Origin of the sequence: Pseudomonas sp. MWU349, from assembly GCF_017947325.1 — a bacterium.
Classification (GTDB): Bacteria; Pseudomonadota; Gammaproteobacteria; order Pseudomonadales; family Pseudomonadaceae; genus Aquipseudomonas; species Aquipseudomonas protegens.
On record NZ_JAFEVP010000003.1, the window covers coordinates 622,678 to 846,712 of the forward strand.

The window sequence follows — 224,035 nt, forward strand, 5'->3', positions numbered from 1 at the left end:
GCGCTACCTGCCAGCGTATTGCGCGCCGGTATCTGAACTTGTCGTAGGAGCCGGCTTGCCGGCGAAGAGGCCCTTGAGCCTTGCGTTGTTCTGGACGACGCCTTCGTTGGCAAGCCAGCTCCTACGGTAGGCGGTAGGAGCCGGCTTGCCGGCGAAAGGGCCGTTGCGTCAGGCCTGGATACCGAGGATGTCGCGGGCCACGGCTTCGGCAATACGGATCCCGTCGACCCCGGCGGAGAGAATCCCACCGGCATAACCGGCGCCTTCACCGGCCGGGTACAGCCCCTTCACATTCAAGCTCTGCATCGAAGCGTCGCGGGTAATGCGCAGCGGCGATGAGGTGCGGGTCTCGATGCCGGTCAGCACCGCGTCATGCAGCGAGTAGCCCTTGATCTGCCGTTCGAAGGCCGGCAGGGCTTCACGAATGGCCTCGATGGCAAAGCCCGGCAAGGCCAGGGCCAGGTCACCCAGGGTCACGCCGGGCTTGTAGGACGGCTCGACGCTGCCCAGGGCGGTAGTCGGCTTGCCGGCGATAAAGTCGCCCACCAACTGCGCCGGGGCCTGGTAGTTGCTACCGCCCAGGACAAAGGCGTGGGACTCCAGGCGCTCCTGCAACTCGATGCCTGCCAGCGGGCCGCCCGGGTAATCCACTTCCGGGGTGATGCCCACGACGATGCCGGAGTTGGCGTTGCGCTCGTTGCGCGAGTACTGGCTCATGCCATTGGTCACCACCCGGTTCGGCTCGGAGGTCGCCGCCACCACGGTGCCGCCCGGGCACATGCAGAAGCTGTAGACCGAGCGGCCGTTCTTGGCGTGGTGCACCAGCTTGTAGTCGGCGGCGCCGAGTTTCGGGTGGCCGGCGTACTTGCCCAGGCGCGCGCTGTCGATCAGCGATTGCGGGTGCTCGATACGAAAGCCCACCGAGAACGGCTTGGCTTCCATGTACACGCCGCGGCTGTGGAGCATGCGGAAGGTGTCGCGGGCGCTGTGGCCCAGGGCCAGGATCACGTGCCGCGAATGCAGCTGTTCGCCGCTGGCCAGTTCCACGCCTTGCAGTTGACCGTCTTCGATCAGCACGTCGGTCACCCGCTGCTCGAAGCGCACTTCACCACCCAGGGCGATGATCTGCTGGCGCATGTTTTCCACCACGCCGGTGAGGCGGAAGGTGCCGATATGCGGCTTGCTGACGTAGAGGATCTCCTCCGGCGCGCCGGCCTTGACGAACTCGTGGAGCACCTTGCGGCCGTGGTGCTGCGGGTCCTTGATCTGGCTGTAGAGCTTGCCGTCGGAGAAGGTCCCGGCGCCGCCTTCGCCAAATTGCACGTTGGACTCGGGGTTGAGCACGCTCTTGCGCCACAGGCCCCAGGTGTCCTTGGTGCGCTGGCGCACTTCCTTGCCGCGCTCGAGGACGATCGGCTTGAAGCCCATCTGCGCCAGCAAGAGGCCGGCGAAGATCCCACAGGGGCCGAAGCCCACCACGATCGGCCGCTGGCTGAGGTCGGCCGGGGCCTGGCCCACCACCTTGTAGCTGACATCCGGCGCCGGGTTGACGTTACGGTCATCGGCGAACTTGAGCAGCAGCGGCGCTTCGTCGCGCACGCTGAGGTCGATGGTGTAGATGAAGCACAGCTCGGAAGACTTCTTGCGCGCATCGTAGCTGCGCTTGAACAAGGTGAAATCGAGCAGCTCATCGCTGGCGATCCCCAGGCGCTGCACGATGGCGGCGCGCAGGTCTTCATCGGGATGGTCGATCGGCAACTTGAGTTCGGTGATTCGTAACATGACAGGATCCGGGGTAGGCGGTGCGCAACAGTGCGCCGGCTTGCTTTGCACAAACCGGCGATTATAAGCCGCAAACCACCTAGGCCGTGAGGCTAAAACCGCTGCTCGTCGAATCAGTCGTTGCGCGAGCCGCCGAAATAGCCGCAGCCGCGCTGCACTTGGCCGTCTACCCGCAGCTCTGCGCTCAGGTGCTGAACGCTGCCGGTGGCGGGGTCGACGCAGCGTTGCGGGGCCACCCACAGTTCCACGCGCTGGTGATTGGCTTCGCTGGTGAGGTTGAAACGGCCATCCCCCAGCTGTTCTTCCAGATAGGGCAGGGCCAGGGTCGGCTGGCCGGCGCGTTCGATCATCATGCCCTTGGCGCTGACATCGACGTTCCAGGCCGGGTTCTTGCTACCGGCCCGCAGGATCAGGCGCTGGAAGTTCGGGTCGCTGCAGGCGCTGGCGGAGCGCTCGACGCGGTACAGCTGGCGCAGGTCCAGCTGGCCGTCGCTGCTGGCATTGGCGGAGAACTTGCCCCGCAGGTCGGCAAACAGCTTGCCCTGCTTCTCGGCCAGGGTTGCCGCCTCCTGCAGCACACTGGTGTTGCCGCCATCGTTGACCACATAACGGCGGTCTTCGGTGCAGGGTTTGAACAGCAGCTTGCCATCGGCGGCACTGAGTTCACCCTGCATCCGGGTCAACCCGGCCATGGACGGCGCCTGGGGCTGTGGGTTGAACATCGGCAGCATCTGGCAGCCGGCAAACAGCGGCAATAGGGCGAAACAAAGCAGGGAACGGGCGGTGCGCATCATTGGGCCTCCAAGCGGAAGCCGACACGTTACGCAGCCCGCCCGGCCATCACAACCCCGGATTGAACGCAGCAGTGCCCAACCGTAGGAGCCGGCTTGCCGGCGAAGAGGCCCAGGAGCCTTGGGTGGTTCGGGAGAACGCCTTCGCTGGCAAGCCAGCTCCTACACAAGCCAGCTCCTACACAAGCCAGCTCCTACACAAGCCAGCCCCACGCAAACGGGATCAGCCGACGCGATAGGTCTGGCCGGTCTGCAGGCCTTCCACGCTCTTGGCGTAGGCCAGGGCCACGTCGGCCGCCGGCACCGGCTTGAAGCCACGGAAGTAGGGCGCGTAGCTGTCCATGGCTTCCAGCAGCACGTTGGGGCTGATGGAGTTGACCCGCAGGCCCCGGGGCAGCTCGATGGCAGCGGCCCTCACGAAGCTGTCGATGGCGCCGTTGACCAGGGCGGCCGAGGCGCCGCTGCGGATCGGGTCGTGGCTCAGGACGCCGGTGGTGAAGGTGAAGGAGGCGCCGTCGTTGGCGTACTCGCGGCCGATCAGCAGCAGGTTGACCTGGCCCATCAGCTTGTCCTTGAGGCCCAGGCTGAAGTGCTCGGCAGTCATTTCCCCCAGTGGTGCGAAGGTCACGTTACCGGCGGCACACACCAGCGCATCGAAGCGCCCGGTCTTCTCGAACAGGGCGCGGATCGACTGGCTGTCGCTGATATCCACCTGGAAATCACCGCTGGTACGGCCGATGCGCACCACTTCATGACGTTGTTCCAGCTCCCGCGCGACCGCCGAACCAATGGTGCCGTTGGCACCGATCAAGAGAATCTTCATGGGCTGTTCCTCGAAAAGGGGGATGAGGTTGCAGTCTAGAGTGGTTTTTTTCATGAATTAACGCGCTAATAGGCAACCTTTGGTTTTCAAATGGAAACAATCCGTGAGCGAGATGGATGACCTGGCGGCATTTGCAGTGTTGGTAGAGGCCGGCAGCTTTACCCTGGCAGCCCAGCAGTTGGGCTGCAGCAAGGGCCAGCTCTCTAAACGCATCAGCGCCTTGGAAGCCCGCTACGCCGTGGTACTGCTGCAACGCACCACCCGGCGCCTGGACCTCACGGCCGCCGGCGCGGCGTTGCTGCCCCAGGCCCAGGCCCTGGTGGCTCAGGTCGAGCGGGCACACCAGGCCCTGGCGCGGCTCAAGGACGATATGGCCGGGCCGGTGCGCCTCACCGTTCCGGTCTCCCTGGGCGAAACCTTTTTCGACGGCCTGCTGCTGGAGTTCTCCCGGCACTATCCCCAGGTGCAGATCGAGTTGGACCTGAACAACAGCTACCGCGACCTGGCCCGGGAGGGTTTCGATCTGGCCGTGCGCTCGGAGGTGGCCAACGACCAGCGCCTGGTGGCCCGGCCGCTGCTGGCCTGGCATGAAATGACCTGCGCCAGCCCGGCTTACCTGGAGCAACACGGCGAGCCGCGCACGCCTCAGGAGCTGGCCGCGCATCGCTGCCTGCTCAACAGCCACTACAGCGGTCGGGAAGAGTGGTTGTATCACCAGCGCCATGAACTGCTGCGGGTGCGGGTCAACGGCCCCTTCGCCAGCAATCACTACAACCTGCTGAAGAAGGCTGCCCTGGTGGGCGCGGGGATCGCCCGTCTGCCGTCCTACGTGCTGCACAGCGAACTGGCGGACGGCCGCCTGCGCTGGCTGTTGCGGGACTACCAGACCCGCAGCATGCCGATGTACCTGGTGCACTCCTATCAGGGCGGCCTGCCCAGGCGTACCCAGGTGCTGGCCGACTACCTGATGGACTGGTTTCGTCGCAGCGCAGAGGCGCTGGATCGTTTGTAGCTTCCTCTGGCTTTACCGTCGTTTGTGAACTTGAAGGGCCTGCGGCCCTTTTCGCAGCCTGCGGCAGCGGCTACAGAGGACGGTGACGAAAATGCCGGGCCAGCAGGTGGTCGAGGGACAACACACCCGGGCCGCGAGCCATCAACAGCAGGAAGATCGCCGCCCAGGTGCCGTGGGTCGGGTAGGCATCCGGGTAGACGAAGAGCTGGATGGTCAGGGTCATCCCCAGCAGCGCCAGGGCGGAGAAGCGCGTGGCCAGGCCCAGCAGGATCAGCATCGGGAAAAAATGCTCGGCAAAGGCCGCCAGGTGCGCCGCCACTTCCGGCGTCAGCAGCGGCACGTGGTACTCGCTCTTGAACAGGGGGATGGTCGAATCCGCCAGGCGCGGCCAGCCCAACTGGAAGGTGCCATCGACCAGGTCGATGGCCAGCCCCTCGACCTTGGTCTGTCCGGATTTCCAGAACACCGCGGCAATGGAAAAACGCGCGATAAAGGCGATCAGGCTGTAGGGGATGCGCTCAAACCCTTGAATGATCCGATTCACCAGTCCGGCAATGGGCGCTTCTGTCTGGGTGTTCATGGTCAGGCCTTCTTCTGGGGTTGCAGGTCGATAAGAGCGCCGTGGCCGAGCAGCAGGCCCAGGCACTGGCCCAGGTCGAAGTCGGCCTGGGCGTCCAGGGCATGGGCCGCGGCGATTTCCAGCGGCCAGTGGTTGCGTAGGGCTTCAATGAAGGTCATGGCGCCGGTATCCACGGCGATCACCTCGACCTCCAGTGTGTTGCGCAGCACCAGGGCGTTCTGCCCCTGCTGCAGGTCGAAAGCCGGCCAGGGCTGGTCGCTCTGATGCGCCGCCCACAGGCTCACTACGGCGTAGCCGGAGTGCAGGGTGCGCAGTGACGGATGCAGGAGCAGTTGCGCCTGGCCGAGGCTGTCTGGGTGGTTCATCGCCGCCAGTAGCCGTGACGGCTCCAGGGGGCGGGCGTCGGCGGCGTGGTAGGCCTCGACCCGCAGCCGCTCAAGGCGGGCCATGTCGGCCAGGTAGGGTAAGCCGGCAGCCGGGCCGAAGCCCTGGATAAAGTCGCTCAGGTCCCGGCCATAGTCGTTGAGCAGCGGGCTGGCGGGGGCGAACTCCCGGATGTAGAGCACGGCCATGGCGTTGAAAAACTCGCGACCAACCAATTGCATGACGACTGGGTACGACTCGGCCAGGGCGTTGCTCAACGAGGCCTGCACATTGTTGCGATAGACCGCGAAGCGGCTGGCCGGATCGGCGCCGTTGCTGCTGAACAGCCCCTGTGGGCAGCCCGGTTCGGCGCTCAGCAAGGCCTTGGCGAATTCCCCCTGGCCGCTCATGGCTGCACCTGGGCGCCGAGCAACAGCGCTTGTGCCTGGCAGGCCTCGGCCTTCAGGGTGGCAAAGGCCGGCAGGTGGTTGTCGCGCTCGATCAGGGTGGCCATCGGGCCGATGAGCCCCAGCACCTGCTGGTACAGGGCCCAGACCGCAGCGTCGACCGGGGCACCGTGATCGTCGATCAACAGCCGGTCACCGAGGCTGTCCTGGTCTTCGGCAAAGCCCGCCAGGTGGATTTCCCCCACCGCCTGCAGCGGCAGTGCTTGCAGGTAGGCCAGGGGATCGCGCTGGTGATTGATGCACGACACATAGAGGTTGTTGACGTCCAGCAGCAGGCCGCAGCCGCTGCGCTGGACCACTTCGCGGATAAAGTCGGTCTCGTCCAGGGTCGAGCGTTGGAATTGCAGGTAGGTGGCCGGATTTTCCAGCAGCATGGGCCGGCCCAGGTGGTTCTGCACCTGGTCGATGTGCTCGCAGACCCGGCGCAAGGTGGGGCCATCGTAGGCCAGGGGCAGCAGGTCGTTGAGGAACACCGGGCCGTGGCTGGACCAGGCCAGGTGTTCGGAAAAGGACTGGGGCTGATAGCGTTCGATCAAGCCGGCCAGCCGCTCCAGGTGGGCCAGGTCCAGGGGGCCTTCGCCACCGATGGACAGGCCGACACCATGCAGCGACAGCGGGTAGCGTTCGCGGACCAGGCCCAGGTAATGGTGGAAAGGGCCGCCCGCCACCATGTAGTTCTCCGCATGCACCTCGAAGAAACCGATGTCGGGCTGCTCTTCCAGCACGTGTTTGAAATGCTCGGTCTTGAGCCCCAGCCCGGCGCGGGGCGGCAGGCTGGAGGCACGCGCCTGAATGTCGTGGCCAGGGTGGTGCAGCGGGGCTGTGTTCATCGTCGACACTCAGGCTAATGCGGGATCAGGACTTGGCTTTGAAGGCTTGGAGCTGGCCGAAGCCGGTTGGCGAGGTGCTGCTGGCGGTTTTCTCGCAGGTGCCCTTGGGTACCAGCTTCCAGGCGTTGGCCTGGTCGTTGACCTTGGAGGTCCCGGCGCAGGTGGTGCCGGCGCCCGCGGCGCAATCGTTCTTGCCCTTCATGGCCACGCCGAAGCACTTTTCCATGTCGTCGGCGGCATGGGCGGTGGTGGGTAGGGCGGCGATGCTCAGGGCGGAACCCAGGGCCAGGACCAGGGCGGTAGCGGACAGGGTGCGAGTGGTGCTCATGGTGTTTCTCCGGATCGGGGTGGGTTTAAGAAAGCGTGTGTGCTTGCTTATCCCTGTAGAGATGGCACCTGGAGATTTGTTACAGCCCGGGGCGGAGTTTTTTATTGCGCAATAAAAAACGGCCCCGAAGGGCCGTTTTCAGTGACGCAGGTGCTTAGCCGCCCAGGTAGGCTTCACGCACCTTCGGATCGGTCAGCAGCGCCTCGCCGGTGCCTTGCATCACCACCCGGCCATTCTCCAGCACATAGGCACGGTCGGCGATCTTCAGCGCCTGGTTGGCGTTCTGCTCCACCAGGAACACCGTCACGCCGTCGCGGCGCAGCTGTTCGATGATGTCGAAGATCTGCTGGATGATGATCGGCGCCAGGCCCAGGGACGGTTCGTCCAGCAGCAGCAGCTTGGGCTTGCTCATCAGCGCACGGCCGATGGCGAGCATCTGCTGTTCGCCGCCGGACATGGTGCCGCCGCGCTGGGTGAAGCGCTCCTTGAGCCGAGGAAACAGCTCCAGGACCTTGTCCATCTGCTCCTGGTAGTCGCCCTTGTCGGTGAAGAAACCGCCCATGGCGAGGTTCTCTTCCACGGTCAGGCGGGCAAATACCCGGCGGCCTTCCGGCACCACGGCAATGCTCTTGCGCATGATCTGCGCCGAGCTTTGCCCCACCAGCTCTTCACCCAGGTAGCGGATGCTGCCGCTGTGTGCCTGGGGCGAGCCGCAGAGGGTCATCAGCAGGGTGGATTTACCGGCACCGTTGGCGCCGATCAGGGTGACGATTTCGCCCTGGCGGATCTCGACGTTGACGCTGTGCAACGCCTGGATCTTGCCGTAGAAGGTGGAAACGTTTTCGAACTGCAGCATTTACGCTTCCCCCAGGTAGGCTTTGATCACTTCGGGATTGTCGCGGATCTGTTCCGGCGTGCCGTCGGCCAGGGGCGTGCCCTGGTTGATCACCACGATATGGTCGGAAATGCTCATGACCAGCTTCATGTCGTGTTCGATCAGCAGCACGGTGACGTTGTGCTCCTCGCGCAGCACGCTGATCAGCGCTTTGAGGTCCTCGGTCTCCTTGGGGTTGAGGCCGGCGGCTGGCTCGTCGAGCATGAGGATCCGCGGGCGGGTCATCATGCAGCGGGCGATTTCCAGGCGCCGTTGCTGACCGTAGGCCAGGGTGCCGGCGGGGCGGTTGGCGAATTCCCGCAGGTTGACCTTGTCCAGCCAGTAGCCGGCGTACTCCATGGCCTCGCGCTCGCTCTTGCGAAACGCCGGGGTCTTGAACAGCCCGGAGAGGAAGTTGGTGTTCAGGTGCCGGTGCTGGGCGATCAACAGGTTCTCGACCGCGGTCATGTCCTTGAACAGCCGCACGTTCTGGAAGGTACGCACCACGCCCTTGCGGGCGATCTTGTGCCCCGGCAGCCCCTGGATCGGCTCGCCGTCCAGAAGGATGCTGCCGGCGCTGGGCTGGTAGAAACCGGTCAGGCAGTTGAACACCGTGGTCTTGCCGGCGCCGTTCGGGCCGATCAGCGCCACCACTTGTTTTTCCTTGACGGTCAGGGCCACGCCGTTGACCGCCAGCAGGCCGCCGAAGCGCATCGACAGGCCGGTTACTTTGAGGATCTCACGGCTCATTTGCGCAGCTCCATGTGAGGACGTTGCATGGGCAGCAGACCTTGAGGACGCCAGATCATCATCAGCACCATCATGGCGCCGAACATCAACATCCGGTATTCGCTGAATTCACGCATCATTTCAGGCAAGAGGATCATCACGATCGCCGCCAGGATCACACCCAGCTGCGAGCCCATGCCACCCAGCACGACGATGGCGAGGATGATCGCCGACTCGATGAAGGTGAAGGATTCCGGGGTCACCAGGCCTTGGCGCGCGGCGAAGAAGCTGCCGGCGAAACCGGCGAACGCGGCGCCCAGGGTAAAGGCCGAGAGCTTGATCACGGTGGGGTTCAGGCCCAGGGCACGGCAGGCGATCTCGTCTTCACGCAAGGCTTCCCAGGCACGGCCGATGGGCATGCGCAGCAGGCGGTTGATGACGAACAGCGCCGCCAGTGCCAGCAGCAGGGCCACCAGGTAGAGGAAGATCACCTTGTTGATCGAGTTGTACTGCAGGCCGAAGAACTCGTGGAAGGTCTGCATGCCTTCTGCTGCCTTGCGCTCGAAGGTCAGGCCGAAGAAGGTCGGCTTCTCGATGTTGCTGATGCCGTTGGGGCCGCCGGTGAGATCGGTCATGTTGCGCAGCAGCAGACGGATGATCTCGCCAAAGCCCAGGGTCACGATTGCCAGGTAGTCACCCCGCAGGCGCAGCACCGGGAAGCCCAGCAGGAAGCCGAAGGTGGCCGCCATCAGGCCGGCGATCGGCAGGCAGATCCAGAAGCTCAGGCCGAAGTAGTGCGACAGCAGCGCATAGCTGTAGGCGCCGACGGCGTAGAAACCCACGTAACCCAGGTCCAGCAGGCCGGCCAGGCCGACCACGATGTTCAGGCCCAGGCCCAGCATCACGTAGATCAGGATCAGCGTGGCAATGTCCACCGCCCCGCGGGAGCCGAAGAACGGCCAGACCAGGGCGCCAAGGATCAACGCCAGGATGATCCAGCGCTGGGTGCTGGGCAGGGTCAGGAAGTTGCTGGCCTTGGCCGGGATCAACGGCATGCTGGGAGAGGACTTCCAGGCGGCGCTGATCTGGCTATGGAACAGCACCCGCAGGAACATCAGCACCGAGCACACCGCGATGGTGGCAAGAATGGTCGGGCTGGTGTTGTGGACTTCCAGGTTGATGCCGACGATGGTCAGTTTCAGGCCCAGCACCGGGTAGGCGACAGCCCAGACCAACAAGGCGCTGAACAGCGCCGATTTAAGATTCCTAGTCATACTTTCTCAACCTCCGGACGGCCCAGAATGCCGGTCGGACGGAACAACAGCACCAGAACCAACAGGCCGAACGCCACGACGTCCTTGTACTGGTCGCCGAACACGTCGGCACCAAAGGCTTCGGCCACCCCCAGCACCAGCCCGCCGAGCATCGCGCCCGGAATGCTGCCGATGCCGCCCAAGACCGCTGCGGTGAAGGCCTTCAGGCCCACCAGGAAACCGGCGTTGGGGTTGATCACACCGTATTGCATGCTCAGCAGCACGGCGGCGATGGCCGCCAGCGCGGCGCCGATCACGAAGGTCAGAGCGATGATGTTGTTGGTATTGATCCCCAGGAGGTTGGCCATCTTGATGTCCTCGGCGCAGGCGCGGCAGGCGCGACCCAGGCGAGAACGGGAGATGAACAGTGTCAGGCCGAGCATGGCGATGAGGGTCACCACGAATACTACGATCTGCATGTAGGAAATCAGCACTTCATGTGCGCCGCCTGGCCCGATGGAGAAGTTGCCCGGGATCAGGTTGGGAATGGATTTGTCCTTGGAGTCCTGCGCCAGCAGAACGGTGTTCTGCAGGAAGATCGACATGCCGATGGCGGAGATCAGCGGGATCAGGCGGTTACTACCCCGCAAGGGGCGGTAGGCGATCCGTTCGATGCTGTAGCCGTAGGCACTGGTGACGACGATGCTCGCGATGAAGGCTGCGGTCATCAAGAGCGGGACGCTGTCGAGTCCCATCATGGCCAGCCCGGCGATGGCGATGAACGCCACATAGGAGCCGATCATGTACACCTCGCCGTGGGCGAAGTTGATCATTCCAATGATGCCGTAAACCATCGTATAGCCGATGGCGATCAGGGCATACGTGCTGCCAACGGTGAGACCGTTAACCAGCTGTTGGAAAAAGTGATAGATGTCAGGCATTACAACGCTCCTAAAAACCTGATACGCATTTCACTGGTGGAGTCATTTTCCCGCCCAGGCCCCGTGGATCTGCACCCACTTCGGGCTGGGTTTTGCCAGCGAACCGCTGATGACGGTTTTGAGATTTTCAGGTGGGCGGGATTCCGGATCACGGAACACAGGCCCATACATTCGTAAAACAAAGCCCACGGCGAGCCGTGGGCTTTATTGGCAGTCAGTCAGGCCGCGCCTTACTGAGGAGAGACTTCGGTTTTAGGTTTGCCGAAGTGCCACTCGTAGACCACGAACTTGAAGTCTTTCAAGTCGCCCTTGGCGTCGAAGCTCAGGTCGCCGGTAGGGGTCTTGAAGGTGCCGGCGTGGATGGCTTCAGCCACCTTGGCCGCGTCTTCGCTCTTGGCGTTGGTGATGGCGCCGGCGATGACTTCAACGGCGGAGTAGGAAGGGAATACGAAAGGACCGCTCGGGTCTTCTTTCTTGGCCTTGAATGCGTCAGCCAGGGCCACGTTGGCCGGGTCCTGGTCGAAGGATTTAGGCAGGGTCACCAGCAGGCCTTCGGAAGCATCCTTGGCGATCTGCGAAATGGAGTCGTTACCCACGCCTTCCGGGCCCATGAACTTGGCCTTCAGGCCCTTTTCCTGGGATTGGCGCAGGATCAGGCCCAGCTCTGGGTGGTAGCCGCCGTAGTAGACGAAGTCGACGTTGGCCTGCTTGAGCTTGGCGATCAGCGAAGAGAAGTCCTTGTCGCCAGCGTTGATGCCTTCGAATACGGCGACCTTGGTGCCTTTCTTCTCCAGGGTCTGCTTCACGGCGGTGGCGATGCCTTCACCGTACTGCTGCTTGTCGTGGAGCACGGCGACGATCTTCGGCTTCACGTGATCGGCGATGTAGTTGCCGGCGGCCGGGCCCTGGGCGCTGTCCAGGCCGATGGTGCGGAACACCATCTTGTAACCACGAGCGGTGATGTCCGGGCTGGTGGCGGCAGGGGTGATCATCACCACGCCTTCGTCTTCGTAGATGTCGGAAGCGGGTTGAGTGGAGCTGGAGCACAGGTGGCCGACCACGTACTTGACGCCATCGTTGACCACTTTGTTGGCCACTGCCACGGCTTGCTTGGGATCACAGGCATCGTCGTATTCAACGGCTTCGAGCTTCTTGCCGTTGACGCCGCCTTTGGCGTTGATCTGTTCGATGGCCATTTTCGCGCCACTGAACTGCATGTCGCCGTACTGGGCTACAGGGCCGGTCTTGGGGCCGGCGATACCGATCTTGATGGTGTCAGCTGCGAACGAATGGCTGGCAACCCCGGCCAGGACCATAGCGGCAAACAGTTTGGAAATCTGCTTAGTAGCCTTATTCATAGTGCTCCACTCTTACTGTTGTAATTTTTATAGTTCCGGCGGCCTTGGTCGCAGAACCGAATCAGATATTTGGTGAATACCCGTCGGAAAATGCCCCTGGCAACTGTACCGGTACAGTGTAGAGCGCCGGTTGTTCGCTTGAAAAGCTGGCTGCTGGGGGCAAAAACGCGGGGTGTCGCTTAATTGAAAGAAAAAGACAGATTCGCGGCGTGGCTTGCGCCCGGTTCGGCGTCAGTCCCTGGCGCTTCTGAGCTTCTCGATCGGTGTCGCGCTTGCTTCTGGGTTTTTCTGCCTGAGCACCGACGTTATGATTGCGCCGATTTCATTTCTGGACAGTCCCATGACTCAAGAACCTAGCACCCTCTATGCCAAGCTGCTTGGTGAGACCGCATCTATCAGCTGGAAGGAACTGGAGCCGTTCTTCGCCAAGGGTGCCCTATTGTGGGTCGAGGCCGACCTGGATCTGATCGAGGCGGCCCAGGCCGTGGCCGAGAACCAGGCAGAAAAAGTGGCGGCCTGGCTGGCCGAAGGAAAGGTCGAGAAACTGTCTGCGACGCGGGCATCGGATCTGCTGGAACGTGATCCGACGCTGTGGGCGGTGGTGGTTTCACCCTGGATCCTGATCCAGGAAAGGGCATCGCGCTAAGAGCGCGCACCGATATGGGGCGGGTTTTTGTCGGACAAAAGTGTGTAGCCGAGTAACCGTGAATCCCGTGATGGCATCTTGCCGTAGAGAAAGGCCCCACAAGGGTTTCAGCCCGGGTGACGTTCACGGAAGGGGCACAGTTTCAAGTCGGTCCGACGAGCTGCTTAATTGTTTCGTGGTGTGAGCAAATAACCCATTCGCCGGCAAGCCGGCTCCTACGGCGACGCAAGTGATTTCCTTGCCACGCAGGAGCCGGCGCGCCGGCGAAGCCCTTCTTAATACGCGGTCTTGCCCGTGTGACTGTTGAGCGAGATGACCCGGGTCTTGCCGATACGGTGGCGGTAGATTTCCCGCAGGTACTTGATGGCCTTCTTCACGCAATCGCGGGACAGGCGGATGTCGTTGATCGAAACGAACTTGTCCTTGTCGTTGATCAGCTCGCGGTATTTCTTCTCGTACATCGGCTTGATCGCATACCAGTTGGTGTCGAGGATCTTCGCCGGGTTCTCGAATTCGTTGAGCAGATCGTCGATGCGGTCTTCATCGAAATGGTCACTGACGATGAAATCCAGCACCGAGTTGTCCAGGGTGTCGTCGAAACGGTATGGATTGCGCGCAAAGCAACGCTTGATAAAGGCCACGATCAGGGTCAGGAAGTCATCCGACAGGCACGGGCTCTTGGCGATCAGGGTGGTCAGCGACAGGTTGGCCGAAGCGCCGATCACCAGCGCGTAGCGCTTGAGGGTGGTGTTGGGGAACAGGCTGTTGAGGTGGGTCTTGAGCCGGTTCAGGTCCATGTAGGACAGCTTGTAGTCCTTGGGCAGGGACACGATCGACACCACCGACGAGCAGTTCTTGAAGAAGTGCAGGTCATGCAGCGCCGCGGCGTCATAACCCGAAGCCTTGTACTGTTCCAGGGCCGCGCGGTAGCGCTTGGATTCGATCGGCAGCAGGCTGATGCCCTCGATGGCCTGGGTCACCTTGTTGAAGTGCGGCAGGTCGATGGAGCGGAAGAACAGGTCGTCGATGTTCAGGCGCTGCGGCTCTTTCTCGAACACCTTGAACTTGTCGCCGGTGGGCACCGGCTGCTCAGGCACCACGGATTCGGCATAGGCGATCGCCACCGGGCCGGCCAGGCTCATGAACAGGTCGTTGGCATCCAGGCGGATGGTTTCGCCGATGTCGATGCCGGCCCGCCGGAAGTAGTTCTGGTCGTAGTCGGTGGTCACCGCCTGGGCGGTGAGGATGTTGAAGATCTGCTGGGAGATGTACTGGTTGGCGTGCTTCTCCATGGCGTTGACGTCGATGTTCTGGATGTTGCCGTCATCGCTTTCTTCGGCGTAGCGCATGATGTCATTGGAGATCAGCATCATCGCGTTCCAGGGGCGGATCCGCCCCATGACGCTGGCTTCGCTGCTGTCTTCATTGTCGAAGTTGTAGGAGAAGTCCCATTCTTCCGAAAGGTATTTGCACAGCAGGCGGCCGGCGTTGATGTGCAGCGCCTCGGACATTTCACTGCGATGGTCCGAAATGTTCGGCAACACGCAGATGCCACTGGTGAAGATCGGCTCGAAGACGAAGGAGTGCCCGCTCTTGCCGTCGTGCTCGTCCATCGGCTTGGTGTCGAAGGTCTTGTTCATGTACGAGTACTGCTGGGCCAGGCCGAATTCCGAGGCCATGCCCGAGCCGGTACCGCCGCCGGCACTGAAGATCGAGAAGTACAGGCGCGACTGGTTGGCCTTGATCCCGCAGGAATCGATCAGGTACGAGTGGATCATCTTCCAGTCGGGGCTGGAGAAACGCTGGGTATCCTTGTTGAGGATGATCTTGGCCAGGTACTGGCCGAGGATCGGCGCGTTACCGGCTCCACCGGCGTGGACCTCCGAGAGGTCCATGATCTTCATCTTGCTGTAGTCGCGGATGAAGCCGCTTTTCTCGCCCTTGCGCGAGAAGCGGATGCGCCCGGCAATGTCCTTGTCCAGGTCGCCGAGCATCACCAGCGGTTCCACCAGGAACACCGGCTTGCTGGCCTTGTTCTGGCCCAGGCGCAGGTTCTGGCGGATCCATTGGCCGGGGCTGTAGCCGCCCTCGTAGACCTTGTCTTCGTTATTGAATTCGTTGAGGTAGAACTTGCGGGCGTTGTACACCAGTTCGGCCACATCCAGGGCGATGTTGGAGCCGCAGCGGCCCAGGCCGATCAGGCAGACCGAAGGAAATTCCTGGTCGCGACGGTTGTCCGGCTCGCCTTCCAGGTGCGGTGGCCGCGGGAACACCGTGTCGCGCAGACCGTCGAGGTTGTCGAGGATGCGGTCGGTATTGGTTTCGGTGAAATACAGGTACTGCTGAGTCGACAGGGGGCGTGAACTGGACAATGGCTTCGGGTCTGAGGGGCTAGTTGTGGGGGAGGTCAGCGTCATCTCGGAGACTGCGTTGGCAGGTTTGTTTTTAGAAGTCATTGTGCGCCATATGCCTGGTCAGGTTGGCTCGTGGACGAGGTGTCGTCGAACCATCACGGAATGGGACCTCGTCGCTGCGTGGAGCGCGAATTTTGCCCAAGGCGTCAGGGTCTTTTCTGAGCGACGCTCGGGGGAATCCTTTCCTGAATCATGATGAATCGGCCAGTATTCGGTGATCTTTAATCAAATGAGGGCAATATGATGTCAGCGTTACCTTCACTCGGCTTTGCCGGAATCGGCCTGATGGGCTTGCCGATGTGCCGCCGGCTGCTGGCGGCGGGCTATCCGCTGACGGTGTGGAACCGTAACCCGGAAAAGTGCGCGCCCCTGGTGGCTGCCGGGGCGCGACAAGTTGCCACGCCGGCGCAGCTGTGTGCCCACGCCGACCTGATGCTCATGTGCCTGGCCAATACCGAGGTGGTGCGCGAGGTGGTGTTTGGCCCCGAGGGCATCGCCCAGGGTGCCCGGGCCGGTCAGCTGCTGCTGGACCTGTCCAGCCTGGAACCCACGGCTACCCGGGAAATGGCCGCCGAACTGGCCGCGAGCCGTGGCGTGGCCTGGGTCGATGCGCCGGTGTCCGGCGGTACCCCGGGCGCCGAGGCCGGCAGCCTGGCCATCATGGTTGGCGGTGAGGCGACCAACGTCGAGCGGGTGCGGCCAGTGCTGCTGACCCTGGGGCAGCGGGTCACGCACATGGGGGCGGTGGGCGCCGGGCAGGTGACCAAGGCCTGCAACCAGATGATCGTCGCCTGCAACGCCCTGGTGATCGCCGAGGTGGTGGCCCTGGCCGAGCGCTCGGGGGTGGATGCGCGGTTGATCGCCGAGGCCCTGGCCGGTGGCTTTGCCGACTCGAAACCTTTGCAGATCCTGGCCCCGCAAATGGCTGAAAGCCGGTTCGAGCCGGTGAAGTGGCATGTGCGCACGCTGCTCAAGGACCTGGATGGAGCGGTGAAGTTTTCCCGCGAGCAGGGCTCGGCGACGCCGATCAGCGGATTAGCTGCGCAGTTGATGCGTCTGCATGGTGGGCAGGGCTATCTGGAAAAAGATCCAGCGACCCTGGTTCGCCTCTATCGGGACACGTCGGCGGATTGACCAGCGCGGCGTGGCGCTGGTCGAGCTCCTCCAGCACCCCGCGCAATTCCCGCAGCGGCACTGGATGGCTGAGCAGGTAGCCCTGCAGGTAGTCGCAGCCATGGCGCTGGAGAAACGCTTGCTGTTCCGGGGTTTCGACCCCTTCGGTGACCACCTGCAGGTGCAGGGTGTGGGCCATGATGATGATCGCCTGGACGATCTCCATGTCCTGGGTTGACTTGGGGATGTCCTGGATGAACGAGCGATCGATCTTCAGGGTGTTCAGGGGCAAGCGCTTGAGATAGGCCAGGGATGAGTAGCCGGTGCCGAAGTCGTCGATCGACAGGGACACCCCCAGCCCGCGGATCTGCTTGAGCAGCGCCAGGGTGCTGGCGATATTGCCCATCAGGGCGTTTTCCGTGACTTCCAGTTCCAGCCGCTGCGGCGCCACCTGGGCCTGGCGCAGGGCGCTTTCGATTTCCCCGGCGAGTTCTTCGCGTGTCAGGTTCAGGGCCGAGCAGTTGACCGCGATCTTCAGTTCGCCGCAGCCATGGCGTGACAGGTAGGCCAGGTCCGCGCAGGCCTTGCGCAGCACCCAGTTGTCCAGCTCGGCAATCATGCCGTTGGCTTCGGCAATGGAGATGAAGCGATCCGGGGACAGCAACCCATGTTGCGGGTGCTGCCAGCGGATCAGGGCTTCGAGCTTGGTGACCCGGCCTCTCCTGAGGTCGTAGATGGGTTGGTAATACAGCAGCAGGCCCTGGTCGTCGCGCAGGGCGTTGCGCAACTCCTCTTCCAGTTGCAGTTCCAGGGTGGCCCGGGCCTTGAGGTGGGAGTTGAAGAAATGCAGGCTGTTGCGCCCACAATCCTTGGATTGATACAGGGCCAGATCGGCGTTCTTCAGCAATTCCTCGCAGGTCTTGCCGTCATCGGGGAAGACGCTGATGCCGATGCTGGTGGTCATCACCATGCGCCGTCCCCCCAGTTCGATCGGCTCCTTCATTTTCTGCATGATGCGCTGGGCCATCTGCCGGGCTTCTTCGCGGTCGTACAGATTGATGAGGATGCAGAATTCGTCGCCGCCCAGGCGTGCCACCACGTCTTCATGGCTGCGGGTGGAGCTCTTGATGTGCCCGGCAATGACTTTCAGCAACTCATCCCCGGCATCGTGGCCCAGGCTGTCATTGATGCGCTTGAAGTGGTCGATGTCGAGGAACATCACCGCCAGCATGCCGCCGAAGGTGGTTTTCTCGATGAGCTTTTCGGCGAACAGCTGGTTGAAGCCGCGGCGATTGATCAGGTTGGTCAGGGCATCGTAGTGGGCCACCTGCTGCAGGGAAACCCGGGCCTGGTCCAGTTGTGAAAGCAGGGCATTGACCCGCCGCAGATCCCGCTCCTTGTGTTGCAGCTTCTTGTCGGCCAGGGCCGCGCTGATGCCGCTGCCGATGATCAAGAGCACGATCGCGCTCAGGGTCAGCCCCAGTTGCAGATGCCCATCGGGTGTTGCGGGGGCGGGCAGGCTGCCGGCCGGCAGCACCAGGGTCATGGCCCAGATGCCGGTGAAGTGCATGAGCACGATGGCAGCGCCCAGCACCAGGCTGCTGGCGTACTTGAGCAACTGATGGAACATGCCGCTGCCTTCGCGCAGGTGTCGGGACAGCAGCAGCGCCGCCAGGCTGCAGGCGATCGCCACCAATACCGACAGCGCCATCAGTAAGGGGTCGTAGTACAGGCTGGCGCTGCTGCGCATGGCCGCCATGCCGACGTAGTGCATGGCGGCGATGCCCAGGCCGATCCAGACCGAAGCGACCCCATAGCGCCACAGTGGCAGGTGCGCGTGGCTCAGGGTGTTCATCGCCAGCCAGGCGGCGACCAGCGCGATCAGGAGCGACAGCAGGGTCAGGGGCAGGTCGTAGTGGATCTGCAGCGGCGCCTCGAACGCCAGCATGGCGATGAAGTGCATGGCCCAGATCCCCCCGGCCAGACAGCAGGCTCCGACCCAGCGCCACAGGCGCTGGCTGGCCGGTCGCTCGGCATGACTGACACGTTCGGCCATGTCCAGGGTGGCGAAGCTGGCGGCACAGGCTACCAGGTAGGCCAGAAGCACCAGAACCGGGTTGTGGGTGCAATGCAGGACCACTTGCCCGGCCTGTGGAAGCTCGGTAATGAAATGCACGCCCAGCCAGTCCATAGCCTGCCCGTCTCTGAGTCATCTGGGGTCGGCGGAGCCGCGCGCCAACGAGTGCTTGCAGTATAGAAGGCACCCGCTGGCTGCAATGGGAGGTGGCACGCTGCTGCTAATGATTTGCTTATGGACCCTATCGCCAAAGGTGCTAAGCGCTTTCCTCGTACCAGGGCTCGGTGTCCGCCGGTTCCAGGGGAGCCAGGCCGAAGGCGGCGCGGGCGGCGTCGCAGTCGCTGTTGGGCTGGCCGTCGGTCCAGGAAGCCTCGAACTCGCGGCACGGGCTGGAGCGCTGATCATAGATCGAGCAGCTCACACGCTGGCCGACCTCGCCTTCAAGGGCGATGCAGCGCGGGGATTTGCAGTCGGTCCCGAGCATTGCCACCCGGCTGGGGCTGATGCTTTGCACCAGCTCGTCGGGGACGGTTCCGCCGGATGAGGCGCATTCGCCCCAGAAAAAAGACACACGAAAGTATGAACAGCAGGCACCGCAATTCAGACACGGACTGGCTTCGGACATTGGCGTATTCGATGGGGGAGGGGTTGATAAGGGGGGGCTGGCAACGCGGCTATTCTAGGCTTCGCATCGGCCTTGGGAAGGGGGGGCGCAAGGTATTTTTTTAGCCTTGGCCAAGCCCTTGAAAAGACTGGGAAAGGCCCGGGTAGCGGGGGCTGTGGCGAAGTTCGGGCGGCTTGCTCCGGCGGCCCTGAAGCGGCATGCCGGCGCCTGCCTGCGATGCCTTGGTATCAGGGTGGCGAATGATTGCAGACAGCATTGGAGCGGCTGACTAGATTGCAGCTTCCAGGCCCGCTCGCGTCTGGCCCAATAACAATAAAAGAGATCGATCCATGGATAATTCGACTCAAGCGGCAAATGCCTGGCGCATTCTGTTCCTGTTGTTTTTGGCAAACCTGTTCAACTTCTTCGATCGCACCATCCCCGCCATCATCATCGAGCCGATCCGCATGGAATGGCACCTGAGTGACTTCCAGCTGGGGATCATCGGCACCGCCTTCACCATCGTCTACGCCATTGCCGGCTTGCCCCTGGGGCGCCTGGCCGACACCGGCTCGCGCAGCAAGCTGATGGGCTGGGGGCTGGCGCTGTGGAGCGGGCTTACCGCGGTCAACGGCATGGTTGGCAGCTTCTGGAGCTTTCTGCTGGTGCGCATGGGCGTGGGGATTGGCGAGGCCAGCTACGCCCCGGCCGCCAACTCGCTGATCGGCGATCTGTTCCCCGCCCACCGCCGGGCCCGGGCCATGGGCATCTTCATGCTCGGCCTGCCTCTGGGGCTGGTGCTGGCGTTCTTCACCATCGGTGCCATGGTCAAGGCCTTCGACAGCTGGCGGGCGCCGTTTTTCATTGCGGCGGTGCCAGGGCTGGTGCTGGCGGTGTTCATGTTCTTCATCAAGGAACCCAAGCGCGGCGCGGCGGAAACGGTGAAAGTGGCCCAGGTGCGGATCGACCGGCCAATTCGCCGGGTGCTGGCGATACCGACCTTTCTCTGGCTGACTCTGGCCGGGCTGACGTTCAACTTCGCCACCTATGCCTGCAACTCGTTCCTGGTGCCGATGCTGCAGCGCTACTTCCTCATGCCCTTGCAGGAAGCCGCCATGGCCACCGGGCTGATCGTCGGGGTTACCGGCCTGGTGGGCCTGACCCTGGGCGGCTGGATCGCCGACAAGATTCATCAGCGAGTAGCCAATGGTCGTTTGTTGTTCGCGGCCTGCAGCCTGATCATCTCGACCCTCGCCACCGGATGGGCGCTGCATGCCGGGCGGGTGGAGGTCGGGGTGTTCGTCGCGGTATTCAGTGTCGGCTGGCTGTTTGCCTACAACTTCTATACCTGCGTCTATACCGCCCTGCAGGATGTGGTCGAACCGCGCTTGCGCGCCACCGCCATGGCCCTGTTTTTCGCCGGCCTGTACCTGTTGGGGGGCGGCCTGGGGCCGGTGGTGGTGGGGGCGCTTTCCGACCATTTCGCCCATTCGGCAATGTATGCCGCAGGCGCAGAGCTGATGACCGAGGAATTCAAGGCCATCGGTCTGCACGACGCGATGTACCTGATTCCCGTGGCCCTGTTCCTGACCCTGCTGTTTCTGTTCCAGGCCGCGCGCTGTTTTGTCCGTGACGCCCTGCGGATGAAAGAAGGGCTGGCCGGTGGGAGTGCCGCTGACGCGCCTGCAGACGCGAGCCTGCCGGCGATCAACGATGGCGCAGTGAGCCGCTAGGGCGCGTTGCAGCATAGGCAGGCGACAGGCAAAAAAAAGGCCCGCACAGTGCGGGCCTTTTTGTTCAGTGCTGACAACCGGGTTATCAGCCCGCCACCAGTACCCGGATCGCTTCCAGGCGCAGGGCGGCTTTTTCCAGCATGGCCAGGCCCTGTTCGCGCTGTTGACGCAGGGCCACCAGCTCGCTGTCACGAACCGTCGGGTTGACCGCCTGCAACGCGGTCAGGCGCGCCAGCTCTTCGTCGGTGTCGGCTGCCAGGCGACGTTGCGCCTCGGCCACACGTTCGGCGTGACGCGGCGCAACCTTGGCTTCGCCGGCGTTGATCTTCGGCGCCAACTGATCGCGCTGGGCCTGGATGAACTTGTTGGCGCTGGCCTTGGGCACGCTTTCCAGCTGGTCGTTCAGGGTCTCGAAGGCGACCCGCGCCGACAGGTCGTTGCCATTGGCGTCCAGCAGGCAGCGCAGCGCAGCCGGCGGCAGGTAGCGGCCCAGTTGCAGCGAGCGCGGGGCGACCACTTCACTGACGTACAGCAGCTCCAGCAGCACGGTGCCGGGTTTGAGCGCCTTGTTCTTGATCAGCGCCACGGCGGTGTTGCCCATGGAGCCGGACAGCACCAGGTCCATGCCGCCCTGCACCATGGGGTGTTCCCAGGTGATGAACTGCATGTCCTCGCGAGACAGCGCCTGGTTGCGGTCGTAGGTGATGGTTACGCCTTCGTCATCGCCCAGGGGGAAGCTGGCGTCGAGCATCTTCTCGCTGGGCTTGAGGATCAGGGCGTTTTCCGAATGGTCCTCGCTGTCGATGCCGAAGGCGTCGAACAGGGTTTCCATGTAGATCGGCAGGGCGAACTGATCGTCCTGTTCGAGGATCGCTTCCACCAGGGCATCGCCTTCGCCGGCACCACCGGAGTTCAACTCCAGCAGGCGGTCGCGACCGGTGTGCAGCTCGGCTTCCAGGCGTTCACGCTCGCCACGGGCTTCGTCGATCAGCGCTTGCCACTCGCCGTCGTCGGCGTTCTCCAGCAGCGGTAGCAGGCGCGGGCCGAACTGATGCTGCAGGGCGTTGCCGGTCGGGCAGGTGTTGAGGAAGGCGTTCAGGGCTTCGTGGTACCACTGGAACAGGCGCTCTTGCGGGCTGGTTTCCAGGTACGGCACGTGCAGTTCGATCACGTGCTTCTGGCCGATTCGGTCGAGACGGCCGATACGCTGCTCCAGCAGGTCCGGGTGCGACGGCAGGTCGAACAGCACCAGGTGGTGGGCGAACTGGAAGTTGCGGCCTTCACTGCCGATTTCCGAGCAGATCAGCACCTGGGCGCCGAACTCTTCATCGGCGAAGTAGGCGGCGGCACGGTCACGTTCGAGGATGTTCATGCCCTCGTGGAATACCGTGGCCGGGATGCCGGAGCGCACGCGCAGGGCGTCCTCCAGGTCCATGGCGGTTTCCGCGTGGGCGCAGATCACCAGCACCTTGGTGCGCTTGAGCATTTTCAGCTGGTCGATCAGCCACTCGACCCGGGGGTCGAACTTCCACCAGCGCTGTTCGTCATCGCTGACGTCGGGTTGGGCCTGGAAGCTGACTTCCGGGTACAGCTCGGCGTGTTCGCCCAGGGGCAGTTCCAGGTATTCGTCCGGGCATGGCAGCGGGTAGGCGTGCAGCTTGCGCTCGGGGAAACCCTGCACCGCGGCACGGGTGTTGCGAAACAGCACGCGGCCGGTGCCGTGGCGGTCCAGCAGTTCACGCACCAGGCGTGCGCTGGCTTCGCTGTCGCCGTCGTTGACCGCGGCCAGCAGGGCTTCGCCTTCGTTGCCGAGGAAACCGTGGATGGTCTTGTGCGCCTCGGGAGACAGGCGGCCTTTATCCATCAGTTCCTGCACGGCTTCGGCCACCGGGCGGTAGTTCTCGCTCTCGGCGCGGAAGGCCGCGAGGTCGTGGAAACGGTTCGGGTCCAGCAGGCGCAGGCGGGCGAAGTGGCTGTCCTGGCCCAGTTGTTCCGGGGTCGCGGTCAACAGCAGCACGCCGGGAATGGTCTCTGCCAGCTGTTCCACCAGGGCGTATTCCGGGCTGATCTGGTCTTCGTGCCACACCAGGTGGTGGGCTTCGTCCACCACCATCAGGTCCCAGCCGGCGGCGAACAGCGCGTCCTGGGCCTTCTCGTCGTCCACCAGCCACTCCAGGGCCACCAGGGCCAGCTGAGTGTCTTCGAACGGGTTGCTGGCATCGCTTTCGATAAAGCGTTCTTCATCGAACAGCGCCACTTGCAGGTTGAAGCGCCGGCGCATCTCTACCAGCCACTGGTGCTGGAGGTTTTCCGGTACCAGGATCAGCACCCGGCTGGCGCGACCCGAGAGCAGTTGGCGATGGATCACCAGGCCGGCCTCGATGGTCTTGCCCAGGCCCACTTCGTCCGCCAGCAGGACCCGTGGCGCGATGCGGTCGGCGACTTCACGGGCAATATGCAACTGGTGGGCGATGGGTTGGGCGCGCACGCCACCCAGGCCCCAGAGCGAGGACTGCAGCTGGCGGCTGGTGTGTTCCAGGGTGTGGTAGCGCAGGGAGAACCAGGCCAGCGGGTCGATCTGCCCGGCGAACAGACGGTCGCTGGCCAGGCGGAACTGGATGAAGTTCGAGAGTTGGGTTTCCGGCAGGGTGACGGCTTCGTTCTGCCCATTGAGGCCGTGGTAGACCAGCAGGCCGTCGACGTCATCGACCTCCTGTACGGTCATTTTCCAGCCTTCGAAGTGGGTGATGCTGTCACCTGGAGAGAACCTCACGCGAGTGAGGGGCGCATTCCGTAGCGCATACTGGCGGGTGTCGCCAGTGGCCGGATAGAGCACGGTCAGCAAGCGACCGTCCTGTGCCAGAACGGTGCCTAAACCCAGCTCGGCTTCGCTGTCACTAATCCAGCGTTGCCCCGGTTGATACTGCTGCGCCATGCTGCCTGACTCCCGCTTTGAAAAAGCCGACTATCTTAACGGAACGACGCTTCCAGTCCAAAGAACTCTGATCAATCCCCTGGATTAAAAGGTAGCGTACGGCGTGCATTCGTCGGGTAGCGGGGCACTATCGGCTGACGACTGGGTCACAGTTTTGCGACCGATGGCTCAAGTCGCCCATGCCGCAGCCGACAGCCTGCCGACAGGAGACCAATAATATGCTGCCACCGATGCTCCCCTTGAGTGCCGTGCCGATCACCGCCCAGCAGGATCCGATCCGCCAGCGACCGGACATCCCGCCTGTGGTACCGGTGCAGGAAAGCTCCAACGAAAGCACCATCGACCTGCAAAAGCGCGACCCCGAGGAGTCCGCCCTGCTGCTGCGCGAGGAACAGCGGCGCCAGCAACAGAAGCAGCGCCGTGAGCGTGAAGCCGAGGACGACCCCGAAGCGCATCTGGCAGTGCCCGGCGATGAACTGAACGCCGACAACACCGTGCCGGTGGTGCCGTTGATCGAAGATGCCCCGCGCCAGGGCCTGTGGGTGGATGTCGAGGTCTAGGAGCGCTTGTTCCCCGCCAGTTCCCCGAGAGCCTGCACCAGGCGCTCGATTTCCTCTTGTGTATTGAAGTAACTCAAGGCGATCCGGGCAATGTTGCCCAGGCCTCGGGCCTGCATGTCCAGGGGGGTGTAGTTGACGCCATTGGCGCCGATATTGATGCCGCGCCGCGCCAGTTCCTCCTTGAGCGCCAGCCCGTCCCAACCTTCGAGAGTGAAGGCGATCAGGCCCGATTGCTGCCCCGGGCTGCCCAGGTCCTGGAGTTGCAGGCCGGGCAAGCGCTGCAGCTTCTTGCGCAGCGGCTCGCTCAAGGCACTGATCCTTTGCGCAATGGCCGCCACGCCGATGCTTTCGAACTCCTGCAGGGCGTTGGCCAGGCCGGCCAGCAGCACCATCGACACCTCACTGGTTTCAAAGCGCCGGGCATCGTTGCGCAGAGTGAAGCCCTGGCCGTCCCAGGGCGCCGACAGCACATCCCGCGGCAGCGGATTCAACTGCTCGAGGAAGCCGGGCCTTATATAGAGCAGGGCCGTGCCCCGCGGGCCGCGCAGGTACTTGCGCCCCGCGCCCTTGAGCACATCGCAGTTCAGCGCCTGCACGTCGCAGGGCACCTGGCCCAGCGCCTGGCCGGCATCAATGAAGTAGGGGATGCGCCATTGGCGTGCCAATTGGCCGATGGCTGCGGCCGGGTTGATCAGCCCGCCATTGGCCGGTAGCCAGGTCAAGGCGATGAGGCGTACCCGGGAGCCGAGCATGGACTCCAGGGCCGGGACTGAAACCGCACCGTGGCTGTCACAGGGAATGACTTCCAGCCGTGCGCCGGCGGCCACGGCCGGGGCCATGCAGGCCAGGTTGCCGGCCCATTCCTGGCGACCCACCAGGATCCGGTCGCCCGGTTGCCAGGCGGGGAGGGCGTTGAAGGCCATGCCCCAGGCCGCCGAACCACTGCTGGTAAAGGCGATGGCTTGCGGGCAGGTGTTGAACACTCGGGCGGCGGTCTGTCGTGCCTGTTCCTGCAACTGGGCGCCGGCGCCGGCCGCTTCCATCGGCCCGCTGTGGGCCTCCCGCTGCAGTTGCCCGGACATGGCATCCAGGGTGCCCTGGCTGGGCAGGGACCCCCCGGCATGGTTGAAGTGACAGACCCGGGTGCAACCCGGTGTGGCCGCCCGCAGCCGGGCGATGTGGTCCGGGCCCAGGGGTATCACGGCTTGAGCTCGAAAATCCCGTCGACCTCCACGGCGACGCCGGCCGGCAGGCTGGCGACACCCACCGAAGTGCGGGCATGCCGGCCTTTCTCGCCCAAGGCATTGACCAGCAGGTTGGAGGCGCCATTGGCCACCTGGCCATGGCCTTTGAAGTCGGCGCTGGCGGCAATGAACACCCCCAGCCGGCTGATGCGTTGCAGCCGCGACAAGTCGTCACCCAGGGCCGCCGAGAGTTGCACCAGCAGGGCCAGGGCCGCCAGTTCCGCGGCCTGGGCACCTTGCTCGATGCTGAGGTTGTCACCGAGCCGGCCCAGCAGATGGGGATGCTGCTCTGCTTGCGGTGTTTGCCCGGAGATGAACAGCAGGTTCTGGCTCTGGGTATGGTTGACGTAGTTGGCAATGGGCTGGCCGGGGATCGGCAGTTCAAGACCCAGTTGTTGTACTCGTTGCTGCAGAGAGTCGCGCATGGCAAGTCCTCGTATGGAAGGCCTGCAGCATCGGTGTTCAGCCTGGGGGCGACAAACGGATAGATCTAATCCGACGTATCTGAATTTTTCATGGGTCGCGCCCTTGCTCCAGCAGCCATTGGGCGAAGCACTGCACCGCCGGATTCGCCGGACCTTCGGCGGTCACCAGCCAGTAGCCGATCTGATCGTTGTGCAGAGCCGGGAGGTCGAAGGCATCCACCAGGCTGCCCTGGGCAAGATGGCGCCGGATCAACTGGCGGCGGCCCATGGCGATACCCTGGCCGGCCACCGCCGCTTCCACCACGATGTTGTAGTCGTGGAGCATGACGCTGGGGTGAGGGCTGAGATCGACGGCGTTCTGCCTGCTCCAGTCGTCCCATTCAAAGGGCCGGTGGGAGCGGGCCATCAGCAAGGTGCCGTTGGCCAGGGCCCCGGCCTTGAACTCGGGGCTGCACACCGGCGACAGTTGCTCGGCGAGAAAGCGCGTGGCCTGGACATTGGGCCAGTGGCCCTTGCCATAGCGAATGGCCAGGTCGACCTCGGCACCGGCCACATCTGCCAGGTTGATGGCCGGTTGCAGCTCCAGCTGGATCTGAGGGTGGCGGCGGCTGAAGTCCGCCAGGCGCGGCGCCAGCCACAAGGTGGCGAAGGAGGCCAGCAGGCCGATGCGCAGAACCTGCGATGGCTCTGCTGCCAACAGCGTCCGGGTGGCCTCGGCGATCTGCTCCAGGGCCGGCTGGATCTGTTGGTAATAGCTGGCGCCGGCGGTGGTCAGGTCGATGGCCCGGGTGCGTCGTACAAACAGCGGCTGGCCCAGGTGCTGTTCGAGTTTGTGCACTTGATGGCTGACCGCGCTCTGGCTGACGCACAGTTCCTGGGCCGCCTTGCTGAAACTCAGGTGCCGGGCCACGGCCTCGAAGGCGCGCAGGGCCAGCAGCGGGGGCAGGTGCTTGGGCATTTCCACATGCGGTTTCCTGTGGGGAGGGGCGGCCATTGTGCGGATAAAAAGTCTTCCCGGCAGCGACTTTATTGCAGTCGCCTTGGTCTGATCACTGGTCAGGTGCGGCGCCACGTCGCATTATTGGCACATTCGCCAGGGCCGCCCACCGCTTCAAGGCGTGCGGCCGATATTGACCACGAGTGATGCAAGCCAAGCCATGAATCAAGACGACAAGCTGATCGACCTGAACGCCGAGCGTGCCAAGCGTGTGCATGATCTCAATGAAAAGCGCCTGAACGAAGTACGCCAGGCATTCGAACACGCCATGCCCTTGGGCAAGGCCAAGAAAAAACCGAAAAACAAACCGAAAAAGCGCTGATCAGGGCGCTTTCTGTTGATGTAAGTCACTTATTCCCCCTTCCTCGCGCCCAGTCATGGGCGACATTGACCCCGGTCAATTTCCCCTGCCTCCTGTTTGGTTAACTTAGCCCCATCGCAACAGGGCAAGAGCAGGAGGCCAGTCATGTTTTTCGACAATGTGGTGATCGCCGGAGTGCTGACTGTCGGCCTCATGGTTCTGTTTTTCGCAGGGTTTGGATTCTTTATCTGGAAAGACGCGAATAAGCGCAAGAAGCCTTAAGTCTTTCCAGGGCAACGAGCACGCAAGGCATTTTGGGCAACTTCGGTTGCCCTTTTTTTTGCCTGCAAGAAAGCTCAAGGCATAAAAAAAGGTGCGTCCCCAGGGGCGCACCTTTTTTGTTGCCGGCCGGGGTATCAGGTACCCAGGATCTTGGACGCTGCCCAGAACAGCCCGGCGGACAGGGCCACGGTCGCGGGCAGGGTCAGGACCCAGGCCAGGAGGATGGTCCGCACCGTACCGCTCTGCAGGCCGCTCTTGTTGGCGACCATGGTCCCGGCCACGCCGGAGGAAAGTACGTGGGTGGTGGAAACCGGCAGGCTGAAGATGTTCGCCAGGCCGATCAGGCCGGCGGCGGTGATCTGTGCCGACATGCCCTGGGCGTAGGTCATGCCCTGCTTGCCGATCTTCTCGCCAATGGTCTGTACCACGCGCTTCCAGCCGATCATGGTGCCCAGGCCCAGAGCCAGGGCGACGGCCAGGATGACCCAGAACGGCGCGTATTCGGTGGTGGCGGTCAGGTCTTTGCGCAGCTTGTCCAGGTCGGCCTTTTCACGGGCTGAAATGCCTGGCAGCTTGCCGACCTTTTTCGCGGTGTCATCCAGGCAAAGCAGGTAGCGACGCACTTCGATGCGGCTTTCCGGCGACAGCGAATGGTAGTCGGAAACGCCCTTGAGGCTGCTCAGGAGCGCGGCGATGGTCGGTTCGGTTTGCTGCGGATTGCAGCGGAACTTGCCCGGCAGGTCGTCTTTCACGCTTTTGCCCAGGGCCAGGAACTCGCCCAGGGACTCGTGATTGCGCTCGTAGAACTGGCTCAGGTGCAGCGTGGCGTCGCGGGTCCGCTCGATCTGGTAGGTGGTGCTGTTGAGGTCCATCACGAACTGGGCAGGCACGATACCGATCAGTACCAGCATGATCAGGCCGATGCCTTTCTGGCCGTCGTTGGAGCCGTGCACGAAGCTCACGGCCATGGCCGAGATCACCAGTACCAGGCGGTTCCAGAACGGCGGGTGCTTCTTGTCATCGACCTTGCGGCGCTGTTCCGGAGTCTTGTGCATCTTCGAGATCGGCCGCCACCATTTCAGGCCGATCAGTACCAGCGCTGCAATAATGAAGCCCGCCATCGGCGAGAACACCAGGGAAGCGCCGATGTCGACTGCCTTTTGCCAGTTCACGCCATCCCCCAGGGGAATGTCGCTGAGCAGGGCATTGGCCAGGCCGACACCGAGGATGGAGCCGATCAGAGTATGGGAACTGGAGGCCGGAATGCCGAAGTACCAGGTGCCCAGGTTCCAGGTGATGGCCGCAGCCAGCAACGAGAAGACCATGGCCAGGCCGTGGCCGGTGTTGACGTTGATCAGCAGCTCGACCGGCAGCAGGTGGACGATGGCATAGGCCACGCCAACCCCGCCCAGCAGCACACCGAGGAAATTGAACACACCGGAGAAGAACACGGCCAGGTGCGGCGGCATGGCCTTGGTGTAGATAACAGTGGCAACCGCATTTGCGGTGTCATGAAAGCCGTTGATGAACTCGTAGGCGAGGACAAAAGCCAGGGCGAGCAAGAGGCTCACAAGCACCCAAGCATCCAGTCCGCTGAATAAATCGATCATGAAGGTTTTCTGACCCGGTCATAAGGGGGCGCGATTATGCCAGAAAACCCCGCTAATCAATGCACAAGGTGCTCGCCGGTAACATTCTTCAACGAAAAAACTGACCGGGAGCAGAGTTTTCGCACATACCCCTCAAGCACCGCAAGCCATTGAGTTTATTGGGCACGAGCCGCCAATCCGATGGCCTGCGCGCGGAAATCAGAGGGTCAAAACGCGTGTATGAAATTTCAACCAAAGGGCCTGCCCGGTAGCCTCTCTCGCTGTGGATAGGCGAGATGGCCATGGGCCCGGGGTAACGAGCATCAATGGTCTGCCTGGCCGCCGGGATGATTGGGCGGGCAAGTAGAGCAAGCCCTGAATGAGTCAGGCTGCCAGCATTATGGCTGTTCGGCCTTGAGCTCTTTTTCCATCTTTTGCAGTTCTTGGGTGAAGGCCTGATCGAGAATACTTGCGCGTTTGCGCCAAGGTTTGCGTTCAGGTTCCGGCTGGGCGGCATAACGGGTGATCTCGCCGCCGTAAACTTCCTTGTAACGTTGCTCCTGGCGCTCAAGTTCCGCGCGCAGTTCATCTTTCGTCACAGTGTTACCTAATTGAGTGAAGGTCCTATCCGGTGCAACGCATTGCTTGCGGGCATCTACGCAGAGCTGAAGTCAGGGCCTTCATGGCCTTCACTTCGAGTCTCCCAGCGTGCCGTTAATTGCATGCGGCCACGTCACCGGATGAAAACAACTGTCGTAGCAACAGTGTTGTTGGTTGCAAGCGGGCTGGCCGAATCTGGTTAGGGGTCAAGCGCTTGCGGCAGGTGACCGATTACCGCCTCAAGTCACCCGAGAGAGGAGCATGGAGCAACCGACTCCACATTCCTCACTCCGGCAGTATAGCTTCGGCGAAGAATAACTCTATGGGCGGCAAGTTTAAAATGACCAACTTTATTGTGAGTGTTTTGTGACACAAAAGTTCTAATCACTTTCTACGCAAGACCCGCCTGATTCTTACTCCGCTGGCGCAAGTCTATATGGGGAGTCTGCATCTTGATACAAGTGGGCGGTTGCAAAAGACTTGGGATAATCGGGTATTCCGCTGGCGATTATTACTATGGTTTTTTGCAATAAACCCGCGGGCTCACTGCTGCGGATGCCAGTCTTGACGGATTGCGATTATCGGTCGATGGTTCGATAATCGCCCAATGTTGCCGGCCCCCAGCTTGTGCTTCTTCGCCAATACGGCTTGTAATACTGAAGAATTTCGTCGCAGAGAGCCTGAAATGAACGATCAGATGCGTAATTCCTTTACCTCGGTGGCCCCGCCGATCGTGGCGTCTGCGGCGAAGAGGATTCAGGCGTTGACCGGTGACCCGGATTTCATGACCTCTCTGGCCCGAGGCCTGGCGGTGGTGCAGGCGTTCCAGGAGCGCAAACGGCACTTGACCATCGCCCAGATCAGCCATCGCACGGAAATCCCTCGGGCTGCGGTGCGCCGTTGCCTGCACACCCTGATCAAGCTGGGTTACGCCACCACCGACGGGCGTACCTATTCGTTGCTGCCCAAGGTGCTGACCCTGGGCCACGCCTATCTTTCGTCGACGCCTCTGGCAGTCTCCGCCCAGCCCTACCTGGACCGCATGAGCGAGCAACTGCACGAGGCCTGCAACATGGCCACCCTGGAAGGCGACGACATTCTCTACATTGCCCGTTCCGCCACGACCCAACGGCTGATCTCGGTGGACCTGTCTGTTGGTGGCCGCTTGCCAGCCTACTGCACCTCCATGGGGCGGATCCTCCTCGCGGCCCTGGACGATTCGTCGCTGCACGAATACCTCGACCATGCGGACCTGCACGCCAAGACCAGCCGCACCCTGCACACCCCGGAAGCCTTGCTGGAGTGCCTGCAGCAAGTACGCCAGCAGGGCTGGTGCATTGTTGATCAGGAACTGGAGCAGGGCCTGCGCTCCATTGCGGTACCGGTGTACGACGCCTCCGGGCAGGTGCTGGCGGCGCTGAACGTCAGTACCCACGCCGGGCGGGTCAGCCGTGCCGAGCTGGAGCAGCGTTTTCTTCCCGGTTTGCTGAGTGCCAGCCGCGACCTGAGCGCGCAGTTGTTTGCTTAAGCTGTTCGATAAACGCACAGATACGCCTTTGGCGAATTGACGCTGTTTCCCCTGGCTCATTAATGTCGCGGCAGCGTCATCGGCGGCAAGCAGGCATGTATGCCCGCCGCTGGTGGCCCGCCCAATAATAAAGAAGAGGCCAACACTCATGAGCACGCTTTCCCTGCGTCGTTGCCGCGACCGTTCCTGCCGTCCCGCTCGCATCGCCTGATACCGCCACCCCTCTAGTGACCTGATCAGCCCTGGCGGCCTGTGCTCGCCTGCGTTTTAGCGTGGAAATAACAACAATGAACCAACCCCAATCCGCTGTAGGGAACTGCCTTGATGTGCAGTCCTTCATCAATGCCCAGCCGCTGTCCCGTTACCAGTGGCGCGTGGTGATCCTGTGTTTCCTGATTGTCTTCCTCGATGGCCTGGACACCGCGGCCATGGGCTTCATCGCCCCGGCGCTGTCCCAGGACTGGGGCATCGACCGCGCCAGCCTCGGCCCGGTCATGAGCGCTGCATTGATCGGCATGGTCTTCGGCGCCCTGGGCTCCGGGCCCCTGGCCGACCGTTTCGGCCGCAAAGTGGTGCTGGTGGGGGCCGTGTTGCTGTTTGGCGCCTTCAGCCTGGCTTCGGCCTACAGCACCAACGTCGACCAGTTGCTGGTCCTGCGTTTCCTTACCGGCCTGGGCCTGGGGGCGGGCATGCCCAACGCCACCACGCTGCTGTCGGAATACACCCCCGAACGCCACAAGTCGTTGCTGGTGACCAGCATGTTCTGCGGTTTCAACCTGGGCATGGCCGGCGGCGGTTTCATTTCCGCCAAGCTGATCCCGGCCTTCGGCTGGCACAGCCTGCTGCTGATTGGCGGGGTCCTGCCGCTGATCCTGGCCCTGGTGCTGGTGCTCTGGCTGCCGGAGTCCGCGCGTTACCTGGTGGTGCGCAATCGCGGTACCGACAAGGTGTGCAAGACCCTGGCGCCCATTGCCCCGGCCATAGTCGGCGAGGCTGGCAGCTTCAGCGTGCCGGAACAGAAGACCGTGAAGGCGCGCAACGTGTTCGCGGTGATCTTCTCCGGCACCTATAGCGTCGGCACCCTGTTGCTGTGGCTGACCTATTTCATGGGCCTGGTGATTGTCTATCTGCTCACCAGCTGGCTGCCGACCCTGATGCGCGACAGCGGGGCGAGCATGGAACAGGCGGCCTTTATCGGCGCCCTGTTCCAGTTTGGCGGCGTCCTCAGCGCGGTGGTTGTAGGCTGGGCCATGGACCGTTTCAACCCGCACAAGGTGATCGGCTGCTTCTACCTGCTGGCTGGGGTCTTTGCCTACGCCGTCGGGCAGAGCCTGGGCAACATCACCTTGTTGGCCACCCTGGTGCTGATCGCCGGTATGTGCGTCAACGGTGCGCAATCGGCAATGCCGTCGTTGGCCGCGCGCTTCTACCCGACCCAGGGGCGTGCCACCGGGGTCTCCTGGATGCTTGGCATCGGCCGTTTCGGCGCCATTCTCGGTGCGTGGATGGGGGCGACCCTGCTGGGCCTGGGCTGGAACTTCGAACAAGTGCTGACCGCCCTGGTGATTCCAGCGGCCCTGGCCACCACCGCGGTGGTGATCAAGGGCATGGTCAGTCACGCAGACGCGACCTGACCGCGTACCACCCTGTAGCCGCTGCCGCAGGCTGCGACCGGGCCCGAAGGGCCCGCTGCTCCTGAAGGGCGCAGAGGGTTCTTCGAACGTTATCCTCCCCCGCAGCAGCGCCCCCAGAAGGCCGGCAGGGCTGTTGCGGGGGGGAAGAAGCGCAATCGATAGCCCTGCAACAATCTGTTCGATAATCGAACGCTGAGTCGATTATCGGATTGTTTGGGGTTGGGCCCCGGCTTAATCTTCAGTCACTGCGGCGCGCCCAGAGCGCCTTTTTCTCCAGTCGCTGAATAACAATCGGGAGACCCCACCCATGGCTGAAATCCTTTCGCTGCACGACGCGGTGAAGCAATTCGTCAACGACGGCGACACCGTCGCGCTCGAAGGCTTCACCCACCTGATTCCTACGGCCGCAGGTCATGAAATCATCCGCCAGGGCAAGAAAGACCTGACCCTGGTGCGCATGACCCCTGACTTGATCTACGACCAGTTGATCGGTGCCGGTTGCGCTCGCAAGCTGATTTTTTCCTGGGGTGGCAACCCGGGCGTGGGCTCCCTGCATCGCCTGCGCGATGCCGTGGAAAAACAGTGGCCACAGCCCCTGGAAATCGAAGAGCACAGCCACGCCGACCTGGCCAACGCCTATGTCGCCGGTGCCTCTGGCCTGCCCTTTGCCGTCCTGCGGGCCTACGCCGGTTCCGACCTGCCCAAGGTCAACCCCCTGATCAAGACCGTGACCTGCCCGTTTACCGGTGAAGTGCTGGCGGCGGTGCCTTCGGTGCGCCCGGACGTCACGGTAATCCACGCGCAGAAGGCCGACCGCAAGGGCAACGTGCTGCTGTGGGGCATTCTAGGGGTACAGAAAGAGGCCGCCCTGGCCGCCAAGCGCTGCATCGTCACCGTCGAGGAGATCGTCGACGACCTGAACGCGCCGATGAACGCCTGCGTACTGCCGACCTGGGCCCTGAGCGCGGTCTGCCATGTGCCGGGCGGCGCTCATCCGTCCTACGCCCACGGCTATTCCGAGCGCGACAACCGCTTCTACCAGGCGTGGGACCCGATCGCCCGCGACCGTGAAACCTTCACCGCCTGGATCAACGAATACATCCGCGGCAGTGCCGATTTCAGCGAATTCCAGGCCAAGCTGGCCGCAGCTTCGGAGGCCCAGTAATGACCTATTCCACCAATGAAATGATGACCGTGGCCGCGGCCCGTCGCCTGCAGAACGGCTCGGTGTGCTTCGTGGGCATCGGCCTGCCGTCCAAGGCCGCCAACCTGGCACGCCTGACCTCATCACCGGACGTGGTGCTGATCTACGAATCCGGCCCGATAGGCGCCAAGCCCAGCGTCCTGCCACTGTCCATCGGTGACGGCGAGCTGGCGGAAACCGCCGACACCGTGGTGCCTACCGGCGAGATCTTCCGCTACTGGCTGCAGGGCGGGCGCATCGACGTGGGTTTCCTCGGCGCGGCCCAGGTCGACCGTTTCGGCAATATCAACACCACCGTGGTCGGCGACTACCACCGGCCCAAGGTGCGCCTGCCGGGCGCCGGCGGTGCTCCGGAGATCGCCGGTTCGGCCAAGAGCGTGCTGATCATCCTCAAGCAATCCTCGCGCTCCTTCGTCGACAAGCTGGACTTCGTCACTTCGGTCGGCCACGGCGAAGGCGGCGATTCGCGCAAGCGCCTGGGCCTGCCAGGGGCGGGGCCGGTGGGCATCATCACCGACCTGTGCATCATGGAGCCGGAAGCCGGTACCCACGAATTCATCGTCACTTCGCTGCACCCGGGCGTGACCCGCGAGCAGGTGGTGGCCGCCACCGGTTGGGCGATCCGCTTCGCCGACCAGGTGGCCGAGACCGCAGCACCCACCGAGGTTGAACTGACCGCCCTGCGTGACCTGGAAGCGCGCACCGCCGCGGCCCATGGCCAAGCCCCTGGAGAAGCCTGATGCGCGACGTATTCATCTGCGATGCCATTCGCACCCCCATCGGCCGTTTTGGTGGCGGCCTCTCGACAGTGCGCGCTGACGACCTGGCGGCGCTGCCGATCAAGGCCTTGATGGAGCGCAACCCCAGCGTGGACTGGAGCGCCGTGGACGAGGTGTTCCTTGGCTGCGCCAACCAGGCCGGCGAGGACAACCGCAACGTGGCGCGCATGGCGCTGCTGCTGGCCGGCCTGCCGGACAGCGTGCCGGGCGTTACCCTCAACCGTCTCTGCGCCTCGGGCATGGACGCCATCGGCACGGCGTTCCGCGCCATTGCCAGCGGCGAGATGGAGCTGGCGATTGCCGGTGGCGTCGAGTCCATGTCCCGCGCGCCCTTTGTCATGGGCAAGGCCGATACCGCCTTTTCGCGCAACATGAAGCTGGAAGACACCACCATCGGTTGGCGTTTCATCAACCCGCTGATGAAGGCCCAGTACGGTGTGGACGCCATGCCGCAGACCGCCGACAACGTGGCGGATGACTATAAAGTGTCCCGCGCTGACCAGGACGCCTTTGCCCTGCGCAGCCAGCAGCGTGCCGCGGCGGCCCAGGCCGCCGGTTTCTTCGCCGAGGAAATCGTCGCGGTGCGCATCGCCCACAAGAAGGGCGAGACAGTGGTGGAGCAGGACGAGCATCCCCGCGCCGACACCACCCTGGAAGCCTTGGCCAAGCTCAAGCCGGTCAACGGCCCGGACAAGACCGTCACCGCCGGCAATGCTTCCGGGGTCAACGACGGTGCCGCGGCGCTGATCCTGGCCTCGGCCGAAGCCGTCGAGAAACACGGCCTGACCCCGCGTGCGCGGGTGCTGGGCATGGCCAGCGCCGGGGTTGCGCCGCGGGTCATGGGCATCGGCCCGGTGCCGGCAGTGCGCAAGCTGATCGAGCGCCTGGGCGTGGCGGTCAGCGACTTCGACGTGATCGAACTCAACGAAGCCTTCGCTAGCCAGGGCCTGGCGGTGCTGCGCGAGCTGGGCCTGGCGGACGATGCGCCTCAGGTCAATCCCAACGGCGGCGCGATTGCCCTGGGCCACCCCCTGGGTATGAGCGGCGCGCGGCTGGTGCTGACGGCTTTGCATCAGCTGGAAAAGAGCGGCGGTAAAAAAGGCCTGGCGACCATGTGCGTCGGCGTCGGCCAAGGGCTGGCGCTGGCTATCGAGCGCGTTTGATTGCCTGCCTTATATAAGAGAACGAGGAACCACCATGAGTGACAAGCCCGGTTACCGGCGCCCGCAAGCGGGCACTCAGCCTGATTACCTGCACCCGGCCTACCAGTCGACCAACACCCGCTCGCCGTCCAAGCCGCTGGTGTTCATTCCCCACTCGCTGTCGGAAATCACCGGCCCGAGCATCGGCGCCGAGTCGATCCAGGAGCGGGACAACGACCTGACGGCCCAGCACGAAGGGCAGCCCCAGGGCGAGCGCATCATCATCCACGGCCGGGTTCTGGACGAGAACGGCCTGCCGGTGCCGGGCATCCTGGTGGAGATCTGGCAGGCCAACGCGGCCGGTCGCTACAACCACGACCGCGACTTGCACGATGCGCCCCTGGACCCGAACTTCACCGGCACCGGGCGCACCGTTACCGACGCCGAGGGCTGGTACCAGTTCCAGACCATCAAGCCCGGGGCCTACCCCTGGGGCAACCACCACAATGCCTGGCGCCCGGCGCATATTCATTTTTCGCTGTTTGGGCCGAGCATTCTTACCCGCCTGGTGACCCAGATGTATTTCCCTGGCGACCCGCTGCTGGCTTATGACCCGATCTACAACTGCGTGCCGGACACCCGCGCCAAGGAACGCCTGATCGCCAGCTTCGACCTGGAGAAAACCGTTCCTTCCTACGCCCTCGGTTACCGTTGGGACATTGTCCTGCGCGGCCGCGACGCCACGCCGATGGAGAAATAACGTGACCCTGACCGCGACTACATCCCACACCGTCGGCCCCTACTACCACATCGGCCTGACCTGGCTGAACCGCGAAGACCTGACCGAGGAAGGCACCCTGGGCGAGCGGGTGGCGATCACCGGCCAGGTGGTGGACGGCAACGGCAACGTCGTCAACGACGCCATGCTGGAAGTCTGGCAAGCCAACGCCGCCGGCAAGTACCGCCACCCCGAAGACGATCAGGACAAACCCCTGGACCCGAACTTCCAGGGGTTTGGCCGGGTGCCGGTGGACGCCGAAGGGCGCTTTCGCTTCACCACCATCAAGCCGGGCACGGTGCCGGGCCTGAAAGGCACGACCCAGGCCCCGCATCTGGTGGTACTGGTGTTCGCCCGCGGTTTGGTCAAGCACCTGCTGACCCGCATCTACTTCGAGGGGGAGCCGGCCAACGCCAGCGATCCGCTGCTGGCCTGCGTGCCCGAGGAGCGCCGTGGCACCTTGCTGGCCAAGGCCGATGCTGACGGTCACTACCAGTGGAACGTGATCCTCCAGGGTACTGACGCCGAAACCGTGTTCTTCGATTACTGACCCGGCCTTGTGTGGCCACTGCCGCGGGTTGCGTAGCAGGCGCGGCGGGCTTGAGACCGGCAGAGGTTCGGCTTGAGACCGCCAAGCAAGGCCCTTCGGGCCTTTTCGCAGCCTCGCCGTGGCTTGGCAGCGGCTACAGTCGCTACAGGTTGACAGGGTCGATTGACCTCTGCCCGGGAGCGGGCAAGACGCTATCCGCAGGGAACGGGAATGTTGCCAAGTGTGTCTAGACTCACACTGTCCCCCATGAGTGAAAAAACCATGACAACAACGACAAGTCACTACACCGGAGAGGAACGCAGCAAAAGGATCTTTGCCATTGTCGGTGCCTCCTCCGGCAACCTGGTGGAATGGTTCGACTTCTATGTCTATGCCTTTTGCGCCATCTATTTCGCCCCGGCCTTCTTTCCCTCCGACGATCCGACGGTGCAGTTGCTCAACACCGCCGGGGTGTTCGCCGCCGGCTTTCTGATGCGGCCCATCGGCGGCTGGCTGTTCGGCCGGGTCGCCGACCGTCACGGGCGCAAAAACTCCATGATGATCTCGGTGCTGATGATGTGCGCCGGCTCCCTGGTGATCGCCTTCTTGCCCACCTACGCCAGCATCGGTGCCTGGGCGCCGTTCCTGCTGCTGGTGGCGCGCCTGTTCCAGGGCCTGTCGGTGGGCGGCGAGTACGGCACCACCGCCACCTACATGAGTGAGGTGGCGCTCAAGGGCCAGCGCGGCTTCTTTGCCTCCTTCCAGTACGTGACCCTGATCGGCGGGCAACTGCTGGCGGTGCTGGTGGTGGTGATCCTTCAGCAGTTTCTCGATGAGGGCGAGCTCAAGGCCTGGGGCTGGCGCATTCCCTTCGTGATCGGTGCCATCGCCGCGGTGATCTCGCTGCTGCTACGCCGTTCGCTGAAGGAAACCACCAGCAAGGAAATCCGTGAGGACAAGGACGCCGGCAGCATCGCTGCGCTGTTCAAGAACCACTCGGCGGCGTTTATCACGGTGCTCGGCTACACCGCCGGCGGCTCGCTGATTTTCTACACCTTCACCACCTACATGCAGAAGTACCTGGTGAACACCGCGGGCATGCACGCCAAGACCGCCAGTTACATCATGACCGGCGCGCTGTTCCTCTACATGTGCATGCAGCCGCTGTTCGGCATGCTGGCGGACAAGATCGGCCGGCGTAACTCGATGCTCTGGTTCGGTGCCCTGGGTACGCTGTTCACGGTGCCGATCCTGCTGACCTTGAAGACCGTCACCAGCCCGTTCCTGGCTTTTGTGCTGATCACCCTGGCCCTGGCCATCGTCAGTTTCTACACCTCCATCAGTGGCCTGGTGAAGGCCGAGATGTTCCCGCCGCAAGTGCGTGCACTCGGGGTGGGCTTGGCTTATGCGGTGGCCAATGCGATCTTCGGTGGCTCGGCGGAATGGGTGGCCCTGAACTTCAAGAACATGGGCATGGAAAACACCTTTTACTGGTACGTCACGGCGATGATGGCGATTGCCTTCCTGTTCAGCCTGCGCCTGCCCAAACAGGCCGCCTACCTGCACCACGACCTTTGACCTGTGTACCTGCGCCCGGCTCGGGCGCAGGTTTGCCAAGGACTGTTTATGACCCTGACTGCGAGCAATCAGTTGTTCGATGCCTATTTTACTGCCCGGGAAATGCGCGGGGTGTTCTGCGATCAGGGGCGGGTCCAGGCCATGCTCGATTTCGAAGCCGCCCTGGCCCGGGCACAGGCCCGCGTCGGGGTGATCCCGGCCAGTGCAGTAGCGCCCATCGAGGCCGCCTGCCATGCCGGGCTGTATGACTTCCAGATGCTGGGCGAGGCGATTGCCACGGCCGGCAACTCGGCCATTCCCCTGGTCAAGGCCCTGGGCCGTCAGATCGCCCGGAGCGATGGCGAGGCCGAGCGCTTTGTGCACCTGGGGGCCACCAGCCAGGACGTGATGGACAGCGGGCTGGTGCTGCAACTGCGCCGCGCCATGCACCTGCTGGAGCAGGACCTGGAGCGCCTGGGGGACATCCTTGTTGCCCAGGCCCGACGTTACGCCACGACCTCGATGGCCGGCCGCACCTGGCTGCAACATGCCACGCCGGTGACCCTGGGGATGAAGATCGGCGGCTGGCTGGGGGCATTGACCCGCAGCCGCGAGCGCCTGCAGCAGCTCAAGCCGCGTTTGCTGGTGCTGCAGTTCGGCGGCGCTTCCGGAACCCTGGCGGCGTTGGGCGAGCAGGCCTTGCCGATTGCCCAGGCCCTGGCCGACGAGCTGCAATTGGCCCTGCCGGAGCAGCCCTGGCACACCCAGCGCGACCGCCTGGTGGAGTTCGCTTCGGTGTTGGGCCTGTTGGCCGGCAGCCTGGGCAAGTTGGGGCGGGATATCAGCCTGCTGATGCAGACCGAGGCGGCGGAGGTCTTCGAGCCCTCGGCGCCGGGCAAGGGCGGGTCGTCCACCATGCCTCACAAGCGCAACCCGGTGGGTGCGGCGGTGCTGATCAGCGCCGCGACCCGGGTTCCTGGCCTGCTGGCGACGATGTTTGCCGCCATGCCCCAGGAGCACGAGCGCAGCCTGGGCCTGTGGCACGCCGAATGGGAAACCCTGCCGGAGATCTGCTGCCTGGTGTCTGGCGCGTTGCAACAAGCATTGCTGGTGGCCGAAGGCCTGGAGGTCGACAGCGCGCGCATGGCGCACAACCTCGACCTGACCCAGGGCCTGGTGCTGGCCGAAGCGGTGAGCATTGCCCTGGCCCAGCGCCTGGGCCGGGAAACCGCCCACCATGTGCTGGAACAATGCTGCAAGCGCGCAGTGGCCGAGAAGCGCCATCTGCGTGGGGTATTGGGGGAGGATCCCCAGGTTACCGCCGAGCTGTCGGCGGCGGACCTGGATCGTCTATTGGACCCGGCGCATTACCTGGGCCAGGCGCAGGCCTGGGTCGAGCGCGCCGTGGCTGAACATTTTGCCTTGAAGGCCTGAAGGAGACTGCTGTGGGATTCGTGAAACTCGCCGAGGGCGAACTGCACTATCAACTCGAGGGGCCCGAGGGCGCGCCGGTACTGGTGCTGTCCAACTCCCTGGGCACCGATCTGCACATGTGGGACAAGCAGATGGCGGCCTTCACCCGGCACTTCCAGGTGCTGCGCATGGACACCCGTGGCCACGGCCGTTCCCTGGTCACCGAAGGTCCCTATAGCATCGAGCAACTGGGCCGCGACGTGGTGGCGCTGCTGGATGCGCTGGATATCCAGCGCGCGCATTTCTGTGGCCTGTCCATGGGCGGGCTGATCGGCCAGTGGCTGGGGATCAATGCCGGCGAGCGTCTGCACAAGCTGGTGGTGTGCAACACCGCGGCGAAGATCGGCGACCCGTCCGTATGGAACCCGCGGATCGAGACCGTGCTACGTGACGGCCAGGCAGCCATGGTGGCGCTGCGCGATGCCTCCATCGCCCGCTGGTTCACCAGCGACTTCACCGAAGCTCAGCCTGACCAGGCCAAGCTGATCACCGACATGCTCGCGGCCACTTCGCCGCAAGGCTATGCGGCCAATTGCGCGGCGGTGCGGGACGCGGATTTCCGTGAACAGCTTGGGGCGATCAAGGTGCCGACCCTGGTGATTGCCGGCACTGAAGATGCCGTGACACCACCGTCCGGCGGGCACTTCATCCAGCAGCATGTGGCGGGCGCGGAGTATGCCGAGTTCTATGCCGCGCATTTGTCCAACGTCCAGGCCGGGGACGCTTTCAGCGCTCGGGTCGTGGATTTTCTACTGGCCTGAGTGTCGATTCAAGGAGCCCTTTGTGGACGAGAAACAGCGTTATGACGAAGGCATGCAGGTTCGCCGCGCGGTGTTGGGCGATGCCCATGTGGACCGCAGCCTCAATGCCCTGACCGAGTTCAACTCGGAGTTCCAGGAAATGATCACCCGCCATGCCTGGGGCGACATCTGGACCCGCCCGGGCCTGCCGCGACACACCCGCAGCCTGATCACCATCGCCATGCTGATCGGCATGAACCGCAACGAGGAGCTCAAGCTGCACCTGCGGGCGGCCGCCAACAATGGGGTGAGCCGCAGCGAGATCAAGGAAGTGATCATGCAGAGCGCGATCTACTGCGGAATCCCGGCGGCCAACGCCACCTTCCACCTGGCGGAATCGGTGTGGGACGAACTGGGCATCGAATCCCGCAGTTGAGGCGCCCGGGCTGCACCGCGCGATTTCAGACGGTGGCCAGAATGAACACCCGCTTGAACGGGAACAGCGTCCGGCCATCGCCTTCGGGCGGATAGTAGCGGTGTACCCGGGCCAGGTAATGGTTGAGGAAGCATTGTCGTTGCCGGTCGTCCAGGCTCAGGAGTACGGGGCGCAAGGCCGAGACCTTGACCCAGTCGAAGATCGGCGACTGGCCTTCCACGACCTGCAGGTGTTCGGTTTCCCAGATGTCCAGTTCCCGAGTCAGGGGCGCCAGCAAACGGTAGTAGCTATCCAGCGAGAGTACCCGGCGCTCGGCCATGAACGCCCGCAGCTCCGGGGTGCCCAGCGGCTTGCCGTCCGGTCCTGCCTGTTCCAGGCTTTCGAGTATCAGCTGATACCACAGGGCGTCGCGCCAATTGGGCATGTGCGCCGCCAGGCAGCCGCCGGGGTTGAGCTGGTTCAACAGGCTCGGCAGCAGGTGTTCGTGGTCACTCATGAAGTGCAGTACCGCGGCGGCAAACAACAGGTCTGCAGGCTGATCGGCTTTCCATTGCAGCAGGTCGCACCTGCGCCATAGCGCCTTGATCGGCAGGCAGCTGGCTTCGGCAAGCATTTCCGAAGAGCTGTCCACGCCTGTCAGCTCCGCGTAGGGCCAGCGCTGCGCCAGCAGTTGAGTGGCAATACCTGTTCCACAACCCAGGTCGTAGATGTGATGGGGTTGCTGCAGGGCGACATGATCCAGTAGCTCGACCGCCGGTCGTTCTCGCAGGCGCACGAACTGCTGGTAGGCTTGGGGATCCCATTGGGTGCTGAGGTTCCTGGCCGTGGTCGGCTGAGGCTTGGTACTCATGTAAACATCCTTTTTAAAGTTGTCGTCCAATGACATTCAGGGTTCTGAGGAGCAGGGCTGCGCCACGTCGTGTGTCCTCCTCGCGCAGCAGCGAGAACAGCCCGTACAGGCTGGGAGCGGTAACGTGCGCTGAGGTTTCGGCCTTGGCCATGCGCAGTGCATTGCCCAGCATCCAGCTGGCAGCGGTGGCTTCTTCGAACTGTTGCGCAAGTTTTTCGATCATCGCCTGATCGAGCATGTCGATCAGGTCGCAAAGCAGTGACAACAGGTCGACCATGTTGTCCAGGCGAGCGCTGTCCAGCAGCGGCTGGAGCTTTTTCGTCAGGGTTTCCAGGCCTGGTGTGCCGGCGACTTCAGGCTGGGTCGCCCTTGGACCAGGCATGCTTGGATCAAAGCTATCCATGGCGTTGTCTCCTCCCTGTGCAGGGTCAAAGCATTCCGCGGGCTACGGCCCAGTACAGGCCGCGATTGAATCCAGTGCGTAGCAGGCCACCCAACTTGCTCGAGGGGGTGGGCAGAACGTCGTGGGCGTAGTCGTACCAAAGGGGCATGCCGGCATTGAGGCCCATCTGCGCGACCGCCTGGACCCTACCGTCGTAAACCGCCTCGGGAGAGCCCAGGCGGATTTCTCCCGCGATGTTGTTGGCAATTACCGGGGCCTGGTTGTGGCAGGCGCCGCCGGCCTTGCTGATCGGCAGGTCGACGGTATCGCCAATCACATAGACCCGCTCCAGGCCATAGACTTGCAGGGTCTCGTGATGGGTCGGCAGCCAGCCCTCCTGGCCCTGTGCCTGAGATGCGCCGGACTCGAGCACGGCGTCCACGGCCCGGATTGGCGGGGTGGCCATGAGGATGTCGAAAGGCTGTTCAGCGCCTTCCTCCGAGTAGGCGATGCGCTGGTCCGGGTCGACCCTGGCCAGGGTGAAGCTGCGCTGGAAGCGGATGTTCCTCTGTTCGAAGACATCCGGCAGCACCTCGCCGACCGGTCGTTGCAGGAACAGGCAATTGCGCAGCAGCTGCGCGGTGCTGGGGTAGGTGTAGATGATCTCGACCCGATCCCGTACTCCGCGCCGCCGCAGGAAGTCATCGAGCATCAGGGTTGTTTCCACCGGCGCGATGCCGCATTGATGAGGAACATTGGGTGTTTGCGGAAACGACACGGTGATGAACACCCGGCCTTTTTCGATCCGGCTCAGGCGCTGCGCCAGTTGCCGGGCAGGCTGGTATTGGTAGAAGTGGTCGCCGGCTTCCTTGAGCCCCTCGATCCGTTCCGGTGCCGGCACGCAGCCGGTGGCGATCACCAGGAAATCGTAGCCCAGACGTTTGCCGCTGCGAGTGTGCACGCTCTGGCCGGCAAAATCGAAGCGGGTGACAGGGTCGACCCGGAAGGTTATTTCAGGGCGTAGCAGGGAGCGTTCGGGTCGCTTGAGTTCTTCTTGGAAGAACAGGTTGAACGCCACATACATGAAGGCGGGCTTGTAGAAATGATCCGGCGATTCGGACAGCAGGGTGATTTTGACCTCGTCCCTGAGTATCTCCGGGTAGAGCTTGCTGACCAGTTGATTGGCCAGGATGGTACCGCCTACACCTCCTCCGACAATGACGATATGTTTGCTCATAACGTAGGCCCTCCAAGGCTACGTCAGCTTCACGTACAACATCCGATGGATAACGGAACTGAATTAATAGGTTTCCTTTCCTGGAAGCGAGCACTGCCCGCCTGAAGTGAATACCCCTTTACTTTATCTGTGTATCGGATTTTTTTTACTAAGCCCGACCAGCGGACCTTTCCTTGGGCGTCGCGGTTCAATGCCGGAAGCTGCCGGGGCCGGCCACTTGGCTCGGCCGACCCCATGTTGGAAGGGGCCTACAGCAGGCTGAGGGGATAGCTGATGATCAGGCGGTTCTCGTCGAACTCGTTGTTGCTGAAGTCCCGGCGCATGGTGGAGTTGCGCCACTTCAGGTTGAGGTTCTTCAGTGTGCCGCTCTGGACCGTGTAGGCCACTTCGCTTTCCCGGCCCCACTCCTTGCCGTCGCTGACGGTGGCGGTGTGCACGTTGCTGCCGCTGATGTAGCGGTTCATCAGGGTCAGGCCGGGAACGCCCAGCGCGGCGAAATTGTAGTCATGGCGCACCTGCCAGGACTTCTCCTTGGCGTTGTCGTAGCTGGCGTTGTAGCTGTCGTTGGCCAGGGTGCCGCCGCTGGTGCCGTTGACCCGCATCCAGGCGCTGTCGCCAGTGAGCTTCTGCAGGCCCACATAGAAGGTGTTGCCGCCATATTTGGCCGAGAACAGGCCGGACCAGGTGCGGTTCTCCATGTCGCCGGCGCGGGCGCTGCCGTCTTCCTTGCCATAGAAGAAGCCCAGGTTGGCGCCCAGGGTCCAGTCGCCCAGGGGTTGGCTGTGGATCAGGTTGACGAACTGCTGGCTGTAGATGTCCTTGAGCTGGGCATTCCACAGGGCGATCTGGGTACGCTTGTCGTTGAAGGCATATTCGGCGCCCTGGAAGTTGAAGCGGTCGGAGGTGAAGGCCGCTTTGCCGAACATGCTCATGTCACTCATGCTGCTGTCGTCACGCGGGCTGTTGGCGCGGAACTGGCCGCCATAGAGGGTCAGGCCGGCAATTTCCTTCGAGGTGATCTGGCCGCCGCGAAAGGTCTGTGGCAGCGAGCGACCGTCGTCGGAGCGCAGGATCGGCAGCACTGGCATCCATTCACCGACCTTGACCTCGGTCTGAGACAGTCGCGCCTTGAAGGCTACTCCCAGGCGTCCGAAGTTGTCCGCCGGGCGGCCGTCGTGATCCAGGGGCAGCAGTTGGGTGCCGCCGGTGCCCTTGCCGCCGTCGAGTTTCAGCGAGTAGAGGCCCAGCACGTCCATGCCGAAGCCGACGGTGCCCTGGGTGAAGCCGGACTTTGCATCGAGGATGAAGCTCTGGGTCCATTCCTCGGCCTTGCCCTGGGCCTTGGTCGGGTTGGTGAAGTTGCGGTTGAAATAGAAGTTGCGCAGGGTCAGGTTGGCCTGGGCGTCTTCGAGAAAGCCCGACTCTGCGGCCAGTGCCGGCAGGGCGGTGCTGCTCAGCGCTAGAGCCATGAGGCTGGGCAGAAGGTAGGACGGCGGGGTGCTTGGCTTCATTCTTCGGTCTCTCTAATTGTTAGGGGTGCAGCCGGCCAGTGCCGCGCAAAGGGTCTGGGCACAGGTTTCAGGGGAGCAGGGTGGAATCGGAGGTATCAGCCGCAGCGGGCAGGGCGTGGGGGCATGGCATCGGACCTGTTGTTATTGGTGTGTCCAGGTGCCGGGAATGGTGCGTCGCGGATCAGGGCCAATCAATTGGACGAAACGCTTTTTGGGCGGTAATCGAACACAAATGTTCCAGCCGGTACATATAAAAAAACCCACCGTCAGGTGGGTTTTTCATTGGGCCAGGTGGCGCTTCAGAACAGGTGCAGCGCCGGGGCTTTTTCAGCCAGTGGCTCGTTCTTGGCTGTCTGCTCGCTCCAGCCACCGCCGAGGGCCTTGTACAGGTTGACCTCGCTGGTGAGCTGCGACAGGCGATCGGTGATCAGCGCCTGCTGGGCGCTGAACAGCGACCGCTGGGCATCGAGGAAGGTCAGGTTGCTGTCGACCCCGATACGGTAGCGACGCTCGGCCAGACGATAGTAGTCCTGGTTGGCGTTGACGAAATCACGCTGGGCCTGCAACTGCTGGTTGTAGGTCTGGCGCGCCGCCAGGCCATCGGAGACTTCCTGGAAGGCGGTCTGGATGGATTTCTCATACTGCGCGACGGTGATGTCTTTCTGGATTTTCGAGTAGTCCAGGCTGGCGCGCAGGCTGCCGGCGTTGAAGATCGGCAGGTTGATCTGCGGCTGGAACAGCCAGGTGCCCGAGCCTCCCTTGAACAGACCCGAGAGGTCCGGGCTCAAGGTGCCGGCATTGGCGGTCAGGCTGATGCTCGGGAAGAACGCGGCCCGCGCCGCGCCGATGTTGGCATTGGCCGCCTTGAGCTTGTACTCGGCTTCGAGAATGTCCGGACGCCGTTGCAGCAGTTCCGACGGCAGGCCGGCCGGCAGGTCGCTCAGCAGGTCGGCCGACAGCGGTTGGGCCGCCGGCAGGTTGGCCGGAATCGCCGTGCCCAGCAGCAGGGTCAGGCTGTTTTCATCCTGGGCCACCTGGCGGGTGTAGCGCGCCAGTTGGACCCGGGCGTTTTCCACCGAAGTCCGCGCCTGGCTCAGGTCCAGGGCCGAGGCCACGCCCACCTCGTTGCTGCGCGAGGTCAGCCGGTAGCTTTCCTCGTAGGCGGCGAGGGTGTCCTGGGTCAGCTTCAGCAGTTCCTTGTCGGCCTGCCAGGTCATGTAGGCGTTGGCCACGCTGGCCACCAGGCTGATCTGGGTACTGCGCCGGGCTTCTTCGCTGGAGAAGTAGGTCTGCAAGGCCTGTTCGCTCAAGCTGCGAACGCGGCCGAACAGGTCCAGTTCATAGGCACTGACGCCCACGGTGGCCGAGTACTGGCTGGAGATCATTTCCTTGCCGGTGCTCGAGGCCCGGGCTGGCAGTCGTTGCCGGCTGCCGCTGCCGTTGGCCGAAACCGCCGGGAACAGGTCCGCACGCTGGATCTGGTACTGCGCGGCATAGGCGTCGATGTTCAGCGCCGCGACCTTGAGGTCGCGGTTGTTTTCCAGGGACGTCTGGATCAGTTGCTGCAGCGCCGGGTCATGGAAGAACTGCCGCCAGCCCTGTTCGGCGGCCGCCACGTTGGCGGCCTCCTTTGGCGAGTACGCAGGGCCTTGGGGGAACTGCGCCGCCACCGGCGCTTCCGGGCGCTGGTAATCCGGGATCAGTGAGCAACCACTTAGCGCGATGGCGGTGATTGCCAGGGAGAGTAGCGACTTGCTCATTGGCCAGCCTCATTAGGGGTTGCAGTAGTTTCTGACAGGTCCGCTTTCCTGCGGCCCATGGACGATACGGTGACGAAGAACAGTGGCACCCAGAAGATCGCCAGGATAGTCGCGGTGAGCATACCGCCGATCACCCCGGTACCGATCGCATGCTGGCTGCCCGAGCCGGCGCCGGTGGAGATGGCCAGTGGCACGACCCCGAGGACGAAGGCCAGGGAGGTCATGATGATCGGCCGCAGACGCATCCGGCAGGCTTCCACCGCGGCGTCGACCAGGCTGCGGCCCTGTTCGTGCAGTTCCTTGGCGAACTCGACGATCAGAATGGCGTTTTTCGCCGCCAGACCGATGGTCACCAACAGACCCACTTGGAAGTACACGTCGTTGGACAGGCCACGCATGCTGGTTGCCATCAGTGCACCGATGATCCCCAGGGGCACTACCAGCATCACCGCGATCGGAATCGACCAGCTTTCATACAGCGCCGCCAGACACAGGAACACCATCAGCAGGGACAAGGCGTACAGCGCAGGTGCCTGGGAGCCCGACAGGCGCTCCTCATAGGACAGGCCTGTCCAGGAGATACCGACACCCGCCGGCAGCTTCGCGGCAATGGCTTCGACTTCGGCCATGGCCTCACCGGTACTGTAGCCAGGGGCCGGGGCACCGAGCACTTCCATGGCTTCCACACCGTTGTAACGGGCCAGCTTGGGCGAACCGTAGATCCACTCGCCCTTGGCGAAGGAGGAGAACGGCACCATGGTTCCGGCGCTGTTGCGTACGTACCACTTCTTCAGGTCTTCGGGGCTCATGCGAGCACCGGCCTGACCCTGGATGTACACCTTCTTCACCCGACCACGGTCGATGAAGTCGTTGACGTAGCTACTGCCCAGGGCAATCGACAGGGTGTTGTTGATATCGGTGAGGGTCACGCCCAGGGCACTGGCGCGCTCGTCGTCGATGGTCAACTGGTACTGCGGTTCATCGTTCAGGCCGTTCGGGCGCACCTGGGACAGCACCTTGCTCTGGGCCGCCATGCCGAGGAACTGGTTGCGTGCAGCCATCAGTTTCTCATGGCCGATACCGGCGCGGTCCTGGAGGAACACGTCGAAACCGGTGGCGTTACCCAGTTCCAGTACCGCTGGAGGGGCGAAGGCGAACACCATCGCGTCACGGAAACTGAAGAAGTGCTGCTGGGCGCGGGCTGCCAGGTTGAACACATTGTTTTCCGCGGAACGCTCGCCCCACGGCTTGAGCATGATGAAGGCCATGCCCGAGCTCTGGCCGCGACCGGCGAAGTTGAAGCCGTTCACGGTGAACACCGAAGCCACGGTGTCCTTTTCCTTGTCCAGCAGGTAGGCGCGCATTTCGTCCACCACCACCTGGGTCCGCTCGGCACTGGAGCCGGCCGGGGTCTGTACCTGGGCGAACAGAACGCCCTGGTCTTCTTCCGGCAGGAACGCGGTCGGGATGCGGGTGAACAGCCAGATCATGCCCAGGACGATCAGCACGTAGGCCAGCAGGAATGGAACCTTGTGGCGCAGCATGTTGCCCACGCCGCGCTCGTAGCTCTTCACGCTGCGATCGAAGGTACGGTTGAACCAGCCGAAGAAGCCGCGCTTCTCGGTAGCGTGTTCGCCTTGCGGTACGGCCTTGAGCATGGTGGCGCACAGGGCCGGGGTAAAGATCAGGGCCACCAGCACCGACAGGGCCATGGCCGAGACCACGGTGATCGAGAACTGTTTGTAGATCACCCCGGTGGAGCCACTGAAGAAGGCCATTGGCAGCAGTACCGCGGACAGTACCAGGGCGATACCCACCAGGGCTCCCTGGATCTGGCCCATGGACTTTTTCGTTGCCTCCTTGGGCGACAGTCCTTCCTCGTGCATCACCCGCTCGACGTTCTCCACCACGACGATGGCGTCGTCCACCAGCAAGCCGATGGCCAGCACCATGCCGAACATGGTCAGGGTGTTGATGCTGAAGCCGGCCGCCGCAAGGATGCCGAAGGTACCCAGCAGTACCACCGGCACCGTCATGGTGGTGATCACCGTGGCGCGGAAGTTCTGCAGGAACAGGAACATCACCAGGAACACCAGGACGATCGCTTCCACCAGGGTTTCAACCACACCCTTGATGGATTCGGTCACCACCGGGGTGGTGTCGTACGGGAACACCACCTTCATCCCTTGCGGGAAGAAGGGCTCCAGGTCCTTGATGGTGTTGCGCAGGGCCTTGGCGGTGTCCAGGGCGTTGGCGCCGTTGGCCAGTTTCACTGCCAGACCGGATGCTGGCTTGCCGTTGAACTGGGCGCTGATGGCGTAGTTCTCGCCACCCAGGCCGACGTCCGCGACGTCGCCCAGACGCACTTGCGAGCCGTCCTTGTTGACCTTCAGCAGGATCGCCTTGAACTGCTCGGCAGTCTGCAGGCGGGTCTTGCCGATGATGGTGGCGTTGAGTTGCTGGCCGGGCAGGGCAGGCAGGCCGCCGAGCTGGCCGGACGATACCTGGACGTTCTGCGCGGCTACCGCGGTCTTCACGTCCACCGGGGTCAGGTTGTAGTTGTTCAGCTTGGCCGGGTCGAGCCAGATCCGCATGGCGTACTGGGCACCGAATACCTGAAAGTCACCGACGCCCGCGGTCCGCGAGATCGGGTCCTGCATGTTCGACACGATGTAGTTCGACAGGTCGTCCTTGGACATGCTGCCGTCCTCGGATACCACGCCGATCACCAGCAGGAAGTTCTTCACCGCCTTGGTCACGCGGATACCCTGCTGCTGTACCTCTTGGGGCAGCAGCGGAGTGGCCAGGTTGAGCTTGTTCTGTACCTGAACCTGCGCGGTGTCCGAGTTGGTGCCCTGTTCGAAGGTCGCGGTGATGGTCATGCTGCCGTCGGAGTTACTTTCCGAGGATACATAACGCAGGTTGTCGATACCGTTGAGCTGCTGTTCGATCACCTGAACCACGGTGTCCTGCACGGTCTGTGCAGAAGCACCTGGGTAGGTCACGGAGATGGCGATCGCTGGCGGGGCGATGCTCGGGTACTGGTTGATCGGCAATTTGAGGATCGATAGAGCCCCGACCAACATGATCACCAGGGCGATTACCCAGGCGAAGATCGGACGGTCGATAAAGAATTTCGACATGGTTTACTCCCCTTTGCCGCCTGCAGCTTTGTCAGTTGCCTGTGCAGGGGCCGGGTTCTTCGCTGGAACGTTGGTCGCTTCGCTGGCCTTGACTTCAATGCCCGGCTTGACGAATTGCAGGCCTTCGGTGATCAGGCGATCGCCGGCTTTCAAGCCATCATCCACCAACCACTGGTTGCCGACCGTACGGCTGGCCTTGAGTTGGCGCAGCTCGACCTTGTTATCCGGGCCAACCACCAGGGCGGTCGGGGTGCCTTTCAGGTCGCGTGTCACGCCTTGCTGGGGAGCGAGGATCGCCGCGCTGTTCACCCCGGCTTGCAGCTGGGCGTGGACGAACATGCCAGGCAGCAGGGTGTGCTCAGGGTTCGGGAACACTGCGCGCAGGGTCACCGAGCCGGTGGTTTCGTCCACCGAGACTTCGGAGAATTCCAGCTTGCCATCGAGCTTGTACTGGCTGCCGTCTTCCAGGGTCAGTTTGACCTTGGCGGCGTTGTCGCCGACTTTCTGCAGGCGGCCGCTCTCCAGTTCGCGACGCAGTTCCAGCAGTTCCACCGAGGACTGGGTAACGTCGACGTAGATTGGGTCCAGCTGCTGGATCACGGCCATGGCATCGGCCTGGCCATTGCTCACCAGGGCGCCTTCGGTCACCGAGGAACGACCGATTCGGCCGGTCAGTGGCGACAGCACCTTGGTATAGCGCAGGTTGATCTGGGCGCTTTGCAGCGAGGCTTCCGACTGCAGGCGGTTGGCCACGGCAGTGTCGTATTCCTGGCGGCTTACGGCCTGTTCGTTGACCAGTTGCTTGTAGCGATCAGAAATAGACTTGGTCGATTGCAGATTAGCCTCGGCACTCTTCAGCGTTGCCTCATAGACCGATGGATCGATCTGATAAAGCTGCTGACCTTCCTTGACGTCTCCACCTTCTTTGAACAGGCGCTTGAGAATGATCCCGTTTACCTGTGGGCGAACTTCGGCGATGCGGAACGCAGTGGTCCGGCCCGGGAGTTCGGAAGTCAAGGTAAAGGCTTGTGGTTGCAGGGTAACGACGCCGACCTGAGGGGCTTGAGGGGCAGGTGCCGCCTCTTCCTTTTTACATCCGCTGAGCAGCGATGCCAGGGCGACGGCAGTGACCAGAGCGGTAACAGCTGGCTTGAGTTGCATGAAAATCCTCGGGTCAGGCACGCAAGATGCGCACAAGAAAAGTGGAAGGGTAAAAATGCTTGGCTGAGTGGATAAGTAGCTTGCTAAGGAATATACTTACGTTCATGGTTGTTTGTAAATACCCCTGCGGCGTACCCATCCGGTTACAAAAGCCCCTGTAGGTGTTGAATTGTAGGCTGGGCAAACGGCACTCGAGATGCCGTTCCATATTTATTCAGAAGGTCTTCACGCATCGCTGAAAGATCCTGATCGAGGTTTTACTGCCATGGTCCGTCGTACCAAAGAGGAAGCTCAAGAAACTCGCAGCCAGATACTCGAGGCCGCCGAAAAGGCCTTTTACGAGCGTGGCGTGGCGCGTACCACCCTGGCCGACATCGCGGCGCTGGCGGGAGTCACGCGAGGTGCCATCTATTGGCACTTCAGCAACAAGGCCGACCTGGTGCAGGCCATGCTCGACAGCCTGCGTGAACCTTTGGATGAAATGGCCGCGGCCAGTGAGAATGTAGATGAAATGGACCCGTTGGGCTGCATGCGCAAGCTGCTCATTCATTTGTTTCATCAAGTTGCCCTGGACCCGAAAACCCGACGCATCAATGAAATCCTGTTTCACAAGTGCGAGTTCACCGACGAAATGTGCGACCTGCGCCGCCAGCGCCGCGCTGCCAGCCTGGACTGCAACGTACACATCGAGCTGGCGTTGCGTAATGCCATGAATCGTGGGCAATTGCCCGAGAATCTCGATGCGGCGCGGGCAGCTATCACGCTGCATGCGTTCATCGACGGTATTCTCTACCAGTGGTTGCTGGCCCCGGACAGCTTCGCCCTGCACACCGAAGCAGAGCGCTGGATCGACATCGGGCTGGATATGCTGCGCTTGAGCCCCAACCTCCGTCATTAAGACAACATGCGTAATTGAGTCAGGTTGTGTCAACATTTAAGGCGAGGGACGTTCATACCCGGGGTCGCACTTCACAATGGGGTGCTTTTATATACGGGCTTGCTGCCGGTTGATAGATAGCGAGCTACGTATTTTGTAGGGATTTTGTTGCGGGTGTGTGAATGAGTGTGAGCCCTTCACCGTTCAACGGCGCGGAACACCCCATCAAGGGGATCGCCCTGATCTGCCTGGCGGTCCTGCTGTTTGCCAGCCACGACACGTTATCCAAATACCTGTCGGCTTTTTATCCCATCGTCATGGTGGTCTGGGCCCGCTATGTGGTGCATACCCTGTTGATGCTGGTGGTGTTCGTGCCGCGCAGTGGTTTCTCTGCGGTGGTGCGCACCAAGCGCCCCGGGCTGCAATTGCTGCGGGCCCTGTGCCTGATCGGCACCAGCCTGCTGTTCACCACCGGCCTGCGCTATATCCCCCTGGCAGAAGCGACCGCGGTCAACTTCCTGGCGCCCTTGCTGGTGACCGCCCTGTCGGTGCCGTTTCTGGGGGAGCGAGTCAGTCGCGCCCAGTGGCTGGCAGTGCTGGCGGGGTTCGTCGGGGTGCTGATAGTGGTGCGTCCCGGGGGCGCGTTGTTCACGCCGGCGATCCTGCTGCCGCTGGGGTCGGCGCTGTGCTTCGGCTTCTACCAGTTGCTGACCCGCAAGCTCAGTGGCGTCGACAGCCCGACCACCAGCAACTTTCTCACCGGGATTCTCAACAGCCTGGTCATGAGCGCGCTGCTGCCATTCTTCTGGAGCACGCCGACTTTGGTTCATGGGCTGTTCATGATCGGCCTGGGCACCTGCGGCATGCTCGGCCATATGCTGCTGACCCAGGCCTTCCGCCATGCCGCGCCGGCGATGCTGGCGCCTTTCAGTTATGGGCAGATTCTTTTCGCCGGGCTGTTTGGCTACCTGATCTTCGACCATACCCCGGACCAGTACGCCCTGGTCGGTATCGCGGTCATCTGCCTCAGCGGCCTGGCGGTGGCCTGGGCCCAGCGCAAACGCTGAATGGCTTTCTGTCGCCGCTGCCGCAGGCTGCGACAAGGTCCGCAGAACCTTCATCGGCCTTGAGATGGTCGCGCCCCTTCGAGACGATCATGCATACGCGGCCCGAGCCTGGAGCAGCGGCTGCAAAGAATGTACGGGCCATGAAAAAGCCCCGGCTCGCGAGAGTCGGGGCTTTTTATCGAGCGATGCAGGCTTACAGAGTCGGGTAGTCGATATAGCCGACCGGGCCCTTGCCGTAGAAGGTTTCCGGGTGCGCTTCGTTCAACGGCGCATCGGCCTTCAGGCGGGCAGGCAGGTCCGGGTTGGCGATGAAGGGCACACCGAAGGCTACGGCGTCAGCCTTGCCAGCGGCCAGCCAAGCGTTGGCGCTGTCCTTGGTGAAGCGTTCGTTGGCGATGTAGGGGCCGCCGAAGGCTTCTTTGAGTTGCGGGCCCAGGCTGTCGGCGCCTTCTTTCTCGCGGGAGCAGATAAAGGCGATACCGCGTTTACCCAGCTCCCGAGCGACGTAGGTGAAGGTCTCCGCCAGGTTGGCATCACCCATGTCATGGGAGTCGGCACGCGGTGCCAGGTGTACGCCCACACGGCCCGCCCCCCAGATCTCGATGGCCGCGTCGGTGACTTCCAGCAGTAGGCGGGCACGGTTTTCCAGGGAGCCGCCGTACTGGTCGGTACGCTGGTTGGTGGTGCTTTGCAGGAACTGATCCAGCAGGTAGCCGTTGGCGCCGTGGATTTCCACGCCGTCGAAGCCGGCGGCCTTGGCGTTTTCCGCGCCGATCCGGTAAGCGTCGACGATGTCGGCGATTTCAGCGGTTTCCAGGGCCCGCGGCGTCGGGTAGTCGGCCAGTGGACGCACCAGGCTGACATGGCCCTTGGGCTGGAGAGCGCTGGGTGCCACCGGGGTTTCGCCGTTCAGGTAGGACGGGTGGGAGATGCGTCCGACGTGCCACAACTGCAGGAAAATCTTGCCGCCGGCACCGTGTACTGCCTTGGTCACGTTGGCCCAGCCACGCACCTGGTCGTTGGACCAGATGCCGGGGGTATCCGGGTAGCCCACGCCCATGGGGGTCACCGAGGTGGCCTCGCTGAGGATCAGGCCAGCGGAAGCCCGTTGTACGTAGTACTCGGCCATCAGCGCATTGGGTACGCGGCCGGCATCGGCGCGGCAGCGGGTCAGCGGCGCCATGATGATGCGGTTGGACAGCTCAAGGTCGCCGATCTTGATCGGATCAAAGATAGTCGTCATGGGATGCAGCCTTCTATATAGGAAACAAACGGTTCAGTGGGTCGCAGGAGCCAGTTCGGCGTTGCCGCCCTGGCGAAAGGTAATCAGCGTCACCAGCAGGGCCAGGATCGCCAGGGCGGCAGCCGCCAATGGCACGCTGGTCAGGCCGAAGCCGTGGGCGATGACGCTGCCCCCGACCCAGGCGCCCAGGGCATTGCCGATGTTGAAGGCGCCGATGTTCAGGGTCGAAACCAGGTTCGGCGCGGCCTTGCCGAAGGTCACTACGTTGACCTGCAACGCCGGCACCGCGGCAAACGAAGCGGTGGCCCAGAGGAACAGGGTGATCTCGGTGGGGACCAGCGCCACGCTGGTCCAGGTCAGTACGGTGGAGACCACGGCCATGGCCGCGAACACGCCGATCAGGGTGGCGCCCAGGCGCTTGTCCGCCAGTTTGCCGCCGATGATGTTGCCCAGGGTCAGGCCCAGGCCGATCAGCAGCAGGGTCCAGGTCACGCCCTTGGGCGAGACGCCGGTGACATCACCGAGCAGCGGTGCAACGTAGGTGAAGAGGGTGAACATCGACGCGGCAAACAGCGCGGTCATGCTCAGGGACAGCCAGATGCCCGCGCCCTTGAGGGCTGCCAGCTCTGCACGCATGTCGAGTTTTTCCTCGTCGCGCTTGGCCGGCAGGAAGCGCAGCAAGCCGATCAGCGCCACCACGCCGATGACCGTCACCGCCCAGAAGGTCGAGCGCCAGCCGGCGGCCTGGCCCAGGGCGGTGCCCAGGGGCACGCCAAGGACGTTGGCCAGGGTCAGGCCGGTGAACATCAGGGCCACGGCCGAAGCGCGCTTGTTGGCGGGCACCAGGCCGGCGGCCACCACTGAACCGATGCCAAAGAAGGCACCATGGCACAGCGCGGTGATCACCCGGGCAAACATCAGCACGTTGTAATCACTGGCCAGTGCACACAGCAGGTTGCCGACAATGAAGATTCCCATCAGTGCCACCAGGGCTGCCTTGCGGGGCAGGCGGGCGGTGGCCAGGGCCATGAAGGGCGCGCCGATGGCCACCCCAAGGGCGTAGCCGGTGACCAGCCAGCCGGCGCCAGGAATCGACACCCCGAGGTCCGCCGCCACATCGGGCAGCAGGCCCATGATGACGAACTCGGTGGTACCGATGGCGAAGGCGCTCAAGGCCAGGATGAGAAGCGAAAGGGGCATTGTCGGGTCCTTGTCAGATCAGAGCTGTTGGCTCATTTGCGCGAGGAACTGCTGGATGGTTTCCTCGTTGCGTTTGAAAAAATGCCATTGGCCGACTTTCCGGCTGCTGATCAGGCCTGCGCGTTGCAAGGTGGCGAGGTGGGCGGACACGGTCGACTGCGACAGGCCGCAGCGTTGGTCGATCTGCCCGGCGCAGACGCCGTACTCATTGCTGTGAGTCTGATCGGGAAATTCGACAGTCGGGTCTTTCAGCCAGTGCAGGATTTCCCTGCGAACCGGATGTGCCAGGGCTTTTATTATTTCGTCGAGGTCGAGGGGCATGGCGGTGCTCGTTTTTTGTGAAACGTTGTATCGCGATGAAGCGAAATTTAAATCGTTATTTCGCGATATACCAATATGATTTTGATCTTAAATCATTACTTATCGGTATATCGGGTTATAACGATATGCTGGTCGCAGTGCTAAGCTGCGTCCATGAATTATCTCGCACATCTGCACCTTGGCGGCCAGCGCCCGGGTCAATTACTCGGCAGCCTGTATGGCGATTTCGTCAAGGGACGCCTGCAAGGGCAGTTTTCGCCCGAGGTCGAGGCGGCGATCCAGCTGCACCGGCGCATCGATACCTACACCGACAGTCACCCGCTGGTGGTGGCGGCGCTGTCGCGTTTCTCCCTGACGCGAAGGCGTTACGCCGGCATCGTCATCGACGTGTTCTTCGACCATTGCCTGGCCCGGGATTGGCAGCATTACGCCGACCGGCCCCTGCCGCTGTTCACCGCCGAGGTGTACCGGGTGCTGGCGGCCGAGCCGCAGTTGCCGGCGCGGCTGGCGCAGATTGCGCCTTACATGGCGGCGGATGACTGGCTGGGTTCCTATCGCGAGTTCGCGGTGCTGGAGCAGGTGTTGCGGGGGATTGCCCGGCGCCTGTCACGGCCAGGGGAACTGACCGCGGCGATGGTCGAGCTGGAGCGGCTGTATGAACCGTTGAGCGAAGACTTCCGCGCTTTCTACCCGCAATTGCAGGCATTTGCCGCGCAGCACATCCAATTGCCCTGACTCACGATGGCTGTTGTAGGAGCTGGCTTGCCAGCGAAGGCGCTCTCATGACCGCAAGGGCCTATTCGCCGGCAAGCCGGCTCCTACAGAGAGTTTCAGGCCGCGACCAGTTCGCCGCTGCGACGCGGTTCGGCCGGCTGGGCAAGGTCACCGAACAGCGCCTTTTGCACCGCTTGCTGGGCCTGGAAGGCCAGCGCCGCACGTTCCTGGCCCTGGCAGGCAATCGGCTTGAGCAGGTGGATCTCCACCTGGCCCCGGTCATTGGCGAACAGGCGCATCAAGTGCGAGAGCAGGTCGTCGTCGCCGATGAAGGGCGCCAGGGTATCGACCTGGCCGTCGCGCAGGTAACGGATCGCCACCGGTTGCAGGCAGACGTCGGCATCGATAGCGCTGGCCAGCAAGCGCCCGTGGAAGGTGCGCAGGCCACGGCCATCGGTGGTGGTGCCTTCGGGGAACAGCAGCAGCGGGTGCTGCTCCTGCAAATGCCGGGTCATCTGCTTGCGGATCAACTGGCTGTCACCGGCGCCGCGGCGGATGAACAGGCTGCCGGCCTTGGCGGCCAGCCAACCGGCCACCGGCCAGGTGCGCACTTCGGCCTTGGACAGGAAGGACAGCGGCGTCAGCATGCCCAGCAGCGGGATATCGGTCCAGGACACATGGTTGCTGATCCAGAGCATCGGTTGGCGGGGCAGCTCGCCATGCACCGAGACCTGAAAGGGCAGGGCATTGCTCAAGCGTGCCATGAAGAACCGCGACCAGCGCTGGCGCCGGACCATGGAGTTGGCGACCCCCAGGCGTTCCAGCAAGCCGAAGACGCTGGCCATGCTCAGGCCCAGCGCCACCACCAGTAGCACTCGGGCGATGCGCCCGTAGACCCGCAGCCGGCGCATCAGACCGCCGCCTTGAAGTGCCGGGCGTAGCGTGGGCACAACTCGTCGCGCTTGAGCAGGATGAACACATCGGCGACCTGGAAATCCTCGTCCCAGCACGGCTCGCCGCAGATCTTCGCGCCCAGGCGCATATAGGCCTTGAGCAGGGGGGGCATCTCGGCGATCACATTGGACGGAATGTCCAGGCTCGGCAGCGGGTTCTTCGGCTCGGCCCGCAGGTGCTCGGTGCACAGGTAGCGCTCGCGCAGGCGCTGCATGATCGCCTGGGCCTGCACGCCGCCGTCCTGCATGGGGATGCTGGCGCAGCCCATCAGGTAGCTGTAGCCGCCCTGATTGAGCACTTCTGCCAGTTCGCCCCAGAGCACAGCGATGGTGCCGCCGTTGCGATAGGCCGGGTCGACGCAGGTGCGGCCGATCTCCAGGATCGGCCCCTTGAGCTGCACCAGGCCGTGCAGGCTGAATTCTTCTTCGCTGTAAAAGCGCCCCAGACTGCTGGCGGCCTGGTGGTCCAGCAGGCGGGTGGTGGCCACCAGGCGCCCGGTGTTCAGGTCGCGCACACCGATGTGGCTGCAATGAACGTCATAGTCATCCATGTCCAGACCCAGCTCCGCGCCCTTGAGCTTGGCGTTGAACTCGCCACTGAAGACGTTGAAACGCAGGGCCTGGGCTTCTTGCAGAGCCTTTGCGCCGATCAGGCGTTCGGCTTGCAGGCGGCGTTCAGTGCCGGTGTCGCTGATGCGGGCGATCTGAGTCATCGTGAATCTCCGTGCGGGCTACTGACCCGCCTTGGGTTGCAGCCAATCGACTTTGTTGTGCAAAGTCAGGCTATGTAGCCCCGGTGTCATCGCCATGAAGCTTTGGTGATGCTTATATGACAGCCCCTGAGGACCTTCGAATGCCCTGGCAAGCCCTGCTCGAGAGCCGTGAACGACTGCCCGCCAACCCCGACCTGGCCGAGGGCTACGGGGCTTTGCTGGCGCACCTGGGCAACGTCACGCCCTTTGAACTGGCGGTGCGCGGCGGGCGCTTGATGGCCACCCCGGGGCTGGCCTTCCTGGTGGGTTACCAGGCGGCATTGCGCATGTTGTGGCCCAGTGCGCCGTCCAGTCTGGGGGCTTTGTGCGCGACCGAACGCCGCAGCCTGCGCCCGGCAGACATGCAGACCCGCCTGGAGGATCTGCGCCTGCACGGGCGCAAGGATTTCGTCACCGCCGGTGATGCCGCCGACTGGCTGCTGGTGGCGGCTCGCTGCGAAGCCCCGGGGGAGCGCGCAGCCCTGCGCCTGACGGTGGTCTATCCCGGCGAGCCTGGGGTCAAGGTCCAGACCTTGCCCGCCATTGCCCTGATGCCGGAGATCAGCCACGGCTGCCTGGAGCTGGACAACGCTGCCTGCGAGTTGCTGGCCGGCGACGGCTGGGATGCCTACGTCAAGCCGTTCCGCACCCTGGAAGACATCTATGTCCTGAGTGCCATGCTGGCCTGGCTGTATGGCGTGGGGCAGGACAGCGGCTGGCCGCAGCCCTTGCAATTGCAACTGCTGGGCTTGCTGGCCGGCTGTGCCGAAGCCAGCCGGCAGAACCCGGCGCTGAGCAGCGGGCACATTCTGCTGGCGGGCCTGTTCGTGCAGTTCGACGCGCTGAAACCCGAGATCGGCATGGCCTTCGCCCAGGGGCCACAGCTGTGGCGCGAACAATGGACCCGCGACCAGGCCCTGCTGGACCTCGCCGCCAGCGCTCGCGCACAGCGCCTGGCCAAGGCCCTGGCCTCCCTGTAGGGGCCGGCTTGCCGCGAGGAATGCGCAGCCTCCGAAAGCGCATTCGCTGGCAAGCCAGCTCCTACAAGAAGCGGTTCTCGCGCCCTCTCGAATATTCGTCCAACCCTGTAGGAGCCGGCTTGCCGGCGAAGGTTGTCGCGAAACCGTCATGTGCCCGCAATAGGCTCGGCCCCAGACGGCTCTCGAGTGTCCTTCATGCCCAACGCTTCGTTGCTGCTGGCCCTGCTTCTGTTACTCAGCCTGCCGGCCCGGGCCGAGGAGTGGCCGGCGCTGCAATGGAGCCAGGGCACGCCAGCCAGCGGCCCGGCGTTGCAGGCCCTGGAGGATTACGCCTTCGTGCCCCGGGACGATGAGTCCCGCCAGGGCATTCGCACCGATGCCTTGCTGGTGATCCGTGACGGCCAACTGCTCTACGAGCGTTACGCCGGGGCAACCGGGCCGCAGACGCCCCATCTCGCCTGGTCTGCCAGCAAGAGCCTGCTGGCGGTGCTGCTGGGGGTGGCCTTTGGCGAAGGGCGGTTCCAGTTGCAGGACCCGGCGGCGAAGTTCTACCCGCCGCTCAAGGCCCATCCCGACATCACCCTGGCGGACCTGCTGCACTGGGCCTCGGGCCTGGACTGGCAGGAAGACTATGAATACGCCCCTCTCAACTCTTCGGTGGTGGCCATGCTCTACACACGTGGGCACCGGGACATGGCCGCCTTCACCGCGCAACAGGCCGCCTCCGCCCCGCCGGGCCAGGTGTTTCGCTATTCCAGCGGCGACAGCAACCTGCTGGCGGCCAGCCTGCGGGGCATGGTGGGGGAGGGGCAGTATGCGGACTATCCCTGGCGTGCCCTGTTCGAACCCCTGGGTATCACCCAGGCGGTGTGGGAGCGGGATGCTGCCGGCACTTTTGTCGCTTCCTCCTACCTCTACCTGACGGCCCGCGACCTGGCTCGCATTGGCCTGCTGATGCAGCGCGATGGCCGTTGGCGCGACCGGCAATTGCTGCCCAAGGCCTGGGTCGAATTCTGCCGCACCCCCTTTCGTGGCTACCGGGCCAACCAGGACGTGGCCGTGGCGGGCGGGCACTGGTGGCTCAACCGCGAGGTGGACGGGGCGCCACGGCCCTGGCCGGATGCCCCCGCCGATACCTACGCCGCGCTGGGACACTGGGGTCAGGCGCTGTATGTGCTGCCGGCGCAGCGCCTGGTGATCGTGCGCTATGGCGACGACCGTGACGGCAGCTATCAGCACAATGAACTGCTCAAGCGGGTGCTGGCCGCCTTCGCCACGCCGGAGCAGCCATGAAGCCCTGGCCCTTGATCCGCCGGCGTCCGCTGCTCAGCCTGCTGGTGCTCGGGCTGCTCCTGCTGCTGGGCTGGGGCTGGCAGCAGCGGGTGGCGCTGCAGGCCTTCCCGGACATCCTCGGCGCCTACACCGCCAAGGAGTACTGCTCCTGCCGTTACGTCATGCAACAACCTGCCGACTACTGCCGCGCCTACGTGCGCCAGTACCTGCCCACCAGCGCTTTTCTCGATGAGCCGCAGCCCCGTCGTGTCACCGCCAGCGCCCTGGGGCGCACCCATAGCGCGATCTGGCGCAGTGCCCGTGAAGGTTGCCGCCTGGACCCCTGATCGGGGTCGAAACGCTGGCGCCAGCTTTGTGTTCCATCCAGTGGAACCACATTTGATTGTCCTGTGCCCCGGCTCGCGGTTATCTGACGCAGAGCTTCGAGCACGCCTTGGCCCTCGTGCAGCGCTCCGAAAAAAGAACGGGAACCCACCCGGCCCAGAGGAGATACGCCATGCCCCGACACCAGCACATTCTTGCCTGGCTCAACGATGTCGCCAGCGACCTGCGGGCCATCCGCCAGGACATTCACGCCCACCCCGAGCTGGGTTTCGAGGAAAACCGCACCGCGGCGCTGGTGGCCCGCAGCCTTGAAGAGTGGGGTTATGAAGTGCACACCGGCGTGGGCCGCACGGGCGTCGTAGGGGTGCTGCGCAACGGCAGCAGCCCCCGCACCCTGGGCCTGCGGGCCGACATGGACGCCTTGCCGATCATCGAGAACACCGGGGTGCCCTACAGCAGCCGCTACAGCGGTTGCATGCACGCCTGCGGGCATGACGGCCACACCACCATACTTCTCGGGGCGGCTCGTTACCTGGCGGCCACCCGGCAGTTCGACGGCACCCTGAACCTGATCTTCCAGCCGGCGGAGGAGGGCCAGGGTGGCGCCGAGGCCATGCTTGCCGAAGGCCTGCTGGAGCGCTTCCCCTGTGATGCCTTGTTTGGCCTGCACAACATGCCGGGGCTGCCGGCCGGGCACCTGGGCTTTCGCGAGGGGCCGATGATGGCCTCCCAGGACCTGCTCAACGTGACGGTCGAAGGCGTCGGCGGGCATGGCTCCATGCCGCACCTGACGGTAGACCCGCTGGTGGCAGCGGCGAGCATGGTCATGGCCTTGCAGACCGTGGTAGCGCGCAACATCGATGCCCAGGAAGCCGCGGTGGTCACCGTCGGTGCCCTGCAAGCGGGCGAGGCGGCCAACGTGATTCCCCAGCAGGCCCTGCTGCGCCTGAGCCTGCGGGCCCTCAACGCAGCGGTGCGCGAGCAGATGCTGGAGCGGGTCAAGGCCATTATCCGCACCCAGGCCGAGAGTTTCGGTTGCTCGGTCAGCATCGAGCATCGCCCGGCCTATCCGGTGCTGGTCAACAGCCCGGAGGAAACCGAGTTCGCCCGCCAGATCGGTGTCGAGCTGGTGGGGGCCGAGGCGGTCAACGGCAATACGCCGAAGCTGATGGGCAGCGAAGACTTCGGCTGGATGCTGCAGCGCTGTCCGGGCAGCTACCTGTTCATTGGCAACGGCGTGGCCCAGCCGATGGTGCATAACCCGGGTTACGACTTCAACGACGACATCCTCCTCACCGGCGCGGCCTATTGGGGCGCCCTGGCGGAAAGCTGGCTCAAACCGTCCTGACCCTTCCTGTTCCTGTGTCCCTGACTGCCCCGGGCGTGTTGTAGGCGCCCGGCACTTTAGCGAGCCCGTCAGAAGGCTCAAAAGTCTCCAAGGAACATCCCATGAGCGTCTCGACTCCCTCTGTTTCCAGGACCCGGCAGGTGGTTGCCGCCGTGGTCGGCAACGCCCTGGAATGGTACGACTTCATCGTCTACGGCTTTCTCGCCAGCTTCATCGCTCGCCAGTTCTTTCCCGCGGAAGACGAATACACCTCGCTGCTGATGGCCCTGGCCACCTTCGGGGTGGGTTTCTTCATGCGCCCGGTGGGCGGTGTGCTGCTCGGGATCTATTCCGATCGCAGGGGCCGCAAGGCGGCGATGCTGGTGATCATCCAGCTGATGACCCTGGCCATCGCGATGATCGTGTTCGCCCCCAACTATGCGGCCATCGGTATTGGAGCGCCGCTGCTGATCGTGGCGGCACGCATGCTCCAGGGCTTTGCCACCGGTGGCGAGTACGCCAGCGCCACGGCCTACCTGGTGGAGAGTGCGCCGCCTCACCGCAAGGGCCTGTACGGCTCCTGGCAGTTGGTGGGGCAGTGCCTGGCGGTATTCAGCGGGGCGGCGATGGTGGCGGCGGTGACCCATTTCTTCTCGCCCCAGACCCTGGAACTCTGGGGCTGGCGCCTGCCATTCGTGATCGGCCTGCTGATCGGTCCCGTGGGGCTGTGGATCCGCAAGTACATGGAGGAGCCCGAGGCTTTTCTCGAAGCGCGCAAACAGGTGCGCGGCAAAGGGCCCGCGCTGTGGCAGGTGGTGGCTGCCTATCGCCGGCAGATCCTGGTGGCCATGGGGTTGTGCTGCGGGGGCACCGTGTCCTTTTATGTGGTGCTGGTGAACATGCCGACCTTCGCCCACACCAACCTCGGCCTGCCCCTGGACCAGGTGCTGATGGTGCAGATGTTCGCCGTGGCCCTGATGACCCTGGTGATTCCCTTTGCCGGGGCCTTGTCGGATCGCATTGGGCGACGTCCAGTGCTGATGGCGTTCACCCTGGCGTTTTTTGTCATGGTCTATCCGTTGTATGTGTGGGTCGCTGCGGCGCCGTCCATCGAGCGTTTGCTGGTGATGCAGATGCTGTTGTGCGGGGCCATCGGCGGTTTCTTCGGCCCCGGCCCCACGGCCCTGGCCGAGCAGTTTCCCATCGAGGTGCGTTCCACCGGAGTGTCGGTGGCGTATAACGTCGCAGTGATGCTGTTCGGTGGCTTTGCGCCGTTGATCGTGACCTGGCTGAGCAAGGCCATGGCCACGCCGGTGGCGCCGTCCTTGTACGTATTGCTGACCTCGATCCTCAGCCTGCTGGGCATCTACTGCATGTACGACGCGGTCAGAGACGAAAAACCCGATGCCGTGACCCTGGGAGGTGAGTCTTGATCAACCCCGCAGAATCATCGATCAATGCGTCGATTGTCGACCTGGATGCCCTGGCGCTGTCCCGGGCCATCCATGCCCGCGAGCTGTCCTGCCGCGAAGTGATGCAGGCCTACCTGGCGCAGATCGAGCGCTGCAATCCACTGGTCAATGCCCTGGTCTCGCTGGGGGACCCCGAGGCCCTGCTGGAGCAGGCCGACGAGCGAGACCGGCAGTTGGCCCAGGGCCAGTCCATGGGCTGGATGCACGGCATGCCCCAGGCGATCAAGGACCTGGCGGCCACCGCCGGGATGACCACCAGCATGGGCTCGCCGCTATTTGCCGAGCATGTGCCCCAGGAGGATGCCATCAGCGTGGCGCGGGTCCGGGCCAGTGGCGCGATCATCGTCGGCAAGAGCAACGTGCCCGAGTTCGGCCTGGGCTCCCATACCTACAACCAGTTGTTCGGCACCACCGGCAATGCCTATGACCGCGCCTTGAGCGCCGGTGGCAGCAGCGGCGGGGCCGCGGTGGCTCTGGCCCTGCGCATGCTGCCGGTGGCCGACGGCAGCGACATGATGGGCTCGTTGCGCAACCCCGCAGCCTTCAACAATGTGTTCGGCATGCGCCCCTCCCAGGGCCGGGTGCCGTTCGGCCCGACCCCGGAACTGTTCGTGCAGCAGTTGGCCACCGAAGGTCCCATGGGGCGCACGGTGGCCGACGTGGCGCGGCTGTTGGGTACCCAGGCCGGGTTTGACGCCCGGGCGCCTCTGTCGCTGAAGGACCCATCGGTGCAGCCGGAGGCGGCGCTGCAACGAAATGTGAAGGGCCTGCGCCTGGGCTGGCTGGGGGACTACAACGGCTACCTGGCCATGGAGCAGGGCGTACTGGGCCTGTGTGAAAAGGCCCTCGGGGATTTCGCCAGCCTGGGCTGCGAGGTGGAAAGCTGCCAGCCGGACTTTTCCCTGGCCCAGCTCTGGGATTGCTGGCTGGTTCACCGCCACTGGCTGGTCCAGGGCTCCCTGGGGGCGCTGTACGACGACCCGGACAAACGCCGCTGGCTCAAGCCGGAAGCCTGCTGGGAAGTGGAGGGCGCGGCGAAGCTGAGCGCGGCGGATGTGTATCGCGCTTCCCAGGGCCGCAGCGACTGGTACCGCGCGTTGCAGCGCCTGTTCGAGCGTTACGATTTCCTGCTGCTGCCCACCGCCCAAGTGTTCCCTTTCGATGCACGGCAAGCCTGGCCACGGCAGATCGATGGGCAGGAAATGGACACTTACCACCGCTGGATGGAAGTGGTGATCGGCCCGACCCTGGCCGGCTTGCCCAGTATCAGCATTCCGGTGGGTTTCAACCTGGCCGGTTTGCCCATGGGGTTGCAGATCATCGGTCCGGCCCAGGCCGACCACGCCGTTCTGCAATTGGCTTACGCCCATGAGCAGTTGACGCAGTGGGTGCGGCAGCGGCCGCCGGGCAACCTGCGGTAATCAAACGGGTGTGGTCGCCAAGGTCCGCAGGCCCGCATCTTGCTGGGTAAAACCTTTTCCTCAGTCAGGGAGCTCGGACTATGGCCAGCAAGGTAGAAACCGGCAGCGTGCGCTCAGTGGAGCGGGCCCTGGCCATTGTCGAGCTGATCGGCCAGCACCAGGCCCTGGGCCTGGAGGAGCTGCACTACCTGACGGGCCTGGCCAAGGCCACGGTCTCGCGCATGCTGCTGACCCTGCAGGAACAAGGCTGGATCTATCGTGGCCTGAGTGACCGGCGCTACCGCCTGAGCGCCCGGAGCCTGTTCGGTGACAGCCGGCAGCGCTTCAAGCGCCAGATGGTGGAGCAGGCGGCGCCCTGGTTGCTGGAATTGAGTGCACGCACCGGGTTGGTCACCGACCTGTCGAGCTTCGACGGCGAGAGCCTGGAGGTCCTGGAAAGCGCGGTGCCCGAGGTATTGCGCAAGCGCTACCCGAGCAACAGCCGGATTGTCGGCCAGCATGCCAGCCTGTTTCATTCGGCCATGGGCAAGGCCTGCCTGGGGGCCCTGGCCAGTGCTGAAGTCGAGCGTCTGGCCGAGCAGGAGCAGGTACCGGCCCAAGCCTGGCAACAGTGCCTGGAATCCCAGCACCTGGGGTTTGGCCAGCGCACCGAGGGGCACTGGGAATACCCGGTGCGCCTGCCGTTCCTGATCCGCGCCGTGGCCTTGCCGCTGCAGGCCGAAGGCCGGGTGATCGGCAGTATCGCCCTGCATTGGCCACGGGACCTGGCCTGTGTCGAACAGGTGCGCAACCGCCACCTGTGCCTACTGGCGGAAACCGTCGAGCAGGTGCAGAAAGACATCGCCTGAAACCTCCCGCTCGGGCATTTTTGCGCTCTCACATCCTCCCCTGGTATCGGGCTCGATGCTGCGCAATCAGTTTTAACCCGCGGCTTCTCGGCGAAACTGGTCCACTGCCTGGACCTGGCTCCAGGGCGCGTCACCGATCTGCACGCCATCCGGTGGCGTCAGCCCAACACCGGCAAGCGCTTGGAATGTTCCTGAGTGCACAGGTTGTATGAGCCGCAGCGCTCCCCCGATGCCCGGCCCCTGGAAGAGTGTGCTTATGCAGGACGAGGTGGGTTTCAGCTGCAGGCAGGCATCATCAGCCATAGCGCCGAACGCTTCTACCTGAACTATACCTACCGCTTCTAGCTCTACTGCGCCGCCTGCCGTGACGTTTGCCAGCCTTCTGGCGGGCGGTTAAGGTGGCGCCTTCTGTTCATGGGAGCTTGCATGCGTACGCCGATCCGCCTTCTTTTCAGCCTGCTCGGGGTACTGGCCCTGCCGGCCCAGGCCAACTGGTACCTGGACAACGAGTCTTCCCGCGTGTCCTTTGTCACCACCAAGAACGCCAGTGTTTCCGAGGTCCAGCGCTTTCTGGTGCTGCATGGCAAGGTCGATGGCAAGGGCCAGGCGCAGTTGCAGATCGAACTGGAGTCGGTGAGCAGCGGCATTCCCTTGCGCGATGAGCGCATGCGCCAGGAACTGTTCCAGATCGCGCAGTTTCCCGAGGCGCGGATCAGTGCCCAGATCAACCTGCGACCGATCAACGACCTGGCCCCCGGCGCACAGATCGAATTGCTGCTGCCGGTCACCGTCGCCCTGCACGGCGAGGAACACACCTACAACGCCGAACTGCTGGCCACTCGCCTGGATGACCGGCGCTTCCAGGTGGTGACCCTGGAGCCTCTGGTGCTCAACGCCGAGGACTTCAACCTGGCCCCCGGCCTGGACAGCCTGCGCAAGATGGCCGGGCTGTCGGCCATCAGTTTCTCGGTGCCGGTGGGTGCGGTGCTGATCTTCACGGCGCGCTGACATGCGCGCAGCGGTGTTCCCCTGGCGCGAAGGCAACCGCTTCGAGTTGCTGATCGACGGCCCGCAGTTCTTCCCGCGGATGCTGGTGGCCATTGCCCGCGCCCAGCACCAGGTGGAACTGGAGCTGTACCTGGTGGAAGCCGGGACCTGCGCCGAGGCCATGGTCCAGGCCCTGGTGCAGGCAGCGCAGCGTGGGGTGCGGGTGCGCTGCCTGTTCGACGACTACGGCAGCCTGGCCTTTACCCAGGCCCTGCGCCGCAGCCTGACCGAGGCCGGTGTCGAGCTGCGCTTCTACAACCGGCTGAAATGGCGCCAGGGCTTTCTCAACCTGTACCGCGATCATCGCAAGCTGCTGCTGGTGGACCAGGCCCTGGCGGTGGTGGGTGGTACCGGGGTCACCGATGAGTTCTGGAAGCCCGAGGACAACAGCTGCGACTGGCATGAGGTGATGGTGGAGATTGCCGGCCCCATGGTCAGCGACTGGCAGCAGCTGTTCGACCGGCAATGGAGCGCCAACCTGCATCGCGGGGCCTGGAAGCCCGGTGCCGATTTCGGCCTGCCCCGCCTGCCGCGCTTGCCCGATACCGGCGAGGGCATGGGCCGGGTGGCCTACGCCGACGCCCGCCAGCACCGCGATATCCTGCATTCGCTGATCCGGGCCCTGAGCAGCGGGCAGCAGCGCATCTGGCTGGCGACCCCGTATTTTCTGCCCACCTGGTCGGTGCGCCGTTCGTTGCGCAAGGCGGCGGCCCGGGGCCTCGACGTACGCCTGCTGCTGACCGGGCCGCGCACCGACCACCCGGCGGTGCGCTATGCCGGGCACCGCTACTACCCGCGCCTGCTCAAGGCCGGGGTGCGGATTTTCGAGTACCAGCCGCGCTTCCTGCACCTGAAGATGGCACTGGTGGACGACTGGGTGAGCGTGGGCTCGTGCAACTTCGACCACTGGAACCTGCGCTTCAACCTGGAAGCCAATCTGGAAGCCCTGGACCCTGCGTTGACCCAGGCAGTGGTGGCGAGTTTTGACGCCGACTTTGCCCAGAGCGAGGAAGTCAGCCTGGCGGTGTGGCGCAAGCGACCGCTGTGGCGGCGGATCAAGCAGCGGATCTGGGGTTGGGTCGACCGCCTGGTGGTCAACCTGCTGGATCGGCGCGGCTGACTGTCACGGCTGACTCACGCGGCTGACACGGCTGGCTGTAGCCGCTGCCGCAGGCTGCGAACGAGCGCGAAGCGGTCGCGGCGGTCGTGAGTGCGGTGGAGGTTTGGCGGGGATCGACAAGCACGATCCTGCGGACCTTTGCGCAGCCTCGCAGGCTCGACAGCGGCGACAGATATTGCAGCGATTGTGGGGGATTGCAGAAGGAGTCGGCCGGCGCAGGTCCTGCGCCGGCCGCTGGCAGGCTCAGAGCAGTTCGAAGCTCTGTTGCTTGACGTCCTGGGAATCCAGGCCGATCTGCACATTGAAGTCGCCCGGCTCTGCGGCGTACTTGAGCTGCGCGTTGTAGAACTTCAGGTCGTCCTCGGTGATGGTGAAGTGAATGGCTTTCTCTTCACCGGCCTTGAGCATGACTTTCTGGAAGTTCTTCAATTCCTTGATCGGGCGGATCATCGAGCCGGCCACGTCCTGGATGTACAGCTGCACCACGGTTTCGCCGTCACGCTTGCCAGTGTTCTTCACGGTCACGCTGGCGTCGAGCTTGCCGCTCTTGTTCAGGGTGGTGGAGGACAGGGCCATGTCCGACAGGCTGAAGCTGGTGTAGCTCAGGCCATAGCCGAACGGGAACAGCGGGCCGGTGGTGTCGTCGAAGTACTGCGAGGTGTAGTTGCCCGGCTTGCCCGGGGTGAACGGCCGGCCGATGGTCAGGTGGTTGTAGTAGGTGGGGATCTGCCCCACGGAGCGGGGGAAGGTGATCGGCAGCTTGCCCGACGGGTTGTAGTCGCCAAACAGCACGTCGGCGATGGCGTTGCCACCTTCGGTGCCGCTGAACCAGGTTTCCAGGATCGCATCGGCCTGCTGGTTTTCTTCCAGCAGCGACAGCGGCCGGCCATTCATCAGCACCAGCACCAGTGGCTTGCCGGTGGCCTTGAGGGCCTTGATCAGGTCGCGCTGGCTGGCGGGAATGTGCAGGTCGGTGCGGCTCGAGGATTCGTGGGACATGCCCCGGGATTCACCCACCGCGGCCACGATCACATCCGATTGCCGGGCGGCCTTCACCGCTTCGTCGATCATCTGCTGCGCCGTGCGCGGGTCGTCCACCACTTCCGGGGCATCGAAGTTGAGGAAGTTCAGGTAGTCCACCACCTTCTTGTCGGCGGTGATGTTGGAACCCCGGGCGTACACCAGTTGGGCCTTGTCTCCCAGTACATTGCGCATGCCGTCGTAGAGGGTCACCGATTGCGCCGGCACCCCGGCGGCGGCCCAGCTGCCCATCATGTCGATCGGCGCCTTGGCCAGCGGGCCCACCAGGGCGATCTTGGCGGTTTTCTTCAGTGGCAGGGTGTCGTTCTGGTTCTTCAGCAGCACCAGGCTGCGGCGGGCAATGTCCCGGGCGTCGCTGCGGTGCAGGCGGCTTTCGGCGTTGGTGTCGGTCGGGTCGTCCTCGGCCTTGCCGATGCGTACGTAAGGGTCCTTGAACAGGCCCATGTCGTACTTGGCGGCCAGCACTTCACGCACGGCGTTGTCGATGTCCTTCTGTTCGATCTCGCCGGACTTGAGCAGCCCCGGCAGCTCCTTGCCGTACAGCGAATCGTTCATGCTCATGTCGATGCCGGCCTTGATCGCCAGTTTGGCGGCTTCACGTCCGTCCTTGGCCACGCCATGGCGGATCAGTTCGATGATCGCCCCGTGGTCGCTCACCGCCAGGCCCTTGAAGCCCCATTCCTTGCGCAACAGGTCGTTCATCAGCCAGGTGTTGGAGGTGGCGGGCACGCCGTTGATCGAGTTGAGGGCCACCATCACCCCGCCGGCACCGGCGTCAATGGCTGCGCGATAGGGCGGCAGGTAGTCCTGGTACATCTTCACCGGGCTCATGTCGACGATGTTGTAGTCGCGACCGCCTTCCACCGCGCCATACAGGGCGAAGTGCTTGACGCTGGCCATGATGCTGTCCGGCAGGGCCGGGCTCTGGCCCTGGTAGGCCTTGACCATGACCTTGGCGATGCGCGAGACCAGGTAGGTGTCTTCGCCAAAGCCTTCGGAGGTACGGCCCCAGCGCGGATCGCGGGAGATATCGACCATCGGCGCGAAGGTGATGTCCAGGCTGTCGGCGCTGGCTTCCTTGGCGGCGATGCGCCCGGAACGGCCAATTGCGTCCATGTCCCAGCTGGAGGCCAGGGCCAGGCTGATGGGGAAGATGGTCCGGTGGCCGTGGATCACGTCATAGGCGAAGAACATCGGGATCTTCAGCCGGCTGCGCATGGCCGCGTCCTGCATCGGCCGGTTTTCCGGGCGGGTGATGGAGTTGAAGGTGCCGCCGATATTGCCCGCGGCAATTTCCTTGCGGATCAGCTCGCGGGGCATTTCCGGGCCGATGCTGATCAGCCGCAGCTGGCCGATCTTCTCTTCCAGGGTCATGCGCTTGAGCAGATCGTTGATAAAGGCTTCTTTGTTTTCCAGGGGGACCGGGGCAGTTTCGGCCAATACAGGGTGACTGGCCAGGCTGACCAGCAGGCCCAGCAAACACAGCTTCTTCATGAATATTGTTCTCAAGGGCTCAAGACCGACGCATGAGTGACGCGTCGAACAGCCAAAATTTAGGGAGCGACTATTGTTGTTCAGATAATTCCCGCACACTTCTGAACTCTTTTTCGCGCTGGGCATCTTTTAGCCCATCAGCCCGATGCATTCCAGTGGCGCAGGCAGATTTTGCCCACAGGATGTGTGAAAGCGGGCAAAAGCTTCATTTCAATCAGGTTGTGCAAGGAGCCCCACCCATGAACATCACTCAAAGCCTGCGTTCGAGCTGGCCCATCGCTGCCTTGTTGCTGCTTACCAGCCTGCTCAGCGGCTGCGGCATCAACAACATTCCGACCCTGGACGAGCAGGTCAAGGCCGACTGGGGCCAGGTGCAGAACCAGTACCAGCGCCGCGCGGACCTGATCCCCAACCTGGTGGAAACCGTCAAGGGCTACGCCAAGCACGAGGAAGAAACCCTGACCGCGGTGATCGAGGCGCGGGCCAAGGCCACCTCGATCCAGGTGGACGCCAAGACCCTGGACAACCCGGAAAAACTCAAGCAGTTCCAGCAGGCCCAGGACCAGTTGAGTGGAGCCCTGAGCCGCCTGATGGTGGTGTCCGAGCGCTACCCGGACCTCAAGGCCAACCAGAACTTCCTGGCCCTGCAATCCCAGCTTGAAGGCACCGAGAACCGCATCGCCGTGGCCCGTCGCGACTTCATCCTGGCGGTGCAGAAGTACAACACCGAGATCCGCACCTTCCCCGGCCGCCTGTGGCACAGCCTGATGTACAGCGACCTGCCGGTGCGTGAATCCTTCGAGGCCACCAGCCCCGACGCCGACAAAGCCCCGCAAGTGAAATTCTGATGAGCCACGGGCGGCGCGTGCTGCAAGGCGCGCTGCTGTGGCTATGGCTGGTGGGTGGCGCCGTACTGGCGCAACCGCCTGGGCCCACACCCACGGATGGGGTGCCATTGCGTTCGACGCAACCCGCCGTCCAGGTCGAGCCCGTAACGACCACTGCGACAGCGGCACCGATTGAACGCCTGTTTCCCAAGCTGACCGGGCGGGTGGTGGACACCGCCCAGTTGCTCACGCCTTCGGCGCAGGTCTACCTGGCGCAGATGCTGGAACGGCTCGAGCAGACCACCACCGACCAGGTCGTGGTGGCCACGGTGCCGAGCCTGGGTGGCCATAGCATCGAGGCGTTCGGCCTGCAGTTGGGCCGGCACTGGGGGATCGGCCAGAAGGACAAGAACAACGGCGTCCTGCTGCTGGTGGCCAAGGACGATCGCAAGGTGCGGATCGAGGTCGGTTACGGCCTGGAGGGGCGGCTCAACGACATGGTGGCCCACTTCATCATCGAGGGTTCGATCATTCCGTACTTCAAGGACGACCTGTATTCCTCGGGGATCATCGCCGGGGCCACGTCCATCGTGAACGTACTGTCGGCCACCGACCGGCCGATGCTGGTGTACCGCTCGGTGGAAAAAAGCTGGTACCAGGACATCGAGTGGATGTGGTGGTTCGAGAGGTTGTTCTACCTGGTGTTCGTCGGTGTACCGTTGTTCGGGTTCCTGACCCAATGGCGCAGCGGCAATGATTCGCCGGTTGTTGCCAGCGACGATTCGGCCAGGCGCGAAACCAGGGCCGAGCGCGACGCAGGTTCGAGCAGCAGTGCGTTCGACTGGTTCGACTCCAGCAGCTCCAGCTCCAGTTCAAGCTCGGACAGTTTCAGCGGGGGCGGCGGCAGTTTTGGCGGTGGCGGGGCGTCCGGCAGTTGGTAGCACACGCGGACAAACATTAAGGATGAGGTGCTGATGCGACTTTATAAAATCGGCCTGGTGCTGTTGCTCTGGGTCTTTGCGGTCACGGCCCAGGCCGAGCTGAGGTTTCCGGCCCTGAGCGGGCGGGTGGTGGACGACGCGCAGATGATCGAGCCGACCATCAGCGCCCTGCTGACTCGGCAACTGCAAGCCCACGAACAGGCCACCGGCGAACAGTTGGTGGTGGTGACCCTGCCGAACCTGCAAGGCGTCAGCATCGAGGAGTTCGGCTACCAGTTGGGGCGCCACTGGGGCATCGGCCAGAAGGACAAGAACAACGGCGCGCTGCTGATCGTCGCCCGGGACGAGCGCAAGCTGCGCATCGAAGTGGGCTACGGCCTGGAGGAGCGCCTGACCGACGCCCAGGCCTCGGTGATCATCAACCAGGTGATCACCCCGGCGTTCAAGACCGGGCAGTTCAGCAAGGGCATCAGCGACGGGGTTTCGGCCATGCTCCTGGTGCTCGGCGGCACGCCGCTGGACGAGCCGGCCACGGCCTATGACAGCGGCGGCCAGAGCAGCGACCAGGACGATTTTGTCCAGCGTCACCCGTGGCTGTTCATCTTCATGGTGCTGCTGTTCATCCTGGTGGTGATGGTGGCGCAGGCGCTCGGGTTCATCACCACCACCAGCGGGCGCGGCGGTGACGGAGGCGGTGGCTTCGGCGGTTTTGGTGGCGGCTCCGGCGGCGGGGGCGGCTTCAGTGGGGGCGGCGGCAGCTTTGGCGGCGGCGGTTCCTCCGGCGGCTGGTAACTGACAATAAAAAGCGGAAATCCAACGACATGGCATTACTCAGTGAATTCGAACAACGGCAGGTGGCCGAAGCCATCGCCCGGGTGGAACAGCAGACCGACGCCGAACTGGTGACGGTACTGGCGGCCCGGGCCGACGACTACGCCTATATCCCGCTGCTCTGGGCCAGCCTGCTGGCGCTGGTGGTGCCGGGGCTGGTGCACTACGCCACCGGCTGGCTGAACATGCACCTGTTGCTGCTGGCGCAATGGACGACCTTTATCGTCTTGTGCCTGGTGTTCCGCCTGCCGCGGGTCACCACCCGGCTGATCCCGCGGTCGGTGCGTCACTGGCGCGCTTCCAACCTGGCCCGGCGCCAGTTCCTCGAACAGAACCTGCACCACACCGTGGGCGGCACCGGGGTGCTGATCTTTGTCAGCGAAGCCGAGCGCTATGTGGAGATCCTGGTGGACGAAGGCATTTCCAAGCGCCTGGACAACAAGCACTGGAACGCGATTGTCCGGGCCTTTACCCAGCAGGTCCGGCAAGGCCAGACCCTGCAGGGCTTCCTCGACTGCATCGAAGCCAGCGGCGAGTTGCTCAAGACCCATGTGCCCCTGACCCAGGTACGCAACGAATTGCCCAACCGCCTGGTGGTGCTCAACTGACCCACCCAGCTGGGGACTATGGCGTGCTACCTGTGCAGGAGCCGGCTTGCCGGCGAAGAGGCCCGTGAGCCTTGCAGCGCCCTTGGGGACGCCTTCGCTGGCAAGTCAGCTCCTACGGGGCGGGATTGGGGGGGATTTTTCCGGGGGGCGACAAAATTTTACCGTCGGGTGAATAACTTCGTGCCCCGACGGGGCTTGCTCCCTAAAATACCCGCCATTCCCTGATCGACACCGCGCATCGCCCGAGGCTCCCGCCCCCATGTCTGTTACCGCACCTTCCGCCCGCCCCGCGCCGGATCATCACGCCCAGTTCCTGCAATTGCTCGACACCAGCCTCACGCAGAACGCCTTTATCAAGCTGGTACTGGCCAAGCACGTGGGCCCGGAGGCGGACCTGCAACGCCTGATCATCAAGCAACTGACGGTCAAGGAGCAGCCGTGCCTGTCCTTCGTCTATCGCTACAAGACCCGGGACATCACCAAGAACTTCTCCCTGGACGAAGGCATCGCCGCCATCGCCGAGCTGCTGCCGGCTGCGTTCAAAAATGCCCACCTGCTGACCCTCACCGACGAGGTACAGCTTGAATACAGCAAGAAGGGCAAGAGTTCGCTGTTCAAGGGCAAGCCGCAAACCCAGCGCGATGTGCCGTCCGCCGAGCACAACCGGGAGAAGAACCGCTTCCTCGACCTCAGCCGGCCGTTTCTCGCCGACCTGGGGGTGACCAACCAGCAGCACGAGCTGATTCCGGCGATGTCACGCAAGTGGAAGCAGATCAACAAGTTCATCGAGGTCTTCAGCCACGCCCTGGGCAGCTCGTCGATCAAGCTCGACCAGCCGGTGCGGGTGGCGGACTTCGGCTCCGGCAAGGGCTACCTGACCTTTGCCATCCACGACTACCTGCGCAATACCCTCAAGGCCGAGGGCGAAGTCACCGGCGTCGAGTTGCGTGAAGACATGGTGACCCTGTGCAACGCCGCCGCGCAGCGCCTGGAGCACCCGGGCCTGGTGTTCAAGTGCGGTGACGTGCGCAGCGTGGCCCCCAGCCAGCTGGAAGTGATGATCGCCCTGCATGCCTGCGACATCGCCACCGACTACGCGATCCACACCGGCATCCGCTCCGGCGCGGCGATCATCATGTGCTCGCCGTGCTGCCACAAGCAGATCCGCCAGCAGATCCAAAGCCCGCTGCTGCTCAAGCCGATGCTGCAATACGGCCTGCACCTGGGGCAGCAAGCGGAAATGGTCACCGACAGCCTGCGGGCGCTGTTCCTCGAAGCCTGCGGTTATGAAACCAAGGTCTTCGAGTTCATCTCCCTGGAGCACACCAACAAGAACAAGATGATTCTGGCGGTCAAGCGTTCCGAACCGCAGGATCCCAGCCAGTTGCTGGCCAGGATCGAAGAGCTCAAGGCCTTCTACCAGATCAGCGAACACTGCCTGGAAACCCTGCTCAAGGCCGACGGTTACCTCGGCTGAGGGCTGGCCGGCGGCGTGGGCAGTGGCGTGGCCGGGCGCACCGCGGTCTTGCGCCCCAGGACCACGGTAAGGATCACGCCCACCGCGAACACCCAGGTAATGGGCTGCACCTGCTCACCGAAGAACAGGGCGGAAAAGGCGATGGTGAAGAAGATCTGCAGTAGCTGGATCTGGCTCACCCGAGCAATTCCGCCCATGGCCAGCCCGGCATACCAGGCGAAAAACCCCAGGAACTGCGAGAACAGCGCAACGTAGCCGAAGGCCCACCAGGTCCTCATGGAAATCCCCCCCTGGTGCTGCGCCGCCAGGTACCACACCGGTCCGATCAACAGCGGCGTGGACAGCACCAGAGCCCAGCAGATCACCTGCCAGCCACCCATCTCCCGCGCCAGCCGGCCCCCTTCGGCATAACCCAGGCCGCCCACGGCAATCGCCCCGAGCATCAGCACATCACCGGCCTGGATGCTGCCCGCGCCACTGAGCAGCGCATAACCCAGCACCAGCGCACTGCCCAGGGCGGCGCAAGCCCAGAAGGCCTTCGACGGCCGCTCGTGGGACAGCCACGCCGCATACAGCGCCACGCACAGCGGTTGCAGGCCATTGACCAGGGCACCATGGGACGCGGGCAGGGTCTGCATGGCCCAGGCCGACAGCACTGGAAAGCCGAGGATCACCCCGAGAATCACCACGCTCAGGCCCTTGACCTGTTTCCAGGTCGGCCACTTCTCCCGGCGCCAGAGCAGCAGCAAGGCCGCCGGGATCGCCGCGAACAGCGCGCGGCCCAGGCCGTTGAGCAAGGGGTGCATCTGCTCTACCACTATCCGGGTGAAGGGCAGGGTCAGGCTGAAAATGATGACACCCAGCAGGCCGAGGGCCATGCCGGTGTTTTCGCGCGAGGACATGATGGTTGCCAGAATTCGTACAGGGACACAGGTGCCTGCATCTAGCCATAAAGCCGCGCGCCCCTGGTGCTACAGCTGGGCGCAGAGTTGTCCGTACAGTTGCCGCTGTAGTACCGGGTTATTACCCGGGCCGGTGGATTGGGGCTACCTTGAATACTCCTTGCGCCCCCGTCTTTCACTGAAAGGAGTCCACTCCATGGCCGCGAAAAAGATTCTCATGCTGGTTGGCGATTACGTCGAAGACTACGAAGTGATGGTGCCGTTCCAGGCCCTGCTGATGGTCGGTCACAACGTGCATGCGGTGTGTCCCGACAAGAGCGCCGGGCAGACCGTGCGCACGGCGATCCACGACTTCGAGGGCGACCAGACCTACAGCGAAAAGCCGGGCCATCTGTTTGCCCTGAACTTCGATTTCGCCCAAGTGAAGTCCAGCGATTACGACGCCCTGCTGATCCCCGGTGGCCGTGCCCCGGAATACCTGCGCCTGAACGAAAAGGTCCTGCAACTGGTCAGGGAATTCGACCAGGCTGGCAAGCCGATTGCCGCGGTGTGCCACGGCGCGCAACTGCTGGCGGCGGCCGGCATCCTCGAAGGCCGCGAATGCAGCGCCTACCCGGCCTGCGCCCCGGAAGTGCGGCTGGCGGGGGGCACCTATATCGATCTCCCCGTGACCCAAGGCCATGTTCAAGGCAATCTGGCCACCGCCCCGGCCTGGCCGGCGCACCCCAGTTGGCTGGCCGGTTTCCTGGGCCTGCTGGGCACTAAAATCACCCTGTAAGCGAGGGCCGCGCCATGTGCGAGCTGTACGTCAAAGCCGACCCGATTCTCTACGAATCCCGTTCCCGCTCGTTGCGCATCTGTGGCGTGGTCACGACCTTGCGCCTGGAAAACCAGTTCTGGGACATCCTCAGCGAGATCGCCGAAGCCGACGGCATGACCACCAACCAGCTGATTGCCAAGTTGTATGAAGAGGTCATGGACTACCGCGGCGAAGTGGTGAATTTCGCCTCCTTCCTGCGGGTCAGTTGCACCCGCTACCTGAGCCAGCGCCGCAGCACCGCCCCCGACCTCAGCCTGGTAAAGCGCAACGCACTGTAGCCGCTGCCGCAGGCTGTGAACGGCCCGCAGGGACGCGGGGTTCTGAAGGCTTCTGGAGGTTTGGCAGGCGATCGCCAGGCAAGGTCCTGCGGACCTTTGCGCAGCCTCGCGGGCTCGGCAGCGGCTACAGGGCTCAGCTGATTTTGCTGAGGAAGCCGGGTAGTTCCGGTTCCGGGAGCACCGACAGCACTTTGAGGCGTTGCAGCATGCGCTGGCGGGCGCGTTGCAGGTGTTCTTTGAGGTTCAGGGCCGCAGCGTCGTAGGCGCCGTGCAGCAGCAGTTCCAGGATCAGTCGGTGCTCGGCGAGCATCGCCGGGTCGGCGCCGATGCCCAGCAGGCGGTAGAAGATCCGGTTGATGATCATCGGGCTCTGGGCCTGACGGATCAGCGCCGCCATCTTGCGGTTCTGCAAGCCGCCCAGGCATTGCTGGTGCAGGTCTTCTTCCAGGCGTTCCAGGGCCTCCAGGCCACAGTGCTCGGCCTGTTGCGCCTGGGTCACCCGTTCCAGCATCTGTTCCAGGCGTTCGCGGCCCAGGCCCGGCGCGCTCTGGCGCAGGGCTTCGGGTTCCAGGCAGGCGCGCAGTTCGTAGTCTTCGGTGACTTCCCGGGCGGTCAGCGGCCCGGCCAGCCATTGGGAGTAGGGTTCCTTTTCCACCAGGCCGCGATCGCGCAGGCGCATCAGTGCTTCGCGGACCACCGCGCGGCTGACGCCGTAGTGCTCGGCGGCAGCCTGTTCGTCGAGGCGAAAGTGGCCGAAGGCGATGCAGGTGGAGAGGGCGCTGCCCAGTTCTTCGTAGATCCGTTCCCCCAGGGGCCGGGTGTCCACCAGTTCTTCGTCGCTGGCCAGCCCCAGGTGGGCATGGCTCAGGGGCAGGCGCAGCGGTTCGATCTCCAGGCCCTGGGGGTTGATCAGGTAGCCGCGGCCATCAAAACGGCTGATCAGGCCTTCGCCGTGCAACAGGTCGAGGGCCTTGCGCACCGGCACCCGGCTGGTGCCGAACAGTTCCGCCAGGGGCGCTTCCAGCAGCACCAGGCCCTGCAGGGCGGTGCCCTGGAGGATGGCGTCGCGCAAGACCTGACGGATCATGGCGTAGCGCGATGCGGTGCGCGGGTCCTCTGCTGACACTGCTTTCATCGGTTCCTCTAGGGGCTGTTGCCGGTGGGTGACGAGCCCGTTGCCGGGCCGCGGTGGCCGGGGATTCTCTCACAGTTGCCAAGTGTCACTGAGTGCCACGTTTGGTTGCCCCGTCCTGGGGCCGCCCTGGGTGGGTTGTTACCTTTCTGCACCAAAATGTACTTTTTAATAAAAGATACATTATTTCAATGACAGACCCTTGGGCGAGGATTTTCTCCGTCGGTCGCCGAGCGGTCTCTGCCAGCAACCCACTCTGGCTCGCTATTACAGGCGAATCAGGGGGATTTTCCGAAAGCACGCGGTGCTCCCTGCGTTTTGAGCTGGCACGGAATCTGCTCTGCTTAAAATGTACATTTTAATATTTGGTACATTTTTTTAGATTTTTGCGGAGTGAGCCATGCACCCTGATTCGCTGAACGACGCCACGGCCATGGCGCAAGCCTTTGCCTCGGGCCGCACCGATCCGGTCCAGGTTCTGGAGCAGGCCCTGGCGTTGGCCGAGGCGACGCCCCATGTGTTCATTTCCCTGTGCCCGACCCGGGCCCGGCGCGAGGCTGAGGCGGCGGCCGCCCGCTGGCGGGACGGCCAGCCGCTGAGCCTGCTCGATGGCGTGCCCCTGGCCTGGAAGGACCTGTTCGACCTGGCCGGCAGTATCACCACCGCCGCCGCCCAGGTGCGTCGCGAGGCGCCGCCGGCCAAGGTGGATGCGCCCAGCGTACGGAAGCTGTGCCGGGCCGGGCTGGTCAGCCTGGGCAAGACCAACCTCAGTGAGTTCGCCTATTCCGGGCTCGGCCTGAACCCGCACTTCGGCACTCCGATCAACCCCCACAGTGATGCCCAGCCACGGATTCCCGGTGGTTCCTCGGCAGGTTCCGCGGTGGCGGTGGCGGCCGGCATCGTGCCGATCGCCATGGGCACCGACACTGCCGGTTCGATCCGCATTCCCGCAGCCTTCAATGGCCTGGTGGGTTACCGCGCCACCTCCTTGCGCTATGACCGCGAGGGGGTGTTTCCCCTGGCCGAAAGCCTCGACAGCCTCGGGCCGCTGACCCGCAGCGTGCGCGATGCCTGGCTGATCGACGGGCTGTTGCGCGGTGGCGACCCCCGGCAATTGCCGCCGCCCCGCAGCCTGGCTGGGCAACGCTTCTGGGTCGATTCGCAAGTGCTTGACGACAGCCGTACCCAGGCCGCCGTGCGGGCCAATCTGCTGGTGGTCATCGAACGCCTGCAACAGGCCGGGGCGCTGGTGGAGCAACGGCCGCTGCACAGCCTGCAAGCCACCCTGCAACTGATCCAGGAACACGGCTGGCTCGGCGCCGCCGAAGCCTTCGCCCTGCACCAGCCGTTGCTCGACAGCGAGTACGCCGAACAGCTCGATCCGCGGGTGCGACGGCGCCTGGAAAGCGCCCGGCAGATGCCCGCCAGCCGCCTGCTGCGGCTGTACCAGGCGCGGCGCCAGTTGCAGCAACAGGTGCAGGACGAACTGGACGGCGCCGTGCTGATCACCCCCACCGTGGCCCATGTGGCGCCGCCCCTGGCGCCCCTGGAGCAGGACGACGAGCTCTTTGCCCGGACCAACCTGGCGACCCTGCGCCTGACCATGCCCGGCAGTTTCCTCGACATGCCCGGCGTGGCGCTGCCCAGCGGCCGCGATGCCCAGGGCTTGCCCACCGGGCTGTTGCTGAGCCTGCCCCAGGGCCATGACCGGCAACTGCTGGATGCAGCCCTGGCGCTGGAGGCGGCGTTGCCGCGCTAGCTCCGACGATTTTTTTCAACCACAAGCAATCACTGGAGGCCGCTCATGGCTAAAGAAATTCTCTGTGCATTTGGTGTCGATGTGGACGCGGTGGCCGGCTGGCTCGGTTCCTACGGCGGCGAGGATTCGCCGGACGACATCTCCCGCGGCCTGTTCGCCGGCGAGGTCGGCGCGCCGCGCCTGCTCAAGCTGTTCGAGCGCTATGGCCTGCGCACCACCTGGTTCATTCCCGGCCACTCGATGGAAACCTTTCCCGAGCAGATGAAGGCGGTGGCCGAGGCCGGCCACGAGATCGGCGTGCACGGCTACAGCCACGAAAACCCCATCGCCATGACCGCCGAACAGGAAGAGATCGTCCTCGACAAATCCATCGAGCTGATCACCCGGGTCACCGGCAAGCGCCCCACCGGCTACGTTGCGCCCTGGTGGGAATTCAGCAAGGTGACCAACGAGCTGCTGCTGAAAAAGGGCATCAAGTACGACCACAGCCTGATGCACAACGACTTCCATCCCTACTACGTGCGGGTCGGCGACAGCTGGACCAAGATCGACTACAGCCAGCACCCCGACACCTGGATGAAACCTCTGGTGCGCGGCCAGGAAACCGACCTGGTGGAGATCCCGGCCAACTGGTACCTGGACGACCTGCCGCCAATGATGTTCATCAAGAAGGCGCCCAACAGCCACGGCTTCGTCAACCCGCGGCACCTGGAAGAAATGTGGCGCGACCAGTTCGACTGGGTCTACCGCGAGCACGAGCACGCGGTGTTCACCATGACCATCCACCCCGACGTCTCCGGCCGCCCGCAAGTGCTGTTGATGCTCGAACGCCTGATCGAACACATCCAGAGCCATGCCGGTGTGCGTTTCGTCACCTTCGACGAGATCGCCGACGACTTTATCCGCCGCCACCCGCGCAACCGCTGATCCCGGCCACTTCATCGAGGCGTGATTGATGTCTATCTATAACAAGCTCGACCTGACTGGCTGGAAACCCCAGCAGTTGACCCCGGCCCAAGTGCGCTTCGCCACCTGGATCGCCTTCTTCGCCTGGGTGTTTGCGGTGTACGACTTCATTCTGTTTGGCACCCTGCTGCCGGAGATCGGCCGGCACTTCGGCTGGGGCGAGGTCGAGCAGGCCGAGATCGCCACCTGGGTGGCGGTGGGCACCGCGGTGGTGGCCCTGGCCATCGGGCCGCTGGTGGACAAGCTGGGCCGGCGCATGGGCATCATTTTCACCGTCAGCGGCTCGGCCATCTGCTCGGCGCTGACCGCCATCGGCGGCGCCTGGGGCAAGTCGCCGCTGATCCTGATCCGCTCCCTGGGCGGCCTGGGCTATGCCGAGGAAACGGTGAACGCCACCTACCTCAGCGAGCTCTACGCGGCATCCGACGACCCGCAACTGGCCAAGCGCCGGGGCTTCATCTACAGCCTGGTGCAGGGCGGCTGGCCGGTGGGGGCGCTGATCGCCGCCGGGTTGACCGCGGTGTTGCTGCCGATCATCGGCTGGCAAGGCTGCTTCATCTTCGCCGCGATCCCGGCCATCGTCATTGCGGTGATGGCGCGCAAGCTCAAGGAGAGCCCGCAGTTCCAGATCCACCAGCGCATCAGCCAACTGCGCAAAAGTGGTTCGGTGAGCGAGGCCCAGGCGGTGGCGCTGACCTATGGCGTGGACTATGACGAGCACAGCAAGGCCGGCCTGGCCGCGGCCTTTCGTGGCCCGGCGCGGCGCGCGACCCTGGTGATCGGCGCGGCGATCCTGCTCAACTGGGCGGCGATCCAGGTGTTCAGCGTGCTCGGCACGTCGGTGATCGTCAGCGTGCACCACATCTCCTTCGAGAACTCGCTGATCATCCTGGTGCTCTCCAACCTGGTGGGCTACTGCGGCTACCTGAGCCACGGTTGGATGGGCGACAAGATCGGCCGGCGCAATGTCATCGGCCTGGGCTGGATGCTCGGCGGCCTGTCGTTCGCCGGCATGCTCTATGGCCCGAGCAACATGCCGATGGTGGTGGGGCTCTACAGCCTGGGCCTGTTCTTCCTGATCGGCCCGTACTCGGCGGCGCTGTTCTTCATCAGCGAAAGCTTCCCTACCAGCATCCGCGCCACCGGCGGCGCGATCATCCACGCCATGGGGCCGATCGGCGCGGTGGTGGCGGGGTTCGGCGCCACCCAGGTGCTGTCCGCCGGTGGCGACTGGCAGACCTCGGCGCTGTATTTCGGCGCGCTGCCTTGTTTCCTCTCCGGTGCGCTGATGTTCGCCGCGCGCCATGTGCGTCCTGAATCCGTTCAATAAGGAAAGTTATCCATGACTCAAAAAGTCGCCGTGATCACCGGTGCCGCCAGCGGCATCGGCCAGGCCCTGGCCGTGGCCTATGCACGGGCCGGTGTGGCGGTGGTGGGCGGGTATTTCCCCGCCGACCCCCATGACCCGCAAGCCACCCGCGACCTCGTGGCCGAGGCGGGCGGGCACTGCCTGATGCTGCCCCTGGACGTGACCGACAGCGCCTCGGTGGACGCCCTGGCCGAGCAGGCAGTGGCGCACTTTGGCCGCCTCGATTACGCCGTGGCCAATGCCGGCCTGCTGCGCCGCGCACCCTTGCTGGACATGACCGACGCGGCCTGGAACGCCATGCTCGATGTGGACCTGACCGGGGTCATGCGCACCTTCCGCGCGGCGGTCAAACACATGGGTGAGGGCGGTGCCCTGGTGGCGATCTCCTCGATTGCCGGTGGCGTCTACGGCTGGCAGGACCACGCTCACTACGCCGCGGCCAAGGCCGGGGTGCCGGGGTTGTGCCGCTCGCTGGCGGTGGAACTGGCGGCCAGGGGCATTCGCTGTAACGCGGTGATCCCGGGGTTGATCCAGACCCCGCAGTCGCTGGACAGCCAGAACTCCCTGGGCCCGGAAGGCCTGGCCAAGGCGGCCCGGGCCATCCCCCTGGGCCGGGTCGGGCGGGCCGATGAAGTGGCGTCCCTGGTGCGTTTTCTCACCAGCGAAGAGTCCAGCTACCTCACCGGGCAGAGCATCGTCATCGATGGCGGCCTGACGGTGCGCTGGCCGGATTGAACCCCGTCGCCAGCCAGCCGGCTCCTGCAGGCGGCTCATCGCCTCCTTTGGCGCTGGCTGGCCAGCGAACCGCACACCCTTGAAGGAGAAAGTCCCATGCAACACCTGCACAACCGCCGCGCCGTGATCACCGGCGCCGGCAGCGGTATCGGCGCCGCTATCGCCCGGGCCTACGCGGTGGCGGGAGCACGCCTGCTGCTGGCTGACCGCGACCCCGCGCGCCTGGCCGAGAGCGCCCAAGCCTGCCGCGAGCTGGGCGCTGAAGTCGTCGAATGCGTGGCCGATGTCGGCAGCGTCGATGGGGCCCAGGCCGGAGTCGATGCCTGTGTCGAGCATTTCGGCGGCATCGATATCCTGGTGAACAACGCCGGCATGCTGACCCAGGCGCGCTGCGTCGATCTGTCCATCGAGATGTGGAACGACATGCTGCGGGTCGATCTCACCAGCGTCTTCGTCGCCAGCCAGCGGGCCTTGCCCCATATGCTGGCGCAGCGTTGGGGGCGGATCATCAACGTCGCCTCGCAGTTGGGAATCAAGGGCGGCGCCGAGCTGACCCACTACGCCGCGGCCAAGGCCGGGGTCATTGGTTTCACCAAGTCCCTGGCCCTGGAAGTGGCCAAGGACAACGTACTGGTCAACGCCATCGCCCCGGGGCCGATCGAGACGCCGCTGGTGGCCGGCATTAGCAGCGCCTGGAAAACCGCCAAGGCCGCCGAGCTGCCCCTGGGGCGCTTCGGCCTGGCCGATGAAGTGGCGCCCACCGCGGTGCTGCTGGCCAGCGAGCCGGGGGGCAACCTGTTCGTCGGCCAGACCCTGGGCCCGAACTCCGGGGATGTCATGCCATGAAGGAGGGCTGAGCATGTGCGGGTTATGCGGGCTGCTGGGCGAAGACGTGCACTGGAGCGACCCGCTGGGGGATGAACTGCCCCGGCGTCGCGAACGCTTGCGCAGAATCGCCGCGATCAACCGGGTACTGGTGCCGTTGCGGCTCAAGGTCGAAGACTTCCAGGGCTCGGCCTATCTGCTGCTGGGGGCGACCGGCCGCCAGGAACTGGCCAGCGGCCTGGAGCAGCTGTGGAGCCTGGCCGAATCCATGCTCGGCCGGCCCCTCGATCCTCTGGACCCTGTGATTCTCAAGCACCTGGAGCAACAGCCATGAGCCTGCCCCTGAACGTCATCACCGGGTTTCTCGGCAGTGGCAAGACCACCTTGCTCAACCGCCTGTTGCAGGACCAGAGCCTGGGGGACACGGCGCTGCTGATCAACGAGTTCGGCGATATCGGCATCGATCATTTGTTGGTGCAGGAGGTGGCGCCGGACACCGTGCTGCTGCCCAGCGGCTGTGTCTGCTGTTCGGTTCGCGGCGAACTGAAAGAGGCGCTGCTGGCGCTCCTTGCGCGGCGTAGCCGGGGCGAGGTTCCGGCCTTTCGCCGGGTGCTGCTGGAAACCACCGGGCTGGCCGACCCGGCGCCGATCCTGGCCACGGTGAACAACGATCCGCAATTGCGCGGGCGGGTGCACATCGGCCTGCTGGTGACCCTGGTGGATGCCAGCCACGCGGCGTTGCAAGAGCGCCTGCACCCGGAGTGGCTGGCCCAGGTGGCGGCCGCGGATCGCTTGCTGCTGAGCAAGACCGATTGTGTCGACGAAGCAACCCAGGCGGCATTGCGCGAGCATTTGCAGCAGCTCAATCCCGGGGCCCCCCTGTTGCTGACCCAGGCGATCCAGAGTGGCGATCAGCTGTTGCTGGGGGAGGGGCTGCGCGGCGCGACGGCCGAGCGGGAAGTGGCGCGCTGGCAGTTGCAGGGGCCACTCAAAGCGGCTGCGCCACAGCATGGCGCGGCGCAAGTGTGCAGCCTGGAGTTCGAGCAAGCCCTGGATTGGGTGGGCTTCGGGGTCTGGTTGTCGATGCTGCTAAGATGCCACGGCGAACGAATTCTGCGGGTGAAAGGATTGCTCAACATCAACGCCAACCAGGCCCCCATCGTCATCCATGGCGTGCAGCATTGCCTGCACGCACCCGTGCATTTGCCCCGTTGGCCCAGTGCCGACCATCGCTCGCGGCTGGTGTTTATCCTGCGCGGGCTGGAGCCCGAACAACTGCGCCGCTCCTTCGAGGTGTTCGCCCGCAGTTTCGCCCCGGCCGCCGGGGAGAGTGCCTGATGGCGGCGACGCAACCGGTCACCCTGCGGGTGCTGGGCACCTCGGTGACCCTGCTCGAATCCCTGCGGGTACGCGCCGAGCAGGACCTGGGCATCCGCCTGGTGTATCAGGTACACGATGTGGAGCAGGCCCAGCGCATCGCGGTGATGCAGCCGGATAGCTACGACCTCTATGACCAGTGGTTTCACAACGTCGATTTTGTCTGGCCGGCCCAGGCGATCCAGCCCATCGATACCCGGCGCATTGCCCTGTGGCACGAGATCAACGACCTGCCCAAGCGCGGGCGCCTGTCGCCGGACGATCGCCTGGGCAGTGGCAGCGTGCCCAGCGAACGGCTCTATGTGCAGCACGACGGTAGCCTGGGCAGCACGGCCAGCGAGCGCATCAGCATGCTGCCGCTGACCCACAACGCCGACAGTTTCGCCTACCGCCCGGAGCGCCTGCCGGCGGGCTTTTCCAGCGCCAACGAAAGCTGGGGCTGGCTGCTGGAGCCGGCCTGGAGCGGGCGCATTGCCTTGCAGAGCGATGCGGCGATCGGTGCCCTGGACGCCGCCCTGGCGGTGCAGGGCTGTGGCCTGGAATCCTTCAAGGACATCGGCAACCTGAGCATCGAAGAGATCGACCGGCTGGCGCAGATCCTGGTGCGCAAGCAGCGTGAAGGGCACTTCGCGGCGTTCTGGTCGGACGATGAAGAGGCCGCGCAACTGATGCTCAGCCCGCGCATCGATATCCAGAGCCTGTGGTCGCCGACGCTGATGCGCCTGCACCGGGCGGGGGTCAAATACCGCCTGGCAGTGCCGAAGGAAGGTTACCGCGCCTGGTTCGGCGGGCTGTCGTTGTCGCGCCACGCCAAGGGCGCGGTGCTGGATGCAGCCTATGCCTACCTCAACTGGTGGCTGTCGGGCTGGCCCGGTGCGGTGATGGCACGCCAGGGCTACTACATCGGCAACCCGGCGCGTACCCGCGATCACCTGAGCAGCGCCGAGTGGGATTACTGGTACGCCGGCAAACCGGCCCGGGAAGAGTTGCCGGGCAGCGACGGCGAACCGCTGATCGATATCGGCGAGACCCGCGATGGCGGTTCCTACCCGCAGCGCATGGGGCATATCGCCGTGTGGAACTCGGTGATGGACGAGCACAACTACCTGGTGCGGCGCTGGGGGGATTTCCTGCGGGCGGGGCGGGTCGCGGGCCGGGGCAAAGGCTGAAGGTCAAAGCCCCAGGCGCGCCAGCTGGCGCAGGTCGGCGATCACCGCGGGGTTGCCGCCTTCGAGCACATCCAGGCGCATCTGCGCGATCAGCGATTTCAGCAGTTGGGTCTGGCTCATCCGGGTGGCTTGCAGCAGGCGCGCAAGATCCTCGGCCACATAGTGGTTGACCTTCAGCGACAGGCGTTTCATGGCATGCACGGCAGGCAACTGGCGGGCCTCGGCCTGCTCGGCCAGGTACGCGACGAAGCCGCTGTGCACTTGCTCCAGGGAAGACGCCGCGGGGGCGCTGAAGTAGTAGCCGAGGAACAGTTTGCGCATCTGCACTCCGGCATCCGGGGCCACGCAGTGCATCGCCGCATCCAGTACATCGAGGTAGACCGCCGGCAGCCGCGCCTCGATGGAGGTCAATGATTGCTTGCGCGCTTCCTTGATCGCCGGTGTGGACTGGGGCGGGATGGCCACCACCGTGGCGCAGAGGTCGCAAACCCCCACCAGGATGTCCCGGGCCAGGCCATGGCCGTCGCTGAAAGGGACGTCGCTCCGCAGGTAGGTGATGCCGACGACCTGTTGGCAATGCTCGCAGAGCGCCTTGCCCCGGTCGCCTTGCAGAAAGAGTTTCATGGGTTGCCCTCATCGGTGAACGCTGATGAACCACGCATCTGGCTCGATAAAGTAGAACTTGATGTACCCGCCGGCCTTTTTCAGCACGTGGACCGCGATGCCCGGGACGCTGTGGTGGGCGCTGCAACTGTGGTCCTGGCCCTTGCAGGCATTGATGACTTCGATCAGTTGACTGGTCGAGACCTCGCCGGTGGCCAGCAGGTTCTTGACCTCGATCGAGCCGCGCGCGGCATGCAGATAGTGGCCGCTTTGTAAGGCATTGATCAGGTCCCGCCTGACCTTCCTGAAGCCTCTGTCCATGACGTCTTCTCGTTTGTACGATAACTTTCGTACATAATCAATGAAAAGTTGACTGAAAGCGCCCAAAGGCATTTCAGCGGTTTTCAGGGGGGCGTCGATCTTAGCCCGGCAGGTGCGGGCGGCAGGGCTTGGCTAACGGTTTGCAATACATCCGTGATGGCCAACGGCTGGCCTGTTGCGGTGCGTCCGATGCACCGCAGCCAGTTGCCGTCAGAAGAAGCGGGTCACGCTGATCTTGGCGTTGCGCCCCAGGCTGGATGCGTTATCGCCGCTCAGTGGTGGGCGATAGTCACGGTTGAACATGTTGTCCAGGGTGAAGTTGACTTCGGTGCCCTTGAGGTAAGGCTGCTGGGGTTTCCAGTTGGCGAACAGGCCGTGCACGTTGTAGCGGTCGTTCTTGTACTGGTCCCAATAGGCGTCGCCCAGGGCGCTGCCCGGACCGCCGGCATAGATGTCGCTGGGCACCCGGTCGGTCTGGCGCACCCACTGGCCCTGCCAGCCTACTTGGGCATCCCACTGAGGAATCTTCACCCCCAGGCTGGCCACCCACTTGCGTGGCGGGATGTCCCGGGCCCAGACGTTCGGCCCCCAGGGGTTGGTGTAGGCCCCTTCATGCTTGCCGGTGATCCATGAGTAGGACAGGGAGCCGAACAGGTAGGTCGAGTCGTAGAAGCTTTCCACCTCGAAGCCCTTGATGGTCAGGTCGCCGATGTTGCGATAGACCCCGATGGTCGGCTGGTTGCACACCTGGCTGATGCTCTTGCCGCTGGTGAGTTGCTCGGGGCAGCCGATCCCGAGGTTCTTCATGATTTCGTCTTTGATGGTGTTGTGGAACAGCGTGGTACGCACCTGTACGCGGTCGGCCTGGGTGAACACGTCGGAGAAGCTGGTGATGTTACCGGCGCGCAACGCGGTGATGCGTTCCGGGTCGAGGTCGCGGCTGGTGGCGGAACGGGTGGAGGCGGCCGACTGGACCTCGTACTGCTCGTCGATCACCGGCGCGCGCCAGGTCTTGCTGTAGTCGGCAAACAGGGCGAATTGCGGGGTCACTGTCCAGAACGCCGACAGCCGAGGCGACCAGCCGGTGTAGGTCTTGTCGCCGTAATCGTGGCCCGCCACCGGGTCGGGGCTGTTGTAGAACGGTGCGTCGTTCTTCTCGCCGCGGTTGCGCACATGGTCGTAGCGCAGGGACGGGGTCAGGGTGAAGTCCCCCAGGGTGATGGCGTCCTGGATGTAGAAGGCATTGTTGTCGACCTTGCCGTGGGGCATGAAGCCCGGCTGGTAGTGGCCGTAGTTGTACTTGGGCACTTCATAGGTCTTGCCCGGCATCCACATGTCCACTTCGCGAGTGTGCTTGCGGATCTGGAGGCCATTGGTCAGCGCGTGTTCCAGCGGGCCGGTGCTGAAGCGGCTGGTGTTTTTCAGGGCCAGGATCTTGTCGTCATAGCCCACGGTGATCTTGCGGCCACCGGAGGCCGGCTGGAAGAAGGCGTTCGGCCCGCGTTCGTCGGTCTGGTCGGTGGTGGAATCGGAGTACTTGGCCTCGAAGTCGATCCATGGATTGTCCACGGGGGTGTACTGGTACTTGGCGATCCAGGTGGTGTCGATGGTATTGCGCTGGGCCAGGAAGCGGCGGGTGGCGCCGTCATAACCGTACTTGTTGATGTCGCTCTGGCTCGGTGGCGTCGGGTAGCTCTTGGCCGAGAAGGGCGCCCAGATGTCGCTGTTGGAGCGCATGTAGCTAAAGCCCAGGCGATGTTCGTCGGTCAGTTGCATGTTCAGCTTGAACAGCTCGCCTTCCATGTCCTGGGCGGTATTGGGCAGGCGCTTGGGGTTGATCGGGTAGGCGTTGCGCGGGTCGGGCTGGGCGCTGGCGATCTTCATGTCGTCGCCGTCGCGCTTGGTCCAGTAGGCCAGGGCATCGAAGCGGTGATCATCGGTACGGCCGTACACCGCGCCGGTGTAGGCCTGTTCATGGCTGTTGCTGCTGTAGCCGTACTTGACCATGGCGCCGGCGTTGCGACCTTCCTGCAGCAGGTCCGGGGCGTCCTTGGTCTCCATGTGCACGGTGCCGCCGAAACCACCGTTGCCGGTCTCGGGGGAGTGCGGGCCTTTTTCCACTTCGATGCGCTTGATCAGCTCCGGCTCGATGAACACCGAACCCTGCTGGTAGCGTTCGAAGCCGCTCTTGGTGGCGCCATCAACGCTCATCGGCACGTCTTCGGCATCCCCCAGGCCCCAGATGTTGATGGTCTGGCCGCCGGGTTTGAGCGAGCCGCCCAGGCTCACGCCGGGCAGGGTGTCGATCAGGCTGACCACGTTGGTGGCCTGGTGGCGATCGATTTCCGCCTGGTTCAGGGTCGAGCGGCCGACACTGGAGGAATCCACTTCGGTGCCGTTGCCGATCACGCTCATGGCCCCCAGTTGCAGGGCCGAACCACTGCTCAGGTTGGTGTCGGCTGGGCGCACGATGTAGGTGTTGTCGACCTTCATCAGGTTGAACCGGCCGTCCTGCAGCAAGGTGCGGATCGCCTCTTCCGGGCTGTAGTCACCCTGCAGGGCCGGCGCCTTGGCGTTGCGCAGCAGTTGCTCATCGAATAGCAGTTGGATCTTCGCCTGCTGGGCGATCTGGCTCAGGGACGCGGCCAGAGGCTGCGCCGGCAACTGGAAATGCAGCGGCCCGGCCTGGGCCTGCAGGCTCAATGCCAGGCAGGCGGCGAGCAGGGTCGGGCGGGTACGGACTAACGGAACAGGCAAGAGCGCGCGAAACATGACTTCCCCCAGAGCGGCTTAAAGGCCAAAAAAGCGCTGCGTACAGATCGCAGACGGGAGGAAGACGCGGCAGTGAAAAAAAACCTCATATGCGAATGCAAAATATTCTCATATGAATGAATCAACGAGCTTCAAGTCTCAGCTGGCCGTTGGCCAGGGGGACGGCTTTTACCGGAACCAGCACGGGCAGTGCCTTGATCAGGGCGTCGGGGTCGTTGACATCGAGGTTGCCCGAAACCTTGTAGGCCCCCAGCGAACCCTCGGCCAGTTGCACCGGCTGGCGCCGATACAGGTTCAACTCGTCCACCAGGCTGGCCAGGTCGCGGTTGCGAAAGGCCAGGTGCCCGCTGCGCCAGTCCGCCACCTCATCGCTGTCCAGGGTCTGCTGGCGCAGGGTGCCTTTGTGCAGGTCATAGGTGGCTTGCTGGCGGGCGCCGAGCAGGGTCAACTCCCCGGGCTTGCCGTCCGGGCTGAAGGCCACCTGGCCGTGGGCGACGCTGACCACCAGCTGGCGCTGGCCACGACGCACGTCGAAGGCGGTACCCACCACCCGCACTTTGGCCGCGCCGCTGTGCACCCATAGCGGGCGCTCCTTGTCGGCAGCCACTTCCAGGTACAGCTGGCCCTGTTGCAGGTAGATATCACGCTGCTGGGCGCTGAAATCCACTTTCACCTGGGTATTGGCGTTGACGTACAGGGTGCTGCCATCGGGCAGCTTGAAGGCGCGGGCGCCCTTTTCCTGGGCCGCCACCTGCTGGATGTAGGGCCCCTGGGGCGTGCCCAGGTTGACGGCCAGCACCGCACAAAGCACCGCGGCGGCTACCGCCAGGGCCGGGCGCCAGGGGGCGGGCTTGCGCCGGGGCAGGGGGATGGGCCGGCTCAGTTGCTGCAATTGCGCAAGATCGACCCACAGTTCTTCGAACTCGGCATAGGCCCGGGCGTGGGCCGGCTCGCTGACCCAGGCATCGAAAGCCTTGCGCGTGGCGCGGTCCGGGTCGTTGCGGTTGCGGGCGAACCAGCTGGCGGCCTCGGCGTCGATCTGCTCGCTGTCGAGGTCGTTGTGGGTGCCGGAAAAGCGGGTCATTCAGGCTGCTCCTTGCCGTTTTCTCGTTCTAGGTGCCGCTTGCAGTGCAGCAGGGCAAAGGCGATGTGTTTTTCCACCATGCTCACTGAAATGCCCATGCGCTCGGCGATCTGCGTCTGGCTCAGCCCTTCGAAGCGGTGCAGCATAAGGGCTTCGCGGCGGCGCGGCGAGAGTTGGGCGAGGACTTCTTTCAACTGTTCCAGGCGTTGCAGGCGCTGGGCCGCAGGCAGGGGCTCGTGCTGTTCGTCGGCCAGGGGTTCGTTGTCCAGGCTTTGCTCATGGTGCCCGTCGTGATGAGCCCGGGAGCGTACCTGCTGGCGCCGCCAATGATCACGCAGCAGGTTGCGTGCCATCTGGAACAGAAAGGCCCGGGGCTGTTCGACCTGGGCCCGGTCACGGTAGTCGAGCCATTGGGTGAACACGTCCTGGGTCATGTCCGCCGCGTCGCTGGCGTTGTCCGTGCGTTTACGCAAAAAATGCAGGATGTCCGCATAGAACCCGCGAACAGAGTCCGCCGACGCAGAGTCGGGCTTGGAGCGAGACATGGATATCCTTCTTGACGACGCGGTGAGCACAAGGTCGCGAATGATATCGAGAATTATTGCTATTTGTCATCCGGGCGATTGATGATCCACCAGCACCGCCTACGCACCCGAAATACCCTTCCTCGCAGGAGCGCGCTTGCCAGCCAGGGTGCCCTTGCGAGCGATGCCAGGCTTGCGGCCCTTCGCCGGCAAGCCGGCTCCCACAGTGCAGAGGCGGGGTCTGTAGGAGCTGGCTTGCCAGCGAAGCGGTTCAGATGACGAAGAAGCCGTGGGTGCCATCCCGGCCCAACTGCGCCACGAGGCCGAATTCCCAGTCCAGGTAGCCCTGCATGGCCTCTTTCGGGTTGTCGGTGCCCTCATAGGGGCGCCGGTAGCGGTCGATCCGGGGTGAAGCCAGTTGCTGACGGCTTTCTTCCACGGGCAGGCCGGCTTCGATCCACGCCGCGGTGCCACCGCTGAGGAGGAACACCGGGCGCTGGGTCAGGGCCTGCAATTGAGGCACCACGAAGCGCGCCAGCAAGCTGCTGCCGCAGGTCAGGACATAGCGCTCCGGCTGTGGCAACTGGGCCAGGGCTTCCTGCAACTGGCTGGGCAGCACCCACCAGGCGCCGGGGATGTGGCGCTGCACGTAGTTGGCGCTGGCGGTGAAGTCCAGTACCAGGGTGCCGGGCTCCTGAAGCCAGGTGGCGAGGGTGCGGGGGCTGATTTCTTCGGCCGGCGAGGTGTCCGGCAGTGGCGCCTGCCAGGGGCCGCGCACGCTGAAGTCGCTGTCGCGCAGGCCGTCCAGCACCGCCACCTGCCAGCCCATCTGGGCCAGCCAGGAAGCGCTCATGTTGGCGCGCACGCCGTCGTCGTCCACCAGGACCAGGCGCGCACCGCGCACGCTGGCGAAGTGGTCGGTTTCCTGCACCAGTTGCCCGCCGGGGGTGGAGCGGGCGCCGGGCAGGTGGCCGGCGGCGAATTCCTCCGGGGTGCGCACATCGAACAGGTAGCTGGTGCGCTTGGGGTCGGCCTGCCAGCGCCGCCACTGGGCCAGGTCGATGCGTGCCACGTCGGCGCGGTCGGCCACGGCCCGAGCGGCTTCTTGGGCCGGGGCCCGCTGGGCCTCGTTGATGGCCTTGAAGCGCCGGCTCTGACCGTGTTCGAGCTTCTGCCCGGCCAGGGTCCAGCCGATGGTGCCATTGCGCAGCGCCGCCACCGGGTTGGGAATGCCGGCATTCACCAGGGACTGGGTGCCGATGATGCTGCGGGTGCGCCCGGCGCAATTGACCACCACCCGGGTGCGGGGATCGGGGGCCAGCTCACGCACCCGCAGCACCAGTTCGGCCCCGGGCACGCTGGTGCTGCCGGGGATGCTCATGGTCTGGTATTCGTCGAAGCGCCGGGCATCGAGCACCACCAGGTCGGCCTGCTGGTCGAGCAGCGCCTGGAGCTCTTCGGCGGCCAGGGACGGGGTGTGGCGCTCGGCTTCCACCAGTTCGCCAAAGGCCTTGCTCGGCACGTTGACGTCCTTGAACAGCTCGCCGCCGGCGGCGCGCCAGCCCTCCAGGCCGCCTTCGAGCAGAGCGACATCGCTGTAGCCCAGTTGCCGCAGGCGCGTGGCGGCGCGTTGGGCCAGCCCTTCACCCTGGTCATAGAGGGTGATCGGGGTGTCGCGCCGGGGGATGCGCGCATACACCTCCAGCTCCAGTTTCGACAGCGCGATGTTGGCCGCGAACAGCGGGTGGGCCTCGGCGAAGGGCGCTTCTTCACGCACATCGATCAGTGCCAGTTCCTGGCGGTCGAGCAGGGCCTGGCGGATCTGTGCCGGGCTGCGGGTCGGGAAATCGGTCATTGCAGGGGCTCCTTCGACAAGTTCCAGAGGTTAGGCAGCAAATGGTTGGAGTAGCCGGAGACAAAGGGTTTTTCCTGGCCGTCCAGGTCGTACACGGCGCGCTGCACGGCACCGATATTGGCGCCATACACATGGATGCTGACGGATACCCGATCGGCATAGGCATTGCTCACCTGATGGATGTCGCCAATGCGTGGCGACACCGCTTCCACCTGGCCCGGCACCAGGCGCAGCGGCGCGCCGGCAGGCTGCAGGCGGCCGTCGGCCAGGCGTTCGAACCCCTGGCTGTCCTCGGCGCCGCGCAGCATGCCGATCAGGCCCCAGACCCGGTGGTCGTGGATCGGTGTGCGCTGCCCAGGGCCCCAGACGAAGCTGACGATGGAGAAGCGCTGGCGCGAGTCGGCATGCAGCAGAAACTGCTGGTAGCGCTGCGGATCCGGCTGGGCGAAGGCCGCGGGCAGCCAGTCGTCCTGGCTCACCAGCTGGTGCAGCAGCGCGGCGCCCTGGTCCAGCACCCGGGCTTCATCGGGATGGCTGTCCAGCAGCTCGGCCAGGGCGGCGATAAAGTCCCGCAGGCGGGCGAAGTTGGCTGATTCGATGGCGACTGTCGTGGCGTTGTGGGGCATGGGCTCCCTCCGTGGACACAAGGCAAATGACGCGAACTACACGGGCGAGCTAAAAGGTATTATTCTTATCGAACATTTTTCCAGTCATTTATTATGCGAAAAAAGAATGAAGATAGATGATCTGAATGCGTTCGTGGCGGTAATCCGCTGCCAGACCATCAGCCAGGCGGCCGATGCCCTGCAGTTGACCCAGCCGGCCATTACCCGCCGGGTGCAGAATTTCGAGGAAGCCCTGGGGGTGGAATTGCTGGACCGCAACACCAAGCCGCTCAAGCCCACCAGCATGGGCTTGCGGGTCTATGGCCAGTGCCTGGAAGTGCTGCGCAGCATCGACGCGCTCAATGAACTGGTGGCCAATGACGGCGCCCCCAGTGGTGCCCTGCGCATCGGCGTGCCGCAGACCATCGGCGATGTGGTGCTGCTCGATGCCCTGAGCCAGTTGAAGGCGCTGTATCCGCAGTTGCAGACCTCGGTGGCCACGGGCTGGGGCAGCCACCTGTTGAGCAAGGTCGAGAACGGTGAGCTGGATGTGGTGGCGGCGCTGTTTCCCGCTGGCAAGGTCTTCCCCGAAGGGGTGGTGGGCCGTTCCCTGGGCAGCATGAACCTGGTGGTGGTGGCGGCCAAGGGCGAGGTGCGCAAGCGCTCGTGCAAACTGGCCGACTGTTACCAGCGCGGCTGGGTGCTGAACCCTGACGGCTGCGGCTTTCGTGCCGGCCTGCAACGGGCGCTGAGCGCACAGGGGTTGTCGTTGCAGATCAACCTGGAAACCTTCGGTACCGAGCTGCAACTGGGGTTGATCGCCAATGGCCTGGGCTATGGCCTGGTACCGCTACCGCTGCTGGAAAACAGCAGCCATCGGGACAAGCTGGAGATCGTCCCGGTCAGCGACTTCAAGCCGGTGATCGACCTGTGGCTGATCCACCCTCGTTTCCTCGGCAACCTGCAAGAACCGGTGAGCATGTTCGGCGAGATGGTTGCCGCCCGGGTCGGCAAGGCTGCGCCGTAGGAGCTGGCTTGCCCGCGAAGGCGCCCTCAAGGCCCGCGCCAACCTCAGGGGCTGTTCGCCGGAAAGCCGGCTCCTTCGGATTGTTTTTGATTATTGATTTGCATGTCTTGGCAATCATTGAATGCAATTTTTGTATATTAAGTTAGAACCAAAACGAATTTCACGGACGTTTTTTATGTAGTTAGCATGGGGCTCGAACGCGCTGAAATAAGGATGTTGCGATGCCTGCGCCAGCCCCCCTCACCTCGTCCCGTCGCTGGGCCGAGCGCCCCGGATACCAGCTCCTGGGCAACCTGCTGCTGCGCCTGGTCAGCCCGTTGCTGCTTCTGCTGGTGTGGGAACTGGCCTCGCGCAGCGGGCTGTTGCCGGCGCGGATCATCGCCGCTCCCAGTACCATCGGCGGCACCCTGTGGCAGATGCTCGGCAGCGGCGAACTGGCCGGGCACCTGTGGGTGTCCCTCAAGCGCGCCCTCAGCGGCCTGGCCATCGGCGTCAGCCTGGGCACGCTGCTGGCCCTGGTGGCCGGGTTGTCCCGGCGCGGTGAGCTCGCCATCGATTCCCCCATGCAGATGCTGCGCACCCTGCCGTTCCTGGCCATAGTGCCGCTGTTCATTCTCTGGTTCGGCGTGGGCGAGACGCCGAAGATCGCGCTGATCGCCCTGGGCACTACCTTTCCTATCTACCTCACGCTGTTTTCCGGCATTCGCAGCCTCGATCCCAAGCTGGTGGAGGCCGCGACCCTGCTGGGCCTCAAACGCTGGGAACTGATCGTCCACGTGATCCTGCCCGGGGCCCTGCCGGCGTTCTTCGTCGGCCTGCGCTATGCCTTCGGCATCAGTTGGCTGGGGCTGGTGGTGGTGGAGCAGATCAACGCCAGCGCCGGTATCGGCTACCTGGTCAACGACGCGCGGGACTTCATGCGCACCGATGTGATCGTCATCTGCCTCCTGGTCTACAGCGTGCTCGGCCTGGGCATCGACGGGCTGGTGCGCGGCCTCGAACGTTGCGCCCTGGCCTGGCGCCCGACCTTTATCAGGAACTGACCCATGACTTTGTCATTGCCCCAGCAGGGCCGCTTGCGCGCTGCCGTCGAATGCCGCCGGATCACCCGGCGCTTTGCCGGGCAGGCGGTGCTCGATGGCCTGGATCTGGACATCGCTCCCGGGGAGTTCGTGGCCCTGCTGGGCAGCAGCGGTTCGGGCAAGACCACCTTGCTGCGAACCCTGGCCGGGCTGGAGCCCATCGACCAGGGCCAGTTGCAGGTGCCTTCGGCCATGGCCGCGGTGTTCCAGGAGCCACGGCTGATGCCCTGGAAGCGCGTGTGGCGCAACGTTGCCCTGGGCGTGCGCGGGGCCGGGGCCCGGGAGCGGGCCGAGGCAGCGCTGGAGGAGGTCGGGCTGGCCCACCGGCTCAATGCCTGGCCAGGCACCTTGTCCGGCGGCGAGGCCCAGCGAGTGGCGTTGGCCCGAGCCCTGGTACGCGAGCCGCACCTGTTGCTGCTGGATGAGCCCTTCGCCGCTCTGGACGCCCTGACCCGGATCCGCATGCATCAATTGATCATCCGCCTGTGGCGGGTGCACACCCCGGCGGTGCTGCTGGTGACCCACGATGTCGACGAGGCACTGCTGCTGGCCGATCGGGTGCTGGTGCTGGCCAACGGGCAAATCGCCGAGCAATTACCAATCCGCCTGCCGCGTCCGCGTCAGGCCTCCACCCCGGGGTTCCAGGCACTGCGCGCGCGGTTGCTGCAACTGCTGGGTGTGGAAACCGAGGCCGAGCCGGCCGTCGACATCTCCCTTCCCTTGAGCAGGACTGCCAGCCGATGAGCCTTTCCAGCGTGCAACCGTCTCCGTCCGTGTCCCGTCCCGTCCCTGATCCTGACTCCAGCGAGTTCGCCGACCTGCTGCAGCAACTGAGCGAAGAATTCGCCGCCACCGCTGCCCACTATGACCGTCACAGCGAATTTCCCCACGCCAACCTGCAACGCCTGCACCAGCATGGCCTGCTGGCCCTGACCGTGCCCCGGGCCCTGGGCGGCAGCGAGGCGACCCTGGCCCAGGCGCGACGAGTGATAGGCGCCGTGGCCCGGGGCGAGCCTTCCACCGCGCTGGTGCTGGTGATGCAGTACCTGCAGCACACGCGCCTGCAACAGAACACGGCCTGGCCGCTGCACCTGCGCCAGCGCGTGGCCCGGGAGGCGGTGCAAGAGGGTGCCCTGATCAACGCCCTGCGGGTCGAGCCGGACCTGGGTACTCCGGCCCGGGGCGGTTTGCCGGCGACCCTGGCACGACGGGTCGAGGGCGGCTGGCTGCTCAGCGGGCGCAAGATCTACTCCACCGGCATTCCCGGGCTGACCTGGCTGGCGGTCTGGGCCCGCAGCGACGAGGCCGAGCCGCAAGTGGGTACCTGGCTGGTCCACCGTGACAGCCCCGGGATCAGCGTCGAGGAAACCTGGGACCACCTGGGCATGCGCGCCACCGGCAGCCACGACGTAATCTTCGATGAGGTGTTCGTGCCCGAGGAACAGGCGGTGGATATCCAGCCGGCCCACGTGCCCCGGCCCTCCGAACTGGACAGCAAGGGCGTGCTCTGGCTGGCGGTGCTGCTCTCGGCCATCTACGACGGCGTGGCCCGGGCCGCCCGCGACTGGCTGCTGGGCTGGCTGGCCCAGCGTGCCCCGGCCAACCTTGGCGCACCGCTGTCGAGCCTGCCGCGCTTTCAGGAGCTGATCGGGCGCATCGACGCCTTGCTGCTCAACAACCGGGTGCTGCTCGATGCCGCCGCCGAAGGGCGGATCGCCCCAGGGGAGGCGACCCAGATCAAATACCTGGTGACCAGCAACGCCATCAACGCCGTGGAGCTGGGCATCGAAGCCATCGGCAACCCCGGGCTGGCCCGGGGCAACCCCATCGAGCGGCATTACCGCGATGTGCTGTGCAGCCGCATTCATACCCCGCAGAACGACGCGATTCTCGGTGCCGTGGGGCGCGCCGCCTTTGCCTTGCCCAGCCGCGGAGCCCAGGCGTGACGCGCATCGCCAGCCAGCTCGACGAGCCCTTCAACCAGCGGTTGCGCCAGTGGCTGCCGGGGGTGGACGTACTGAGCCTGCCTCGGGGCCTGCCGTGTGGCTTGCCCGCCGATATCGAGGTGCTGCTGGCTGCGCCCCACGCCGATTTTCGCGACGCGCCAGAGCCGCCGGCGGGCTGGCCGTTTGGCCTGCGCTTCGTGCAACTGGTGACTTCAGGCCTGGATTATTTTCCTCGCTGGCTGTTCCAGGACCTGCCGGTGGCCAGTGCTCGGGGCAGCACCGCCGAAAGCATTGCCGAGTTTGCCCTGGCAGCGATCTTCGCCGCCGCCAAGCAACTGCCCCAGGTGTGGATCGAGCGCGCCGAGCACTGGCAGCAACGGCCGCTGGCCACGGTGGCCGGCAGTACCCTGGGGCTGTTCGGCTTTGGCAGCATCGCCCGGGAGCTGGCGCCCAAGGCCCAGGCCCTGGGCATGCAGGTGCTGGCCCTGCGGCGTTCGGCGCAGCCGTTCGAGGTGCCCGGGGTGGAGGCGGTGGCCGACCTGCATGAGCTGTTTGCCCGCGCCGATCACCTGCTGCTGGCGGTGCCCTTGACCGAGCAGACCCGGGGCATCATTGACGCCGATGTACTGGCAGCGGCCAAGCCAGGGTTGCACCTGATCAATATCGCTCGCGGTGCGCTGATCCATCAGCCGGCGCTGTTGCAGGCCCTGGACACCGGGCGCATCGCCCTGGCCAGCCTGGACGTGGCCGACCCCGAGCCGTTGCCCGAGGGGCATCCTTTCTATCGCCACCCGGGTATTCGCCTGTCGCCCCACACCTCGGCCAATTCGCCCCGGGTCTACCTGAATATCGCGCGCCTGCTGGGGCGCAATCTCCAGCGCTGGGGCGATGGTTTACCCCTGGAAAACCCGGTGGAGATCCAGCGTGGCTACTAACGCGCGGCTCCAGCCTTGGCTTGCAGCGTTTCGTGTAGCCGCTGCCGCAGGCTGTGCACGGCCCGAAGGGACGCCGGGGTTCTCAAGGCTGCTGAAGGTTCGGCGGGCGATCGCCAAGCAAGGTCCTGCGGGCCTTTTCGCACAGGGTGTTCATGACAATTTCAAGGAGAGCGGATATGACCGCACATTTTCGCCCCGCGGTGTATGACTTGCCCCGCGATGGCCATACGGTTTTTCGCTGGGAGCATCCGCCCCAGCAGGCCACCGTCGAGCTGGAGCGCCTGCAGCGCAAGCAGAGCCTGGCCGCTGCGTTCCGGGTGTTCGCCCGGCTGGGGTTCGACATGGGCGGCGCCGGGCACATCACGGTGCGTGACCCGGGGCGCCCGGACCATTTCTGGGTCAACCCGGTGGGGGTGTATTTCGGCCATGTACGGGTCAGCGACCTGTTGCTGGTCAACCCCGAAGGGGCGGTGATCGAAGGCGAGGGTGCGTTGAACCTGGCGGCGTTCGCCATCCATGCGGCGCTGCATGAAGCCCATCCCGAGGTGGTCGCCGCGGCCCATGCCCATTCGCTGTACGGCAAGGCCTGGTCGAGCCTGGGGCGCTTGCTCGATCCGCTGACCCAGGACGCCTGCGCTTTCTATGAAAGGCACGGGCTGTTCGACAACTTTTCCGGGGTGGTGCTGGAGGCCAGCGAGGGCGCGCGGATCGCCGCCGCACTGGCGGGGCGCAAGGCGCTGATCCTGCAGAACCACGGCCTGCTCACCGTGGGTGAAACCGTCGAGGCGGCGGTGTGGCGCTTCATCGCCATGGACAACGCCGCCCAGACTCAACTGCTGGCGGAAGCTGCCGGCACCCCGCGGCCCATTCCCCATGAGGTGGCGCGCCACACCGCGCGCCAGGTCGGCACCGAGTTTGGCGGCTGGTTCAGTTTCCAGCCTTACCGCGAGCGGATCGTGCGCGAAGAACCGGACTTTCTCGATTAAGGACCCTTGCCCATGCAGCGTCGTCATTTTCTCCAACTCTCGGCCCTGGCCGGTCTGGCCGCCGCCTTGCCGCGCCTGGGCCTGGGAGCCTCCGCGGACCTGTCCGGGGTCACCTTGAACGTCGCCACCTACAAGGGCGCGGCGCCGAGCTTCTTTGCCGAGGCGGGCATCGAACCGCCGCCCTACAAGGTCAAGTACGCTGAGTTCACCGGCGGCAACCTGAGCTTCGAGGCCCTGGTCAGCGGCACCCTGGACATCTCGCCGATGAGCGAGATCCCGCCGATCTTCGGGATCAAGAACCACGCCCCGGTGAAGCTGATCGCGGTGCTCACCGGCGACGTCAACAACCAGGCCTTCATCGTGCCCAAGGGCTCTGCGGTGCAGTCGGTGGCCGAGCTCAAGGGCAAGCGCATCGGTTATATCCGCTCCACCAGTTCCCATTACTTTCTGCTCAAGGCGCTGAAGGAGCAGGGCCTGGGCTTTGCCGATATCGTGCCCATGGCGCTGACGCCGCAGGACGGTTTTGCCGCCTTTCAGAACGGTGCCCTGGATGCCTGGGTCAGCTTCGGCTACTTCATCCAGCTGGCGGAACTGCGGGCCGGGGCCCGGGTATTGAAGACCGGCCAGGGCTACCTGTCCGGCAACTACGTGATCGCTGCCAACCAGCAGAGCATCGCCGACCCGGCCAAGCATGCGGCGATCACCGACTACATCCTGCGCGAGTACCGCTCCTGGCAGTGGATTGCCAGCCACCCCGAGGAATGGGCGACCAGGAGCGCGCAGATTCTCGGCATGCCCCGGGAGGTGTTCCTTGCCCAGTACCGGGCCCAGAGCGGCCCGCGCCTGCTGCAACCGGTGGACGACGCAGCGGTGAAATCCCAGCAGGACGTGGCCGACCTGTTCTTCGAGGCCGGCGTACTGCCCCAGCAACTGGACGTATCCGGCCTGTGGGACCGCAGCTTCCACTGGACCTGAGCCTGTAGCCGCCGGCTTGCCGGCGAAAGGGCGATGACGCCTTCGCTGGCAAGCCAGCTCCTACGGAACACCCGACACCCGAGGTAGGAGCCGGCTTGCCGGCGAAGAGGCCCTCAAGCCATGCGCTGCCCCTGATGACGCCTTCGCTGGCAAGCCAGCTCCTACGGAACACCCGACACCCCATGTAGGAGCCGGCTTGCCGGCGAAGAGGCCCACAAGCCATGCGCTGCCCCTGATGACGCCTTCGCTGGCCAGCCAGCGCCTACGGAACACCCGACACCCCAGGTAGGAGCCGGCTTGCCGGCGAAGAGGCCCTCAAGCCATGCACTGCCCCGCAGAACGCCTTTGCGATCCGGGGGGAAATTCTTTCATTGGCCAGGAGGCCGCATGTTTATCCGAACCTTGCTGTGCCTGGCGCTGGCCAGCCCCTTGGCCTTGGCCGACAGCCCCGCCCAAGCCCTGCACCAGCGCCTGATCGTGCTCGACAGCCACCTCGACACCCCCATGCAACTGGCCCGCCCCGGCTGGGACATCACCCAGCGCCATCGCTACCAGGACGACCTGTCCCAGGTCGATCTGCCACGGATGAAAGAGGGCGGCCTGGACGGCGGTTTCTGGGCCATTTTCACCCCCCAGGGGCCGCTCACCGCCGAAGGCCGGACCCTGGCCAGCGAACATGGGCTGGCGGTGCTGGCGCGGATTCGCGACCTGGTGGGCGCCCACCCCGATGATTTCGCCCTGGCCCTGACGGCTGGCGATGTACCGGCCATCGTCGCCCGTGGCCAGCGTGTGGTTTTCATCAGCATGGAAAACGCCCAGCCCCTGGCCGCCGACCCGGCCCGCTTGCACACCTATTACCGCCAGGGCCTGCGCATGCTCGGCCTGGTGCACTCGGCCAACAACGATTTTGCCGACTCGGCCACCGCCCTGCCGCAGTGGCACGGCCTGAGCCCGGCGGGCCGGGAACTGGTGGCCGAGGCCAATCGCCTGGGGATACTGCTGGATGTCTCCCATGCCTCGGACCAGGTGTTCGACCAGGTTCTGGCGCTGTCGAGGGCGCCGATCATTGCCTCCCATTCCAGCAGCCGCGCAATCACCGCCCATCCACGCAACCTGGATGACCGGCGCCTGCGGCAACTGGCGGCCAGGGGCGGTGTGGTGCAGGTCAACAGCTTTCCCAGCGACCTGATCAACCTTGCGCCCAATCCCGAGCGGGACAAGGCCCTGGGGCCGCTGTACCGCGAGTTCCGCCTGGCGGCGAGCATGAGCCCGGAACAGGTGGCGGACCTGGCCGAACGCATTCGCCAGGTCGAAGCCCGCTACCCGCAGCCCAGGGCGAGCCTGGACGATTACCTGCGCCACCTGCTGCACATCCTGGAAGTGGTCGGCCCGGATCATGTGGGCATCGGCGCCGACTGGGACGGCGGTGGCGGGGTTCAGGGGCTCGAAGATGTCGCGCAACTGCCACGGATTACCCAGGGCCTGTTGGCGGCGGGCTACAGCGAAGCGGACCTGGCGAAGATCTGGGGCGGCAACTTGTTGCGCGTCCTCGACGCCGCCCAGGCCGTAGGAGCCGGCTTGCCGGCGAAGGGGCGCTGAGGCTGGCGGGGTGCGGTAGATGGCCTTCTGGCATGCCAGCTCCTAGCGGAGGAGGGGGGAGTGTCTGGTCTTTTGGGGCTATGCGCGGGGCGCAGAATCTTTTGGGTTGAATATGAAACAAAGTAATATTTGCATATGCTTAAAATGTATTTCTCTTATTAAATAAGCGCCCCTAGGATGGCTTCCCATAGACCCAAGTGACTGCATAAGTCCGCAGGCTATAACCGAACGCACTATCCATTCGCAGCAGGGAGCGCTGGCATGCCGCTGACCAGAAGACAATTGATCGCCCGTATCGCCGCTGTCGGCGGGGTCCAGGCGGCGAGCGCGGTCTTGGGCCTGTTCGGCGGCTCAGGCAAGGCCGAGGCCTTCGAGGAGAACTATGCGTCCCTGCCTGCAGCCGCCGTGGGCAAGGGCGCTTCGGTGGTGGTGATCGGCGCCGGGATCGGTGGCCTGGTCAGCGCCTACGAGTTGAGCAAGGCCGGGTTCAAGGTGACCTTGCTGGAAGCCCGGGACCGGGTCGGCGGGCGCAACTGGACGGTGCGTGGTGGCGATCGGGTGGAGTACAGCGACGGCAGCACCCAGGTCGCACAATTCGGGGAGGGGTTCTACCTCAATGCCGGGGCCGGCCGCCTGCCCAGTCACCATCAGTTGATGCTCGGCTACTGTCGCGAGCTGGGGGTGGAGCTGGAGGTGCTGGTCAATACCAGCCGCAACGCCCTGGTGCGTCCGGACCTTGACCAGCCAGCGTTGCAGATCCGCCAGGCGGTCAATGACAGCCGCGGGCATTTTTCCGAGCTGCTGGCCAAGGCCGTCAATCGCCATGCCCTGGATCAGGAGCTGACACCAGCCGATCGCAGCAACCTGCTGAGTTTCCTGAAAACCTGGGGCGACCTTTCCGACAAGCTCGAATACCTGGGCTCGGCCCGCTCTGGCTACAAGGTCTGGCCCGGCGCCGGTGACCAGTTGGCGCAGAAGAATGATCCGCTGCCGTTGCAGACCCTGCTCAACCCGGCGCTGACCACGGCGTTGATGATCGACGAATACCCGGAATTCTCGCCCACCATGTTCCAGCCGGTGGGGGGCATGGACCGCATTCCCCAGGCTTTTGCCCGGCGCCTGAAAGGCCAGTTGCGGCTGCACAGCGAGGTGCGTTCCATCAGCAACCAGGCCGACAGCGCCGAAGTGGTCTACCTGGACCGGCGCACCGGCCGCACCCACAGCCTCAAGGCCGACTACGTGATCAGCAGCCTGCCCCTGCCGCTGCTGGCCAAGGTGCAGAACAACTTCAGCGCCCCGGTGCGCCAGGCCATCGGCGCGGTGCAGTTCGGCTACGCCAACAAGGTGGCCTGGCAGTCGCGGCGCTTCTGGGAAAGCCAGTACCAGATCTACGGCGGGCTGTCGTTCATCAACCAGGAAGCCTCCGGGCTGTGGTACCCCAGCGGCGGTTTCAACCAGGCCGAAGGGGTGTTGGTGGCGGCCTACAACAACGGCGAAACCGCCCGACGGTTCGGGGAGAAAACCCTGGCCCAGCAGATCGAGATTTCCCGTCAGGCGGTGGAGCTGCTGCACCCCGGGCACAGCCAGGAACTGCGCAATCCGCTGGTGATTGCCTGGAGCAAGATCCCCTACAACTTCGGCCCCTGGATCAGCCATGAAGTGGCCGAGCCGGACTATGGCCTGCTCAACCAGCCCCAGGGCCGGGTCTACCTCACCAGCGACGGCCTGGCCCACAGCGGCGTGGGCATCTGGCAAGAAGCCGCCGCTGGCGCGGCGCGGCGGGTGGTGCGGCAACTTTTCCAACGGGCGCAAGGCTCGTCGCTACAGCAAACGGCCTGAAAAAGCCGAGCATTCACACAACAGCGGTAACCCATGCCGGGTAGCGGACCTCCGAGGCTGGCACACACAACCTTGGGAGCGTCTTTGCATGTCTTTGAAAAACACCGTCGTAGGGCTGGGGCTGTTGTTCGCTGCCAGCAGCAGTTGGGCCGCGGGAATCCAGCGCGTGCCGTCCAGCTACCCCAATTCGCCGATCCTGCAATCGGTGACCCTGCCCGCCAACAGCGAGGTGACCTACCTCTCCGGGCTGCTGCCGGACCCGGTGGACCCCAAGGCGTCCAAGGAGCAGATCCACGCCGTGGGCAACACCGAGGCCCAGGCCCGGGTGGTGCTGCGCAAGGTGGAGACGATCCTTGCCAGCCAGGGCCTGACCCTGGGGGACGTGGTGCAACTGCGCATCTACCTGGTAGGGGACCCGGCCCTGGGCGGCAAGCTGGATTTCGACGGCCTGCAAGTGGCCTTCCGCGAGTTCTTCGGCACCCAGAAGCAGCCGCTCAAGCCCGCCCGGACCACGGTGCAAGTGGCGGGGCTGGTACTGCCCGGCGCCTTGATCGAAGTCGAAACCGTTGCCGCCCGAGCGCGCTGAGCCGCCTGTCAAAGGATCTGAAGTCATGAGTATTTCCTTGCATAAAATCCTCTTCGGCGCGGCCCCCCTGAGCCTTGGCCTGATGGGCCTGGCGTTGCCCGCCGAACTGCTGGCGGCCGACGAAACCCTGGGCACGGTGGTGGTCACTGGCGTGCGCGGCAGCCAGCAACGCACGGTGACCGACAGCCCGGCGCCGATCGATGTGATCGACAGCGAGCAGTTGCGCAGCATCGGCCAGAACGGCCTGAAAGAAATGCTCGGGCGCCTGCTGCCGTCGTTCAACGTACCGACCATCAACGGCGGCGGCACGGCGTTCCTGGTGCGCGGGGTGAGCATGCGCGGCCTGGGCGGCGACCAGGTGCTGGTGCTGATCAATGGCAAGCGCCGGCACAACTCGGCGCTGATCAACAACGGCGCACGGGTCGGCAACGCCTCGGTGCCGGTGGACCTGGACCTGATTCCCACCGCCGCCATCGAGCGCATCGAAGTGCTGCGCGACGGCGCGGCGGCGCAGTACGGCTCCGACGCCATCGCCGGGGTGATCAACATCATCCTCAAGCGCAATGCCGAAGGCCTGACCTCCGACACCACCCTGGGCCAGTACTACGACGGCGACGGCACCACCGGCCACGAAGCCTTCAACTGGGGCAACAAACTGGGAGAGAACGGCGGCTTCATCAACCTGTCCTGGGACGCCAAGCTGCAGGAACCCTACGAGCGCTCCAGTGCCGCCAGCGGCCAGCTGTACTTCAAGCAGGCCGACGGCTCGCCGGACCCTCGGGAAAGCAATCGCCAGGGTTGGGGCACCGAGTACGGCCTGGGCCGCGACCGCACCACCAGCCTGGCCTACAACGCCGAGCTGCCTCTGGAGGACGACCTCAAGCTGTACTCGTTCTCGACCCTGAGCTACCGCAACAGCAACAAGGACCTGGGGCACCGCAAGCCCACCGACATCACCAGCCTGGCAGGCATTCCCAATGCGCCTTACCCCAACGGCGGCCAGGCGCGACGGGAAATCCACGAGACCGATTTCCAGGTCGCCGGTGGTGCCAAGGGCCTGCTCGGTGGCTGGGACTGGGACCTGTCGAGTACCTACGGCAAGGATCGCGGGGTGCTCGACACGGCCAACAACCTGAACATCTCCAATGGCCCCTACAGCCAGCACGATTTCCACCTGGGCAACCTGGTGTTCGACCAGTGGACCAACAACCTGGACTTCTCCCGGGCCCTGGACATCGGCTGGAGCAGCCCGCTGGAAACCTCCTTCGGGGTGGAATACCGCTGGGAGAAATATGCGCTGGAAGAGGGCGAGCCCAACTCCTACAACCAGGGCAGCTATGTCCCCAACACCGGGCCTTTCGCCGGTGTGGTGCCGGACCCGGGGTTGTTCTCGGTCAACGGCACCACCCCGGAAGACGCCTACAGCCTCAAGCGCCACAGTGAGGCGGCCTATCTCGACCTGGGCCTGAACATCACCCCCAACTGGTACGTCGGCGCGGCGGCGCGCTACGAGAAGTACAACCTCGGGGTAGGCGACACCACCAGCGGCAAGCTCACCACCCGTTACGAGTTCCTCCCCGGGTACGCGGTGCGGGCCGCCGTGAGCAACGGCTTCCGTGCGCCGTCCCTGGCCCAGAGCGTGTTCTCCACCACCAGCACCGTGACCCAGTTCGGCGCGGGCGGCACCACCACCTCGGTGCGCACCAAGCAGATGCGCCCCAACTCGCCGGAAGCCATTGCCCTGGGCGCCAAGGACCTGGAGCCGGAAACCTCGCGCAACTACAGCCTGGGCTTCACCGCCGAGCCCACCGATCGGCTGCGCCTGACCGCCGACTTCTACCTGATCGACATCGACAAGCGCATCCTCCAGACCGGCATCCTCAAGGGCCCCGCGGTGTCGCAGATCCTGGTGGAGAACGGCCTCTCGCCGAACCTTGCCGGGCAGTACTACACCAACGCTGCCGACACCCGGACCAAGGGCGTGGACCTGGTGGCGGACTACCGCCAGTCCTTTGGCGAGTACGGCACGGCGAAGTGGAGCGTCGCCTACAACCACAACAAGACCACCATCCGCGACCTGGCTGACACCCCGGCGGCCTTGTCGCGCCTGGGGGCCGGCTATGTGCTGTTCGACCGTCAGCAGCAGATCGACCTGACTAAATCCACGCCCAAGGACAAGTGGATCCTCTCCAGCAACTACAAGGTCGGCGACTGGACCACCAACCTGCAGTTGACCCGCTTTGGCGAGTACACCGAAGGCTCGAACATCCCGGCCAACGATCGCACCTACAGCGCCAAGTGGATCACCGACCTGGACGTGGCCTACGACGTGACCCAGAACCTCACCGTGGCCGTGGGCGCCAACAACCTGTTCGACGTGTACCCGGACAAGATCGGCCTCAAGGCCTGGGCGGGGACCTACGAATACGGAATGTTCTCGCCCTATGGCCTGGGCGGCGGCTACTACTACAGCCGCGTCAGCCTGGCGTTCTGAGCATGGCCACGATCACGCTCGCAGGGGCTGGCTTGCCAGCGAAGGCGGCCGCATGACCGGCGCAGGGTTCAAGGGCCATTCGCCAGCAAGCTGGCTCCTACACCCATGGCGTCCTGCCGGTGGTTCACCCGGTAGGAGCTGGCTTGCCAGCGAAGGCGGCCGCATGACCGGCGCAGGGGTCAAGGGCCATTCGCCAGCAAGCTGGCTCCTACACCTGTTGTGTCCTGCCGGTGGTTCACCCGGTAGGAGCTGGCTTGCCAGCGAAGGCGGCCGCATGACCGGCGCAGGGTTCAAGGGCCATTCGCCAGCAAGCTGGCTCCTACACCCGTGGCGTCCTGCCGGCGGTTCACCCGGTAGGAGCTGGCTTGCCAGCGAAGGCGGCCGCATGACCGGCACAGGGGGCAGGGTAGGCCGGCTCCTGCAAGGGCTGGTGTTGTGTTTGTGGCTGGGCAGTGCACTGGCGCAGCCGGCGCTGCGGGTGTCCAGCCAGAAGCAGTCGCTGAAAATTCTGTTGCAGGCGGCAGGCGAGCTGGAGCAAGTGCCGTACCCCATCGAGTTCGCCTCCTTCGCTGCCGCGGCCCCCACCGCCGAGGCCCTGGCCGCCGGAGCGGTGGATATCGGCAGCCTGGGGGATGCGCCCTTTGTGTTTGCCGCCGCGGCCGGGGCGCCGCTCAAGACCGTGGGGGTAATCAAGCTCAAGGTCACGCCGACCGCGGTGGCGATCGTGGTCAAGGAGGATTCGCCGCTGAAGCAGGCCGCCGACCTCAAGGGCCGGCGCATCACCACCACCCGGGGCTCCATCGGCCACTTCCTGGCCCTGGCCGCCCTGCGGTCGGTGGGCCTGCACGGCGCGGATGCGCAGTTCATCTTTCTCCAGCCGGCCGAGTCCCGCAGCCTGCTGAGCAACGGCCAGGCCGATGCCTGGTCGACCTGGGACCCCTATACCAGCATGGTGCAGATGGAGGGCGGCAGCCGGGTGCTGGTCAGTGGCGAAGGGCTGTTCGCCGGGCACATGCTGCTGGTGGCCAACGACCAGGCGATTCACGACAAGCCGCAGCAGATCGCCGACTTCCTGCAGCGCCTGGATCGTGCCTATGCCTGGGCCAACCAGCACCAGAGCGAGTTTTCAAAGATCCAGGCCGGCTACAGCGGTTTGCCGGTGGAGGTTCATGAACGTTCCAATCGCTACTCGGTGCCCCGGCGTATCGCCGTAGGCCCGGCCGTGGTGGAAGACGTGCAGCACACCGCCGATCTCTACCGCGAGGAGGGGATCATTCAGAAGACTTTCGATGCGGCAGCTTACATGGATGCTCAATTCAATGAAGTTGAATGAGTATGTGGCAGTTTTATTAATTTATCTGGGGAGGTCTTAAATAAATAAAGAGCAATAATGTCCTTCGCTTAATTTAACTATCAGCAAATTTAATAATCTTCTCGCAGCACTTTAAAAGTGCCTGTGGTGGCCGCTATTTGCCTGATTTTCGTTACGTTTTTAAGTTTGGATATTAGAGATAAAGGATATTTCACAAGGCCATCGCAACTGCCTAAGGTGGTCCTGAAACAAATTATTACGTTCTACCGATGTTGTACTTCGTCGCTACTTCCAGGGAATTAAGGGAGCTTGCATGTTCACAGTCACTACGGCCGACAAACTTGAAGCGCGGCATATCCTCGATGTTGTGGAAAAACGCTCTTACGGCGTTCAGCTCAAAGGTTTCTGCCCACCGGACACCTTGCAGGTGGCGCGGGATCATCTGTACCGGCAGGAACTGCGCAGTGCCTTCAGCCAGCAGCAGGAGTTCGTCCGGGTCGGCAAGGCCTATATCGAGATCCAGGATGAGCAGAGCCGGGCCGAATACCACGCCCTGGCCCTGCCCAACATTCGCAAGATCCGCAATCTGTTCCGGCCACTGGCCTCGCCCATCGACGAGCTGCGCCTGCTGCTGGACGAAGTCTGGCCACAGGGCGCGCACCTGTTGCAGGTGGACGGGCAGAAGTGTTTCGTCGGCATTGCCCGCTTCCAGGGTTCGGGGGTCGATCTCACGCCCCACACCGACAAGCTCGAACGCAATGCCCCCGAGGGCCACAGCCCGCAGTTGCTGACCCAGCTGTCCACCAACATCTACCTGGAGATCCCCGAGGATGGTGGCGAGCTGGAGATCTGGGGCATCGAGCCGGACGAGCAGGAGTACAACCGCCTCAAGGGCGAACGGGCCTATGGCATCGAACGCCACCTGCTGCCGCCGCCGGATTTCGTGGTCAAGCCCGAGCCTGGCGACCTGATCCTGCTCAACCCGCGGCTGATCCACGCCGTGCGCCCTTCGGCCAGCAGCACCCGGGTCACCCTCGGGGTCTTTATCGGTTACTACGGCGAACACCAGCCTTTGGCCTACTGGAGCTGAACTCATGAGCAAGGTGCAGGAAATCAACCTCAAGGCCTACTTCAACAAGGGCGGCGAGGAGCACGAATTCGACGGCAAGCGCGTGGTCCTGGCGGTCAGCGTCGGCCAGGAGTACCACGAGGACCAGAAGCTGCGGTCCACCATCCACCTGATCAACCAGTCCGGCTTCAGCCACGTCAAGGTGGTGGTGGCCGATACGCTGCAACGCCACAACAAGCACGGCAAGTCCCCCGGGGAGGCGCTGTCGGCGGCGATCCGCGATGGCGATGCCTGGCTGGCGCGCAACCAGAGCATCCTCGACGGCCTGCGGGTGCCGTACCACATCACCCGCTGGAACCAGGAACTGGCCAGCGACCGCTATGCCGAGCTGCGCCAGCAACTGGATGAGGTCTACCAGCAGCGCGAGGAATTGCGCGACGCCATCGACAGCACCATCGGCGTGTTCACCGAGCGCCTGCGCCTGCGTGACGAACACGCGGACATCGAGCGGGCGGCGGCCCAGTGCCGGGAGTACATCCTGGAAGAGATCCCGATCATCCTGCCGCTGTGGGCCGACGAGGGTTACCACTACGTGCTCTACCCGCAGCAGATGACCACGGCCATGGCCACCAGCCGCGAGTTGCTGATCGAACCCCACAGCCCGGACCGGGTGCGCTGGCTGCCCCTGAAGTTCAAGAAGCGGGGGATCCCGATTCCCTTCACCTTGCCCGGCGCCATTCACCCCAACTGGACCAGCGGCGCCATCGCCATCTGATCCGCCGCGATCAATGTAGGCGCCCGCTTGCCAGCGAAAGCGCCCTGGCCGGCGATGCCGGACTCAAGGGGCTGTTCACCGGCAAGCGGGCGCCTACAGAGCGTTTTTTTATGACTGACAAGGAGTTTCCATGGGCGTTTTTGCGCAACAGCAACGCAAATGGTGGGCATTGCTCGGTGTGAGCATCGCCAGTTTTCTCGGCTGTGTGGATTTCACCATCGTCAACACCGCGTTACCGGCCCTGCAGGCCGACCTCGGGGCCTCGGTGGACGCCCTGCAATGGGTGATCAACGGCTTCATCCTGGCCCTGTCGAGCTTCATGGTGCTGGTGGGGCGCCTGGCCGACCTGCACGGGCGCAAGCGGGTGCTGTTCATCGGCCTGACGGTGTTCGGCCTGGCCTCCCTGGCGGCCGGGCTGGCGGGGCAGATCGGTACCCTGATCGGCGCGCGGGTGGCCCAGGGTCTGGCGTGCGCGGTGCTCTATACCGCCTCGGGGGCGATTGTCTCCAGCACCTTCGAGACCGCCGAGCAGGGGCGGGCCTTCGGCGTGCTGTTCGGGGTCAATGGAGTGGGGCTGGCGGTGGGCCCGGTGTTGGGCGGGCTGATAACCAGCGCCTTCGGCTGGCAGTGGATCTTTCTCATCAACGTGCCCTTCGTGCTGCTGAGCCTGGGCATTTGCAGCTTCAGCGTGAAGGAGTCGCGTTCGGCCGAGACCGGCGCGCGCCTGGATGGCTGGGGCGCGCTGCTGTTGCTGATCGGCCTGCCGAGCCTGGTGCTGGTGATCGTCCAGGGCGGCAGTTGGGGCTGGGGCTCACCCCTGACCCTGGCCCTGGTGGCGCTGGCGGTGTTGGCCCTGGGCGCATTCCTGGCGGTGGAGCGGCGGGTGGCCGCGCCGATCATCGACCTCAAGCTGTTCGCCAACCGGCGTTTCGTTGCCGGGGTGGCGGCCAGTTTCGGCCTGGCGCTGTTCTACTGCGTGGCGTTTTTCGTCATGCCGCTGTACCTGGCGCAGATCCGCGGCGAAACGGTGCAGGCCAGCGGCCTGCTGTTGCTGCCCACCACCCTGGGGGTGGCGCTGCTGTCACCGCTGGTGGGGCGCCTGGTGGATCGCAAGGGGCCGGCGCTGCTGATCAAGACCGGGCTGCTGCTGTTCGTGCTGTCGGCGCTGTTGCAGGCCGGTTTCGATGGCCAGACTTCGCTGCCTTATCTGCTGGGCGCCTTTGTCGTCATGGGGCTGGGGTGGGCCAGCATTCTCGGGCCGTCCACGGTGCTGGGGATTTCCTCGGTGCCCCAGGAAGTGGGCTCGGTGGCCATGGGCTCGCTGATGACCTTGCACAACGTCGGTGGCGGTGTCGGGCTGGCGGTGGGGGTGGGGCTGTTTCATCACTTTTGCGCCACGCCGCTGGACGATGCCCAGGGCGCCTTTCTCAATGGTTACCGCGCGGTGATGGGCTTTCTGGCGGTGGTCACGCTGCTGGTCTGGGCCTCGGTGAGCCTGCTCTTGCGCACGGCCCCGGCGCCGGTGCCGACGGCCGAGGAGGGCACCAGCCGTGGCTGAGCGCGCTGGGCAGATGGGGCTGGGGGCCTTTCTCTCAGGCTCCGGCGCCCATGGCGGCAGTTGGCGCCATCCCCAGGCGGATGCCGATGCCTCGTTGAATTTCCAGCGCTACCGGCACTATGCGCAAACCCTGGAGCGGGGCTGTTTCGACGCCCTGTTTCTCAACGACAACGTGGCGGTGGGGGACCTGGACCCGCGGGTACTGGCCCGCAGTTCCTACAGCCTGCGCTGGGACCCGCTGACCCTGCTGCCGGCCTTGGCGGTGGTAACCCGGCATATCGGCCTGATCGCCACCGCCAGCACTTCCTACAACGAGCCTTACAACCTGGCGCGCAAGTTCGCCTCCCTGGACCACCTGAGTGAGGGCCGGGCTGGCTGGAACCTGGTAACCGGGCTGATCGGCGGCGAGAACTTCAACCACCCCGAACCCCTGAGCCACGCCGAGCGGTACGCCCGGGCCGAGGAGTTCTTCAAGGTGGCCAGCGGGCTGTGGGACAGCTGGGCCGACGACGCCTTTCCCCGGGACAAGGCCAGCGGCCAGTGGCTGCGCCCGGAGCGCATGCACCTGTTGCAGCACCAGGGGCGGCACTTCCAGGTACAGGGGCCGTTGAATGCGCCGCGGCCATTGCAGGGCTGGCCGGTGATCGCCCAGGCCGGGTCGTCCGGGCCGGGCTGTGAGCTGGCGGCACGTTGCGCCGAGCTGGTGTTCACCGCCCAGACCGACCTGCAGCAGGCCAAGGTTTTCTATCGCGAACTCAAGGAACGGCTTCCCGCTTACGGGCGGCATGCCGGGCAGTTGAAAATCTTCCCCGGCATCGCCCCCACGGTGGGCCGCACCCTCAACGAAGCCGAGGAGAAGTACCAGCAATTGCAGGAACTGCAGGACCCCCAGGCACAGCTCAAGGCCCTGTCCTACCTGCTGGACCTGGGTATCGACCTGTCGCATCTGCCCCTGCATGCGCAGGTGCCGTTGCTGGACGATGCCGCCCCCACCGAGCGGCATAAAAGCCGCCGGCACCTGGTGCAGGAACTGATCCGCCGGGAGCGGCCGAGCCTGGCGCAACTGCTGCGCAGCCTGTCGGCCAGCGGGCACAAGGTACTGGTGGGCACGCCGGGGCAGATCGTCGATGAGCTGGCTACCTGGTACCAGGAATACGCCGCCGACGGCTTCAATGTGCTGTTCACCCATCTGCCGGGGGCCATCGACGATTTTGTGCAACTGATCACCCCCGAGCTGCAGCGCCGGGGTCTGTTTCGCCAGCGCTACACCGGCCACAGCCTGCGTGAGCACCTGGGGCTGGCGCGGGTGGAAAACCGTTTCTTCAGCCACCGGGGCAATGGCTGAATGGCTGAAAGAGTCTTTACTCTCAAGGCGCAACGCCCAACGATCAACCCAGGAGCTACAGCATGTCCGGATGGTATGAGTTGAAGAAAAGCAGCAACGGCCAGTTTCGCTTCGTGCTCAAGGCGGCCAATGCCGAGGTCATTCTCAGCAGCGAGCAGTACACCACCCGCGCCGCAGCCGAGAACGGCATCGCCTCGGTGCAGGCCAACAGTCCCCTGGAGGAACGCTACGAACGCAAGAGCGCCAAGGATGGCAAACCCTATTTCAACCTCAAGGCGGCCAACCACCAGATCATCGGCAACAGTGAAACCTATTCCTCGGAAGCGGCCCGGGAGAAGGGCATCGCCAGCGTCAAGGCCAACGGCCCCAGCCACAACATCAAGGACCTGACGTCCGTTTAGGCCCGGCTCCACACACCCTCGACAGCACCAGGCCCGAACCCCATGCAGCGTTCGGGCGTTGTGCTGTCGGCGGGTTTTCACGAGCACCCGGCATTTGCCCGGAAGCCGGGCGAGGGCAGCGTATTGTGATCTGGCAGGCCGCCAGCCGATTGGCGACGGAGTTATGGCGAAGTGCCATCATTTGCCTTATCCTCCGCGCCCGTCACCGGGCGCTCGGCAGGCCTGGCACTCTGGTTGACGTTATCAATCATTGTCCAAGGGATCTGCGACCTCATGATTCGCCCTCTCGTATTACTCGCCGCGCTGCTGGCGTTGAGCGGTTGCTACAGCCTGTCTTCCACGAAAATTGCCGAGAATATGCGCCCCGACTCGCAGTCGGGGGTGGCCTATGTGGTGGGGGTGGTCGGCATCTGGCCGAAGGCGGTGCACACCGCCAACGAACAAATGCTGCTGATACGCCCGCGCGGCGGTGAGGGGTTTGCCTCGGCGCGCTTGTACAACCAGATCTACGGCCGTACGCCACGGGATGTGCGCGAGACCTGGCACGGCATCGGCAGCCTGTTCGTGATGCCGCTCAAACCCGGGCGCTACGAGATCTACAACCTGCATTTCGACCGCGGCAACGCCACCGCCTGGAGCCGCGAAGACTTCTCCATCCCCTTGGAACTGGAAGCCGGCAAGGCCTATTACCTGGGTGATTTTCGCGCCGGCTGCCTGTCGGCGTCGGGGGCCAAGTGCGTGTTTCTGCACAGCGACCATCTGGAGCGCGACGCCGCCCTGGTGCGCGCCAAATACCCGCAGGTGCCGAACCTGCAACGGGTCGACCTGGAGAAGATGGAGGAGGTCACGTCGTTGATCGTCAAGGAGCAGGGGCCCAAGGCGTCGATGCTCAAGGCCATGCTGTCGGGGGATCTGTAATGCGTCATCAATTGTGGTTTTTGATGCTGCTGATGCTGGGGCTTGGCGGTTGCCAGACCAGCCACAGTCTCAAGCCGGCCGAGGTGGATTATCAGCAGCGGTTACCGGCGATCAGCGTCAGTGTGATGGGGGCCATCCCTGCCGGCCAGATCCGTGACGAACTGCGTCGTCGCGGCACCTTCGAGCAGGTGCAGCCGGGGTTCAGTGCCGATGGCTACAACGTGATCGTGATGGCCAACAGTGATTACTTTGGCTGGCAGAACATTCCCATGGGGCTGCTCAGTGCCATGACCTTGTTTATCGTGCCGGGCCGGACCACTTGGGACAGCCAGGTGATGTTCCAGGTCAGCCGCGGTGACCAGGAAGTGGCCAAGTATCGGGTCAGCAACCACACCCGCTCCTGGCGCGGTTGGGCCAACTCTGATGGCGGCCAATACCAGCATGTGCGGCGCATCACCGACGACTTCATTGCGCAGATGCTGCAGGACCCGCAGTTCAAGGCCCAGGCCCCGTTGGCGCTGAACGGTCACTGAGCCACGCTTGCACGCGGCCCATGTCAAAGCCCGGACGGTGTCAGCCGTCCGGGCTTTTTTTCAGGAAATCAACCCAGGCTCTGCAGCAGCGTCTGCAACTGCTGGCGAGCGCCCTCGTTCAGCGCGAATACCGGCTTGCGCGGCTCGCCGGTGGGTAGCCCGGTGAGCCCCAGCCCGGCCTTGACCGTGGCCGGCAAACCGCCCTTGAGGATGAAGTCCAGCAACGGCAACTGGCGGTAGAACAGCGCCCGGGCGCGGGCCAGGTCGTTGCTCAGCACGGCCTGATAGAGGTCGAGATTGAGCTGCGGGATCAGGTTCGCCGCCGCTGTGCACCAGCCACTGGCACCGGCAGCGAAAGCTTCCAGGGCCAGCGGGTTGCAGCCGTTGTAGAACGGCACCTGGCCTTCGCCCAGCAGTTGCAGCTTGTGCATGCGCTGGATGTCGCCGGTGCTTTCCTTGACCAGGGTGACGTTTTCCACGGCGTGGAAGATCTTCAGGATCAGTTCCACCGACATGTCCGTGCCGCTGGTGGCCGGGTTGTTGTAGAGCATGATCGGCACGCCGATGCTGGCGCCGATGGCCTGGTAGTGAGCGAGGATCTCGGCTTCGCTGAGCTTCCAGTAGGAGGCGGGCAGTACCATCACCACGTCGGCGCCCTTGGCTTCGGCAAAACGCGCACGGCGGATGGCCTTGGCGGTGGTCAGGTCGGAGACGCTGACGATGGTCGGCACACGCTTGGCCACGTGGCGGATGCTGAACTCGCTGACCTGGTCCCATTCGGCGTCGCTCAGGTAGGCGCCTTCGCCGGTGCTGCCCAGGGGGGCGATGGCGTGGACGCCGGCGTCGATCATGCGGTCAATGGAACGCCCGAGGGCGTCCAGGTCCAGGCCTTCGCCGTTGGGGCCGAAGGGGGTGACGGTGTAGCCGATGATGCCGTGGATCTGGGTAGTAGGCATGGTGCAACTCCTGCAAGGCATAAGGGGTGGATCAGTTCAGGCAGTCGGCGTGTTTTTTCAGGTTTTGCCGAGCGTAGTAGTTGAAGGCGGCGCTGTGGCGCTTGGGCTTGGAAATCCAGTCGTGGGCTTCGCGGCCCAGCTCCGGGAGGATCGGCTTGATGGTGCCGGCGGCCATGGCCAGCAGTTGCAGCTTGGCCGCACGCTCGATCAGTTGAGCGATCACGCAGGCTTCCTCGATGCTTGCGCCGGTGGACAGCTGGCCGTGGTGGGAAAGCAGGATCGCGCGCTTGTCGCCCAGGGCGGCAGAGATGATTTCGCCTTCTTCGTTGCCCACCGGCACCCCCGGCCAGGCTTCGAGAAAGGCGCAGTCCTCGTACAGGGGGCAGAGGTCCATGTGCGACACCGCAAGCGGCACTTCGATCATCGACAGCGCGGCGACGTGGGTCGGGTGGGTGTGGATGATGCAGTTCACGTCCGGCCGGGCGCGGTACACCCAGCTGTGGAAGCGGTTGGCCGGGTTGGGCATGCCGTGGCCTTCGAGGACCTCCAGGTCTTCGTTGACCAGCAGCAGGTTGCTGGCGCTGATTTCATCGAAGCCCAGGCCCAGTTGCTGGGTGTAGTAGGTGCCGGGTTGCGGGCCGCGGGCGGTGATCTGCCCGGCGAGGCCCGAGTCGTGGCCGTTCTCGAACAGAATGCGGCAGGTCAGGGCCAGCTTTTGTCGGTCGGTCCACGTATTATCCGCCAGGGTATTTTGCATCTGGGTCAGGGCTTGCTTGACCAGTTGGTCTTTGGGCAATGCTAATGTCTTGGCCATGTCGAAGGTCCTTTGAGAAGTGCAATGGACGTCGGATCTGCGTTTCACCTGCTGCTTGCGACGGCGCGTGGTGAATCGTGATGACACTTAAGAGGCTATATGACACTTTGTGTCATTGGCAAGCGCCAATCGTTGTTTTCTAGATGGATTAATTGCTCTACATGTCTATCCGTTTGAAATTGCTGAGAAAAAAACTGGGCGTGACCCTGGAAGCCCTGGCCGAGAAATCCGGGATGACCAAGAGCTATCTGTCGAAAGTCGAGCGCGGGCTGAACACGCCGTCGATCGCTGCCGCGTTGAAGCTGGCCAAGGCGCTGAACGTCAAGGTCGAGGAACTGTTCGCCGAGGACAACATCAGCCTCGACAGCTACAGCCTGGTGCGCAGCGACCAGCGCCAGTCACTGGCGGCCAATGGGCAGGTCCCGGGTTATGCGGTGCTGGCCCATCAGGTCAGCGAGCGCAACCTGCTGCCGTTCATCATCTACCCGGCCCGGGAATTCAGTGACAAGACCTTCAAGGAACACCTGGGGGAGGAGTTCCTGTTCGTCCACGAAGGCCAGGTGGAAGTGGACTTCATGAACGAGCGGGTGATTCTCAACCGTGGCGATGCACTGCACTTCAATGCGCAGAAACCCCACCGCATCCGTTCCGTGGGGGACGAGCAGGCGCAGTTGCTGGTGGTGGTGCACAGCAGCGAGGACTGAAGGCGTTCAGCGCCGCCAGGCGCCGGCTGGTTGGCGAATGGGCACCAAGACATGCATCGCCCTGGCGGACGTCTTCGCTGGCAAGCCAGCTCCTACAGGGCGGGAGTGCTCAGCGCTCCACGGGCACCGACAGGGCCGGGTTGCCCAGGGCGTGGGTCTTGGAATCGAAGAAACGCAGACTCAGGTCCAGGCCTTCGAACAGCTTGGCGTAGTGGCGTTTCTGGTGCTGGATGAACGCCGCGCTGCGCGGGTAGATGGAGATCGCCAGGGTCTGGGTCGCCGACTGGCGGATCGCCTGGACCAGGTGGCTGTCCTGGGGCCCCAGGTTGTGGCCGAAGATGCACAGCGCCCCGCTGTGGTTCAGCAACTGCTGGTAGCAGAACGACAGGTAATCCGAGCCGCGGATGGTCTTGAGCTTGTCCGCCAGCGGCCCCTCGCTGACGAACAGCGGCACGTCGTCCAGGGTCTTGAGGGTGTTGTTGATGGCGAAGCTGCCCAGCAGGGTGCCTTCGGTGGAGGTCAGCTTGCGCGCGCTGCCGTCCAGGTTGCGCACCAGGTGCAGGCCGCCATGCAGGTAGAGGATGCGGGTCGGGGCGCTAGGGGCGCTGCCCAGTTCGAAGGCCGGATCGGCACCGTGGAACAGGTCGTCGATGCCTTGGCTGTCCTGCTGCACGGCCCAGTAGTTGAGCAGGTCATAGTTGCTGGTGAACACCGTGGGATAGCGCCGCAGCTCCTGGTTGATCGCCGCCAGGCTCTGCTCCTGGACCAGGCGCCAGGGAATGTGCACCGCGTGCACGGTGTTGATCAGCGCTTCCTTGATGGCGTAGTAGCGATTGCGCGGCGCCGCCGAGCTGACTGCCAGGGCCTTGTTGACTCGGCTGGTGGTTTTCAGGGCGCCCAGTACCTGCTCGAAACTGCGGGTCTGCAGGGCCTCGAATACACTGAGCTCGGACTGGCTGAGGGGTTTTTCTTCCACTGTGCGAGCGTTTTCGAACAGTGAGTCGTAGGCAAAGTCTTCCCACACGGCACGGCTGGCGCCGTTGCCGATCAGCAAGCCATTGAACGGTGTGCTGGCACCCAGGGCGTTCCAGTCTTCAAGTTCGGCATCAAATTCCTGGAAATCCATCATCGCGGTCATCGGTCTCAAGGCTGGAGGTATTTCGGCTGGCGACTTTATCACGACCGACCCTTGAGCCAGATCAACAACGCCGGTGACCGATCGGTCGATCCTGTTTGGCAAACATTGCATCGACACCGTGAAATCGGCATTCGCCGGGAGATCTTCTGATGAGCAGCACCTTTTTTATTCCAGCCGTGAACATCATGGGCATCGGCTGTCTCGACGAGGCCATGAGCGCCATCCGCAACTATGGATTTCGCAAGGCGCTGATCGTTACTGACACGGGCCTGGCCAAGGCCGGCGTGGCCAGCATGGTGGCCGAGAAGCTGGCCATGCAGGACATCGATTCGGTGATCTTCGACGGTGCCAAGCCCAACCCCAGCATTGCCAACGTCGAGCAGGGCCTGGCGCAATTGCAGCAGGCACAGTGCGATTTCGTCATCTCCCTGGGCGGCGGGTCGCCCCATGACTGCGCCAAGGGCATTGCCCTGTGTGCCACCAATGGCGGGCAGATCCGCGACTACGAAGGCGTCGACCAGTCGGCCAAGCCGCAACTGCCCTTGATCGCCATCAACACCACCGCCGGCACTGCCAGCGAAATGACCCGTTTCTGCATCATCACCGACGAAGCGCGCCACGTGAAAATGGCCATCGTCGACCGCAACGTCACGCCGTTGCTGTCGGTGAACGATCCGGCACTGATGGTGGCGATGCCCAAGGGCCTGACCGCCGCCACCGGCATGGATGCCCTGACCCACGCGGTGGAAGCCTATGTGTCCACCGCCGCCAACCCCATCACCGATGCCTGCGCCCTGAAGGCCGTGGAAATGATCAGCGCCAACCTGCGCCAGGCGGTGCACGATGGCAACGATCTGCTGGCACGGGAGAACATGGCCTATGCGCAGTTCCTCGCCGGTATGGCATTCAACAATGCGTCCCTGGGTTTCGTGCACGCCATGGCCCACCAGCTGGGCGGCTTCTACGACCTGCCCCATGGCGTGTGCAACGCGGTGCTGTTGCCCCATGTGCAGAGCTTCAACGCCACGGTATGCGCCCAGCGCCTGACCGATGTGGCCCACGCGCTGGGAGCGGACATTCGCGGTTTCAGCCCGGAAGAGGGCGCCCAGGCGGCCATCGCGGCGATCCGTACCCTGGCCCGTGATGTGGAGATTCCTGCTGGTTTGCGCGAGTTGGGCGCCAAGTTGCAGGATATTCCGCTATTGGCGGCCAATGCCCTCAAGGATGCCTGCGGCCTGACCAACCCGCGTCCGGCGGATCAGCGGCAGATCGAGGAGATTTTCCGCAGCGCGTTCTGAGGGGCGTGACCTTTCGCTGGCAAGCCGGCTCCTGCACACCCGGTGACTGCAGGAACTGGCTTGCCAGCCAAGGGTTCATCCGCACACCCGGCACCACAGACTCCCGAGCACCTGCTCCCGGCGTTGAAAGCGCTCGCGCCGCGGAGGATAGTGCGACCTGAAATGGCGCTCTATCCGCCTGTCACAAGGAGTCGTGAATGATCCGTTGCTCTTCCCTGATCCCGCTTCTGGGCGGCCTGGCCCTGCTGGCCGGTGCCACATCCGCCGCCGCCCAGTGCCTGCCGCCGCCACGCAATGCCGAAGTCCCGGGCTTTTCCCTGTGCAAGGACTGGCCGGCCTTTGCCGACCAGAGCATCAGCCTGCTGTCCGAGCAGGTTCCGGACCCCAGCGACACCGGCACCGATGACGGCACCTACAACCTGCAACTGGCGGTGCTGGACCGCAGCAGCGGACAGGCCCTGGCCAGCTATGAGCAGCCTGCCGCCTTTGTCTCCGACGCCTTTCGCCTGGAGAGCGTGAAGCTCGATACGGGGCGCTTCCAACTGACGCCTCAGGTTCGGGCGTTCGGGGTCCGGGCCGCGTTCGAGGGCTCGTCCCGGGTCAACCCCTTCAGTCAGACCTGGCTCAGCCTCTACGTGCGCGAGGGCAGTACCCTGCGCCCGGTGCTGGAGAAGTTCGTGGCCCATTCGTACAACGGCGAATGGGATGGCCAGTGCGCCGGCGAGGGCACTAAAACCACGCGCACCCTGGATATCGCCAAGACCCGCAGCCACGGTTATGCCGACCTGATCGTGCGTTCGGTCAGCGTCAGTACCCAGAGCAAAAAAGTCGGGCAAGAATGCCAGTCCACCTCCGTGGCCGCCAAACCGGTGGTCAGTACCCTGCACTACGATGGCCAACGCTACGTTCTGCCCAATGGCTTCAGTGGTATCTGACACGGGCGAGCGATAAGGAAGCTTGATGAACCTGCTTGAACAATCGACCCGTGGGCTGGTGCTGTGCGCTTTGCTGGGCGTAGCGACGATGGCGCTGGCCGAGTGCGACAACAGCCCCAATGCCCCGGGAGAACTCCACGTCTGCAAACCCTGGCCGGCCGAAGACGGCATGAACATCGGGGTTCGAGCCACGCCGATGCAAGGGGCCGAAAACGCCAAGGCACCTCGCTACAACCTGGATGTGGCGCTGCTGCTCGACGACAGCGGCTGGGCCGTGGCCAGCTACAACAAGGACCTGGCCCGGCGTTCCGATGGCCTGGCCTTGCAGGGGTTGCAGATCGATACCGGGCGTTACCAGTTGAGCGATCAGGAGCGGGCCTTTGGCCTGCGGGTCAACTACCACCGCGCCTCAAGCACCCACCCCCATGAGAAAACCCTGCTGACCCTGTTCGTACGTGATGGCAAGGGCCTTCCGCCGAGGCTCGAAGGGCTGGTGGTGGATGAGCGCCGCGCTGAGCTCGGCCCGGGCGGTGAGTGTGTCGGGCGCAGCCGGACCCTGCACCGGACCCTGGAACTGGGCAGCGGTCAGCGCAACGGCCATGCCGACCTGCTGGTGCGTACGCGAATCGTCGACACCGAGCATTTCAAAGGGCCGGCCGGTTGCGAGAGTCGCGACCTGGCGCCCAAGGACAGCCGTGTCACCTTGCACTACGACGGCCAGCGTTACCCCTTGTCGAAAACCCTGACGGGAGCGTGAACCATGCTCAAGGGGCTCAACCACCTGAGCCTGGCCCTCAGCGATCTGGCCTCGCGATTGCTGGCCTGCCGCGTTCATCCTTACCCGGGAATGCACTTTTACTCCGCCGGTTGAGAGGCTGATCCACAGGGGCAGCTGACGAAAGCAGCTGGTGGCAAGGTGCCTTGATCGTGCAGAATCCGCCACATTCCCCATGCGCCTGGCGTTTTTGTCAGGCGCATCGTCCTGGAGTCTTGCTGATGACCTCATCGCTGTTGCTGGCCGTTATCGCCTCGGGTTTCATTTATGCGATCACCCCCGGGCCCGGAGTGCTGGCGGTGTTCGGCATCGGCGCGGCCCGCGGGCGGCAGGCGGGGGCCGGGTTTCTCTGCGGGCACATGCTGGGCGACGTGGTCTGGTGCAGCACCGCGCTGATCGCCATTGTCGGGGCCCGGGAGATCGGCAGCGATGCGTTCAATATCCTCGGCGTGCTCAGCGGCCTGTACCTGTTCTGGCTCGGCCTGCGGGCCATCCGCAGTAAACCGCGCGATGGCGACGAACCCCAGGGCCCGGCGCGCAACCCGTTCTGGCACGGGATCCTGTTCGGCCTGACCAATCCCAAGGCTTATCCGGTGGCGGTGGCAACCTTCACCGCGCTGCTTTCCAGCCGCGCCGAGCTGCTGACCTGGTCGATGCTGCCGGGGCTGATTGCCCTGAGTTTCCTTGGCGGCCTCGGCGCATACGCTATTCTCATCGGCATCGTCGGCGCGCGTAAGGTACGCAATTGGTACCAGCGCCACGAACTGGCGATCACCCGCGTCTGCGGGGTGATGTTCATCGGTTTCGCGATCAATGCCCTGCTGCACGCAGTGCCAGGGTTGGTCGGCAACAAGGCGTGACGCGCCGCGCGGGTTGCGACGGTGTGCAGTCGCAGGCTTCGGCCTGCGACCGGGCTCAAGGGATGGGTACTCAGTGCATTTTTCATGGGTAGTAGCTTTCTCTGATGGCAACCAAGAACTCCGCGCCTCTGGCCAGTTTCATCGACCTGCTCCTGGACGCCGTGTGCGCCGTGGATGTCGAGGGTCGCTTCGTGTTTGTCAGCGCCGCCTGTGAGCGGGTCTTCGGCTACACCGCCGACGAGCTGATCGGCCGCCCGATGATCGAGCTGGTGCACCCGGCCGATCGTGAACGTACCTTGCAGGCCGCCCGGGAAATCATGGGCGGGGTGCCCAAGCCGAATTTCGAGAACCGCTACGTGCGCAAGGACGGGCGGGTGGCGCATATTCTCTGGTCGGCGCGCTGGTCGGAAGTGGACCAGTTGCGCATCGCCGTGGCCCGCGACATCACCGAGCGCAAGCAGGCGGAATCCCGGCAGGCGGCGCTGTACGCGATTTCCGAGGCGGCCCATGCCACCGAAGACCTGCTGGTGCTGTTCCGGCATGTGCATCGGATCATCGGCGAATGGCTGCCGGCGCTGAACTGTTCCCTGGCGCTCTACGATGAGCGCAGCACCAGCCTGAGCTTTCCCTATCACGTCGATGACTGCGAAGGCAGCCCGGAACTGCCGGGCACCTTGATCGAACGCTTCTGCGTCGAGGTGCTGCAATGCGGCCGGCCCTTGCTGCTGGCGCCGGAGTGCCCGGTGAACCGGGTGCTCTGGAGCGAGTTCGCGGCTATCCAGGGGGCGCGCTGCTGGCTGGGCGTGCCGCTGAATTCGCAAAAGGGCACCATCGGCGTGCTGATGGTCAAGAGCGCCCCGGGCACCGAAAGCTACAGCGAGCAGGACCAGGAACTCTTGCAGTACGTCAGCGCGCAGCTGGCCGCGGCCATCGAACGCAAGCAGCTGCATGCACGCCTGCACTACATGGCCGAATACGATCAATTGACTCACCTGCCCAACCGCGAACTGCTGCGCGAGCGCCTGCGCTCGGCCCTGGCCCGGGCCCGGCGCGAGTCGGGGCGCATGGCCCTGCTGTATGTCGACCTGGACAAGTTCAAGGAGGTCAACGACACCTGCGGGCACGCGGTGGGGGACATGCTGCTGCAAGCGGTGGCCAACCGGCTCAAGGGCTGCGTGCGGGAAACCGACACCGTGGCGCGGATCGGTGGCGACGAGTTCGTGATCCTGCTGGAGAGCGTACAGCACAGCGAGGATGCCCAGCGGGTAGCGGAAAAGATCCGGCGGGCGCTGGGCGAGCCGCTGCGCCTGGACGGCCACTCGTTGAACATCCTGCCGAGCATCGGCATCGGCCTGTATCCCGAGCATGGCCTGGAGGAAAAACAGCTGTTCAAGCACGCCGACGAAGCCATGTACGCGGTCAAACGGGCACAGAAAAGCCGCTCCAACGCCTGAGCCGGCAGGCACCGGATGACGCCCTGGCCCGGCCGTGCCGGGGTTCACCGTTCGTCGTGCAGGCGAGGGTTTTTCTAAACCTTTGCGCCCCTCACCTTTCCCTATGCAGACGGGAGCCATGGCTTCCGGCAGATCAATTTGCAAGTGGAGAGCCACCTCATGAACCCCATGGCCACAGTCATGCGCGGTGCCGGACTGGCACTGCTCCTGGGCCTTGGCGCCACCAGCGCCCTGGCCCAGTCCCCCGCGGATTTCATCGACGACGCCTCGGCCAAGGGCATGGCCGATATCGAAGCCAGCCGCCTGGCCCACCAGCAGACCTCATCCAAGGCGGTCAAGGAATACACCATCCAGGTGATCAACGACCGCACCACTGCCAACCAGCACCTGGCCAAGATCGCCAAGCAGCTGGACTTGCCGGTCGCCCCCCGGGAACAGGTGATGGACCAGGCCAAGCGCCTGATGCCCCGCGTACCTCAAGCCCAAGGCGAGGACTTCGATCGCGCCTACGCCGCCAGCCAGGTCAAGGCTACCGAAGAAGCCATCGAGCAGATCCAGCAGCAGGCGCAGACCAGCGAGGTGCCGGAGCTCAAGGCCTTTGCCGAAGAGACCCTGCCCAAGCTGGAAAACCACCTGCAGATGGCCAAGGCCCTGCAGGCCGGGCGCCGGTCCGACCGGCTGGACGGTTGAGCCCCGCCGTTGCCCCATCCTTGCCCTTTAGTTGGAGAGCACCATGTCGACTCAACCCGTATCTAATCAGTACGCGATGCAGAATCCCCTGACCCAGTACCCCCAGCCGGAATTTCCCGACCAGCCGCAAACCGCGCCGGGCATTGACCAGGACATGATCCCCCGTCCCGACCACGGCGAGCACAGCTATCACGGGTTTGGCCGGTTGCTGGGGCGCAAGGCCCTGATCACCGGCGGCGATTCGGGTATCGGCCGCGCGGCGGCCATTGCCTATGCCCGTGAAGGCGCGGACGTTGCCATCAACTACCTGCCCGAGGAAGAGCGCGACGCCCGCCAGGTGATAGAGCTGATCAAGGCCGCCGGGCGCAAGGCCGTTGCGCTTCCCGGCGATATCAGCGACGAACGTTTCTGCCGCGACCTGGTGCGCCGTGCCCATGAGCAACTGGGTGGGTTGGACATCCTGGTCAACGTGGCGGGCAAGCAGGTGGCGCAGGAGGACATCGCCGACATCAGCACCGCTCAGTTCGACGCCACCTTGAAGACCAACGTGTATGCCCTGTTCTGGATCTGTCAGGCGGCCTTGCCGCTGATGCCGGCTGGCGCCACGGTGATCAACACCGCGTCGATCCAGTCCTACCAGCCTTCGGCCAGCCTCCTGGATTACGCCACCACCAAGGCGGCGATCGTGGTTTTCACCAAGGCCCTGGCCAAACAGGTGATCGGGCGGGGGATTCGGGTCAACGCCGTGGCGCCGGGGCCGATCTGGACCGTACTGCAACCCAGTGGTGGCCAGCCTCGGGAAAAGATCCCGAAGTTCGGCCTGCAAACCCCCATGAAGCGTCCGGGGCAGCCGGCCGAATGCGCCCCCCTGTACGTGCTACTGGCGTCACAGGAATCGAGCTACATCACCGGCGAAGTGTTCGGGGTCACCGGCGGCAACCCTCTGCCCTAGGATGATCGGCGCAGGGGCCAGCCTTCGCCGAGCCGATCTCAACACTGATTGAGATCGGTCTTGTCCTGCTGGCTGGAGGTGCTGACGGACAGCTCGGAATCGCCGCCCTGGCCGATCTCGCGGTATTCGCGGCGCATCTGCTCCAGCTGCTTGAGGTCCAGCCCGTCCAGGTTGAGCATGGCGTTGTGGGCCGCCTTGGTGGCCCGCAGCAACTCGTCGATCTTCAAGTGCAGAATGTCGTTGTCGCGGTTCTGGGTGTTCTGGATCAGGAACACCATGAGGAAGGTGATGATGGTGGTGGAGGTATTGATGATCAACTGCCAGGTGTCGTTGAAGTGAAACACCGGCCCGCTGAGCCCCCAGATCAGAATCAGCAACAGCGCGCCGAGAAAGGTTTTCGGGCTGCCGGCCCACATCGACAGCGTTTGCGAAATCTTCGAGAACTTCATGACCGTGTTCCTTATGGGGGAGGTGTCTGAAGCTGTGACAGCAGGGCTCTGGTGAAAGTGCTTTTTTCGTCAATTCATCGAGGTATGAGGGCTCCCGATGAGAGCTGTTTTATCTTTTACCCAACGGCCTGGCAGTAACCTGTGTTTGAGTTGACGGAGATGTCTGTCTTTGTACCGGTTTGTGGCTAGTATCAATGGCGTTCAAAGTGCCATCACGCTAATACACGGATCGGAAACTGTCAGAGGTCTCTCATGGAATTTCTTGAAAAACTCACCAGTCTTGCTGCCAAGGTACGTCTACAAGGCGCGGCCATTCAAACCGAAGAGGCGACGAAAAACGCGTTCGTCATGCCTTTCATCAGTACGGTCCTGGGTTATGACGTTTTCGATCCGATGGAGGTGACGCCAGAGTTCGTCTGCGATGTCGGGACCAAGAAGGGCGAGAAGATTGATTACGCGATCATCAAGGATGGTGAGGTGCAGATGCTTATCGAGTGTAAGAAAATCGGTGAGCCTTTACACATCAACCATGCATCCCAGCTGTTTCGGTACTTTCACGTGACCAGCGCACGTATATCCATCCTCACTAATGGTCAGGTGTATAAGTTTTTCACGGACCTGGATGCGCCGAACAAGATGGATGAAAAGCCTTTCCTTGAGCTTGATCTGCTGGACATTGATGAGTACTCGGTGCCGGAGCTGATCAAGCTGACCAAGTCGGCGTTTGATGTCGAGTCGATTCTCAGTGCAGCGGGCGAATTGAAGTATGTCAGTCAGATCAAGAAGGTTGTCGCTTCACAAGTCAGCAAGCCGGACGATGACTTTGTGAAGGTCTTTGCATCGCGAGTTTATGAAGGCGTGATTACGCAAAAAGTACGCGATCAGTTTTACGAACTGACGCGCAAAGCCATAGGTCAGTTCCTCAATGATCAGATCAATGAGCGTTTGAAGTCCGCCATGAGCGGAGCTAATCAGGTTCTCATTCCCCAGCATTCGGCCCCCCTCAACGATGAGAGGGGAGTTGATGAGGAGGAACGCACAGATGAGAAGATCTTCACGACCCTGGAGGAGCTTGAGGGATATCACATCGTACGAGCGGTGGTGCGCTCGGTGGTTGATGCCAAACGTATTGTGCAACGCGACACTCAGAGCTATTTCGGCATCCTTCTTGACGATAACAATCGCAAGCCGATTTGCCGTTTGCATTTTAATAGATCACAGAAGTACATCGGTATTTTCGACCAGGACAAGGTCGAGACTCGCCATCCCATCAACTCTGTCGACGAGATCTACGAGTATTCGGAACATCTAAAGAAGACGGTGGGTTTTTATGACTAGGTGATCGGGCTCGTAGTGAAACTGGCGAAGGCGGCAGGAGGGGCGCTTCCTGACCGCTGGAGCAAAGCAATTAGCTGCCCGCTTACACCTCACAACACTCCTTCGCACAATAAAACAGGATTGTGCTGGAGCTGTCGGGGCGCTGGGCTTAACGTGGCCCGGGCAGGTGCCCCATGGGGCGCCACGACGCTCAAGGAGGCAGCTTATGTCGGCCAGTACCGGTGCTTCGGTCATCGACCTGTATCACCAGGCGCAAGACTATTTCTTCGTTTCCATCTCCCAGTTCTATCGACGTTTCGGTAGTGGCCTGAGTGCCTATTGCACGGGGGTCGAAGCCAGCAGCCTGAACCTGTTGATGATGAATGACCGCGCCGTCGATGAGCCTGGGCCGTTGGCCGAAGGCGTGGCGTTTCTGCAGCGCACCGGCATGCCGTTCTGTGTGGTGGTGCCCGAGACACTGGTGCCCCGGGTCAGCGGGCAATTGCACCAGCAGCACCTGCTGGCGGCGGACAAGACCACCTGCATGGTGCTCGATCTGACGCGCCATGAGCCCCGGCAAGCGCTTGCGGCGCAGGCCCAGGTGCGCTGTAGCGACCTGCGCCTGGAGGATTGGGCGCAGCCCGTGCAGAGTGCATTCGAGTCCGGCGAGGGGGGGATCGAGCAGTACCTGGCCCGGCATCGGGCGGCGCTGTCGGCGGGCCGGGCGCTGAGCCATTTCACCCTGTATGTCCAGGAGCGCCCGGTGAGTGCCCTGACCCTCTCGCTGCTGCCGGGGCTGGCGCGCCTGGATGACATCGGCACCGTGCAGGAGTGCCAGGGCCAGGGTTATGCCACGGCGCTGATTCAAGCGGTGCTGGCGTTCGCCCGGGCCAGGGGCGCCAGGACCTGCGTGCTGGAAGCCTCCCTCGATGGCCTGTCGATCTACCGCAAGGCCGGCTTCGAACCGCTGTTCGACTACCGCACCTTCTGCCAGGAATGAGCCCGCCCTAGCGGGCAGCGTTCTGCCGGAACTGGCGCGGGCTGAGCCCGGTCAGGGCCTTGAACTGGCGGCTGAAGGCGCTGTGGTCGGTGTAGCCGCATTGCAGCGCCACTTCGGTGATGGGTTCTTCGGTGAGCAGCAACTGCGAAGCGTGTTCCAGGCGGACCTTGTGGATCATCTGCCGTGGCGTGAGGTGGAAGATGCGCTTGCAGTAGCGCTCCAGCTGGGCAGTGGACAGGCTGGCGATGCGGGTCAGGTCGTCCAGGCGGATGGCCTCGCTGTAGTGCTCGCGGATATGCCGGTCCACCGCTGCCAAGCGTTCATAGGCCGGATGGGTGTCATGGGCGGCCTGCAGGTCCAGGGAGATCCCGGCCATGCCGATGATCTGCCCGTCACGCCCGTACAGCGGCAGTTTGTGGGTCAGGCACCAGCCGGGCTCGCGGCTGCCATACAGATGCAGTTCCAGCTGGCCCTTGATGGTGATGCCCTGGCGCAGCACGCGCTGGTCCTGCTCGGTGTAGACCGGGCCGAGCACTGCCGGGAAGACTTCGGCGGAGGTCTTGCCCAGCAGGGGCCGCACATTCTTGAAACCGCAGCGCTGGGCCAGGGTCAGGTTGGCCACTCGGTAGCGGGCCTGCAGGTCCTTGATGAAGAACACCGCGCTGGGGATGCAGTCCAGCAGCGGGGTGATCGGCGCCATGTTGGCCAGCAGGCCATTGAGGTCCCGGGGCGCTTGGGCGGCGATGGCCCGGGGCAAGTGGTGCAGCTGTGCGCCATCGATCATCGTCTGCCTCTCTCTATGGGGGCTTGGGGGATGGATCTGGGTCGATAAAGCCAAGGGGTTCACGGGCCGCCGGTTGCATTGTCGGCGTCGGGGCGTGCCTGCTGGCTGTCGAGCAGCAGCGTGGCGATCCGCGCCGGCACCAGGGGTGCCCGTGGCGGGGGAGGCGCCCAGCCGAACAGGCGGTGGGCCGCGCTGGCACAGACCCGGCCCTGGCAGGCGCCCATGCCGCAGCGGCTCTGCAGCTTGGCCTGGGCCCAGTCGGGGGCTGCGGCCACGGCGGCGTAGGGCACATCCTCGCACCGGCACAGCAGAGTATCAGCTCGGGCCAGTTGCAGGACCTGCGGTTGCAGCTCGAAATGCCGCAGCAGGCGCTCGGCAAAATGCTGCCAATGACGGCGCTGCTGGATCAGTTCGGCGGCCCGGTCTGCCTGCCCGCTGGCCACACAACCGGCGATCCGGCCTTCGATCAGCGCCAGTTCGCTGCCACCGATGCCCGTGCACTCGCCGGCGGCCAGGACTTGGGGCAGGCTGCTGCGCTGTTGCTGATCGACCGCGATGGCGCCCTGTTCCAGGCGGCAGCCCAGGTGGTTGGCCAGGCGCACATTGGGCACCAGGCCGAAGCCGCAGGCCAGGTAGTCGCAGGGGATTTCCAGGGTGCGCCGGCCCTGGCGGATGCGCACGGCCTGCAAGTGCTGCTCGCCCAGCGCCTCGACCACGTGGGCGTTGCAGCGATAGCTCGGGGTGGCCAGGCTCAGGGCCTGGGCCAGCTTGTTCGGCCAGCGCCACAACTGGGCGGCAAAGCCCAGCAGCGAGGCCGCCGGGGCCTGTTCCAGCACCCGCGCCACCCGGCCGCCGGCGCGGCGCGCGGTGGCGGCGCTGGCCAGCAATAAGGGGCCGCTGCCGGCGATCACCAGAGTCTTTCCTGCCACCGCCAGGCCGTTCTTGAGCAGCGCTTGCAGGCCGCCGGCCCCGGTCACCCCGGGCAGGGTCCAGCCGGGGAAGGGCAGCAGCAGTTCCTGGGCGCCACAGCACAGGATCAGTTGTTCGAATTCCACGTGCCAGGCCTGCCGGGCATCTTCGAGCAACAGGCTGTGAGTACCCAGGGTCGAGATGATGCGGGTGGCGCTGAGGTAGCGCACCGCCGGGTGCTGCAGCACCTTGAAGTGTTCGGCCTGGGCGGCGCTGGGCGGATGCTGGGGGCCGTGGCGCCAGATCTGGCCGCCGGGGCGCGGGTTGTCATCGACGATCAGGATCGAGGCGGCGCTGCGGCTGGCGGCCTGGGCGGCGGCCAGCCCCGCCGGGCCGCTGCCGACGATGAGGATCTGACACTGCAGGTGGCGGGCGGTCATTGGCTGCGCTCCACCTGCATGCCGTTCCGGCACAGGGTCTGGCAGGCCAGCTGGCGGCGGCCATCGATGGTCATCCGGCATTCCTGGCAGATGCCCATGCCGCAGAACACGGTCCGCGGCTGGCCACCGCAGGAGGTGCGGGTGCGCGGGTCGGCGCTGCCGGCCACGGCGGCGGCCACGCTGAGGCCGTCGGCCACCTGCAGGGCCTGCTGGTCCAGGTAGATGATCATGGCAAGTCTCCAGTCAGGGCGGCGAAGCGCCCGGGCAGATAGGGGCGCGGGTCGAGCGCCGGGCATTCGCCCAGCATCAGGTCCACCAGCAGTCGCGCGCTGCCGGGGGCGGTGGTGACTCCCAGGCCTTCATGCCCGACCGCCAGCCACAGGCCCGGTTGCCGCGGGTGTTCGCCGAGGATCGGCAGGCCATCCGGCGTGGCGGCGCGAAAGCCGGTCCAGGCGCGGATGCCGTTGAGCTCGGCGAGCGCCGGCAGGTAGTCCACGGCGCGCCGCAGCATGGGCGCCAGTACGCTGGGGTCGATGGCCGGATCGAGGGTGTCGAACTGTCGAGACGAGCCGATCAGCAACTGGCCGGTGGGCCGCGGCTGGACATTGAACGCCACCGAGGTGCCGTGGCTGGCGTGGGCGCTGGCGGCGTAACCCAGCTCCACCAGTTGGTGGCCGACCTGTTGCGGGTAGCGGTCGCTGATCAGCAGATGGCCCTTCTTCGGGCGCAGGGGCAGGGCCGGCAACAGTTCCCGGGCAGCGAAGCCGTTGGCCAGCAGCACCCGTTGTGCCCTCAGCACGCGACCGTCGGCGAGCTCCACCTGGTCCCCGGCGACGCTGCGCACCCGGGCTGCCTGGCGCCTGATCAGCGAAGCGTTGCCGAGCAGCCAGTGGGCAGTGGCCGGGGCGTAGAGGATCGCGTCGCCGGGGATCTTCAGCGCACCGGCCAGGCCTTTGCGCAACATCGGTTCCAGGCTCGCCAGCCGGGTGCTGTCCAGCAGCTCGCCGCTGATGCCGTGGTCGGCCAGGGCCTGCTGCTTGGTCCGCGCCAGGTCCCTCTCGTGGTGGTCGGCGGCCAACCACAAGGTGCCGCAGTTCCGGTAGGCGCAGGCGTCGGGCAGGCGTTCGCGCAGTTGCCGCCAGAGGCCGAGGGAGTAGTGACTCAAGGCCAGTTCCGCCGGGTTGTCGTCCATCACCACCAGATGGCCCATGCCGGCCCCGGTGGCACCGCCACGACCATCGTCGAGCACCTGCACCCGCAGGCCGCGCCGGGCCAGCTCATGGGCGCAGGCGGCACCGATGATGCCAGCGCCCACCACTATCACCTCGGCCTCGGCCACCGGCGTCACGAGCCGATGCCCCAGGCGAACGGATCGCTGTCGTCCAGCAGCAGAGTGGCTTCGGCGCTGATGTGGGCACTGCCGCGAAGGGTCGGAATCAGTTGCTCGCCGACCTTCTCATAGTGGGCGCTGAACTGGCTGCCGATGACACTGGCCTGGCGCCAGGCATGGCCCGGGGCGAGCTTGCCGTCCGCCGCCAGGCACGCCAGCTTGGCGCTGGTGCCGGTGCCGCAGGGCGAACGGTCGTAGGCCTTGCCGGGGCAGAGCACGAAGTTGCGGCTGTCGGCCTGCGGGTCGTCGGCGAACAGTTCGATGTGGTCGATGACCCCGCCCTCGGCGCCGGTGATGCCGGCGGCTTCGAGGGCCTGGCGCACGTCCCAGGTGTAGTGGGTCAGGGCTTCGACATTGTCCAGGGCAATGCGCTGGCCGTGGTCGCTGATCAGGAAGAACCAGTTGCCGCCCCAGGCGATGTCGCCGTGCACCTTGCCGTGGCCGGGCAGTTGCAGCATCACCTGGGTGCGGTAGCGGTAGGCGGGGACGTTGCGCACGCTCACCGACAGGTCCTCGTGCAGGGTGGCCTCGACGGTGCCCACCGGGGTTTCGATACGGTGCACGCCCTGGTCGATGCGCCCCAGGTGATACAGCGAGCGCACCAGGCCAATGGCGCCGTGGCCGCACATGCCCAGGTAGCCGCTGTTGTTGAAGAAGATCACTCCGGCACAGGCGTCGCTGGCCTGCGGCTGGCACAGCAGGGCCCCCACCAGTACGTCGCTGCCCCGGGGTTCGAGGACGCAGGCCCGGCGCCACTGATCGTGCTCGCGCTCCAGGATCTGCAAGCGTTCGGCCATGGAGCCGCGGCCCAGGTCGGGAAAGCCGTCGATGACCAGGCGGGTGGGTTCACCCCCGGTGTGGGAGTCGATCACGGTTATTTTTTTCATGAGGGCACCTGAGGGCAAAGAGCTACAGAGTGGCCTTGGCGGGGGCGCTGCCGCTTGTGGGTTTTCGCTGTCGTGGATGACGAAATCGGCACAGTCCGTTCGGCTGTCGAGGCGGTGTGCGAGGAACGCGCCGGTGAGCCGCGAGCGTCGGGCAAGTGTGCCGATTTCGTCTCCTTCGGGGGTGAAAAGTCTCAAGCTGCGACGGGGATAAAAGGCGACTCTGGATTTCGTATCCAACGCCTGTCGGCCCGGCCGACCTCATACAAGGACAAGACCATGAGCCGTAAAACCATCCAGTGGAGCGGTGTGTTCCCCGCAGTGACCACCCAGTTCAACGCCGATTTTTCCCTGAACCTGCAAGCCACCCACAAGGTCATGCGCAGCCTGGTGGACGATGGCGTCTCGGGGCTGGTGGTGTGCGGCACCGTGGGGGAGAACACCTCGTTGACCACCGCGGAAAAACTCGCGGTGATCGAAGTGGCCAAGGACGCCGCCGGCGGCCGGGTGCCGGTGATTGCCGGGGTGGCCGAATTCACCACCGAGTTTGCCCGCAACACTGTGCGCGAGGCCGCCAGGGCCGGGGCCGACGGGGTGATGGTGATGCCCGCCCTGGTGTACTCGGCCAAGCCCCATGAGACCGCCGCGCATTTTCGCGCCGTGGCCACCGGCACCGACCTGCCGGTGATGGTCTACAACAACCCGCCCATCTACAAGAACGACGTCACCCCCGATGTACTGATCGCCCTGCAGGACTGCGAGAACATCGTCTGCTTCAAGGATTCCTCCGGCGATACCCGGCGCTTCATCGACCTGCGCAATGCCGTCGGCGACCGCTTCGTGCTGTTCGCCGGGCTCGATGACGTGGTGGTGGAAAGCGTTGCGGTGGGCGCCGAGGGCTGGGTCTCCGGGATGTCCGTGGCCTTCCCCAAGGAGGGCGAGACGCTGTTCCGCCTGGCCAAGGAAAAGCGCTTCGAGGAAGCCCTCACCCTGTACCGCTGGTTCATGCCGCTGCTGCACCTGGATGCCCGTCCGGACCTGGTGCAGTGCATCAAGCTCTGCGAGGAACTGGTAGGGCGTGGTTCGTCCATTACCCGGCCGCCGCGCTTGCCGCTGCAGGGCGAGACCCTGGCCGAGGTCAAGGCGATTGTCGCCAAGGCCCTGGCCACGCGCCCGAGCCTGCCCAACGTCGGCTTGTAAGGCGTTTACGGGCGCCCAGGGTGAAGGGCGCCCGCTTTCGAACAACAGCTCCGGGAAGCCACGAGGCACAGCCCGGGTGCAGTGCTGCAAGCGTCGGACGGCCCCGCCGACGTGACATTCCATCTGCCCATTCCAATAATCCAAAACAGGCGCAGCCCCATGTCAGGCAAAGGCAAATTCAAGAAACAACTCTCTCTGGTGGACCTGACCTTTATCGGTCTGGGTGCGATTTTCGGTTCCGGCTGGCTGTTCGCTGCCAGCCACGTTTCGGCGATTGCCGGGCCGGCGGGGATCTTTTCCTGGCTGCTGGGCGGCTTTGCCGTACTGCTGCTGGGCATCGTCTACTGCGAGCTGGGGGCAGCCCTGCCCCGGGCCGGCGGGGTGGTGCGCTATCCGGTGTTTTCCCACGGGCCGCTGCTGGGCTACCTGATGGGGTTCATCACCCTGATCGCCTTTTCCAGCCTGGTGGCGATTGAAGTGGTGGCGGCCCGGCAGTACGCCGCGGCCTGGTTCCCGGCGCTGACCCACGAGGGTTCGAGCAACCCGACGATCATCGGCTGGCTGGTGCAGTTCGCCCTGTTGTGCCTGTTCTTCTGGCTCAACTACTACAGCGTCAAGACCTTCGCCAAATCCAACAACTTCATCAGCCTGTTCAAGTTCATCGTGCCGCTGCTGGTGATCGGGGTGCTGTTCACCTTCTTCAAGCCCGATAACTTCCATGTCCAGGGCTTTGCGCCGTTTGGTCTCTCGGGGATCGAGATGGCGGTCTCGGCGGGGGGCATCATCTTTGCCTACCTGGGGCTGACCCCGATCATTTCCGTGGCCAGCGAGGTGCGCAATCCGCAGCGCACCATTCCCATTGCCCTGATCCTTTCGGTGCTGCTCTCGACCCTGATCTACGGCCTGCTGCAACTGGCCTTCCTGGGCAGCATTCCCACGGAAATGCTGGCCAACGGCTGGAGCGGCATCAGCAAGGAATTCTCTCTGCCGTACCGCGATATCGCCCTGACGCTGGGGGTCGGCTGGCTGGCCTACCTGGTGGTGGCCGACGCGGTGATCTCCCCCAGCGGCTGCGGCAACATCTACATGAACGCCACGCCGCGGGTGGTCTACGGCTGGGCCCGCACCGGGACCTTTTTCAAGATCTTCACCCGTATCGATGAGCAGTCCGGCATACCGCGCCCGGCGCTGTGGCTGACCTTCGGCCTGTCGGTGTTCTGGACCTTGCCGTTCCCTTCCTGGGAAGCCCTGATCAATGTGGTCTCGGCGGCCCTGGTACTGAGCTATGCAGTGGCGCCCATCAGTGTCGCGGCCTTGCGCAAGAGCGCGCCGGAGTTGGCGCGGCCGTTCCGCGTGCGTGGTTTTGCCCTGCTGGGGCCGGTGTCCTTCGTGATCGCGGCGCTGATCGTCTATTGGTCGGGCTGGGGCACGGTGTCCTGGCTGCTGGGGCTGCAGATCCTGATGTTTGTGATCTACCTGTTGTGCAAGCGCCTGGTGCCCACTGATCACTTGAGCCTTGGCGAACAGGTGCGTTCGTCCCTGTGGCTGATCGCGTTCTATGCCCTGACCATCGTCATTTCCTACCTGGGCAGCTTCGGCGGCATCGGCGCCCTGGCTCACCCCTTCGACACCCTGACCGTCACCCTCATGGCCCTGTGTATCTACACCTGGGGCGCCAACACCGGCGTGCCCAGCGCCAAACTGGTGCTGGACGGCGATGAGGTGGAATGAGGGTGCCCACTTTCAAGCAGACGAGGCAAACCATGACTGTTACTGGACAGATGCTGATCGGCCAGCAATCTACCTTGGGCACCCACGGGCATATCCATGGGCTGAACGCGGCCACCGGCCAGGTGCTGCAACCGGCTTTTGGCGGGGCCGCACCGGCCGACCTGGAGCGTGCCTGTGCCCTGGCCCAGGCGGCGTTCGAGCCTTATCGGCTGTTGCCGCTGGAGCGGCGGGCGGTGTTTCTGGAGAGTATCGCCAGCCAGATTCTTGAGCTGGGGGATGAACTGATCGAGCGTTGCCTGCTGGAAACCGGCCTGCCCCGTGCCCGCCTGGAAGGCGAGCGCGGGCGCACCGTTGGCCAGTTGCGGCTGTTTGCCGCGGTGGTGCGCAAGGGCGGGTTTCTCGGGGTGCGGATCGACCCGGCGCAACCCGGGCGCCAGCCTTTGCCCAGGGTCGACCTGCGCTTGCGGCAGATGGGGCTGGGGCCGGTGGCGGTGTTCGGGGCGTCGAACTTTCCTTTGGCCTTCTCCGTGGCCGGCGGCGATACCGCATCGGCCCTGGCGGCGGGCTGCCCGGTGATCGTCAAGGCGCACTCGGCCCACCCCGGCACTTCGGAGCTGGTGGCCCAGGCCATCGCCCGGGCGGCACGGCAGCAGGGCATGCCCGAAGGGGTGTTTTCACTGTTGTTCGACAGTGGCCGGGATATCGGCCAGGGGCTGGTGGCGGACTCGCGGATCAAGGCCGTGGGCTTCACCGGTTCGCGCAGCGGTGGGATGGCCCTGATGCAGATCGCCGCAGCGCGCGCCGAGCCGATCCCGGTGTATGCGGAGATGAGTTCGATCAATCCGGTGCTGCTGTTGCCCCACGCCCTCAAGGAGCGCGGCGAGCAGATCGCCCCGGCGTTTGTCGCCTCGCTGACCCAGGGCGCCGGGCAGTTCTGCACCAACCCGGGGTTGATCCTGGCCGTCGATGGGCCGGCGTTGCAGCGTTTTGAGCGGGCCGCCGCCGAGGCCCTCGGCCACGTGGCGGCGCAGACCATGCTCACGCCGGGCATTTACCGCAGCTACTGCCAAGGTGTGGCCAGCCTCGCGGCGCATGCTCGGGTGCAGCTCCTGGCCCAGGGCCCGGAAGGGCAGGGCCAGCAGGCGCGCGGGGCATTGTTCGCCACCTCGGCCGCGGCGTTCATGGCGTGCCCCGAGTTGCGCGGGGAGATCTTTGGCCCGGCCTCGCTGATTGTCCGCTGCACCGACTTGACTGTCCTGCAACAGGTACTGCGCAGCCTGGAGGGCCAGCTGACCATTGCCATTCACCTGGGCGAGGGCGATCAGCCGCAGGTGCGGGCGCTGCTGCCGCTGCTGGAGAGCAAGGCCGGGCGCCTGCTGGCCAACGGTTTCGGCACCGGTGTCGAAGTGGCCCATGCCATGGTCCATGGCGGGCCGTTCCCGGCCACTTCCGACAGCCGCAGCACTTCCGTGGGCAGCCTGGCGATCCAGCGCTTCCTGCGCCCGGTGTCCTACCAGGACCTGCCCGAGTCGCTATTGCCGGCTGAACTGCACAGCGCCAATCCGTTGCAGGTGCCGCAGCTGCTCGACGGCCAGGGCCCGAGCTGACTTGAGGTGCGCCAGCTCTCCCCGGGAGTGCCGGCGCGCCTGCTCATCCTGCTTGCCTTACCTATCCGCAAACTCTCCCACAGGAGCGTTCCCCACCTGCCATAGAGGTTCTTGCATGTCCGAATACATCACCCTGTCACTGGATGAAGTCTATGCCCTGTCCTATCAGGTCCTCACTCGCCACGGCCTGTCCGACGCCCATGCCCGGGCAATCGCCGAGGTCATCACCCAGGGCCAGCGTGACGAGTGCCACTCCCATGGGGTGTATCGTCTGCTGGGCTGCGTACGTTCGGTGCGCGAGGGCCGGATAAACCCCCGGGCCGAACCCAGCCTGCGGCATGTTTCTCCTGGGGTGCTGGAGGTGGATGCCCATTACGGCTACTCCCTGCTGGGGTTTCATACCGGCTTGCCGATCCTTGCGGAAAAGGCCCGCAGCCAGGGGATCGCCGCCATGGTGATCAAGCGCTGCTTCCACTTTTCCGCGCTGTGGCCGGAGGTCGAGGCGATTGCCGACTGCGGCCTGGTGGGGATGGCGATGAACCCCAGCCATAGCTGGGTGGCGCCGGCGGGCGGGCGTCATCCGGTGTTCGGCACCAACCCCCTGGCCTTTGCCTGGCCGCGCCCGGGGGCCCAGCCTTTTGTCTTTGATTTCGCCACCAGTGCCATTGCCCGGGGGGATATCGAACTGCATGCACGCCAGGGCAAGCCGATTCCCGAGCACTGGGCCATCGACGCCGATGGCCAGCCCACCACTGATGCCAAGGCGGCGTTGCAGGGCGCCATGCAGACGTTCGGCGGGCACAAGGGTTCGGCCCTGGCGGCGATGATCGAGTTGCTGGCCGGTGCCCTGATCGGCGACCTGACCAGTGCCGAGTCCATGGTCTTCGATGGAGGCGTGGGGGCGACGCCTTGCCATGGCGAACTGGTGCTGGCGTTCGATCCCAGGGTGTTTTTGGGTGAGGAATATCAGCAGGGGTTGGAGCGGGCAGAAGGGCTGTTTGCGGCGATCACCGAACAGGGCGCACGGTTGCCGTCGCAGCGGCGTTTTGCGGCCCGGGCCCGCAGCCTGGAGCATGGGGTGCAGATTCCCCGGGGGCTGCTGGAGGATATTCGCGGGTTGCTCTGAGGCCTGTTCGCCGGCAGACGGCTCCTGCGGATGAGTGCAGGAGCCGGCTTTACGGCATCAGAAGCGTACGTTGGCCGCCAGCTCGGCGGAGCGCCCCGGCGCGACGGTGGCGAACATCCCCACGTGGGAGGCGTCGTAGTACGTCTCGTCGGTGAGGTTGAGCACGTTGAGTTGCAGGTCCAGGTTGTTGTTCACCCGGTAGGCGAGCATGGCGTCGTAGCGCCAGTAGGAATCGAGGCTGCGGGTGTTTTCATCGTTGGTATAGCGCTTGTCCACATAGTTGGCGCCGCCGCCGACCTTCCAGCGGTCGGTGAGGGCGTAGGTGGTCCAGACCGAGCCGCTGTTGGGGGCAATGAACTTGGCCTGGTTGCCATCGAAGTTGGTGTTTTTTCCGGACGCATACTTGACCGTCTTGGCATCCAGGTAGGTGTAGCCCGCCATCACTTCCCACTGCTCGGTGAGATGGCCGGTGGCTCCCACTTCAAATCCCTTCACCTCGACGTCGCCGTCCAGCGTGACCTCGTTGCTGATCGGGTCGTAGGTCCGGGCGTTGGTCTTCTCGGTCTTGAACAGGGCCGCGGTCAGGGACAGGCGTTCGTTCAGCAGGTCCCACTTGGTGCCCAGCTCGATGCTGCGGCTCTTTTCCGGATCCAGGTTGCTCAACCGCCCGCCCGCGGCGCCGTCGGCCCCCCCGGATTGCCCGGCGGTTTCCCCCGATGGGTTGAACGAGGTGCCATAGGACAGGTAGATGCTGCCGTACGGCAGGGGCTTGAAGACGATGCCGCTCTGGTAGGTCCAGAGGTTGCTGCGGTTGCTCTGCACACCATCGCGCACATGGTAGTTGTCCAAGCGCGCCCCCAGGTTCAGGTCCCACTGTTCATGCAGGGCCAGGGTGTCCATCACGTACAGGGCGCGGTTGTTGTGCCGGGTGACGTCGTGGCTGCCGTTGCCTCGCGGTACAGGCGCGTAGGGATCCTGAGGATTGGGGTTGTTCAGGTCTCCCGGGTCGGTTTCGGAGTTCTTCGGGGCGTAGCGGTTCTTCACATCGATCCGTTCGCGTGAAAACTCCAGGCCGGCGCTGTAGCTGTGGCCGATGGAGCCGGTGTCGAACTTGCCGAAGATATCGGTCTGGTTGATCAGCGACGTGTTGACCACGTTTCGGCCCCGGGCTGGGCCGCGCAGTACGACACCGGCGTTTTCATTCTTGATGCTGGCCACCGCATTGGCGCCCAGCGTCGGCCGGCTCATGATGTAGTCCTGCATGCTGCGCCCCTGGCGGGTGGTGTTGCGCAGGGTCAGGTGGTCGTTGATGTCGTGTTCCAGTTGCAGGGTGAAAAGGTCGGCCGAGGTCTTGCGGAAGTCGCGTTTGCTCAAGCCGTAGAAATTGTCCCGGTCGACCTTGACCGGCTTGCCGCTGATGGCCGATACCGGAACACCCTGGTCGGGAATGTCGTCGCTCTGCAGGTGGTAGTAGCTGAGGGTGCCGCGGGTATCGGTGTTCAGGCCGAAGGAAAAACTCGGTGCCAGGCCCCAGCGGGTGACTTCCACCTCGTCGCGCCCGGGGGTATCGGCTTCATGCTTCATGGCGTTCAGGCGCAGCGCCATGTTCTGTTCGGGCAGGTACTGGTTGAGGTCGACGGTGGTGCGGCGCAGTTGATCGGTGCCCAGGGTCAGGCTGCCGGCGGCGAAGGTTTCCTGCTGCGGCACTTTGCTGACCAGGTTGATGGTGCCGCCGGTGGAACCGCGCCCCGCGTAGGCCGAGCCCGGGCCCTTGACGATCTCGATCTGCTCGACGTTGAAGGCTTCGTGGGTCATGCGCCCGACATCGCGAATGCCGTCGATCATGATGTCGGTGCTGGCTTCGAAACCCCGGATGAAGGGCCGGTCGCCCAGCGGCGTGCCGCCTTCGCCCGCGCCGAAGGTGATTCCCGGCGTGGTGCGCAGGGCATCGGCCAGGGTGGACACCGCACGCTCCTGCATCAGGGATTCGGTGATGATGGTCACCGACTTCGGGGTTTCGCGCAGCGGTGCGGTGAACTTCACCGAATCGGATGTTTCGCGCTTGTATCCCGGCTTGTGTTCGCCCTTGACGTGGGTGGTGCCGAGGGTGACGGATGCCGGGTCGGATGGGCGTTCGGTGGATTGCTCGGTGGCGCCGAGGCTGGCTTCGCCAAGGGCCATCAAACCGAGGGACGTGGACCACAACTTCCATGGGTGTGGGCGGGCAGGACTGGACATTTCAGATAGAGCCTCCGTTTATTTGGAATGAATTCTCATCTGCGAACTAATATCATTCAATCGGAACTATCTGAACAATCATGTCGAAAAGTGTATGCGTCGTTGTATGCGCGACAGCCGGGCCCTCCTCAGGACCGCTGCTGGGGGGCGTGGTCTGTTGCCGAACCTTAGGGTTCTTTTTTTTCCGGCGTTGCGGTTTCATGAGCGCCCCCTTTCAGGATGCTCACGGATGAACCTGCATTTCGAAACCGCCCGCCTGTTGCTGCGCCCCCGTACCCTTGAGCATTTCCAGGCGTGCCTGGGTATGGATCAGGACCCCGAAGTCACGCGCTTCATCCCCGGGACCTGGGATGGCGGGCAGTGGCACCGGGACTTTTTACAGGGGCGCATGACCCAGGATTTCGGCCCGCGCTGCGGGTATTGGGCGATCTTCGCCAAGGACGCGCCGGATGAGTTGCTGGGCTGGGTTTCCTTCATTCCCTTCGATGCTGTGGGGCCCGAGCTGGAAATGGGCTGGCGCCTGGTGCGGCGTGCCTGGGGGCGGGGTTTTGCCAGCGAGGCCGCGCGGCGGATCGTCGAGCATGCGTTTGCCGACCCGGCGGTGCAGCGCATAGTCGTCGATGCCCATGTCGACAACGAGGCGTCGTTGGCGGTGGCGCGCAAGGTCGGTTTTCGCTTCACCCACAATGCCGATTTCGAAGGCTTGCCCTGCCGCTTCTTTGCAATGACCCGTGAAGATTTTTGCCAGCAACGGCCGGCTGGCTGAGGCGGGGGCACGTGTGGGGCGCCGTGGGAGGCGCCCCGTATGGTCCATGCCTGCCGTCAGAGGTGGCGGCTGACCCACCACAGCACCAGGAAGGCAATGACGGCCACCAGGGCCGCGAACTGGAACAGATTGATCAGCCACTTCAGGCTCAGGGGGAATGTCCTGTAGTCCTTCACGTTCAGGCCGCCGTTGCGCAGGAACAGGTGGGGCATGGCGAACAGTGCGCCGATGCACAGCAGCATGAAGAAACGGCTAAGGGGGTCCTTGCCCAGGAGTGGCATGCGGATGGCAATGACCCGGCAGCGCGACAGATGCTTGACCATGTCATCAAGCCTGAAATAGCCCAGGTAGACCTGGATCGCCAGGGACACCAGCCCGGCCATGACCACCAGGACCCAACCCGCGGTATAGATATCTTTTGCGTTACACATATCTCTTCAGTGACCTCCTCAAGGTGGCGACCACGCGCGCAGCGTATTGCTTCTGCAGTGAGCCCTGGCACGCAGGGCAGCCGGCCACCATAGCACTTCGGGAGGTGCGTCGGGCGCAGGTGCTCCGGTACCCAGGGGCCAATGAGCGCTGCATCGCGGTCGTACCCCGGGGCGGAGGCTGGGAGAGAGGGGGGGCAGGGCGGCCCTAGAGCTTGGCGCAACGCTCCACATCGGCCTGGGTGGTGACCTGGGTGTCGATGCCCAGGCGGTATTTGCAATAGTCGATGATCATCTGCCGCTGTTCATCGGTGAGCTTTTCTACGCGCCGGTAGTCGCCGTCATTGGCGTGGATATTGAAGAATTCCAGGCGCAGGGTCGGGGATGTCTTGATAAACCAGCGGGTATGGGTTTCAGCCTCTTCAAGCTCGGTGTAGTAACCGAGGTTGAGCACCATCAGCAGGATGAGGGAGAGCAGCAACAGCAGTGTTTTCAAGGCACGGCTCCTTCCGTGGGAGGCGCCGGGGGCGCGGGCTGCGAATGCTTCAGGTTTTTCCCCGGCTTGGCAAGCGCTCTGGCAGCGCGGGGGGCAGCATCGAGGGCGGGATTGGCTTCGGGTTCAGCAAGCAGACAGTTGCGCACTGGTAAAAAGATCGGCACGCCTGGCAGGAGCCGGGCGGTGACAGGGGGCAAATGGTTTCAAGCGGATTCACGGCAGGTTGCCAAGAGTCTGCCGGGGCGAACGGCCCGGTGCATCCGTTTGCAAACCGCAGAGCGATCGTGGGCTCTGTACGAAAACTACCTGCGCTTCGATCAGACTGCGTTAAAAACAGGCTCGGAATGCTCATTTAGGTTCCTAAACTCCGCTTCCTCGCCTGTTTTTGCCTTGCCTGGTCTTTGCTCGGCGAGTTTTCGTACAGACCCTGGGATCGCTCTTTTTTTGCCTGCGCCCGGGCGTTTCAGCAACGGCATCAGACCAGGCCCAGGGTCGCGGGCCGGGAACCGGGGAACACCGCCTGTACCTGAGCGCTGGAAAGCCCCCAGGTAGCGCCCAGTAGGCCGCCGAGCAGATCCCGGTAGTTGTTGAGCACCGGGTAGTCGCGGTTCTGCAGCAGGCTTTGCGCGTTCACCGTCACTTGTTCGCCGGCCAGGCGCCCGCCGCGAATGCTGCCGCCCAACACCCAGTACACCGTGCCATGGCCGTGGTCGGTGCCCCGGGCGCCGTTCTCGCGAAAGGTCCGACCGAATTCGGAGACCACGACCACCAGGCTGTCCTTCCAGTGCTCGCCCATGGCCTCGGCATAGGCTGCCAGCCCTTGCCCGAGGTTGGCCAGGTTGCTGGCCAGCTGGCCCTGGGTACTGCCCTGGTTGACGTGGGTATCCCAGCCGCCGACATCGACGAAGCCCAGGCGATACTGCTCGCGCATCAGGCCGGCCATGCGTCGGGTCTGGGCGGCGAAGCTCTGTGCATTGGCCGCCCCGCGATTGGCCGCGAGCATCTCTTGCTGCAGCTCCTGGGAGACCTTCTGGCGCAGGGCCAGTCCATCGCTGGCCGCGGCGGCATAGGGTGTGTGCTGGTACATGGAGGCCAGAATCGCTGCCTGGCGCTCATTGAAGGGCGCCTTGCCGGCGCTGCGCAAGGACAGGTTGGGAATCTCCTGGCCGCCCTGGAAGCTCAGGGGCAGGGCGTCGGTAAAGGCGATAGGCGCGCTGTCGGGCACCTGCCGCGCCAGGCGTGCGAGGAAGCCCGAGTCGTAGCGCCGGCGTTGCTGGCTCGGCTGGCCGGCCTCGATCGTGTCCTGGGTCTGGAAGTGGCTGCGGGACAGGTCGTCGGTGCCGGCAAAGGGCACGAAGGCGAGTTCCCGGCGCTGCCATAGCGGGTACAGCGAATCGCGCAGCACCGGGTTCAGGCCCCAGTGGCTGTCCAGGGCGATGGCGCTCTGCGGGTTGTGCCCATCGGGCCGGGCTATCGCCAGGGTCGGGCGCGACTCGTAGTAGAAGTCGCTGCTGTAGGGCACCAGCAGGTTGTTGCAGTCATAGCCGCCGCGCAGGAACACCAGCAGGGTGCGCGGCGCCGAGGCCGGTGCGGCGAACAGCCGGGCACAAAACGTCAGGCCGGGCAGGGCGGCTGCGGCGATCAACAATTGGCGACGATTCATGGCGGCTCCTGGTCGGGTAAGGCGCTTTCAGCGATTGTTGAAATCTGGCGAGGACAGCAGGAAGGTGTTCCATTCCTGGGGGGAAACGGCCTGCTCCAGGGCGTTGCGGGTGGTGCTGGAGAGGTAGGGGGCGATCGCCTGGTAATACATCGGCGTGGTGATCATGGGAAAGCCCGGCCCCGGGACCCGGCTGCCCTCGGCGGTGAACAGCCGGTTGTTGCCTGAGCCCATGGCCCGGGCGATCTCAAAGCGCTTGGCCATCTGCCCGGAACTCGACCAGCCACTGGCCACCAGCGGCCAGCCGTCGGGAGTGATGCGCCCGAACAAGGGCTGGCCCATCTGATTCAGCCAGTTGAGCAAGGGTCGCGGGTTGGCCAGGGGCTTGCCGTCATAGGTCAGGCGCAGCGCCGAGACCACGAACTGTTGCGGGTCCTTGAATTTCCTGCCGGCCGCGTGCAGCAGCTCTGGTGATTGCATCAGGGTGGCCATGACCTGGGCGATGTCGCCATCGCTGTCACTGAAACTCTTGGCCATGCGCGCCACCAGCGCCGGCGGCGGCTCGTCGGCGACGAAGTACTGGGCCAGCTTGCGCGAGATGAACCGCGCGCAGGCCGGTTGCCGGGTGATGAGATCCACGGCCTGGGTGATCTCGTCATACCCGCTGCCCTTGATGGTATGGCCCAGCAGGTGCTTGTCGCTGAAGTCGTGACGTTTGGGGTTGAACTGGAACAGGCCCTGTTGCACCACCAGGGGCTGCAGGTTGCGGGGAAAGTGCTGCTCGCGACCGTCCAGGGGTGCCAGCCCCGCTCCGGTGAGGATCAGCGCCAGCTGTTGCACGTCTTCCTGGCTGTAGCCGGCGTCGACGCCCAGGCTGTGCAGTTCCATCAGTTCACGGGCGTAGTTCTCGTTGACCTTGCCCCTGGCGTTGCTGCTGTTGTCCAGGTATTCGAGCATGGCCGGGCTTTGCAGGGTGGCCAGCAGCAGGTCCTTGAACTTGCCCAGGGCATGGGGGCGGAGGGTGTTCTCAAGGTAATCGGCGGTCAGCAGCCGCACCCTGCCCTTGCCCTGGAACACGCTGAAATGGTTGAGCCAGAACAGCACCAGTTGTTCCTTGAGCTGGTTGGGGCCGTAGACAGCTTGCAGCAGCACACTGGACTGGGTCTGTTCAGCCAGTTGGGTGGCGTACTGGCGCAGGTCTTTTTGCGCCTGGTTGCGCGCTTCGTCCTCGGGCATTGCCTTGATCTGTTCCTGGCGCTGCCGGAACTCCTCCAGCAGGGAGCGGGGCGAATCGTTCAGGGCCGGATAACTGCGCAGCAGGGTGTCGATGGCCGGTGGCAACGGATCGTGCAGGCGATCATCCAGTTGCGCACTCAGTAGCCCATTGCGCCCCAGGGTGCGCAGGCGCTGGAGTTGCGCCGCGTCCAGGTCGAAGCCGTCACGCCGCAGCCAGGCGATGTCGGCGGCACTGGGCGCTTGAGATTGTGCGGCGTGGGCCAGGATTGGCAGCAGCACAGCCAGGGCAGTCGACAGGTACAGGCAGCGAGGCAACGGGGAAAGCCTTGGCATGGGCGGTGGGTCCGAAGTGAGAGGTCGCGGCCGATGGGGATTTTCGCCGTCTGGCGTCGGGTTCAGGGCAGGGCATGAAGCCTGTTCCGGCTCCCTGGGCAGCACAGCGGTATAGCGTCGCAGGCTACCAGAGGGGTGTTCCGGCTTTCGGTCAGCAATGCTCTAGGACAAGTGTTTCAACGCAGAGTGGGTGGGCTTGCCGTCGACCGTTCGTCCGACGGATGGAATTGGCAAGCACTAGCCACTGCGTCATGCTGTCGATGGATGTCGTAGTGCCACTACTTCAAGGCCCGGCCCGGTTTCCGGGTGTCGTTCCATCCCTGCGTTGGTGAGATAGATTGGTGATGAGTGTGTTGATCCTGCCCGAGGCGCAATATGCCCGATAAGGCGCTGGCCGAGGAGCAGCGCCTGGCTGCCCTGTATGCCCTGGAACTGTTGGATACGGCCCGGTGCGAGCGTTTTGACCGCATCTGCCGGCTGGCCGCAGAGTACTTCAAGGTGCCCACGGCCCTGATCACCCTGGTGGACCGTGATCGGCAGTGGTTCAAGTCGCGGGTGGGCTTTGCGCTTGAGCAGACCCCCATCGAGCAATCGTTCTGCGCCTATACCATCAAGTCCGGTGATGTGTTCGAGGTTCAAAACGCCCGCCAGGATGTGCGTTTCCATGCCAATCCCCTGGTGACCGAAGAGCCGGGTATCGGTTTTTATGCCGGCGCGCCGCTGATCACCTCCACCGGGCACGCCATCGGCAGCCTGTGCGTCATCGACCGCCAGCCCCAGCGCCTGAACGCTGCCGAGCGCCAGCAACTGCGGGACCTGGCATCCCTGGTGATGGAGCAGGTGGAGCAGCGCCAGCGCCTGACCCGACGCGACCCGGTGAGCAGGCTGCCCAACCGTGAGCAATTTCAGAGCGACCTGTACGACCTGGCGGATGAGAACCCGGGAGAAAGGCGCGTGCTGGTGCTGGTGGATGCAGTGGACATGACCGTGGCCCATGAGTTGACCCTGGCCATGGGCCTGGCGCCGTTCGAGACCATCGTGCGTTTCCTGGCCCAGCAACTGCTCGCCTACCTGGGGCGCCATGTGCGGGTGTATCACGTCTCGGTCAAGCGCTTCGGCTTCCTGTTGCCGGCGGCTCCCGGAATCGAGCGCTTCCTGGAAGGCCTGGTGCGGCGCCTGCGGCGTCAGCCGCCAGGGCTGGAACTGCCGATGATTCCCGGGGTGTGCGCGGGCACGGTGGAGTTCTCCACGGACCGCGACGCCGTGCCCGACGTGTTGCGCAAGGCCATGTTCGCCCTGGAACTGGCGACCCTCAACCGCAGCACCTGGGCGCCTTACGACGTGGTGCGGGACCAAGCCTACCGGCGAGCCTTCAACCTGGCCTCGGATATCAGCGAAGCCCTGGACAGTGGGCAGATCTACCTGATGTTCCAGCCGCGTTTCGCCCTGCCCGACGGCGCCCAGGTCAGCGCCGAGGCGCTGATCCGCTGGGATCACCCCTGGCTGGGGCCGATTTCACCGGCGGAGTTCATTCCGGTGATGGAGCGCAATGCGTTGATCCACCGCGTAACCCATTGGGTGATCAATGCGGTGCTCGGCAAGCTGCAGGCCTGGAGCAACGGTGAAGTGCAGCGTCTGTCGATCAACCTCTCGCCCCAGGATTTCGAGGACCAGGACATCGCTGATGTGCTCAAGGCGGCCTGTCGCCGCCACGGTATCGAACCCCATCGCCTGGAAGTGGAAATCACCGAGGGTGCCTGGTTGCGTTCCAACCCGCGGGTGCTGGATCAGTTGAGCAAGATCCGCGCCCTGGGCATGGATGTGGCCATTGATGATTTCGGCACCGGCTACAGCAACTTTGCCTATCTGCATCAGATTCCGGCCAATGTGGTGAAGCTCGACAAATCCATGGTCACCGACCTTGAGAACAGTGCCCAGCACCAGAAGATCACCCGCTCGGTCATCGCCCTGGCCCGGGAGCTTGGCTACCGCACCGTGGCCGAGGGCATTGAAAGCTTCAAGTGCCTGCAGATGCTGCGCACCTTCGGCTGCGACGAGGCCCAGGGTTATTTCCTGGCCCGGCCCATGGTCCAGGAAAAATTCCTGGCCCGCAGCGCGGCCCAGCGCTTTCCACTCCAGCAAGGCTACTGACTGCGGCTTCTGTAGCCGCGGTCGCAGGCTGCGAGCGGCCCGAAGGGGCGTTAAAAAACCTTGAGGGCGCCGCACCTCCTCAGCGCTGCGCTGCCACCAGCAACAGCATCGGCCGCTCCCGCTCTTCTGCCAGCGCCGGAAGGTCCTCGACCTGCTGCGCCGTGGGGCCCCACTCCTGCACATGGCGCAGGTTGAAGCCGGTATCGATCAGCGTGTTGAGCAGGGTGCCCAGGGTACGGTGCTGCTTGATCACCCCTTCGGCCAGCCAGTGGGTCACCCGCTCGCCTTCCTGCTGGTAGCTGTCCACCGGCCAGGACTGGCGGCCCTGCGCGTCCACCTGCCAGCCCGGGTTGCGCGGAGCCATGAAGATCGGGTGCTCGATGGAGAACACCAGGCGCGCCCCCGGCACCAGGGCCCCATAGACCTGGGCGAACAGGCCGGGCAAATCCTTGATGTAGTGCAGGGCCAGTGAGCTATAGGCCAGGTCGAAGCTGCAGGCGGGCAGGCGCAGTTGCTCCAGGTCCTCTTGCTGATACTGCACGTTGGGTGCCGAGGTTCTGGCGCGGGCGCTGGCCAACATCTTCTGCGAAACGTCCAGGCCCACTACCTGGCGGGCACCGTGCTCGCTGGCCCAGCGGCTGAACCAGCCATAGCCGCAGCCCAGGTCCAGCACCCGCAGGCCGTTCATCGGTGGCAGCAGGGCTTGCAGGGCCGGCCATTCCGGTGCGGCGTCGAGGCCGCCGAGGGAGCGGCCCATCTGGCTGTAGGCCTGGAAAAAAGTCGGGTCGTCGTAGATGTTCTGAGTCATGTCGGGAGGCTCTTTCAGGTTCGTGTGCAGCCCTGGTAGGCAGGGAATGTCATGCAGTTGAAACGGCTGAGGGGCTTCTCCCTCGCAGGGCGCGACGCAGGTATCGTCGATGGCCGGGCAGGTGGTGCAGCAAAACAGGTCGGATATCTTAGCCGGTTTTGCGGGCCGGGCCATCGCCGGATGCTTTGCACGCCAGGATCTTCATCGGCACAGCGGCTGGCGGGCCTGGCAGGACAACGTCTGCGCTGACCCGGCGGGTTTCTCCAGCCTGCTGCCGTTCGCCCAGTTCGGCACGGGCGACTACTACTGCTTCGATTACGCCGTGCTGGGGGAGGCCGGTGAGCCGGTGGTGGTGCTCTGGTCCCATGAGACTGGCGCCACGTCCCTGGTTGCCGAGGGCTATGCAGCTTTTCTGGCCAGCACCGATCGGCCCGGGTAGGCACAAGGCTTGGGCTTGAATGGTCTGGTCTGGAGGGAGAGATCGTTGCGGTTCAACGACTGGGAAACTGCTTGGAGCTTCTGCGTGGGCACGCAGATTGGGGAAGTGGAGCGGGTGAAGGGAATCGAACCCTCGTTATCAGCTTGGGAAGCTGGAGTAATGCCATTATACGACACCCGCTCGAACGGCTGACTTTGTACCAGATGTGGCCGTGGATTTGAAGTTTTTCTTTGGCTGACTTGCGCTTGCGCGCCGCTGACCTTTATCGCAAGCCCGCCCCATACCGTGAAAACCGGGGTTGTCACGGTATGCAGGCGGCCTGCGAGGAGGGCTTTTCAGAGGGCTCGTACATGCTGCTCCTGGACATGCGAGGCACGCGAACGGTTGTCGTACTGGCCCGGTTTGAGGAACCCCATCAGGGCCTGGCGGGTGTCGCGGCAGGCGGCCTTGTGCTCCATGTCGAGAAAGTGCCCGGTGGCCTGGATGGTGCTGAAGCTCGACTGCTGTACATGGTTGGCGAACAGCCGGGCATCGTTGGCCGAGGTGTACTCGTCCCATTCGCCGTTGATGAACAGCACCGGGACCTGGATGTTGCGTGCGGCCCTGAGGTAGCACTGGCGATCACCATGGAGCACATGGCTGATGTGGAAGTGCATCTGCCCGTATTCATGTTCCGCCAGGCTGCTGACGTGGCGATAGTTGAAACGCTTGAACAGCGACGGCAGGTGCTTGCCGATGGTGTTGTTGACCAGGTGGCCAACGCGATGGCCATCGCGGCTGCCGAGGTAGTCGACACCGCGTTCCAGGTAGTCGCGCATTGGCTCGTTGATCACCGGCGAGAACGAGCTGATCACCGCCTTCTCGATGCGTCGCGGGCGCTGGGAGAGCGCTTGCAGGGCAGCGGCGCCGCCCCAGGAAAACGACAGCACATGCTCGGCGGCGAAGTGCTCGATCAACTCCAGCAGGATCTGCCCCTCGACTTCCTTGGTGAGCATCCGTTCGTGCCTGTTGTGGGCCTTGGAGCGACCCGCGTAGGGCTGGTCGTAGAGCACCACATTGAACTGCGGGTGGAGGTTCTTCACGGTCTGGGCAAAGGACGCAGTGGTGGCCAGTGAGCCGTTGACCAGAATGATGGTCTTGTCTGCGGCATCTGCGCGATAGAACTCCGTGTAAACCCGATACTGACCCTGTATATCCAGCACAGCGATTTCTGGCCTCATGTCATAAGACTCCTGGCAAGCGGGTATGCGCGCAACGTGAGTGTGCACGGGCAATGTGACAGGTAGGCATACGCCTGGAATCGGAGCCCATGTCGATCCGGTAAGGCAGGTCGACGGGTGTTGTTATAGGCGGGCGATTTGCCGGGGGGAAGGCAGAGCAGGCAGGGCTCAGGCCGGCAAAGGGTTTCTTAGATGTGTGTTCGTGACTCATCGGTCACAATTCGGCCGACGGACAGATTCAAGCAGGGCAACCGGGAACCTGCAAGGTCATTGGGCAAATTGTTCGACAGCTTCTGCCCAGCGGTCGTGTGGCGCGCCGTAACGCTCAGACCAGGCGTATTTCGGCGTCGCTCAGAGCACGGTATTCGCCGGGGGCCAGGCGTTCGTCCAGCAGCAGCGGGCCCATGCGTTCGCGGTGCAGGCGCAGCACCTTGTTGTTGAAGTGGCCGAACATGCGCTTGACCTGGTGATAGCGCCCTTCGACGATGCTCAGCCGGGCGCTGCGGGGGCCGAGGATCTGCAGTTGAGCGGGCAGGGTGGTCAGGTCCTCGAAGGCGAAGTACAGGCCCCGGGCGAAGGTCTCGACGTATTCGGGGCCGATCTCCTGCTCGGTTTCCACGTAATAGAGCTTGGGCAGTTTGGTCTGGGGCTGGGTCAGGCGCCGCGACCAGTTGCCATCGTTGGTGATCAGCATCAGCCCGGTGGTGTTGTAGTCCAGGCGCCCGGCGATATGCAGATCCTGCGGGTCCGGCTCATGGATCAGTTCGAGCACGGTCTTGTGCTCGGGGTCGCGGGTGGCGCTGACGCAGCCCATGGGCTTGTGCAGCATGAAGTAGCGCGCCGGCTTGCCGGCCTGCAGCACTTCGTCGTCCAGCTCCACCCGGCTGAACTCGCGGACCTCGGCCTTGGGGTCGCTGACCGGCTGCCCATCGATGCGAATGCGTCGTTGCACCAGCAGCACGCGCACTTGCTGGCGGTTGAAACGGGGCAGGTTGCTGAGAAAACGGTCAATGCGCATGGGAATCGGTGGCTATCGGCTGGAGGGGCTCAGGGACGGGGCAGGGTACCGGCACGCAGCTGCGCGTCGACCCCGGCACAGCGCGGGCACAGGCAGGCCTGGTTGCGCAGCTCCGGCGCCAGGGCTTCGATGATTGCCGGGTCGATGTCCACGCTGTAGCACCAGCAGGCCTGGCCGGCGCGGCGCGGGTCGGCCAGGGTGCAGTCGTTGCGGGCACCGCAGGCGGGGCAGAGTTCAGGTTCATTCATGGCTGGAGTGAGGCATTTCCACGCAGGTTCGATTGCGTCCGGTGTGCTTGGCACGGTACATCGCGTGGTCGGCACGGGACAGCAGGCTGTGCAGGGTGTCCTGGGCCTGCAGGCAGGTCAAGCCGATGCTGACGGTCAGTTGCAGCGGCTGCCCTTCATAGTGATAGCGCTGCTGTTCGGTGAGCAGGCGGATCTTCTCGGCGATGCCCAGGGCCACGCTGCTGTCGGTGTCCTTGAGCAGGACGATGAATTCTTCGCCGCCCCAGCGGCAGACGATGTCGGACTGGCGCAGGCAGCCCAGCAGGTCCTGGGCGAAGCCACTGAGCACCTGGTCCCCGGCCAGGTGGCCGTAGGTGTCGTTGAGGCGCTTGAAGTGGTCCAGGTCCAGTAGCACGGCGCACAGCGGCGTCAGGTCGCGCCGGGCCTCTTGCAGGGCCTGGGCCGCCAACAGGTCGAACCCGCGGCGGTTGGGCAGACGGGTAAGGCTGTCGAGGGTGGCCTGGGCTTCGATCTTGCGCTGATAGCGGCGCACCACGGCGCTGAGCAGGACCAGCACGATGGCGGTGATCACCAGGCAGATCAGCAGGTTCAGGTACAGCGACTGGCGGATGCTGTTGAGGGCGCCGTCTTCGCGTTTGTCGACGAACAGGTACCAGTTCAGCTCGGGAATGAAGCGCACGTTGAGAAAGTGCCCCTGGCCCTGGGAATGGTATTCATAGCTGCCGCTGTGGGGCTTGGGCAATTGGCTCATCAGCTCCTTGAGGCTGTCCAGTTCATGCAGCGACTGGCCGCTGCGGGCGCCCTGGGGGCCGCCGTCGGCACCGGTAAGGACGATGCGGCCGAAGGCGTCGACGAAGTACACGCTGCGTTGGTAACGCTGTTGGTACTTGTCGATCAGCTTGATCACCGCATCCACGGTCAGGCCGACCCCGGCGGCGCCGATGAAGCGGTCCTGGTAGTCGTGGACCTTGTAGTTGATGAAGAAGGTCAGCTTGTCCTGGTTGGCCAGGTCCGGGTCGACGTTGATCTCGTAGGGCGTGCTCATGTCGCGTACGCGAAAGTACCAGGCGTCCCGGGGCTCATCGGCCTTGACCTTCTTCAGCACGCCCTTGGCCTGGTAGTAGGTAAGGCTGGTGTTGGAGACGAAGAACGCGGTGTAGGCGTCGTAATGGGTCATGACCTCGTTGAGGTAGCGGGTCATCTGGCTCGGGTCGCGCTCGCCGGCCACCACCCAGTCGCGCATGAAGGTATCGCGGGCCATCATCGAGGAGATCAGTACCGGCCGCACCAGGTCCTTCTGGATTTCCGAGTACACGGTATCGGAGGTCAGGGGCAGTTCGGTATTGACGATGCTGTCGCGGATCGAATCCCGCGAGGCGTAGTAGCTGAGCAGCGAGGTGGCGAGAAAACCGCTGCCCAGCAGGGCGATCAGGACCAGAACCAGCGAGCGCTGGGAATACAGGAGAGAGCGGCGCGGCATGGTGATTCCGTGATAGTGGCCCGATGACGCATTCTAGTGGCACGGCGCGCAAATAACTCGTTCATCACGCACCTGAATTGTCTCGACTTCGATACGTTTGCCAGGCGCTGGAAGGCCCGCCTGAGGCTCGTCGCAGTTGGGGCCTGCAGGGCCGCCAAGCGGGCCCCGCCACTGGTCGGTGAAGTCATCGGGGCGCTGCTACGCGGCGCACCGCAAAGGCTTTTTGCGGTCCTATGCAATGCCAGTCATGCCGTTTCGATTGGCGTCGTCCAGCGTCGCTGGTACGGCTTGCACGCGGTCCGGGAGGCCGCCATGTTCCGTCGAATCTTGCTCGGTGTTGTGCTTGGTTTGAGTCTGTCCGCCTGTGTGCCCTATTACGTCGAGCCGGGCTACTACCGCACTGACGTGTATGCGGTTCCAGGCCCCTATTACTACGGTTACTACCCCTACTATGGAGGCGGCTACAGGCCTCACTACTATTACCGGCCCTACTATCACGGGGGCTACGGGCCGCACTACTACGGCGGCTACCGACGCTGGCACCACTAGCCGGCACCAAGGCCCGTACAACAGGCCACCGCCTCGGATGACAAGAGGCCAAGGGCCGAGAGTCGTTGCCCACAGCGCTGCCTTTGCCTGAGGCAGCGCTTTTTCGTGGGCGTGGAAAAGCGCAGGAAAGGACGTCAGCAGCACTTGTTTCAAAGTGTTGCGAAAATCGCACCACAAGCGCTTTTCGCGGTCAGATATCTCGTCAGTCAGCCTGTTGCTGATTGCCGCCTGCCAGCGTCGCTGGCGAGGCTTCTTCGCGGTCCAGGAGGCCGCCATGTATCGTCGACTTCTACTGATTGCCTTACTGGGTTCGAGCCTTGCTGCGTGTGCCCCTTATTACGGTGGAGGCTCCGGCTACTACAGCTCGGAGGTCTACAGCGCTCCCGCGCCGGCCTATTACTACGGTGGGGGGGCTTCCTACTATTCCACGGGGCGCAGTTACTACCCTCCGCGCTACTACCAGCCCGCGCCGCGCTACTACCAGCCGGCCCCGCGTTACTACCAGCCACCGCGCGCGGTATACCGGCCTTATCCGAGCCAGGGTTGGGGTGGGCATGGCCGGCCGAACAACTGGAGCAACCAGGACTGGGGCGGCCACGGCGGGCGTGACAATGGCGGGCGCGGCGATCACGGGCGCGGCGACCATGGCCACGGTGGCCGCGGTCATTGAGCCGGTACTGGGCTGAACCCCGTAGCCGCTGCCGCAGGCTGCGACCAGGTTCGCAGGACCTTCGGCGAATCCGCTGTCGCCGCGTCCCTTCGGGCAGTGCGCAGCCTGTGACGATCTAGTAATCCGTCAGGTCCGCCAGGGGATGGCGACCTTCCCAGGCCTTGTGGAAGTGCGCCTCCACCACGGCCTCGGGCACGTTGTTGATATCCGCCCAGTGCCAGTGCGGCTGATGATCCTTGTCGATCAGCCGCGCGCGCACGCCTTCGGCAAACTCCGGATGCCGGCAGCAGTTCAGGCTCAGGGTGTACTCCATCTGGAACACCTCGGCCAGGGACAGGTAGCGGGCGCGGCGGATCTGTTCCCACACCAGGTGTGCAGTCAGCGGGCAGCCTTCGACTAGGGTCTTGGCCGCACGGCTGTAGAGGGCATCGCTGTGGTTGTGCAACTGGCTGATCGCCCGCCAGGCACAGGCCACGTCACTGACATCCAGCCAGCTGTCGATCTGTTGTCGGCGCGGCAGCCACTGAGCGTCGGGCATTTGCTCCAGGGCTTCCTGCTGCAGGGCCTTGAGCAGGCTGTTGAGCTGCCTTGGGGTCTGTTCCTGCCAGTTCAGTTGCAGCAGGCCCTCGATCAGCGCCTCCTGCTGCTCATCGAGCAGGAAACGGTCGGCAAGGTTCAGGTCCAGAGCGTCGCGGCCGTTCATATGGGCGCCGGTAAGGCCCAGGAACAGCCCGAGCTTGCCGGGCATGCGCGACAGGAACCAACTGGCGCCCACGTCCGGGTACAGGCCAATGCTGATTTCCGGCATCGCCAGGCGGCTGCTGGGGGTGACGATACGAATGCCAGCACCTTGCAGCAGCCCCATGCCGCCGCCCAGGACATAGCCGTGGCCCCAGCAGATCAGCGGTTTGGGGTAGGTGTGCAAGCGATAGTCGAGGCGGTATTCCGCGGCGAAGAAGTACCCGGCCAGCGGCGGCACTTCGCCGGGGTGAGCCAGGCAGGCCTGGGCCAGGCTGCGCACTTCGCCGCCGGCGCAGAAAGCCTTGGCGCCGTTGCCCCGCAACAGCACGCACACTACCTGCGGGTCCTTGGCCCAGGTGTCGAGGTGTTCGCTCAACTGCTGGATCATGGGCAGGGACAGGGCGTTCAGGGATTTTTCCGCGTCCAGGGTGGCAATGGCGATGCGTGCACCATCGGTGCCGGTGAGTTCTTCGACGTGCAGGTTCATCGTGACCTCGATGGGAAATTTAAGCGGTCAGTATGATCGCTGTAAGGGAAAGTGCCGGTTCTGGGTCAGATCAATTGACAAGCGAGGTGGGCTTTCCTAGGGTGCGGCCATTGTTTTTTCACGGGCATGGCCATGACTGCTGACGATCGTATCAAACTCGAACCGAGCTGGAAGGAGGCCCTGCGTGCCGAATTCGACCAGCCCTACATGAGCGAACTGCGGGAGTTCCTGCGACAGGAACATGCCGCCGGCAAGGAAATCTACCCGCCGGGGCCGATGATCTTCAACGCCTTGAACTCCACGCCGCTGGACAAGGTCAAGGTGGTGATCCTCGGCCAGGACCCCTACCACGGGCCGGGTCAGGCCCATGGGTTGTGCTTCTCGGTGCAGCCCGGGGTGCCCGCGCCCCCGTCGCTGGTGAATATCTATAAAGAGCTCAAGCGTGACCTGAACATCGACATCCCCAACCATGGCTACCTGCAGAGCTGGGCCGACCAGGGCGTGCTGATGCTCAACACCACCATGACCGTGGAGCGGGCGAACGCCGCTTCCCATGCGGGCAAGGGCTGGCAGTTCTTCACCGACCGGATCATCGAAGTGGTCAGCGAGCATCAGCCGCACCTGGTGTTCCTGTTGTGGGGCGCCCATGCCCAGAGCAAGCAGAAGCTGATCGACGCCACCAAGCACCTGGTGCTGACCTCGGTGCACCCTTCGCCCTTGTCGGCCTATCGCGGCTTTCTTGGTTGCGGGCACTTCAGCCGCACCAACAAATACCTCGAGCAGAACGGCGAGACGCCGATCGAGTGGCGCCTGCCGCCGTTGTAACCAGTGCTCGATGGGGGGGCTTGGCGGCAACCCAAGGCATATCTGCAGCCGCTGCCGCAGGCTGCGAACGGGCCGTGGGGACGCGGCGGTGGTTCGGCCACTGAAGGTCCTGCGGACCTTGTCGCAGCCTGCGGCTACAGGGGGCCTTTGTTCCAATGGCGGAACAGGGGCTCGGCGAGAAACAGCACGAACAGCAACCTCATGACCTGCATCGCCGTTACCAAGGGCACCGACAGTTGCAGGACCTCGGCCGTCAGGCTCATTTCCGCAATGCCGCCGGGCATCATGCCCAGGGTCAGCGAGCGCAGGTCCAGGCGGGTCAGGGCGCTCAGGCCCAGGGCTGCGAGGCCGGCGATCAGCATGGTCAGGGCGGTGCCGATCAGGGTGCGGCCCATGAACGAAGGGGCCCGGCGAAAGAACTGGCGGTTGAAGTGGCAGCCCAGGCCGCTGCCAATCAGCCACTGGCCCATCTGGCTGGCGCCGTCGGGCAGGCCGATGTGCAGGTCCCAGGCGATGCTCAGTGTCGCGCTGAGCAGCAAGGGGCCGAACAGCCAGGGGTTGGGCTGGCGCAGGCGCTGCCAGAGCCAGGCCAGCAGGGCTCCGGCCGGAAACAGCAGGGCCAGCCAGCGCCAGTCCACCGTAGCGGAATGCAGGGCCGGCGTGCCTTCCCCCAGCAGGTACTTGAACGCCGCCGGCACACAGAGCACCACCGTCAGCACCCGCAGGCTCTGCCCGGCCGCTACCCGGCTGAGCACCGCGCCGTTGCGCGCGCCGAGGTTGACCATCTCCCCTGAGCCACCGGGCATGCTGGAGAAGAACGCGGTGGCCCGGTCCTCGCCGGTGCGCCGCAAGAGCCAGACCCCGACCACGCTGGACAGGCTGGTGACCAGGGCACCGAAGAAGATCAGGCCGAAATGGCTCAGCACCTGCTCCATCACCTGCGGGGTGAAGTGCAGGCCGATGCCGATGCCCACCACCCATTGCCCGCATTTGCGCCCGCCGGGGATTTCCGCCAGTTGCCAGGGCGTCAGGCAGCGCACCAGGATGATCGCCAGCAACGAGCCGACCATCCACGGCAGCGGCCAGCCGATCTGGCTGGCGAGGTAGCCGCCAGCCAGGCCCACCAGGGGCGTGCCCCACCACTGTTTCCAAGTGGATTCAGACATCGGCCACGGCACGTTGCTGGGCCGCGCGCTTGCGCCAGATACGCAGCAGCGGCATCAGCAGCATGATCACGGTCAGCACCCAGACCCCGACGGTGATCGGGCTCGACCAGAGGATCTCCATGGCGCCGTTGGAAATCGACAGCGCCCGGCGCAGGTTCTGCTCCATCAGGCCGCCGAGGATGAAGCCCAGCAGCACTGGCGACAGCGGGAAGTCCAGCTTGCGCAGGATGTAGCCGAAGATGCCGATGCCCACCATCAGGAACAGGTCGAAGGTGGTGGCGTGTACCGCATAGACGCCGATCCCGGTAATGATGGCGATCACCGGCACCAGGGCCCAGTTCGGCACCGCAAGGATGCGGGTGAAGAGGCGGATCATCGGAATGTTGAGGATCACCAGCATGATGTTGGCGATGAACAGCGAGGCGATCAGGCCCCAGACGATATCCGGCTGTTGCTGGAACAGCAGCGGGCCGGGGGTGATGTTGTACAGCGACAGGGCACCGATCATCACCGCGGTGGTGCCGGAACCGGGCACGCCGAGGGTCAGCATCGGCACCAGGGCGCCACAGGCCGAGGCGCCGATGGCGGTTTCCGGGGCGGCCAGGCCGCGCTTGTCGCCCTGGCCAAAGGTGCCGCTGGCACCGGCGATGCGTTTCTCGGTCATGTAGGCCACGGCGCTGGCCAGGGTCGCGCCGGCTCCGGGCAGCACGCCCATGATGAAGCCCAGCAGGCCGCAGCGGATGTTCACCACGAACACCGAGGCCGCCTCCTTGAAATTGAACATCATGCGCCCGGTGGCCTTCACCGCTTCCTGGCCGCGATGGGTCTTTTCCAGCAGCAGGAGGATCTCGCTGATGGAGAACAGGCCCAGCACCAGCACCACGAACTGGATGCCGTCGGTGAGGTGGATATTGTCCCCGGTGAAGCGGTACACGCCGCTGTTGGCGTCGATGCCCACGGCCGACAGGAACAGCCCGATCAGCGCGGCGATAAAGGTCTTCAACGGTCGGTCGCCGGCCATGCCGCCGAGGCAGACGATGGCGAACACCATCAATACGAAGTACTCCGCCGGGCCGAAGGCGATCGCCCACTTGGCCAGCAGCGGGGCGAACAGCACCATGCCGCAGGTGGCGATGAGGGCACCGATGAACGAACTCCAGGCCGACAACGACAGGGCTACGCCCGCCAGGCCCTTGCGTGCCATGGGGTAACCGTCGAGGGTGGTCATCACGGTGGAGGCTTCGCCGGGAATGTTCAGCAGGATCGAACTGATCCGGCCGCCGTATTCGCAGCCCAGGTACACCGCCGCCAAGAGGATCAGCGCCGATTCCGGCGGCAGGCCCAGGGCGAAGGCGATGGGGATCAGCAGCGCCACGCCGTTGATCGGGCCCAGGCCCGGCAGCAGCCCGACCACGGTGCCGATCAGGGTGCCGGACAAAGCGGTGACTAGGTTGTAGGGGGTCAGTGCAACGCCGAAGCCCTGGCCCAGATAGCTGAGGGTATCCATATCAATTCTCCAGAACGTCGAGCAGGCCGAGGGGCAGGGGGACGTCCATGACCCGGTCGAACAGCCAGTAGAGGCCGACACTGAGCAGGCTGATGATCACCAGGCTGGGCAGCCAGCGGCCGCCATAAAGCCGAGCCATCGGCACGCCGATGAGGATGCTGGCGAGGATGAAACCCAAGGGTTCGAAAGCGCCGGCGAACACCAGCAGCAAGGTCACGCAGATCGTGATCTTGGTCAGGGTCTGTCGGTCCAGGGGTGGTTCTTCTTCGCTGTGCTTGATCGGTGCCGGGCGAAACAGCATGTACAGCAGGGCCAGGCCCATCAGCCCGAGCATCAGCAGGGGGAAGGCCCGTGGGCCCACCGGTTCGTAGGAAAAGGCCGCCTGGTAGGGCCAGGCCATCAGTGCCAGGCCGGCACAGGCCAGCAGCAACACCGCGGCGAAGAGACGTTGAACGAGCATGGCTAACTCCCGGGCCCGGCCCCCGATGCGCGAGGGCCGGGCCGTCAGAAAGGGACGGTCACTGAATCAGGCCGAACTCTTTGGCCAGGGTCTTGTAGTCGGCTACCTGCTTCTTCACGTAGGTATCCAGTTCGGGGCCGGTCATTGCGAAGGGGAACAGCTCGCGCTGGTCGCGCAGCTTGGCGAACTCTTCGGAGGCCAGCAGCTTGTCGAAGGCTTCCTTCCACCAGGCGTACTCCGCATCGCTGACCTTAGGCCCCAGGTAGAAGCCGCGTACCACCGGCCAGACGATGTCGTAGCCCTGCTCCTTGGCGGTGGGGATGTCTTTCATTTCTGGCTCGTCCAGGCGCTGCTCGGAGAACACTGCCAGCAGGCGCATGTCGCCGGCCAGGATATGCGGCATGGAGTCGGAGATGTCGGTACTGCCGACCTGGATATGCCCGCCCAGCAGGGCCGTGGCGATCTCGCCGCCGCCTTCCAGGGCGACATAGCGCAGGTCCCGCGGGTTGATCCCGGCGGCCTTGGCGATCAGCGCGGTCTGCATCCAGTCCTGGCTGCCGACGGTGCCACCGGAGCCGATCACCACTTTGCTCGGGTCTTTCTTCAGGGCCTGGACCAGATCGTCGAGGTTCTTGTAGGGCGAATCGCTTTTCACCGCGATGGCGCCGTAGCTGGTGCCCACCGCCGCCAGCCAGCGCACCGCGCTTTCATCGAAGCGGCCGAACTTGCCCTGGGCCAGGTTCAGCAGCGAACCACTGGACCAGGCCACCAGGGTCCCGGCATCGGCCGGACGCTGGGCCACCACCGCGTTGTAGGCTACGGCCCCGACACCGCCGGGCATGTAGGTCACGCGCATCGGCTTGGACAGGAGTTTCTCGTTGACCAGGGCGCTTTGCGCCAGCTTGCAGGTCAGGTCGAAGCCGCCGCCAGGGGAGGCCGGGGCGATGCATTCCGGGCGCTTGGGCTCGGCGGAGGCTGCCAGCAACTGGCCGGCGAACAGCATGCAGCCGGCGGCGAGGGCGAGTTTGCGCAGTGAAAGGTCCATGAGCGTCTCCACAGGAGTTGTTGTAGGTATGTCCGGGTCATTCCCGACCCGTTTTTCGTAGGAGCGTGATAGGGGGGGCTTACCACAGCGCTACGCTGTAGCTCACCAGCAGGCGCACTTCATCGGCATCGCGTGCCGAATAGTTGGAACGGTAGGTGGCGTTGCGCAGGCGCACGGCGACGTCCTTGAAGGTGCCGCTCTGTACCACGTACTTGATCTCGGTGTTGCGTTCCCATTCCTTGCCGGTGTCGCCGTTCTTCAGGGCGATGTTGTCACCGCTGAGGTAGCGGGTCATGAAGCTCAGGCCGGGCACTCCCAGCTTGGCGAAGTCGAAGTCGTAACGGGCCTGCCAGGAGCGCTCCTGGGCCCCGGCGAAGTCGTTGATCTGCACGAAGTTCACCAGGTATGGGTCGCTGCCATCGACGTAGGGGAAAGCGCTGTCGCCGGACATGTGCTGGTAGCCGGCGCTGAGTTTATGCCCGTTGAGGGCGTAGCTCACCAGGCCGTTGAGGGATTTGTTGTCGATCTTGCCGCCGCGGGCCTGGCCCTGGTCGTCGCTGATGGCCAGGCGCAGGTCGGTGCCGAAGGTGCCCGGGCCCATGGGCTGGGAGGCTACCAGGCCGAGAAAGTGCTGGTTGTAGACATCGTCCAGTTGGGCGAAGTGGTAGCTGCCGGTGATCTTGTCGGTGAACTTGTAGTCCAGGCCGCCGAAATTGAAGTGCTTGCCGGCCACGGTGCCGGCGAAGCGGCTGTTCTTGTTGTTGAGGCGGATATCCTCGTAGTTGCTGTCATCGCGGTCCTTGGCCTTGTCCAGGCGGCCGCCGGTGAAGGTCAGGTTCTTGATTTCCCTGGAGGTCAGCAAGCCGCCCTCGAAGGTCTGCGGCAGGATGCGCCCGTCGTTGGGCTTGAGGATCGGCAGTTCCGGAATCAGGCTGCCGACTTTCAGTTCGGTGGCGGAAATCTTCACCTTGCCGGTCAGGCCGAGCTTGGAGTACTCGTTGGCCGCGCGTCCGTCATCGTGGGTCGGCAGCAGGCCGGTGCCGGTGCGGTCGGGGCTGGAGTCGAGCTTGACCCCGAGCATGCCCAGGGCGTCCAGGCCGAAGCCCACGGTACCTTCGGTGTAGCCTGACTGCAGGTTGAGCATGAACCCCTGGGCCCATTCGTCACGCTTGGATTGCTGGGCACTGGTGCCGTCGCGAAAGTCGCGGTTGAAGTACATGTTGCGGGTTTCGAAGGTGGCGCTGCTGTCTTCGATAAAGGCGGCCTGGCTCAAGGGCGCGAAACCGGCAAGGGTGGCGGCGCTGGCAAGAGCAGTCGGGGTCAGACGGGAAAAACGCGCGGGCTGGACAGCCTGAGGGTGCGTGGATGGCATCCTGGAGTACTCCGTTATTGTTCTTATTTTGACGAAAACGCTTCGAGGCGTTTTGCGGGTCAGCGGCCTTCACGGCCAGGGCAGTCGAGACTGTCCGTGGCGGGACTCTAAAGGGCCAACCTTTCGCTAACCTTTCAGTGCACTTTCGTGGCTTTCGGGCTTCACAGCGGCGGTTGCGGCGGTACACTCCGCGCCAAAGAGCGGCGTCGATCCCCCCTGAAACGAGGTAAACAGCCATGCGAGTCCTGCTCGTGGAAGACCACCTGCAACTGGCCGAAAGTATCGCCCAGGCGCTCAAGAGCACCGGCCTGACCGTGGATGTGCTGCACGATGGGGTGGCGGCCGACCTGGCCCTGGGCAGCGAGGAGTACGCCGTGGCGATCCTTGATGTCGGCCTGCCGCGCATGGATGGTTTCGAAGTGCTGGCGCGCCTGCGGGCCCGTGGCAAGAACCTGCCGGTGCTCATGCTGACCGCCCGCAGCGACGTCAAGGATCGGGTCCACGGCCTGAACCTGGGGGCCGACGATTACCTGGCCAAGCCCTTCGAGCTGACCGAGCTGGAGGCTCGGGTCAAGGCCCTGTTGCGCCGCAGCGTGCTGGGGGGCGAGCGCCAGCAGCGTTGCGGAGTGCTGGCCTATGACCTGGACACCCGGCGTTTCACCCTGGGCGAGGAATTGCTGACCCTGACTTCCCGCGAACAGGCGGTACTCGAAGCCTTGATCGCCCGCCCTGGCCGGGTCATGAGCAAGGAGCAACTGGCCTCCCAGGTGTTCGGCCTGGACGAAGAGGCCAGCCCCGACGCCATCGAGATCTACGTGCACCGCCTGCGCAAGAAGCTCGACGGCCATGCGGTGGCCATCGTCACCTTCCGCGGCCTGGGCTACCTGCTGGAAAGCCGCGATGCATAAGCCCAGCAGCCTGCGCTGGCGCTTGCTGTGGAACCTCGCGCTGCTGCTGGTGGTGCTGATGCTGGCCAGCGGCCTGAGCGCCTACTGGAACGGTCGCGAGGCCGCCGATACCGCCTATGACCGGACCTTGCTGGCGTCGGCGCGAACCATTGCCGCCGGCTTGTCCCAGCGCGATGGCAGCCTGAGTGCCAACGTGCCTTATGTGGCGCTGGACACCTTTGCCTACGACAGCGCCGGGCGCATCTACTACCAGGTCAACGACATCCATCAAAAACTGATTTCCGGTTATGAGAACCTGCCCGGGCCGCCGCCCGGCACCCCGCGAACCGATGACTACCCGGCCCTGGCGCGCTTCTACGATGCTCGCTACCAGGGCCAGAACGTACGGGTGGTGAGCCTGCTCAAGGCGGTCAGCGAGCCGAACATGAACGGCATGGCGGAAATCCGCGTGGCGGAGACCGACGAGGCGCGGGTGGCCATGGCCCGCAGCCTGATGGCCGATACCCTCCTGCGCCTGGGCATGCTGGCCATCGGCGCCCTGGTGCTGGTGTGGTTTGCGGTGAGTGCGGCCTTGCGCCCCCTGGAACGCCTGCGCGGGGCGGTGGAAGAACGCCAGCCGGACGACCTGCGGCCGCTGCCTCTGGTCTCGGTGCAGCGCGAACTGTGGCCGCTGGTACGTGCCTTGAACCATTTCACCGAGCGCCTGCGCGGGCAATTCGAGCGCCAGGCGCAGTTCATCGCCGAGGCCGCCCATGAGTTGCGCACCCCGCTGGCCGCGCTCAAGGCCCGCCTGGAGCTGGGCTTGCGCGCAAGTGAGCCGGATACCTGGCGCGCCACGCTGGAAAGTGCGGCCCAGGGCACCGACCGCCTGACCCACCTGGCCAATCAGTTGCTGTCCCTGGCCCGGGTGGAAAACGGCGCCCGGGCGATCGCCGAGGGTGGGGCGCAGTTGCTCGATCTCAGTCAACTGGCCCGGGAACTGGGCATGGCCATGGCGCCTCTGGCCCATGCCCGGGGCGTGGCCCTGGCCCTGGAGGCCGACGAACCGGTATGGCTCAGGGGCGAACCAACCCTGCTCAATGAACTGCTCAGCAACTTGGTGGACAACGCCCTGGCCCATACTCCGCCGGGTGGCAATGTGGTGCTGCGGGTGTCACCGCCCGGGGTGCTGGAGGTGGAAGACGATGGGCCGGGCATTCCCCTGGAAGACCGTGACCGGGTCTTCGAGCGCTTCTACCGGCGCAATCAGCAGGGTGCGGGTTCGGGCCTGGGACTGGCGATCGTCGGTGAGATCTGTAGGGCGCACCTGGCGCAGATCAGCCTGCACGATGGCGAGCCGTCGGGGCTGAAGGTGCGGGTGAGCTTTACGGCCGGCTAGGGAATGCTCAATAGAGCATGGAGCGGGATTCTTCCAGATCCAGGCACATGGCCTTGTTGTCCGGGTCTATCCCCAGCTTCTTGAAGGCCGGCACGCTGAAGGCGTCGATCCGCGACAGCGGATGCTCGGTGTTCTTGTGGCAGTACAGGGTCGCCACCTGGACCAGGTCGACGTAGTCGATCCGGCTCGACTGGCGGCTGAAGTCCAGGTATTGCCCGGGGATCTGCACCAGTTGCTCGGGGAACTCCCAGACCCGTAGCAGCTTGTCTCCCAGCAACGGGTGGATGCGCTCGATCACGTGATTGAGGCTGACCGGGTCGGAGAGCAGTTCGTAGTGGTCTTCGGCGTAGGTAAGAATCGGCAGCACGCCGATCTGGTGCACCAGGCCGCCCAGGGCCGCCTGGTCCGGCTTGAGCTGGCTGTAGCTGCGGCACAGCGCATAACTGACCCCGGCCACCTCCAGGCTGCGGCGCCAGACATCGCGCATTTTCTGTTCCACCACTTCGGAGCGGGCGTTGAAGATTTGCTCCATCACCAGGCCGATGGCCAGGTTGCTGCTGTAGTTGACCCCCAGGCGGGTGATTGCCGTGTGCAGGTCGGTGACTTCCTGGGCCGCCCGTAGCAAGGGGCTGTTGACCACCTTGATCAGCCGCGCCGACAACGCGGTATCGCGGCCTATCACCTTGCTCAGGGTACTGACGCTGATTTCCGGGTCTTCGGCGGCCTGGCGAATCTGCAGGGCCACCTCCGGCAGGGTTGGCAGAACCAGGTCATCGTTGTCGATGGCCCCCAGCAAATCCTGTTGGACCTTTTGCGCCAGCTCAGTCATGTAAATTCTCTAGGGTGTTGCAAAAAAGGCAGGCGATCAGCGCTGGATCTCGCGGTCGCGATCCAGCTGGTACGGCAGGTCCAGCAGTTGCAGGGTTGGCCCTTCGAGTGTTTCCAGGTGCAGTTCGCCCCCTTCCACCGCTTCGGCCTGCAGCACGGCCAGCAGTTCCACGCCCTGCTGCGCCCGGGCGGCCAGGACCACTTCGCCAATGGCGCTGTTGTGGCTGGGAGCGAACAGCGCAGTGCCAGGAACGGGGAGGGCGTCGCCAGGTAGAGCGAGGCGGTACAGGCGGCGCTTGAGCTTGCCCAGGTACTGCATGCGAGCGACGATTTCCTGGCCGGTGTAGCAGCCTTTCTTGAAGCTGACGCCGCCAACGGCCTGCAGGTTGAGCATCTGTGGAATGAACAGTTCACGGGTCTCGGGCATCACTTGGCCGAGGCCGGCGCGGACTTGCCCCAGCAGCCACTGGTTCAGCTCGCCCTCGGGCAGTTGCGTGGCCAGGTGCTGGCGCAGGCTGGCGGCGCGCTCGGCCGGCACCCAGAGTTCTGCGCGCTGGCCGGATACGCGCAAGGCGATCAGGCCATCGGCGCGGGCCACGGCGCCGTCTTCCTCGGGCAGCTCAAGGCCCAGGCCGTTCAGGGCTGCCTGGGCATCGGCCAGGCCGAAACGCGCCCAACTGACGCTTTCGTCGGCAAGCTTGGCCTTGGAGAACACCGCGTACTTCTTCAGGTCCGCCAGTTGCGGCTCGATCAGCTCGCGGGCCATGGCCAGCAGGCAGCCGTCGCCTTCCAGGAGGATGCGGAAGCTCGATTGCATGCGGCCTTTCTGATTGCAGCGGGCACCGAGGCTGGACTGGCTGTCACTGAGGTAATTGAGGTTGCAGGTCAACTGACCCTGAAGGAATTTGCTGGCGTCAGGCCCGCGGACAGCGAGCACGCCTTCGTGGGAGAGGGGGCAGAAAAATGCGGAGTCAGCCATGGTTCATCGCAGGGTAAAAAGTCTGGAGCACATCATAAGGGGGCGCCCCTGAAATGGATAGTTCACAAAGGATGGGTGGCCACCGACCAAAGCCGACTGTTCTCGTCTCCCCCGGGCTGTATACTTGCGCTCTATTTGAGGAGCGCTCCATGGTTGAAGATGTTGAACTGAATCGCCTCTACTGGCACAGCCGCCGCGGCATGCTTGAGCTGGACGTGTTGCTGGTGCCGTTCGTCAGGGAGGTGTACCCGCATCTCAATGAGACCGACCGCGAGTGCTATCGCAAGCTGCTGGAGTGCGAGGATCAGGACATGTTTGGCTGGTTCATGGAGCGCAGCGAGTCCGAGGACCCCGAGCTGCAGCGCATGGTCCGCATGATTCTGGACCGTGTCCAACCCAAGTAGGTTGTTCGAATGCCGCTGGCGTGCCTCACGGCAACTGCTGGCGGCCTACCTGCTGGCCCAGGCGTTCGCCCTGGGCGCGTTTTTCCTGCTGGATCTTCCGTCTGTCGCCAGGCTTGTGGGGCTAGGGTTGTGCCTGCTGCACGCCGGCTGGGTGTTGCCGCGGCAGATTCTCTTGAGCCATCCACGGGCCTTCACCGGGTTGCGCCATTCGCCCGAAGGCTGGCAGCTGTGGAGTCGATCCGAGGGGTGGCAGGCCGTGCAGTTGCGCCCCGACAGCCTGGCGCTGCCATTGATCGTGGTGCTGCGTTTTCGGTTGCGGGGGGAGCGCTGGGTGCGCTCTGTCTGTGTGCCGCGGGACGCGCAGGCCGCCGACCAACATCGGCGCCTGCGGCTGCGGCTCAAGTTCAGCCGGCGTAGGTGGGCGGCACCAGAATAGTGTCCCGGGCCTCGGGCAGCATCTGCGGGTAGTCCAGGGTGTAGTGCAGGCCGCGGCTCTCCTTGCGCTCCATGGCCGAGAGAATCATCAGCTCGGCCACCTGGGCCAGGTTGCGCAGCTCGATCAGGTCACGGCTGACCTTGTAGTTGCTGTAGAACTCGTCGATCTCGTCCAGCAGCAGGCGCACCCGGTGCTGGGCCCGCTGCAGGCGCTTGTTGGTGCGCACTATGCCCACGTAGTCCCACATGAACCGCCGCAACTCGTCCCAGTTGTGCGCAATGATCACGTCTTCATCGGAATCGGTGACCTGGCTGGCATCCCAGGCGGGCAGGGCGATGGGGATCGACACCTGGGGCAGTTGCCGAAGAATATCGGCCGCCGCCGAACGGGCGTAGACGAAGCATTCCAGCAGCGAGTTGCTGGCCATCCGGTTGGCGCCGTGCAGGCCGGTGAAGCTGGTTTCGCCAATGGCGTACAGGCCCGGCACGTCGGTGCGGCCCTGTTGGTCCACCATCACCCCTCCGCAGGTGTAGTGCGCGGCCGGCACCACCGGGATCGGCTGCCGGGTGATATCGATGGAAAACTCCAGGCAACGCTCGTAAACGGTGGGGAAGTGGCTCTTGATGAAGGCTTCCGGCTTGTGGCTGATGTCCAGGTACACACAGTCGATGCCCAGGCGCTTCATTTCATGGTCGATGGCTCGGGCCACGATGTCCCGTGGTGCCAGCTCGGCCCGCGGGTCGAAGCGCGGCATGAAGCGTTCGCCGTTGGGCAGCTTGAGGTGGGCGCCTTCGCCACGCAGGGCTTCGGTAATCAGGAAGCTCTTGGCCAGTGGGTGATACAGGCAGGTGGGGTGGAACTGGTTGAATTCCAGGTTGGCCACCCGGCAGCCCGAGCGCCAGGCCATGGCGATACCGTCACCGCAGGCACTGTCGGGGTTGCTGGTATAGAGGTAGACCTTGGCTGCGCCGCCGGAGGCGAGGATCACGAAGCGTGCGCCAAAGGTGTCGACCTGGCCGGTGCTGCGGTTGAGCACGTAGGCTCCCAGGCAGCGGTCGCCTTCCAGCCCCAGGCGTTTTTCGGTGATCAGGTCGACGGCGACCCGTTGTTCCAGCAATTCGATATTGGGGTGTTGCCGAGCCTGGGCCAGCAGGGTCTTGAAAATGGCCGCACCGGTGGCATCCGCCGCGTGGATGATCCGCCGGTGGCTGTGGCCGCCCTCGCGGGTCAGGTGGAATTCGAAGCCACTGTCGTCGCTGCTGGAGTCTTCGTCGCGGGTAAAGGGCACGCCCTGGTCGATCAGCCACTGGATGGCCTCGCGGCTGTGTTCCACGGTAAAGCGCACCGCATCCTCGTGGCATAGGCCGCCACCGGCATTGAGGGTGTCATCGACGTGGGATTCTACGGTGTCGGTATCATCCAGCACGGCCGCGACGCCGCCCTGGGCCCTGAATGTCGAGCCGTTGGCGAGGTCGCCTTTGCTCAAGACGGCAATACGCAGGTGGCTGGGCAGGGTCAGGGCCAGGCTCAAGCCGGCGGCACCGCTGCCAATCACCAGAACATCGTGTTGAAACTGTTGGCTCATTTGAAGGATTCCGCTCAAAGCGACCCGTGAAGGGGTTGGCGCAAGACGCCTGAATCGGCAAGTCAAAGCAGCCACACAGCCCACTAGTATATAGAGGGGGGGATCGGCACAATAGTCGCGCCTTCATGGCATTGTGCGACTTCACCGAGCAAAAGCGTTGCTCTCGGTCAGTCCGATATTCGGAGCATCCCAGCCTCTGGAGCGGCTGATCGACGACATAGGGCGGTTTTTCTTGCCACCGTTACACAATCTTCGTCCGGCGCAGCTATAAAGATTGGGAACTTTTGCCAAGGCCCCAAACTCAATAGAAGGTTGCCTGAAAGAAGGGACAGCGTCGGTTATATCCAAGGTTTACAGTGTGTCCCTTGTGACAGAATTCGACGACAGGATTATTCGCGCAGCCGGCCTTGCCCGTGCTGCGTTTTTCGTGCGTGCCGGATCAGAGCCCGCAGGAAACTTGCTTGGAGGGGGAGAACTTTTGCGAAAAGCCCGAGTCTATGTTTGCAAGCCTGATCGTTTAGTGATGCAAGCCTCCTCCGAGCTTATCGAGGAGTGTTCATGCTAACCCAGGAAGAGGATCAGCAGCTGGTCGAGCGCGTTCAGCGTGGCGACAAGCGAGCGTTCGATCTGCTCGTGCTGAAGTACCAGCACAAAATTCTCGGGTTGATCGTGCGTTTCGTGCACGACACCCATGAAGCCCAGGATGTTGCACAAGAAGCCTTTATCAAGGCTTACCGTGCGCTAGGTAATTTTCGGGGTGACAGCGCGTTCTACACGTGGCTGTACCGTATCGCCATCAACACGGCGAAAAACTATCTGGTTTCACGCGGCCGCAGGCCGCCAGATAGCGATGTAAGTTCTGAGGATGCGGAGTTCTATGACGGCGATCATGGCCTGAAGGATCTCGAATCGCCGGAACGTGCATTGCTGCGGGATGAGATCGAAGGCACCGTCCATCGAACCATTCAGCAACTACCGGAAGATTTGCGTACGGCCTTAACTTTACGTGAATTCGATGGTCTGAGTTACGAGGACATTGCCAGCGTCATGCAGTGTCCGGTGGGTACCGTGCGCTCCCGGATTTTCCGCGCTCGGGAAGCCATCGATAAAGCCCTGCAGCCGTTGTTGCAGGAAACCTGAGACAGCGGCGACAGCCAAGAGAGGAACCGCCATGAGTCGTGAAGCCCTGCAGGAATCGCTGTCCGCGGTGATGGATAACGAAGCGGACGAACTGGAATTGCGTCGGGTGTTGAATGCCGTCGACGAAGTGGAAACCCGTGAGACCTGGGCCCGTTATCAAATCGCCCGGGCAGCCATGCACAAGGAGTTGCTGCTTCCGCGTCTGGACATCGCCGCTGCCGTTTCTGCAGCTCTGGCTGATGAGGCCGTGCCGGCCAAAGCCTCCCGCGGACCTTGGCGCAGCCTGGGCCGTCTGGCAGTAGCTGCCTCGGTGACCGTGGCCGTGCTGGCGGGTGTTCGCCTGTACAACCAGGACGAGATCGCGGGTGTCGAACTGGCACAGCAAGCCGGCCAGCCCACCCTGGCGACTCCGCAAGTCAAAGGGCCGGCGGTATTGGCCGGCTACAATGAAAGCTCGGAAGCCACTGGCCCCATGGCCAATGGCGTACTGCAAGGGCAGCCAGGCTGGCACGATCAGCGTCTGCCAAGCTACCTGCGCCAGCATGCCCAGCAAGCCGCGCTCAAAGGCACTGAAAGCGCTCTGCCTTACGCCCGTGCGGCAAGTCTGGAAAACCGCTAAGGAGGATCATGCGCGCCATACCTCTACTAACGCTTCTGCTCAGTGGCTGGTTTGTGGTTCCAGCCCATGCCGACGAAGCCCAGGACTGGTTGCAGCGTCTTGGGCAAGCGGAACAGCAGCAAAGCTTTCAGGGCACTTTCGTTTACGAGCGTAACGGTAGTTTTTCTACCCATAACATCTGGCATCGTGTCCAGGATGGAAAGGTGCGTGAGCGGTTGATCCAGCTCGATGGGGCTGCTCAACAAGAGGTGGTGCGTGTCGATGGCCGTACCCAATGCGTCAGTGGCGAGTTGGTGGCAGGGTTGGGGGATTCCCCGGACGGTGCCGCCCGAGCCCTGGACCCGCAAAAACTCAAGAATTGGTACAGCCTTGCCGTTATCGGCAAGTCGCGCGTGGCCGGTCGCCAGGCGGTGATCGTTTCGGTCACGCCCAAGGATCAGCATCGCTACGGTTTCGAACTGCACCTGGATCAAGAGACCGGGCTGCCGCTCAAGTCCTTGTTGCTCAACGACAAGGGGCAGTTGCTGGAGCGCTTCCAGTTCACTCGCCTGGATACCGCGGATGTGCCTGATGACGTCGAGTTGCGTCCCAGCGCGGGTTGCAAGCCAGTGTCTTTGGATAGCGACAAGGCCTCGGCGGTCAAGGCTGTCCAAACCTGGCATTCCGACTGGCTGCCTCCCGGCTTCGAATTGACCAGCAGCAGTGCCCGCAAGGATCCGGAAACCAAATCCATGGTCAACAGCCTGCTGTATGACGATGGCCTTGCGCGCTTCTCGGTGTTTCTCGAGCCGCTCAACGGCGCGACGGTCACCGATACCCGCACCCAGCTCGGACCTACGGTGGCTGTATCACGCCGCCTGACTACTCCAGAGGGCGAGATGATGGTCACGGTGGTCGGGGAGATCCCCATTGGTACTGCTGAGCGTATTGCGCTGTCGATGCGTTCCGATGCTACTGCCAAGCAATGAGCCTTTGTTGGTTGTGTAAGAGGTCAGTGATGCCCACTCCACAATTGAGAAGATGAAATGTTTGGTCAGCAATTTCATTTGCAAAATTCCCGGAGTTTTTCTATAGGTCAGAACCCCCTCGGTTCTGACCTTATTTGTCGTTCCTGGAACAAAGATGCCGCCCCTGCAGTTTCGGTATTTGCTGTTCCATATCGCTTAACCACGCTCGTCGTAACGGGAGCCGTATGTCGATACCACGCTTGAAGTCCTACTTCACCATTCTTGCCACCGTGCTGGTGCTTGGGCAGGCCGTTTCTGCCCAGGCGGCCGAGCTACCTGATTTCACCCAACTGGTCGAGCAGGCCTCGCCTGCGGTAGTGAACATCAGTACCACGCAGAAACTGCCGGATCGCCGGGTTTCCAACTCGGCGCAGATGCCCGACCTCGAAGGCCTGCCGCCAATGCTGCGCGAGTTCTTCGAACGGGGCATGCCCCAGCAACGCTCTCCGCGCGGGGATCGTCAGCGCGAAGCGCAGTCGCTGGGTTCCGGGTTCATCATCTCCGCGGACGGCTACATCCTCACCAACAACCACGTGATTGCCGATGCGGACGAAATTCTTGTGCGTCTGGCCGATCGCAGTGAACTGAAAGCCAAGCTGATCGGTACCGATCCACGCTCCGACGTGGCGCTGCTGAAAATCGACGGCAAAGACCTGCCGGTGCTGAAACTGGGCAAATCCCAGGACCTCAAGGCCGGCCAGTGGGTGGTGGCCATCGGCTCGCCGTTCGGCTTCGACCATACCGTGACCCAGGGTATCGTCAGTGCCATCGGTCGCAGCCTGCCGAACGAAAACTACGTGCCGTTCATCCAGACCGACGTGCCGATCAACCCGGGCAACTCTGGTGGCCCGCTGTTCAACCTGGCGGGTGAAGTGGTGGGGATCAACTCGCAGATCTACACCCGCTCCGGTGGTTTCATGGGGGTGTCTTTCGCCATCCCGATCGATGTGGCGATGGACGTTTCCAACCAGCTGAAAACCGGTGGCAAAGTCAGCCGTGGCTGGCTTGGCGTGGTGATCCAGGAGGTCAACAAGGACCTGGCTGAATCTTTCGGCCTGGAGAAACCAGCCGGCGCGCTGGTGGCACAGATCCAGGATGATGGCCCGGCGGCCAAGGGTGGCCTGCAAGTGGGTGACGTGATCCTAAGCCTCAATGGCCAGCCCATCGTCATGTCAGCCGACCTGCCGCACCTGGTAGGCGCGCTGAAGGCCGGGGCCAAGGCCAATCTGGAAGTGATCCGCGACGGCAAGCGCAAGAATGTCGAGCTGACCGTCGGCGCTATTCCTGAAGAAGACAAAGACCTGAGCATGCTGCCCAAGTCGGGTGTCGAGCGCAGCAGCAACCGTCTGGGTGTCGCGGTGGTCGAGCTCAACGATGAGCAGAAGAAAGCCTTCGACCTAAAGGGTGGTGTAGTCATCAAGGAAGTCCAGGACGGTCCTGCGGCGCTGATCGGCCTGCAGCCGGGCGACGTGATCACTCACCTGAACAATCAGGCGATCACCTCGGCGAAGGAGTTCACTGAAATCGCCAAGGCATTGCCGAAGAACCGCTCGGTCTCCATGCGGGTACTGCGTCAGGGTCGAGCCAGCTTCATCACCTTCAAGCTGGCCGAGTAATTCGCCAGCCCCTGAGGTTGCACAATAAAAAGCCCGCCTCGTAAGAGGCGGGCTTTTTTGTGGCTGGCATCAATGTCAGCGCATCATGTCCTTGACCATCTGTTCCTGGTCCATCATCTCGCGCTGGCGAGCGTCGATCCTCGACGACAGGGGGAAGTTGCTGCCGGCCCGACGCTTGGCGAAGTCCAGCTGCTGGATGGCCTGGCGATAGTCACCCACTAGGGCGAAGTACTCGGCCCGGGCCTGGTGCAGGCCGATGATATTGCCCGACAGGCCGCGGGTTTCCGCCACCAGGTACCAGACATCCGGGTCGTCCGGGCGGCTTTTCAGCAGGCCTTCCAGGGCCTTTTCGGCATCGGCCGGGCGGTTCTGCTTGAGCAGCAGGTCCACGCGGATCTGGTTCAAGGGGTAATTGCCTGGGTACAGGTTGAGCATCCTTTCGACCCGAGTCTGCGCGTCCGGCAGGCGGCTGTTGGCCATGTCCAGTTCGATCTGAGCCAGGTTGTAGGTCACGTCGTTGGGCGACTTGGCCAGCAGGGGCTTGAGGTTTTCCCGTGCTTCGTTCCACTGGCTGCCCTTGATCTGGGCGATGGCCAGGCCGTAGCGGGCGATGTCGTTCTTGGGGTTCTCATCGAGCTGCGCGCGAAAGCGCTTGGCGGCCAGCCCTGGCGATTCCTCATAGGTCAGTTGCACCCGGGCGCGGATCAACTGGTAGCGCAGGCTGTCTTCGGTGCCGCCTTGCCTGGCCTGTTCGGCACGGTTTCGGGTGTCGGCGATCCGCGATTCGGTCACCGGGTGAGTCAGGAGAAATTCCGGCGGCTTGGCATCGAAGCGGTACTGGCGCATCAGGCGTTCGAACATGGTGGGCATCGAGCGCGGGTCGTAGCCGGCCTTTTCCAGGTTGAGGATGCCGATGCGGTCGGCTTCCTGCTCGTTCTGCCGGGAGAAGCGCCGCTGTTCCTGGATGGCCGCGGCCTGGGTGCCGGCGATGGTGGCGATCCCCGCGTCCCCGGCGCCAGCGGCGGCAATCACGATCCCGGCCAGCAGGGCGGCCATCATCGGCACCTGCATGCGCTGCTGGGCTTCGACCCCTCGGGCGAAGTGGCGCTGGGAAAGGTGCGCCAGTTCGTGTGCCAGCACCGAGGCGTACTCGCCTTCGGTCTGGGCATTGAGGAACAGCCCGCCATTGACCCCGATGATTCCCCCGGGAGCGGCGAAGGCGTTGAGCTGCGGGCTGTTGATCAGGATGAACTCCAGGCGCCGGTCGTTGACCTGGCTGGTCTCCACCAGTTTGTAGACGCTGGTTTCGACATAGTCCTTGAGTTGCGGGTCGTTGAGCTGCGAAACCTGGCTGCGCAGCAACGCCAGCCAGGCACGGCCCAGTTGGTATTCCTGTTGCGGAGAGACAATGGCTGAACTGGCATCACCGAGTGACGGCAGGTCGTCGGCGAAGCCCGGTGAGGCGAGCAGGCAAGCGAGCGTCAGCAGGGTAGGGCGCAATACATTCATGCACAAAGCCTTAATCGACAAAGGCTCTACTGTAGCTGGACACCTGGCCGGGGACCAGACAAAGGCAGTGAAAACTCTGAGGATAAAAAGTGCTTTTGGGTGGATTCCGGCGTCTATCTGATCGTGGTATCGGCAGGGCGCAGCAGTGCTCTGGTGTCGGGCTTCTTTATTGCCGGCAGGCCTGGCTTGCAGGGTATTCTAGACGCCTTGAATTGATGATCGGAGTAACCCAATGACCGATGTTGTCGCCCATGATGCCGAGCTGGACGCCAGCGGCCTGAACTGCCCGCTGCCGCTGCTCAAGGCCAAGATGGAACTCAATCGCCTGGCCAGTGGCGCGGTACTCAAGGTCATTGCCACCGATGCTGGCTCCCAGCGTGACTTCCGCACTTTCGCCCGCCTGGCCGGTCATACCCTGCTGCGCGAAGAGGACGAGGCCGGGGTGTATCGCTACTGGTTGAAAAAGGCTTGAGTGCAGTCTGCCCTTGAGGGCCTTCATCTAAGGAACATCGATGTTCAAAGTGCTACGTGACTGGATTCAGCGCTACTTCTCGGATGAAGAGGCGGTGGTGCTGGCCGTTCTGCTGTTTCTGGCCTTCACTGCCGTCCTGACCCTGGGCGGCATGCTCGCGCCGGTGCTGGCTGGGATGGTCCTGGCCTACCTGATGCAGGGGCTGGTGGTGAGCCTGGAGCGGCTGCGCCTGCCTGGCGGGGCGGCCGTGGGGCTGGTGTTCGCCCTGTTCATGGGGCTGCTGCTGGTGTTCATCCTGGTGGTGGTGCCCTTGCTCTGGCATCAGTTGATCACCCTGTTCAACGAGCTGCCGGGCATGCTCGCCAAGTGGCAGTCGCTGTTGCTGCTGTTGCCCGAGCGCTACCCGCACCTTGTGTCCGACGAGCAGGTGCTGCAGGCCATCGAAGTGGCCCGGGGCGAGATCGGCAAGTTTGGCCAGTGGGCGCTGACCTTCTCCCTCTCCAGCCTGCCCTTGCTGGTGAACATCATGATCTACCTGGTACTGGTGCCGATCCTGGTGTTCTTCTTCCTCAAGGATCGGGCGATGATCAGCCGTTGGGTGATCAGCTATCTGCCCCGCGAGCGTACGCTGATTACTCGCGTGGCCCATGAAATGAACCGGCAGATCGCCAACTACATTCGCGGCAAGGTCATCGAGATCGTCATCTGTGGCGGGGTGACCTACATCGCCTTCGTCGCCCTGGGCCTGAACTACGCGGCCCTGCTGGCTCTGCTGGTGGGGATCTCGGTGGTGGTGCCCTATGTCGGCGCCGTGGTGGTAACGGTACCGGTGGCGCTGATTGCGCTGTTCCAGTGGGGCTGGAGCGACCAGTTCATCTACCTGATGGCGGTCTACGGGATCATCCAGACCCTGGATGGCAACGTGCTGGTGCCGCTGCTGTTCTCCGGCGCGGTGAACCTGCACCCGGTGGCGATCATCTGTGCGGTGCTGCTGTTTGGCGGGCTGTGGGGGTTCTGGGGGATATTCTTTGCGATTCCCCTGGCTACCCTGTTCAAGGCAGTGCTGGATGCCTGGCCCAGGAAGGACCCGGTGGTGGCGCCTTTACTCTAGGTACGCGGGGCGGCTGATTCAGCCGCCCCGGTCATTTCAGGCCTTGTTCAGGGCCTGGGCCGCGGCCAGTACGGCGTCGACGTGGCCCGGGACCTTCACCCCGCGCCATTCCTGGCGCAGCACACCGTCCTTGTCGATGAGGAAGGTGCTGCGGTCCACACCCAGGTATTCCTTGCCGTAGAGCTTCTTCAGCTTGATCACGTCGAACAGCTGGCAAACGGCTTCGTCCTTGTCGCTGATCAGTTCGAAGGGGAATTCCTGCTTGCACTTGAAGTTCTCGTGGGACTTCAGGCTGTCGCGGGAAACGCCGAAGACTTCGGTATTGGCAGCCTGGAAGGCGGCGTATTGATCGCGAAAACCCTGGCCCTCGGTGGTGCAGCCCGGGGTGCTGTCCTTGGGATAGAAGTAGATCACCACTTGCTTGCCCTTGAGGCCGGACAGGCTGACGGTCTGGCCGCTGGTGGCGGGGGCCTGGAAATCGGTGACGGGTTGGTCGATAGCAACGGCCATGGGAGCTTCCTTACATGGGGTTCTGTGGGCGCCAGGGTTCGATCAGCGCATCGAGGTTCATGGCATCGGCAAAATCCAGGAACTGATCGCGCAACCAGCTGATCTGGGTGCCGGCGGGCAGGGTCACGGTGAAGGTGGCGTTGAGCATGGTGCCGCCAGTTTGTGGAGCCTGGTAGGTATCGCAGGTGAGGTTTTCCAGCTCGACCTGATGGTCGATGAAGAACTGGCACAGCTCATTGACGATGTCCGAGCGGTACGCGGCGCTGACGTAGGCCACGTAAGGCAGGGCCTGGGGGCGGCTTTCCAGGGCGGCGCTGCGCACCACGTTGACCGTGAAGGCATGTTTCTTGGCCAGGAACGGCAGGCTGCTTTCCAGGCGCGCCAGGGCGTCCCAGCTGCCGGAAATCTCCAGAACCAGCGCGCTGCACTCGCCATGCCGGGTCAGGCGCGACGTCACCACGGCGCAGCGGTTTTCATGGCTGGCGCGGCACAGGACGTTGGTCAGCTCCATGGGGTTGGCGCCGAGGGCACTGATGACAAGGAATTGTTCGCGAACTGTGGGGGTGGACATGCAGCATTCCTAAAGCGATGAGCGGTCGGTACTTTTTGACAAGCCTGTACCGGGCAAGCGTCGCCGGCGGAACTTCAAGGCCTCGGACCACAAGCCGGCGACTGGCCCCGAAACGCTCGGAACACAGGCTGGCAACGCGGGAATGGGGCTTTGCAGATCCAACAGGCAGGCGATAACCCGGTCTACACGCTTATCAGTAGCGATCAAAGCCTGAAGGGTAGCGAAAACCATCGCTCAGGGGAATGCTCATGGCGCGGGACTTCGCTTGTGCAAGGAACTTGGCGCCAGTACCATTACCGCTCTCTTTTTCCGGCAGGAGCGGTTGCATGATTGCGGGCAGTATGGTGGCACTGGTCACACCCATGGATGCACAGGGAAATCTCGACTGGGACAGCCTGAGCAAACTGGTGGACTTCCACCTGCAAGAGGGCACCAACGCCATCGTGGCGGTCGGCACCACAGGTGAGTCGGCCACCCTGGATGTGAACGAGCACATCGAAGTGATTCGTCGGGTGGTCACCCAGGTTGCAGGGCGCATTCCGGTGATTGCCGGTACCGGCGCCAACTCGACGCGCGAAGCGATCGAGCTGACCACCAATGCGAAGATCGCCGGCGCCGATGCGTGCCTGCTGGTGACCCCGTACTACAACAAGCCGACCCAGGAAGGCCTGTACCAGCATTTCCGCGCCATTGCCGAGGCCGTGGACATCCCGCAGATCCTCTACAACGTTCCGGGCCGTACCGCATGCGACATGCAGGCCGAGACCGTGATCCGCCTGTCCAGCGTGAAGAACATCATCGGGATCAAGGAAGCCACCGGCGACCTGGAGCGTGCCAAGGCCATCCTGGCCGGCGTGCCCAGCGATTTCCTGGTGTACTCCGGCGACGACGCCACCGCAGTCGAGCTGATCCTGCTGGGCGGCAAGGGCAATATCTCGGTAACCGCCAACGTCGCGCCACGGGCCATGAGCCAGATGTGCGCCGCGGCCATGGCCGGCGATGCCGCCAAGGCCCGGGCGATCCACGAGACCCTGATGCCGCTGAACAAGACGCTGTTCATCGAATCCAACCCTATTCCCGTGAAATGGGCCCTGCACGAAATGGGCTTGATGCCGGACGGTATCCGTCTGCCGCTCACCTGGCTCAGTGCCGCCTGTCACGAACCGCTGCGGCAGGCCATGCGCCAGTCCGGCGTCTTGGTTTAATTGAGGAAGTACAACGCATGAAGCGAATGGCCGGACTTTCCGCACTTGCCTTGATTATCTCCAGCACCAGTGGCTGCGGTTGGATCTGGGGCCCGGAAGGCTACTTCCGTGACCGGGGTAGCGATTACCTGCAAGCGCAACAAACAGCACCGATGCAATTGCCGCCGGATGTACAGACCGCCAAGCGTCTGGACCCTCTGCTGCCGATTCCACGCAACGTGGCCGACGACAACGTCAAGGGCGAGTACGAAGTGCCTCGTCCACAGCCGCTGTCGGCCATTGCCGATGCCAGCGACTACACCCTGCAAAAGAGCGGCGATTCGCGTTGGGTCATGGCCCAGCATCCACCGGCCGAAGTCTGGCCAGTGGCGGTGCAGTTCTTCCAGGACAACGGTTTCCGCCTGGATCAGCAGCGCCCGCAAACCGGTGAGTTCACCACCAGCTGGCAGCGCTCCGACGAGCTTTCCGCTGCCGTGGCCAAGCGCCTGAGCAGTGCCGGCGTCGCCGCCAACAGCGAAACCCGCGTGCGGGTACGCATCGAGCCAGGCGTGCAGCGCAACACCAGTGAAGTCTATGTGGTCAGCGCCGAGCGCCCTGCCGGCAGCACCGCCGATGTGGAGTTCACCAACCGTTCGGTCAACACCGGCCTGGACGCAGCGCTGGTGGACGACATGCTGGCAAGCATGAGCCGCACGTCCGAGAAGGGCGGCTCGGTTTCTCTGCTGGCGGCCCGGGATTTCGATACCCCGAGCCGGGTCAGCCTCAGCGAGGATGGCAGCGGCAACCCGGTGCTGAACCTGGGCGCCGACCTCGACCGCGCCTGGTCCAGCGTTGGCCGTGCCCTGGAGCAGGGCGAATGGCGGGTTGAGGACATCAACCGCAGCTTGGGCCTGTACTACATCAACCTGGCGGAAAAAGCCGAGAAGAAAGACGACGAGCCGGGCTTCTTCGGCAAGTTGTTCGGCAGCAAGCCGGCCAAGGAAGAGATCGAAGCCCGTGCCGAGCGCTATCAGGTTCGCCTGAGCAAGGTGGGCGAGAACGTCCAGGTTACCGTCGAGAAGAACATCAACACCGTGGCGCCGGCCGATGTGGCACGCAAAGTGTTGGGCGTGATTCAGGACAACCTGGGCTGATCCGATGCGTTTTGCCGTTCTCGGCAGTGGTAGCCAAGGGAATGGCACGCTGATCGTCAGTGCCGACACCTGCGTTCTGGTGGATTGTGGTTTCTCCCTGCGGGAAACCGAGCGGCGCCTGCTGCGTCTGGGAGTCGATCCCGCGCAGCTGAGCGCCATCCTGGTAACCCACGAACATGCCGACCACGTGCATGGCGTGGGTTTGCTGTCTCGGCGCTACAATCTACCGGTCTACCTCAGCCAGGGCACCTTGCGCGGGATGCGCAAACCGGTGGAGGTCGCGGGTTTTGTCCGCGGTGGCGAGTCGCTGCAGATCGGCGCCTTGCGCATCGACGTGATTGCCGTGGCCCACGACGCCCAGGAACCTACGCAATTTGTCTTCAGTGATGGCCAGCGGCGCTTCGGCCTGCTGACCGACCTCGGCTCCTACTGCGTCGGTGTGCTGGAAGGCTACCGTGGCCTGGATGCCTTGATGATCGAGGCCAACCATTGCCGGGATCGGCTGGCACGGGGTTATTACCCGTACTTTCTCAAGCAGCGGGTTGGCGGCGACCTGGGACATTTGAACAACCATCAGGCCGCAAGCCTGGTGGCCGAATTGGGATGGCAGGACCTGCAGCATCTGGTCCTGGCTCATCTGAGCAGCAAGAACAACCTGCCGCAGCTGGCCCGGCAATGTTTTGTCGACACCCTCGGGTGCGACCCGGACTGGCTGCAACTGGCCGATCAAGATTCAGGGCTCGACTGGCGCCACATCGCCTAGCCCACCTACTTAGCAAGCGGAGCCCATCATGGAAAAACGTGAAGAACTCTACCGCGGCAAAGCCAAATCGGTTTACAAGACCGACGACGCCGACCGCTTGATCCTGCTGTTTCGCAACGACACCTCGGCGTTCGACGGCAAGCGCATCGAGCAGCTGGACCGCAAGGGGATGGTGAACAACAAGTTCAACGCCTTCATCATGCAGAAACTCGAAGCCGCCGGCGTGCCGACCCAGTTCGACAAGCTGCTGGGCGACAACGAATGCCTGGTGAAGAAGCTCGACATGATTCCGGTGGAGTGCGTGGTGCGCAACTACGCCGCCGGCAGCCTGGTCAAGCGCCTGGGCGTGGAAGAGGGCATGAAGCTCAACCCCTACACCTTCGAGCTGTTCCTCAAGGACGACGCCAAGGGCGACCCGTTCATCAACGAATCCCACGTGGTGGCATTCGGCTGGGGCACTGCCGAGCAACTGGCGCGCATGAAAGAGCTGTCGCTCAAGGTCAATGAAGTGCTGAGCAAGCTGTTCGATGACGCCGGCCTCTTGCTGGTGGACTTCAAGCTGGAGTTCGGCGTGTTCAGCGACGGCTCCATCGTCCTGGGCGACGAGTTCAGCCCGGACGGTTGCCGTCTGTGGGACAAGGACACCAAGAAGAAGATGGACAAGGACCGCTTCCGCCAGGGCCTGGGCGATGTGATCGAAGCCTACGAAGAAGTGGCCCAGCGCCTCGGCGTACCGCTGTAATTAACGCAAGCATCTGATAGCACGGAAAAAATTTGCTCGGGGGGCTTCGCTTCGAGCAAAGGTGCTGTTATGATGCGCGCCGTTGGAGAGATGCCAGAGTGGCCGAATGGGACGGATTCGAAATCCGTTGTACCTTCACCGGTACCTAGGGTTCGAATCCCTATCTCTCCGCCATACAAATGAAAGCCCCGGAAATCATCGATTTCCGGGGCTTTTTTGTTGCTCGCAATCGGCTGCCCCGGGCCGTGCGTTCCCCCCTCCCTCGTTTTCCAGCAACGCCTTTTGCCGGACTGTCAGCGCTGGCGGAATCAGTGTGTCCTGTGCCCGGCCGATTCGGCGATGCGTGGCCAAATATCAATAGTCCACAATACTTGGTGCTGTTATCGGGTATTGGATTTCTATTCTAGAAAGTTGCTATTGACGAATAACTTTCGTTTGTCTGTTGTTCAAGTCGTTTTCCCATTTCGAGAAATTTCCTGTTTCTCTGCGGGAGCATTCCCGGAAATCATGCTGTAGTGATCTGGATCCAAATAAATCGACTCTTCTATATGCTTGGTCGCTGCTGGCAGACCCGCTCCGAACTTGTAACTCAAGCCGGTCGGGGTGCCGGAAACAAGCAGCATTAATTAACTTTTATAAGGGCAGGCAAATCCGCTCTTCCAGGCAGACGGCAGTATTATTGTCGGTTGCTTATGGAGAGAAGTGTTTTGTTGTTACTTCCTTATAGTCATTTGGAAAAGGAAATCAGATGAAACGCAAGACTCTCTTGTCCATGGCAACTTCCGGGTTGATGCTGGCAGCATTGATTCCATCCTTTGCCCAGGCTACCGATGGCGTGGTGAAGTTCAGTGGCAGCATCTCTGACACCACCTGCGATATCAACGGCAAGGCTCCGGGCGAAGGTAACGAAACCAACGTTGAACTCGGCACTATCAAGCCTACTGTGTTTGACAAGATCGGTGCGAGGTCTCCACTGGTGCCGTTCGTACTGCAACTCTCGGGTGCCAACTGCACCGCTGGTAAGAAGGTCTCCATCGAGTTCGACCAACTCGGCAACGTCGACCCAGCCTCCGGCAACCTCAAGCTGATCGGTAGCAAGCCTGCAACGGGCGTGCAGATCGAGGTCTATAACGACCATGACACCACCCCGCAGAAAATCGTCCTGGGCCAAGCCGAGGCATCCCCGCAGATCGCTACGATCTCCACCGACAAGGAAGCAACCCTGAAGTACAAGGCCGCTTACGTATCTACTGAAGCCACCGTCGGTGCAGGTTCGGGCGTGTCCTACATCCGCTACACCCTTGCGTACCAATAACAGCAGTTAGTTATTAAGGGGCAGGTCATGACGCCGACAGCGCGTTTTGTTCATTCTCTCGTTATCGGTGTCATGTTCCTGGGGATACTGTCGGGGGTCGCGCATGCCGGGATAGTACTGGAAGGTACTCGCCTGGTTTATCCAGCAGATGCTCGAGAAGTTACATTGAAGTTGAGTAACACCGGCTCTGTGGCGTTATTGGCGCAAAGTTGGATCGATGAAGGTGATGCCAATAAGTCCCCTGAAGAAATCAAGGTTCCTTTTCTTCTGGCACCTGCAGTCAGCCGCGTAGAAGCGGGCGGTTCGGCAATATTGCGTGTGTCTTATTCAAAAGAGCCCTTGGCAAAAGATCGCGAGTCATTGTTCTGGCTGAATGTACTGGAAACGCCACCACGGCGAAAACAGGACGAGAACGTATTGCAGTTTGCATTCAGGACTCGGATCAAGATTTTCTTCCGTCCTGAAAACTTGATTGGCAATGCGGGCATGGCTGGCGAAAAGCTTAAGTGGGAATTAAGTCGAGCAGGTACTTCGAAAGTTCCGGTTATCAAAGTGTTCAACCCAACACCTTATTACGTGTCCTTCGGGCGTATGGAAGTTGCTGTAGCAGGCCGTCGATTCGATTTGAAGCCAGGCATGGTCGCGCCGTTCGGATATGAGTCTTTCCCCTGGCCGGCGAGCGCTCCGTCACAGCCGGCCAAGGCATCAATTGAATATGAGGTGATCGATGATTTCGGCGGCCGAGGCCTGCTGAAAAAGTCGCTTCTTTGACGGGGACTCTCCACTTCTGCGGGCTTTTCAGTGGCTTGGTTTTCTTGAGGGGCAGGAGCCTCGTTATGTCGCGTATTCCGTGCCATCGGCATTTGCGTGCGAGCTGTTCTGGGTCTTCATCTGGCCGCAGAAGGGTTCCGGCGACGCAGTCACTGTGTCTGGCGGCGGTGCTCATGAGCAATTCCATGGTGCTGGTGGCTGACCAGGACGGCATCGCGCCGGCAACGGCGGAGGCCGCAGATACGGGCGCCAGCCAGGATGTGTTGTTCGACAGCCAGATGCTATTTCAAGGTAAGGGCACTCCCATCGATACCTCGCGCTTTCAACAATTGGGCTATGTGGCGCCCGGCACGTACTTGCTTGATGTGCTGGTGAGCCGTCAGTGGCGGGCGTTGCAGGAAATCCAGTTCCGCGCCAGCGATGACCCCCAGGGCAGCCAGCCGTGCTACGACCGCTCGTTGTTGCAGCAGTTGGGTATCGACTTGAAAAAGACCGATGCGAGCCTGGGCACCCATTCCTCTCACCCTCTCATGGGCGATGGGCTGTTTTGCGGCGACCTGGGCAGCTACATCCCAGGTGCTACCACTCGCGTCAACATCGCGGAACAGAAGATCGAGTTGTCGGTGCCGCAGCTTTTCCTGCAGCAGAACCTGTCGAAAACCTATGTCGATCCGGCGAGCTGGGATTACGGCGTGTCCGCGGCCACGCTCAACTACAACACCAGCCTGTTCAGTTCCCAGAGCAATGGGCGAAGCCAGACCGATGGCTATGCCGGACTCAACCTGGGGCTCAACCTGGGTGACTGGCGCCTGCGTCACAGCGGCACCGCCACCTGGTCGCCGGAGGTGGGCGGCCATTATCAGCGCGGTTACATCTATGCCCAGACCGACCTGCCGGCCTGGCACTCGCAGTTGCTGGTGGGAGAGAGCGCAACCCAAGCCGATCTGTTCGACTCGGTATCGTTTCGCGGTGTCCGGCTGGCCAGCGACCCACGCATGCTGCCCGAGAGCCAGCGCTACTACGCACCGCAGATCCGCGGTACGGCCAGCACCAACGCCAAGGTCTCGGTCTATCAGCGCGGCTATCTGATCTACGAAACTTCCGTCGCGCCGGGGCCATTCGAGATTTCCGACCTGCAAGCGGCGAGCTTTGGTGGCGATCTGGACGTGACGGTCACCGAGGCCAACGGCCAGACCAGCCGCTTTACCGTGCCTTTTGCCACCACCGTGCAAACCCTGCGCCCCGGCACCTCACGCTACAGCCTGACGGCGGGCAAGGTGGCGAACCCGGGGCTCGGTGGCAGTGAGCAATATGTGGCCCAGGGCACCCTGCACTACGGCCTGGATAACCAACTGACCGGTTATGCCGGTACGGCACTCACCGGCAGCTACATGTCGGCGCTGATCGGCAGTGCACTGAATACTTCCCTCGGGGCTTTCGGCCTGGACCTGACCCAGGCCCGAACCGAGCTGCCCCGGGGCGGCAGCATGCAGGGCCAAAGCGTGCGCCTGTCCTACAGCAAGAACCTGCCCAACAGCGGGACCAACTTCTCATTGCTGGCTTACCGCTATTCCACCAGCGGTTACCTGGGCCTGCATGACGCCATCACCCTGCAGGACCACGTCAACCAGGGCGAGAGCGTGGACTCCTTCGCCCGGCTTCGTGACCGCCTGGATATCAACATCAACCAGCAACTGGGCGACGGCGCAGGGCAGCTCTATGCCACGGGCTCCAGCCTCCAGTACTGGAATCGCCAGGGCCAGACCCTGAACTTCGCCATGGGCTACAGCAACCAGTGGCGCGGTAACAGCTACTCCTTCATGGCTCAGCGCATGCGGGCTTCCAGCAGTGGTTCGCGAGCAGGCGCGGGGGCTGACAACACGTTTTTCAGCTTCAGCCTGTCGATCCCCCTGGGGCGGGAAGGGCGCCGAGGTACCACGATCAACAGCTACGCCAGCCATGACAAACGTTCTGGCGCGCACTACACCAGCGGCATTTCCGGTGTACTGGACAAGGATGGCGACGCCACCTATGCGCTGTCCGCCGCCCATGACCAGCGCCAGGGTGAAACCTCGACCAATGCCAGCCTCAATTATTTCCTGCCTGAGGTTTCCCTGAGTTCGAGCTTTTCCCAGGGCCGCGACTATCGCCAGCAGTCTCTGGGGGCTTCCGGGGGCATGGTGCTGCATTCAGGTGGCTTGACCTTCGCCCAGACCCTGAGTGAAACCACGGGCCTGGTGCATGCTCCCGATGCCAAGGGCGCCCGGGTCGGCTATGCCGATACGCGGGTGGATGGAAGCGGCTATGCCGTGGTCTCCAGCCTGAGCCCCTATCAATTGAACACCGTGGACATCGACCCCACTGGCGTTGCCGACGACGTCGAGCTGCTGCTCAGCTCACGCCATGTGGCGCCGGTGGCGGGGGCGGTGGTGATGCTTTCCTACCCGACCCGCAGGGCTCGTGCGGTGCTGATCGACAGCCAGCAGCCCGATGGCCAGCAGTTGCCGTTTGCTGCCGTGGCGGTCGATGCCCAGGGCGGTGCCGAGCTGGGGGCAGTGGGCCAGGGCAGCCGCCTGGTGCTGCGCACCGAGCAGGACCAGGGCACGATTCGCGTGGAGTGGGGCCAGGAGCCGGATCAGCAGTGCCTGATCGACTACCAGTTGCCGCCCCGCGATCCGGCCTCCGCCACGGGCTATGTGGTGCTTCAGCGCCCCTGCCGGGCGATGCCGGCAGGTTCCCTAGAGGAGCGGCCTTGATGGGTCATCAAGGTGGATATGGCCGGCTTTGCTCCCTGCGTGGTTGCCGGTGGCTGCTGGGGCTGCTGGCCTTGTCCGGCGGCTGGGCCCAGGCCGACCTGTCGATTGTCGGCACACGGTTCATCTATCCCGCCGGCAAGCCGGCCATCAGCATTCGGGTCGGCAATAGCGGCCGTGCGCCGATCCTGTTGCAGGCCTGGCTGGACAAGGGCGACGCCGAGGTCGACCCCAGCGCGCTGGTGGTGCCGTTCGTGCTGTCGCCACCCATCTCCCGGCTCGAGCCAAGGCAGAACGCAGCCCTGGTCCTGCGCTACAGCGGCGAGCCATTGCCCGGCGATCGGGAGTCGGTGTTCTGGATCAACTTTCTTGAAGTACCGCCCCTGGCGGCCGCGAAGGACGACTTGCTGCGGCTGGCATCGCGCATGCGCATGAAGCTGCTGTACCGCCCCCAGGGCTTGTCCGGCAAGGCTGACGAAGCGGTCCGCCAGTTGCGTTGGAGCCTTGTGGCGGCGGGGGCGGGTAGCGCGACGCTGCAGGCCGGTAACCCGACCCCGTACTACGTGTCCTTCGCCGGGCTGGAACTGGGCGGCGGCGCCCGTTCGATCACCTTGCAGGGGATCACCGTTGAGCCCTTTGGCTCGGCGCGGATCGCCCTGCCCGACATGCAGGGAATTACCCCGGATCAGGCGGTGGTTCATTACCAAGTAGCAACTGACAGCGGGGAGACGCTGAGTGGAAGTGCGCGGATACAAGACTGAAGTTGCCTTGGGCACGTCATCGAACAGCCTGCTTGGGGGGGGCCTTGAACGGCGCTGGCAGCGATTGTCCGGGGGCTGCCTGGGCTTGCTGCTGATGCTGCCCGCAATGGCGGCTGCCGCGGTGTCTGTGCCCAACGCCGGGCAGGCGATGCGCGACATCCAGGCCACGCAACCGGCCTTGCCGGAGCAGCCGGCACCGGAGCTGGACCTGCCGGCGAAGCCGCCGAGCGCCCCTGCCCAGGCTCCGGACACCTCCGGCATCCGCCTGCAGGTCAACGACTTCGTGATCGTCGGCAACCAAGTGTTCGGCAACGAGACGCTGCAAGCTCTGCTGGCGGACCTCAAGGGCCAGGAGCTGGACCTGAACCAGCTGCGCGCGGCCGCCGAGCGCCTGACGACCTATTACCAGGGCCAGGGCTACATGCTGGCCCGGGCCTTCCTGCCGGCCCAGGACATCGAGGACGGCGTGGTGCGTATCGAGGTCATGGAAGGTCGCTACGGTCGTATTCAAGTGAACAACCAGTCCCGGGCCCTGAATTCGGTGATCACAGGCCCGCTGTCGTCACTGCACAGCGATACCGCGGTCCGCAGTGACGATCTTGAACGCAGCCTGTTGCTGTTGAGCGACCTTCCCGGGGTCCGGGTCAAGGGCACTCTCAGTGCCGGCGAGCAGCGCGGCACCACCGACCTGCTGGTCAATGCGCAGCCCGGGCCCTGGGCCAGCGGCACCCTGGAAGCCGACAACTTCGGCGGCTACTACACCGGCGAATACCGCCTGGGGGGCAGCCTCAACCTCAACAACCCCTTGCGCCTGGGCGATCAGTTCAACCTGCGCCTGCTCGGCAGCGACGAGGACCAGCGCTACTACCGCGCCGCCTACAAGCTCCCCCTGGGCCCCTGGTCCACCAGTGTGGGCGTGGCCTATTCGCGGATGAACTACGAGCTGAGTCGGGACTTCGAGGTGCTGGAGGCCCACGGCCAGGCGAGCATCGGCAGTGTCTTCATCACTCAGCCGCTGATCCGCAGCCGCACCTTCGATCTCAGCGCCCAGTTGCAGTACGAGGACAAGCGCCTGCGCGACGACATCGACCTGTTCGAAGTCAGCAGCCAGAAGCATGTGGAACTGTGGAGCCTGAGCCTCAACGGCAACTCCCAGGACAGCCTGCTCGGCGGCGGGCAGAACTTCTTCTACCTCACCTATGGCAGTGGCCGGTTGAGCATCGACGACCCGATGGACCAGTGGCGCGACCATTTCACGGCCGGCACCAACGGTGGCTTTCAGAAGCTCAACCTCAATGCCGCGCGCCTGCAGTACCTGAGCCCGCGCTTTCAGCTCTATGGCCAGTTCAACGGCCAATGGTCCTCGACCAACCTGGACAGCTCGGAAAAATTCGGCATCGGCGGCCCCTTCGATGTGCGCGCCTATCCCCAGGGGACCAGCAGTGGCGACCAGGGCTGGCAGGCCAGCCTGGAACTGCGCTTTCTCCTGGCCCCGCGCTGGCAGCTCAAGGCGTTTGTCGATCACGGCGCGGTGCAGGTCAACAAGAGCCCCTGGATCCACGACGAGAACCGCCGCCAGCTGTCGGGCGCCGGTGTGGGTGCCAGTTGGAGCGGCCCATCGCAACAGATCAGCGTGACCAGTGCCTGGGCCCTGGACAACAACCAGGAGGGCAGCGGGCCCGAGCGCACGCCGCGGATCTGGGCCAGCGCGACACAGTATTTCTGAAGGCCGGCGTGTGCTTCGGAGGTGGTGCCGTCCTGCATAGGTTGCAGGGCGTTAATAAGTAGATAAGGAGTCAACGTGAATAAGGTTTATGCATTGGTGTGGAATCAGGCCCAGGGCTGCTGGAGTGTGACCGACGAGGGCGCGCGCCGTCGTCGTCGCTCCGGAACACGCAAGGGCCTGGTGGTGATGGTGGCCGGGCTGCTGGGCATTGGTGTTCTGCCTGTGGCCTTCGCGTTGCCGACGGGAGGCACGGTGGTCTCCGGCACGGCGGACATCCTGACGTTCGACAATGGCAAGCAGATGTCGATCAACCAGCACACTGACAAGCTGATCACCAACTGGAACGACTTCAGCGTGAACCGTGGCCAGACGGTGACCTTCAGCCAGCCGACCAAGACTTCGGTGGCCCTGAACCGGGTGATTGGCGTCAATGGCAGTAACATCCAGGGGCAGATCAATGCCAACGGCCAGGTGTTCCTGATCAACCCCAATGGGGTGGTATTCGGCAACAACGCCCAGGTCAACGTCGGTGGCCTGGTGGCCTCGACCCAGAACATCACCGATGCCAACTTCACCGCCGGCAACTACAAGTTCGCCGGTACCTCGCAGGCTGAAGTGGTCAACAACGGCATGATTACCGCCACCGATGGCGGCGGCGTGGCGCTGATCGGCAAGACCGTGCGCAACGAAGGCACCATCAAGGCGCAGAAGGGCAGCGTGGCCCTGGGTGGCGGCAACGAGTTCACCGTCAGCTTCGACAGCAACAACCTGCTGGACCTGAAAGTCGATGCCGCGGCGATCGATGCGCTGGTCAGCAACGGCGGGCTGCTCAAGGCCGACGGCGGGCAGGTATTGATGACCGCCAAGAGCGCAGGCTCGATGCTGCAGACCGTGGTCAACAACCAGGGCGCCATCGAAGCCAACACCCTGTCGCGCAAGGCCGGCAAGATCACCCTGGACGGCGGTGATGTCGGTGTGGTCAACGTCGGCGGCTCGATGAGTGCCAACGCACTGACTGCCATCGGCGATGGCGGCGTGGTGGAAACCAAGGGCGCTACCACCAAGGTGCAACTGGCCGCCCGGGTCAACACCCTGGCCAACAATGGCCGGGCCGGGACCTGGAAGATCAGCTCTTCGGACGTCACGGTCAACCCGACCTCCACGCCCGGTGAAACCACGGTGTATGCCGATACCCTGTCGCACAACCTGGCTACCACCAACGTCGAGTTGAACAGCAAGGCCGGCAACGTGTCGATCGATGGTGATATCGCCTGGGCCAGCGGCAATCAATTGAGCGTGGCCTCGGCCCAGGACATCAACCTCAACAAGAACCTCAAGAGCAGCGGTGCGGGCGCCCGTATCGAACTCAATGCCAATCGGGACATCAAGATCAATGGTGCTGTCGCGCTGACCGGGGTCAACAGCAGCCTGGGCCTGGACTACGGCAACAGCTACGCGCTGGGGCCGAAGGGCCAGGTCACCCTGTCCGGCAGTGGCGCCTGGTTCGACGCCAATGGCGACCTGTACAAGGTGATCCAGAACGCCGCGCAATTGCAGGAGATCGGTACCAGCCTCGACGGCCTGTATGTGCTGGGCAATGACATCAAGGGCACCGGCAGCATCAAATCCATTGGTGGCAGTCGAGAGTTCAACGGGGTCTTCGACGGCCTGGGCAATACCATCAGTGGTTTCACCGTCAATACCGATGGCCCTTACGGCGGTCTGTTCGGTCGCTCGTCCGGGAGCATCAGTAACCTCAAGCTGGCGTCGATGAACATCTACGGTGCCACCTCCAACGCAGGCTTCGGCAAAATCGGTGGTCTGGTCGGCGTAAACACCGGCCGCATCGAAAACGTCAGTGGCACTAACCTCAACGTCTTCGCCAACAGCAACCAGAACAACATTGTCGGCGGCCTGGTGGGCGTCAACGCCGGCGGCACCATCGATCGTGGCTCGATGGCCGGTACGGTGACCGGTAATGGCAACACCTCCGCCGTCGGTGGGTTGGTAGGGGAAAACAACGTCGCTTCGGCTGGCGTCGGTACCATCACCAACAGCACCACCGACGTGCGGGTGCTGGGCACCATGCAGGTCACCACCAATGGCGGCATGGGCGGCCTGGTGGGGGTCAACAAGGGCGGCCTGATCAGCGATTCTTCGAGTGCTGGCACCGTCGGTACCGGGTTCAACCGTTACGTCCAGGACCCGAACCTGGGTGGCCTGGTGGGTTACAACCAGGGTGGCAGGATCGAACGCGCCAGTTCCTCGGTCGGCGTCTGGGGGTACACCGCCAGCCGTATCGGCGGCCTGGTGGGTTTCAACAACAACGGCGCTATCGTCGACTCCAGCGCCAGTGGCGCGGTGTTTGGTGCGGGCTCCGTGGCTGCCGGCGGCCTGGTGGGCTGGAACCAGAACAGCGAGCTCAATAACGTCAAGGCCACAGGCAAGGTCAGCGATTCGACCGGTGCCAACGTCGGCGGGCTGGTGGGCAAGAACGACAACAGTCGGATCCACACGGCTGAAGTGACAGGTGATGTGGTCGGCGGAGCCAGCAGCAACATCGGTGGCCTGATCGGGCACAACTTTGGCGGCAACACCGAATATGTCGTGGCCCGTGGCAAGGTCATCGGCGGCAACCTCAGCTACGTCGGCGGCCTGGTGGGCTACAACGACGGTGACCTGAGTTCGGCCGAGGCCAGCGGTGACGTCAGCGGCGGCGCCAACAGCTTTGTCGGCGGCCTGGTGGGTACCAACGGCGACTTTGTCGATCACCGGATCAACAGTGCCTCGGCCAAAGGCAATGTGGTGGGCGGTAGCCAGAGCTCGGTGGGTGGCCTGGTTGGCCAGAACAACTCGTTCATCACCAACTCCCTGGCCAATGGTCAGGTGAGCGGCGGCACCTATGCCCGCCTGGGTGGCCTGGTCGGCTTGAACATGGGCGATCTGCGCAACTCCGTGGCCTACGGCAACGTCAAGTTCGTGCCCAACTACGCCCAGACCTACGGCGGCCTGGTCGGGGTCAACTATGGCGACATGCGCTACAACACGGCGCTGGGCCTGGCGACTCAGGTACCCGCGGTCGGCCTGAACCAGGGCGACATTCGCAACTGATGACCCACAACCACTGATCCGAGGAATGGCAGTTGCCCCCGGTGCGCCTGGCGTACCGGGTTCGGGCTGCCGGCGGGTACCTGCTTGTCTCGTTCCTCGATGATCTTCTTTAAGGGTGGCCGCAAGCAGCCGGCCACTGTTGGGCAAACCATCTCGTTTGTGCACGACGCTGCCCTTGGCATGGGCGGCATCACCCAGGCGCAGACAGGGAGAAAGACAGATGATTCGCCAATGGCTGAGGCTAGTAGCCGATTGCAGACCGCTGCCCCTGTGGGTTCATGGCGTCATGCTCGCAGGGGTGCTTTGCGGCTGGGGCGGCGCAGAGGCGCAAGCGGCCTCGTTGAACGGTTATGCCAGGGACTGCAACCTCACCAGCAAGGCCGGTTCCCCCTGGAGGCTGGTCAACCCGTTGAACACCAATACCCCGGTGGGAACCGTGTTGTGGGAGCGTACGGTGACCTTGCATACCAGTTTCAACCTGGCGATCTCCGGGAAACCGCGGGAGCTGGTGACCGCCGGACATTGGAGCCCCGGTACGCCGCAGACCGATGACGCCGCGCCTACCGATGTCGCCGGCATTGGCCTGCGACTGGACGCGGCTCCGCAAGGGCGGGAGAGAATACGGGTGACCCAGGTCACTGCTCCCATTGCCCTGGAAAAAAATGATGACCTGATCTACGAGAGCGGTTTACCCGCTCAGACCATGATCACCCAGATTGTTCAATCGCTGATCCTGACCGTGCCGCCGGATCAGTTGCCCACGGGCACCCTCAAAGTGACCCAGGTAACAGGCTCGTCCTACCTGCAGTTGTATGCGTACGACCTGGAAAAAAACGAATCAACCCTGGGAGCCCAATTGGGCAAGCTCAGCCCGCCGCTGACCTACAGCTGCCGCAAGAGCCTGGTCATGGGCGGCCTGGACTTCAACATGGACATCGAGCTGCCCAAGACCTGTGTGGTGGAAGCCTACAAGGAGATCGGCGTGCGCCTGGGGCGCTTCTCCCTGGCGGACTTTCCCCAGGTCAATGCCACCTCGCCCGAGGTTCCCTTCAGCATCGGGTTGAGCCGCTGTTCGATGCAGGCCCGGCCTCGCATCAGCTTTATCGACAAGTCAGGGGGCTCTTCGGTCAAGGGCGTGCTGGGCCTGATCGATTCCACCACCCGGGGGTTCGGCATTGTCATGACCAATGGGCTGACCTCGGAGCGCATCGAATACAGCGGCCAGAGCTACGAGATGCAGCGCATCGGCGATGGCGCAAGCATTCCCTTGCGGGCCAGCTACATCCGCATCGGCAATGACCAGGAGGTTCACGCCGGAGGGGCTGCCAACGGGGCTGCAGAGTTCACTTTTACCTTCCCATGATCGCGACCGCTCATTGAGCCGGGCCGTCCGTGGGCAAGTTCAACCCAACACCGTCGTCCAGTTTGAAGGCCTAGCGCGCACTTCAGCGGCAGTGCCGTGCTGCAAAGGTTTGCAGTACGTAGATAAATCGATATGGAGTTTTCATGAACAAGATCTATGCATTGGTATGGAACCAGGCCCAGGGCTGCTGGAACGTCACTCACGAAGGCGCCCGGCGTCGGCGTGCCGGTTCCGGCAAGGGCCTGGTGGTGGCGGTTGCCAGTCTGTTGGCTTTGACTGGGTTGCCTTCGGCGTTTGCCTTGCCCACGGGAGGGGAGGTGGTGTCCGGCAGTGCCGATTTCCATACCCAGGGCCAGCACATGTCCATCAATCAGCAGACGGACAAGCTGGTCACTCAGTGGAAGGATTTCAACGTGCAGAACGGTCAGTCGGTGACCTTCAACCAGCCCACCAGCACTTCGATCGCCCTGAACCGGGTCGTGGGTGTCAATGGCAGCCAGATTCACGGGCAGATCAATGCCAATGGCCGGGTGTTCCTGATCAACCCCAACGGCGTGGTGTTCGGCCAGGGCGCTCAGGTGAATGTCGGTGGCCTGGTGGCTTCGACCCGGGATATCAGCGATGCCGATTTCAAGGCCGGCAACTACAAGTTCGCCGGCAGCTCGGCAGCCGAGGTGGTCAACCAGGGCTCCATCACTGCCGCTGACGGCGGTGGCGTGGCGCTGCTCGGGGCCAGGGTGACCAACCAGGGCACCATCAAGGCGCAGAACGGCCGTGTGGCGCTGGCCGCAGGCGATGGCTTCACCGTCAGCTTCGATGACAACCAACTGCTGGACCTGCATGTCGACAGCGCAGCGCTCGACGCGCTGGTGCACAACACCAGTACCGGCTTGCTCAAGGCCGATGGCGGGCAGGTGCTGATGACCGCCAAGAGCGCAGGCTCCGTGCTGCAGACGGTGGTCAACAACCAGGGCACCGTCGAAGCCAACACCCTGTCGCAGAAGGCCGGGCGCATTACCCTGGATGGCGGCGACGTGGGCGTGGTCAGCGTCGATGGCTCGTTGCGCGCCAGTGCGCTGGACGGCAAGGGCGATGGCGGGGTGATCGAAACCCGGGGCGCCAACACTCGGGTGCAACTGACGACCAAGGTCGACACCCAGGCCAGGGATGGCCAGACGGGCACCTGGAAGATCGCCAGCAACGAAGTCAAGGTGGGCTCCTTCCTCACCGCCAAGAGCAACACTGCCCATGCCGACACCTTGTCGCGCAACCTGGCAACCACTGATATCGAACTCGCCAGTGGCAAGGGCGACGTGGCGGTGGAAAACGGGCTCTTCTGGTTCAGTGGCAACCAGTTGACCCTCTCTTCGGCCAAGGACATCCGCCTGGATGACAGCCTGTTTGCCGGTGGTGCCAATGCCCGAGTCGAACTCAACGCCCAGGGGGACATCAAGCTCAATCGTCAGCTGGTGCTGAGCGGCAGCAACAGCAGCCTCGGGCTGAACCATGGCGGCAACTTTGCGCTGGGCCAGAATGGCGGCGTCACTCTGTCCGGCAACGGCGCCCGCTTCGATGCCAACGGCGAAGCCTACAGCGTCATTCAAAACGCCACGCAGTTGCAGGCGATCGACCAGGACCTGGCGGGCCGCTACGTGCTGGGCAACTCCATCGACAGCAGCGCCCGCCTGACCTCCATCGGTGGGCAGCAGACCTTCAGCGGCGTCTTCGAGGGCCTGGGCAACACCCTCAGTGGTTTGACCGTCAACAGCAACGGCACCGACGGTGGGCTGTTCGCCAGTTCGTCCGGCAGCATCGGCAACCTCAAGCTGGCCTCGATGACCATCAACGGCGCCACGTCCACCACCGGTAGCAGTGCCGTCGGTGGCCTGGTGGGGCGCAACAGCGGGAAAATTGCCAACGTCAGTGCCAGCAAGCTGCAGGTGAATGCCAAGGGCGGGCAGGACAACATGGTCGGCGGGCTGGTGGGCAGCAACGCCGGCGGCTCCATCGATACTGCGTCAGTCACCGGTGTGGTGCTTGGCAACACCTTAACTTCGGCAGCCGGTGGCCTGGTGGGCCTGAACACGGGCTCAGTGATCCAGAGCAGTGCCGGTGTCGATGTCAGGGGCACCATGAACAGCCATGCTCTGGTGGGTATAGGCGGGTTGGTGGGTATCAACCAGAGCGGCTCGATCACTGACTCTTCAAGTTCGGGAGAGATTGGGTTGGGTGGCAGTCGTGACTACGCCTACCGGAACCTGGGTGGCCTGGTGGGTATCAACCAGGACGGCACCATAGTGGGCTCCCACGCCTCGGGCATGGTATTTGGGGGCGCTGGCAACAACGTGGGGGGGTTGGTTGGTTTCAACAACTCCAGCCGGATCACTGACTCGTCAGCCAGCGGATTGGTGATTGGTCTAGTGCTGAACACCTCTGGGGGGCTGGTGGGGCTCAATCAGAACAGCGTTCTGCACAACGTCAAGGCCAGCGGTGAGAACTATGGACAAAAGAGCTTTAACGTCGGCGGCCTGGTCGGAAAGAACGTGGACAGTGAAATCAGCGGTGCCGAAGCCTCGGGCATGGTAGCTGCCGTGGATTCCACCCATGTTGGCGGACTCATTGGGCACAACACTGGCGGTATCACCCAATACGCCGAGGCACAAGGCGATGTATACGGCGGCTCCAACAGCCATGTTGGCGGTCTGGTCGGCTACAACGCGGGTGATCTGCGCTCGGTCTCGGCCAGCGGAAGCGTCCGGGGCGAGAGTAACAGTGCTGTCGGCGGTCTGGTGGGTACTCATGCCAGTGGTCTCATCGATACTGCATCGGCCAAAGGGAGCGTCTATGGCGGCGTGCGTAGCAAGGTGGGTGGCCTGGTTGGAGAAAACCAATCCCGGGTCGTCAACTCCATCACCAGCAGCCACGTAAGTGGTGGTAGCTATGCGGTCCTTGGTGGTTTGGCGGGGGGCGACGGGGGAGAAATACGTCTGTCTTCCTCCTACGGCAACATCAAGAGCGTGGCGGGCAACTGATTAGGAGTCCCCGCTAGTACCGAGTATGTGCAGGTTCCAGGAGCGTCAGACCCATCCCCGACTTCCCTGGCATCTGCAGCTTCAACGCTGTTATCGACCAACAGGCCCCGCCCTGTTCAAGGAATAACGCCGCTTTCTCTGTACGAGAAAGCGGCGTGGCGTTCTTTATCCTGTTCTCTTTTTCTGGCGGCTGGCGGCAGTCAGCCGTTGCTGCTGACGGCTGATACGAGAGCTTGCAGACTGCGGATACACCTTGCCAACACAGTGTGTACCCGTAACTTCTAAATCGACAGAAGGTCGTGCGTCAGGACGCCGTCGGTTTGCCGGAGCTCAGGGGGGGGCTCCCTGTCCTGACGCTTTTGATGAAAAAAACCTGCATCCATCGCGGATCAGGGGTTTTTTATGGCCTGCCTCAGACGCCCAGGCTTTCCAGGTCCCGCGCCAGCATCACCAGTTGGTGGGCCAGGGAGCTTTCGAGTTTTTCGCTGGACAGCTGGAAGCTCGGGGCGCCGCAGGTCAGGGCCATGATGCTGCCGTCGGCCAGGCGCAGCGGCACGCCGGCACCGTTGACGTTGCGGTCCCACTCGCCCAGTGACAGGCAGAAGCCGAACTCTTCGTATTCACGGAAGGAGTCTTCCAGGGACTTTTCCAGGGCTGGCCATTCATCACCGAGTTTTTTCGCCACTTCCCCCAACAGGTGGTCACGCTCGATTTTCGGTGTGGCGGCCAGGTAGGCGCGCCCCGCGGCGCTGGTGGCCAGGGGCAGGCGCAGCCCGGGCTCCATGCGCAGGCTGGCGACTTCCGGCGGGCGGCTGCTGTCGACGTGGATCATCGACAGGCGATCGCGGCAGGTCAGGCTGACGGTGGTGTTGGTGCGGCGCGAGAACTCGTCCATGAACGGCTTGCCCAGCTGGCGCACCCGCAGGCTGGCGGAGTAGGCGTAGCCAAGGGCCAGTACCGCTGAGTCCAGCTGGTACTTCTCCAGGTCCTGGTTGTACTTGAGGTAGCCCAGCTGCGTCAGGGTGTAGGTCAGGCGCGACACCGTGGGCTTGGGCAGGCCGGTGATGCGCGCGATGTCCTGGTTGCCGCGTACCGCGTGGCCGTGGGTAAAGGCCCGCAGGACTTCCAGGCCTCGGGCCAGGGCTTCGACGAACTTACGGTCTTTGGGCGCTTGCTGCGGGGAGTCGTTCGGGTCTTGCATGGGGTCTTCCGGTAGGGGCTGGTGCCGGGCTCAATGCCGGTTGACCACGCAGCGGATTCGTGGAAACAGAGGAAAAATGTTATCCCGGAACCGCCGCAATTGAAATCTGCGATTCCCTGACGAAACCCGATTCCGTTCCTGAGGCCATCACCGGTCAATCAAGGGCACGCCATGACCTCAGTGGCTGCCGCACGCAGGCGGCCGCGCTTGAACACCCCTTCGGCGCTGGCCAGCAGGCGGTCCTGGGCATCCAGCAGGTCGCAGCTGGCCATGAAGATCTTGGCCCCGCCGCCGCGCAGGCGGGCCACGGCCCGGACCTCGGTGGCCGGTGGGATCGCGGCCATGTAGTTGATGTTCAGGGACAGGGTCAGGGCCAACCGCCACTGGGCGGGGTCGGCATGCCAGGTGCCGCTCATGCCCATGGCGGTGTCGGCCAGGGAGGCGATGACACCGCCGTGCAGATTGCCGGCCTGGTTGAGGTGATGAGGTTGGACGGTGACCGCGATGACGGTTTGCGCCTGCTGGTATTCCCGCAGGTTCAACCCGAGATGGGCCGCGAATCCGCTGAACAGGCCTTGCAGCATCGAAACTTCGGGTACGGCACTCATGGGCGATGGCTCTTGGGTCAGTCCCGGTCGGGTGTCCTGGAGGGCAGGTGTTCCCCGTGGCCAGGCAGCAGTGATTGTTCTGATTGTGTTTCGCAGGGCAGATAGCTCGTTGAAATGCAGGATGTCAGCGAATATTCTACCGGTCAATACGGAATATCATTTCGCACAGCGGAATATAAGTGATTGAAAATCACGCCCCGCATGGGGCAGGATCGACCCGGGGCGGTGGCCCATCAACGTGCGGCCTGGCTGGCCAGCCGGCACCGGATGACGCTGTCCATGGCTGTTCCCTCGATCATTCCCGGGCTTGAAGGAGTCTTCCATGTCCACCGCTCGTACCCCGCGCCCCCATCACCGTGTCTGGCCCAAGCGCCTGCCCCTGGCCTTGTCGGTGCCGGCCACCTCGCTCTGGTTCAACCTGGAGGTGGCGGCCCGGCGTTACCCGGACAAGGTCGCCTATCGGTTTTTCGGCCACACGCTGAGCTTTGCCCAATTGCAGGCCGAGGCTCTGGCGCTGGCCGGCTGGTTGCAGGGCGAAGGGGTCGAGCCCGGTGACCGGGTGGCGCTGTACCTGCAGAACTGCCCGCAATTCATCGTCGCCTGCTACGCCATCCTGCGGGCCAATGCGGTGCTGGTGCCGGTCAACCCGATGAACAAGGTGCAAGAGCTGAGCTACCAGCTCGGCGATGCCCAGGCGCGGGTACTGATCTGCGCCGCAGACCTGGCGCCCATCGCCCAGGCGGCGAATGCCAGCCTCGAACCCGAGCAGCGACTGCACCGGGTCCTGGTGACCCGCTACAGCGATGCCATGCCGGCGCCGGCGGACATGCACCCGGCGGAGGTCGCCAGCGCCGAGATCGATGCCTGGCTGCGCAGCGAGCCAGCGCTGCCCGAGGGCTATCAGCGCTGGAACCAAGCCCTGGCACAGGCCTGCTGCCCCGGCCCGCACACTGCCCAGGCCGATGACCTGGCGCTGCTGCAATACACCTCGGGCACCACCGGCCATCCCAAGGGCTGCATGCACACCCATCGCAGCCTGATGAGCAACGCGGTCAGCGGCAGCTGGACCCAATCCACCGTAGAGTCGGTGGGCCTCGGGGTCGTACCGTTCTTCCACATCACCGGCCTGGTGTGCTTTGTCCTGCGGGCGGTGTTCGATGCCACCAGTACGGTGATCATGCCGCGCTGGGATCGGGAGCTGGCCGGGCGGCTGATCTCCCGGTACCGGGTGACCCACTGGACCTGCATCCCGACCATGGTCATCGACCTGTTTGCCAGCCCCCATTACCAGGACTTCGAACTGTCGAGCCTGGTGCATATCAACGGTGGCGGGGCGGCGATGCCCGAGGCGGTGGCGCAGCGCCTGCGCCAGGAGTTCGGCCTGACTTTTCTCGAAGGCTACGGCCTCACCGAAACCGCCGCCGCCAGCCATGGCAACCCCCCAGAGCGGGCCAAGCTGCAATGCCTGGGCATGCCGTTCTTTGGCGTCGATTCACGGGTGGTGGACCCGCGCACCCTGGAGGAACTTGCACCCGGCGAGGTGGGGGAAATCATCACCGCTGGCCCGATGCTGTTCAAAGGCTACTGGCGCAACCCTGAAGCCACCGAGGCGGCGTTCGTCGAGTTCGAGGGCAAGCGTTTCCTGCGCACCGGCGATCTGGGGCACATGGATGAGGAGGGCTATTTCTTTCTCACCGACCGCCTCAAGCGAATGATCAACAGCAGCGGTTTCAAGGTCTGGCCGGCGGAAGTGGAGGCGCTGCTGTTCAAGCACCCGGCGGTGCACGAAGCCTGTGTCATCGCCACCCGGGACGCCTACCGCGGGGAAAGCGTCAAGGCCCTGGTGGTGCTGCGCAGCGAGGCCCGGGGCCGCACCGCCAGCGAAGAGATCATCGCCTGGGCGCGCGAGCACATGGCCGCCTACAAGGTGCCTCGGGTGCTGGAGTTCGTCGACAGCCTGCCCAAGTCCGGCTCCGGCAAGGTGATGTGGCGCGTGCTCCAGGATCGCGAGGCGACCCATGGCTGAAGAGTGATTTCCCAGGCGGGCCAACCCGCGACTGCGTCGGAGACGACAATGACTACAACAACAATAACGGTCCAGGATCCCCACGCCTCACCCGAGCATGCCCGGCAGCTCGACACGCTGTACGCCAGGATCCGCTGGCGCCTGCTGCCGCTGTTGATGCTGTGCTACATGGTGGCCTTTCTGGACCGGGTGAACATCGGCTACGCCCAGTTGCAGATGAAGCAGACCCTGCCGTTCGGCGATGCGGTGTATGGCCTGGGGGCGGGGATCTTCTTCATCGGCTACTTCATCTTCGAAGTGCCCAGCAACCTGATGCTCAAGCGCAGCGGCGTGCGTAAGACCCTGCTGCGGATCATGTTCTGCTGGGGCCTGGTGGCCTCGGCGATGATGTTCGTCAGTACCCCGATGCAGTTCTACGTTCTGCGCTTTCTTTTGGGGGCCTTCGAGGCCGGGTTCTTCCCCGGGGTGATCCTGTATTTCACCTACTGGTTCCCGGCGCCGCGCCGGGGGCAGGTGATCGCCATCTTCATGACCGCCGCCGCGGTCGCGGGGCTGATCGCCGGGCCGGTCTCGGGCAGCATCCTCAAGTACCTGGACGGCGCGGTCGGCCTGCACGGCTGGCAATGGATGTTCATGATCCAGGGGCTGCCGGCCAGTGTCCTGGGGGTGGTGGCCTTTCTCTATCTGCAGGACAGCCCGGCCCGGGCCCGCTGGCTCAGCCCCGGGGAAAAACGCCTGCTGGACGCCGACATGGCCCAGGATCTGGCGAACGCCCGGGACAAATCCCAGGACAGCCTGGCGCAGATGTTTCGCGACCCCAGGATCTACCTGCTGTCCACGGCCTATTTCATGTTCCTGGGCGCCACCTACATGCTGGTGTTCTGGATGCCGAGCCTGATCCAGGGCTGGGGCAGCAAGGACCTGTTGCAGGTCGGGCTGATCACCGCGATCCCCAATATCGTCGGGATCATCGGCATGGTGCTGATCGGGCAGCACTCCGACAAGCACCGGGAGCGGCGCTGGCACTTCGTCGGCTGCATGGCCATCGCGGTGTTCGGGCTGGCAGTCACCACCTTGCTCAACGGCCACCTGCTGCTGTCGGTTACGGCCCTGGGTTTTGCCTACGTGGGGATCAAGGCCGGCACGCCGATTTTCTTCGCCCTGGTCAGCGAGTACCTGTCGGTGGCGGCCACCGCCGGCGGCATTGCCTTCATCAGCAGCCTGGGCAACCTCGGCCCGGCGGTCACACCCTGGCTCAACGGGGTGATCAACAGCCATACCGGCGGCCACGTGTCGAGCATGTACCTGGGGATTGTCATGTACCTGCTGGCGGGCGGGCTGGTACTGGTGACCGCGCGCATCGCCCGGGTGCCCGAGGTCGCTGCGGTCGTCGCCGAATCATGAACAACCCATTGGATTGCCCAGGAGCCTGCACATGAGCCTGCCGAAGATTCTCACCCAGCATTTGCGCCTGCCAGTGATGGCCGCGCCGCTGTTCATCATTTCCACTCCCGAGCTGGTGATCGCCCAGTGCAAGGCCGGGATCGTCGGTTCCTTTCCGGCATTGAACGCACGGCCGGCCGAGCGCCTGGGGGAGTGGATCGAGCAGATCACCCAGGCCCTGGCCGAGCACGACCGGCTGCACCCGCAGCGGCCCGCCGCGCCGTTTGCGGTGAACCAGATCGTCCACCGCTCCAATGACCGACTGGAGCAGGACATGGCGGTCTGCGTGCAGCACAAGGTGCCGATCATCATCACCTCCCTGGGCGCGCGCCCCGAGATCAACCAGGCGGTGCACAGCTACGGCGGCATCGTGCTGCACGACGTGATCAACAACCGTTTCGCGCGCAAGGCCATCGACAAGGGCGCCGACGGCCTGATTGCCGTGGCGGCCGGCGCCGGAGGGCATGCGGGCACCCAGTCGCCGTTTGCCCTGGTGCAGGAAATCCGCCAATGGTTCGATGGCCCGCTGCTGCTTTCCGGGGCCATCGCCTCGGGGCGTTCGATCCTCGCGGCCCAGGCCCTGGGGGCAGACCTGGCCTACATCGGCTCGGCCTTTATCGCCACCCAGGAGGCCAACGCGGTGGCGGGCTACAAGCAGATGATCAGCCAGTCGACAGCCGAGGATATCGTCTACACCAACCTGATCACCGGGGTGCACGGCAATTACCTGAAGGCCTCGCTGGTGGCCGCGGGGCTGGACCCCGATGACCTGCCCAGCAGCGATCCCTCGCAGATGAACTTCGGCGCAGACAGGCACAAGCCCAAGGCCTGGAAGGAGATCTGGGGCTGCGGCCAGGGGATTGGCGTGGTTGACGGCGTACCGAGCGCCGGAGACTTGGTGGCGCGCCTGGGCAGGGAGTATCAGCAGGCTTGCCAGGGGCTGCGCACCCGGTTGCTGTAACGCGCAAGTGGGAAGGGGAGGCTGCCGGCAATGGCCGGCAGCGTCGTTTTCGCGATCTATCAGATCTTGTGGATGAGGCTCAGGGCGTGGCCGCGGTAGGCCAGGCTCTCCATGACCTCCAGGTAGCGGTTGCCGACCTCGGACACGCCCTTGCCGGGCGCCGCGCTGATGCGGCGCCCGGCTTGGCTTGGGTTCAGCAGGGGGATTGAGCGCAGTGTCGGGCCGCGCGTTGCGCACCGGGCCAGGAAGGCGGCGACACCTGCTGCCCTTGCGACAGGCTCAGGTGGCCGCCCGGGCCTGCGGTTCATGGGGCCTATTGCTTGCCCAGGGCGATGTAGCGTTGCAGGTGGTGATCCTCGTCCCCCAACTGATGGTCGATCATCACCAGCCGCTTGGCGTAATGGGCCAGGGGCAGCTCCCAGGTCATGCCGATGCCGCCGTGCAACTGGATGCATTCTTGCGCCACCAGGGTGCCGATGCGGCCGATGCTGACCTTGGCCGCTGACAGCGCGCGCTCGCGGTCCAGGCGATCGGCCTCCAGGGCCGAGGCGGCATTGATCACCGCCGAGCGCGCTTGTTCGATCTCCAGCAGCAGCACCGCCATGCGATGTTGCAGTGCCTGGAAACTGCCGATCGGGCGGCCGAACTGCTGGCGGGTGCGCAGGTAATCCAGGGTCGCCACTTTGGCCACCTCCATGGCGCCCAGGGCTTCGGCACACAACGCCAGCACGCCGCGGCCAATGGCCCGCTCCAGGGTGGCATGGCCCTGGTGCAGGGGGCCCAGCAGGGCAGAGCCCGGCACAAGCAACTGGTTCAGGCGCACCTGCGCCACGGGGCCGCCATCGAGGGTGGCGCTGCCGCGGACCTCCAGGCCCGGGGTGTCCCTGGGCACCAGGAACAGCGAAATGCCCTGGCTGTCGTCAATGGCCCCGGCGGTGCGGGCCGACACCACCAGCAACCCGGCCTGCTCGCCGTGCAGCACCAGGCTCTTGGTGCCATCCAGGCGCCAGCCGTCGGCCTGGGGTTCGGCGCGGCAGGCGACCCGGTTGAGTTCGTAGTGGCTGTCGGGTTCGTCATGGGCCAGGGCGGCGATCAGGCTGCCGTCGATGATCTGCGCCAGCTCGATCTTCTGCGTTTCGCTACCGGCGCTGGCGATGGCGTCCCCGGCCAGCAACGCGCTGCCCAGCAGCGGTTCCACCAGCAGCCCGCGGCCCACGGCCTCGAAGACCAGGGCCAGGTCGAAACCGCCGCCGCCATAGCCACCGTCGGCTTCGCTGAACAGGGCGCCGATCACCCCCATCTCTGCCAGTTGCTGCCAGATCCCGGAGTTGAAACCCTGGCCTGATTGCAGGCTCTGCTGGCGTTTTTCCAGGTTGTAGTGCTGGGCGATAAAGCGGTTCAAGCTGTCGCCGAGCATGCGCCGTTCTGCGCTGTGTTCGAAGTTCATGTGCGCCCCCTCAGAGCCCGAGAATCATTTTCGAAATGATGTTTTTCTGGATTTCATTGGAGCCGCCGAAGATCGACAGCTTGCGATTGTTGAAGTACTGCGCCGCCGCGCTGCTGGCGAAGGCGGGGCCCAGGTCCATCGCCCCAGTGTCGCCTTCGTCCAGCATGACCCGGGCGGCGGGGCCCATGGCCCGGCGCAGCAGAGCGGTGAGCTCCTGGCGGATTTCCGTGCCGCAGATCTTCAGCATCGAGCTTTCCGCACCGGGCGCGCCGCCACCGGCCACCGCGGCGATCACCCGCAGGTTGGTGGTCTTCATGTTCTCAAGGTCGATCTCGACCCGGGCCAGGCGTGCAGCGAACTGCGGGTCTTCCAGCAGTGGCCGGCCATTGCGGGTGCGCTGTGCTGCCACCCGCTTTAGGCGTTGCAGCGCGGCCATGGACAAGCCGACCCCGGCAATGTTGGTGCGCTCGTAGGTCAACAGGTACTTGGCACAGGTCCAGCCCTTGTTTTCCTCGCCCACCAGGTTGGCCACCGGCACCCGCACGTCGGTGAAAAACACCTCGTTGATCTCGTGGTCGCCTTCCAGGGTGATGATCGGACGCACCTCGACCCCGGGGCTGGCCATGTCGATCAGCAGGAAGCTGATGCCTTCCTGGGGCTTGGCCTCGCGGTCGGTGCGCACCAGGCAGAAAATCATGTTGGCGTGCTGGCCCAGGGTGGTCCAGGTCTTCTGGCCGTTGACCACATAGTGATCGCCGTCGCGCACGGCCGTGGTCTTGACCGCCGCCAGGTCCGAGCCGGCGCCGGGTTCCGAATAGCCCTGGCACCACCAGTGGCGGCCGTCGAGGATGCGCGGCAGCCAGTAGTCCTGCTGCTGTGGGGTGCCGTACTTGATCAGCACCGGGCCCAGCATGTTGACCCCGAACGGCACGATGCGCGGCGCGTTGGCCAGGCCGCATTCAAGCTCGAAGATGAATTTCTCCACGGCGCTCCAGCCCGGCCCGCCAAAGGCCTCGGGCCAGTGGTTGGCCAGCCAGCCGCGGGTGTTGAGGGTCGAATGCCAATGCTCCATGTCGGCCTTGGACAGGCGTTCGCCATTGGCCACCTTGTCACTCAGTTCGCTGGGCAAGTGTTCGGCGAGGAAGGCCTGCACCTGATTGCGGAAGGCTTCTTCTTGGGGGGTGAAACTCAGGTCCATGTCGGCGTCCTCAATAGATTTCGAACAGTGCGGCGGCGCCCATGCCGCCGGCAATGCACATGCTGACCACGGCGTACTTGACCCCGCGGCGCCGACCTTCGAGCAGCACATGGCCGGCCAGGCGCGCGCCGGTCATGCCGAAGGGGTGGCCGAGGGCGATGGCCCCGCCGTTGACGTTCAGGCATTCATCGGCGATGCCCAGCCGCTGCTGGCAATAGAGCGCCTGGGAGGCGAAGGCTTCGTTGAGTTCCCAGAGGCCGATGTCGTCCACCTTGAGGCCGTGCCGGGCCAGCAGCCGGGGTACGGCGAACACCGGGCCGATGCCCATTTCGTCGGGTTCGCAACCGGCCACCGCCATGCCACGGAACACGCCCAGCGGTTGCAGGTTGGCGCGGGCCGCTTCACGGGCCTCCATCAGTACGCAGGCCGAGGCGCCGTCGGACAGTTGCGAGGCGTTGCCGGCGCTGATGAAGCGCTGCGGGCCCAGCACCGGTTCCAGTTTGGCCAGGGCCTCGTAAGTGCTCCCCGGGCGGTTGCAGGTGTCGGCGTCCACTGTGATCTGGCGCTGGCTGACCTTGCCGCTCTGCTTGTCGGTCACGGCCATGGTGGTGGTGCAGGGAATGATTTCCTCGCGGTAGTGCCCGGCCTGTTGCGCCGCTTCGGTCTTGTGCTGGCTGCGCAGCGAGAAACGGTCCTGGGCCTCGCGGCTGATGCCGTAGCGCGCGGCGACGATGTCCGCGGTCTCGATCATCGGCAGGAACAGCTCCGGCTTGTGCTGCACGAGCCAGGGATCGAGATCCGGGTCGTCGCTGCCGCGGCCGCGGATCTGCGAGATGCTTTCCACGCCACCGGCAATGATGGCGGGGGCGCCATCGACCACGATACGCCCGGCGGCCATGGCGATGGCCTGCAAGCCGGAGGCGCAGAAGCGGTTCACCGTGGTGCCGGCGATGCCGATGGGCAGGCCGGCGCGGACCACCGCCAGGCGCGCGACGTTGCGCCCGGTGGTGCCTTCGCCGTAGCCACAACCGAGGATGGCGTCCTCGATCAGCCCCGGGTCGATGCCGGCCCGTTCCACGGCGGCGCGTACCGCGAAAGCGGCGAGGGTCGGGCCGGGAGTGATGTTGAATTCGCCGCGGTGGGCCTTGGTCAGGGGCGTGCGAGCGGTGGATACGATGACGGCTTCGCGCATGGCGCGTGCTCCTTGAGTCAATGGCTGTGGTTGAGGCTGTCGAAGTTCTCGCCGCGCTCCACCAACTGCTCCAGCAGCGGCGAGGCTTTCCAGAACAGCGGGTCTTGTTCGGCGAATTCGCGGATGTCCGCCAGCACCTGGGGCAGGCCGTACTGGTCGGCGTACTTGAGCGGGCCACCGCGATAGCGCGGGAAGCCGTAGCCATGGATAAAGGTGATGTCCACATCCAGGGGGCGCAGGGCGATGCCTTCGTGTACCACGTTGGCGCCTTCGTTGATCATCGCCGCCATGTAGCGCCGCAGGATCTCCGGGTTGCCGAAGGGGCGGGGCGTGATGCCGGCCCGGGCCCGCTCGGCGTCGATGATGGCCAGGACTTCCGGGTCCTGGGTGGCGCTGCGCGGGCCCTGGGCATAGAGGTAGTAGCCACGGCCGGTCTTTTGTCCGAACCAGCCGCGCTCGCACAGGCGGTCGGCAATCTGCACGTAGCGCGCGTCGGGATTGCGGGTGGCGGCCTTGCGTTTGCGCGTCGCCCAGCCGATGTCGCCGCCGGCCAGGTCGGCCACCTGGAAGGGCCCCATGGGGAAGCCGAAGTCGCGCAGGGCCTGGTCGATCTGATAGGGCGAAGCGCCGTCTTCCATCATGTAGTCCGCCGCCTGGCGGTAGACCGCGAGGATCCGGTTGCCGATGAAACCATCGCAGACCCCGGCACGCACCGGCACCTTGCGCAGTTTCTTCGCCAGTTCGAAGGCCGTGGCCACCACGTCCGGTGCGACCTTGGCCGGAACCACGATCTCCAGCAGCTTCATGATGTTGGCGGGGGAGAAGAAGTGCAGCCCGATGACATCGGCAGGCCGCGAGACGCTGTCGGCGATGGCGTTGAGGTCCAGGTAGGAGGTGTTGCTGGCCAGCACCGCGCCAGGTTTGCACACCCGGTCCAGTTCCTTGAACACCGCCTGCTTGGCGGCCATGTCCTCGAACACCGCTTCGATCACCAGGTCGGCCCGGGCCAGGTCCTGGTAGTCCAGGCTGGCGCGGAAGCGGGCCAGGGTCGCGGCCTTGCCGGCGGCATCCAGGCGGCCTTTTTCGATCAGCCCGTCATAGACCTTCTCGACGTTGCCCCGGCCGCGGTCCAGGGCCTGCTGGTCGCGCTCGATCATGGTGACCTGCAGGCCGGCATCGAGGGCCGAGACAGCGATACCGGCGCCCATGGTGCCGCCGCCGACCACGGCCACCTGTTCGATGGGGCGGGGCTGGGCGATACGGGTTTCCGGGGCCTTGAGCACCTCGCGCTCGGCGAAAAAGGCGTGCACCAGCCCGGCACGCTGCGGGCTGTCGAGGCATTCCTGGAACAGCCGGCGTTCTTCCTGCAGGCCCTGATCGAAGGGCTGGTCAAGGGCCGCCTCGACCGCACGAATGATGTTCTGCGGCGACAGCAGGCCCTTGGCCTTGTGCGTGAGCTGTTCGCGGGCGGCGTTGATCTGTTCGCGTTGCAGATGCTGATCGCCCAGGGCCCGGGCGTCCCGGGTGCGCCGCACGCCGGCATGGCTGTCCACCAGCTCGCGGGCATAGGCCAGGCCGGCCGCCAGGGCATCCTCACCCTCCGCCAGGCGGTCCACCACCCCCAGGTCGAGGGCCTCCCGGGCATCCAGGTGACGGCCGCTGAGCATCAGTTCCAGGGCCGCCCGGGCACCGATCAGGCGTGGCAGGCGCTGAGTGCCACCGGCCCCGGGCAGCAGGCCGATGAGCACTTCCGGCAGGCCGAGGCGGGCGCTGCCCAGGGCCAGGCGGTAGTGGGCCGCCAGGGCCACTTCCAGGCCGCCTCCCAGCGCCACGCCCTGGATGGCCGCCACCACCGGTTTGGCGCTGTCCTCGATGCGCTTGACCACCGCTGGCAATGCCGGGGCCTGGGGCGTCTGGCCGAATTCGCGAATATCGGCGCCGCCACAGAAGTGGCGCCCGGCGCCGACCAGCAGGATGGCGGCCACCGTCGGATCGTCGGCGGCGCTGTCCAGGGCGGCCAGCAGCCCGCGCCTGACCTCCACGCCAAGGGCGTTCACCGGCGGGTTGTCGAGGGTCAGGACCAGGATGTTGCCGTGCAGGGCGGATGCCACAGAGGGCTGGGCGGTGTCGCGACTCATTGCAGCAGTCTCCGGAGGAAAGGGCAGCGTGAGGCCGATGGTTGCCCAGGGGCTCCGGGCGCTGAACGGAAATCAGGATTGGATTCCGCTGTTTGAATCGGCTGGTGAAAATAATCCTGTCATCAATAAATTAGTGGGTCAATACGGAATAGTATTTCGCAGTGCGGAATAAAAAGATTCTTTTTACTTGATTTAAGCCCTTGATTGCTTCAGAGACGTGAGGATGAATATTTGACATATTTGATTTGTGATCACATATTGCTGCCCACAAGAATCACAACACAGGTGTCACCCCCATGTCCGAAGGTCCTATCCCCCTGCCTACCTTGCGTCAGGTTTCTCGCGATACCTTGCAGGAACAGGTGTATCGACAGATTCGCGAAGCCTTGATGAGTGGCCGATTCCAGCCCGGCCAGAAACTGACCATTCGTGGCCTGGCCGAAGCCCTGGGTTCCAGCCCGATGCCGGTGCGCGAAGCCCTGCAGCGCTTGAGTGCGGAAAATGCCTTTGAGGTCACGGAAACCTCCCGCCTGCGGGTACGCATGATGACGGTGGAGCGCCTGCGGGAAATCCGTGATGCACGGGTGGCCCTGGAGGGGCTGCTGGCGGAAAAGGCCGTGCAGCATCTGCACAAGGCCGATATGCAGGAGATCGCCGATCTCTGCCGGCAGATGCAGAAGGCCGCCGACGAGGTGGATGTCTCCCGCTACCTGTGGACCAACTTCGCGTTCCACCGGCGCATCTATGCGGTGGCCCGGGCCGAACTGACCATGGCCGCCGTGGAGAACTTCTGGCTGCACATGGGCCCCTGCTTCGCCCTGGTGGCACCGGACAAGGCCCACCTGCAACGTTCCATGGAAGCCCACAACCGAATCGTCGAGGCCCTGGTCGCCGGCGATGGCCCGGCGGCGCGAGCGGCGGTCACCGACGACATCATGCAGGCGGCGGATTCCCTGGGTCGCCTGCTGGCCAAGAGCGACGGCGCAGCACCGCGCAAAGGAGGCCGGGCATGAGCATCCTTCAGCGTTTGCAGCCTTATCCGGGCTTGCGGGTGATGATTTCCGGTGGCGCGGCGGGCATCGGTGAAGTGCTGGCCGCGGCCTACCTTGAAGCCGGCGCCCAGGTGCATGTGTGCGATGTCAGTGAAGCGGCCCTGGCGGCCTTTCGCGATCGCTACCCCGAGGCCCTGGCAACCCGTACCGATGTCGCCGACCCGGCGCAGATCGAAGCCTTGTTCAAGCTTCAGGTGCAGCACTTCGGTGGCCTCGATGTGCTGGTCAACAACGCCGGCATTGCCGGGCCGACCGCGGGCATCGATGCCGTCAGCGATGCCGACTGGCAGCGCACCATCGATATCAACCTGACCGCGCAATACCGCTTCGCCCACCACGCGGTGCCCCTGCTCAAGGCCTCGGACAAGGCCCACCTGCTGCACATCGCCTCCGTGGCCGGGCGCCTGGGCTACGCCTGGCGCACGCCCTATGCCGCTACCAAATGGGCGATTGTCGGGTTGATGAAGTCTTTGGCGGCGGAGCTGGGTGCCAGCGATATCCGGGTCAATGCGCTGTTGCCGGGGATAGTCCAGGGGCCGCGGATGGAGGCGGTGATCCAGGCCCGGGCCGAACAGACCGGGATACCGGTGGCGCAGATGCGCGAGCAGTACCTGGAGAAGATCTCCCTCAAGCGCATGGTCAGTGCCGAAGACGTGGCGGCCATGGCGCTGTTCCTCTGTTCGCCGGCGGCCTGCAACGTCACCGGCCAGGCGATCAGCGTCGACGGCAACGTCGAATACCTCTAGCCCCCGCCGGCTGGCCGCGCCGGCGAGGACCGCCGGCGCTGAAACCTGTAGCGACACCCTGGGATTTTTTTCATCAAGAATAAAAGTCGGAGTACCGTCATGCCTGGAAAAACACCCGTCATCATCACTTGCGCCGTTACCGGTGCCATTCATACCCCGTCCATGTCGCCCCACCTGCCGGTCACGGCCGGGGAGATCGCCGCCGAGGCCATCGCCGCCGCCGAGGCCGGGGCGGCCATCGTCCACCTGCACGCCCGGGACCCGGAGGACGGCCGGCCGAGCCAGGACCCCGAGCTGTTCCGGCGCTTCCTGCCGCAGATCAAGGCCGCCTGCGACGTGGTGATCAACCTCACCACCGGCGGCGCGCCGACCATGGGTGTCGAGGAGCGCCTGCAACCGGTGCTGGAGTTCAAGCCGGAACTGGCCTCGCTGAACATGGGCTCGATGAACTTCGGCCTGTACGAAATGCTCAACCGCTTCACCGAGTTCAAGCACGACTGGGAGCGGCCGTACCTGGAGGAAAGCGACGACCGGATTTTCCGCAATACCTTCCGCGATATCGCCCATATCCTCAGCGCCTGTGCCGAGAACCGCACGCGCTTCGAGATCGAGTGCTACGACATCGGCCACCTCTACACCGCTGCGCACTTCCTGGAGCGCGGCCTGCTCAAGGCGCCGCTGTTCATCCAGTCGGTGTTCGGCCTGCGGGGCGGCATCGGCGGCCACCCCGAGGACCTGGCGCACATGCGCCGCACCGCTGACCGGCTGTTCGGCGATGCCTATCACTGGTCGATCCTCGGCGCCGGGCGCAACCAGATTCCCCTGGCGACCATGGGCCTGGCCATGGGCAGCCATGCCCGGGTCGGCCTGGAGGACTCGCTGTGGGACGGCCCCGGCAAGCTGGCGGCGAGCAACGCCGACCAGGTACGACGCATCCGCAGCGTCATCGAGGCCCTGGGCGGCCGGGTGGCGACGGCGGACGAAGCCCGCACCCTGCTCGGGCTCAAGGGGCGCGACCAGGTCGCGTTCTAAGCCCCGCAGGCCCGCTGCCAGCGCCTTTCGGGCGCTGGCGATCCCGCATAACAATTACAAAGGGATATGCCCATGAACACTGCAACCGCCGCGCCGCCCCGGGACCCGCAACAACTGACCCGGCTGATGTTCCTCAAGCTGATGCCGCTGCTGATCGCGGCCTATGTCCTGAGTTTTCTCGACCGCACCAATATCGCCCTGGCCAAGCATCAGCTGGATGTGGACCTGGGGATTTCCGCCGCGGCCTACGGGCTGGGGGCCGGACTGTTCTTCCTCACCTATGCGCTGTCCGAAGTGCCGAGCAACCTGATCATGCACAAGGTCGGCGCGCGCTTCTGGATCGCCCGGATCATGGTGACCTGGGGGCTGATCTCCGCCGCCATGGCCTTCGTCCAGGGCGAGACCTCCTTCTATGTGCTGCGCCTGCTGCTGGGGATCGCCGAGGCCGGGCTGTTTCCCGGGGTCATGCTGTACCTGACCTACTGGTTCGACCGCCAGCAGCGGGCCCGGGCCACCGGCTATTTCCTGCTGGGGGTGTGCCTGGCCAATATCATTGGCGGCCCGCTGGGCGCGGCGCTGATGAAGATGGACGGCCTTTTGGGCTGGCATGGCTGGCAGTGGATGTTCCTGCTCGAAGGCCTGCCGGCGGTGTTCTTCGCCTGGGTGGTATGGCGGCGCCTGCCGGACCGCCCGAGCCGTGCTCCCTGGCTGAGCGCCGAGGAAGCGGCGGCCATCGAACAGCGCCTGGCCCGGGAAGCCGACGAGGGCGCGGGGCAGGGCGGGCACTCGTTCCGGCAATGCTTCACGCCACAGATCCTGCTGGCGATCTTTGTCTACTTCTGCCATCAGATCACCATCTACACCGTGATCTTTTTCCTCCCCAGCATCATCGGCAAGTACGGCAACCTGAGCATCATGAGCGTTGGCCTTTTGACCTCGCTGCCCTGGATCGCCGCAGCCGTCGGGGCTATTGCCTTGCCCCGGCTGGCCAACAGCCCGCAACGCTCGCGGCGCCTGCTGGTCTGTGGCTTGCTGGTAATGGCGGCGGGGCTGTCGATCGCGGCGTTTTCCGGGCCGGTGTTCAGCCTGCTGGGGTTCTGCGTGGCGGCGCTGATGTTCTTCGTGGTGCAGTCGATCATCTTCCTGTACCCGGCTTCACGGCTCAAAGGCGCGGCGTTGGCGGGTGGCCTGGGCTTCGTCAATTCCTGCGGGCTGCTGGGCGGTTTTGTCGGCCCTTCGGTGATGGGCGCGATCGAGATGAGCACCGGCAATGCCATGAATGGCCTCAAGGTGATTGCCCTGGTGCTGCTGGTGGCGGCATTGGCGGCCCTGCGTTTGCGCCAGGGCCAGGAGGACCGCAGTGAGCAAAGGGCGAGTGGGCTGGCGAGAAACTCCGCCTGAGGTCTGCCCGGGGGCGGCGTCGCTTGGCAGATCTTGCCTGGACGCCAGCCCTCCGGCCTTTCTACACTGCTTCCCGTCTGGGGACCGGGGGCAACATCAATGAATCGCAATGAACTGCGCAAGGCCGATATCAACCTGATGGTGGTGTTCGAGGCGCTGATGCTCGAGCGCAATGTCACCCGGGTGGCGGAGAAGCTGTTCCTCGGCCAGCCCACCATCAGTTCCGCGCTCAACCGCCTGCGGGCGATGTTCAACGACCCGCTGTTCATTCGCGTCGGCCATCGCATGGAGCCCACGGCCCGTGCCGAGCAGATCATCCAACACCTGTCGCCGGCCCTGGATGCACTGTCCTCGGCCCTGAGCCTGACCCACGATTTCGATCCTGCCAGCAGCACCATGACCTTTCGCATCGGCCTGTCCGACGACGTCGAGTTCGGCCTGTTGCCCCCCCTGCTGCGGGCCCTGCGCCAGGAAGCGCCGCAAGTGGTGGTCGTGGTGCAGCACGTGGATTACTGGCGGATTCCCGACCTGCTGGCGTCCGGCGATATCACCGTGGGCATCAGCCAGACCCGCGGCCTGCCGGCCAACGCCAAGCGCAAGCTGCTGCGGCATATCCAGCCCAGCGTGCTGCGGGCCGATGCCAGCGACACACCGCTGACCCTCGACGAGTACTGTGCGCGGCCCCATGTGCTGGTGTCCCATACCGCCAATGTCGCCGGCTTCGCCGATGAGTGGCTGGCGGAGATCGGCCGCACCCGCCAGGTCGTGTTGTCGGTGCCCCAGTACAGCTCGCTGCCGGCCCTGCTCGCCGGCACCAAGCTGATCGCCAGCCTGCCCGACTATGCCGCCGCCGCCATGGCCGCCTCGGGGCAGCTGTACTGCGAGCCGTTTCCATTCAAGACCCCGACCCTGGACCTGTCCATGGTCTGGCTCAGCCATGTGGACACCGATCCCGCCGAACGCTGGCTGCGCTCGCGGCTGGAAGCCTTCATGAGCGAACGGGCGCCTCTGGCGAGCTAATCGTGCCTGGTAGCCGCTGCCGCAGCCTGCGACAGCGGCGCAGTGAACGGAGGCCGCCAGCTTGGCATAGGCACAGGCGGCTGCTTTGCTGTGTGGATCGTCTGTTGAAACATTGATCGGTGGAGTGTGCCCATGAGTCGTTCCCGTTCCCTGTTGCGTGGGCGTGGCAGCCACGACAGCGGCAAGGTTGGCATGGTCGAGCTGTTCTTCGATCTGGTGTTCGTGTTTGCCGTGACCCAACTGTCCCACTCCTTGCTGGCTCATCTGTCCCTGGGCGGAGCGCTGCAGGTGGCGTTGCTGATGGTGGCGGTGTGGCGGGTGTGGATCTTTACCTCGTGGATCACCAACTGGCTGGACCCGGAAACCCTGCCGATCCGTCTCGGCCTGTTCGTGCTGATGGTGGCCGGGTTGCTGCTGTCGTCGTCGATTCCCCAGGCCTTCGGCGAGCGTGGGCTGTTGTTTGCCGGCGCCTATGTGTTCATGCAGGTGGGACGCACCGCCTATTCGCTGTGGGCAGTGCGCGGCGAGCCGCTGAACATGACCCGCAACTTCCAGCGGATCCTCTTGTGGCTGATGTTCTCGGGCGTTTTCTGGATCAGCGGTGGCCTGCTCGAGGGCCCGCAGCGCCTGGCGTGCTGGGGGCTGGCCCTGGCCATCGAGGTGCTGTCGCCGTCGCTGTATTTCTGGGTGCCGGGGCTCGGCCGCTCGACCCTGGAAGACTGGAATGTCGAAGGCAACCACATGGCCGAGCGCTGCGCTCTGTTCGTGATCATTGCTCTGGGTGAATCCCTGCTGGTCACCGGCGCCACCTTCGCCGAGCTGGCCACCAGTGCCGAAGGGGTACTGGCTTTCGTGGTGGCGGTGCTGGGCAGCATTGCCATGTGGTGGGTGTATTTCGACAGTGGCGCCGAGCGTGCCCACCACCGCATCGCCCACTCCAGCGACCCGGGGCGCCAGGCGCGTATTGCCTACACCTACCTGCACTTGTTGATCGTCGCCGGGATCATCGTCAGCGCGGTAGCCGATGAACTGGTACTGGTGCACCCGCAGCATGCCAGCCAGGCCGCGGTGCTGGTGATCGTCGGCGGGCCCTGGCTGTTCCTGCTCGGTTGCGCGCTGTTCAAGTGGGTGATGAACGAGCGGCCGTTGCCGCCGCTGTCGCACCTGGCCGGGCTCGCGGCCTTGCTGCTGTTGTTGCCCGCGGCCTGGAACCAGTGGTTTTCCGCCCTGGCGCTGGGCAGCCTGACCACCCTGGTGATGCTGCTGGTGGCGGCCTGGGAAACCCTGGCCCTGCGGGAAAGGGCGGCGTCCAGGCAATGAGGCTAAGGGCTACTGCGGCGGCGGGGATTGGGTTGTGTAGTATGGAGCGCCTTTTTACCCCTGACTGACCGGGAGCTTTGCCATGCCGCACCTGCATATGGAATACACCGCCAACCTGCCGCAACTGGACGTCGACAAGGCGCTGCTGCGACTCAATCATGGGCTGGTGGCGTCCGGGCAGTTCTCCGACGAGTTCGACATCAAGAGCCGCGCAGTCAAGGTCGAAGCGTTCCGGGTCGGCACCGGGATTGGCGAGCGCGGCTTTGTCCACGTCAAGCTGGCCTTGCTCAGCGGCCGCTCGCCAGAGGTCAAGAAGCAGTTGTCCGAGAGCCTGCTGGCGGTGTTGCAGGATCTGGCGCCATGGCCGGCGGATGTCCAGGTGCAACTGTGCGTGGAGATCGTCGATATCGACCGCGCGTCCTACAGCAAGGCCGCCGTCGGCCGCTGAGGATCAGGCCAGCCCCTGCTCGGCGCAGACCTTGACTATCTGTTCTCGGAACCAGGTCTGCGCGCTGTCCTGATCGGTGTGCTGGCTCCACTGCATGTCCAGGCTGAACCCCGGCAGGCCGCTGGGGGCCTCGCAATGGTTGAACACTGCCTCGTTGGCCAGCAGTGCCTGGATGCGCCGGGGCAGGGTGAGGAGGAAGTCGGTGCCGGTGATCATCTTCAGCGCTGCGCTGTAGCTGTTGGAGCGGGCGACGATCTGCCGCTTGTGGGCCTGGCGCGCCAGCCAGCCGTCCACCATGTTGCTGTCCGACGTCCAGGGCGTGGGAAACACGTGCCGCCGCTCGACGAACGACTGCAGGCTGAAACGCGGTTCCCTGGGTGGGGTCGCGCGCTTGTCGAAGACACACACCAGGTCGTCCTCCAGCAGCATCTGCGACTTGAAGTCGGCGTGGCCGCGATGGAAGTCGGGCCCGAAACAGATCACCAGGTCGACGCTGCCATCGCGCAGGTCCTCGGCGGGAATATCACTTTCCAGCTTCTGCACATTGACCGTCACCGGCAGGTCGGCGTAGTCGAAGCCCTTGAGCAGGTGCGGCAGGATCAGCAGCTCGAAGTATTCCGGGGCACAGAGGTTGAAGGTCACGGCCTGGCGGGTCGGGTCGAACGCCGGCACGCCGCTGTGGCACAGGTTGATGCTCTCCAGGATCCTCAGCACGTGGTTGTACATGCTGGTGGCCTTGTAGGTCGGGCGCATGCCGGTGCGGGTGTTGATGAACAGTTCATCCTCGAAGCCATTGCGCAGTTTCTTCAGGCAGTAGCTGACGGTCGACTGGCTGACGCAGAGGGTTTCCGAAACCCCGGTGACACTGCTTTGCTCGTACACCGCGATAAAGACCATGAGGTCCTGCATGTCGAGTTTTCTGAGCACATTGCTGATGAGCATCCGTTCCATCCCGCTGAGCACCTGGCGCCGGTGGCGCGCAAACCGGATCGATGCTAGCGGAACGATCGTCCTAATTAAATGCCCCGGGCGGGGATTCGCGGACAGCATCGGGACATAAATGTCCGATAACACGACCTGCGCAGTTTCGCGCACTGAAAGGGTGCTTGTCCCGGGAAAATTTCAGGCCGCCGCCGCTGTCGGGCGGCTGCCGCGCACCAGGCCGAGCATGCCCAGGGCTACCAGCAGGGCGCCGAGCATTTCTGTCAGTTGTGGCCCCTGGCCCAGCCACAACCAGTGGAACAGTGTGAGGAACAGGGTGCTCAGGTAGATGTAGGAAATCACCGTGGACGGGGCGATGACGCCGATGGCCCGATGCAGCAGCCAGAAGGTTGCCAGGGTGGCGAACAGCGCCAGGTACAGCAGCCACAGCAGGTCGTTGCCGCGCAGTAGCGCGGCGCTGCGCCAGCCGCCACTGGCCAGGCTGGCGACAAACAGGAACAGCGATCCGAACAGCATGTTCCAGAAGGTCATGGCCGCCGGACTGCGCCCTTGCAGGCTGCCGGCCTTGAAGCGCTGGCTCAGCGGCGAGTAGGCAGCCATGGCCAGGCAGCCCAGGGCGTAGATACCCATGGCGTACAGCGACGGCAATTGCCCTGGCGCGCCGCCCTTGAGGATCAGCAGCAGCGCCCCGGCCCCCGCCACCAGCATCGGCAGCAGGCGGCGCCGCTGGCCGCTGCCAGGCAGTAGCCAGGCTTCGAATACCAGGGTCAAGAGTGGCACCAGGGTGAACAGGGTCCCGGTGTTGACCGCCGAGGTGTAGCGCAGGGCTTCGAACAGCGAACCGAAATACAGTGCCAGCAGCAGGCCCAGCAGCCCGTGGGCGCGCAAGCCGGCCAGGGTCATGGGCGCCGAACCCTTGAGCCACAACAGCGGCACGAACATCAGGGCCGAGAACAACAGGCGCAGGGCGGTCAGCAGCACCGGGTCGATGGCCTGGCTGACCTCGGCGGCGGCAAAGAACGAAGCGGCAATCAGCACCGCCCACAGCAGCATGCCGAGGTTGGCCTGGGTGAAGTTCGCCGGTTTCATGATGGCCTCTCCCGGCTCAGCGGATGTGCTGGCGGTAATGCTTCGGATCGAAGCGCAGCACCATGAGGATCATCACCAGCATCACTGCGGTCAGTGACCACCAGGCCCATTCGAAGCTGCCCAGCTGGTCGCGGATCATCCCCGCCAGCAACGGCGACAGCCCGGCAATCAGGTAGCCGATGCCCTGCACGAAAGCGGTCAGGCCACCGGCGCGGCGCGGGTCGTTGAGGTGGTCCAGGGAGACGATCAGGCTCATGGGAAACAGCCCGCCGATTCCCAGGCCCAGCAGGCACGGCCACAGCAGGCTGAGGTGTTTGGGGCTGAGGATCAGGCCGCAGAAGCCGGCGATGATCAGCACCAGCAGGGCCACCAGCACCAGGCGCCGGTCCTGGCTGCGGTTGGCGATGGCCGGGGTGACCAGCCCGGAAATCACTTCCATGGCGGTGAGAAAGCCCAGCAACAGGCCCGCGTTCTGCTCGCTCCAGCCGTTCTCCACGTAGTAGGGCGCCAGCCATGCCAGCACGCAGGTATAGGAAGCGGTGCCGAGGCCGAAGAACACCGCCAGCAGCCAGGCCCGGCGGTTACCGGCAAAGGACTCCCGTGCTCCACCTTTGCCCGGCAGCCTGGGCAGGGCCGCGCGTTGGGCGTACCAGAACACCAGGGCCAGCAGCGCCAGGGCGGCCCAGATCGCCAGGGCCAGGCGCCAACTGCCACTGTGGTTCATCACCAGGGGTGAGAAGGACGCGGCCAGTGCTGCACCGCCCATGATCGAGGTGACGTACAGGCCCATGAACAACGAGACATTGTCGGCAAAGCGCGACTTGATCAGCGCCGGCAGCAGAGCCTGGATCAGGGCGATGCCGATGCCGGCCAGCACCGCGCTGAGAATCAGCTCGGCCGCCGAGTTCATGAACAGCCGCGAGACCGTGGCCAGGCCGATGACCAGCAGCGACAGGACCACGGTGCGGTGCTCGCCCAGGCGCTGGCTGATGCCCATGCCGAAGAACATCGCCAGGCCCATGGCCATGACCGGCAGCATGGTCAGCAGGGAAGCCAGGCTGAAGCTCAAGGGGATATCGCCACGAATGCCCGACAGCAGCGGGCCGACGGCGGCCATCGACGGCCGCAGATTGAGCGCCACCAGAATCACACTGACCATCAGCCAGAGTGCGGGGCGGGAAGTTGCACGAATGTTTTCCATGGTCGGACCTTCAACAAACAAGGACCCGATTAGGCGGCTCGGTCTGGAGTGGGGGCAAATCAGAAAGTCCGCGGTGTTATTTAAAAATTAAATAACACCGCGGACCAGTAGCCGCTGCCGCAGGCTGCGATCCGGGCCGCAGGGCCGGCCAACCGGACGATACGCACGCCCGGCGGGCACCTACCGCTGGAGCCACCTGCAACCCGGGGTCAGAACGGCTTGGTCGGCAGGTACTTGCCGTCCAGGGTGATCACGGCGCGGGAGCCGCCTTCCGGATCTTCGACCTTCTTGATGTCCAGCTTGAAGTTGATGGCGCTGATGATGCCGTCGCCGAACTGCTCGTGGACCAGGGCCTTGAGGGTCGAACCGTAGACCTGGAGCATTTCATAGAAGCGATACACGGTCGGGTCGGTGGGGATGCCGCCGGCGATGCTGCCGCGCAGGGGAATGCTCTGCAGCAGGCGGCTGGCGTCCTGGTCCAGGCCCAGCTTGTCGCACACCAGGTCGGCGGCAGCGGCCGGCAGGGCGTGTTGGCCCAGCAGGGCGGCGGTGACGAAGGCCAGGCTCAGCCCGGTGCCGTCGGTGAGGTCCTGCCACGACAGGTTTTTGCGCGCCTTGGCGTCGATGATGGTGTCGGCCAGGGCCAGGCGTGGAGCTTGGGCGAATTGCGATTGCAGCATGGGGTGACTCCTCTTGAGTGACGAAACGGGGGCTGCTCAGGCAGCGCTGGAAGCTTGGCTGGCCAGGGCACAGGTGTGCGGGTGCTCGGCCAGGGAGACGAAACGCTGGGTGCTGCCGTCGAGGGCGACGATGGCGCCGCTCTCGATGTCATAGACCCAGCCATGCAGGTTCAGCCGGCCCTGTTCCAGGGCCAGGGCCACCGAAGGATGGGTCTTGAGGTTGGCCAGTTGGGCGATCACGTTGTCGCGCACCAGGGCGTCCAGGTGCTCGGCGGGCGAGGCGTGCTGGCGGGCGGCATTGATCACCTTGGCCGACTCGGCATGGCGCAGCCAGTTGGCCACGGCGGGCAGGTGGTCGAGGCACTTGCAGGTGGAAATGGCGGTCATCGCGCCGCAGTCGGAGTGGCCGCAGATGACGATGTCGCTCACCCCCAGCACTGCCACCGCGTATTCCACGGTGGCCGATACGCCACCCGGCTCGGGGCCGTAGCTGGGCACGATGTTGCCGGCGTTGCGGATCACGAACAGGTCGCCTGGCTCTTGCTGGGTCAGCAGTTCGGGCACCACCCGGCTGTCGGAGCAGGTGACGAACAGGGTGCCGGGGTTCTGGGTACTGGCCAGTTGCTTGAACAGTTCACTGCGTTGGGGAAAGGCTTCGCGCTGGAACTTGAGGAAGCCGTCGATGATGTTCTGCATGGGGTTCTCCTTGCGTCGCTGATGGGGCAAGGATGGAAGTTTTCAGCTATAGCGTCCAAGACCGGCTTATTATGCTTTCCATAAGTACAGCCTATAGTTGGAATTCCCCATGCTGTTGCGTCATATCCGTTACCTGCTGGCCGTGGCCGAGCATTGCAACTTCACCCGGGCTGCCGAGGCGCTGCATGTGTCCCAGCCGACCCTGTCGCAACAGATCAAGCAGTTGGAGGAGAGCCTGGGGGCGCCGCTGTTCGACCGTTCCGGGCGCAGTGTGCGCCTCACCGATGCCGGCCAGGCCTATGTCGCCTATGCCCGCCGCGCCTTGCAGGACCTGGAGGCGGCCAGGCGGGCGATCCACGATGTGCAGGACCTGAGCCGCGGCTCGCTGCGCCTGGCACTGACCCCGACCTTTACCGCCTACCTGGCCGGGCCCTTGCTCAGCCGCTTTTACGAGCAGCACCCGGGGATCGGCCTGAGCATCGAGGAAATGACCCAGGATCGCCTGGAAGCGGCCCTGGCCGAAGACCGCCTGGACCTTGGCATCGCCTTCGCCGGCGAGCACCTGGCGGAGATCGAGAGCCAGGCGCTGTTCATCGAAACCCTGAGCCTGATGGTCGGCCCGCAGTACCCGCAACCCGAGCGCCTGCCCTTGAGTGCCGAGGCCCTGGGCCGCCAGCCCCTGGTACTGCTCAGCGCCGACTTCGCCACCCGCCGGCACATCGACCTGTATTGCCGACAGCAGGGTATTGCCCCGCCGATCGCCGCCGAGGCCAATTCGGTCAGTGCGATTGTCGAGATGGTCCGGCGCGGGCAACTGGCGACCATCCTGCCCAGCTCCATTGCCCGGGAGCAGCCGGGGCTGCGCACCCTGGCCTTGCAATCACCACCGGCGCCGCGCCGCGTGGTGCTACTGGGGCGCAAGGGCGCCTATCGCAGCGCCGCCTGCCAGGCTTTCCGGCAACTGCTGCTGGATCAGGACGAGGGTGCGGCCAGCCATTGATTGACCACCCGGTCGTAGGCGCCGGTGGCCTTGCTCAGGTGCAGCCATTGATCGACGTAGCTTTTCCAGGCCACATCGTCCCGGGGCAGGAGAAAGGCCTTCTCGCTGTATTGCAGGTAGCGCTCGGGGTTGACTGCGCACAGCCCCGGTTTGTGCCGTTGCTGGAAGCGCGCCTCCGAGGCGTCGGTGATCATCACGTCGGCGCGGTGGGTCAGCAACTGATCGAAGATCGTCACGTTGTCGGCGAACAGGGTCAGGCTGGCCTTGGGCAGGTGGGCCCGGGCGAAGATTTCGTTGGTGCCGCCCGGTGGCTCGATCAGGCGCACCTCGGGCTGGTTGATCTGCTCAAGGGTCTGGTAGCGCTTGAGATCCTGGCAGCGCACCAGGGGGATCTTGCCGTCGATGCCCAGGGGCTGGCTGAAGAAGGCTTTTTTCTGCCGCTCCAGGGACACCGAAATACCGCCGACGGCGATGTCGCACTGTTGGCTCTGGAAGTCCGCCATCAGGCCTTTCCAGGTGGTGTTGACCCACTTCACCCGCACCCCGAGGCTCTCGGCCAGGGATTCGGCCAGGCTGATGTCGATGCCTTCGTAGTGGCCGTCGTCGCGCAGGTAGCTGTAGGGCTTGTAGTCGCCGGTGGTGCAGACCGTCAGGTGGCCGCGCTCGATCACCTGGTCCAGGTGCGAGGTGGGCTCCTGGGCGAAGCTCAGGGCTGGGGCGCTGAGGCCCAGCAGGGTACACAACAGCAGGCGCGGGAGCATGGAATCGTTCCTTGAGGGGCAGGGGGCGGAGCATTATTGGCGCCAGCCGCCGACCAGGCAAGGCAAGTACCGGTGCTGGAAGGCGATGCGGGCTTTCGACCTTTTTTTCACGAATGGCACGTTAACCTGTGGCCCCTGGATTCCAAAAAGAGTTCGCCGTTCATGTCGTCCCATCCCCCACCGTCCATCGAACTGGAGTTCGCTCGGCGCTACGACCAGGAGCACGCGCGCATCTGCCGCGAGCCCCGGCCAGCCGGGATTGGCGCGCGCCTGGCCGTTTGGCGCACGGCGCGCCTGGTGCGTCACGCCCTGAAGGAAGCCGGCGAGCCGGGGCTGATCCTGGATGTGGCCTGCGGCGCCGGGCGCTACTGGCCGGTGCTGGGCGAACACGGCAACCGGGTGATTCTGGCGGCGGACCCTTCCCAGGACATGTTGAACCATGCCCAGACCCATCACCCGGCCAGCCTGCTGAAACGGGTCAAGACCTTCCACAGTTCGGCGTTCGATATCGGCCTGTCGGCCAATGCGGTGGACTGCATCATCTGCATGCAACTCTTTGCCCACGTGACCCGGGGCGAGGATCGCCTGGCCCTGCTGCGCGAGTTCTACCGGGTCAGCCGGGACACGGTGATCCTGGCCACGCGGATCGAACCGCTGTTGCGGATCGGCCAACCCGCTTCTGCCGGCTCCGGCATGCCGCCGCTGACCAGCAAAGTGCAGTTGGAAGCGGAGTTCCGTGAGGCCGGTTTTGAAGTGCTCGACCATCGGGACCTGCTGCCCGGTTGGGCGCCTTCGCGAGTCTATGTGCTGAGAAAACAGGGGTAGCCCAGAGTCTCGGACTATTCTTGCCCTCCGCCAGATGTTTTCGCACTTGCTCTTGTCGGGTGAATGCTCGGAAATCGCCGGAGGCGATATATACTGCGCGCCATTCTTCAAGGGAGAGCCGTGTGGCCATCGATATACATTGGATTCGCGACAACGATAGCCTCGGTCAGCTTTGCGCCCAGTGGCAGCAGTTGCCATTCGTCGCCCTCGACACCGAATTCATGCGGGTCGACACTTTCTATCCCATTGCCGCCCTGTTGCAGATTGGCGATGGGCAGCGCGCCTACCTGATTGACCCTTTGACCATCGACAACTGGCAGCCCCTGGCGGCCCTGCTGGAGAATCCGGCAGTGGTCAAGGTGGTGCACGCCTGCAGCGAGGACCTTGAAGTCCTGCTGCGCCTGACTGGCAGCCTGCCGGCGCCGTTGTTCGACACGCAACTGGCGGCCGCCTACCTGAACCTGGGTTTCTCCATGGGCTATTCGCGCCTGGTGCAGGAAGTCCTGGGCATCGACCTGCCCAAGGGCGAGACCCGTTCCGACTGGCTGCAGCGCCCACTGTCGGAAACCCAGGTCAGCTACGCCGCCGAAGACGCCGTGCACCTGGCCCAGGTGTTCACCGAGCTGCGGCCCAGGTTGTCCGAGGACAAGTACCGCTGGGTGCTGGAAGACGGCGCCGAACTGGTGGCCAACCTGCGCCGCGAAGTGGACCCCTACGAGGTCTACCGCGAAGCCAAGCTGGCCTGGAAACTGTCCCGCGCCCAGCTGGCGGTCTTGCGTGAACTGTGTGCCTGGCGCGAGCGCGAGGCCCGTGCCCGCAACCTGCCGCGCAACCGTATCGTGCGCGAGCATGCCCTGTGGCCCCTGGCCAAGACCCAACCGGACAACCTGTCGGCGCTGGCCAAGATCGAAGACATGCACCCGCGTACCGTGCGCCAGGACGGCGAGTTCCTCCT

General features: G+C 64.2%; 207 protein-coding genes and 2 tRNA genes (2 of these 209 running past the window's edge). 121 read left to right on the forward strand and 88 right to left on the reverse strand.

The annotated features are described in order from the left end of the window. Positions 1-36 carry the final stretch of a PLP-dependent cysteine synthase family protein gene (locus tag KCG88_RS14950; protein WP_210712624.1) on the forward strand. 1,059 nt of this gene lie to the left of the window's left edge, so 36 of the gene's 1,095 nt are visible here — the last part of the coding sequence; its start codon lies off the left edge, out of view; the stop codon is at positions 34-36. Positions 37-168: 132 nt separating this feature from the next. Here the strand turns inward: KCG88_RS14950 and KCG88_RS14955 are convergent, their stop codons facing one another. The 3 genes from KCG88_RS14955 to KCG88_RS14965 form a co-directional block, all read right to left on the reverse strand. Next, positions 169-1,782, reverse strand: a complete 1,614-nt coding sequence (locus tag KCG88_RS14955; RefSeq protein ID WP_047335852.1) for an NAD(P)/FAD-dependent oxidoreductase — start codon at positions 1,780-1,782, stop codon at positions 169-171. A 113-nt stretch (positions 1,783-1,895) separates the two neighbouring features. Continuing rightward, positions 1,896-2,573 carry a membrane protein gene (locus tag KCG88_RS14960; protein WP_047284403.1) on the reverse strand — a complete coding sequence of 226 codons (678 nt, stop codon included), beginning with the start codon at positions 2,571-2,573 and terminating at the stop codon, positions 1,896-1,898. 223 nt (positions 2,574-2,796) lie between these two features. Beyond that, a complete protein-coding gene (locus KCG88_RS14965) occupies positions 2,797-3,396 on the reverse strand; it encodes a short chain dehydrogenase (protein ID WP_047335861.1) in 600 nt (199 codons plus the stop codon). A gap of 103 nt (positions 3,397-3,499) precedes the next feature. Between KCG88_RS14965 and KCG88_RS14970 the strand changes: the two genes are divergently transcribed. Continuing rightward, complete coding sequence (locus KCG88_RS14970) at positions 3,500-4,408, forward strand: LysR family transcriptional regulator (protein ID WP_047284211.1); 909 nt, start codon at positions 3,500-3,502, stop codon at positions 4,406-4,408. Positions 4,409-4,478: 70 nt separating this feature from the next. On the opposite strand, the gene KCG88_RS14975 is transcribed toward KCG88_RS14970, so the two are convergent. From KCG88_RS14975 to KCG88_RS15015, 9 genes are all read right to left on the reverse strand, one after another. Continuing rightward, entirely contained in the window at positions 4,479-4,988 is a 510-nt protein-coding gene (locus KCG88_RS14975) for a DoxX family protein (protein WP_047284212.1), read from the reverse strand. Between the two features lie 2 nt (positions 4,989-4,990). Beyond that, complete coding sequence (locus KCG88_RS14980; protein ID WP_210712625.1) at positions 4,991-5,761, reverse strand: DNA-binding domain-containing protein; 771 nt, start codon at positions 5,759-5,761, stop codon at positions 4,991-4,993. After that, the gene (locus tag KCG88_RS14985; RefSeq protein ID WP_210712626.1) at positions 5,758-6,648 is read right to left on the reverse strand and encodes a DUF692 domain-containing protein; all 891 of its coding nucleotides are present in this window, start codon (positions 6,646-6,648) and stop codon (positions 5,758-5,760) included. The genes KCG88_RS14980 and KCG88_RS14985 overlap by 4 nt, the downstream gene beginning before the upstream one ends. Before the next feature lie 25 nt (positions 6,649-6,673). Next, entirely contained in the window at positions 6,674-6,976 is a 303-nt protein-coding gene (locus KCG88_RS14990) for a DUF2282 domain-containing protein (protein WP_047284215.1), read from the reverse strand. A 154-nt stretch (positions 6,977-7,130) separates the two neighbouring features. After that, positions 7,131-7,832: an ABC transporter ATP-binding protein gene (locus KCG88_RS14995; protein ID WP_047284216.1), complete on the reverse strand. Its 702-nt coding sequence runs from the start codon at positions 7,830-7,832 to the stop codon at positions 7,131-7,133. After that, a complete protein-coding gene (gene livG, locus KCG88_RS15000) occupies positions 7,833-8,600 on the reverse strand; it encodes a high-affinity branched-chain amino acid ABC transporter ATP-binding protein LivG (protein ID WP_047284217.1) in 768 nt (255 codons plus the stop codon). It lies immediately after the preceding gene. Then, positions 8,597-9,853 (reverse strand): high-affinity branched-chain amino acid ABC transporter permease LivM, encoded by a 1,257-nt coding sequence (locus KCG88_RS15005; RefSeq protein WP_011059640.1) that lies wholly within the window; start codon positions 9,851-9,853, stop codon positions 8,597-8,599. Before KCG88_RS15005 ends, livG begins: the two co-directional genes overlap by 4 nt. Then, positions 9,850-10,773 (reverse strand): high-affinity branched-chain amino acid ABC transporter permease LivH, encoded by a 924-nt coding sequence (gene livH, locus KCG88_RS15010; protein WP_011059641.1) that lies wholly within the window; start codon positions 10,771-10,773, stop codon positions 9,850-9,852. Before livH ends, KCG88_RS15005 begins: the two co-directional genes overlap by 4 nt. 230 nt (positions 10,774-11,003) lie before the next feature. Further along, the gene (locus KCG88_RS15015) at positions 11,004-12,131 is read right to left on the reverse strand and encodes a branched-chain amino acid ABC transporter substrate-binding protein (protein ID WP_047284218.1); all 1,128 of its coding nucleotides are present in this window, start codon (positions 12,129-12,131) and stop codon (positions 11,004-11,006) included. Positions 12,132-12,471: 340 nt separating this feature from the next. On the opposite strand from KCG88_RS15015, the gene KCG88_RS15020 reads away from it, so the two are divergent. Beyond that, entirely contained in the window at positions 12,472-12,777 is a 306-nt protein-coding gene (locus KCG88_RS15020; protein ID WP_041116319.1) for a DUF2288 domain-containing protein, read from the forward strand. 275 nt (positions 12,778-13,052) lie between these two features. On the opposite strand, the gene KCG88_RS15025 is transcribed toward KCG88_RS15020, so the two are convergent. Next, positions 13,053-15,233: a hypothetical protein gene (locus KCG88_RS15025; RefSeq protein WP_047335865.1), complete on the reverse strand. Its 2,181-nt coding sequence runs from the start codon at positions 15,231-15,233 to the stop codon at positions 13,053-13,055. A 198-nt stretch (positions 15,234-15,431) separates the two neighbouring features. On the opposite strand from KCG88_RS15025, the gene KCG88_RS15030 reads away from it, so the two are divergent. Further along, entirely contained in the window at positions 15,432-16,325 is an 894-nt protein-coding gene (locus tag KCG88_RS15030; protein WP_047284220.1) for an NAD(P)-dependent oxidoreductase, read from the forward strand. Here the strand turns inward: KCG88_RS15030 and KCG88_RS15035 are convergent. Continuing rightward, positions 16,219-18,495 (reverse strand): bifunctional diguanylate cyclase/phosphodiesterase, encoded by a 2,277-nt coding sequence (locus KCG88_RS15035; protein WP_210712628.1) that lies wholly within the window; start codon positions 18,493-18,495, stop codon positions 16,219-16,221. The genes KCG88_RS15030 and KCG88_RS15035 overlap by 107 nt on opposite strands. Before the next feature lie 142 nt (positions 18,496-18,637). Continuing rightward, complete coding sequence (locus tag KCG88_RS15040; protein WP_047284222.1) at positions 18,638-19,006, reverse strand: YkgJ family cysteine cluster protein; 369 nt, start codon at positions 19,004-19,006, stop codon at positions 18,638-18,640. A 329-nt stretch (positions 19,007-19,335) separates the two neighbouring features. On the opposite strand from KCG88_RS15040, the gene KCG88_RS15045 reads away from it, so the two are divergent. Continuing rightward, the gene (locus KCG88_RS15045; protein ID WP_047284223.1) at positions 19,336-20,718 is read left to right on the forward strand and encodes an MFS transporter; all 1,383 of its coding nucleotides are present in this window, start codon (positions 19,336-19,338) and stop codon (positions 20,716-20,718) included. Positions 20,719-20,803: 85 nt separating this feature from the next. On the opposite strand, the gene rapA is transcribed toward KCG88_RS15045, so the two are convergent. After that, on the reverse strand, positions 20,804-23,653 hold the full coding sequence (rapA, locus tag KCG88_RS15050) for an RNA polymerase-associated protein RapA (RefSeq protein WP_210712629.1): 2,850 nt from the start codon (positions 23,651-23,653) through the stop codon (positions 20,804-20,806). Positions 23,654-23,871: 218 nt separating this feature from the next. Here rapA and KCG88_RS15055 point away from each other — a divergent pair, with 218 nt between their 5' ends. Further along, the gene (locus tag KCG88_RS15055) at positions 23,872-24,213 is read left to right on the forward strand and encodes a hypothetical protein (RefSeq protein ID WP_047284224.1); all 342 of its coding nucleotides are present in this window, start codon (positions 23,872-23,874) and stop codon (positions 24,211-24,213) included. Here KCG88_RS15055 and KCG88_RS15060 read toward each other — a convergent pair. From KCG88_RS15060 to gcvA, 3 genes are all read right to left on the reverse strand, one after another. Continuing rightward, complete coding sequence (locus tag KCG88_RS15060; RefSeq protein ID WP_210712730.1) at positions 24,210-25,412, reverse strand: aminotransferase class V-fold PLP-dependent enzyme; 1,203 nt, start codon at positions 25,410-25,412, stop codon at positions 24,210-24,212. The two genes, KCG88_RS15055 and KCG88_RS15060, sit on opposite strands and share 4 nt — an antisense overlap. Beyond that, positions 25,412-25,882, reverse strand: a complete 471-nt coding sequence (locus KCG88_RS15065; protein WP_210712631.1) for a RidA family protein — start codon at positions 25,880-25,882, stop codon at positions 25,412-25,414. Before KCG88_RS15065 ends, KCG88_RS15060 begins: the two co-directional genes overlap by 1 nt. Before the next feature lie 88 nt (positions 25,883-25,970). Continuing rightward, positions 25,971-26,840 (reverse strand): transcriptional regulator GcvA, encoded by an 870-nt coding sequence (gene gcvA / locus KCG88_RS15070; RefSeq protein ID WP_047335947.1) that lies wholly within the window; start codon positions 26,838-26,840, stop codon positions 25,971-25,973. 199 nt (positions 26,841-27,039) lie between these two features. On the opposite strand from gcvA, the gene KCG88_RS15075 reads away from it, so the two are divergent. Together KCG88_RS15075 and ccoM are read left to right on the forward strand one after the other, a co-directional pair. Continuing rightward, complete coding sequence (locus tag KCG88_RS15075) at positions 27,040-27,201, forward strand: hypothetical protein (protein WP_015634422.1); 162 nt, start codon at positions 27,040-27,042, stop codon at positions 27,199-27,201. A 144-nt stretch (positions 27,202-27,345) separates the two neighbouring features. Then, positions 27,346-27,462, forward strand: coding sequence for a cytochrome c oxidase subunit CcoM (ccoM, locus tag KCG88_RS31130; RefSeq protein WP_015634423.1), 117 nt, complete (start codon positions 27,346-27,348; stop codon positions 27,460-27,462). A 134-nt stretch (positions 27,463-27,596) separates the two neighbouring features. Here the strand turns inward: ccoM and KCG88_RS15080 are convergent, their stop codons facing one another. Together KCG88_RS15080 and KCG88_RS15085 are read right to left on the reverse strand one after the other, a co-directional pair. Beyond that, positions 27,597-29,072 carry an inorganic phosphate transporter gene (locus tag KCG88_RS15080; RefSeq protein ID WP_047284226.1) on the reverse strand — a complete coding sequence of 492 codons (1,476 nt, stop codon included), beginning with the start codon at positions 29,070-29,072 and terminating at the stop codon, positions 27,597-27,599. Between the two features lie 377 nt (positions 29,073-29,449). Beyond that, positions 29,450-29,650: a hypothetical protein gene (locus tag KCG88_RS15085; RefSeq protein WP_011059656.1), complete on the reverse strand. Its 201-nt coding sequence runs from the start codon at positions 29,648-29,650 to the stop codon at positions 29,450-29,452. 686 nt (positions 29,651-30,336) lie between these two features. Between KCG88_RS15085 and pcaR the strand changes: the two genes are divergently transcribed. From pcaR to pcaC, 11 genes are all read left to right on the forward strand, one after another. Continuing rightward, positions 30,337-31,179 (forward strand): pca regulon transcriptional regulator PcaR, encoded by an 843-nt coding sequence (gene pcaR, locus KCG88_RS15090; protein WP_047284227.1) that lies wholly within the window; start codon positions 30,337-30,339, stop codon positions 31,177-31,179. Positions 31,180-31,466: 287 nt separating this feature from the next. Next, entirely contained in the window at positions 31,467-32,813 is a 1,347-nt protein-coding gene (locus tag KCG88_RS15095) for an MFS transporter (protein WP_210712632.1), read from the forward strand. A 307-nt stretch (positions 32,814-33,120) separates the two neighbouring features. Then, positions 33,121-33,978 (forward strand): CoA transferase subunit A, encoded by an 858-nt coding sequence (locus tag KCG88_RS15100; protein ID WP_047284229.1) that lies wholly within the window; start codon positions 33,121-33,123, stop codon positions 33,976-33,978. Continuing rightward, a complete protein-coding gene (locus tag KCG88_RS15105) occupies positions 33,978-34,757 on the forward strand; it encodes a CoA-transferase subunit beta (protein WP_011059660.1) in 780 nt (259 codons plus the stop codon). The genes KCG88_RS15100 and KCG88_RS15105 overlap by 1 nt, the downstream gene beginning before the upstream one ends. Beyond that, positions 34,754-35,959 carry a 3-oxoadipyl-CoA thiolase gene (pcaF, locus tag KCG88_RS15110; RefSeq protein WP_210712731.1) on the forward strand — a complete coding sequence of 402 codons (1,206 nt, stop codon included), beginning with the start codon at positions 34,754-34,756 and terminating at the stop codon, positions 35,957-35,959. The genes KCG88_RS15105 and pcaF overlap by 4 nt, the downstream gene beginning before the upstream one ends. Before the next feature lie 34 nt (positions 35,960-35,993). Then, positions 35,994-36,698: a protocatechuate 3,4-dioxygenase subunit beta gene (pcaH, locus tag KCG88_RS15115; RefSeq protein WP_210712633.1), complete on the forward strand. Its 705-nt coding sequence runs from the start codon at positions 35,994-35,996 to the stop codon at positions 36,696-36,698. A gap of 1 nt (position 36,699) precedes the next feature. Continuing rightward, a complete protein-coding gene (pcaG, locus tag KCG88_RS15120) occupies positions 36,700-37,266 on the forward strand; it encodes a protocatechuate 3,4-dioxygenase subunit alpha (RefSeq protein ID WP_047284233.1) in 567 nt (188 codons plus the stop codon). A gap of 246 nt (positions 37,267-37,512) precedes the next feature. Continuing rightward, complete coding sequence (locus tag KCG88_RS15125) at positions 37,513-38,823, forward strand: MFS family transporter (protein WP_263860738.1); 1,311 nt, start codon at positions 37,513-37,515, stop codon at positions 38,821-38,823. 48 nt (positions 38,824-38,871) lie between these two features. Next, a complete protein-coding gene (locus KCG88_RS15130) occupies positions 38,872-40,236 on the forward strand; it encodes a 3-carboxy-cis,cis-muconate cycloisomerase (protein WP_210712634.1) in 1,365 nt (454 codons plus the stop codon). A gap of 11 nt (positions 40,237-40,247) precedes the next feature. Continuing rightward, on the forward strand, positions 40,248-41,036 hold the full coding sequence (gene pcaD, locus KCG88_RS15135; protein ID WP_210712635.1) for a 3-oxoadipate enol-lactonase: 789 nt from the start codon (positions 40,248-40,250) through the stop codon (positions 41,034-41,036). A 22-nt stretch (positions 41,037-41,058) separates the two neighbouring features. Continuing rightward, on the forward strand, positions 41,059-41,451 hold the full coding sequence (pcaC, locus tag KCG88_RS15140; protein WP_011059667.1) for a 4-carboxymuconolactone decarboxylase: 393 nt from the start codon (positions 41,059-41,061) through the stop codon (positions 41,449-41,451). A 25-nt stretch (positions 41,452-41,476) separates the two neighbouring features. Here the strand turns inward: pcaC and KCG88_RS15145 are convergent, their stop codons facing one another. The 7 genes from KCG88_RS15145 to emhA all read right to left on the reverse strand — a co-directional run bounded on the left by KCG88_RS15145 (position 41,477) and on the right by emhA (position 51,495). Further along, positions 41,477-42,301, reverse strand: a complete 825-nt coding sequence (locus tag KCG88_RS15145; RefSeq protein WP_047284237.1) for a methyltransferase domain-containing protein — start codon at positions 42,299-42,301, stop codon at positions 41,477-41,479. A 13-nt stretch (positions 42,302-42,314) separates the two neighbouring features. Then, a complete protein-coding gene (locus tag KCG88_RS15150) occupies positions 42,315-42,704 on the reverse strand; it encodes a hypothetical protein (RefSeq protein ID WP_047284238.1) in 390 nt (129 codons plus the stop codon). 25 nt (positions 42,705-42,729) lie between these two features. Next, positions 42,730-43,920: an FAD/NAD(P)-binding oxidoreductase gene (locus tag KCG88_RS15155; protein ID WP_047284239.1), complete on the reverse strand. Its 1,191-nt coding sequence runs from the start codon at positions 43,918-43,920 to the stop codon at positions 42,730-42,732. A 248-nt stretch (positions 43,921-44,168) separates the two neighbouring features. After that, complete coding sequence (locus tag KCG88_RS15160; protein ID WP_047284240.1) at positions 44,169-45,431, reverse strand: OprD family porin; 1,263 nt, start codon at positions 45,429-45,431, stop codon at positions 44,169-44,171. A 299-nt stretch (positions 45,432-45,730) separates the two neighbouring features. Then, on the reverse strand, positions 45,731-47,191 hold the full coding sequence (adeC, locus tag KCG88_RS15165; protein ID WP_047284241.1) for an AdeC/AdeK/OprM family multidrug efflux complex outer membrane factor: 1,461 nt from the start codon (positions 47,189-47,191) through the stop codon (positions 45,731-45,733). After that, entirely contained in the window at positions 47,188-50,334 is a 3,147-nt protein-coding gene (locus tag KCG88_RS15170) for an efflux RND transporter permease subunit (protein WP_047284242.1), read from the reverse strand. The genes adeC and KCG88_RS15170 overlap by 4 nt, the downstream gene beginning before the upstream one ends. Before the next feature lie 3 nt (positions 50,335-50,337). Continuing rightward, positions 50,338-51,495: an efflux RND transporter periplasmic adaptor subunit EmhA gene (emhA, locus tag KCG88_RS15175; RefSeq protein ID WP_047284243.1), complete on the reverse strand. Its 1,158-nt coding sequence runs from the start codon at positions 51,493-51,495 to the stop codon at positions 50,338-50,340. 265 nt (positions 51,496-51,760) lie between these two features. Here emhA and emhR point away from each other — a divergent pair, with 265 nt between their 5' ends. Further along, the gene (gene emhR, locus KCG88_RS15180) at positions 51,761-52,393 is read left to right on the forward strand and encodes an efflux system transcriptional repressor EmhR (RefSeq protein WP_047284244.1); all 633 of its coding nucleotides are present in this window, start codon (positions 51,761-51,763) and stop codon (positions 52,391-52,393) included. A gap of 161 nt (positions 52,394-52,554) precedes the next feature. Continuing rightward, a complete protein-coding gene (locus tag KCG88_RS15185; protein ID WP_210712636.1) occupies positions 52,555-53,439 on the forward strand; it encodes a DMT family transporter in 885 nt (294 codons plus the stop codon). A gap of 193 nt (positions 53,440-53,632) precedes the next feature. On the opposite strand, the gene KCG88_RS15190 is transcribed toward KCG88_RS15185, so the two are convergent. Genes KCG88_RS15190 through KCG88_RS15200 form a run of 3 tightly spaced genes read right to left on the reverse strand, consistent with a single transcriptional unit; the run spans position 53,633 to position 56,203 of the window. Further along, complete coding sequence (locus KCG88_RS15190) at positions 53,633-54,682, reverse strand: alkene reductase (protein WP_047284246.1); 1,050 nt, start codon at positions 54,680-54,682, stop codon at positions 53,633-53,635. A gap of 33 nt (positions 54,683-54,715) precedes the next feature. Further along, positions 54,716-55,882: an MFS transporter gene (locus tag KCG88_RS15195; RefSeq protein WP_047335875.1), complete on the reverse strand. Its 1,167-nt coding sequence runs from the start codon at positions 55,880-55,882 to the stop codon at positions 54,716-54,718. 18 nt (positions 55,883-55,900) lie between these two features. Beyond that, entirely contained in the window at positions 55,901-56,203 is a 303-nt protein-coding gene (locus tag KCG88_RS15200) for a helix-turn-helix transcriptional regulator (RefSeq protein ID WP_047284248.1), read from the reverse strand. Positions 56,204-56,356: 153 nt separating this feature from the next. Between KCG88_RS15200 and KCG88_RS15205 the strand changes: the two genes are divergently transcribed. Continuing rightward, on the forward strand, positions 56,357-56,938 hold the full coding sequence (locus tag KCG88_RS15205; protein WP_047284249.1) for an ACP phosphodiesterase: 582 nt from the start codon (positions 56,357-56,359) through the stop codon (positions 56,936-56,938). Positions 56,939-57,033: 95 nt separating this feature from the next. Here KCG88_RS15205 and KCG88_RS15210 read toward each other — a convergent pair whose 3' ends face one another. Then, the gene (locus KCG88_RS15210) at positions 57,034-57,828 is read right to left on the reverse strand and encodes a lysophospholipid acyltransferase family protein (RefSeq protein ID WP_210712638.1); all 795 of its coding nucleotides are present in this window, start codon (positions 57,826-57,828) and stop codon (positions 57,034-57,036) included. Continuing rightward, positions 57,828-58,583, reverse strand: a complete 756-nt coding sequence (gene olsB / locus KCG88_RS15215) for an L-ornithine N(alpha)-acyltransferase (RefSeq protein WP_015634439.1) — start codon at positions 58,581-58,583, stop codon at positions 57,828-57,830. Before olsB ends, KCG88_RS15210 begins: the two co-directional genes overlap by 1 nt. Before the next feature lie 140 nt (positions 58,584-58,723). Between olsB and KCG88_RS15220 the strand changes: the two genes are divergently transcribed. From KCG88_RS15220 to KCG88_RS15260, 9 genes are all read left to right on the forward strand, one after another. Next, positions 58,724-59,602: an acyl-CoA dehydrogenase gene (locus KCG88_RS15220; protein ID WP_047284252.1), complete on the forward strand. Its 879-nt coding sequence runs from the start codon at positions 58,724-58,726 to the stop codon at positions 59,600-59,602. Between the two features lie 195 nt (positions 59,603-59,797). After that, a complete protein-coding gene (locus KCG88_RS15225) occupies positions 59,798-60,895 on the forward strand; it encodes a serine hydrolase (protein WP_047335876.1) in 1,098 nt (365 codons plus the stop codon). Beyond that, positions 60,892-61,221, forward strand: coding sequence for a hypothetical protein (locus tag KCG88_RS15230; protein ID WP_047284254.1), 330 nt, complete (start codon positions 60,892-60,894; stop codon positions 61,219-61,221). The genes KCG88_RS15225 and KCG88_RS15230 overlap by 4 nt, the downstream gene beginning before the upstream one ends. A 170-nt stretch (positions 61,222-61,391) precedes the next feature. After that, the gene (locus KCG88_RS15235; protein ID WP_210712639.1) at positions 61,392-62,567 is read left to right on the forward strand and encodes a M20 aminoacylase family protein; all 1,176 of its coding nucleotides are present in this window, start codon (positions 61,392-61,394) and stop codon (positions 62,565-62,567) included. Between the two features lie 101 nt (positions 62,568-62,668). Next, positions 62,669-63,979, forward strand: a complete 1,311-nt coding sequence (locus KCG88_RS15240) for an MFS transporter (protein ID WP_210712641.1) — start codon at positions 62,669-62,671, stop codon at positions 63,977-63,979. After that, positions 63,976-65,439 (forward strand): amidase, encoded by a 1,464-nt coding sequence (locus tag KCG88_RS15245; RefSeq protein ID WP_210712642.1) that lies wholly within the window; start codon positions 63,976-63,978, stop codon positions 65,437-65,439. The genes KCG88_RS15240 and KCG88_RS15245 overlap by 4 nt, the downstream gene beginning before the upstream one ends. A gap of 80 nt (positions 65,440-65,519) precedes the next feature. Further along, positions 65,520-66,287 (forward strand): IclR family transcriptional regulator, encoded by a 768-nt coding sequence (locus tag KCG88_RS15250; RefSeq protein WP_047284258.1) that lies wholly within the window; start codon positions 65,520-65,522, stop codon positions 66,285-66,287. Between the two features lie 426 nt (positions 66,288-66,713). Next, the gene (locus tag KCG88_RS15255) at positions 66,714-67,295 is read left to right on the forward strand and encodes a YceI family protein (protein WP_011059691.1); all 582 of its coding nucleotides are present in this window, start codon (positions 66,714-66,716) and stop codon (positions 67,293-67,295) included. 1 nt (position 67,296) lies between these two features. Then, positions 67,297-68,454, forward strand: coding sequence for a phosphatidylserine/phosphatidylglycerophosphate/cardiolipin synthase family protein (locus KCG88_RS15260; RefSeq protein ID WP_210712644.1), 1,158 nt, complete (start codon positions 67,297-67,299; stop codon positions 68,452-68,454). Between the two features lie 243 nt (positions 68,455-68,697). Here the strand turns inward: KCG88_RS15260 and bglX are convergent, their stop codons facing one another. Beyond that, the gene (gene bglX / locus KCG88_RS15265) at positions 68,698-70,989 is read right to left on the reverse strand and encodes a beta-glucosidase BglX (RefSeq protein WP_210712650.1); all 2,292 of its coding nucleotides are present in this window, start codon (positions 70,987-70,989) and stop codon (positions 68,698-68,700) included. A 239-nt stretch (positions 70,990-71,228) separates the two neighbouring features. On the opposite strand from bglX, the gene KCG88_RS15270 reads away from it, so the two are divergent. The 5 genes from KCG88_RS15270 (at position 71,229) to KCG88_RS15290 (ending at position 75,673) form a co-directional block, all read left to right on the forward strand. Beyond that, a complete protein-coding gene (locus tag KCG88_RS15270; protein WP_210712651.1) occupies positions 71,229-71,837 on the forward strand; it encodes a LemA family protein in 609 nt (202 codons plus the stop codon). Next, a complete protein-coding gene (locus KCG88_RS31135; protein ID WP_210712652.1) occupies positions 71,837-72,757 on the forward strand; it encodes a TPM domain-containing protein in 921 nt (306 codons plus the stop codon). The genes KCG88_RS15270 and KCG88_RS31135 overlap by 1 nt, the downstream gene beginning before the upstream one ends. A 33-nt stretch (positions 72,758-72,790) precedes the next feature. Next, entirely contained in the window at positions 72,791-73,549 is a 759-nt protein-coding gene (locus tag KCG88_RS15280) for a TPM domain-containing protein (protein WP_019094796.1), read from the forward strand. A gap of 29 nt (positions 73,550-73,578) precedes the next feature. After that, positions 73,579-74,196 (forward strand): TPM domain-containing protein, encoded by a 618-nt coding sequence (locus KCG88_RS15285; RefSeq protein ID WP_047284264.1) that lies wholly within the window; start codon positions 73,579-73,581, stop codon positions 74,194-74,196. Between the two features lie 259 nt (positions 74,197-74,455). After that, on the forward strand, positions 74,456-75,673 hold the full coding sequence (locus tag KCG88_RS15290) for an SAM-dependent methyltransferase (protein WP_047284265.1): 1,218 nt from the start codon (positions 74,456-74,458) through the stop codon (positions 75,671-75,673). On the opposite strand, the gene KCG88_RS15295 is transcribed toward KCG88_RS15290, so the two are convergent. Further along, a complete protein-coding gene (locus tag KCG88_RS15295; RefSeq protein WP_210712653.1) occupies positions 75,661-76,575 on the reverse strand; it encodes a DMT family transporter in 915 nt (304 codons plus the stop codon). The genes KCG88_RS15290 and KCG88_RS15295 overlap by 13 nt on opposite strands. 196 nt (positions 76,576-76,771) lie before the next feature. Here KCG88_RS15295 and KCG88_RS15300 point away from each other — a divergent pair, with 196 nt between their 5' ends. Together KCG88_RS15300 and KCG88_RS15305 are read left to right on the forward strand one after the other, a co-directional pair. Next, on the forward strand, positions 76,772-77,353 hold the full coding sequence (locus tag KCG88_RS15300; RefSeq protein WP_210712654.1) for a DJ-1/PfpI family protein: 582 nt from the start codon (positions 76,772-76,774) through the stop codon (positions 77,351-77,353). A gap of 14 nt (positions 77,354-77,367) precedes the next feature. Further along, positions 77,368-77,673, forward strand: a complete 306-nt coding sequence (locus tag KCG88_RS15305) for a ribbon-helix-helix domain-containing protein (RefSeq protein WP_047284267.1) — start codon at positions 77,368-77,370, stop codon at positions 77,671-77,673. A gap of 133 nt (positions 77,674-77,806) precedes the next feature. On the opposite strand, the gene KCG88_RS15310 is transcribed toward KCG88_RS15305, so the two are convergent. Further along, positions 77,807-78,808, reverse strand: a complete 1,002-nt coding sequence (locus tag KCG88_RS15310; protein ID WP_047335887.1) for a GntR family transcriptional regulator — start codon at positions 78,806-78,808, stop codon at positions 77,807-77,809. A 397-nt stretch (positions 78,809-79,205) separates the two neighbouring features. Here KCG88_RS15310 and KCG88_RS15315 point away from each other — a divergent pair, with 397 nt between their 5' ends. The 8 genes from KCG88_RS15315 to KCG88_RS15350 all read left to right on the forward strand — a co-directional run bounded on the left by KCG88_RS15315 (position 79,206) and on the right by KCG88_RS15350 (position 87,005). After that, entirely contained in the window at positions 79,206-80,564 is a 1,359-nt protein-coding gene (locus KCG88_RS15315) for an amidase (protein WP_210712655.1), read from the forward strand. A 45-nt stretch (positions 80,565-80,609) separates the two neighbouring features. Continuing rightward, the gene (locus KCG88_RS15320) at positions 80,610-81,491 is read left to right on the forward strand and encodes a polysaccharide deacetylase (RefSeq protein WP_047284270.1); all 882 of its coding nucleotides are present in this window, start codon (positions 80,610-80,612) and stop codon (positions 81,489-81,491) included. Between the two features lie 28 nt (positions 81,492-81,519). Continuing rightward, positions 81,520-82,860, forward strand: a complete 1,341-nt coding sequence (locus KCG88_RS15325; protein ID WP_011059705.1) for an MFS transporter — start codon at positions 81,520-81,522, stop codon at positions 82,858-82,860. 12 nt (positions 82,861-82,872) lie between these two features. Next, positions 82,873-83,634 carry an SDR family NAD(P)-dependent oxidoreductase gene (locus KCG88_RS15330; RefSeq protein ID WP_210712656.1) on the forward strand — a complete coding sequence of 254 codons (762 nt, stop codon included), beginning with the start codon at positions 82,873-82,875 and terminating at the stop codon, positions 83,632-83,634. Positions 83,635-83,730: 96 nt separating this feature from the next. After that, entirely contained in the window at positions 83,731-84,480 is a 750-nt protein-coding gene (locus KCG88_RS15335; RefSeq protein ID WP_210712657.1) for an SDR family NAD(P)-dependent oxidoreductase, read from the forward strand. A gap of 13 nt (positions 84,481-84,493) precedes the next feature. Continuing rightward, positions 84,494-84,793 carry a hypothetical protein gene (locus KCG88_RS15340; protein WP_011059708.1) on the forward strand — a complete coding sequence of 100 codons (300 nt, stop codon included), beginning with the start codon at positions 84,494-84,496 and terminating at the stop codon, positions 84,791-84,793. Next, positions 84,790-85,797: a GTP-binding protein gene (locus tag KCG88_RS15345; RefSeq protein ID WP_210712658.1), complete on the forward strand. Its 1,008-nt coding sequence runs from the start codon at positions 84,790-84,792 to the stop codon at positions 85,795-85,797. Before KCG88_RS15340 ends, KCG88_RS15345 begins: the two co-directional genes overlap by 4 nt. Further along, on the forward strand, positions 85,797-87,005 hold the full coding sequence (locus tag KCG88_RS15350; RefSeq protein WP_047284273.1) for an extracellular solute-binding protein: 1,209 nt from the start codon (positions 85,797-85,799) through the stop codon (positions 87,003-87,005). The genes KCG88_RS15345 and KCG88_RS15350 overlap by 1 nt, the downstream gene beginning before the upstream one ends. Before the next feature lie 3 nt (positions 87,006-87,008). On the opposite strand, the gene KCG88_RS15355 is transcribed toward KCG88_RS15350, so the two are convergent. From KCG88_RS15355 to KCG88_RS15385, 7 genes are all read right to left on the reverse strand, one after another. After that, on the reverse strand, positions 87,009-87,629 hold the full coding sequence (locus tag KCG88_RS15355; protein ID WP_210712659.1) for a hypothetical protein: 621 nt from the start codon (positions 87,627-87,629) through the stop codon (positions 87,009-87,011). A 9-nt stretch (positions 87,630-87,638) separates the two neighbouring features. Next, a complete protein-coding gene (locus KCG88_RS15360) occupies positions 87,639-87,929 on the reverse strand; it encodes a hypothetical protein (protein WP_246882701.1) in 291 nt (96 codons plus the stop codon). Between the two features lie 210 nt (positions 87,930-88,139). Further along, the gene (locus tag KCG88_RS15365; RefSeq protein ID WP_210712661.1) at positions 88,140-90,701 is read right to left on the reverse strand and encodes a TonB-dependent receptor; all 2,562 of its coding nucleotides are present in this window, start codon (positions 90,699-90,701) and stop codon (positions 88,140-88,142) included. 121 nt (positions 90,702-90,822) lie between these two features. Further along, positions 90,823-91,785 (reverse strand): FecR domain-containing protein, encoded by a 963-nt coding sequence (locus KCG88_RS15370; RefSeq protein ID WP_210712662.1) that lies wholly within the window; start codon positions 91,783-91,785, stop codon positions 90,823-90,825. Next, complete coding sequence (locus KCG88_RS15375) at positions 91,782-92,330, reverse strand: RNA polymerase sigma factor (protein WP_047284278.1); 549 nt, start codon at positions 92,328-92,330, stop codon at positions 91,782-91,784. Before KCG88_RS15375 ends, KCG88_RS15370 begins: the two co-directional genes overlap by 4 nt. Positions 92,331-92,580: 250 nt before the next feature. After that, on the reverse strand, positions 92,581-94,164 hold the full coding sequence (locus KCG88_RS15380) for a rhodanese-related sulfurtransferase (protein ID WP_210712663.1): 1,584 nt from the start codon (positions 94,162-94,164) through the stop codon (positions 92,581-92,583). Further along, a complete protein-coding gene (locus KCG88_RS15385; protein WP_210712664.1) occupies positions 94,161-94,790 on the reverse strand; it encodes a cysteine dioxygenase in 630 nt (209 codons plus the stop codon). Before KCG88_RS15385 ends, KCG88_RS15380 begins: the two co-directional genes overlap by 4 nt. 106 nt (positions 94,791-94,896) lie before the next feature. Here KCG88_RS15385 and KCG88_RS15390 point away from each other — a divergent pair, with 106 nt between their 5' ends. The 19 genes from KCG88_RS15390 to KCG88_RS15480 all read left to right on the forward strand — a co-directional run bounded on the left by KCG88_RS15390 (position 94,897) and on the right by KCG88_RS15480 (position 116,149). Then, entirely contained in the window at positions 94,897-95,796 is a 900-nt protein-coding gene (locus KCG88_RS15390; protein ID WP_047284281.1) for a LysR family transcriptional regulator, read from the forward strand. 221 nt (positions 95,797-96,017) lie between these two features. After that, on the forward strand, positions 96,018-96,839 hold the full coding sequence (locus tag KCG88_RS15395) for an ABC transporter permease (protein ID WP_015634466.1): 822 nt from the start codon (positions 96,018-96,020) through the stop codon (positions 96,837-96,839). Between the two features lie 3 nt (positions 96,840-96,842). After that, positions 96,843-97,622 (forward strand): ABC transporter ATP-binding protein, encoded by a 780-nt coding sequence (locus KCG88_RS15400; RefSeq protein ID WP_011059720.1) that lies wholly within the window; start codon positions 96,843-96,845, stop codon positions 97,620-97,622. Further along, positions 97,619-98,824 (forward strand): acyl-CoA dehydrogenase family protein, encoded by a 1,206-nt coding sequence (locus KCG88_RS15405; RefSeq protein WP_047335897.1) that lies wholly within the window; start codon positions 97,619-97,621, stop codon positions 98,822-98,824. Before KCG88_RS15400 ends, KCG88_RS15405 begins: the two co-directional genes overlap by 4 nt. Beyond that, positions 98,821-99,759, forward strand: a complete 939-nt coding sequence (locus KCG88_RS15410; RefSeq protein WP_210712665.1) for a D-isomer specific 2-hydroxyacid dehydrogenase family protein — start codon at positions 98,821-98,823, stop codon at positions 99,757-99,759. Before KCG88_RS15405 ends, KCG88_RS15410 begins: the two co-directional genes overlap by 4 nt. A 176-nt stretch (positions 99,760-99,935) precedes the next feature. Then, positions 99,936-100,745: a class II aldolase/adducin family protein gene (locus KCG88_RS15415; protein ID WP_210712666.1), complete on the forward strand. Its 810-nt coding sequence runs from the start codon at positions 99,936-99,938 to the stop codon at positions 100,743-100,745. Between the two features lie 12 nt (positions 100,746-100,757). Beyond that, complete coding sequence (locus KCG88_RS15420; RefSeq protein WP_047284284.1) at positions 100,758-101,720, forward strand: ABC transporter substrate-binding protein; 963 nt, start codon at positions 100,758-100,760, stop codon at positions 101,718-101,720. A gap of 387 nt (positions 101,721-102,107) precedes the next feature. Continuing rightward, on the forward strand, positions 102,108-103,319 hold the full coding sequence (locus KCG88_RS15425; protein ID WP_210712667.1) for a dipeptidase: 1,212 nt from the start codon (positions 102,108-102,110) through the stop codon (positions 103,317-103,319). A gap of 261 nt (positions 103,320-103,580) precedes the next feature. Further along, entirely contained in the window at positions 103,581-105,158 is a 1,578-nt protein-coding gene (locus KCG88_RS15430) for an FAD-dependent oxidoreductase (RefSeq protein ID WP_047284286.1), read from the forward strand. A gap of 88 nt (positions 105,159-105,246) precedes the next feature. Continuing rightward, positions 105,247-105,744: a RidA family protein gene (locus tag KCG88_RS15435; protein WP_210712668.1), complete on the forward strand. Its 498-nt coding sequence runs from the start codon at positions 105,247-105,249 to the stop codon at positions 105,742-105,744. A 25-nt stretch (positions 105,745-105,769) separates the two neighbouring features. Then, a complete protein-coding gene (locus KCG88_RS15440) occupies positions 105,770-108,238 on the forward strand; it encodes a TonB-dependent receptor (protein ID WP_047284287.1) in 2,469 nt (822 codons plus the stop codon). Between the two features lie 385 nt (positions 108,239-108,623). Continuing rightward, on the forward strand, positions 108,624-109,571 hold the full coding sequence (locus tag KCG88_RS15445) for an aliphatic sulfonate ABC transporter substrate-binding protein (RefSeq protein ID WP_246882702.1): 948 nt from the start codon (positions 108,624-108,626) through the stop codon (positions 109,569-109,571). 292 nt (positions 109,572-109,863) lie between these two features. Further along, a complete protein-coding gene (locus tag KCG88_RS15450; RefSeq protein ID WP_047284289.1) occupies positions 109,864-110,640 on the forward strand; it encodes a 2OG-Fe(II) oxygenase in 777 nt (258 codons plus the stop codon). Between the two features lie 4 nt (positions 110,641-110,644). Further along, a complete protein-coding gene (locus tag KCG88_RS15455) occupies positions 110,645-111,394 on the forward strand; it encodes a tRNA-dependent cyclodipeptide synthase (RefSeq protein ID WP_047284290.1) in 750 nt (249 codons plus the stop codon). 130 nt (positions 111,395-111,524) lie between these two features. Then, a complete protein-coding gene (locus tag KCG88_RS15460) occupies positions 111,525-112,952 on the forward strand; it encodes an MFS transporter (protein ID WP_210712670.1) in 1,428 nt (475 codons plus the stop codon). 13 nt (positions 112,953-112,965) lie between these two features. Next, on the forward strand, positions 112,966-114,297 hold the full coding sequence (locus tag KCG88_RS15465; RefSeq protein WP_210712732.1) for an LLM class flavin-dependent oxidoreductase: 1,332 nt from the start codon (positions 112,966-112,968) through the stop codon (positions 114,295-114,297). A gap of 62 nt (positions 114,298-114,359) precedes the next feature. After that, positions 114,360-114,698, forward strand: a complete 339-nt coding sequence (locus tag KCG88_RS15470) for a YegP family protein (protein ID WP_011059734.1) — start codon at positions 114,360-114,362, stop codon at positions 114,696-114,698. A 273-nt stretch (positions 114,699-114,971) separates the two neighbouring features. Further along, on the forward strand, positions 114,972-115,616 hold the full coding sequence (locus KCG88_RS15475) for a hypothetical protein (RefSeq protein WP_210712671.1): 645 nt from the start codon (positions 114,972-114,974) through the stop codon (positions 115,614-115,616). Next, positions 115,616-116,149: a hypothetical protein gene (locus tag KCG88_RS15480; RefSeq protein WP_210712672.1), complete on the forward strand. Its 534-nt coding sequence runs from the start codon at positions 115,616-115,618 to the stop codon at positions 116,147-116,149. The genes KCG88_RS15475 and KCG88_RS15480 overlap by 1 nt, the downstream gene beginning before the upstream one ends. A gap of 68 nt (positions 116,150-116,217) precedes the next feature. Here KCG88_RS15480 and KCG88_RS15485 read toward each other — a convergent pair whose 3' ends face one another. Next, the gene (locus KCG88_RS15485) at positions 116,218-117,105 is read right to left on the reverse strand and encodes a dihydrodipicolinate synthase family protein (RefSeq protein WP_047335904.1); all 888 of its coding nucleotides are present in this window, start codon (positions 117,103-117,105) and stop codon (positions 116,218-116,220) included. Between the two features lie 31 nt (positions 117,106-117,136). Continuing rightward, positions 117,137-117,919, reverse strand: coding sequence for an aldolase (locus KCG88_RS15490; RefSeq protein WP_011059738.1), 783 nt, complete (start codon positions 117,917-117,919; stop codon positions 117,137-117,139). Between the two features lie 161 nt (positions 117,920-118,080). Between KCG88_RS15490 and KCG88_RS15495 the strand changes: the two genes are divergently transcribed. After that, positions 118,081-118,623, forward strand: coding sequence for an XRE family transcriptional regulator (locus KCG88_RS15495; protein WP_210712673.1), 543 nt, complete (start codon positions 118,081-118,083; stop codon positions 118,621-118,623). A 109-nt stretch (positions 118,624-118,732) separates the two neighbouring features. On the opposite strand, the gene KCG88_RS15500 is transcribed toward KCG88_RS15495, so the two are convergent. Further along, positions 118,733-119,752, reverse strand: coding sequence for a DUF4917 family protein (locus KCG88_RS15500; RefSeq protein ID WP_210712733.1), 1,020 nt, complete (start codon positions 119,750-119,752; stop codon positions 118,733-118,735). 158 nt (positions 119,753-119,910) lie between these two features. On the opposite strand from KCG88_RS15500, the gene yiaY reads away from it, so the two are divergent. The 7 genes from yiaY (at position 119,911) to KCG88_RS15535 (ending at position 126,725) form a co-directional block, all read left to right on the forward strand. Further along, positions 119,911-121,059: an L-threonine dehydrogenase gene (yiaY, locus tag KCG88_RS15505; protein WP_047284295.1), complete on the forward strand. Its 1,149-nt coding sequence runs from the start codon at positions 119,911-119,913 to the stop codon at positions 121,057-121,059. A gap of 197 nt (positions 121,060-121,256) precedes the next feature. Beyond that, positions 121,257-121,994: a hypothetical protein gene (locus tag KCG88_RS15510; RefSeq protein ID WP_210712674.1), complete on the forward strand. Its 738-nt coding sequence runs from the start codon at positions 121,257-121,259 to the stop codon at positions 121,992-121,994. 25 nt (positions 121,995-122,019) lie between these two features. Continuing rightward, a complete protein-coding gene (locus KCG88_RS15515) occupies positions 122,020-122,751 on the forward strand; it encodes a hypothetical protein (RefSeq protein ID WP_210712675.1) in 732 nt (243 codons plus the stop codon). A 239-nt stretch (positions 122,752-122,990) separates the two neighbouring features. After that, entirely contained in the window at positions 122,991-123,629 is a 639-nt protein-coding gene (locus tag KCG88_RS15520; RefSeq protein WP_011059744.1) for a LysE family translocator, read from the forward strand. A gap of 104 nt (positions 123,630-123,733) precedes the next feature. Next, complete coding sequence (locus KCG88_RS15525; RefSeq protein ID WP_047284298.1) at positions 123,734-125,083, forward strand: GGDEF domain-containing protein; 1,350 nt, start codon at positions 123,734-123,736, stop codon at positions 125,081-125,083. Between the two features lie 159 nt (positions 125,084-125,242). Further along, positions 125,243-125,773, forward strand: a complete 531-nt coding sequence (locus KCG88_RS15530; protein WP_047335907.1) for a DUF4142 domain-containing protein — start codon at positions 125,243-125,245, stop codon at positions 125,771-125,773. A gap of 43 nt (positions 125,774-125,816) precedes the next feature. Beyond that, complete coding sequence (locus tag KCG88_RS15535) at positions 125,817-126,725, forward strand: SDR family oxidoreductase (RefSeq protein ID WP_210712676.1); 909 nt, start codon at positions 125,817-125,819, stop codon at positions 126,723-126,725. Between the two features lie 38 nt (positions 126,726-126,763). Here KCG88_RS15535 and KCG88_RS15540 read toward each other — a convergent pair whose 3' ends face one another. After that, a complete protein-coding gene (locus KCG88_RS15540) occupies positions 126,764-127,174 on the reverse strand; it encodes a low affinity iron permease family protein (RefSeq protein WP_015634485.1) in 411 nt (136 codons plus the stop codon). 252 nt (positions 127,175-127,426) lie between these two features. Between KCG88_RS15540 and KCG88_RS15545 the strand changes: the two genes are divergently transcribed. Continuing rightward, positions 127,427-128,512: a type I restriction endonuclease gene (locus KCG88_RS15545; RefSeq protein ID WP_047284301.1), complete on the forward strand. Its 1,086-nt coding sequence runs from the start codon at positions 127,427-127,429 to the stop codon at positions 128,510-128,512. Between the two features lie 205 nt (positions 128,513-128,717). Continuing rightward, positions 128,718-129,491 (forward strand): GNAT family N-acetyltransferase, encoded by a 774-nt coding sequence (locus KCG88_RS15550; protein WP_047335909.1) that lies wholly within the window; start codon positions 128,718-128,720, stop codon positions 129,489-129,491. A gap of 7 nt (positions 129,492-129,498) precedes the next feature. Here the strand turns inward: KCG88_RS15550 and KCG88_RS15555 are convergent, their stop codons facing one another. The 5 genes from KCG88_RS15555 to KCG88_RS15575 are packed head-to-tail and all read right to left on the reverse strand — an operon-like array spanning position 129,499 to position 133,901. Beyond that, the gene (locus tag KCG88_RS15555) at positions 129,499-130,275 is read right to left on the reverse strand and encodes an AraC family transcriptional regulator (protein ID WP_047284303.1); all 777 of its coding nucleotides are present in this window, start codon (positions 130,273-130,275) and stop codon (positions 129,499-129,501) included. A 59-nt stretch (positions 130,276-130,334) separates the two neighbouring features. After that, positions 130,335-131,624: an FAD/NAD(P)-binding oxidoreductase gene (locus KCG88_RS15560; RefSeq protein WP_210712677.1), complete on the reverse strand. Its 1,290-nt coding sequence runs from the start codon at positions 131,622-131,624 to the stop codon at positions 130,335-130,337. Continuing rightward, a complete protein-coding gene (locus KCG88_RS15565) occupies positions 131,621-131,854 on the reverse strand; it encodes a 2Fe-2S iron-sulfur cluster-binding protein (protein WP_047284305.1) in 234 nt (77 codons plus the stop codon). Before KCG88_RS15565 ends, KCG88_RS15560 begins: the two co-directional genes overlap by 4 nt. Beyond that, positions 131,851-132,972, reverse strand: coding sequence for an FAD-dependent oxidoreductase (locus tag KCG88_RS15570; protein ID WP_210712678.1), 1,122 nt, complete (start codon positions 132,970-132,972; stop codon positions 131,851-131,853). Before KCG88_RS15570 ends, KCG88_RS15565 begins: the two co-directional genes overlap by 4 nt. Continuing rightward, a complete protein-coding gene (locus KCG88_RS15575) occupies positions 132,969-133,901 on the reverse strand; it encodes a 4-hydroxyproline epimerase (protein ID WP_210712679.1) in 933 nt (310 codons plus the stop codon). Before KCG88_RS15575 ends, KCG88_RS15570 begins: the two co-directional genes overlap by 4 nt. Before the next feature lie 276 nt (positions 133,902-134,177). On the opposite strand from KCG88_RS15575, the gene KCG88_RS15580 reads away from it, so the two are divergent. From KCG88_RS15580 to KCG88_RS15595, 4 genes are all read left to right on the forward strand, one after another. Further along, complete coding sequence (locus tag KCG88_RS15580) at positions 134,178-135,098, forward strand: dihydrodipicolinate synthase family protein (protein WP_047284308.1); 921 nt, start codon at positions 134,178-134,180, stop codon at positions 135,096-135,098. Between the two features lie 159 nt (positions 135,099-135,257). After that, positions 135,258-136,829 carry an APC family permease gene (locus KCG88_RS15585; RefSeq protein WP_210712680.1) on the forward strand — a complete coding sequence of 524 codons (1,572 nt, stop codon included), beginning with the start codon at positions 135,258-135,260 and terminating at the stop codon, positions 136,827-136,829. Positions 136,830-136,861: 32 nt separating this feature from the next. After that, positions 136,862-138,436 (forward strand): aldehyde dehydrogenase (NADP(+)), encoded by a 1,575-nt coding sequence (locus tag KCG88_RS15590; RefSeq protein WP_210712681.1) that lies wholly within the window; start codon positions 136,862-136,864, stop codon positions 138,434-138,436. A gap of 115 nt (positions 138,437-138,551) precedes the next feature. Further along, positions 138,552-139,562 carry an Ldh family oxidoreductase gene (locus KCG88_RS15595; RefSeq protein ID WP_210712682.1) on the forward strand — a complete coding sequence of 337 codons (1,011 nt, stop codon included), beginning with the start codon at positions 138,552-138,554 and terminating at the stop codon, positions 139,560-139,562. Between the two features lie 57 nt (positions 139,563-139,619). On the opposite strand, the gene KCG88_RS15600 is transcribed toward KCG88_RS15595, so the two are convergent. Further along, positions 139,620-141,800, reverse strand: a complete 2,181-nt coding sequence (locus KCG88_RS15600; RefSeq protein WP_210712683.1) for a TonB-dependent siderophore receptor — start codon at positions 141,798-141,800, stop codon at positions 139,620-139,622. A gap of 229 nt (positions 141,801-142,029) precedes the next feature. Here KCG88_RS15600 and KCG88_RS15605 point away from each other — a divergent pair, with 229 nt between their 5' ends. Next, complete coding sequence (locus KCG88_RS15605) at positions 142,030-142,566, forward strand: GNAT family N-acetyltransferase (protein WP_047284313.1); 537 nt, start codon at positions 142,030-142,032, stop codon at positions 142,564-142,566. Between the two features lie 56 nt (positions 142,567-142,622). Here the strand turns inward: KCG88_RS15605 and KCG88_RS15610 are convergent, their stop codons facing one another. The 4 genes from KCG88_RS15610 to KCG88_RS15625 form a co-directional block, all read right to left on the reverse strand. Then, positions 142,623-142,997, reverse strand: coding sequence for a hypothetical protein (locus tag KCG88_RS15610; protein ID WP_210712684.1), 375 nt, complete (start codon positions 142,995-142,997; stop codon positions 142,623-142,625). Positions 142,998-143,202: 205 nt separating this feature from the next. Further along, positions 143,203-143,490 (reverse strand): hypothetical protein, encoded by a 288-nt coding sequence (locus KCG88_RS15615; RefSeq protein ID WP_015634499.1) that lies wholly within the window; start codon positions 143,488-143,490, stop codon positions 143,203-143,205. Between the two features lie 475 nt (positions 143,491-143,965). Next, positions 143,966-145,153 (reverse strand): DUF1501 domain-containing protein, encoded by a 1,188-nt coding sequence (locus KCG88_RS15620; RefSeq protein WP_210712685.1) that lies wholly within the window; start codon positions 145,151-145,153, stop codon positions 143,966-143,968. A gap of 27 nt (positions 145,154-145,180) precedes the next feature. Next, complete coding sequence (locus KCG88_RS15625) at positions 145,181-146,719, reverse strand: DUF1800 domain-containing protein (RefSeq protein WP_210712686.1); 1,539 nt, start codon at positions 146,717-146,719, stop codon at positions 145,181-145,183. Positions 146,720-147,094: 375 nt separating this feature from the next. Here KCG88_RS15625 and KCG88_RS15630 point away from each other — a divergent pair, with 375 nt between their 5' ends. After that, the gene (locus KCG88_RS15630) at positions 147,095-148,870 is read left to right on the forward strand and encodes a sensor domain-containing phosphodiesterase (protein ID WP_210712687.1); all 1,776 of its coding nucleotides are present in this window, start codon (positions 147,095-147,097) and stop codon (positions 148,868-148,870) included. 79 nt (positions 148,871-148,949) lie between these two features. Here KCG88_RS15630 and KCG88_RS15635 read toward each other — a convergent pair whose 3' ends face one another. Further along, positions 148,950-149,678, reverse strand: coding sequence for a class I SAM-dependent methyltransferase (locus tag KCG88_RS15635; protein WP_047335920.1), 729 nt, complete (start codon positions 149,676-149,678; stop codon positions 148,950-148,952). 109 nt (positions 149,679-149,787) lie between these two features. On the opposite strand from KCG88_RS15635, the gene KCG88_RS15640 reads away from it, so the two are divergent. Continuing rightward, positions 149,788-150,117, forward strand: a complete 330-nt coding sequence (locus KCG88_RS15640) for an SMI1/KNR4 family protein (RefSeq protein ID WP_246882703.1) — start codon at positions 149,788-149,790, stop codon at positions 150,115-150,117. A gap of 106 nt (positions 150,118-150,223) precedes the next feature. Here KCG88_RS15640 and KCG88_RS15645 read toward each other — a convergent pair. The 5 genes from KCG88_RS15645 to KCG88_RS15665 form a co-directional block, all read right to left on the reverse strand. Further along, a tRNA-Gly gene (locus tag KCG88_RS15645) sits at positions 150,224-150,297 on the reverse strand. Positions 150,298-150,452: 155 nt separating this feature from the next. Continuing rightward, entirely contained in the window at positions 150,453-151,337 is an 885-nt protein-coding gene (locus KCG88_RS15650; protein ID WP_210712688.1) for an alpha/beta hydrolase, read from the reverse strand. Between the two features lie 325 nt (positions 151,338-151,662). Continuing rightward, complete coding sequence (locus tag KCG88_RS15655; RefSeq protein WP_047284320.1) at positions 151,663-152,355, reverse strand: pseudouridine synthase; 693 nt, start codon at positions 152,353-152,355, stop codon at positions 151,663-151,665. 29 nt (positions 152,356-152,384) lie between these two features. Further along, positions 152,385-152,603, reverse strand: a complete 219-nt coding sequence (locus KCG88_RS15660; RefSeq protein WP_041116457.1) for a cysteine-rich CWC family protein — start codon at positions 152,601-152,603, stop codon at positions 152,385-152,387. Beyond that, positions 152,596-154,083, reverse strand: a complete 1,488-nt coding sequence (locus tag KCG88_RS15665) for a sensor domain-containing diguanylate cyclase (protein WP_047284321.1) — start codon at positions 154,081-154,083, stop codon at positions 152,596-152,598. Before KCG88_RS15665 ends, KCG88_RS15660 begins: the two co-directional genes overlap by 8 nt. A 339-nt stretch (positions 154,084-154,422) precedes the next feature. Between KCG88_RS15665 and KCG88_RS15670 the strand changes: the two genes are divergently transcribed. Then, a complete protein-coding gene (locus KCG88_RS15670; protein ID WP_241774697.1) occupies positions 154,423-154,632 on the forward strand; it encodes a hypothetical protein in 210 nt (69 codons plus the stop codon). A gap of 274 nt (positions 154,633-154,906) precedes the next feature. After that, on the forward strand, positions 154,907-155,302 hold the full coding sequence (locus tag KCG88_RS15675) for a hypothetical protein (protein ID WP_210712689.1): 396 nt from the start codon (positions 154,907-154,909) through the stop codon (positions 155,300-155,302). 115 nt (positions 155,303-155,417) lie between these two features. Here the strand turns inward: KCG88_RS15675 and KCG88_RS15680 are convergent, their stop codons facing one another. After that, positions 155,418-156,530 (reverse strand): enoyl-CoA hydratase/isomerase family protein, encoded by a 1,113-nt coding sequence (locus KCG88_RS15680; RefSeq protein WP_210712690.1) that lies wholly within the window; start codon positions 156,528-156,530, stop codon positions 155,418-155,420. 132 nt (positions 156,531-156,662) lie between these two features. Between KCG88_RS15680 and ung the strand changes: the two genes are divergently transcribed. Next, positions 156,663-157,355 carry a uracil-DNA glycosylase gene (gene ung / locus KCG88_RS15685; protein ID WP_041120579.1) on the forward strand — a complete coding sequence of 231 codons (693 nt, stop codon included), beginning with the start codon at positions 156,663-156,665 and terminating at the stop codon, positions 157,353-157,355. Between the two features lie 134 nt (positions 157,356-157,489). On the opposite strand, the gene KCG88_RS15690 is transcribed toward ung, so the two are convergent. The 5 genes from KCG88_RS15690 to KCG88_RS15710 all read right to left on the reverse strand — a co-directional run bounded on the left by KCG88_RS15690 (position 157,490) and on the right by KCG88_RS15710 (position 162,905). Beyond that, on the reverse strand, positions 157,490-158,521 hold the full coding sequence (locus KCG88_RS15690) for an AbrB family transcriptional regulator (protein ID WP_210712691.1): 1,032 nt from the start codon (positions 158,519-158,521) through the stop codon (positions 157,490-157,492). Next, a complete protein-coding gene (locus KCG88_RS15695) occupies positions 158,514-160,028 on the reverse strand; it encodes a tripartite tricarboxylate transporter permease (RefSeq protein ID WP_210712692.1) in 1,515 nt (504 codons plus the stop codon). Before KCG88_RS15695 ends, KCG88_RS15690 begins: the two co-directional genes overlap by 8 nt. A 1-nt stretch (position 160,029) precedes the next feature. Beyond that, on the reverse strand, positions 160,030-160,488 hold the full coding sequence (locus tag KCG88_RS15700) for a tripartite tricarboxylate transporter TctB family protein (protein ID WP_210712693.1): 459 nt from the start codon (positions 160,486-160,488) through the stop codon (positions 160,030-160,032). Positions 160,489-160,546: 58 nt separating this feature from the next. Continuing rightward, positions 160,547-161,533: a tripartite tricarboxylate transporter substrate binding protein gene (locus tag KCG88_RS15705; protein WP_011059779.1), complete on the reverse strand. Its 987-nt coding sequence runs from the start codon at positions 161,531-161,533 to the stop codon at positions 160,547-160,549. Between the two features lie 79 nt (positions 161,534-161,612). Next, positions 161,613-162,905, reverse strand: a complete 1,293-nt coding sequence (locus KCG88_RS15710; protein ID WP_047284327.1) for an OprD family porin — start codon at positions 162,903-162,905, stop codon at positions 161,613-161,615. Between the two features lie 236 nt (positions 162,906-163,141). On the opposite strand from KCG88_RS15710, the gene KCG88_RS15715 reads away from it, so the two are divergent. Both KCG88_RS15715 and KCG88_RS15720 read left to right on the forward strand, forming a co-directional pair. After that, positions 163,142-163,813, forward strand: coding sequence for a response regulator (locus KCG88_RS15715; RefSeq protein ID WP_011059781.1), 672 nt, complete (start codon positions 163,142-163,144; stop codon positions 163,811-163,813). Continuing rightward, positions 163,806-165,191, forward strand: a complete 1,386-nt coding sequence (locus KCG88_RS15720; RefSeq protein ID WP_047335962.1) for a sensor histidine kinase — start codon at positions 163,806-163,808, stop codon at positions 165,189-165,191. Before KCG88_RS15715 ends, KCG88_RS15720 begins: the two co-directional genes overlap by 8 nt. Positions 165,192-165,198: 7 nt before the next feature. On the opposite strand, the gene KCG88_RS15725 is transcribed toward KCG88_RS15720, so the two are convergent. Continuing rightward, a complete protein-coding gene (locus KCG88_RS15725; RefSeq protein ID WP_210712694.1) occupies positions 165,199-166,020 on the reverse strand; it encodes an HDOD domain-containing protein in 822 nt (273 codons plus the stop codon). Between the two features lie 36 nt (positions 166,021-166,056). After that, on the reverse strand, positions 166,057-166,998 hold the full coding sequence (locus KCG88_RS15730) for a folate-binding protein YgfZ (protein ID WP_210712695.1): 942 nt from the start codon (positions 166,996-166,998) through the stop codon (positions 166,057-166,059). Positions 166,999-167,147: 149 nt separating this feature from the next. On the opposite strand from KCG88_RS15730, the gene KCG88_RS15735 reads away from it, so the two are divergent. Together KCG88_RS15735 and KCG88_RS15740 are read left to right on the forward strand one after the other, a co-directional pair. Next, complete coding sequence (locus KCG88_RS15735; protein WP_011059785.1) at positions 167,148-167,402, forward strand: succinate dehydrogenase assembly factor 2; 255 nt, start codon at positions 167,148-167,150, stop codon at positions 167,400-167,402. Further along, positions 167,386-167,838 carry a protein YgfX gene (locus tag KCG88_RS15740; protein WP_047284331.1) on the forward strand — a complete coding sequence of 151 codons (453 nt, stop codon included), beginning with the start codon at positions 167,386-167,388 and terminating at the stop codon, positions 167,836-167,838. The genes KCG88_RS15735 and KCG88_RS15740 overlap by 17 nt, the downstream gene beginning before the upstream one ends. Here the strand turns inward: KCG88_RS15740 and nadB are convergent. Further along, a complete protein-coding gene (gene nadB / locus KCG88_RS15745; RefSeq protein ID WP_011059787.1) occupies positions 167,807-169,423 on the reverse strand; it encodes an L-aspartate oxidase in 1,617 nt (538 codons plus the stop codon). The two genes, KCG88_RS15740 and nadB, sit on opposite strands and share 32 nt — an antisense overlap. A gap of 558 nt (positions 169,424-169,981) precedes the next feature. On the opposite strand from nadB, the gene rpoE reads away from it, so the two are divergent. The 4 genes from rpoE (at position 169,982) to KCG88_RS15765 (ending at position 173,805) form a co-directional block, all read left to right on the forward strand. After that, entirely contained in the window at positions 169,982-170,563 is a 582-nt protein-coding gene (gene rpoE / locus KCG88_RS15750) for an RNA polymerase sigma factor RpoE (RefSeq protein ID WP_007930230.1), read from the forward strand. Between the two features lie 31 nt (positions 170,564-170,594). Next, positions 170,595-171,182 carry an anti sigma-E factor RseA C-terminal domain-containing protein gene (locus KCG88_RS15755; protein ID WP_047284332.1) on the forward strand — a complete coding sequence of 196 codons (588 nt, stop codon included), beginning with the start codon at positions 170,595-170,597 and terminating at the stop codon, positions 171,180-171,182. Positions 171,183-171,190: 8 nt separating this feature from the next. Then, on the forward strand, positions 171,191-172,150 hold the full coding sequence (locus KCG88_RS15760; protein WP_047284333.1) for a MucB/RseB C-terminal domain-containing protein: 960 nt from the start codon (positions 171,191-171,193) through the stop codon (positions 172,148-172,150). A 224-nt stretch (positions 172,151-172,374) separates the two neighbouring features. Further along, the gene (locus tag KCG88_RS15765) at positions 172,375-173,805 is read left to right on the forward strand and encodes a DegQ family serine endoprotease (RefSeq protein ID WP_047284334.1); all 1,431 of its coding nucleotides are present in this window, start codon (positions 172,375-172,377) and stop codon (positions 173,803-173,805) included. A gap of 75 nt (positions 173,806-173,880) precedes the next feature. Here the strand turns inward: KCG88_RS15765 and KCG88_RS15770 are convergent, their stop codons facing one another. Then, positions 173,881-175,314, reverse strand: coding sequence for a M48 family metalloprotease (locus KCG88_RS15770; protein WP_011059791.1), 1,434 nt, complete (start codon positions 175,312-175,314; stop codon positions 173,881-173,883). Positions 175,315-175,546: 232 nt separating this feature from the next. Here KCG88_RS15770 and KCG88_RS15775 point away from each other — a divergent pair, with 232 nt between their 5' ends. Beyond that, positions 175,547-175,786, forward strand: a complete 240-nt coding sequence (locus KCG88_RS15775; RefSeq protein ID WP_011059792.1) for a sulfurtransferase TusA family protein — start codon at positions 175,547-175,549, stop codon at positions 175,784-175,786. Positions 175,787-175,826: 40 nt separating this feature from the next. Beyond that, positions 175,827-176,897 (forward strand): AI-2E family transporter, encoded by a 1,071-nt coding sequence (locus tag KCG88_RS15780; protein ID WP_047284335.1) that lies wholly within the window; start codon positions 175,827-175,829, stop codon positions 176,895-176,897. Positions 176,898-176,933: 36 nt separating this feature from the next. Here KCG88_RS15780 and KCG88_RS15785 read toward each other — a convergent pair whose 3' ends face one another. Beyond that, positions 176,934-177,407, reverse strand: coding sequence for a peroxiredoxin (locus tag KCG88_RS15785; protein ID WP_016963908.1), 474 nt, complete (start codon positions 177,405-177,407; stop codon positions 176,934-176,936). A 10-nt stretch (positions 177,408-177,417) separates the two neighbouring features. Next, positions 177,418-177,978, reverse strand: coding sequence for a glycine cleavage system protein R (locus KCG88_RS15790; RefSeq protein ID WP_011059795.1), 561 nt, complete (start codon positions 177,976-177,978; stop codon positions 177,418-177,420). A gap of 326 nt (positions 177,979-178,304) precedes the next feature. On the opposite strand from KCG88_RS15790, the gene dapA reads away from it, so the two are divergent. The 13 genes from dapA to KCG88_RS15855 all read left to right on the forward strand — a co-directional run bounded on the left by dapA (position 178,305) and on the right by KCG88_RS15855 (position 196,653). Next, positions 178,305-179,183, forward strand: a complete 879-nt coding sequence (dapA, locus tag KCG88_RS15795) for a 4-hydroxy-tetrahydrodipicolinate synthase (RefSeq protein ID WP_047284336.1) — start codon at positions 178,305-178,307, stop codon at positions 179,181-179,183. A gap of 17 nt (positions 179,184-179,200) precedes the next feature. After that, a complete protein-coding gene (gene bamC / locus KCG88_RS15800) occupies positions 179,201-180,316 on the forward strand; it encodes an outer membrane protein assembly factor BamC (protein ID WP_047284337.1) in 1,116 nt (371 codons plus the stop codon). Positions 180,317-180,320: 4 nt separating this feature from the next. After that, positions 180,321-181,079 (forward strand): MBL fold metallo-hydrolase, encoded by a 759-nt coding sequence (locus tag KCG88_RS15805; protein WP_210712696.1) that lies wholly within the window; start codon positions 180,321-180,323, stop codon positions 181,077-181,079. A 28-nt stretch (positions 181,080-181,107) separates the two neighbouring features. After that, positions 181,108-181,821: a phosphoribosylaminoimidazolesuccinocarboxamide synthase gene (gene purC / locus KCG88_RS15810; RefSeq protein WP_011059799.1), complete on the forward strand. Its 714-nt coding sequence runs from the start codon at positions 181,108-181,110 to the stop codon at positions 181,819-181,821. 84 nt (positions 181,822-181,905) lie between these two features. Next, a tRNA-Ser gene (locus KCG88_RS15815) sits at positions 181,906-181,995 on the forward strand. Positions 181,996-182,569: 574 nt separating this feature from the next. Beyond that, on the forward strand, positions 182,570-183,136 hold the full coding sequence (locus KCG88_RS15820; protein WP_047284339.1) for a fimbrial protein: 567 nt from the start codon (positions 182,570-182,572) through the stop codon (positions 183,134-183,136). Between the two features lie 27 nt (positions 183,137-183,163). Beyond that, complete coding sequence (locus KCG88_RS15825) at positions 183,164-183,907, forward strand: fimbria/pilus periplasmic chaperone (protein WP_210712697.1); 744 nt, start codon at positions 183,164-183,166, stop codon at positions 183,905-183,907. A gap of 173 nt (positions 183,908-184,080) precedes the next feature. Beyond that, positions 184,081-186,663, forward strand: a complete 2,583-nt coding sequence (locus KCG88_RS15830; RefSeq protein WP_210712698.1) for a fimbria/pilus outer membrane usher protein — start codon at positions 184,081-184,083, stop codon at positions 186,661-186,663. Further along, complete coding sequence (locus KCG88_RS15835; RefSeq protein WP_210712699.1) at positions 186,663-187,421, forward strand: fimbria/pilus periplasmic chaperone; 759 nt, start codon at positions 186,663-186,665, stop codon at positions 187,419-187,421. The genes KCG88_RS15830 and KCG88_RS15835 overlap by 1 nt, the downstream gene beginning before the upstream one ends. Before the next feature lie 94 nt (positions 187,422-187,515). Continuing rightward, a complete protein-coding gene (locus KCG88_RS15840) occupies positions 187,516-189,147 on the forward strand; it encodes a ShlB/FhaC/HecB family hemolysin secretion/activation protein (protein WP_246882732.1) in 1,632 nt (543 codons plus the stop codon). A gap of 75 nt (positions 189,148-189,222) precedes the next feature. After that, on the forward strand, positions 189,223-192,258 hold the full coding sequence (locus tag KCG88_RS15845; protein ID WP_210712701.1) for a GLUG motif-containing protein: 3,036 nt from the start codon (positions 189,223-189,225) through the stop codon (positions 192,256-192,258). 286 nt (positions 192,259-192,544) lie between these two features. Continuing rightward, a complete protein-coding gene (locus KCG88_RS15850; RefSeq protein ID WP_246882705.1) occupies positions 192,545-193,621 on the forward strand; it encodes a fimbrial protein in 1,077 nt (358 codons plus the stop codon). A 143-nt stretch (positions 193,622-193,764) separates the two neighbouring features. After that, positions 193,765-196,653: a GLUG motif-containing protein gene (locus tag KCG88_RS15855; RefSeq protein ID WP_210712702.1), complete on the forward strand. Its 2,889-nt coding sequence runs from the start codon at positions 193,765-193,767 to the stop codon at positions 196,651-196,653. Positions 196,654-197,065: 412 nt separating this feature from the next. Here the strand turns inward: KCG88_RS15855 and KCG88_RS15860 are convergent, their stop codons facing one another. Together KCG88_RS15860 and KCG88_RS15865 are read right to left on the reverse strand one after the other, a co-directional pair. After that, entirely contained in the window at positions 197,066-197,854 is a 789-nt protein-coding gene (locus KCG88_RS15860) for an IclR family transcriptional regulator (protein WP_047284347.1), read from the reverse strand. A 158-nt stretch (positions 197,855-198,012) separates the two neighbouring features. Beyond that, positions 198,013-198,462, reverse strand: coding sequence for a PaaI family thioesterase (locus KCG88_RS15865; RefSeq protein WP_019093300.1), 450 nt, complete (start codon positions 198,460-198,462; stop codon positions 198,013-198,015). Between the two features lie 322 nt (positions 198,463-198,784). Here KCG88_RS15865 and KCG88_RS15870 point away from each other — a divergent pair, with 322 nt between their 5' ends. Genes KCG88_RS15870 through KCG88_RS15880 form a run of 3 tightly spaced genes read left to right on the forward strand, consistent with a single transcriptional unit; the run spans position 198,785 to position 202,892 of the window. Beyond that, positions 198,785-200,488 (forward strand): long-chain fatty acid--CoA ligase, encoded by a 1,704-nt coding sequence (locus KCG88_RS15870; protein ID WP_210712703.1) that lies wholly within the window; start codon positions 198,785-198,787, stop codon positions 200,486-200,488. A gap of 48 nt (positions 200,489-200,536) precedes the next feature. After that, complete coding sequence (locus tag KCG88_RS15875; protein WP_210712704.1) at positions 200,537-201,892, forward strand: MFS transporter; 1,356 nt, start codon at positions 200,537-200,539, stop codon at positions 201,890-201,892. A 31-nt stretch (positions 201,893-201,923) separates the two neighbouring features. Continuing rightward, positions 201,924-202,892: a nitronate monooxygenase family protein gene (locus KCG88_RS15880; RefSeq protein ID WP_210712705.1), complete on the forward strand. Its 969-nt coding sequence runs from the start codon at positions 201,924-201,926 to the stop codon at positions 202,890-202,892. A gap of 59 nt (positions 202,893-202,951) precedes the next feature. Here the strand turns inward: KCG88_RS15880 and KCG88_RS15885 are convergent, their stop codons facing one another. The 5 genes from KCG88_RS15885 to KCG88_RS15905 are packed head-to-tail and all read right to left on the reverse strand — an operon-like array spanning position 202,952 to position 208,867. Beyond that, positions 202,952-203,200 carry a hypothetical protein gene (locus KCG88_RS15885; protein WP_199521938.1) on the reverse strand — a complete coding sequence of 83 codons (249 nt, stop codon included), beginning with the start codon at positions 203,198-203,200 and terminating at the stop codon, positions 202,952-202,954. 5 nt (positions 203,201-203,205) lie between these two features. After that, positions 203,206-204,339 (reverse strand): acyl-CoA dehydrogenase family protein, encoded by a 1,134-nt coding sequence (locus tag KCG88_RS15890; protein ID WP_210712706.1) that lies wholly within the window; start codon positions 204,337-204,339, stop codon positions 203,206-203,208. 10 nt (positions 204,340-204,349) lie between these two features. Continuing rightward, a complete protein-coding gene (locus tag KCG88_RS15895) occupies positions 204,350-205,537 on the reverse strand; it encodes an acyl-CoA dehydrogenase family protein (protein WP_047335981.1) in 1,188 nt (395 codons plus the stop codon). A gap of 10 nt (positions 205,538-205,547) precedes the next feature. After that, complete coding sequence (locus KCG88_RS15900) at positions 205,548-206,729, reverse strand: acetyl-CoA C-acyltransferase (protein WP_210712707.1); 1,182 nt, start codon at positions 206,727-206,729, stop codon at positions 205,548-205,550. A 17-nt stretch (positions 206,730-206,746) separates the two neighbouring features. Beyond that, entirely contained in the window at positions 206,747-208,867 is a 2,121-nt protein-coding gene (locus KCG88_RS15905; protein WP_210712708.1) for a 3-hydroxyacyl-CoA dehydrogenase NAD-binding domain-containing protein, read from the reverse strand. A 296-nt stretch (positions 208,868-209,163) separates the two neighbouring features. Between KCG88_RS15905 and KCG88_RS15910 the strand changes: the two genes are divergently transcribed. The 7 genes from KCG88_RS15910 (at position 209,164) to KCG88_RS15940 (ending at position 215,886) form a co-directional block, all read left to right on the forward strand. Beyond that, the gene (locus KCG88_RS15910) at positions 209,164-209,880 is read left to right on the forward strand and encodes a GntR family transcriptional regulator (protein WP_047284354.1); all 717 of its coding nucleotides are present in this window, start codon (positions 209,164-209,166) and stop codon (positions 209,878-209,880) included. Then, entirely contained in the window at positions 209,877-210,665 is a 789-nt protein-coding gene (locus KCG88_RS15915) for an SDR family oxidoreductase (protein ID WP_210712709.1), read from the forward strand. Before KCG88_RS15910 ends, KCG88_RS15915 begins: the two co-directional genes overlap by 4 nt. A 99-nt stretch (positions 210,666-210,764) precedes the next feature. Beyond that, positions 210,765-211,697 (forward strand): 3-keto-5-aminohexanoate cleavage protein, encoded by a 933-nt coding sequence (locus tag KCG88_RS15920; RefSeq protein WP_011059820.1) that lies wholly within the window; start codon positions 210,765-210,767, stop codon positions 211,695-211,697. 66 nt (positions 211,698-211,763) lie between these two features. Next, positions 211,764-213,098 (forward strand): MFS transporter, encoded by a 1,335-nt coding sequence (locus KCG88_RS15925; RefSeq protein ID WP_047284356.1) that lies wholly within the window; start codon positions 211,764-211,766, stop codon positions 213,096-213,098. Between the two features lie 99 nt (positions 213,099-213,197). Further along, positions 213,198-214,118: a LysR substrate-binding domain-containing protein gene (locus KCG88_RS15930; RefSeq protein WP_011059822.1), complete on the forward strand. Its 921-nt coding sequence runs from the start codon at positions 213,198-213,200 to the stop codon at positions 214,116-214,118. A 132-nt stretch (positions 214,119-214,250) separates the two neighbouring features. Next, positions 214,251-215,438 (forward strand): low temperature requirement protein A, encoded by a 1,188-nt coding sequence (locus KCG88_RS15935; protein WP_210712710.1) that lies wholly within the window; start codon positions 214,251-214,253, stop codon positions 215,436-215,438. An 82-nt stretch (positions 215,439-215,520) separates the two neighbouring features. Further along, positions 215,521-215,886, forward strand: coding sequence for a 5-carboxymethyl-2-hydroxymuconate Delta-isomerase (locus KCG88_RS15940; protein ID WP_011059824.1), 366 nt, complete (start codon positions 215,521-215,523; stop codon positions 215,884-215,886). Between the two features lie 3 nt (positions 215,887-215,889). Here the strand turns inward: KCG88_RS15940 and KCG88_RS15945 are convergent, their stop codons facing one another. From KCG88_RS15945 to KCG88_RS15965, 5 genes are all read right to left on the reverse strand, one after another. Continuing rightward, positions 215,890-216,828, reverse strand: a complete 939-nt coding sequence (locus tag KCG88_RS15945) for a LysR family transcriptional regulator (protein ID WP_047284358.1) — start codon at positions 216,826-216,828, stop codon at positions 215,890-215,892. Positions 216,829-217,008: 180 nt separating this feature from the next. Further along, positions 217,009-217,917 carry a DMT family transporter gene (locus KCG88_RS15950; protein ID WP_210712711.1) on the reverse strand — a complete coding sequence of 303 codons (909 nt, stop codon included), beginning with the start codon at positions 217,915-217,917 and terminating at the stop codon, positions 217,009-217,011. A gap of 16 nt (positions 217,918-217,933) precedes the next feature. Beyond that, complete coding sequence (locus KCG88_RS15955) at positions 217,934-219,118, reverse strand: cyanate transporter (protein WP_210712712.1); 1,185 nt, start codon at positions 219,116-219,118, stop codon at positions 217,934-217,936. Between the two features lie 209 nt (positions 219,119-219,327). After that, the gene (cynS, locus tag KCG88_RS15960; RefSeq protein ID WP_047284361.1) at positions 219,328-219,798 is read right to left on the reverse strand and encodes a cyanase; all 471 of its coding nucleotides are present in this window, start codon (positions 219,796-219,798) and stop codon (positions 219,328-219,330) included. Between the two features lie 36 nt (positions 219,799-219,834). Continuing rightward, positions 219,835-220,494, reverse strand: coding sequence for a carbonic anhydrase (locus KCG88_RS15965; protein ID WP_210712713.1), 660 nt, complete (start codon positions 220,492-220,494; stop codon positions 219,835-219,837). 109 nt (positions 220,495-220,603) lie between these two features. Here KCG88_RS15965 and cynR point away from each other — a divergent pair, with 109 nt between their 5' ends. After that, positions 220,604-221,494, forward strand: a complete 891-nt coding sequence (gene cynR / locus KCG88_RS15970; RefSeq protein WP_047284363.1) for a transcriptional regulator CynR — start codon at positions 220,604-220,606, stop codon at positions 221,492-221,494. Here the strand turns inward: cynR and KCG88_RS15975 are convergent. Beyond that, positions 221,467-222,255, reverse strand: a complete 789-nt coding sequence (locus KCG88_RS15975; protein WP_019093311.1) for a transporter substrate-binding domain-containing protein — start codon at positions 222,253-222,255, stop codon at positions 221,467-221,469. The two genes, cynR and KCG88_RS15975, sit on opposite strands and share 28 nt — an antisense overlap. 162 nt (positions 222,256-222,417) lie before the next feature. On the opposite strand from KCG88_RS15975, the gene KCG88_RS15980 reads away from it, so the two are divergent. Both KCG88_RS15980 and rnd read left to right on the forward strand, forming a co-directional pair. After that, complete coding sequence (locus tag KCG88_RS15980) at positions 222,418-223,080, forward strand: class I SAM-dependent methyltransferase (protein WP_047284412.1); 663 nt, start codon at positions 222,418-222,420, stop codon at positions 223,078-223,080. A gap of 122 nt (positions 223,081-223,202) precedes the next feature. Further along, on the forward strand, positions 223,203-224,035 hold the 5' portion of the coding sequence (gene rnd / locus KCG88_RS15985; protein ID WP_047284364.1) for a ribonuclease D. It continues 301 nt past the right edge of the window; the window shows 833 of its 1,134 coding nt (coding positions 1-833); the start codon lies at positions 223,203-223,205; its stop codon lies beyond the right edge, outside the window.

Excerpts from the sequence above, each read along its gene's own strand:
- KCG88_RS14955 (WP_047335852.1), bottom strand. The coding sequence starts at position 1,782 with ATGTTACGAATCACCGAACTCAAGTTGCCGATCGACCATCCCGATGAA.
- KCG88_RS14960 (WP_047284403.1), bottom strand. The coding sequence starts at position 2,573 with ATGCGCACCGCCCGTTCCCTGCTTTGTTTCGCCCTATTGCCGCTGTTT.
- KCG88_RS14965 (WP_047335861.1), bottom strand. The coding sequence starts at position 3,396 with ATGAAGATTCTCTTGATCGGTGCCAACGGCACCATTGGTTCGGCGGTC.
- KCG88_RS14975 (WP_047284212.1), bottom strand. The coding sequence starts at position 4,988 with ATGAACACCCAGACAGAAGCGCCCATTGCCGGACTGGTGAATCGGATC.
- KCG88_RS14980 (WP_210712625.1), bottom strand. The coding sequence starts at position 5,761 with ATGAGCGGCCAGGGGGAATTCGCCAAGGCCTTGCTGAGCGCCGAACCG.
- KCG88_RS14985 (WP_210712626.1), bottom strand. The coding sequence starts at position 6,648 with ATGAACACAGCCCCGCTGCACCACCCTGGCCACGACATTCAGGCGCGT.
- KCG88_RS14990 (WP_047284215.1), bottom strand. The coding sequence starts at position 6,976 with ATGAGCACCACTCGCACCCTGTCCGCTACCGCCCTGGTCCTGGCCCTG.
- KCG88_RS14995 (WP_047284216.1), bottom strand. The coding sequence starts at position 7,832 with ATGCTGCAGTTCGAAAACGTTTCCACCTTCTACGGCAAGATCCAGGCG.
- livG (WP_047284217.1), bottom strand. The coding sequence starts at position 8,600 with ATGAGCCGTGAGATCCTCAAAGTAACCGGCCTGTCGATGCGCTTCGGC.
- KCG88_RS15005 (WP_011059640.1), bottom strand. The coding sequence starts at position 9,853 with ATGACTAGGAATCTTAAATCGGCGCTGTTCAGCGCCTTGTTGGTCTGG.
- livH (WP_011059641.1), bottom strand. The coding sequence starts at position 10,773 with ATGCCTGACATCTATCACTTTTTCCAACAGCTGGTTAACGGTCTCACC.
- KCG88_RS15015 (WP_047284218.1), bottom strand. The coding sequence starts at position 12,131 with ATGAATAAGGCTACTAAGCAGATTTCCAAACTGTTTGCCGCTATGGTC.
- KCG88_RS15020 (WP_041116319.1), top strand. The coding sequence starts at position 12,472 with ATGACTCAAGAACCTAGCACCCTCTATGCCAAGCTGCTTGGTGAGACC.
- KCG88_RS15025 (WP_047335865.1), bottom strand. The coding sequence starts at position 15,233 with ATGACTTCTAAAAACAAACCTGCCAACGCAGTCTCCGAGATGACGCTG.
- KCG88_RS15030 (WP_047284220.1), top strand. The coding sequence starts at position 15,432 with ATGATGTCAGCGTTACCTTCACTCGGCTTTGCCGGAATCGGCCTGATG.
- KCG88_RS15035 (WP_210712628.1), bottom strand. The coding sequence starts at position 18,495 with ATGGACTGGCTGGGCGTGCATTTCATTACCGAGCTTCCACAGGCCGGG.
- KCG88_RS15040 (WP_047284222.1), bottom strand. The coding sequence starts at position 19,006 with ATGTCCGAAGCCAGTCCGTGTCTGAATTGCGGTGCCTGCTGTTCATAC.
- KCG88_RS15045 (WP_047284223.1), top strand. The coding sequence starts at position 19,336 with ATGGATAATTCGACTCAAGCGGCAAATGCCTGGCGCATTCTGTTCCTG.
- rapA (WP_210712629.1), bottom strand. The coding sequence starts at position 23,653 with ATGGCGCAGCAGTATCAACCGGGGCAACGCTGGATTAGTGACAGCGAA.
- KCG88_RS15055 (WP_047284224.1), top strand. The coding sequence starts at position 23,872 with ATGCTGCCACCGATGCTCCCCTTGAGTGCCGTGCCGATCACCGCCCAG.
- KCG88_RS15065 (WP_210712631.1), bottom strand. The coding sequence starts at position 25,882 with ATGCGCGACTCTCTGCAGCAACGAGTACAACAACTGGGTCTTGAACTG.
- gcvA (WP_047335947.1), bottom strand. The coding sequence starts at position 26,840 with ATGCCCAAGCACCTGCCCCCGCTGCTGGCCCTGCGCGCCTTCGAGGCC.
- KCG88_RS15075 (WP_015634422.1), top strand. The coding sequence starts at position 27,040 with ATGAATCAAGACGACAAGCTGATCGACCTGAACGCCGAGCGTGCCAAG.
- ccoM (WP_015634423.1), top strand. The coding sequence starts at position 27,346 with ATGTTTTTCGACAATGTGGTGATCGCCGGAGTGCTGACTGTCGGCCTC.
- KCG88_RS15080 (WP_047284226.1), bottom strand. The coding sequence starts at position 29,072 with ATGATCGATTTATTCAGCGGACTGGATGCTTGGGTGCTTGTGAGCCTC.
- pcaR (WP_047284227.1), top strand. The coding sequence starts at position 30,337 with ATGAACGATCAGATGCGTAATTCCTTTACCTCGGTGGCCCCGCCGATC.
- KCG88_RS15095 (WP_210712632.1), top strand. The coding sequence starts at position 31,467 with ATGAACCAACCCCAATCCGCTGTAGGGAACTGCCTTGATGTGCAGTCC.
- KCG88_RS15100 (WP_047284229.1), top strand. The coding sequence starts at position 33,121 with ATGGCTGAAATCCTTTCGCTGCACGACGCGGTGAAGCAATTCGTCAAC.
- KCG88_RS15105 (WP_011059660.1), top strand. The coding sequence starts at position 33,978 with ATGACCTATTCCACCAATGAAATGATGACCGTGGCCGCGGCCCGTCGC.
- pcaH (WP_210712633.1), top strand. The coding sequence starts at position 35,994 with ATGAGTGACAAGCCCGGTTACCGGCGCCCGCAAGCGGGCACTCAGCCT.
- KCG88_RS15125 (WP_263860738.1), top strand. The coding sequence starts at position 37,513 with ATGAGTGAAAAAACCATGACAACAACGACAAGTCACTACACCGGAGAG.
- KCG88_RS15130 (WP_210712634.1), top strand. The coding sequence starts at position 38,872 with ATGACCCTGACTGCGAGCAATCAGTTGTTCGATGCCTATTTTACTGCC.
- KCG88_RS15145 (WP_047284237.1), bottom strand. The coding sequence starts at position 42,301 with ATGAGTACCAAGCCTCAGCCGACCACGGCCAGGAACCTCAGCACCCAA.
- KCG88_RS15150 (WP_047284238.1), bottom strand. The coding sequence starts at position 42,704 with ATGGATAGCTTTGATCCAAGCATGCCTGGTCCAAGGGCGACCCAGCCT.
- KCG88_RS15155 (WP_047284239.1), bottom strand. The coding sequence starts at position 43,920 with ATGAGCAAACATATCGTCATTGTCGGAGGAGGTGTAGGCGGTACCATC.
- KCG88_RS15160 (WP_047284240.1), bottom strand. The coding sequence starts at position 45,431 with ATGAAGCCAAGCACCCCGCCGTCCTACCTTCTGCCCAGCCTCATGGCT.
- adeC (WP_047284241.1), bottom strand. The coding sequence starts at position 47,191 with ATGAGCAAGTCGCTACTCTCCCTGGCAATCACCGCCATCGCGCTAAGT.
- KCG88_RS15170 (WP_047284242.1), bottom strand. The coding sequence starts at position 50,334 with ATGTCGAAATTCTTTATCGACCGTCCGATCTTCGCCTGGGTAATCGCC.
- emhA (WP_047284243.1), bottom strand. The coding sequence starts at position 51,495 with ATGCAACTCAAGCCAGCTGTTACCGCTCTGGTCACTGCCGTCGCCCTG.
- emhR (WP_047284244.1), top strand. The coding sequence starts at position 51,761 with ATGGTCCGTCGTACCAAAGAGGAAGCTCAAGAAACTCGCAGCCAGATA.
- KCG88_RS15185 (WP_210712636.1), top strand. The coding sequence starts at position 52,555 with ATGAGTGTGAGCCCTTCACCGTTCAACGGCGCGGAACACCCCATCAAG.
- KCG88_RS15190 (WP_047284246.1), bottom strand. The coding sequence starts at position 54,682 with ATGACGACTATCTTTGATCCGATCAAGATCGGCGACCTTGAGCTGTCC.
- KCG88_RS15195 (WP_047335875.1), bottom strand. The coding sequence starts at position 55,882 with ATGCCCCTTTCGCTTCTCATCCTGGCCTTGAGCGCCTTCGCCATCGGT.
- KCG88_RS15200 (WP_047284248.1), bottom strand. The coding sequence starts at position 56,203 with ATGCCCCTCGACCTCGACGAAATAATAAAAGCCCTGGCACATCCGGTT.
- KCG88_RS15205 (WP_047284249.1), top strand. The coding sequence starts at position 56,357 with ATGAATTATCTCGCACATCTGCACCTTGGCGGCCAGCGCCCGGGTCAA.
- KCG88_RS15210 (WP_210712638.1), bottom strand. The coding sequence starts at position 57,828 with ATGCGCCGGCTGCGGGTCTACGGGCGCATCGCCCGAGTGCTACTGGTG.
- olsB (WP_015634439.1), bottom strand. The coding sequence starts at position 58,583 with ATGACTCAGATCGCCCGCATCAGCGACACCGGCACTGAACGCCGCCTG.
- KCG88_RS15220 (WP_047284252.1), top strand. The coding sequence starts at position 58,724 with ATGCCCTGGCAAGCCCTGCTCGAGAGCCGTGAACGACTGCCCGCCAAC.
- KCG88_RS15225 (WP_047335876.1), top strand. The coding sequence starts at position 59,798 with ATGCCCAACGCTTCGTTGCTGCTGGCCCTGCTTCTGTTACTCAGCCTG.
- KCG88_RS15230 (WP_047284254.1), top strand. The coding sequence starts at position 60,892 with ATGAAGCCCTGGCCCTTGATCCGCCGGCGTCCGCTGCTCAGCCTGCTG.
- KCG88_RS15235 (WP_210712639.1), top strand. The coding sequence starts at position 61,392 with ATGCCCCGACACCAGCACATTCTTGCCTGGCTCAACGATGTCGCCAGC.
- KCG88_RS15240 (WP_210712641.1), top strand. The coding sequence starts at position 62,669 with ATGAGCGTCTCGACTCCCTCTGTTTCCAGGACCCGGCAGGTGGTTGCC.
- KCG88_RS15250 (WP_047284258.1), top strand. The coding sequence starts at position 65,520 with ATGGCCAGCAAGGTAGAAACCGGCAGCGTGCGCTCAGTGGAGCGGGCC.
- KCG88_RS15255 (WP_011059691.1), top strand. The coding sequence starts at position 66,714 with ATGCGTACGCCGATCCGCCTTCTTTTCAGCCTGCTCGGGGTACTGGCC.
- KCG88_RS15260 (WP_210712644.1), top strand. The coding sequence starts at position 67,297 with ATGCGCGCAGCGGTGTTCCCCTGGCGCGAAGGCAACCGCTTCGAGTTG.
- bglX (WP_210712650.1), bottom strand. The coding sequence starts at position 70,989 with ATGAAGAAGCTGTGTTTGCTGGGCCTGCTGGTCAGCCTGGCCAGTCAC.
- KCG88_RS15270 (WP_210712651.1), top strand. The coding sequence starts at position 71,229 with ATGAACATCACTCAAAGCCTGCGTTCGAGCTGGCCCATCGCTGCCTTG.
- KCG88_RS31135 (WP_210712652.1), top strand. The coding sequence starts at position 71,837 with ATGAGCCACGGGCGGCGCGTGCTGCAAGGCGCGCTGCTGTGGCTATGG.
- KCG88_RS15280 (WP_019094796.1), top strand. The coding sequence starts at position 72,791 with ATGCGACTTTATAAAATCGGCCTGGTGCTGTTGCTCTGGGTCTTTGCG.
- KCG88_RS15285 (WP_047284264.1), top strand. The coding sequence starts at position 73,579 with ATGGCATTACTCAGTGAATTCGAACAACGGCAGGTGGCCGAAGCCATC.
- KCG88_RS15290 (WP_047284265.1), top strand. The coding sequence starts at position 74,456 with ATGTCTGTTACCGCACCTTCCGCCCGCCCCGCGCCGGATCATCACGCC.
- KCG88_RS15295 (WP_210712653.1), bottom strand. The coding sequence starts at position 76,575 with ATGTCCTCGCGCGAAAACACCGGCATGGCCCTCGGCCTGCTGGGTGTC.
- KCG88_RS15300 (WP_210712654.1), top strand. The coding sequence starts at position 76,772 with ATGGCCGCGAAAAAGATTCTCATGCTGGTTGGCGATTACGTCGAAGAC.
- KCG88_RS15305 (WP_047284267.1), top strand. The coding sequence starts at position 77,368 with ATGTGCGAGCTGTACGTCAAAGCCGACCCGATTCTCTACGAATCCCGT.
- KCG88_RS15310 (WP_047335887.1), bottom strand. The coding sequence starts at position 78,808 with ATGAAAGCAGTGTCAGCAGAGGACCCGCGCACCGCATCGCGCTACGCC.
- KCG88_RS15315 (WP_210712655.1), top strand. The coding sequence starts at position 79,206 with ATGCACCCTGATTCGCTGAACGACGCCACGGCCATGGCGCAAGCCTTT.
- KCG88_RS15320 (WP_047284270.1), top strand. The coding sequence starts at position 80,610 with ATGGCTAAAGAAATTCTCTGTGCATTTGGTGTCGATGTGGACGCGGTG.
- KCG88_RS15325 (WP_011059705.1), top strand. The coding sequence starts at position 81,520 with ATGTCTATCTATAACAAGCTCGACCTGACTGGCTGGAAACCCCAGCAG.
- KCG88_RS15330 (WP_210712656.1), top strand. The coding sequence starts at position 82,873 with ATGACTCAAAAAGTCGCCGTGATCACCGGTGCCGCCAGCGGCATCGGC.
- KCG88_RS15335 (WP_210712657.1), top strand. The coding sequence starts at position 83,731 with ATGCAACACCTGCACAACCGCCGCGCCGTGATCACCGGCGCCGGCAGC.
- KCG88_RS15340 (WP_011059708.1), top strand. The coding sequence starts at position 84,494 with ATGTGCGGGTTATGCGGGCTGCTGGGCGAAGACGTGCACTGGAGCGAC.
- KCG88_RS15345 (WP_210712658.1), top strand. The coding sequence starts at position 84,790 with ATGAGCCTGCCCCTGAACGTCATCACCGGGTTTCTCGGCAGTGGCAAG.
- KCG88_RS15350 (WP_047284273.1), top strand. The coding sequence starts at position 85,797 with ATGGCGGCGACGCAACCGGTCACCCTGCGGGTGCTGGGCACCTCGGTG.
- KCG88_RS15355 (WP_210712659.1), bottom strand. The coding sequence starts at position 87,629 with ATGAAACTCTTTCTGCAAGGCGACCGGGGCAAGGCGCTCTGCGAGCAT.
- KCG88_RS15360 (WP_246882701.1), bottom strand. The coding sequence starts at position 87,929 with ATGGACAGAGGCTTCAGGAAGGTCAGGCGGGACCTGATCAATGCCTTA.
- KCG88_RS15365 (WP_210712661.1), bottom strand. The coding sequence starts at position 90,701 with ATGTTTCGCGCGCTCTTGCCTGTTCCGTTAGTCCGTACCCGCCCGACC.
- KCG88_RS15370 (WP_210712662.1), bottom strand. The coding sequence starts at position 91,785 with ATGACCCGCTTTTCCGGCACCCACAACGACCTCGACAGCGAGCAGATC.
- KCG88_RS15375 (WP_047284278.1), bottom strand. The coding sequence starts at position 92,330 with ATGTCTCGCTCCAAGCCCGACTCTGCGTCGGCGGACTCTGTTCGCGGG.
- KCG88_RS15380 (WP_210712663.1), bottom strand. The coding sequence starts at position 94,164 with ATGACCGATTTCCCGACCCGCAGCCCGGCACAGATCCGCCAGGCCCTG.
- KCG88_RS15385 (WP_210712664.1), bottom strand. The coding sequence starts at position 94,790 with ATGCCCCACAACGCCACGACAGTCGCCATCGAATCAGCCAACTTCGCC.
- KCG88_RS15390 (WP_047284281.1), top strand. The coding sequence starts at position 94,897 with ATGAAGATAGATGATCTGAATGCGTTCGTGGCGGTAATCCGCTGCCAG.
- KCG88_RS15395 (WP_015634466.1), top strand. The coding sequence starts at position 96,018 with ATGCCTGCGCCAGCCCCCCTCACCTCGTCCCGTCGCTGGGCCGAGCGC.
- KCG88_RS15400 (WP_011059720.1), top strand. The coding sequence starts at position 96,843 with ATGACTTTGTCATTGCCCCAGCAGGGCCGCTTGCGCGCTGCCGTCGAA.
- KCG88_RS15405 (WP_047335897.1), top strand. The coding sequence starts at position 97,619 with ATGAGCCTTTCCAGCGTGCAACCGTCTCCGTCCGTGTCCCGTCCCGTC.
- KCG88_RS15415 (WP_210712666.1), top strand. The coding sequence starts at position 99,936 with ATGACCGCACATTTTCGCCCCGCGGTGTATGACTTGCCCCGCGATGGC.
- KCG88_RS15420 (WP_047284284.1), top strand. The coding sequence starts at position 100,758 with ATGCAGCGTCGTCATTTTCTCCAACTCTCGGCCCTGGCCGGTCTGGCC.
- KCG88_RS15425 (WP_210712667.1), top strand. The coding sequence starts at position 102,108 with ATGTTTATCCGAACCTTGCTGTGCCTGGCGCTGGCCAGCCCCTTGGCC.
- KCG88_RS15430 (WP_047284286.1), top strand. The coding sequence starts at position 103,581 with ATGCCGCTGACCAGAAGACAATTGATCGCCCGTATCGCCGCTGTCGGC.
- KCG88_RS15435 (WP_210712668.1), top strand. The coding sequence starts at position 105,247 with ATGTCTTTGAAAAACACCGTCGTAGGGCTGGGGCTGTTGTTCGCTGCC.
- KCG88_RS15440 (WP_047284287.1), top strand. The coding sequence starts at position 105,770 with ATGAGTATTTCCTTGCATAAAATCCTCTTCGGCGCGGCCCCCCTGAGC.
- KCG88_RS15445 (WP_246882702.1), top strand. The coding sequence starts at position 108,624 with ATGACCGGCACAGGGGGCAGGGTAGGCCGGCTCCTGCAAGGGCTGGTG.
- KCG88_RS15450 (WP_047284289.1), top strand. The coding sequence starts at position 109,864 with ATGTTCACAGTCACTACGGCCGACAAACTTGAAGCGCGGCATATCCTC.
- KCG88_RS15455 (WP_047284290.1), top strand. The coding sequence starts at position 110,645 with ATGAGCAAGGTGCAGGAAATCAACCTCAAGGCCTACTTCAACAAGGGC.
- KCG88_RS15460 (WP_210712670.1), top strand. The coding sequence starts at position 111,525 with ATGGGCGTTTTTGCGCAACAGCAACGCAAATGGTGGGCATTGCTCGGT.
- KCG88_RS15465 (WP_210712732.1), top strand. The coding sequence starts at position 112,966 with ATGGGGCTGGGGGCCTTTCTCTCAGGCTCCGGCGCCCATGGCGGCAGT.
- KCG88_RS15470 (WP_011059734.1), top strand. The coding sequence starts at position 114,360 with ATGTCCGGATGGTATGAGTTGAAGAAAAGCAGCAACGGCCAGTTTCGC.
- KCG88_RS15475 (WP_210712671.1), top strand. The coding sequence starts at position 114,972 with ATGATTCGCCCTCTCGTATTACTCGCCGCGCTGCTGGCGTTGAGCGGT.
- KCG88_RS15480 (WP_210712672.1), top strand. The coding sequence starts at position 115,616 with ATGCGTCATCAATTGTGGTTTTTGATGCTGCTGATGCTGGGGCTTGGC.
- KCG88_RS15485 (WP_047335904.1), bottom strand. The coding sequence starts at position 117,105 with ATGCCTACTACCCAGATCCACGGCATCATCGGCTACACCGTCACCCCC.
- KCG88_RS15490 (WP_011059738.1), bottom strand. The coding sequence starts at position 117,919 with ATGGCCAAGACATTAGCATTGCCCAAAGACCAACTGGTCAAGCAAGCC.
- KCG88_RS15495 (WP_210712673.1), top strand. The coding sequence starts at position 118,081 with ATGTCTATCCGTTTGAAATTGCTGAGAAAAAAACTGGGCGTGACCCTG.
- KCG88_RS15500 (WP_210712733.1), bottom strand. The coding sequence starts at position 119,752 with ATGATGGATTTCCAGGAATTTGATGCCGAACTTGAAGACTGGAACGCC.
- yiaY (WP_047284295.1), top strand. The coding sequence starts at position 119,911 with ATGAGCAGCACCTTTTTTATTCCAGCCGTGAACATCATGGGCATCGGC.
- KCG88_RS15510 (WP_210712674.1), top strand. The coding sequence starts at position 121,257 with ATGATCCGTTGCTCTTCCCTGATCCCGCTTCTGGGCGGCCTGGCCCTG.
- KCG88_RS15515 (WP_210712675.1), top strand. The coding sequence starts at position 122,020 with ATGAACCTGCTTGAACAATCGACCCGTGGGCTGGTGCTGTGCGCTTTG.
- KCG88_RS15520 (WP_011059744.1), top strand. The coding sequence starts at position 122,991 with ATGACCTCATCGCTGTTGCTGGCCGTTATCGCCTCGGGTTTCATTTAT.
- KCG88_RS15525 (WP_047284298.1), top strand. The coding sequence starts at position 123,734 with ATGGCAACCAAGAACTCCGCGCCTCTGGCCAGTTTCATCGACCTGCTC.
- KCG88_RS15530 (WP_047335907.1), top strand. The coding sequence starts at position 125,243 with ATGAACCCCATGGCCACAGTCATGCGCGGTGCCGGACTGGCACTGCTC.
- KCG88_RS15535 (WP_210712676.1), top strand. The coding sequence starts at position 125,817 with ATGTCGACTCAACCCGTATCTAATCAGTACGCGATGCAGAATCCCCTG.
- KCG88_RS15540 (WP_015634485.1), bottom strand. The coding sequence starts at position 127,174 with ATGAAGTTCTCGAAGATTTCGCAAACGCTGTCGATGTGGGCCGGCAGC.
- KCG88_RS15545 (WP_047284301.1), top strand. The coding sequence starts at position 127,427 with ATGGAATTTCTTGAAAAACTCACCAGTCTTGCTGCCAAGGTACGTCTA.
- KCG88_RS15550 (WP_047335909.1), top strand. The coding sequence starts at position 128,718 with ATGTCGGCCAGTACCGGTGCTTCGGTCATCGACCTGTATCACCAGGCG.
- KCG88_RS15555 (WP_047284303.1), bottom strand. The coding sequence starts at position 130,275 with ATGATCGATGGCGCACAGCTGCACCACTTGCCCCGGGCCATCGCCGCC.
- KCG88_RS15560 (WP_210712677.1), bottom strand. The coding sequence starts at position 131,624 with ATGACCGCCCGCCACCTGCAGTGTCAGATCCTCATCGTCGGCAGCGGC.
- KCG88_RS15565 (WP_047284305.1), bottom strand. The coding sequence starts at position 131,854 with ATGATCATCTACCTGGACCAGCAGGCCCTGCAGGTGGCCGACGGCCTC.
- KCG88_RS15575 (WP_210712679.1), bottom strand. The coding sequence starts at position 133,901 with ATGAAAAAAATAACCGTGATCGACTCCCACACCGGGGGTGAACCCACC.
- KCG88_RS15580 (WP_047284308.1), top strand. The coding sequence starts at position 134,178 with ATGAGCCGTAAAACCATCCAGTGGAGCGGTGTGTTCCCCGCAGTGACC.
- KCG88_RS15585 (WP_210712680.1), top strand. The coding sequence starts at position 135,258 with ATGTCAGGCAAAGGCAAATTCAAGAAACAACTCTCTCTGGTGGACCTG.
- KCG88_RS15590 (WP_210712681.1), top strand. The coding sequence starts at position 136,862 with ATGACTGTTACTGGACAGATGCTGATCGGCCAGCAATCTACCTTGGGC.
- KCG88_RS15595 (WP_210712682.1), top strand. The coding sequence starts at position 138,552 with ATGTCCGAATACATCACCCTGTCACTGGATGAAGTCTATGCCCTGTCC.
- KCG88_RS15600 (WP_210712683.1), bottom strand. The coding sequence starts at position 141,800 with ATGTCCAGTCCTGCCCGCCCACACCCATGGAAGTTGTGGTCCACGTCC.
- KCG88_RS15605 (WP_047284313.1), top strand. The coding sequence starts at position 142,030 with ATGAACCTGCATTTCGAAACCGCCCGCCTGTTGCTGCGCCCCCGTACC.
- KCG88_RS15610 (WP_210712684.1), bottom strand. The coding sequence starts at position 142,997 with ATGTGTAACGCAAAAGATATCTATACCGCGGGTTGGGTCCTGGTGGTC.
- KCG88_RS15620 (WP_210712685.1), bottom strand. The coding sequence starts at position 145,153 with ATGAATCGTCGCCAATTGTTGATCGCCGCAGCCGCCCTGCCCGGCCTG.
- KCG88_RS15625 (WP_210712686.1), bottom strand. The coding sequence starts at position 146,719 with ATGCCAAGGCTTTCCCCGTTGCCTCGCTGCCTGTACCTGTCGACTGCC.
- KCG88_RS15630 (WP_210712687.1), top strand. The coding sequence starts at position 147,095 with ATGCCCGATAAGGCGCTGGCCGAGGAGCAGCGCCTGGCTGCCCTGTAT.
- KCG88_RS15635 (WP_047335920.1), bottom strand. The coding sequence starts at position 149,678 with ATGACTCAGAACATCTACGACGACCCGACTTTTTTCCAGGCCTACAGC.
- KCG88_RS15640 (WP_246882703.1), top strand. The coding sequence starts at position 149,788 with ATGGCCGGGCAGGTGGTGCAGCAAAACAGGTCGGATATCTTAGCCGGT.
- KCG88_RS15650 (WP_210712688.1), bottom strand. The coding sequence starts at position 151,337 with ATGAGGCCAGAAATCGCTGTGCTGGATATACAGGGTCAGTATCGGGTT.
- KCG88_RS15655 (WP_047284320.1), bottom strand. The coding sequence starts at position 152,355 with ATGCGCATTGACCGTTTTCTCAGCAACCTGCCCCGTTTCAACCGCCAG.
- KCG88_RS15660 (WP_041116457.1), bottom strand. The coding sequence starts at position 152,603 with ATGAATGAACCTGAACTCTGCCCCGCCTGCGGTGCCCGCAACGACTGC.
- KCG88_RS15665 (WP_047284321.1), bottom strand. The coding sequence starts at position 154,083 with ATGCCGCGCCGCTCTCTCCTGTATTCCCAGCGCTCGCTGGTTCTGGTC.
- KCG88_RS15675 (WP_210712689.1), top strand. The coding sequence starts at position 154,907 with ATGTATCGTCGACTTCTACTGATTGCCTTACTGGGTTCGAGCCTTGCT.
- KCG88_RS15680 (WP_210712690.1), bottom strand. The coding sequence starts at position 156,530 with ATGAACCTGCACGTCGAAGAACTCACCGGCACCGATGGTGCACGCATC.
- ung (WP_041120579.1), top strand. The coding sequence starts at position 156,663 with ATGACTGCTGACGATCGTATCAAACTCGAACCGAGCTGGAAGGAGGCC.
- KCG88_RS15690 (WP_210712691.1), bottom strand. The coding sequence starts at position 158,521 with ATGTCTGAATCCACTTGGAAACAGTGGTGGGGCACGCCCCTGGTGGGC.
- KCG88_RS15695 (WP_210712692.1), bottom strand. The coding sequence starts at position 160,028 with ATGGATACCCTCAGCTATCTGGGCCAGGGCTTCGGCGTTGCACTGACC.
- KCG88_RS15700 (WP_210712693.1), bottom strand. The coding sequence starts at position 160,488 with ATGCTCGTTCAACGTCTCTTCGCCGCGGTGTTGCTGCTGGCCTGTGCC.
- KCG88_RS15705 (WP_011059779.1), bottom strand. The coding sequence starts at position 161,533 with ATGGACCTTTCACTGCGCAAACTCGCCCTCGCCGCCGGCTGCATGCTG.
- KCG88_RS15710 (WP_047284327.1), bottom strand. The coding sequence starts at position 162,905 with ATGCCATCCACGCACCCTCAGGCTGTCCAGCCCGCGCGTTTTTCCCGT.
- KCG88_RS15715 (WP_011059781.1), top strand. The coding sequence starts at position 163,142 with ATGCGAGTCCTGCTCGTGGAAGACCACCTGCAACTGGCCGAAAGTATC.
- KCG88_RS15720 (WP_047335962.1), top strand. The coding sequence starts at position 163,806 with ATGCATAAGCCCAGCAGCCTGCGCTGGCGCTTGCTGTGGAACCTCGCG.
- KCG88_RS15725 (WP_210712694.1), bottom strand. The coding sequence starts at position 166,020 with ATGACTGAGCTGGCGCAAAAGGTCCAACAGGATTTGCTGGGGGCCATC.
- KCG88_RS15730 (WP_210712695.1), bottom strand. The coding sequence starts at position 166,998 with ATGGCTGACTCCGCATTTTTCTGCCCCCTCTCCCACGAAGGCGTGCTC.
- KCG88_RS15735 (WP_011059785.1), top strand. The coding sequence starts at position 167,148 with ATGGTTGAAGATGTTGAACTGAATCGCCTCTACTGGCACAGCCGCCGC.
- nadB (WP_011059787.1), bottom strand. The coding sequence starts at position 169,423 with ATGAGCCAACAGTTTCAACACGATGTTCTGGTGATTGGCAGCGGTGCC.
- rpoE (WP_007930230.1), top strand. The coding sequence starts at position 169,982 with ATGCTAACCCAGGAAGAGGATCAGCAGCTGGTCGAGCGCGTTCAGCGT.
- KCG88_RS15755 (WP_047284332.1), top strand. The coding sequence starts at position 170,595 with ATGAGTCGTGAAGCCCTGCAGGAATCGCTGTCCGCGGTGATGGATAAC.
- KCG88_RS15760 (WP_047284333.1), top strand. The coding sequence starts at position 171,191 with ATGCGCGCCATACCTCTACTAACGCTTCTGCTCAGTGGCTGGTTTGTG.
- KCG88_RS15765 (WP_047284334.1), top strand. The coding sequence starts at position 172,375 with ATGTCGATACCACGCTTGAAGTCCTACTTCACCATTCTTGCCACCGTG.
- KCG88_RS15770 (WP_011059791.1), bottom strand. The coding sequence starts at position 175,314 with ATGAATGTATTGCGCCCTACCCTGCTGACGCTCGCTTGCCTGCTCGCC.
- KCG88_RS15775 (WP_011059792.1), top strand. The coding sequence starts at position 175,547 with ATGACCGATGTTGTCGCCCATGATGCCGAGCTGGACGCCAGCGGCCTG.
- KCG88_RS15780 (WP_047284335.1), top strand. The coding sequence starts at position 175,827 with ATGTTCAAAGTGCTACGTGACTGGATTCAGCGCTACTTCTCGGATGAA.
- KCG88_RS15785 (WP_016963908.1), bottom strand. The coding sequence starts at position 177,407 with ATGGCCGTTGCTATCGACCAACCCGTCACCGATTTCCAGGCCCCCGCC.
- KCG88_RS15790 (WP_011059795.1), bottom strand. The coding sequence starts at position 177,978 with ATGTCCACCCCCACAGTTCGCGAACAATTCCTTGTCATCAGTGCCCTC.
- dapA (WP_047284336.1), top strand. The coding sequence starts at position 178,305 with ATGATTGCGGGCAGTATGGTGGCACTGGTCACACCCATGGATGCACAG.
- bamC (WP_047284337.1), top strand. The coding sequence starts at position 179,201 with ATGAAGCGAATGGCCGGACTTTCCGCACTTGCCTTGATTATCTCCAGC.
- KCG88_RS15805 (WP_210712696.1), top strand. The coding sequence starts at position 180,321 with ATGCGTTTTGCCGTTCTCGGCAGTGGTAGCCAAGGGAATGGCACGCTG.
- purC (WP_011059799.1), top strand. The coding sequence starts at position 181,108 with ATGGAAAAACGTGAAGAACTCTACCGCGGCAAAGCCAAATCGGTTTAC.
- KCG88_RS15820 (WP_047284339.1), top strand. The coding sequence starts at position 182,570 with ATGAAACGCAAGACTCTCTTGTCCATGGCAACTTCCGGGTTGATGCTG.
- KCG88_RS15825 (WP_210712697.1), top strand. The coding sequence starts at position 183,164 with ATGACGCCGACAGCGCGTTTTGTTCATTCTCTCGTTATCGGTGTCATG.
- KCG88_RS15830 (WP_210712698.1), top strand. The coding sequence starts at position 184,081 with ATGAGCAATTCCATGGTGCTGGTGGCTGACCAGGACGGCATCGCGCCG.
- KCG88_RS15835 (WP_210712699.1), top strand. The coding sequence starts at position 186,663 with ATGGGTCATCAAGGTGGATATGGCCGGCTTTGCTCCCTGCGTGGTTGC.
- KCG88_RS15840 (WP_246882732.1), top strand. The coding sequence starts at position 187,516 with ATGCTGCCCGCAATGGCGGCTGCCGCGGTGTCTGTGCCCAACGCCGGG.
- KCG88_RS15850 (WP_246882705.1), top strand. The coding sequence starts at position 192,545 with ATGCTCGCAGGGGTGCTTTGCGGCTGGGGCGGCGCAGAGGCGCAAGCG.
- KCG88_RS15855 (WP_210712702.1), top strand. The coding sequence starts at position 193,765 with ATGAACAAGATCTATGCATTGGTATGGAACCAGGCCCAGGGCTGCTGG.
- KCG88_RS15860 (WP_047284347.1), bottom strand. The coding sequence starts at position 197,854 with ATGCAAGACCCGAACGACTCCCCGCAGCAAGCGCCCAAAGACCGTAAG.
- KCG88_RS15865 (WP_019093300.1), bottom strand. The coding sequence starts at position 198,462 with ATGAGTGCCGTACCCGAAGTTTCGATGCTGCAAGGCCTGTTCAGCGGA.
- KCG88_RS15870 (WP_210712703.1), top strand. The coding sequence starts at position 198,785 with ATGTCCACCGCTCGTACCCCGCGCCCCCATCACCGTGTCTGGCCCAAG.
- KCG88_RS15875 (WP_210712704.1), top strand. The coding sequence starts at position 200,537 with ATGACTACAACAACAATAACGGTCCAGGATCCCCACGCCTCACCCGAG.
- KCG88_RS15880 (WP_210712705.1), top strand. The coding sequence starts at position 201,924 with ATGAGCCTGCCGAAGATTCTCACCCAGCATTTGCGCCTGCCAGTGATG.
- KCG88_RS15885 (WP_199521938.1), bottom strand. The coding sequence starts at position 203,200 with ATGAACCGCAGGCCCGGGCGGCCACCTGAGCCTGTCGCAAGGGCAGCA.
- KCG88_RS15890 (WP_210712706.1), bottom strand. The coding sequence starts at position 204,339 with ATGAACTTCGAACACAGCGCAGAACGGCGCATGCTCGGCGACAGCTTG.
- KCG88_RS15895 (WP_047335981.1), bottom strand. The coding sequence starts at position 205,537 with ATGGACCTGAGTTTCACCCCCCAAGAAGAAGCCTTCCGCAATCAGGTG.
- KCG88_RS15900 (WP_210712707.1), bottom strand. The coding sequence starts at position 206,729 with ATGCGCGAAGCCGTCATCGTATCCACCGCTCGCACGCCCCTGACCAAG.
- KCG88_RS15905 (WP_210712708.1), bottom strand. The coding sequence starts at position 208,867 with ATGAGTCGCGACACCGCCCAGCCCTCTGTGGCATCCGCCCTGCACGGC.
- KCG88_RS15910 (WP_047284354.1), top strand. The coding sequence starts at position 209,164 with ATGTCCGAAGGTCCTATCCCCCTGCCTACCTTGCGTCAGGTTTCTCGC.
- KCG88_RS15915 (WP_210712709.1), top strand. The coding sequence starts at position 209,877 with ATGAGCATCCTTCAGCGTTTGCAGCCTTATCCGGGCTTGCGGGTGATG.
- KCG88_RS15920 (WP_011059820.1), top strand. The coding sequence starts at position 210,765 with ATGCCTGGAAAAACACCCGTCATCATCACTTGCGCCGTTACCGGTGCC.
- KCG88_RS15925 (WP_047284356.1), top strand. The coding sequence starts at position 211,764 with ATGCCCATGAACACTGCAACCGCCGCGCCGCCCCGGGACCCGCAACAA.
- KCG88_RS15930 (WP_011059822.1), top strand. The coding sequence starts at position 213,198 with ATGAATCGCAATGAACTGCGCAAGGCCGATATCAACCTGATGGTGGTG.
- KCG88_RS15935 (WP_210712710.1), top strand. The coding sequence starts at position 214,251 with ATGAGTCGTTCCCGTTCCCTGTTGCGTGGGCGTGGCAGCCACGACAGC.
- KCG88_RS15940 (WP_011059824.1), top strand. The coding sequence starts at position 215,521 with ATGCCGCACCTGCATATGGAATACACCGCCAACCTGCCGCAACTGGAC.
- KCG88_RS15945 (WP_047284358.1), bottom strand. The coding sequence starts at position 216,828 with ATGCTCATCAGCAATGTGCTCAGAAAACTCGACATGCAGGACCTCATG.
- KCG88_RS15950 (WP_210712711.1), bottom strand. The coding sequence starts at position 217,917 with ATGAAACCGGCGAACTTCACCCAGGCCAACCTCGGCATGCTGCTGTGG.
- KCG88_RS15955 (WP_210712712.1), bottom strand. The coding sequence starts at position 219,118 with ATGGAAAACATTCGTGCAACTTCCCGCCCCGCACTCTGGCTGATGGTC.
- cynS (WP_047284361.1), bottom strand. The coding sequence starts at position 219,798 with ATGCTGCAATCGCAATTCGCCCAAGCTCCACGCCTGGCCCTGGCCGAC.
- KCG88_RS15965 (WP_210712713.1), bottom strand. The coding sequence starts at position 220,494 with ATGCAGAACATCATCGACGGCTTCCTCAAGTTCCAGCGCGAAGCCTTT.
- cynR (WP_047284363.1), top strand. The coding sequence starts at position 220,604 with ATGCTGTTGCGTCATATCCGTTACCTGCTGGCCGTGGCCGAGCATTGC.
- KCG88_RS15975 (WP_019093311.1), bottom strand. The coding sequence starts at position 222,255 with ATGCTCCCGCGCCTGCTGTTGTGTACCCTGCTGGGCCTCAGCGCCCCA.
- KCG88_RS15980 (WP_047284412.1), top strand. The coding sequence starts at position 222,418 with ATGTCGTCCCATCCCCCACCGTCCATCGAACTGGAGTTCGCTCGGCGC.